Source organism: Sphingopyxis sp. 113P3 (genome assembly GCF_001278035.1).
Classification (GTDB): Bacteria; Pseudomonadota; Alphaproteobacteria; order Sphingomonadales; family Sphingomonadaceae; genus Sphingopyxis.
On sequence record NZ_CP009452.1, the window covers coordinates 1,842,675 to 2,066,643 of the forward strand.

215 protein-coding genes, 2 tRNA genes, 2 pseudogenes and 1 riboswitch (2 of these 220 only partly in view) are annotated in these 223,969 nt (G+C 65.1%); of the genes and pseudogenes, 111 read left to right on the top strand and 108 right to left on the bottom strand.

The features are described 5' to 3' along the window. On the bottom strand, positions 1-334 hold the start of the coding sequence (locus LH20_RS22885; protein WP_083455361.1) for an IS110 family transposase. The gene continues 794 nt to the left of window position 1, outside the view; 334 of the gene's 1,128 nt are visible here — the first part of the coding sequence; it begins with the start codon at positions 332-334; its stop codon lies beyond the left edge, outside the window. Between the two features lie 61 nt (positions 335-395). Here LH20_RS22885 and LH20_RS08930 point away from each other — a divergent pair. Further along, a pseudogene (locus tag LH20_RS08930) lies at positions 396-1,313 on the top strand (IS3 family transposase); the annotation flags it as partial. 203 nt (positions 1,314-1,516) lie between these two features. Here the strand turns inward: LH20_RS08930 and LH20_RS08935 are convergent. Beyond that, the gene (locus LH20_RS08935) at positions 1,517-2,863 is read right to left on the bottom strand and encodes an alkaline phosphatase family protein (protein ID WP_053553899.1); all 1,347 of its coding nucleotides are present in this window, start codon (positions 2,861-2,863) and stop codon (positions 1,517-1,519) included. A gap of 164 nt (positions 2,864-3,027) precedes the next feature. Between LH20_RS08935 and LH20_RS08940 the strand changes: the two genes are divergently transcribed. Further along, complete coding sequence (locus LH20_RS08940) at positions 3,028-4,230, top strand: glycosyltransferase family 4 protein (RefSeq protein WP_053553900.1); 1,203 nt, start codon at positions 3,028-3,030, stop codon at positions 4,228-4,230. Between the two features lie 151 nt (positions 4,231-4,381). After that, on the top strand, positions 4,382-5,143 hold the full coding sequence (locus LH20_RS08945; protein WP_144423552.1) for a hypothetical protein: 762 nt from the start codon (positions 4,382-4,384) through the stop codon (positions 5,141-5,143). On the opposite strand, the pseudogene LH20_RS22890 reads toward LH20_RS08945, so the two are convergent. Further along, positions 5,074-5,831, bottom strand: a pseudogene (locus tag LH20_RS22890) (IS5 family transposase). The gene LH20_RS08945 and the pseudogene LH20_RS22890 sit on opposite strands and share 70 nt — an antisense overlap. A gap of 126 nt (positions 5,832-5,957) precedes the next feature. Between LH20_RS22890 and LH20_RS08960 the strand changes: the two are divergent. Beyond that, the gene (locus tag LH20_RS08960) at positions 5,958-6,539 is read left to right on the top strand and encodes a sugar transferase (protein WP_268796116.1); all 582 of its coding nucleotides are present in this window, start codon (positions 5,958-5,960) and stop codon (positions 6,537-6,539) included. Positions 6,540-6,694: 155 nt separating this feature from the next. Here the strand turns inward: LH20_RS08960 and LH20_RS08965 are convergent, their stop codons facing one another. The 3 genes from LH20_RS08965 to LH20_RS08975 are packed head-to-tail and all read right to left on the bottom strand — an operon-like array spanning position 6,695 to position 9,232. After that, positions 6,695-7,453, bottom strand: a complete 759-nt coding sequence (locus LH20_RS08965; RefSeq protein ID WP_053553903.1) for an ABC transporter ATP-binding protein — start codon at positions 7,451-7,453, stop codon at positions 6,695-6,697. Continuing rightward, a complete protein-coding gene (locus LH20_RS08970; protein ID WP_053553904.1) occupies positions 7,446-8,429 on the bottom strand; it encodes a FecCD family ABC transporter permease in 984 nt (327 codons plus the stop codon). The genes LH20_RS08965 and LH20_RS08970 overlap by 8 nt, the downstream gene beginning before the upstream one ends. Next, a complete protein-coding gene (locus LH20_RS08975; protein WP_053553905.1) occupies positions 8,426-9,232 on the bottom strand; it encodes an ABC transporter substrate-binding protein in 807 nt (268 codons plus the stop codon). The genes LH20_RS08970 and LH20_RS08975 overlap by 4 nt, the downstream gene beginning before the upstream one ends. 299 nt (positions 9,233-9,531) lie before the next feature. Between LH20_RS08975 and LH20_RS08980 the strand changes: the two genes are divergently transcribed. Beyond that, positions 9,532-10,881, top strand: coding sequence for an IS1380 family transposase (locus LH20_RS08980; protein WP_053552723.1), 1,350 nt, complete (start codon positions 9,532-9,534; stop codon positions 10,879-10,881). A gap of 99 nt (positions 10,882-10,980) precedes the next feature. Here LH20_RS08980 and LH20_RS08985 read toward each other — a convergent pair whose 3' ends face one another. After that, positions 10,981-12,852, bottom strand: coding sequence for a TonB-dependent receptor plug domain-containing protein (locus LH20_RS08985; RefSeq protein ID WP_053553906.1), 1,872 nt, complete (start codon positions 12,850-12,852; stop codon positions 10,981-10,983). A 76-nt stretch (positions 12,853-12,928) separates the two neighbouring features. After that, a riboswitch (cobalamin riboswitch) is annotated at positions 12,929-13,119 on the bottom strand. Positions 13,120-13,204: 85 nt separating this feature from the next. On the opposite strand from LH20_RS08985, the gene LH20_RS08990 reads away from it, so the two are divergent. From LH20_RS08990 to LH20_RS09010, 5 genes are all read left to right on the top strand, one after another. Further along, a complete protein-coding gene (locus LH20_RS08990) occupies positions 13,205-14,668 on the top strand; it encodes a protein adenylyltransferase SelO (RefSeq protein ID WP_053553907.1) in 1,464 nt (487 codons plus the stop codon). A gap of 273 nt (positions 14,669-14,941) precedes the next feature. Continuing rightward, entirely contained in the window at positions 14,942-17,167 is a 2,226-nt protein-coding gene (locus LH20_RS08995; protein WP_235527166.1) for an autotransporter assembly complex protein TamA, read from the top strand. Continuing rightward, positions 17,167-21,396, top strand: a complete 4,230-nt coding sequence (locus tag LH20_RS09000) for a translocation/assembly module TamB domain-containing protein (protein WP_053553909.1) — start codon at positions 17,167-17,169, stop codon at positions 21,394-21,396. The genes LH20_RS08995 and LH20_RS09000 overlap by 1 nt, the downstream gene beginning before the upstream one ends. Further along, entirely contained in the window at positions 21,396-21,617 is a 222-nt protein-coding gene (locus LH20_RS09005) for a hypothetical protein (RefSeq protein ID WP_053553910.1), read from the top strand. The genes LH20_RS09000 and LH20_RS09005 overlap by 1 nt, the downstream gene beginning before the upstream one ends. Before the next feature lie 242 nt (positions 21,618-21,859). Continuing rightward, positions 21,860-22,429 carry a TMEM165/GDT1 family protein gene (locus LH20_RS09010; protein ID WP_053556189.1) on the top strand — a complete coding sequence of 190 codons (570 nt, stop codon included), beginning with the start codon at positions 21,860-21,862 and terminating at the stop codon, positions 22,427-22,429. Between the two features lie 48 nt (positions 22,430-22,477). Here LH20_RS09010 and LH20_RS09015 read toward each other — a convergent pair whose 3' ends face one another. The 8 genes from LH20_RS09015 to LH20_RS09050 form a co-directional block, all read right to left on the bottom strand. Beyond that, the gene (locus LH20_RS09015; protein ID WP_053553911.1) at positions 22,478-23,389 is read right to left on the bottom strand and encodes a HEPN domain-containing protein; all 912 of its coding nucleotides are present in this window, start codon (positions 23,387-23,389) and stop codon (positions 22,478-22,480) included. A gap of 57 nt (positions 23,390-23,446) precedes the next feature. After that, positions 23,447-23,701: a hypothetical protein gene (locus LH20_RS09020; protein ID WP_053553912.1), complete on the bottom strand. Its 255-nt coding sequence runs from the start codon at positions 23,699-23,701 to the stop codon at positions 23,447-23,449. Beyond that, positions 23,698-23,931, bottom strand: a complete 234-nt coding sequence (locus LH20_RS09025) for a zincin-like metallopeptidase domain-containing protein (protein ID WP_053553913.1) — start codon at positions 23,929-23,931, stop codon at positions 23,698-23,700. The genes LH20_RS09020 and LH20_RS09025 overlap by 4 nt, the downstream gene beginning before the upstream one ends. 327 nt (positions 23,932-24,258) lie before the next feature. Continuing rightward, positions 24,259-25,122, bottom strand: a complete 864-nt coding sequence (locus tag LH20_RS09030) for an ArdC family protein (RefSeq protein ID WP_030538909.1) — start codon at positions 25,120-25,122, stop codon at positions 24,259-24,261. Positions 25,123-25,291: 169 nt separating this feature from the next. Further along, positions 25,292-27,454: an integrase gene (locus LH20_RS09035; protein WP_053553351.1), complete on the bottom strand. Its 2,163-nt coding sequence runs from the start codon at positions 27,452-27,454 to the stop codon at positions 25,292-25,294. Further along, positions 27,451-29,238, bottom strand: coding sequence for a hypothetical protein (locus LH20_RS09040; protein WP_053553352.1), 1,788 nt, complete (start codon positions 29,236-29,238; stop codon positions 27,451-27,453). Before LH20_RS09040 ends, LH20_RS09035 begins: the two co-directional genes overlap by 4 nt. After that, positions 29,235-30,584, bottom strand: a complete 1,350-nt coding sequence (locus tag LH20_RS09045) for a tyrosine-type recombinase/integrase (RefSeq protein WP_053553353.1) — start codon at positions 30,582-30,584, stop codon at positions 29,235-29,237. Before LH20_RS09045 ends, LH20_RS09040 begins: the two co-directional genes overlap by 4 nt. A 157-nt stretch (positions 30,585-30,741) precedes the next feature. Next, complete coding sequence (locus LH20_RS09050) at positions 30,742-31,494, bottom strand: ArdC family protein (protein ID WP_053553914.1); 753 nt, start codon at positions 31,492-31,494, stop codon at positions 30,742-30,744. A 541-nt stretch (positions 31,495-32,035) separates the two neighbouring features. Between LH20_RS09050 and LH20_RS09055 the strand changes: the two genes are divergently transcribed. Continuing rightward, a complete protein-coding gene (locus LH20_RS09055; protein WP_053553915.1) occupies positions 32,036-32,263 on the top strand; it encodes a helix-turn-helix transcriptional regulator in 228 nt (75 codons plus the stop codon). A gap of 152 nt (positions 32,264-32,415) precedes the next feature. Beyond that, the gene (locus tag LH20_RS09060) at positions 32,416-32,973 is read left to right on the top strand and encodes a lipocalin family protein (protein ID WP_053553916.1); all 558 of its coding nucleotides are present in this window, start codon (positions 32,416-32,418) and stop codon (positions 32,971-32,973) included. 20 nt (positions 32,974-32,993) lie between these two features. Here the strand turns inward: LH20_RS09060 and LH20_RS09065 are convergent, their stop codons facing one another. Further along, positions 32,994-33,212, bottom strand: coding sequence for a conjugal transfer protein TraD (locus LH20_RS09065; protein WP_053553917.1), 219 nt, complete (start codon positions 33,210-33,212; stop codon positions 32,994-32,996). A gap of 16 nt (positions 33,213-33,228) precedes the next feature. Further along, the gene (locus LH20_RS09070; RefSeq protein ID WP_053553918.1) at positions 33,229-33,552 is read right to left on the bottom strand and encodes a conjugal transfer protein TraD; all 324 of its coding nucleotides are present in this window, start codon (positions 33,550-33,552) and stop codon (positions 33,229-33,231) included. A gap of 170 nt (positions 33,553-33,722) precedes the next feature. Here LH20_RS09070 and traA point away from each other — a divergent pair, with 170 nt between their 5' ends. Further along, positions 33,723-36,566, top strand: a complete 2,844-nt coding sequence (gene traA, locus LH20_RS09075) for a Ti-type conjugative transfer relaxase TraA (protein ID WP_053553919.1) — start codon at positions 33,723-33,725, stop codon at positions 36,564-36,566. Between the two features lie 49 nt (positions 36,567-36,615). On the opposite strand, the gene LH20_RS23740 is transcribed toward traA, so the two are convergent. The 3 genes from LH20_RS23740 to LH20_RS09095 form a co-directional block, all read right to left on the bottom strand. Then, entirely contained in the window at positions 36,616-37,080 is a 465-nt protein-coding gene (locus LH20_RS23740; RefSeq protein WP_200905455.1) for a helix-turn-helix domain-containing protein, read from the bottom strand. Positions 37,081-37,096: 16 nt separating this feature from the next. After that, positions 37,097-37,866, bottom strand: a protein-coding gene (locus tag LH20_RS22895) for an IS5 family transposase (RefSeq protein ID WP_144423544.1) whose coding sequence is annotated in 2 segments (ribosomal slippage) — positions 37,097-37,551 and positions 37,551-37,866 — 771 coding nt in all. Because the reading frame shifts where the segments join, the coding sequence is not laid out codon by codon here. 414 nt (positions 37,867-38,280) lie between these two features. Continuing rightward, positions 38,281-39,039 carry an AraC family transcriptional regulator gene (locus LH20_RS09095; protein ID WP_053553920.1) on the bottom strand — a complete coding sequence of 253 codons (759 nt, stop codon included), beginning with the start codon at positions 39,037-39,039 and terminating at the stop codon, positions 38,281-38,283. 173 nt (positions 39,040-39,212) lie between these two features. On the opposite strand from LH20_RS09095, the gene LH20_RS09100 reads away from it, so the two are divergent. From LH20_RS09100 to LH20_RS09110, 3 genes are read left to right on the top strand one after another with little or no spacing between them, the layout of a single operon-like run. After that, positions 39,213-40,175: an alpha/beta hydrolase gene (locus LH20_RS09100; protein ID WP_083455363.1), complete on the top strand. Its 963-nt coding sequence runs from the start codon at positions 39,213-39,215 to the stop codon at positions 40,173-40,175. Next, on the top strand, positions 40,159-40,737 hold the full coding sequence (locus LH20_RS09105; protein ID WP_053553921.1) for an FMN-binding negative transcriptional regulator: 579 nt from the start codon (positions 40,159-40,161) through the stop codon (positions 40,735-40,737). Before LH20_RS09100 ends, LH20_RS09105 begins: the two co-directional genes overlap by 17 nt. Further along, positions 40,734-41,741, top strand: a complete 1,008-nt coding sequence (locus LH20_RS09110; RefSeq protein ID WP_053553922.1) for a histone deacetylase family protein — start codon at positions 40,734-40,736, stop codon at positions 41,739-41,741. The genes LH20_RS09105 and LH20_RS09110 overlap by 4 nt, the downstream gene beginning before the upstream one ends. A gap of 42 nt (positions 41,742-41,783) precedes the next feature. Here LH20_RS09110 and LH20_RS09115 read toward each other — a convergent pair whose 3' ends face one another. Further along, entirely contained in the window at positions 41,784-43,988 is a 2,205-nt protein-coding gene (locus LH20_RS09115) for a TonB-dependent receptor (protein WP_053553923.1), read from the bottom strand. A gap of 249 nt (positions 43,989-44,237) precedes the next feature. Between LH20_RS09115 and LH20_RS09120 the strand changes: the two genes are divergently transcribed. Beyond that, positions 44,238-46,391 carry a S9 family peptidase gene (locus LH20_RS09120; RefSeq protein ID WP_200905456.1) on the top strand — a complete coding sequence of 718 codons (2,154 nt, stop codon included), beginning with the start codon at positions 44,238-44,240 and terminating at the stop codon, positions 46,389-46,391. Between the two features lie 119 nt (positions 46,392-46,510). Further along, positions 46,511-47,083 carry a thermonuclease family protein gene (locus LH20_RS09125; RefSeq protein ID WP_083455364.1) on the top strand — a complete coding sequence of 191 codons (573 nt, stop codon included), beginning with the start codon at positions 46,511-46,513 and terminating at the stop codon, positions 47,081-47,083. A 42-nt stretch (positions 47,084-47,125) separates the two neighbouring features. On the opposite strand, the gene LH20_RS09130 is transcribed toward LH20_RS09125, so the two are convergent. Beyond that, positions 47,126-47,407 carry an oxidoreductase C-terminal domain-containing protein gene (locus tag LH20_RS09130; RefSeq protein WP_053553924.1) on the bottom strand — a complete coding sequence of 94 codons (282 nt, stop codon included), beginning with the start codon at positions 47,405-47,407 and terminating at the stop codon, positions 47,126-47,128. Between the two features lie 159 nt (positions 47,408-47,566). On the opposite strand from LH20_RS09130, the gene LH20_RS24200 reads away from it, so the two are divergent. Further along, a complete protein-coding gene (locus tag LH20_RS24200; RefSeq protein ID WP_268796106.1) occupies positions 47,567-47,677 on the top strand; it encodes a hypothetical protein in 111 nt (36 codons plus the stop codon). A gap of 375 nt (positions 47,678-48,052) precedes the next feature. On the opposite strand, the gene LH20_RS09135 is transcribed toward LH20_RS24200, so the two are convergent. Further along, positions 48,053-48,128: transfer RNA gene (locus tag LH20_RS09135), tRNA-Thr, on the bottom strand. A gap of 18 nt (positions 48,129-48,146) precedes the next feature. Beyond that, positions 48,147-49,019 (bottom strand): hypothetical protein, encoded by an 873-nt coding sequence (locus tag LH20_RS09140; RefSeq protein ID WP_200905457.1) that lies wholly within the window; start codon positions 49,017-49,019, stop codon positions 48,147-48,149. 63 nt (positions 49,020-49,082) lie between these two features. On the opposite strand from LH20_RS09140, the gene LH20_RS09145 reads away from it, so the two are divergent. From LH20_RS09145 to LH20_RS09185, 9 genes are all read left to right on the top strand, one after another. Then, positions 49,083-49,661, top strand: a complete 579-nt coding sequence (locus LH20_RS09145; protein ID WP_053553926.1) for a NifU family protein — start codon at positions 49,083-49,085, stop codon at positions 49,659-49,661. Between the two features lie 24 nt (positions 49,662-49,685). Further along, the gene (locus tag LH20_RS09150; RefSeq protein WP_053553927.1) at positions 49,686-50,279 is read left to right on the top strand and encodes a malonic semialdehyde reductase; all 594 of its coding nucleotides are present in this window, start codon (positions 49,686-49,688) and stop codon (positions 50,277-50,279) included. A 19-nt stretch (positions 50,280-50,298) separates the two neighbouring features. Beyond that, positions 50,299-50,916 (top strand): tRNA (adenosine(37)-N6)-threonylcarbamoyltransferase complex dimerization subunit type 1 TsaB, encoded by a 618-nt coding sequence (gene tsaB, locus LH20_RS09155; RefSeq protein ID WP_053553928.1) that lies wholly within the window; start codon positions 50,299-50,301, stop codon positions 50,914-50,916. After that, positions 50,913-51,374, top strand: coding sequence for a GNAT family N-acetyltransferase (locus LH20_RS09160; RefSeq protein ID WP_053553929.1), 462 nt, complete (start codon positions 50,913-50,915; stop codon positions 51,372-51,374). Before tsaB ends, LH20_RS09160 begins: the two co-directional genes overlap by 4 nt. A 128-nt stretch (positions 51,375-51,502) precedes the next feature. Beyond that, the gene (locus tag LH20_RS09165; RefSeq protein ID WP_053553930.1) at positions 51,503-51,934 is read left to right on the top strand and encodes a MucR family transcriptional regulator; all 432 of its coding nucleotides are present in this window, start codon (positions 51,503-51,505) and stop codon (positions 51,932-51,934) included. Positions 51,935-52,070: 136 nt separating this feature from the next. After that, positions 52,071-52,496, top strand: a complete 426-nt coding sequence (locus tag LH20_RS09170; RefSeq protein ID WP_053553931.1) for a Fur family transcriptional regulator — start codon at positions 52,071-52,073, stop codon at positions 52,494-52,496. Then, positions 52,465-53,262 carry a lysophospholipid acyltransferase family protein gene (locus LH20_RS09175; protein WP_235527167.1) on the top strand — a complete coding sequence of 266 codons (798 nt, stop codon included), beginning with the start codon at positions 52,465-52,467 and terminating at the stop codon, positions 53,260-53,262. Before LH20_RS09170 ends, LH20_RS09175 begins: the two co-directional genes overlap by 32 nt. A 7-nt stretch (positions 53,263-53,269) precedes the next feature. Further along, positions 53,270-54,607, top strand: coding sequence for a tRNA (N6-isopentenyl adenosine(37)-C2)-methylthiotransferase MiaB (gene miaB / locus LH20_RS09180; protein ID WP_053553932.1), 1,338 nt, complete (start codon positions 53,270-53,272; stop codon positions 54,605-54,607). Beyond that, positions 54,607-55,611 (top strand): PhoH family protein, encoded by a 1,005-nt coding sequence (locus LH20_RS09185; RefSeq protein ID WP_053553933.1) that lies wholly within the window; start codon positions 54,607-54,609, stop codon positions 55,609-55,611. The genes miaB and LH20_RS09185 overlap by 1 nt, the downstream gene beginning before the upstream one ends. A 10-nt stretch (positions 55,612-55,621) precedes the next feature. On the opposite strand, the gene LH20_RS09190 is transcribed toward LH20_RS09185, so the two are convergent. After that, entirely contained in the window at positions 55,622-56,170 is a 549-nt protein-coding gene (locus LH20_RS09190; protein WP_053553934.1) for a hypothetical protein, read from the bottom strand. 82 nt (positions 56,171-56,252) lie between these two features. Between LH20_RS09190 and LH20_RS22900 the strand changes: the two genes are divergently transcribed. Then, positions 56,253-57,210 (top strand): IS630 family transposase gene (locus LH20_RS22900; protein ID WP_425441547.1). Its coding sequence is split into 2 segments (ribosomal slippage): positions 56,253-56,581 and positions 56,580-57,210, totalling 960 coding nucleotides; the frame shifts between segments, so codons are not numbered across the junction. A gap of 12 nt (positions 57,211-57,222) precedes the next feature. On the opposite strand, the gene LH20_RS09205 is transcribed toward LH20_RS22900, so the two are convergent. Continuing rightward, positions 57,223-57,603, bottom strand: a complete 381-nt coding sequence (locus LH20_RS09205; protein WP_053553937.1) for a DoxX family protein — start codon at positions 57,601-57,603, stop codon at positions 57,223-57,225. 212 nt (positions 57,604-57,815) lie between these two features. On the opposite strand from LH20_RS09205, the gene LH20_RS09210 reads away from it, so the two are divergent. Both LH20_RS09210 and LH20_RS09215 read left to right on the top strand, forming a co-directional pair. Next, entirely contained in the window at positions 57,816-58,277 is a 462-nt protein-coding gene (locus tag LH20_RS09210; protein WP_053553938.1) for a carboxymuconolactone decarboxylase family protein, read from the top strand. After that, entirely contained in the window at positions 58,277-59,143 is an 867-nt protein-coding gene (locus tag LH20_RS09215) for a sigma-70 family RNA polymerase sigma factor (protein WP_053553939.1), read from the top strand. Before LH20_RS09210 ends, LH20_RS09215 begins: the two co-directional genes overlap by 1 nt. Before the next feature lie 28 nt (positions 59,144-59,171). On the opposite strand, the gene LH20_RS09220 is transcribed toward LH20_RS09215, so the two are convergent. The 8 genes from LH20_RS09220 to hslV all read right to left on the bottom strand — a co-directional run bounded on the left by LH20_RS09220 (position 59,172) and on the right by hslV (position 67,093). After that, entirely contained in the window at positions 59,172-59,777 is a 606-nt protein-coding gene (locus LH20_RS09220) for a DUF3800 domain-containing protein (RefSeq protein ID WP_053553940.1), read from the bottom strand. Positions 59,778-59,795: 18 nt separating this feature from the next. Next, positions 59,796-60,182: a hypothetical protein gene (locus LH20_RS09225; RefSeq protein ID WP_053553941.1), complete on the bottom strand. Its 387-nt coding sequence runs from the start codon at positions 60,180-60,182 to the stop codon at positions 59,796-59,798. A 16-nt stretch (positions 60,183-60,198) separates the two neighbouring features. Next, on the bottom strand, positions 60,199-62,142 hold the full coding sequence (gene ftsH / locus LH20_RS09230) for an ATP-dependent zinc metalloprotease FtsH (protein WP_053553942.1): 1,944 nt from the start codon (positions 62,140-62,142) through the stop codon (positions 60,199-60,201). Positions 62,143-62,229: 87 nt separating this feature from the next. After that, positions 62,230-63,216 carry a tRNA lysidine(34) synthetase TilS gene (tilS, locus tag LH20_RS09235; RefSeq protein ID WP_083455367.1) on the bottom strand — a complete coding sequence of 329 codons (987 nt, stop codon included), beginning with the start codon at positions 63,214-63,216 and terminating at the stop codon, positions 62,230-62,232. Next, positions 63,182-64,108, bottom strand: a complete 927-nt coding sequence (locus LH20_RS09240) for a tetratricopeptide repeat protein (RefSeq protein WP_053553943.1) — start codon at positions 64,106-64,108, stop codon at positions 63,182-63,184. The genes tilS and LH20_RS09240 overlap by 35 nt, the downstream gene beginning before the upstream one ends. A 116-nt stretch (positions 64,109-64,224) precedes the next feature. Beyond that, positions 64,225-65,073, bottom strand: coding sequence for a helix-turn-helix domain-containing protein (locus tag LH20_RS09245; protein ID WP_053553944.1), 849 nt, complete (start codon positions 65,071-65,073; stop codon positions 64,225-64,227). A gap of 145 nt (positions 65,074-65,218) precedes the next feature. Continuing rightward, positions 65,219-66,520, bottom strand: a complete 1,302-nt coding sequence (hslU, locus tag LH20_RS09250) for an ATP-dependent protease ATPase subunit HslU (RefSeq protein WP_053553945.1) — start codon at positions 66,518-66,520, stop codon at positions 65,219-65,221. Positions 66,521-66,526: 6 nt separating this feature from the next. Next, complete coding sequence (gene hslV, locus LH20_RS09255; RefSeq protein WP_053556196.1) at positions 66,527-67,093, bottom strand: ATP-dependent protease subunit HslV; 567 nt, start codon at positions 67,091-67,093, stop codon at positions 66,527-66,529. A 91-nt stretch (positions 67,094-67,184) separates the two neighbouring features. Here hslV and LH20_RS09260 point away from each other — a divergent pair, with 91 nt between their 5' ends. Continuing rightward, positions 67,185-67,847, top strand: coding sequence for an MBL fold metallo-hydrolase (locus LH20_RS09260; RefSeq protein ID WP_053553946.1), 663 nt, complete (start codon positions 67,185-67,187; stop codon positions 67,845-67,847). A 1-nt stretch (position 67,848) separates the two neighbouring features. Here LH20_RS09260 and LH20_RS09265 read toward each other — a convergent pair whose 3' ends face one another. Then, positions 67,849-68,289 carry an MAPEG family protein gene (locus LH20_RS09265; RefSeq protein WP_053556197.1) on the bottom strand — a complete coding sequence of 147 codons (441 nt, stop codon included), beginning with the start codon at positions 68,287-68,289 and terminating at the stop codon, positions 67,849-67,851. A gap of 285 nt (positions 68,290-68,574) precedes the next feature. On the opposite strand from LH20_RS09265, the gene rpmF reads away from it, so the two are divergent. From rpmF to LH20_RS09290, 5 genes are all read left to right on the top strand, one after another. Further along, positions 68,575-68,751, top strand: coding sequence for a 50S ribosomal protein L32 (rpmF, locus tag LH20_RS09270; protein ID WP_053553947.1), 177 nt, complete (start codon positions 68,575-68,577; stop codon positions 68,749-68,751). Positions 68,752-68,772: 21 nt separating this feature from the next. Beyond that, on the top strand, positions 68,773-69,807 hold the full coding sequence (plsX, locus tag LH20_RS09275; protein ID WP_053553948.1) for a phosphate acyltransferase PlsX: 1,035 nt from the start codon (positions 68,773-68,775) through the stop codon (positions 69,805-69,807). Continuing rightward, the gene (locus LH20_RS09280) at positions 69,804-70,769 is read left to right on the top strand and encodes a beta-ketoacyl-ACP synthase III (RefSeq protein ID WP_053553949.1); all 966 of its coding nucleotides are present in this window, start codon (positions 69,804-69,806) and stop codon (positions 70,767-70,769) included. Before plsX ends, LH20_RS09280 begins: the two co-directional genes overlap by 4 nt. A gap of 173 nt (positions 70,770-70,942) precedes the next feature. Then, positions 70,943-71,236 carry an integration host factor subunit alpha gene (locus tag LH20_RS09285; protein ID WP_053553950.1) on the top strand — a complete coding sequence of 98 codons (294 nt, stop codon included), beginning with the start codon at positions 70,943-70,945 and terminating at the stop codon, positions 71,234-71,236. 14 nt (positions 71,237-71,250) lie between these two features. Further along, positions 71,251-71,649 (top strand): MerR family transcriptional regulator, encoded by a 399-nt coding sequence (locus LH20_RS09290; protein WP_053553951.1) that lies wholly within the window; start codon positions 71,251-71,253, stop codon positions 71,647-71,649. 3 nt (positions 71,650-71,652) lie between these two features. On the opposite strand, the gene LH20_RS09295 is transcribed toward LH20_RS09290, so the two are convergent. From LH20_RS09295 to LH20_RS09305, 3 genes are all read right to left on the bottom strand, one after another. Then, complete coding sequence (locus LH20_RS09295) at positions 71,653-72,198, bottom strand: SixA phosphatase family protein (RefSeq protein WP_053556198.1); 546 nt, start codon at positions 72,196-72,198, stop codon at positions 71,653-71,655. A 54-nt stretch (positions 72,199-72,252) separates the two neighbouring features. Next, positions 72,253-74,985 (bottom strand): ATP-dependent DNA helicase, encoded by a 2,733-nt coding sequence (locus LH20_RS09300; RefSeq protein ID WP_053553952.1) that lies wholly within the window; start codon positions 74,983-74,985, stop codon positions 72,253-72,255. Positions 74,986-75,092: 107 nt separating this feature from the next. Continuing rightward, positions 75,093-75,461 (bottom strand): PilZ domain-containing protein, encoded by a 369-nt coding sequence (locus LH20_RS09305; RefSeq protein WP_053553953.1) that lies wholly within the window; start codon positions 75,459-75,461, stop codon positions 75,093-75,095. A 313-nt stretch (positions 75,462-75,774) separates the two neighbouring features. Between LH20_RS09305 and LH20_RS09310 the strand changes: the two genes are divergently transcribed. Further along, positions 75,775-77,391 (top strand): lysine--tRNA ligase, encoded by a 1,617-nt coding sequence (locus tag LH20_RS09310; protein WP_053556199.1) that lies wholly within the window; start codon positions 75,775-75,777, stop codon positions 77,389-77,391. Between the two features lie 106 nt (positions 77,392-77,497). Then, positions 77,498-77,977, top strand: a complete 480-nt coding sequence (locus LH20_RS09315) for an asparaginase domain-containing protein (protein WP_053553954.1) — start codon at positions 77,498-77,500, stop codon at positions 77,975-77,977. Between the two features lie 3 nt (positions 77,978-77,980). On the opposite strand, the gene LH20_RS09320 is transcribed toward LH20_RS09315, so the two are convergent. Next, a complete protein-coding gene (locus LH20_RS09320) occupies positions 77,981-79,012 on the bottom strand; it encodes a fatty acid desaturase family protein (protein ID WP_053553955.1) in 1,032 nt (343 codons plus the stop codon). A 169-nt stretch (positions 79,013-79,181) separates the two neighbouring features. Here LH20_RS09320 and LH20_RS09325 point away from each other — a divergent pair, with 169 nt between their 5' ends. Continuing rightward, the gene (locus tag LH20_RS09325; protein ID WP_235527168.1) at positions 79,182-81,809 is read left to right on the top strand and encodes an EAL domain-containing protein; all 2,628 of its coding nucleotides are present in this window, start codon (positions 79,182-79,184) and stop codon (positions 81,807-81,809) included. 65 nt (positions 81,810-81,874) lie between these two features. Here the strand turns inward: LH20_RS09325 and LH20_RS09330 are convergent, their stop codons facing one another. The 3 genes from LH20_RS09330 to LH20_RS09340 form a co-directional block, all read right to left on the bottom strand. Continuing rightward, positions 81,875-82,747 carry an RcnB family protein gene (locus LH20_RS09330; protein WP_053553957.1) on the bottom strand — a complete coding sequence of 291 codons (873 nt, stop codon included), beginning with the start codon at positions 82,745-82,747 and terminating at the stop codon, positions 81,875-81,877. Positions 82,748-82,856: 109 nt separating this feature from the next. Continuing rightward, positions 82,857-83,402 carry a (2Fe-2S)-binding protein gene (locus LH20_RS09335; protein WP_053553958.1) on the bottom strand — a complete coding sequence of 182 codons (546 nt, stop codon included), beginning with the start codon at positions 83,400-83,402 and terminating at the stop codon, positions 82,857-82,859. 27 nt (positions 83,403-83,429) lie between these two features. After that, complete coding sequence (locus LH20_RS09340; RefSeq protein WP_053553959.1) at positions 83,430-84,194, bottom strand: class II aldolase/adducin family protein; 765 nt, start codon at positions 84,192-84,194, stop codon at positions 83,430-83,432. 588 nt (positions 84,195-84,782) lie between these two features. Here LH20_RS09340 and rpsU point away from each other — a divergent pair. Continuing rightward, positions 84,783-84,989, top strand: a complete 207-nt coding sequence (gene rpsU, locus LH20_RS09350) for a 30S ribosomal protein S21 (protein WP_003047635.1) — start codon at positions 84,783-84,785, stop codon at positions 84,987-84,989. A gap of 168 nt (positions 84,990-85,157) precedes the next feature. On the opposite strand, the gene LH20_RS09355 is transcribed toward rpsU, so the two are convergent. After that, positions 85,158-86,009 carry a LysR substrate-binding domain-containing protein gene (locus LH20_RS09355; protein WP_053553961.1) on the bottom strand — a complete coding sequence of 284 codons (852 nt, stop codon included), beginning with the start codon at positions 86,007-86,009 and terminating at the stop codon, positions 85,158-85,160. A gap of 139 nt (positions 86,010-86,148) precedes the next feature. Here LH20_RS09355 and LH20_RS09360 point away from each other — a divergent pair, with 139 nt between their 5' ends. Both LH20_RS09360 and LH20_RS09365 read left to right on the top strand, forming a co-directional pair. Continuing rightward, positions 86,149-86,592 carry a putative quinol monooxygenase gene (locus LH20_RS09360; RefSeq protein WP_200905458.1) on the top strand — a complete coding sequence of 148 codons (444 nt, stop codon included), beginning with the start codon at positions 86,149-86,151 and terminating at the stop codon, positions 86,590-86,592. 121 nt (positions 86,593-86,713) lie between these two features. Further along, positions 86,714-87,235 carry an FKBP-type peptidyl-prolyl cis-trans isomerase gene (locus tag LH20_RS09365; protein ID WP_053553962.1) on the top strand — a complete coding sequence of 174 codons (522 nt, stop codon included), beginning with the start codon at positions 86,714-86,716 and terminating at the stop codon, positions 87,233-87,235. A gap of 83 nt (positions 87,236-87,318) precedes the next feature. Here the strand turns inward: LH20_RS09365 and LH20_RS09370 are convergent, their stop codons facing one another. The 5 genes from LH20_RS09370 to pyrE form a co-directional block, all read right to left on the bottom strand. Next, positions 87,319-88,410: an AI-2E family transporter gene (locus LH20_RS09370; protein WP_053553963.1), complete on the bottom strand. Its 1,092-nt coding sequence runs from the start codon at positions 88,408-88,410 to the stop codon at positions 87,319-87,321. A gap of 4 nt (positions 88,411-88,414) precedes the next feature. Beyond that, positions 88,415-89,263, bottom strand: coding sequence for a signal peptidase I (gene lepB, locus LH20_RS09375; RefSeq protein WP_053553964.1), 849 nt, complete (start codon positions 89,261-89,263; stop codon positions 88,415-88,417). Further along, entirely contained in the window at positions 89,263-89,667 is a 405-nt protein-coding gene (acpS, locus tag LH20_RS09380) for a holo-ACP synthase (RefSeq protein ID WP_053553965.1), read from the bottom strand. Before acpS ends, lepB begins: the two co-directional genes overlap by 1 nt. 136 nt (positions 89,668-89,803) lie before the next feature. Then, the gene (locus LH20_RS09385; protein ID WP_053553966.1) at positions 89,804-90,553 is read right to left on the bottom strand and encodes a pyridoxine 5'-phosphate synthase; all 750 of its coding nucleotides are present in this window, start codon (positions 90,551-90,553) and stop codon (positions 89,804-89,806) included. Continuing rightward, positions 90,550-91,134, bottom strand: coding sequence for an orotate phosphoribosyltransferase (gene pyrE / locus LH20_RS09390; protein WP_053553967.1), 585 nt, complete (start codon positions 91,132-91,134; stop codon positions 90,550-90,552). The genes LH20_RS09385 and pyrE overlap by 4 nt, the downstream gene beginning before the upstream one ends. Before the next feature lie 229 nt (positions 91,135-91,363). Between pyrE and coxB the strand changes: the two genes are divergently transcribed. The 10 genes from coxB to LH20_RS09435 all read left to right on the top strand — a co-directional run bounded on the left by coxB (position 91,364) and on the right by LH20_RS09435 (position 100,091). Further along, positions 91,364-92,437, top strand: coding sequence for a cytochrome c oxidase subunit II (gene coxB / locus LH20_RS09395; protein WP_053553968.1), 1,074 nt, complete (start codon positions 91,364-91,366; stop codon positions 92,435-92,437). Positions 92,438-92,457: 20 nt separating this feature from the next. Next, on the top strand, positions 92,458-94,125 hold the full coding sequence (gene ctaD / locus LH20_RS09400) for a cytochrome c oxidase subunit I (protein ID WP_053553969.1): 1,668 nt from the start codon (positions 92,458-92,460) through the stop codon (positions 94,123-94,125). An 85-nt stretch (positions 94,126-94,210) separates the two neighbouring features. Further along, positions 94,211-95,095, top strand: coding sequence for a heme o synthase (locus LH20_RS09405; protein WP_053553970.1), 885 nt, complete (start codon positions 94,211-94,213; stop codon positions 95,093-95,095). Beyond that, positions 95,092-95,235, top strand: a complete 144-nt coding sequence (locus tag LH20_RS23745; RefSeq protein ID WP_200905459.1) for a hypothetical protein — start codon at positions 95,092-95,094, stop codon at positions 95,233-95,235. Before LH20_RS09405 ends, LH20_RS23745 begins: the two co-directional genes overlap by 4 nt. Beyond that, the gene (locus LH20_RS09410) at positions 95,235-95,801 is read left to right on the top strand and encodes a cytochrome c oxidase assembly protein (RefSeq protein WP_053553971.1); all 567 of its coding nucleotides are present in this window, start codon (positions 95,235-95,237) and stop codon (positions 95,799-95,801) included. The genes LH20_RS23745 and LH20_RS09410 overlap by 1 nt, the downstream gene beginning before the upstream one ends. A gap of 78 nt (positions 95,802-95,879) precedes the next feature. After that, positions 95,880-96,755 carry a cytochrome c oxidase subunit 3 gene (locus LH20_RS09415; RefSeq protein ID WP_053553972.1) on the top strand — a complete coding sequence of 292 codons (876 nt, stop codon included), beginning with the start codon at positions 95,880-95,882 and terminating at the stop codon, positions 96,753-96,755. Position 96,756: 1 nt separating this feature from the next. Continuing rightward, positions 96,757-97,155 (top strand): DUF983 domain-containing protein, encoded by a 399-nt coding sequence (locus tag LH20_RS09420; protein ID WP_053553973.1) that lies wholly within the window; start codon positions 96,757-96,759, stop codon positions 97,153-97,155. Further along, positions 97,148-97,783 (top strand): SURF1 family protein, encoded by a 636-nt coding sequence (locus tag LH20_RS09425; protein WP_053553974.1) that lies wholly within the window; start codon positions 97,148-97,150, stop codon positions 97,781-97,783. The genes LH20_RS09420 and LH20_RS09425 overlap by 8 nt, the downstream gene beginning before the upstream one ends. A gap of 27 nt (positions 97,784-97,810) precedes the next feature. Beyond that, positions 97,811-99,208 carry a threonine synthase gene (gene thrC, locus LH20_RS09430; RefSeq protein ID WP_053553975.1) on the top strand — a complete coding sequence of 466 codons (1,398 nt, stop codon included), beginning with the start codon at positions 97,811-97,813 and terminating at the stop codon, positions 99,206-99,208. Further along, on the top strand, positions 99,201-100,091 hold the full coding sequence (locus tag LH20_RS09435; RefSeq protein ID WP_200905460.1) for a class I SAM-dependent methyltransferase: 891 nt from the start codon (positions 99,201-99,203) through the stop codon (positions 100,089-100,091). The genes thrC and LH20_RS09435 overlap by 8 nt, the downstream gene beginning before the upstream one ends. A 13-nt stretch (positions 100,092-100,104) precedes the next feature. Here the strand turns inward: LH20_RS09435 and phoB are convergent, their stop codons facing one another. The 7 genes from phoB to uvrA form a co-directional block, all read right to left on the bottom strand. After that, positions 100,105-100,803: a phosphate regulon transcriptional regulator PhoB gene (gene phoB / locus LH20_RS09440; RefSeq protein ID WP_053553976.1), complete on the bottom strand. Its 699-nt coding sequence runs from the start codon at positions 100,801-100,803 to the stop codon at positions 100,105-100,107. Further along, positions 100,803-101,522 carry a phosphate signaling complex protein PhoU gene (gene phoU / locus LH20_RS09445; protein WP_442800454.1) on the bottom strand — a complete coding sequence of 240 codons (720 nt, stop codon included), beginning with the start codon at positions 101,520-101,522 and terminating at the stop codon, positions 100,803-100,805. Before phoU ends, phoB begins: the two co-directional genes overlap by 1 nt. 27 nt (positions 101,523-101,549) lie before the next feature. Next, positions 101,550-102,332: a phosphate ABC transporter ATP-binding protein PstB gene (gene pstB / locus LH20_RS09450; protein WP_053553977.1), complete on the bottom strand. Its 783-nt coding sequence runs from the start codon at positions 102,330-102,332 to the stop codon at positions 101,550-101,552. A 2-nt stretch (positions 102,333-102,334) separates the two neighbouring features. Then, on the bottom strand, positions 102,335-103,591 hold the full coding sequence (gene pstA / locus LH20_RS09455) for a phosphate ABC transporter permease PstA (protein ID WP_053553978.1): 1,257 nt from the start codon (positions 103,589-103,591) through the stop codon (positions 102,335-102,337). After that, entirely contained in the window at positions 103,584-104,960 is a 1,377-nt protein-coding gene (gene pstC / locus LH20_RS09460; protein WP_053553979.1) for a phosphate ABC transporter permease subunit PstC, read from the bottom strand. The genes pstA and pstC overlap by 8 nt, the downstream gene beginning before the upstream one ends. A gap of 68 nt (positions 104,961-105,028) precedes the next feature. After that, positions 105,029-106,078 (bottom strand): substrate-binding domain-containing protein, encoded by a 1,050-nt coding sequence (locus tag LH20_RS09465; protein WP_053553980.1) that lies wholly within the window; start codon positions 106,076-106,078, stop codon positions 105,029-105,031. Between the two features lie 152 nt (positions 106,079-106,230). Beyond that, entirely contained in the window at positions 106,231-109,122 is a 2,892-nt protein-coding gene (gene uvrA / locus LH20_RS09470) for an excinuclease ABC subunit UvrA (RefSeq protein WP_053553981.1), read from the bottom strand. 218 nt (positions 109,123-109,340) lie between these two features. Between uvrA and LH20_RS09475 the strand changes: the two genes are divergently transcribed. Next, positions 109,341-111,389: a M13 family metallopeptidase gene (locus LH20_RS09475; RefSeq protein ID WP_053553982.1), complete on the top strand. Its 2,049-nt coding sequence runs from the start codon at positions 109,341-109,343 to the stop codon at positions 111,387-111,389. A 5-nt stretch (positions 111,390-111,394) separates the two neighbouring features. Here LH20_RS09475 and LH20_RS09480 read toward each other — a convergent pair whose 3' ends face one another. Beyond that, complete coding sequence (locus tag LH20_RS09480) at positions 111,395-112,930, bottom strand: BCCT family transporter (RefSeq protein WP_053553983.1); 1,536 nt, start codon at positions 112,928-112,930, stop codon at positions 111,395-111,397. Positions 112,931-113,048: 118 nt separating this feature from the next. On the opposite strand from LH20_RS09480, the gene LH20_RS09485 reads away from it, so the two are divergent. Next, a complete protein-coding gene (locus LH20_RS09485; protein ID WP_053553984.1) occupies positions 113,049-113,507 on the top strand; it encodes a hypothetical protein in 459 nt (152 codons plus the stop codon). Between the two features lie 9 nt (positions 113,508-113,516). On the opposite strand, the gene LH20_RS09490 is transcribed toward LH20_RS09485, so the two are convergent. Next, on the bottom strand, positions 113,517-114,020 hold the full coding sequence (locus LH20_RS09490) for a hypothetical protein (protein WP_053553985.1): 504 nt from the start codon (positions 114,018-114,020) through the stop codon (positions 113,517-113,519). A 227-nt stretch (positions 114,021-114,247) separates the two neighbouring features. Here LH20_RS09490 and LH20_RS09495 point away from each other — a divergent pair, with 227 nt between their 5' ends. Further along, positions 114,248-114,586, top strand: coding sequence for a UrcA family protein (locus tag LH20_RS09495; RefSeq protein ID WP_053553986.1), 339 nt, complete (start codon positions 114,248-114,250; stop codon positions 114,584-114,586). 53 nt (positions 114,587-114,639) lie between these two features. On the opposite strand, the gene LH20_RS09500 is transcribed toward LH20_RS09495, so the two are convergent. The 6 genes from LH20_RS09500 to LH20_RS09525 all read right to left on the bottom strand — a co-directional run bounded on the left by LH20_RS09500 (position 114,640) and on the right by LH20_RS09525 (position 123,910). Continuing rightward, on the bottom strand, positions 114,640-115,371 hold the full coding sequence (locus tag LH20_RS09500; RefSeq protein ID WP_053553987.1) for a LytR/AlgR family response regulator transcription factor: 732 nt from the start codon (positions 115,369-115,371) through the stop codon (positions 114,640-114,642). Position 115,372: 1 nt separating this feature from the next. After that, complete coding sequence (locus LH20_RS09505) at positions 115,373-116,545, bottom strand: sensor histidine kinase (RefSeq protein WP_053553988.1); 1,173 nt, start codon at positions 116,543-116,545, stop codon at positions 115,373-115,375. An 88-nt stretch (positions 116,546-116,633) separates the two neighbouring features. Next, a complete protein-coding gene (locus tag LH20_RS09510) occupies positions 116,634-118,094 on the bottom strand; it encodes an MATE family efflux transporter (protein WP_235527169.1) in 1,461 nt (486 codons plus the stop codon). Further along, entirely contained in the window at positions 118,091-120,772 is a 2,682-nt protein-coding gene (locus LH20_RS09515) for a valine--tRNA ligase (RefSeq protein WP_053553989.1), read from the bottom strand. Before LH20_RS09515 ends, LH20_RS09510 begins: the two co-directional genes overlap by 4 nt. A 154-nt stretch (positions 120,773-120,926) precedes the next feature. After that, the gene (locus LH20_RS09520; RefSeq protein ID WP_053553990.1) at positions 120,927-123,002 is read right to left on the bottom strand and encodes a S9 family peptidase; all 2,076 of its coding nucleotides are present in this window, start codon (positions 123,000-123,002) and stop codon (positions 120,927-120,929) included. A 41-nt stretch (positions 123,003-123,043) separates the two neighbouring features. After that, a complete protein-coding gene (locus tag LH20_RS09525) occupies positions 123,044-123,910 on the bottom strand; it encodes a LysR family transcriptional regulator (protein WP_053553991.1) in 867 nt (288 codons plus the stop codon). Positions 123,911-124,001: 91 nt separating this feature from the next. Here LH20_RS09525 and LH20_RS09530 point away from each other — a divergent pair, with 91 nt between their 5' ends. Beyond that, positions 124,002-124,370, top strand: a complete 369-nt coding sequence (locus LH20_RS09530) for a hypothetical protein (RefSeq protein ID WP_053553992.1) — start codon at positions 124,002-124,004, stop codon at positions 124,368-124,370. A gap of 108 nt (positions 124,371-124,478) precedes the next feature. After that, complete coding sequence (locus LH20_RS09535) at positions 124,479-124,763, top strand: hypothetical protein (RefSeq protein WP_053553993.1); 285 nt, start codon at positions 124,479-124,481, stop codon at positions 124,761-124,763. Positions 124,764-124,766: 3 nt separating this feature from the next. Here the strand turns inward: LH20_RS09535 and LH20_RS09540 are convergent, their stop codons facing one another. After that, the gene (locus LH20_RS09540) at positions 124,767-126,053 is read right to left on the bottom strand and encodes a Xaa-Pro dipeptidase (RefSeq protein WP_083455369.1); all 1,287 of its coding nucleotides are present in this window, start codon (positions 126,051-126,053) and stop codon (positions 124,767-124,769) included. Further along, positions 126,026-126,928 (bottom strand): KPN_02809 family neutral zinc metallopeptidase, encoded by a 903-nt coding sequence (gene ypfJ, locus LH20_RS09545; protein ID WP_053553994.1) that lies wholly within the window; start codon positions 126,926-126,928, stop codon positions 126,026-126,028. Before ypfJ ends, LH20_RS09540 begins: the two co-directional genes overlap by 28 nt. Positions 126,929-127,094: 166 nt before the next feature. Here ypfJ and LH20_RS09550 point away from each other — a divergent pair, with 166 nt between their 5' ends. From LH20_RS09550 to LH20_RS09560, 3 genes are all read left to right on the top strand, one after another. Next, positions 127,095-127,880: a 3-hydroxybutyrate dehydrogenase gene (locus tag LH20_RS09550; protein WP_053553995.1), complete on the top strand. Its 786-nt coding sequence runs from the start codon at positions 127,095-127,097 to the stop codon at positions 127,878-127,880. Positions 127,881-127,957: 77 nt separating this feature from the next. Further along, on the top strand, positions 127,958-128,596 hold the full coding sequence (locus LH20_RS09555; RefSeq protein ID WP_053553996.1) for a DUF4893 domain-containing protein: 639 nt from the start codon (positions 127,958-127,960) through the stop codon (positions 128,594-128,596). 17 nt (positions 128,597-128,613) lie between these two features. After that, on the top strand, positions 128,614-129,933 hold the full coding sequence (locus LH20_RS09560; protein WP_053556205.1) for an amidohydrolase: 1,320 nt from the start codon (positions 128,614-128,616) through the stop codon (positions 129,931-129,933). On the opposite strand, the gene LH20_RS09565 is transcribed toward LH20_RS09560, so the two are convergent. Continuing rightward, positions 129,930-130,697: a crotonase/enoyl-CoA hydratase family protein gene (locus LH20_RS09565; protein WP_053553997.1), complete on the bottom strand. Its 768-nt coding sequence runs from the start codon at positions 130,695-130,697 to the stop codon at positions 129,930-129,932. The two genes, LH20_RS09560 and LH20_RS09565, sit on opposite strands and share 4 nt — an antisense overlap. Positions 130,698-130,962: 265 nt before the next feature. Between LH20_RS09565 and LH20_RS09570 the strand changes: the two genes are divergently transcribed. After that, positions 130,963-131,151 carry a hypothetical protein gene (locus LH20_RS09570; protein WP_053553998.1) on the top strand — a complete coding sequence of 63 codons (189 nt, stop codon included), beginning with the start codon at positions 130,963-130,965 and terminating at the stop codon, positions 131,149-131,151. A 61-nt stretch (positions 131,152-131,212) separates the two neighbouring features. On the opposite strand, the gene LH20_RS09575 is transcribed toward LH20_RS09570, so the two are convergent. Beyond that, a complete protein-coding gene (locus LH20_RS09575; protein WP_053553999.1) occupies positions 131,213-131,512 on the bottom strand; it encodes a hypothetical protein in 300 nt (99 codons plus the stop codon). Positions 131,513-131,726: 214 nt separating this feature from the next. After that, complete coding sequence (locus tag LH20_RS09580) at positions 131,727-133,319, bottom strand: isocitrate lyase (RefSeq protein ID WP_053554000.1); 1,593 nt, start codon at positions 133,317-133,319, stop codon at positions 131,727-131,729. 138 nt (positions 133,320-133,457) lie between these two features. Between LH20_RS09580 and LH20_RS09585 the strand changes: the two genes are divergently transcribed. Beyond that, entirely contained in the window at positions 133,458-134,846 is a 1,389-nt protein-coding gene (locus tag LH20_RS09585) for a helix-turn-helix domain-containing protein (protein WP_053554001.1), read from the top strand. A gap of 9 nt (positions 134,847-134,855) precedes the next feature. Here LH20_RS09585 and LH20_RS09590 read toward each other — a convergent pair whose 3' ends face one another. The 3 genes from LH20_RS09590 to LH20_RS09600 form a co-directional block, all read right to left on the bottom strand. Beyond that, a complete protein-coding gene (locus tag LH20_RS09590; protein WP_053556206.1) occupies positions 134,856-136,622 on the bottom strand; it encodes a hypothetical protein in 1,767 nt (588 codons plus the stop codon). A 141-nt stretch (positions 136,623-136,763) separates the two neighbouring features. Next, positions 136,764-137,846 (bottom strand): mannose-1-phosphate guanylyltransferase, encoded by a 1,083-nt coding sequence (locus LH20_RS09595; protein WP_083455370.1) that lies wholly within the window; start codon positions 137,844-137,846, stop codon positions 136,764-136,766. 138 nt (positions 137,847-137,984) lie between these two features. After that, positions 137,985-139,256: an MFS transporter gene (locus LH20_RS09600; protein WP_053554002.1), complete on the bottom strand. Its 1,272-nt coding sequence runs from the start codon at positions 139,254-139,256 to the stop codon at positions 137,985-137,987. 146 nt (positions 139,257-139,402) lie between these two features. On the opposite strand from LH20_RS09600, the gene pgsA reads away from it, so the two are divergent. Genes pgsA through LH20_RS09615 form a run of 3 tightly spaced genes read left to right on the top strand, consistent with a single transcriptional unit; the run spans position 139,403 to position 140,669 of the window. Further along, complete coding sequence (gene pgsA / locus LH20_RS09605) at positions 139,403-139,975, top strand: CDP-diacylglycerol--glycerol-3-phosphate 3-phosphatidyltransferase (RefSeq protein ID WP_053554003.1); 573 nt, start codon at positions 139,403-139,405, stop codon at positions 139,973-139,975. Between the two features lie 5 nt (positions 139,976-139,980). After that, positions 139,981-140,232 (top strand): molybdopterin converting factor subunit 1, encoded by a 252-nt coding sequence (gene moaD / locus LH20_RS09610; RefSeq protein WP_053554004.1) that lies wholly within the window; start codon positions 139,981-139,983, stop codon positions 140,230-140,232. Next, the gene (locus LH20_RS09615; RefSeq protein WP_053554005.1) at positions 140,229-140,669 is read left to right on the top strand and encodes a molybdenum cofactor biosynthesis protein MoaE; all 441 of its coding nucleotides are present in this window, start codon (positions 140,229-140,231) and stop codon (positions 140,667-140,669) included. Before moaD ends, LH20_RS09615 begins: the two co-directional genes overlap by 4 nt. A 25-nt stretch (positions 140,670-140,694) precedes the next feature. Here the strand turns inward: LH20_RS09615 and LH20_RS09620 are convergent, their stop codons facing one another. Continuing rightward, positions 140,695-141,600, bottom strand: a complete 906-nt coding sequence (locus LH20_RS09620) for a hydrogen peroxide-inducible genes activator (protein WP_053554006.1) — start codon at positions 141,598-141,600, stop codon at positions 140,695-140,697. 167 nt (positions 141,601-141,767) lie between these two features. Then, the gene (gene trmFO, locus LH20_RS09625) at positions 141,768-143,114 is read right to left on the bottom strand and encodes a methylenetetrahydrofolate--tRNA-(uracil(54)-C(5))-methyltransferase (FADH(2)-oxidizing) TrmFO (RefSeq protein WP_053554007.1); all 1,347 of its coding nucleotides are present in this window, start codon (positions 143,112-143,114) and stop codon (positions 141,768-141,770) included. Positions 143,115-143,190: 76 nt separating this feature from the next. Here trmFO and LH20_RS09630 point away from each other — a divergent pair, with 76 nt between their 5' ends. Then, positions 143,191-143,853: a lysoplasmalogenase family protein gene (locus tag LH20_RS09630; RefSeq protein WP_053554008.1), complete on the top strand. Its 663-nt coding sequence runs from the start codon at positions 143,191-143,193 to the stop codon at positions 143,851-143,853. A 15-nt stretch (positions 143,854-143,868) separates the two neighbouring features. Here LH20_RS09630 and LH20_RS09635 read toward each other — a convergent pair whose 3' ends face one another. The 4 genes from LH20_RS09635 to gyrA are packed head-to-tail and all read right to left on the bottom strand — an operon-like array spanning position 143,869 to position 148,300. Beyond that, on the bottom strand, positions 143,869-144,330 hold the full coding sequence (locus LH20_RS09635) for a host attachment family protein (protein WP_053554009.1): 462 nt from the start codon (positions 144,328-144,330) through the stop codon (positions 143,869-143,871). Between the two features lie 52 nt (positions 144,331-144,382). Next, entirely contained in the window at positions 144,383-145,237 is an 855-nt protein-coding gene (locus LH20_RS09640) for a TauD/TfdA dioxygenase family protein (RefSeq protein ID WP_053554010.1), read from the bottom strand. Positions 145,238-145,268: 31 nt separating this feature from the next. After that, positions 145,269-145,577: a DUF952 domain-containing protein gene (locus tag LH20_RS09645; RefSeq protein WP_053554011.1), complete on the bottom strand. Its 309-nt coding sequence runs from the start codon at positions 145,575-145,577 to the stop codon at positions 145,269-145,271. Further along, positions 145,574-148,300: a DNA gyrase subunit A gene (gene gyrA, locus LH20_RS09650; RefSeq protein WP_144423683.1), complete on the bottom strand. Its 2,727-nt coding sequence runs from the start codon at positions 148,298-148,300 to the stop codon at positions 145,574-145,576. The genes LH20_RS09645 and gyrA overlap by 4 nt, the downstream gene beginning before the upstream one ends. Before the next feature lie 188 nt (positions 148,301-148,488). Between gyrA and LH20_RS09655 the strand changes: the two genes are divergently transcribed. From LH20_RS09655 to LH20_RS09665, 3 genes are read left to right on the top strand one after another with little or no spacing between them, the layout of a single operon-like run. Continuing rightward, complete coding sequence (locus LH20_RS09655; RefSeq protein WP_235527170.1) at positions 148,489-149,769, top strand: hypothetical protein; 1,281 nt, start codon at positions 148,489-148,491, stop codon at positions 149,767-149,769. Positions 149,770-149,827: 58 nt separating this feature from the next. Next, positions 149,828-150,811 carry a hypothetical protein gene (locus LH20_RS09660; RefSeq protein WP_200905461.1) on the top strand — a complete coding sequence of 328 codons (984 nt, stop codon included), beginning with the start codon at positions 149,828-149,830 and terminating at the stop codon, positions 150,809-150,811. Next, positions 150,808-152,184: a sensor histidine kinase gene (locus LH20_RS09665; RefSeq protein WP_053554013.1), complete on the top strand. Its 1,377-nt coding sequence runs from the start codon at positions 150,808-150,810 to the stop codon at positions 152,182-152,184. The genes LH20_RS09660 and LH20_RS09665 overlap by 4 nt, the downstream gene beginning before the upstream one ends. Before the next feature lie 110 nt (positions 152,185-152,294). Here the strand turns inward: LH20_RS09665 and LH20_RS09670 are convergent, their stop codons facing one another. The 10 genes from LH20_RS09670 to LH20_RS09715 form a co-directional block, all read right to left on the bottom strand. After that, on the bottom strand, positions 152,295-153,581 hold the full coding sequence (locus LH20_RS09670; protein ID WP_053554014.1) for a citrate synthase: 1,287 nt from the start codon (positions 153,579-153,581) through the stop codon (positions 152,295-152,297). Positions 153,582-153,618: 37 nt separating this feature from the next. Then, entirely contained in the window at positions 153,619-155,049 is a 1,431-nt protein-coding gene (gene gltX, locus LH20_RS09675; protein ID WP_053556209.1) for a glutamate--tRNA ligase, read from the bottom strand. Between the two features lie 213 nt (positions 155,050-155,262). Then, positions 155,263-155,940 carry a transcriptional repressor LexA gene (gene lexA, locus LH20_RS09680; RefSeq protein WP_053554015.1) on the bottom strand — a complete coding sequence of 226 codons (678 nt, stop codon included), beginning with the start codon at positions 155,938-155,940 and terminating at the stop codon, positions 155,263-155,265. Between the two features lie 65 nt (positions 155,941-156,005). Next, positions 156,006-157,196 (bottom strand): molybdopterin molybdotransferase MoeA, encoded by a 1,191-nt coding sequence (locus LH20_RS09685; protein WP_053554016.1) that lies wholly within the window; start codon positions 157,194-157,196, stop codon positions 156,006-156,008. After that, the gene (moaC, locus tag LH20_RS09690) at positions 157,193-157,666 is read right to left on the bottom strand and encodes a cyclic pyranopterin monophosphate synthase MoaC (protein WP_053554017.1); all 474 of its coding nucleotides are present in this window, start codon (positions 157,664-157,666) and stop codon (positions 157,193-157,195) included. The genes LH20_RS09685 and moaC overlap by 4 nt, the downstream gene beginning before the upstream one ends. 75 nt (positions 157,667-157,741) lie before the next feature. Beyond that, a complete protein-coding gene (trpC, locus tag LH20_RS09695; protein ID WP_053554018.1) occupies positions 157,742-158,527 on the bottom strand; it encodes an indole-3-glycerol phosphate synthase TrpC in 786 nt (261 codons plus the stop codon). After that, complete coding sequence (trpD, locus tag LH20_RS09700) at positions 158,524-159,522, bottom strand: anthranilate phosphoribosyltransferase (RefSeq protein ID WP_053554019.1); 999 nt, start codon at positions 159,520-159,522, stop codon at positions 158,524-158,526. Before trpD ends, trpC begins: the two co-directional genes overlap by 4 nt. Then, positions 159,519-160,109 carry an anthranilate synthase component II gene (locus LH20_RS09705; protein ID WP_053554020.1) on the bottom strand — a complete coding sequence of 197 codons (591 nt, stop codon included), beginning with the start codon at positions 160,107-160,109 and terminating at the stop codon, positions 159,519-159,521. Before LH20_RS09705 ends, trpD begins: the two co-directional genes overlap by 4 nt. A 6-nt stretch (positions 160,110-160,115) precedes the next feature. Beyond that, positions 160,116-161,639 carry an anthranilate synthase component I gene (gene trpE, locus LH20_RS09710; protein ID WP_053554021.1) on the bottom strand — a complete coding sequence of 508 codons (1,524 nt, stop codon included), beginning with the start codon at positions 161,637-161,639 and terminating at the stop codon, positions 160,116-160,118. Between the two features lie 8 nt (positions 161,640-161,647). Then, positions 161,648-163,591 carry a peptidylprolyl isomerase gene (locus LH20_RS09715; protein WP_053554022.1) on the bottom strand — a complete coding sequence of 648 codons (1,944 nt, stop codon included), beginning with the start codon at positions 163,589-163,591 and terminating at the stop codon, positions 161,648-161,650. A gap of 161 nt (positions 163,592-163,752) precedes the next feature. Between LH20_RS09715 and tpiA the strand changes: the two genes are divergently transcribed. The 5 genes from tpiA (at position 163,753) to LH20_RS22905 (ending at position 168,559) form a co-directional block, all read left to right on the top strand. After that, a complete protein-coding gene (gene tpiA / locus LH20_RS09720) occupies positions 163,753-164,496 on the top strand; it encodes a triose-phosphate isomerase (protein ID WP_053554023.1) in 744 nt (247 codons plus the stop codon). Between the two features lie 154 nt (positions 164,497-164,650). After that, positions 164,651-165,073 carry a preprotein translocase subunit SecG gene (gene secG / locus LH20_RS09725; protein ID WP_053554024.1) on the top strand — a complete coding sequence of 141 codons (423 nt, stop codon included), beginning with the start codon at positions 164,651-164,653 and terminating at the stop codon, positions 165,071-165,073. Between the two features lie 109 nt (positions 165,074-165,182). Continuing rightward, entirely contained in the window at positions 165,183-166,814 is a 1,632-nt protein-coding gene (locus LH20_RS09730) for a CTP synthase (protein ID WP_053554025.1), read from the top strand. 24 nt (positions 166,815-166,838) lie between these two features. Then, positions 166,839-167,525: a Crp/Fnr family transcriptional regulator gene (locus tag LH20_RS09735; protein WP_053554026.1), complete on the top strand. Its 687-nt coding sequence runs from the start codon at positions 166,839-166,841 to the stop codon at positions 167,523-167,525. Positions 167,526-167,601: 76 nt separating this feature from the next. Then, a protein-coding gene (locus tag LH20_RS22905; protein WP_144423556.1) for an IS630 family transposase occupies positions 167,602-168,559 on the top strand; the annotation gives its coding sequence in 2 pieces (ribosomal slippage) (positions 167,602-167,924 and positions 167,923-168,559; 960 coding nt in all). Between the two features lie 156 nt (positions 168,560-168,715). Here the strand turns inward: LH20_RS22905 and LH20_RS09750 are convergent. Beyond that, positions 168,716-171,082: a hypothetical protein gene (locus LH20_RS09750; protein ID WP_053554029.1), complete on the bottom strand. Its 2,367-nt coding sequence runs from the start codon at positions 171,080-171,082 to the stop codon at positions 168,716-168,718. Between the two features lie 69 nt (positions 171,083-171,151). Here LH20_RS09750 and LH20_RS09755 point away from each other — a divergent pair, with 69 nt between their 5' ends. Together LH20_RS09755 and LH20_RS09760 are read left to right on the top strand one after the other, a co-directional pair. After that, positions 171,152-171,448: a hypothetical protein gene (locus LH20_RS09755; protein WP_053554030.1), complete on the top strand. Its 297-nt coding sequence runs from the start codon at positions 171,152-171,154 to the stop codon at positions 171,446-171,448. A 169-nt stretch (positions 171,449-171,617) separates the two neighbouring features. Then, positions 171,618-172,922 (top strand): hypothetical protein, encoded by a 1,305-nt coding sequence (locus LH20_RS09760; RefSeq protein WP_053554031.1) that lies wholly within the window; start codon positions 171,618-171,620, stop codon positions 172,920-172,922. A gap of 79 nt (positions 172,923-173,001) precedes the next feature. Here LH20_RS09760 and LH20_RS09765 read toward each other — a convergent pair whose 3' ends face one another. Next, positions 173,002-173,475, bottom strand: coding sequence for an Lrp/AsnC family transcriptional regulator (locus tag LH20_RS09765; RefSeq protein WP_053554032.1), 474 nt, complete (start codon positions 173,473-173,475; stop codon positions 173,002-173,004). Between the two features lie 198 nt (positions 173,476-173,673). Between LH20_RS09765 and LH20_RS09770 the strand changes: the two genes are divergently transcribed. The 3 genes from LH20_RS09770 (at position 173,674) to LH20_RS09780 (ending at position 176,457) form a co-directional block, all read left to right on the top strand. Further along, positions 173,674-175,278, top strand: a complete 1,605-nt coding sequence (locus LH20_RS09770; RefSeq protein ID WP_235527171.1) for a histidine kinase dimerization/phospho-acceptor domain-containing protein — start codon at positions 173,674-173,676, stop codon at positions 175,276-175,278. 29 nt (positions 175,279-175,307) lie between these two features. Next, positions 175,308-176,330: a polysaccharide deacetylase family protein gene (locus LH20_RS09775; RefSeq protein WP_053554034.1), complete on the top strand. Its 1,023-nt coding sequence runs from the start codon at positions 175,308-175,310 to the stop codon at positions 176,328-176,330. A gap of 51 nt (positions 176,331-176,381) precedes the next feature. Further along, positions 176,382-176,457: transfer RNA gene (locus tag LH20_RS09780), tRNA-Ile, on the top strand. A 31-nt stretch (positions 176,458-176,488) separates the two neighbouring features. On the opposite strand, the gene LH20_RS09785 is transcribed toward LH20_RS09780, so the two are convergent. Then, complete coding sequence (locus LH20_RS09785) at positions 176,489-176,764, bottom strand: hypothetical protein (RefSeq protein ID WP_235527172.1); 276 nt, start codon at positions 176,762-176,764, stop codon at positions 176,489-176,491. 172 nt (positions 176,765-176,936) lie between these two features. On the opposite strand from LH20_RS09785, the gene LH20_RS09790 reads away from it, so the two are divergent. Next, on the top strand, positions 176,937-177,200 hold the full coding sequence (locus tag LH20_RS09790; RefSeq protein WP_053554035.1) for a hypothetical protein: 264 nt from the start codon (positions 176,937-176,939) through the stop codon (positions 177,198-177,200). Between the two features lie 70 nt (positions 177,201-177,270). Here LH20_RS09790 and LH20_RS09795 read toward each other — a convergent pair whose 3' ends face one another. Then, positions 177,271-178,494 (bottom strand): sensor histidine kinase, encoded by a 1,224-nt coding sequence (locus LH20_RS09795; protein WP_053556211.1) that lies wholly within the window; start codon positions 178,492-178,494, stop codon positions 177,271-177,273. 150 nt (positions 178,495-178,644) lie between these two features. On the opposite strand from LH20_RS09795, the gene LH20_RS09800 reads away from it, so the two are divergent. Then, entirely contained in the window at positions 178,645-179,058 is a 414-nt protein-coding gene (locus tag LH20_RS09800; RefSeq protein ID WP_053554036.1) for a hypothetical protein, read from the top strand. 60 nt (positions 179,059-179,118) lie between these two features. Continuing rightward, on the top strand, positions 179,119-180,120 hold the full coding sequence (locus tag LH20_RS09805) for a fumarylacetoacetate hydrolase family protein (protein WP_053556212.1): 1,002 nt from the start codon (positions 179,119-179,121) through the stop codon (positions 180,118-180,120). Positions 180,121-180,182: 62 nt separating this feature from the next. Here LH20_RS09805 and LH20_RS09810 read toward each other — a convergent pair whose 3' ends face one another. From LH20_RS09810 to LH20_RS09840, 7 genes are all read right to left on the bottom strand, one after another. After that, a complete protein-coding gene (locus LH20_RS09810) occupies positions 180,183-181,127 on the bottom strand; it encodes a type II secretion system F family protein (RefSeq protein ID WP_053556213.1) in 945 nt (314 codons plus the stop codon). 97 nt (positions 181,128-181,224) lie between these two features. Further along, on the bottom strand, positions 181,225-182,190 hold the full coding sequence (locus LH20_RS09815) for a type II secretion system F family protein (protein ID WP_053554037.1): 966 nt from the start codon (positions 182,188-182,190) through the stop codon (positions 181,225-181,227). A gap of 58 nt (positions 182,191-182,248) precedes the next feature. After that, positions 182,249-183,526 (bottom strand): pilus assembly protein CpaE, encoded by a 1,278-nt coding sequence (locus tag LH20_RS09820; RefSeq protein ID WP_053554038.1) that lies wholly within the window; start codon positions 183,524-183,526, stop codon positions 182,249-182,251. Continuing rightward, positions 183,523-184,164 carry a CpaD family pilus assembly protein gene (locus LH20_RS09825; protein WP_053554039.1) on the bottom strand — a complete coding sequence of 214 codons (642 nt, stop codon included), beginning with the start codon at positions 184,162-184,164 and terminating at the stop codon, positions 183,523-183,525. Before LH20_RS09825 ends, LH20_RS09820 begins: the two co-directional genes overlap by 4 nt. Before the next feature lie 26 nt (positions 184,165-184,190). Then, entirely contained in the window at positions 184,191-185,690 is a 1,500-nt protein-coding gene (locus tag LH20_RS09830) for a type II and III secretion system protein family protein (protein WP_053554040.1), read from the bottom strand. 1 nt (position 185,691) lies between these two features. Continuing rightward, positions 185,692-186,729: a Flp pilus assembly protein CpaB gene (cpaB, locus tag LH20_RS09835; RefSeq protein ID WP_053554041.1), complete on the bottom strand. Its 1,038-nt coding sequence runs from the start codon at positions 186,727-186,729 to the stop codon at positions 185,692-185,694. A 48-nt stretch (positions 186,730-186,777) separates the two neighbouring features. Continuing rightward, entirely contained in the window at positions 186,778-187,287 is a 510-nt protein-coding gene (locus LH20_RS09840; protein WP_053554042.1) for an A24 family peptidase, read from the bottom strand. A gap of 75 nt (positions 187,288-187,362) precedes the next feature. Here LH20_RS09840 and LH20_RS09845 point away from each other — a divergent pair, with 75 nt between their 5' ends. Together LH20_RS09845 and LH20_RS22910 are read left to right on the top strand one after the other, a co-directional pair. Then, the gene (locus tag LH20_RS09845; RefSeq protein ID WP_053556214.1) at positions 187,363-188,493 is read left to right on the top strand and encodes an NAD(P)/FAD-dependent oxidoreductase; all 1,131 of its coding nucleotides are present in this window, start codon (positions 187,363-187,365) and stop codon (positions 188,491-188,493) included. 85 nt (positions 188,494-188,578) lie between these two features. After that, a complete protein-coding gene (locus tag LH20_RS22910) occupies positions 188,579-188,755 on the top strand; it encodes a YegP family protein (RefSeq protein WP_079637949.1) in 177 nt (58 codons plus the stop codon). Between the two features lie 26 nt (positions 188,756-188,781). Here the strand turns inward: LH20_RS22910 and rnhA are convergent, their stop codons facing one another. From rnhA to ispH, 3 genes are read right to left on the bottom strand one after another with little or no spacing between them, the layout of a single operon-like run. After that, positions 188,782-189,240: a ribonuclease HI gene (gene rnhA, locus LH20_RS09850; protein ID WP_053554043.1), complete on the bottom strand. Its 459-nt coding sequence runs from the start codon at positions 189,238-189,240 to the stop codon at positions 188,782-188,784. Continuing rightward, complete coding sequence (gene thrB, locus LH20_RS09855; RefSeq protein WP_053554044.1) at positions 189,237-190,196, bottom strand: homoserine kinase; 960 nt, start codon at positions 190,194-190,196, stop codon at positions 189,237-189,239. Before thrB ends, rnhA begins: the two co-directional genes overlap by 4 nt. Continuing rightward, complete coding sequence (gene ispH, locus LH20_RS09860; RefSeq protein ID WP_200905462.1) at positions 190,196-191,173, bottom strand: 4-hydroxy-3-methylbut-2-enyl diphosphate reductase; 978 nt, start codon at positions 191,171-191,173, stop codon at positions 190,196-190,198. Before ispH ends, thrB begins: the two co-directional genes overlap by 1 nt. Positions 191,174-191,328: 155 nt before the next feature. On the opposite strand from ispH, the gene LH20_RS09865 reads away from it, so the two are divergent. The 9 genes from LH20_RS09865 to tatC all read left to right on the top strand — a co-directional run bounded on the left by LH20_RS09865 (position 191,329) and on the right by tatC (position 198,645). Further along, positions 191,329-192,000: a hypothetical protein gene (locus LH20_RS09865; RefSeq protein ID WP_053556216.1), complete on the top strand. Its 672-nt coding sequence runs from the start codon at positions 191,329-191,331 to the stop codon at positions 191,998-192,000. A 135-nt stretch (positions 192,001-192,135) separates the two neighbouring features. Then, complete coding sequence (argS, locus tag LH20_RS09870) at positions 192,136-193,863, top strand: arginine--tRNA ligase (protein ID WP_053554045.1); 1,728 nt, start codon at positions 192,136-192,138, stop codon at positions 193,861-193,863. After that, entirely contained in the window at positions 193,863-194,636 is a 774-nt protein-coding gene (locus LH20_RS09875; RefSeq protein ID WP_053554046.1) for an SPOR domain-containing protein, read from the top strand. The genes argS and LH20_RS09875 overlap by 1 nt, the downstream gene beginning before the upstream one ends. 105 nt (positions 194,637-194,741) lie before the next feature. Next, positions 194,742-195,749, top strand: a complete 1,008-nt coding sequence (gene nagZ, locus LH20_RS09880; protein WP_053554047.1) for a beta-N-acetylhexosaminidase — start codon at positions 194,742-194,744, stop codon at positions 195,747-195,749. Beyond that, positions 195,727-196,530, top strand: a complete 804-nt coding sequence (locus LH20_RS09885; protein ID WP_442800455.1) for a segregation and condensation protein A — start codon at positions 195,727-195,729, stop codon at positions 196,528-196,530. Before nagZ ends, LH20_RS09885 begins: the two co-directional genes overlap by 23 nt. Then, positions 196,527-197,126 (top strand): SMC-Scp complex subunit ScpB, encoded by a 600-nt coding sequence (scpB, locus tag LH20_RS09890; protein WP_053554048.1) that lies wholly within the window; start codon positions 196,527-196,529, stop codon positions 197,124-197,126. The genes LH20_RS09885 and scpB overlap by 4 nt, the downstream gene beginning before the upstream one ends. Before the next feature lie 70 nt (positions 197,127-197,196). Continuing rightward, a complete protein-coding gene (locus tag LH20_RS09895) occupies positions 197,197-197,430 on the top strand; it encodes a twin-arginine translocase TatA/TatE family subunit (RefSeq protein WP_053554049.1) in 234 nt (77 codons plus the stop codon). Positions 197,431-197,461: 31 nt separating this feature from the next. Then, positions 197,462-197,839, top strand: coding sequence for a Sec-independent protein translocase protein TatB (tatB, locus tag LH20_RS09900; RefSeq protein WP_053554050.1), 378 nt, complete (start codon positions 197,462-197,464; stop codon positions 197,837-197,839). Then, positions 197,836-198,645 carry a twin-arginine translocase subunit TatC gene (tatC, locus tag LH20_RS09905; RefSeq protein WP_053554051.1) on the top strand — a complete coding sequence of 270 codons (810 nt, stop codon included), beginning with the start codon at positions 197,836-197,838 and terminating at the stop codon, positions 198,643-198,645. The genes tatB and tatC overlap by 4 nt, the downstream gene beginning before the upstream one ends. A gap of 21 nt (positions 198,646-198,666) precedes the next feature. Here the strand turns inward: tatC and LH20_RS09910 are convergent, their stop codons facing one another. Next, positions 198,667-198,795, bottom strand: a complete 129-nt coding sequence (locus LH20_RS09910; RefSeq protein ID WP_053554052.1) for an entericidin A/B family lipoprotein — start codon at positions 198,793-198,795, stop codon at positions 198,667-198,669. Positions 198,796-199,021: 226 nt separating this feature from the next. Beyond that, complete coding sequence (gene mgtE, locus LH20_RS09915; RefSeq protein WP_053554053.1) at positions 199,022-200,479, bottom strand: magnesium transporter; 1,458 nt, start codon at positions 200,477-200,479, stop codon at positions 199,022-199,024. A 172-nt stretch (positions 200,480-200,651) separates the two neighbouring features. Here mgtE and LH20_RS09920 point away from each other — a divergent pair, with 172 nt between their 5' ends. Continuing rightward, positions 200,652-201,101 carry a peptidylprolyl isomerase gene (locus tag LH20_RS09920; RefSeq protein ID WP_053554054.1) on the top strand — a complete coding sequence of 150 codons (450 nt, stop codon included), beginning with the start codon at positions 200,652-200,654 and terminating at the stop codon, positions 201,099-201,101. Between the two features lie 146 nt (positions 201,102-201,247). Here LH20_RS09920 and LH20_RS09925 read toward each other — a convergent pair whose 3' ends face one another. Further along, the gene (locus LH20_RS09925; protein WP_053554055.1) at positions 201,248-202,384 is read right to left on the bottom strand and encodes an NAD(P)H-dependent flavin oxidoreductase; all 1,137 of its coding nucleotides are present in this window, start codon (positions 202,382-202,384) and stop codon (positions 201,248-201,250) included. Between the two features lie 104 nt (positions 202,385-202,488). Between LH20_RS09925 and nadC the strand changes: the two genes are divergently transcribed. The 8 genes from nadC to LH20_RS09965 all read left to right on the top strand — a co-directional run bounded on the left by nadC (position 202,489) and on the right by LH20_RS09965 (position 211,764). Continuing rightward, a complete protein-coding gene (gene nadC / locus LH20_RS09930) occupies positions 202,489-203,337 on the top strand; it encodes a carboxylating nicotinate-nucleotide diphosphorylase (RefSeq protein WP_053554056.1) in 849 nt (282 codons plus the stop codon). A 34-nt stretch (positions 203,338-203,371) separates the two neighbouring features. Beyond that, positions 203,372-204,154: a ribonuclease T2 family protein gene (locus tag LH20_RS09935; protein WP_235527173.1), complete on the top strand. Its 783-nt coding sequence runs from the start codon at positions 203,372-203,374 to the stop codon at positions 204,152-204,154. Positions 204,155-204,248: 94 nt separating this feature from the next. Beyond that, entirely contained in the window at positions 204,249-204,485 is a 237-nt protein-coding gene (locus tag LH20_RS09940) for a hypothetical protein (protein WP_053554057.1), read from the top strand. 76 nt (positions 204,486-204,561) lie between these two features. Continuing rightward, positions 204,562-204,957: a type II toxin-antitoxin system HicB family antitoxin gene (locus LH20_RS09945; RefSeq protein WP_053554058.1), complete on the top strand. Its 396-nt coding sequence runs from the start codon at positions 204,562-204,564 to the stop codon at positions 204,955-204,957. An 89-nt stretch (positions 204,958-205,046) separates the two neighbouring features. Continuing rightward, positions 205,047-206,435, top strand: a complete 1,389-nt coding sequence (locus LH20_RS09950; RefSeq protein WP_053554059.1) for a TIGR03013 family XrtA/PEP-CTERM system glycosyltransferase — start codon at positions 205,047-205,049, stop codon at positions 206,433-206,435. A 2-nt stretch (positions 206,436-206,437) separates the two neighbouring features. Further along, the gene (gene prsK / locus LH20_RS09955) at positions 206,438-208,546 is read left to right on the top strand and encodes an XrtA/PEP-CTERM system histidine kinase PrsK (RefSeq protein WP_235527174.1); all 2,109 of its coding nucleotides are present in this window, start codon (positions 206,438-206,440) and stop codon (positions 208,544-208,546) included. After that, positions 208,546-209,922 (top strand): PEP-CTERM-box response regulator transcription factor, encoded by a 1,377-nt coding sequence (gene prsR, locus LH20_RS09960; protein WP_053556219.1) that lies wholly within the window; start codon positions 208,546-208,548, stop codon positions 209,920-209,922. Before prsK ends, prsR begins: the two co-directional genes overlap by 1 nt. Next, on the top strand, positions 209,923-211,764 hold the full coding sequence (locus LH20_RS09965; RefSeq protein WP_053554061.1) for a tetratricopeptide repeat protein: 1,842 nt from the start codon (positions 209,923-209,925) through the stop codon (positions 211,762-211,764). A gap of 29 nt (positions 211,765-211,793) precedes the next feature. Here LH20_RS09965 and LH20_RS09970 read toward each other — a convergent pair whose 3' ends face one another. Next, complete coding sequence (locus LH20_RS09970; protein ID WP_053554062.1) at positions 211,794-212,141, bottom strand: GntR family transcriptional regulator; 348 nt, start codon at positions 212,139-212,141, stop codon at positions 211,794-211,796. A gap of 71 nt (positions 212,142-212,212) precedes the next feature. Beyond that, entirely contained in the window at positions 212,213-212,794 is a 582-nt protein-coding gene (locus LH20_RS09975; RefSeq protein WP_053554063.1) for a nitroreductase family protein, read from the bottom strand. A gap of 169 nt (positions 212,795-212,963) precedes the next feature. Here LH20_RS09975 and LH20_RS09980 point away from each other — a divergent pair, with 169 nt between their 5' ends. From LH20_RS09980 to LH20_RS09995, 4 genes are all read left to right on the top strand, one after another. Continuing rightward, positions 212,964-214,808: a peptide MFS transporter gene (locus LH20_RS09980; protein WP_053554064.1), complete on the top strand. Its 1,845-nt coding sequence runs from the start codon at positions 212,964-212,966 to the stop codon at positions 214,806-214,808. 14 nt (positions 214,809-214,822) lie between these two features. Then, positions 214,823-216,223 (top strand): amidohydrolase, encoded by a 1,401-nt coding sequence (locus LH20_RS09985; RefSeq protein ID WP_053554065.1) that lies wholly within the window; start codon positions 214,823-214,825, stop codon positions 216,221-216,223. Further along, positions 216,220-217,521, top strand: a complete 1,302-nt coding sequence (locus LH20_RS09990) for an amidohydrolase family protein (RefSeq protein ID WP_053554066.1) — start codon at positions 216,220-216,222, stop codon at positions 217,519-217,521. The genes LH20_RS09985 and LH20_RS09990 overlap by 4 nt, the downstream gene beginning before the upstream one ends. 62 nt (positions 217,522-217,583) lie before the next feature. Continuing rightward, positions 217,584-218,276 (top strand): NnrU family protein, encoded by a 693-nt coding sequence (locus tag LH20_RS09995; RefSeq protein WP_053554067.1) that lies wholly within the window; start codon positions 217,584-217,586, stop codon positions 218,274-218,276. Positions 218,277-218,379: 103 nt separating this feature from the next. Here the strand turns inward: LH20_RS09995 and LH20_RS10000 are convergent, their stop codons facing one another. Further along, positions 218,380-219,375 (bottom strand): aldo/keto reductase, encoded by a 996-nt coding sequence (locus tag LH20_RS10000; protein WP_053554068.1) that lies wholly within the window; start codon positions 219,373-219,375, stop codon positions 218,380-218,382. Continuing rightward, positions 219,372-220,619, bottom strand: a complete 1,248-nt coding sequence (locus LH20_RS10005) for a dicarboxylate/amino acid:cation symporter (protein WP_083455373.1) — start codon at positions 220,617-220,619, stop codon at positions 219,372-219,374. The genes LH20_RS10000 and LH20_RS10005 overlap by 4 nt, the downstream gene beginning before the upstream one ends. A 120-nt stretch (positions 220,620-220,739) precedes the next feature. Here LH20_RS10005 and glmM point away from each other — a divergent pair, with 120 nt between their 5' ends. The 4 genes in view from glmM to LH20_RS10025 are tightly spaced (at most 19 nt apart) and all read left to right on the top strand, a layout consistent with a single transcriptional unit that may run on beyond the window. Next, positions 220,740-222,080 carry a phosphoglucosamine mutase gene (glmM, locus tag LH20_RS10010; RefSeq protein WP_053554069.1) on the top strand — a complete coding sequence of 447 codons (1,341 nt, stop codon included), beginning with the start codon at positions 220,740-220,742 and terminating at the stop codon, positions 222,078-222,080. A 2-nt stretch (positions 222,081-222,082) separates the two neighbouring features. Beyond that, on the top strand, positions 222,083-222,313 hold the full coding sequence (locus tag LH20_RS10015; RefSeq protein ID WP_053554070.1) for a DUF1272 domain-containing protein: 231 nt from the start codon (positions 222,083-222,085) through the stop codon (positions 222,311-222,313). 19 nt (positions 222,314-222,332) lie between these two features. Then, positions 222,333-223,475 (top strand): bifunctional hydroxymethylpyrimidine kinase/phosphomethylpyrimidine kinase, encoded by a 1,143-nt coding sequence (gene thiD / locus LH20_RS10020; RefSeq protein ID WP_053554071.1) that lies wholly within the window; start codon positions 222,333-222,335, stop codon positions 223,473-223,475. Then, positions 223,472-223,969: the 5' portion of a ribonuclease HII gene (locus LH20_RS10025; RefSeq protein WP_144423685.1), read on the top strand. 57 nt of this gene lie beyond the right edge of the window; only the first 498 of its 555 coding nucleotides appear in the window; its start codon is at positions 223,472-223,474; its stop codon lies beyond the right edge, outside the window. Before thiD ends, LH20_RS10025 begins: the two co-directional genes overlap by 4 nt.

Consider the following 223,969-nt stretch of genomic DNA (forward strand, 5'->3'; position numbering starts at 1 on the left):
CGTCGATCCGATCCGTCTTCACGCGCCGGGCTCGGCGGTTCACCTGAAGGCTCGCTGGATCCAGCACTCGACATTCAATACCCGCGCCGCCCAACCGCCGCGCGAGCCAAAAGCCATCGTACCCTGCCTCATAGCAGACCACGATCCTGACTACAGCGCCGGCCGCTGCGCGCAATCGCGCGACCAAGGCTTCAAAGTCGCCGCCCGCCAAGCGATAAATGCTCGGCTTCGTGCGATCTGGGTGCGCGACAGATAGGACCCAGCTCTTCTTGCTGAGCTCAATCGCCGCGTAGAGTGTTTGCTGCCGTTCGCTTTGTTCCTTCCCAATTGTCATAGCCAATCTCCTCGATGACGACAGCGACAGGATACCGGCTGGTCCAACGCTGCCCTCATAGGATCTTTTTAGCGAAAGCCTCCGGTCGATGAGCGTGGCATGGAGGCGATCGATGATCGAGCCTGCTCACCATCGCCTGTCGATTGCGGCGCAATGCCGGCTGCTGTCGATCAGCCGGTCGAGCTACTATTACGCGCCAGTGCCGGAGACCGAGGAGACGTTGGCGCTGATGCGGGTGATCGACGCGGCGTTCCTCGACATGCCGTGGTACGGCAGCCGGCAGATGGTCCGGCATCTGCGCCGCAATGGTCATGACGTTGGGCGACGACGGGTGCGGCGGCTGATGGCGAAGATGGGTCTGTCGCCGATCTACCAGCGGCCGCGTACGAGCGATCGGCATCCGCAGCATCGGGTCTATCCTTATCTGCTGCGCAAGCTGGCGATCGAGCGGCCGAACCACGTCTGGTGCGCCGACGTGACATACATCCCGATGCGGCGAGGCTTCCTCTACCTGGTGGCGATCATGGACTGGGCAACCAGGAAGGTGCTGGCCTGGCGCCTGTCGAACACCATGGACGCAAGCTTCTGCGTCGCGGCATTGGAGGAAGCGCTGACGCGCTTCGGCAAACCCGAGATCTTCAATACTGATCAGGGCAGCCAGTTTACCAGCTTCGCCTTCACCAGCGTGTTGCGCGAGGCCGAGGTCCGCATCAGCATGGATGGTCGGGGCCGGTGGATGGACAATGTCTTCATCGAGCGCCTCTGGCGATCGCTGAAATACGAATGCGTGTATCTGCACGCCTTCGAGACCGGCTCCGAGTTGCGGGCTGGTCTTGGCCGGTGGATCACCTATTACAACACCCAGCGTCCACACTCGGGCCTTGCCGGGAGAACCCCGGCAGAGGCCTATCGGCGGATAGGGCAATCAGATCATGGGGGGCATGCCCCCCATGATCTGATGATCAAACAGGCGGCATGAACGACAACCGGGATTAGCTTAACTTAGCCGCAAACCTGTCCAAATAGGCGGGACCACCTCAAAGGGGCTCACCATTTTTTTCTGGGCAGCTGGAAATGGAATTGCTGTAACGATCCGCATTCAAATGCAGCTGGTATCGCGTTCAATTGCATTTTCGTCGCCTGCTATCCGCTTTTGAGAACGAGATGTAGCGTGGCGCCATCCTAGGCAATGGCGCTTATGGTAGCTTTTGTTCGCGGCCACTGAAGGCGGAAATGGTCAGCGACCAGGTCCGGTAAAGTGCTCAGTAGGACACGCCTTCCATTAGCACTGTCCGCCGTTTCGGCAGTGTCTATCAGATATCCGATGCCGTCGTGCTCGCCGTTCTTGATCGCGACGAAATTCACCATGCGGCGAAGGTCTGGGAAATGTTCGTTCCCGACCGCAAAACCAAAGCCGATTGGTATGTCCTTGGGATAGGTGAGCATCACGAACAGGCTGTCGCCCCGATTATCGACATCGAACAGTCGGAGGCCGTCATCACCCACCGCCATCTCAAGTCGCCTCTGGATCACTACGGCATTATCAGCCGACCCCGCTTCGACCAGAAAATCGCGCGACATGCGGGGTTGAACGGTGAAATTTTCACATCCGATGCGGGAAAGAAACTTCCCGTGGTCCGCAAGGCGCCAGTAATAACATTCTTCGGGATAAGGATTCTGATGTAGTCCCGTCGCAATGACCAACCGATAATCGGGGAGAGCTTTCAGTATCTGCGCTACAAATCGGTCGTACTGGCTATAGACCGCAAGAAGGGGATCGTCTTGGGGTGACAGCAACCAATCGGGGTTGCGGTGCGGTCCTTCATAAACCTCCGCATTGAACATGTAGTGGTGCTGAATATGAGCACCACCGTTCAAGAATAGCGTCACATAGTCAGGCCGCGTGGCCTTCGTTTCGGAAAGCGTGATCGCGGTCAGCAATTCATCCAGAACGAGCGCCAGCGCCCACTTTCTCCCCCGCAAGGCATTAAGAGCATAGCTTGCGAGACGCGCTTGAACGCGCGGGCCGCAATAACGTGCGACAGCGAGAATTAGCGAAAATACGGTGCCGGCACCGAGCTTTGCACCGGCATTTTCATTGACTGCTTCACCTGCGGCAGACGCCACGCGCTCGAGTAACCAGCTCCCGGTCACCTCTGTTTCGGTCCATGGGTCGGGGATAAAGAAGGCCGCCTCGCGTGTCTTGTTGCTTGCATTCATGGGGCTGACAGCTGCAACGCGCAAACCCTCGCCTTCGAGCCACTCCCAAACCTGATTTAAATCGCGATTTACGATGTCACCCAGCCGGAAAACCCCATGCTCCTCAAATGGCAGGCCCGTGTGCGCGGTAACCCACTGGATCCATGGTTCCAGGTGTTCATATCGGGATTCCGATACGGTCTCGGTAATGCCATGGCTGCTTATCAGCTTGTTCAGGGTCGGCAGCTTTCCACGCTCGCAATAGCGTCGAATAAAGTCGAAGTTGATCTCGTTGAGTTCTAATTGGAAAAATTTGGGTTGCGTGGCCATGGCTTAACGATGCGATATTTGTTTTGCGAAAGCAATCTGCAATGAGGTGACGTGGCAGTCTCGTGCGACTGTTCGATAGCTGCCTGGCATGGCCTGCCGTTGAAATCGGCCCTTGACCCCGGTACGGCGCATCGCTTCCCCTGCAATCACTTCGGATATTAGGCGTGTCACAGCATATCGATGATCCCGGCAACACTCCGATTGCTGTGCTATCCAGCTACGCAGAATCGCTCTACAATTTTCGGGGCGACCTGATCCGGTCATTGGTTGAGCGCGGTCATCCTGTATACGCGCTGGCCCCTGATTTTGATTCGGTCAAGAAGGGCCGGGTAGAGGCGCTAGGCGCCACGCCCGTTGATATCCCTCTTGAGCGCAACGGGCTGAACATACTGCGCGATTTGAGAACGATTTGGTCCCTCTACCGTTTCTTTCGCACGCACCGGCCGCGTATCTTCTTTGGCTATTTCATGAAGCCGGTGATCTACGGGACGATCGCGGCTTGGCTGGCGCGAGTGCCCCGTCGCGTCGCGATGGTGGCAGGTTTGGGATTTGTCTTTATCAATGCCGAGCAGCACCCCTCCCTCAAAGCGCGATTGCTCCGCTGCGCGGTGAAAGCTTTATATGCGGTGGCGTTTCGCTGCGCCGACAAAGTGATCTTTCAAAATCGCGATGATCTTTCGCTCATGCTCGATGGCGGGGTGGTGCCGCCTGAGCGGGTGGCGCTCGTGCACGGCAGCGGAGTAAATCTAAATCACTTTCGCCCCGCTCTTCCTCGACGAGGCGGGCGGCCTGTCACGTTTGTTTGGACGGGGCGATTGCTGCGTGAGAAAGGGGTGCTCGAATTGGTCGAAGCCACACGTGCCCTTCGCGACGACGGGTTGGACCTGAATGTGATCCTGGTCGGCGGCATCGATGGTAATCCCGGATCACTTCAGGAATTCGAAGTGCGACAGTGGCATGACGAAGGGATCGTGCACTGGGTCGACAAGGTGGACGATGTCCGCCCCTATTTGCAGGGTGCGGACGTTTTCGTTCTGCCATCTTACCGCGAAGGCCTGCCGCGCAGTACGCAAGAAGCGATGGCGACAGGTCTCGCGGTTATCACCACGGATGTTCCCGGCTGCCGCGAAACGGTAATTGATGGCTTGAATGGCATGCTGGTCCCTGTCCGGTCGGCTGTCGCGCTCGCGGCGGCGATGCGCCGATATCTGAACGAGCCTTCCCTCGCTGCTCAGCATGGAGAGGCTAGTCTTGACCGGGTTCGGTCAAAATTTGATGTGGAAGTTATCAACCAGGCGATGCGGAACATATTAGTTGGTTCAGAAGTTGTAGCGCCGCGGAATGACGAGCGCTCCCTGGATGTCTAAGTTGGAGTGTCTGGATAGGACATTCATAGTATATCTGGCGCCGCGGACGGGCTGCGGTAGGACGAGCTGAGAAAGGGGCGGATTGCGCCCAGAGTACAACAACTTGGGATTGCCTTTGGAGCACGAAAAACCTAGGCGAAAAGGCGTGTATGTGAACAAGATAGATCGCTCGCGGTCGACAATCCGCTCGCTGTCGGCCGTGGCTCGATCGGCTCGCTTCCAGCTTGCTGTGTGTCTGCTGGCAGGGTTGATGCTTCCGCTTGGGTTTCGGGCGCTCTTTGCGGAGCCCCTCCCAATCTCTGGTAATGCGGCGGCGCTGAATTCCCTGTCTGCGGCCGCGTTGGCGATCATCATCGGCGTGTTGGCCATTCGGAAATTCAGCGAATTTCCGGGTGTCATTGGCGCCAGTTACATTTTTCCTACCTTTGCTGCGACATTTGGCATTGCTGTAGCCATCATCCTCGTCACTCGCGCGCCTTACAGCGGTGTCCTGCTATCGCTTTCCTTTGCTATCGTCCTCGCGGCACGCTTCGCTATTGGGGCGCTTGAACACCGCGAAGGCGGAAGCAGTTACTATCTGGTTCCGGGGGGAGAGGTCGACCGGCTTCTCCGGGACCTTGATGGCGCACCTGTCATACTCGAAGACCCGGTCTTGCCGGCGGACAGGCATGCTGCGATCATTGCGGATCTCCACCACGACCATTCGCCCGAATGGGAGCGCACATTTGCACGGGCGGCCCTAAATGGCATCGGCGTCTACCATTACAAACAAGTCTGGGAGGCCCAAACGGGGAAAGTTCGTATCGAACACCTGTCAGAAAACAGCCTAGGGTCGAGACTCAATCACAGCCAGAAGGCGACGGCAGCGGCGAGGCTTACGGCGGATAGGAAGTTGCGGGCGAGCTTGTCGTAACGAGTAGCGATGCGGCGGAAGTCCTTGAGGCGGCAGAACATGGCCTCGACCCGCCAGCGGTCCTTGTAGCGGCGTTCGTCATACTGGATCGGGCGCTTGCGGTTGCGCCGTCCGGGGATCACCGGGATCGTGCCCTGCTCTCGTAAGGCGGCCCTGATGCGGTTCGCGTCGTAGCCACGGTCGGCGATCACCCGCTTCATGCCGATAGTTTCACCGATCAGTAGGTCTGCGCCTTTCACATCAGATGTGTTGCCGGGCGTCAGGACGAGGCGCAGTGGTCTTCCGAGAACATCGACAAGCGCGTGGATCTTCGTTGTCCTGCCTCCACGCGAGATGCCAATGGCATTGGCCCGCGCCCCCCTTTTGCGCCACCGGCAGAGCGGTGAGCCTTGATGTAGCTGCTGTCGATCTGGCCGGTCTCCGCGATCCAGCCTTGCTCGGTCAGCGCCGCCAGGATGCGCGTCCAGATGCCGCGGCGGCTCCACCGGTTCCAGCGATTGTAGACCGTCGTCGAAGGGCCGTATTCGGACGGGCAGTCCGCCCAGCGGCCACCACACTTGAGCATGTGGATGATGCCCGAGATCACCCTGCGATCATCGACCCGCCGCGCTCCGGGCTGGTTCTTCGGCAGGTGGGGCTCGATCGCCCGCCATGCTTCATCCGACAGCCAGAACAACGAACGCGACATCTCCAACAGCCTCCTGCTTCAGTGGAGACTCCCTGAATCAATGTACACGCCGATTTTCAAGAGGCTGATTGAGTTTGGACCCTAGGCTCACTTATTCCGAGTAATTCTTACGCCAAGCTCAAGTGGCTGACCGACATGGTTCTCAGCATAGCGATTTTACCTTTTTTGATAGTCCCGCTCGCGATCACGGCTTTGGCGATCCGGATCGATTCTCCGGGTTCTATTTTCTTCCGCCAAGAACGTATCGGCTATCGTGGCCGTCCTTTTCACGTCCTTAAATTTCGCACGATGGCTGAGAAGAAATCGAGATCGGGCGATGTTGATCTCGTCAACGATGCGATCACGAAAGATGATGACGTTCGAATAACGCGCCTAGGTCGCTTTCTCCGTCAGACGCGGATCGATGAATTGCCGCAGATCTATAATATTCTTCGTGGAGACATGAGTTGGATCGGTCCCCGCCCGGAGGCGCGTCCGCTCTCCGAATGGTATGAAAAGGAAATCCCCTTTTATTCCTACCGTCACATCGTACGGCCGGGCATCACCGGGTGGGCGCAAGTTAATCAAGGGCATGTGGCCGGCATAAGCGAGGTCCACGACAAATTGCGCTTTGATTTTTATTACATCAAGAATTTCTCGATGTGGCTCGACCTGGTTATCTTGTTCAAGACTGTCCTCGTCGTAATCAGGGGAAGCGGGGCGAAGTAAGGCCAGGCCAAAGCTTTCGGAGCTGCTGGACCCCTTCGATCTTCAAGGGTGCATCGCGTTTCCAATCGGCCTTCGCGGCATGTTCTTGACTGAAGATTTATGAGGGGTGTGCACGCAGGCGCCCCCAACCGGACCGTTCGCGCGCTACCCTGTGATCACGCCCGGTTGCGACGAACCGAAAGTCCCGCAACGCCGCCGCCCAGATCGGGCTCAACGTGGACCGAGACGTCAAAAATCTCGAAGGCTCGCTCGGCGATTTCTTCACCCTCGCTGGTTTCGGCGGCGATGCGTCCATTCCTCATCCAGACGATCCTGTCGGCAAACTGCGCTGCCAGATTGAGGTCGTGAAGGACGGCCGCAACGCCCTGGCCCGCGCGGCTCCGCGCCACCAGCCGTGTCATGACGTCGATCTGGCGGCGCGGATCGAGCGCGGCGGCCGGTTCGTCGAGGAGTAGGAGCGGCGCTTCAGCCGCAAAGACCCGCGCGAGCGCGACGAGCGCGAGTTCGCCGCCAGAAAGGGTGGCGGTTGAACGGCTGGCGAGGTGCGCGCAGCCGACTTCATCGAGCCAGCGCGCGGCTTCGCCGGCGCCGCGTGCGACTTCGGCCCCGCCAAAGGCGAAGCGTCCGAGCGCCACCATGTCGGCGACCGAGATCGGCCACGCAACCTCGGCGCGCTGCGGGAGGTAGGCAAGGCGGCGCGCTCGCTCGATGGGGCTGAGGCGTGCGATTTCGTGCGCGCCGAGTAGGACCGATCCCTTATCCGGCCTGGTCTGGCCTGCGAGGAGGCGCATCAGGCTGCTCTTTCCCGAACCATTAGGCCCCACGATGACGACGAGTTCGCCCGGCGACAGGCGAAAATCCGCATCCGCGAGCCGGTCGGCGAGCGTCAGTTCCCGCGCTGTAAGCTCAGTCATGGCGGACCGTCCCGCGGCGCAGCGCGATCAAGAGAAAGATCGGCGCTCCAGCCAGCGCCGCGACCACGCCGAGGCGCAGCTCGGTATCGGTCGGAAGCAGCCGGACGAGCATGTCGGCGACAATGAGCATCGCGGCGCCAGCAAGTGCAGCCGGGATGAGCGCGCGCCCCGGATCATGGCCAACCCAGGGCCTGACGACATGCGGCGCGACGATGCCGACGAAACCCACCGCGCCTGCAAGCGCCACCGAGGCGCCGGATGCAAGTCCGGTGCCGACCACGACAGCGATCTGGGTGCGCCGGAAATCGAGCCCGTGCGCGCTCGCCGCCTCCTCCCCGATTGCGAGCAAGGACAGGCTCCTGCGCTGGGTCAGAAGCATCGCAGCGCCCGCAACCATGAAGGGAAGGGCGAGACCGAGATCGGTGAGCGAGCGGTTGGCGACCGACCCCAATGTCCAATTGACGAGATCGGAAAGCGAGAAGGGATTGGGCGCGAAGTTGAGGATGAGGGCCATCGCCGCGCCGGCAAGGCTTGAGAGGCCAACCCCGATGAGGATCAGCGTCGCCATTCCGCGCGTGCGCACGGCGGCCGAGGCGAGGAGCGCGGTGACCAGGCCCGCGCCGCCGATCGCGCCGAGCGGCAAGGCCCAGGACCAGGCCGCGGCGAGCCCGAAATAAAGCGCCAGCGTGGCGCCGAGCGTCGCCGCGGCCGAGACGCCCAGGATGCCAGGCTCGGCGAGCGGATTGCGCGTCAGCGCCTGCAGGCCCGCGCCGCATAGACCAAGCGCCGCGCCAACCGAGGCGGCAGCCAATATCCGGGGCATGCGGATGTCGAACAAAATGATCGCTGCTGCTGGGTCGCGCCCGCTCAGCCAGTCGGCAAGCAGCGCGGGCGAAAAGCCGCGCGCGCCGGCCATCACGGCAAGCGTAGCGGTGAGCAGCAGCAGCGCTGCGAGCAGGAGGTTGACCCGGGTCATTTTGCCTTTGCCAATTCGGTCACGGCGTGTCCCATCAGCCAGTTCCCGCACGCGAGCCATGCGCCCGGCACCTCGGCCTCGCGCACACCCTGCGTCGCCTGCGCGACAACCGGATGGCGCGAGGATGTCCAATGATCCTGCTGATAGCGCGGACTGTCGAAAAAGGCGCGAAAGACCGCATCGGGCGGCCGCCGTACCATATCCTCGACCGGCAGGCTTCCCCAGCCGGGGGCCGTGCGATAGGGTGTGTATCCGGCAGCCTCGATGACTTCGGCGACGAGCGATCCGGGCCCCGTGGTCACATCGCCGGGTGTGACATAGAGCGCAGTACCCTTGGCCGGGGTACGGCGCGCGGCCGCGAGCTCGCGCTCGAAGCCCGTAGCGCGGGCGCGCGCTTCTCTTTCGGCTCCCAGTTCCCGCCCGACACGGAGCATGTCGGCGCGGCTTTCGGCAAGCGAGGCCGGAAAGCCGAGCTGCACGACCTTGATTCCCATCGCGGCGAGCTGCCGGTCGAGCCGCGCGTCGCCGCCATAGCTGCGCACGACGACCGCGGGCCGAAGGCGCGCGATATCCTCCAGCTGTGGCCTCAGGCGCACGAGGCCCGCCGCGCGCGGCGCTGCAAAGCTCGTGTCGCTGTCGACCTCGAACGATACGGCGCGGATCTGGTGCCGGGGCAGCAGCCCGAGCACCATCTGGTCGGCGCAGAAATCGATGCTCGCGGCGCCATGGGGCGCAGGCAGCGGCGCGCGGCTCTGGCAGCCCGCAAGGACTGCCAGCACCGCCAGGGCCGCCACGCGCTGCATCAGAAACCCCAACGCACCCCGGCATAGGCCGAGCGGCCCGGGGTGTTGTACGTAGCGACATTCTGATATGTCTCGTCGAAGAGATTTTCGACGCGGCCGAAGAGTTCGATTCCCGCGGCAATCGGATAGGAGGCCCTGAGGTCGACCAGGATATAATCGCTGAGCCTTAGCCGCTCTTATGCACCAAGGGGTGTCTGAGCGGTAGGCGGGAGTAGCGTAAAGCTCTGTTCTGAAGTAAGAAATTGGGTGTCTAAGCCGTCCCTGCTCCGGGACAGAAATTGCCATAGGCTACACCCGCCATGACCGACGTTACCTCAAGCTCATTTCGATTCCCAGCGGTCCAACGCAAGAAAGTCACGGCTGCCTTCGACGGCGGTCGCATCACGTCGGACGGCGGGGTTCTGCTATTGGCGCAGGCCGAGCGCGAGATGGACATCTGCAGGCAGCTGGCCACCTGCATCGCCGATCGGCGCGATCCTTCGCGGGTGGTCCACAAGCTGGATGACATTCTGCGGGCTCGGGTTCTGGCGATTGCCTGCGGCTACGAGGACGCCGACGACCTCGACGCCCTGCGTGACGATCCCGGCTTCCGCCTGGCGCTGGGCAAGCTACCGGGTTCGGGCGCGGGCCTTGCCAGCCAACCGACGATGAGCCGCTGGGAAAACGCACCCACCACGCGCGAGCTGGCCCGCATGATGGCCGCGATGGTCGACATCTACTGCGCCAGTTATCCATCCCCGCCCGAGGCGGTGACGCTGGACATCGATGACACCTGCGATGTCGTGCACGGCTACCAGCAGTTATCGTTCTGGAACGGGCATCACGGTGAGCGCTGTTTCCTGCCGATCCACGTCTACGACACGGCAACGGGGCGGCCGGTCGCCATGCTGCTGCGCACCGGCAAGACGCCGAGCGGCGCGGAGGCCGCGGGCCATATCCGTCGCCTGGTGCGGCAGATCCAGAGGCACTGGCCCACGACCCACATCACGATCCGGGGCGACGGCCACTACGGCAGACCCGAGGTCATGAACTTCTGCGAGGCACAGGGCATCGATTATGTCTTCGGCCTGCCCACCAACGCTGTGCTGCGCGCCGATCCACAGATCGTGAAGATTGCCGATGCCTGCGCGGTCAAGCGGGCCGAGGAACAGCACGTGGTCCTGCGAAATTATGCCCAGACCCGCTACGGGGCGAAAAGCTGGAAATGCCAGCGCCGTGTCGTCGCCCGGATCGAGGCCAGCACGCTCGGCATGGATATCCGCTACGTCGTCACCTCGCTCGAGCAGGGCTCGGCCGAGCACATCTACGACACACTCTACTGCGCCCGCGGCCAGGCCGAAAACCTCATCAAGTTGCACAAGGCCCAGCTCGCCAGCGATCGCACGTCATGCCGATCAGCCAACGCCAATCAGATGCGGCTGATCCTGCACACCGCCGCATTCTGGCTGATGTGGCGCATCCAGCAGGCCATCCCCAAGGCAGCCGCGCTTGCCAACGCTGAGTTCGCGACCCTGCGCCTGCGGCTCCTCAAAGTCGCCGCACGCGTCATCGAGACCGCCTCCCGCATCCGGGTCGCCTTCGCTTCCGCCTGTCCCGACGCCGCCCTGTTCCGGATCATCGCCGCCGCCCTCAGGCCCGCCCCGACATAGCCAGTGCGGCCGTGCCGCTGAACGTCCGAGCCCCTCCATCAAACCCGCAAGCCTCTCGATCCCACGCGATGAAAGACGCAGCGGAGGCACTCGGCCTGCTCAAACGCCCGCTGCCGCCAACGATTGATCTTCCCCAAGAACAACATCGTCACGAATAAGAGCGGTTAGGTTGTTCGCCCGGTCATCGAAGCTCTTGCCGGCATAGCGCACCGCGACCGAGAGATCGGCGCCCGATGCGGCGCCGCCGGGTGTCCAGGCGAGCTCGGCGTTGGCAAGATGCCGGGGGCGCCGCGCAAGCCGATTGCCTTCAAGCGGCGATCCCGGGGTGCGGTCGGTTGCCACGGTCAGGCTGTAGTTCGCGCGCACCGCGAAGCTGCTGCCAAGCTTTGCGCCCGCCTCGACCTCGACGCCCTCTGCCCGGGCACGATTGATATTGTCATAAGTGCCGAACGGCCGGTTCCCACTCGCGCAGATCGCGGGCACGGGATCAGGGACGGGCGGGCAGGAGACGAAATCGATGAGGTTGCGGCTGTCGCGGCGATACCAGGCGACATCGACAAAGTGCCGCGCATCGCCCAGCCGCGCGCCGACCTCGTAGGATTTAGCGCGCTCCGGCAGGAGCTCAGGGTTCCCGTAGGCCCCCGCCGAGTCCGAAAGCTGGAACAAGGTCGGCGCCCTGAAACCCTCGCGGTAGCTTGCGCGCACCAGGACATGATCCCCGAGTTTTTGCCCGATGTCGGCGGCAAAGCTCGTCGCGCCGCCAAAATCGCGGTGATCATCGCGGCGAACGCCAAAGGTCAACGAAAATGCACCGGTCGGGCGCGCAGCGAGCATCGCCCAGCCGCCAGTGGTCGCGGTCTGCCCCCGGTCGGGCGCGAAACCGTCGTCGGTGAGCGCGCGCGTCCATTCGCGCTCGGCCCCGGCAATCAGGCGAAGGCTGTCGCCTGCCGTGCTCCCAAAGACATCGCCGAGGCCCCAGTCGATGCTGTAGCTCAGCCGCTCGCTGCGCCCGCGGGCGCGAAAGGTGGGAGCCTCGCCGAGATCAGGATTGAAGTTGTCGCGATTGACGTCTGCGAAGGCGAATTGCAGCCGGTGCGCAAAGCCGCCCGCGCTGCTGCTACCGCCGGGGCGATGCTCGAGGCTCGCCGCGGCATAATGTTCCCTTGTCTTCTGATATTCGTCCGTGTCACCGAAGGTAAAGGCCGGCGGGGCAAAGCCGTCGAGCTCGACGCGGCTCGCGGCATAAAGTCCGAACGCCCTGAAGAGGAGGGTGCTGCCGATCTCGGTGCGATTGCTGAGATTGGCCGAATATTGGCGGTAGCCGTCACGCTCGGTTCCGGCGGCGGCGCTGCTGAAGCCGCGGGTGCGGACAAAGCCGCCGCCGATCCCGAACTGCGAGGCGCCGAGCGCGGCCGTGCGCAGCTGCCCATTCACGCGCACCGTATCGCGCGCACCATATTCGGCGCCGATCCGGCCCGAAGTGCCGCTTGCAAGGTCGGGGTCGGTCGAGGTGATGGACACCACCCCGCCGATCGCCTGGCTGCCCCAGGGCAGGCTGTTCGCGCCGCGCAGCACCTCGATACGGTCTATGCTCCCGAGCATCAGATTGGCAAAATCGAACGCGCCGTTCGGCGATGAGGGATCGCCGACACGCACTCCGTCGATGACGACGAGCGTCTGCGCGTCTTCTGCGCCGCGGATGCGCAGGCTTGCCACCCCGCCGAGCGCGCCATTCTGCGTGACATGGACGCCGGGCAAGCGCGCGATGAGGTCGGCCGCGGCGCCGTTTTGGGCGCGGTCAATCTCTTCCTTGTCGATGATCGACACCGACGCATTGGTCTCGGAAAGCGCCAGCGGCGCACCGATGACGGTAATCGACTGGTCATCGAAGGGCGCTTCGTGCGCCAGCGCGGGCGACGCTGCGGCGAGCGCGAGAAGCGACAGACTGGTTTTATGGGCAAGGGTCTTCATTCAGGTCCTCCAGCGTTACGGTCTTGCCGTCACGCGAGGATCCTCGCCTGCTCCCGGTGCACCCCGCCCGCGCGCAGATAACGGCGACGCTCTGGCAGGTCTCCTGGCTTCCGGGTCGCCGGTGGATTGCGGCCTTCCCGGGGATATGGTCCCCAGTGGCATAGTCGCATCCGCCTCGCCGGTTACAGTTGCGGGGGCAGCGCCGGATTTCACACCGGACTTCCCTTTTCATGCCCGGTAAAGGGCAACCCGAGGTCACGAGGCGGGCCGCTAGCAAAAGCACGCTCGCGCTGCAACGCCAACTTGCAATCAATGATGGGAGGCTCGACATAGGCTCCAACCAGGAGCCGGCATGCAAATCGCCTTCGACAATAGTTTTCACGCGACGATGGAAGGCTTTTATGCGCCAGCCGAGGCGGCGCGTCCTTCAACCCCGCGCCTTTTGGCGTTCAACCATGCGCTTGCCGCGCGGCTCGGGATCGACGCGACCGGCACCGGCGATGACGAACTGGCGCGTCTCTTTTCAGGTGCGGAGCTGCCTCCCGGCGCCGATCCGCTCGCGCTTGCCTATGCGGGACACCAGTTCGGCCATTTCTCGCCGCAGCTCGGCGACGGGCGCGCGCTGCTCCTTGGCGAGGTCGTGGCGCCTGACGGTGTCCGCTTCGACATTCAGCTCAAGGGTTCAGGACCCACGATGTTCTCGCGCAACGGCGACGGCAAGGCCGCAATCGGTCCCGTTCTGCGCGAATATCTCGTCTCGGAAGCCATGGCGGCGATGGGCGTGCCGACGACGCGCGCGCTCGCAGCGGTTGCAACGGGCGAGCGCGTCCAGCGCGAGCGCGCACACCCCGGCGCAGTGCTGACGCGCGTCGCGCGCAGCCATATCCGCGTTGGCACCTTCCAGTTCTTTGCCGCGCATTTCGGAGCAGAGCATGTCATCCGCCTCTCCGACTATGCGATCGCCCGCCACTTTCCCGAGCTCGCGGAGGCGGCGAACGCGCACCTTGCGCTGCTTGAGAGGGTCATTGACCTTCAATGTTCGCTCGTCGCTCATTGGATGAGCGTTGGCTTCATCCACGGCGTAATGAACACCGACAATGTCGCGATCTCGGGCGAGACGATCGATTATGGGCCATGCGCTTTCATGGACCGCTTCTCGGTGAGCACCGTGTTCAGTTCGATCGACGCCCATGGCCGCTATGCCTATGGGCGCCAGCCGCAGATCATGCATTGGAACATGGCGCGCTTCGCCGAAGCGCTGCTACCTGCGATCCACGCGGTCGATCCCGCTGACGTCGAGCGCGCAAAGGAGCTGGTCGCGGCAGTACCGGACCGGTTTCGGAGCGTCTGGCTCGACACCATGCGCGCGAAACTCGGGCTAGGTGAGGCAGCCGGTGGCGATCCTGAGCTTATCGATGAGCTGTTCGCCGAGCTTGAGCGCCATGGCGCCGATTTCACCGGCTTTTTCCGCGCGCTTTCGAGGCTTCTGCGCGGGGACCGCGCGGCGCTCGATGCACTGCTCCCCGGTGAAGGCGCGATGGGGTCATGGATCGCCGCATGGCGCGCGCGGATCGAGGAGGAAGGGGGAGATTTTGCAGAGCGTGCCGAAGCGATGGACGCGGTGAACCCGCTCTACATCCCGCGCAACCACCTTGTTGAGGCCGCGCTCGCCGCCGCCGAGGCGGGCGATATGACGCCGTGGCTCCGCCTCCTTGAAACGGTGCAGCATCCCTTTGCCGCGCGCGCCGACCGGGCCGAGTTTGCCGGGCCTGCGCCCGAGGACTTCGGTCCCTATACGACCTTCTGCGGAACCTGACGGGCGCCGGCTCGTTGACCCCTTGGGTGATCGCACGGTCCTGTCAGGGGGATTTCATCGCAAATGCTGCTTTTGTGCGATCTTCCTCGAGCAAAATCGCCTTGCGCCCCGCCGCGCCGCAAGCCACAAGTGCGCATCGGCTGTGCACAGATGCAAAATTCTGAAAATCCTCGCTTATTGACACCCGTCCGCCCGCCGCGGCTCCATCACGGACTGATTTTGTCCGCGTCGCTTTTCGCGTTTGGCTGGACGGGCTCTGCTTTTGCGCAGCAGGTGCCGCCTGCGGCCGCCGAAAGCCAGGAGGAAAGCCCCGCGCCGGACGCACCAGGCGAGATCGCGGCGCCGACCCCGCCGCCCGCCGACGTGATCCTGCCCGAGGTCGAGCCGATCATCGGCGACGACGAGTTTGACGATGCGATCCCGCCGATCAGCGCCGATGATGATCCCGAGCTCGACCGTCCGCTGGAATCGATTGCCGAATTTGAGCGGCGACAGGCGGCCGAGCGTGCGGCCGATGCCAGCAGCGATGGCGACGGGCCGCCGAGTGTCGATGGCACGCCGGTCCCGGCGCTCGCCGACGGGGATGCGGTCGAGGCGATCGGTGACGCACCGATCACCGATAGTGAACTTGCCGCACCGCTTCCTGCGCTCGAAAATTTCAACGTCGAGCCGGTCGAATTCGCCGAGCCCGAGGAGGCCGACGCGCATCGTACGATCGAATATACGGTGCAGGTCAACGGCCTTGCGGGCGCCGATGCGACGACGGGGGTCGATCTTGCCGACCTCTTCGGCGATCTTTCCGCGCTCTATGATGGCGATGGCAAAGCTGAAAATGGCGCGATGGTCCGCGCCCGCCTGTCGGCCGACGCCGAGCTCCTTCAGCGCATCCTCGCGTCCGAAGGCTATTATGACGCCAAGGTCGAAACGCGGATCGACCGGACGCCGCGAACCGAGGATGCCGGCGGGGATGGAGAGAGCCGGGCGCGGCGCCGGCGAGGGCCGCTCATCGCGGTCATCGACGTGACACCGGGACAGCGATACATCTTCTCCAGCATCGCTATCGATGCGAAGCCCACCGTTCCCCCGACGCTGATCAGCGACAACTTCCCGCTCAGCGTCGGTGAGCCGATCGTTTCCGAGCGGGTCCAGGGCGCCGAAGCCGCGCTCGCACTCAAGCTCCCCGAAGAGGGCTATCCTTTTGCGAAGATCGGCCAGCGCGACATTCTCCTCGACGGGGCGACGGGCGGGGGCGACTATACGCTGCCCGTCGACATCGGTCCGCGCGCGCGTTTTGGCGGGTTCGAGACGACAGGCGATCTCGCCTTCGATGCCGACCATGTCGAGGTCCTCTCGCGCTTCAGGCGCGGCGAGCTCTACGATAGCCGCATGGTCGATGACCTGCGGCAGGCGCTCGTCGCGACAGGGCTCTTCTCGACCGTTGCGGTCGAACCGCAGAAGACAGGCGAGAGCGCAGGGGATGACACCGAATATGTGACGATGCTCGTCACGCAGGATGCCGGCCCCCCGCGCACGATCGCGGCGAGCGCGGGCTACGGCACGGGCGAGGGGATTCGGCTTGAAGGGAGCTGGACGCACCGCAACCTCTTCCCGCCAGAAGGCGCACTCATCGTCCGGGGCGTCGCGGGAACGCAGCAGCAAGGGATCGGCGCGACCTTCCGCCGCTCGAACGCAGGCCGGCGCGACCGGACCTTCGAGCTGGTCGCCGAAGCATCGCGCAACAATTACAACGCCTTCGAAGCGCTGACCGGGCGCCTCGCCGCGCGGGTCAGCGTTGAGTCGACGCCGATCTGGCAAAAGAAATTCACCTATGCCTATGGCGCTGAGGTGATTGCGACGAGCGAGGATGACTATGATTTCGCGCGCGGCGTGCGTGATCGCGACCTTTATTACATTCTCGGGCTGACCGGGCAGGTCGGCATGGACCGCACCGACAGCCTGCTCGACCCGACCAAGGGCTTCCGCGTCACCGCACTCGTGCAGCCTGAAGGCTCCTTGAGCGGAAAGTTCACCCCTTATGCGCGCACCCGTCTCGACGTCAGCGGCTATTATCCTGTCACCGACAGCATCGTCGTGGCGGGACGCGTGCGGGTCGGCTCGATCCTCGGCGCCTCGCGCGAGCGCCTCGCTCCGTCGCGGCGATTCTATGCTGGCGGCGGCGGTTCGGTGCGCGGCTTTGGCTATCAGGAGCTCGGGCCGAAGGATCCCAATCTCGACCCGATCGGCGGGCGCAGCATCAACGAGGCGGCCCTTGAGGCACGCTACCGCTTCGGCAATTTCGGCGTCGTCGGCTTCGTCGACGCGGGCCAGGTCTATCGGGGTTCGACCCCGACCTTCTCCGACCTGCGCTTCGGGGCGGGGATCGGCGCGCGCTACTACACCAATTTCGGTCCGATGCGCCTCGACGTTGCGACGCCGATCGACCGCAGGCCAGGCGAGGCGCGGGTGAGCGTCTATGTCTCGATCGGTCAGGCGTTCTGATGGCAACGGACGCGCCCTTCGATGCCGAGGATGGCGCGCCCGCCGCCGCCAGTCCCTGGCCGCGCCGCATCGCGCGCTGGGCCGCCGCCGGGCTCCTCGGTCTTCTCGCGCTAGTCGCGCTCTTCCTCGTTGGCCTCAACAGCGACGCGGGGCGACGCTTTGTCGTCACCCAGATCGAGAAATATGAATTTGAAAACGGGATGAAGATCGGCATCGGTCGGCTCGACGGGTCGCTCTACGGCGCGATGATCGTCCGCGACTTTTCGCTGTCGGACACCAAGGGGCGCTTCCTCACCTCGCCTGAATTGCGCATCGACTGGCGGCCCTTTGCCTTCCTGTCGAACCATGTCGATGTGCGCTCGGCGACCGCGAGGCTGATCAATGTCGAGCGATTGCCCGAATTCAAGCCGGTGCCCGACACAGACGAGCCGCTGCTTCCCGACATCGACATCGACGTTTCAAGGCTTGAAGTCGACCGGATCGTCTTCGCACCGGCTGTTGCTGGCGAACGCCAGGAGGCGCGCCTCAGCGGCAAGATCGCTATCGCTGACCGCCGCGCGCAGGTGAATGCTGATGCCGAGACGATCGGCGCGAACGCCAAAGGGGACACGCTGAAACTGCTGCTCGATGCGGTGCCCGAGCAGAACCGGCTCGCGATGACGCTCGATATGCGCGCGCCCGCAGGCGGGGTACTCGCGGCGATGGGCGGTTTTAGCGAACCGCTCACCGCGAAGCTCGATGGGCGCGGCGACTGGAAGGCTTGGAAAGGAACGCTCAACGCCAACCTTGGCGCCAGCCCGCTGGCGCGCATCGCCCTTACCGCGCGGGACGGCGAATTTGCCGCCAAGGGCGAGGCTCAGCCCGCCAGGCTCCTCGCCGGAGCAAGCGCCGCGCTTTTCTCGCCCAGGACCGACATCGACCTCAAGGCGCGGCTCGCCGAGCGCAAGGCCGATCTCGACGGTCGACTTTCGTCGGAGGCGTTCCGCCTCGGGATCAGCGGCGGTGTCGATCTCGGCACCAATCGCTACGAGGACCTCGCTCTTGCCTTTGTGCTGCTGCGCCCCGGGGCCCTCGCGCCGGCGGTCCGCGGGAGCGGGGTGCGTGCAAGCGCGAAACTCAACGGCGCCTTCGCGCTTCCGACGGTCGAATATCAGGCAAATGCGGCGGCGCTCGCGGTGAACGACATCGTGGTCGAGGCGCTTAGCCTCTCGGGCAAGGCGCGCGTCGATGCCGACCAGATCCTGATCCCCGTCGCGGGGCGCGCGGCGCGCATTCGCGGGCTCGATACCGTCGCTGGCGGGACGCTCACCGCCGTGCGCCTCGACGGCGACCTTGCCTATGCCGAGGGCCGCATCCTCAGCGACAATCTGCGCCTGCGCTCGCCGCGCATCGACGCCAAGGCCATCATCGTCGCTGACCTCAACAAGGGCTTCTACACCGGCGCGATCGACGGGCGCGTCAACAACTACCGGATCGAAAGCGTCGGCCTGTTCAATATCGATACGCGGATGGACCTCAAGACCGAGCCGCGCGGCGGCTGGGCGATCGCAGGCCGCGTCCGCGCACGCTCGACACAGCTCTTCAATTCAGGCGTGCGCGACCTTCTCGGCGGCAATGCCGTGACGAGCGCCGACGTCCGCTATGGCACCGACGGCATTGTCCACTTTTCGGACCTGCGGCTGAGCGCGCCGCGGCTTCGCGTCACCGGCGGACAGGGGAGCTACGCGCCTGACGGCCGCATCCGGCTCGCGGCCCGTGCGCAGTCGGCCGACTATGGCCCGCTCGGCGTCGAGGTCGCGGGCACGATCAGCGACCCGCGCGCGGTACTGCGGGCCGAGCGTCCGGGTCTGGGGATTGGGCTTGCCAATCTCGAAGCGCGGATAAACGGCGCGCCGAACGGCTACCGGCTCGCTGCAACCGGCGATACTGACTATGGTCCCTTGTCAGCTGATGTCGTGCTGCTCACCGCAAGCGGACCGCTGACAATCGACGTCGAACGCGCGGACCTTTCGGGCATCGTGATGCAGGGTCGGCTGGTCCAGAGCGGGGCGGGACCCTTTGTCGGGCGGCTCGACGCGGCGGGGCAGGGGCTTGGCGGGCTCGTCCGCCTCAGCGCGGACGGTCCGTATCAGGCCGCCGCAATCAATGTGCGGGCCAATAATGTCACCTTGCCGGGCCCGGCGCAGCTCCGGGTCGGATCGGCAGTCGTCGATGCCGACGTCACGCTTTACGACCAGCCGCGGGTCATCGCGGACATCCAGCTTGCTTCAACGCGCATCCGCGAAGTCGACATTGCGGTGGGGCGCGTGAAGATCGATTATCAGGATGGACGCGGCAAGGCGCAGGCCCTCGTCGAGGGGGTGAGCGGCGTTCCGTTCCGCGTTGCGGTAAACGGCGACCTTCAGCCCGACCTCTGGCGCGCCTCGGTGCAGGGGCGCGCGGCGGGCATCGCCTTCAAGACGGCGTCACCCGCGCGGATCGTCCCCGGCGCCGATGGTTATGAACTATTGCCGACCACCATCGATCTCGGGCGCGGCAGCAGCGCCCGTCTTGCCGGGCGGTTCGGGGAGGGGGTCATGCTCCAGAGCCGGCTCGACCGCGTCAACATGACGCTCCTCAACGCCGTCTATCCCGACATGGGGCTTGGAGGCCGCGCGAGCGGCAGCCTCGATTTCGAGCAGGCGAGCGCGGACGCCTTTCCCCGCGCCGACGCCAGGCTGACGGTCAACAATTTTACCCGGACGACCGCCGCGACGGTGAGCGAGCCGGTGGACATTAATTTTGCAGGCAAGCTGCTCGCCGACGGCGGCGAGGCGCGCGCCGTGATCCGCAAGCGCGGCAGCGTGATCGGGCGGCTGCAGGCCTCGCTCCGCCCGCTTGGGCCAGGCGCGGGACCCTGGACAACGCGCCTCAGCGCCGCCCCGCTGTCGGGCGGCGTCCGCTACAACGGACCCGCCGAAACTCTCTTCTCCTTCGTCGGAACGGGCGAGCAGCGCCTCTCCGGCCCGATCGCGCTGGCAGCCGATTTCAGCTGCCGCGTCGCCGACCCCTGTCTAAACGGCGTCGTACGCGGGAACGGCATGGTCTATGAGAATCTCACCTACGGGACGCGGCTCACCGATATCGTGACGAACGGCCGCTTCACGGGCAACCGGCTCGAGATCGAGCAATTTACCGCAACCGCGGGCGACGGGTCGATCAAGGCGAATGGCTTTGTGAGCCTCGCGGCGGCCGATGGTTATCCGATGAAGATCGAGGCGACGCTCGACAATGCGCGGCTCGCGCGCAGCGACAATATCGGCGCGCGCGCCACCGGCAATCTGACCCTTGAAAAGGCTAAGGGGCAGGCGGCACTCCTCTCAGGGAGCCTCAGGCTTCCCGAAACGCGCTACCGGATCGTTCGCGAGGGCGCAGCGCAAGTCCCGGTGCTCACCGGCGTCCGCCGCAAGCCCCCGGCAGGACGCCAACGTATCAGCGGCGAGGGGCTCGCGGCGGTCGGCGGCAGTCTCTTTGATCTCATCCGTCTCGACATCCGCCTGCGCGCGCCAGACCAGATCTATGTGAGCGGCATGGGGCTCGAAACCGAATGGCAGGCCGACGTGACGCTGCAGGGGACGACCGAGGCGCCGCGCGTGACCGGCGAAATCGACCTCGTGCGCGGCACGCTCGGCTTTGCCGGCCGCTCGTTCGATCTTGAGGAGGGCAAGGTGACCTTCCCGACGGGCGATGCCTATGATCCCTCGATCCGCCTTCTTGCGAGCGACACGATCGAGGAGGTGACGGTCAACGTCGCGGTCTCGGGCCGTGCGATGAACCCGCAGATCAATTTCTCAAGCGTGCCGGGGCTGCCGCAGGACGAAATCGTCTCGCGCATTCTCTTCGGCGACTCGATCACGACGCTGTCGCCGCTCCAGGCGGTGCAGCTCGCCTCGTCATTGAATGCGCTGCGCAGCGGCGGCGGGGGGCTCAGTCCTTTGGGCGCGCTCCAGTCGGCAACGGGCATCGACCGGCTGCGCATTCTGGGGCCCGATGATACGCAGGGCCGAGGCACAGCGCTCGCCGCCGGGCAATATATTTCGAACGATATCTATCTTGAGGTGATCACCGACGCGCGCGGCTATACCGCGACCCAGCTCGAGATCAGCCTGTCGCGCGCGCTGTCGCTTCTCAGCCAAGCGGGCGGCTCGGGCCAGTCGAACCTCTCGATCCGCTATCGCAAGGATTATTGATGCGCGTGGCATTCCTCTTGCTTGCGCTTCTCTCCCTCGGTGCCTGCAAGGATGAGCCCGATTTCGAGACGCGCTACGAAAGGGCCGTGAAGGAGGTCGATGCGAGGGCGAAGGCGATGGACGCCGACATCGCCGAGGCCGAGCGAGCGGCAAAGGCCGCAGGGGTAGATCCATCGGTCCCGGCCGAGCTCGGCGAACGAGGCGAACCACTTCCACAATAGCCGGAGCTCGCGGGGCTTGCCTTGCGCCGATCCGCCGTCTAACGCCTCCCCGTCATCTGGGGAGTAGCCAGCCGCCCGTTCGGGGCGGGCCGCCGCGTCAACATGCTCGGCCGAGAGGTCGTGGTGCGGTGGAAGCGGGTCACCGCTTGGGCGAGACCAATGGCGTCGACCTTTCGTCCGGGCCGGGCGGCGGGTTCGATAGCCGTTGGAATCGCGCTGCCGCCCGGCCCCGAGGTTTGTTCATGGAAGCCATTTTGACGTCGACCGCCGTCGTCGCCCTCGCCGAGATCGGCGACAAGACGCAGCTGCTCGCCATTCTTCTTGCGACGCGCTTCAATCGTCCCCTTCCGATCATCTTCGGCATTCTGGTTGCGACCCTCGCGAACCATGCACTCGCCGCGCTGCTCGGCGCGCAGGCCGCCGCCTTCCTTGACAGCCATGTCTTTCGCTATGCGGTTGGCGCCTCGTTCCTTGCGATGGCGATGTGGACGCTCATTCCTGACAAGCTCGACGACGAGGAAGCACCCAAGCCGCGCTTCGGCGCCTTCCTGACGACGCTTGTTGCCTTCTTCCTCGTCGAGATGGGCGACAAGACGCAGGTGGCGACGATCGCGCTTGGCGCGCAATATCAAAGCGTCCTCTGGGTCACGGCCGGGACCACGCTCGGCATGATGATCGCCAACGTCCCGGCGATTTTCCTTGGCAATGAGCTGCTGAAGCGCGTGAACCTTGCCACCGTGCGACGGATCACGGCGGCGCTTTTCCTGGTGATCGGTCTCTGGGTGATTGCGCAGACAGCGGGCTGGCTCTGATCCATGGTGTGAAGCGCTTGCTCATCGCCAGGACCGATCACTTATCGTTTACGGTGAGTCCGTCCGGAGCGCGTCAATATGCTCGCGACAAATCGTCTCGACGAGACCTTCGAGCATGGCGACGCGCTCGCCGATCCAGCTCAGCTCCTCGACGCTGATCTTGAATTGAGGCGAGTACCTGGCCTGGACATACGCGAGACGCAGCAGCTCGAAGCAGCGGCGGCTGAATTTGTCTTTGCGCGGCCAGGCCTCGGCGAGCGCGGGCGCGATCTGCTCGCACTGCGAGCGCAGGAAATTGAGACGGTGCGATTTTGGCGAGTACAGACACAGCACGAGCAAGGTGCAATGATAAAGGCGCTCGGTCGCCTGATGAAACGCGAACGCGGCTTCTTTTGGTGCGTCGGTTGAAGAAAAGAATTCCGCGCCACGCCGGAAATTCTGCGCACTCTTGAACCACTCATCAAAGTATTTCTCCGCCTCAACCCGCGCTTCCTCGGACGGCAGGTTGCGCGGCTGCGCAAACTCGAACCCTTCGGCCTCGTAGAGCGCGATGCCTTGCTCGATGATATCGACGAAGAAAGGGCGCCCGCGCTCAAGCTGCGCGTTCACGTCCTTCAGCGAATGCACGATGAAGCTCACCGGTGCGCTCAGCGTCTTCGCGATCGTCACCTCGCGCATCAGCCGATCCTCGGCTGCCGACCAATGCTCGAACTCGGTGAGCCGGTCGTAGTTGACCACGACGAGGATGTCATAGTCAGAGTGATATCCACCGACCGGGTCATCGACCCAGTCACCGCGGGCGTAGCTCCCGTAGAGGATGACCTTGAGGATGCGGCCCTTGCGGTTCCAGTCGGCATTGCCGCGCGCGTGCGCGGTCTCGAATTCCTCGAACAGGATGCGCACGACCTCGGCAATTTCGCGCTGCTTGGCTGGCGGGAGATGATCAAGGCCGGTTCGCATATTCTCTACCCTGAAAGGCGGCGGGCGGGAAGGCAAGCCCATCCGGCCCGCCGTGTCTCAAAGCCATGGCCAGACGAGCCAGGGCAAGCGCGCATGGAGGCAGCGCGACCAGATGCCGAGCGCGCGCGCGAATTCCTCGGTGACCTCCTCGACGGTAATGCCGTGCCGCGTGGCGAGCTCGTGATAGGAGGTCTTGTCGAAGCGGATCGCGAGCAGGATATCGCCTTGCCTCGCACTCATCTTGGCAAGCGCGATGCGCATGCGGCGCTCGGTATCCTCGATGCTGACCTTGGAAAGATCGCGCCGCCTCATGGTGCGTCTCCAGCAAGGGCGAGGAGATAATCGCTCGCCTTGCTCGCAAGGCTCGCTGCGCGAAAGATTGCCCTCTCGTCGTCACGAAGCACCGAGAGCCACGAGGCAATATAATCTGAATGCCGCACGGTCGGTGTGATACCGAGCGACGCGCAGGTGAAGGCCGCTGCAATCTCGGCGATATATCCTGACAGTCCAGCGAAAAATGGCGGTTGGAAGGTGAAAACCATCGGTGCCTCCAGCACTGCCCAAAAACCCCATGGCTCCCCCGAGGCGGGGGTGGGCGGCGAGAACGACCGGAGAGGCCCGCGCAAGCGGGGGGCCGCACCCGGAGGGGCGAAATGAAATGGAGCAGCTCGGCGAAGCCGGGCTTGCGGCGCGCCGTGGCGGGCCTAGCAGGGAGCGCCGACCAGACCCGCATCGAGGGAGGCACGAAAAATAAGCGCCGCCGCGCCAGCGGCGTCCGCTGGTGAGCGGGCGAAGCCCGCGCATCGCCGTGCGCGACGAAGCGGCCGAGCCCGCGAGGGATCGACCGCTCGGCTTTGGTCGCTGCTGGATCATGGCTGACGGGCGTGCATCCAGTCGGCCGCTGCCTGCGCCTTGCTCGCCGCGGTGAAGATCGCCCGCGGCTCGTCCTTGAGCAGTTGCAGCCAAGAGGCGATATAGGCCGCGTGATCGGGTCGCGGTTCGTGCGCGATCCCAAGATCGGCGAGCAGGAACGATGCGGTCAGTTCGGCGGTCGCTTCCTCCATGGCGAGCGCGTGCCTGGTCCACTTGGCGCTGAAATCCCGGTCAAGCCGATGGGCTGCGCCACTGGCATGAGCTGCCTCGTGAATATGGGTGGCGTAGAAGCCGTGGGCATCGTGGAAGGCGCTGAAATCCGGCATGTGAATGCGGTCTTCGGCGATATGATAATAGGCGCTGGCCGAGCCGTAGACAGTATCGATGCCGAGCGCGGCGATGAAGGCTTCGGCGGCGGCGAGGCGTTCGCTCTCAGGCAGGTCCGGCGCCGGTTCGGGCGCGTAGCCATCGACCTGATCGGCGTTGAACAGGCTGAACGCCTTGGCGAAAAGCCGTCGATGGTCGTCATCGCCGCCGGCGTCGTCACCCTTCGCGCGAAACTCCTTCCAGAGGACGCCGAGGCTGGCGTGCTCGCCCTTGCGGACCTGCGCGCCGAGCGCCTGCCACTGGCGATAGGTGCCCCAGACCCCGCTCGCGTAGCCGCTGCCATAGGCGGCCGCCCAGAGCGAGATCGTATTTATGCCGCGATAGGGCTTGCCGCTGGCGACGTTGGTCGGGCGGGTGACGTCGGCGCCAAAATGATGCCACGGCATGCGCCAGGTGCCGGTGCCGGCTTCGATGGCGTCGACGATCGCTTGCGTGACGCGAGCGTAGACGTCTGAGCGTGGTGAGGCTGACATGATATGTTCTCCGTTCTCGCGCCGGGGACCATCCCCGGCGGCGGAGGCCCGTTCGCGCCGGGCACAGGGGGGCTCGCGCACCCGTCAGGGCCGCAGCGAAGCGAAGGACGGCGAAGCCGTTGCGCGGGCGCGCCGACCGGCGCAGGACTCCGCCAACAGCCGGGGTGGTCTACGGCGCGGGAGGGTCGATCCCGGCAATCACCGCGGTCAGGCGATCAAGCTCGCGCTGGAGCGCCTGACGCTGGAGGTCGGAGATGCGCCGTTCGCGTAAGTGCGCCCGGGCATCGGCCGCCGCACGTTCCCAGGCCGGTCTGTGGCGGGCGGTGATGCAGGCGTTGGGACAGCGGGTCGGTTCGCACAGGGCGGTAAGCGGCTGCGCGGGATCGGGGGTCGTCACGCGCTTGAGGCAGAGCGCGGTCGCGGGATCGAAGAAGCAATCCGCGAGCGGGCCGACATGGAAGGTGCGCGCGACGCTGGCGAGCATGACGCGCAGGCGGGCGCGATCGGCGATCATGGCGGGCAATGGCCCGAGCGTGACGGCGGCATCGTCGAGCGTCCGCGCGATGCGCGGACCCGCCGGACCGCCGAGCGATGCGCCGCCCTGCCGCCGGTCGAAATAGTCCAGCAGATCGTCAATCTGACCGAGCCGACGCTGCGCCTCGACCTCGGCGCGAAACCCCGATGCGCTGGTCCCGGCATAGCCTTCGAACGCGGCGACCGAGGCGTGCTTGTACTGGATCATGCCGGCGATGGTGCCGAACGGACGGTTGGCGATGTGCCACGCGATGGTGCGCCGGAACTGCCTCGTCGTGATGCGCCATGGGTTGCCATCGGGACCGGGCGGGATGACCGGCTCATCGGAGCTGCCGAAGGCGGTGTTGAGGTGATCGCGGAAGGTGTTGAGCTGGCGCACCACCTCACTCGACAGATGCGTCTTGCTGACAGCGCGGGGACGAAGCACCGGCCAGAGCGTATCGCTGCCGCTGGCGCGCGCCGCTCCTGCCGACAGACGTTCGAGCACCGCGATCGCGTCTGCGACCGGTTCGATCGTCACCCAGCTCGCCGCCTCGCCCGCGGCGGCGCGGCGCTTGTAGATGGTCGATCGGATGCGATGCCGTTCGATCAGGCCGTCCTCGCTGCGCGCGATCGAGAGACATCCGCGCCGCATCGCCTGCACCTCGCAGTCGCGCATGCCGGTCAGATAGGCGCACACGATATAGGCGGCGGCCTGGAGCATCCGTTCCTCGTGTGCGAGAGTCTTCGCGTCGAAGCGCTCGCGCCATGGCCGACCGCTATCGGGATCGATCGAGATCGGCGTGTCCATGCCGCCGACCTCCACCCCCAGCTCGGCCGCCACTGCATCGATCAACCTCGCTTCGCCGCCGGTCAGCATGAGATGCGCTCCGGGCTCGGCCTGCGCGTCGATCCCGGCATGGAGATGCAGGAGATGGGCGTTGATCGGTGGGGTCACGGTGCCGGTGCCCGGATCGACGCGCAGCTTGCCGTTATGAGCGGTGGCCCAGATCGGTGCGCCGCGCCCCTCGCGGCGTCGGCGATCGAAATAGGCCTTCAGGCGGGTGCGGCGACGTTGCCGGCGATCAGCGTCCGAAAGGCCGGCGTCGGCGGTGACAAGGCGGTCCCGGCGCGCTTCGAGCCGATCAAGCTCGCGGCGGGCGGCGAGAATATCGTCAGCGAACATGGTGACGTAGCGCAACGACCAGGCGAGCAGCGCGGCGATGACCTCTTCCGGGAAGCGCGGCGTGCGGTTCTCCCGGACATGGCGGTAGCCCGCAACGCGGGCGGGCGCCTGTCCGGCCCAGGGCTCGAATGCAAGGCCTGCGCCAGCGAGGTGGTCACGATAGTAATAGAGATCGGAGACCACTTCGAGGAGGTGACCGACGATGACGGGTCGTCGGGCAGGATCGTCACGAAGATGACGGGCATAGGCATCGACCAATGGCTGATCGATACAGGAAACGTCGAGCCGTCCGAGCCGCTCACGGGCGAAGGCGAAGAACCGGCGAGCACGGTTGAATACCTGGCGGATACAGGCGGGTGGTAACTTCGTTCGATAGCCGGGAAGATCGACGTTGAGGCGCGCGTAGAGATAGGCACGCATCGCTGCCTGGACATCGGCATGTTCAAGCACGTCGAAATGCACGGTGACGTGGCAGCGCCGGGCGTTCTCGCGGAAGACGGCGGGACCAAGATCCCAGCTTGGGTCGCCAACGCGCGATAGCTCCTCACGGATATGGCCTTCCTTGAGCGGCGCGCTCGCCAGCACGGGGCGATCGTCGAAGGCGGGCGCCTGGGCATGGGCGGGCATGGTCATGCGCGGACCTCCGGCGGCAGATAAAGCCGCTCGCTCTCCATCTGCCGGCGCGCATCGGCGATGACGGCATCGGTGAAGGCCGGCACGATCTGGGCTGTGATGCGAGCATGGACGCGGCCGAACTTGGCTGCCCAATCGGTCGCGGGCAGGCTCAGCCGCTGCTCTTCGACGAATGCGAGGAAGGCGAGGATCGCGGGGAGCTTGCGCACGGTTATGACGGCGTTGGGACAATCAAGGCAGCCCCAGAAGGGCTGCGCGCAGGGTGATCCGGCCTCGGCGAAGGGACTGTTGTGGAAGCCAGCGCAGGCGGCGAGCCAGACATCCTGTTCGCCGTCGAGCAACGGACTCACGGTATCGGGCGGCATCAGCGGCGCGGCCTGTTCGGGTGCTTCGCGCAGCGCCTGCTCGGCGGTGGGCGGAAGCACGGTCGGCATCGCGGCGGCGACCGCCGCGCGAAACGCATCGGCGACGGCCGTCTCGTGCAGGGGCCGGAGCGACGGCAGATCGGCATAGTGGCGCGCCGCCACCTCGCGCGAGTGGCCGACCGCGAAGCGCGTCATATGCCCCTCGGTCTTGGTGTACCACAGCGCCTTGTGGGTCTTGCGGAGCCGCGAAAGCAGCAGGTGGAGGGGCTTGCCGTCGTCATCGACAACATCGTGCCGAGCTACCCAGGCATCGATCCGTTCCGTCGGGTGGCGGATACCTGCCCGCAGGCCGCCAGCGTTGTGATAAACCCAAAGACGATCATCGTTCAGATGCTTGCGGGTAGTCGCCGTGACCTCGATCAGGCGGCGGATAAGACCGCCGGGCGTGCCGCTACCGCCATCGCGGACCCGCATGCCCTTGTGCTCGGCGCCGCGGGCGCGGCGCTTCAGATAGCGCAGCTCCACCGTGCCGGCATGCGGGTTGGCGAGACAATCTATGGTCAGGGCCTTCAAGCACTCGGGCTCGAGGCCGGTATCGAGCGTGAGCAGCACGAGCAGTGCCGGCAGGTCGCTCGCGAGCAGATGGTGCCGGCCATGCAGGTCATCGACCAGTGTGCTGATCGGCAGGCCGCGCCGCAAGCGCATGAAATAGAGGCTCTTCAGCGCCGGATGGTCTGCAACGATGAAGCCCTGCCGCGCGATGATCGCTTCGACATCGGCGCGCGCCCTGGCGATGACCGGGTCGCCTTCATCGGTGCGGTCGTCGGCGCCGAGACGGCGGAACATCGCTTCGACATCGGTCCTCGCGGCGTCGCGCAACGCGCGGGCGACGAAGGGGCTATAAGCATCGCGCGGGGTCGAGCGGCCCGCCGATGTGGCCAGCGTGTAGCGCAGCCGCTCATGCAGGTCGGGCGCGATCCGATCGGGCCGGTCTGCATCGATCGCGCGCAATGTGTTGACGATCTTGCCGACCGATATGTGCCGATGGATCGCGCCCATCCCGCGCTGTTCGAGCGCGGAGGCGAACCCATCGATATGGACTGCGCGCAGGTCGCTGACGCCGGTTACCTCCGGTGCACCATCGCCAAGCCAGGCGAAGAAGTGACGATAGACCTGCACATACTGCTTGATGACGCTGGCCACACCGATGGGGCCGCCGAGCGCTGCTGATCGACGCAGTGCGCCGGCGAAGGCGATAGCGAGCGGGCGAGGATCAAGCCCGGTCATATCGATCAGGACCGTTCCGCCATGCCGCGCCTCGATGGTGAACTTGAGGCCGAGCACGGGATCGGGCTGCACGGGCTCCGGCGTGATAGGCGAGAAGGCAACGGGCCTGCCCTTGCGGGGACGCCCGCTCATATGCCCTGCGGTCCCGGCAACAGCGCGAGCAGCTCCTCGACCGCCGCATCCACCGTATCGGCGCGGGTCGCGATATGATCGAGATAGATATAGGTGGTGGTGAGGCTCGCATGGCCGAGCAGGCGTTGCACCTGTTGCAGCGGGTCGCCAAGGATCAGCCGGTAGCTCTCCACCGGCCCCGCCGGCAATGCGGCTTCGCGCAGCCGCTGCTGGATCAGCAAGGCGAGCATATGGACCGCGAATGTGTGGCGAAGCTGGTGCGGGCTGATCGACAGCGGGAAGCCGTTCTCCTCGCACCGCTTGCAGGCGCGGGTGAAGATCACCTCCCACGAGTTGGGGCGGACAGGCTGCCCGACCTCGGTCAGCCACAGCGCCGCCGGCTCGCGGGGCGGTCCATCCTCGTCGTACAGGATAAGGCGGCATCGTTCCTCCGGAGTGCAGACATCGCGCATGCGGTCGAGACCGGCGCGGGTGACAGGGATCGGTCGCTCGAAACTGGCCGCGCCATCGCGCGCGGCGAACTTGGCCACGCCCGCTGCGCGCTCGACGGCGACATAGGCGGCGATCTGACGAAGCAGCCGGCGTGGGACCAGAACGCTGCGTCCCCGGTCGCCCTTGGTGAGCGGCGGCGGGAGAGGCAGCCAAAGTTGTTGGGCATCACCGTCCGCGCGGTCGATCGCCGCGAGCTCGACGGTGAGCAAGCCCGACGCCTCTTCGAGGCGCAGGCCGGTGGTGACGAGAAGATCCGCGAACAGCGCGTTGCGCAGCCCATTACGGTCGCGAGCGCCGGGGCGCTCCGTGCCGTCAGGGGTGAGCCCGCGCAGGCCGACCTCGCGGAAAATGCGGTAGTCGTCCATCGTGACGAACCGGACATCCGATCGCCTGGCGACACGTTCATAGGCATCGTTGCGCGCCGCGATCATGCCGCGACGGCCACCTTGCGCCGGTCGCCACACGGCGCGGCGGCTGAACGGCGCGTCGGCGATCAACCCTTGCTGCTCGCCCCAACGGTAAAGGCGATCGAGGCTGGCGACGGCGCGGTTCCAGCTTGCCGCCGTTATCCGGTGATCGGCATCGTCGCGGCGTCGCTCACGATGATAGGCGTCGACATCGTCGCGGGTCGCAGCCCACACGGTCTTGCCGCAGGCATCGAGAAAACGAAGCCAGACTACGACATCATAGGCGTAGGCGCGAAGCGAGTGCCGCGAGCGGACGCCCGACAGCGGCAGGTCGAGAAAGAAGCGATCCAGATCGGGATCGTAGAGCGCGTCGTCGCGCTGGATCAGCGGCACATGCGCATCGAGGCCCCTGGCCTCGCGACGCTCGCAAACAGTAATGATCGACACCGGCGCGAAGCCCTCCCCCCGGACCCCCCACCCGGAAGCTGACCTTCACACCGATGCGCGCTATGGCCCGGCAGCAATCAGGCTGGCCTCCGCCAGCTCTTGGGTCAGCGCTACGGCCAGCCTGATTACTGCCTACCGTGGGCGTCCATCGCCGACCTTACTGCAATGTTGCGGACGGCGCAGACTGTCCAGATAAGGCGACGAGCTCCTCCTTTGCGTAAGATTCCGAGCCAAAGCCGCCTGACTGATTGCGGTCCAAGCGCGAGGGATGTCCCGTCCAATGCCCGAGTTCGTGGAGCGCGGTGCGGTACCAGTCGATCGGCTGGTGGAAGGCCGCCTGCGGCGGCACCTGCACAAAGTCATGTGGAGGGCTGTAGAAGGCTTCATCGCCGCCGATCTGGACGCGGGCGCCGCATGCAGCGATCAGACTGTCGGCCCCAGCGACGGCCACCACGGGCTCGGGGCTCGCCATGGATGCAGTATAGTCTGCAGGCAATCCTTCGCACTGGTCGACATTGAAGACGACGAAGCGCTTGAGGAACGCAACCCGCCTCGCTGCGCGATCGTCTGCCTTGGCCGCCTCGACCTCGGCTTTGGGGGTGAAGCGGTCGGCATAGCAAATGACGGTGCCCCTCTCGCCGCGCCGGACATTACCGCCTGCAGCTTCCGCCTGCCTATAGGTGAGCCAGCGCTGCGAGGCATAGCCCTCGGTTACCACCTCGGCCCAGAGGATCAGCACATTGATCCCGCTATAGGAGCGAAGCGTTCCGGCATTATGCGGCATGGTGCAGCCGCACGCGGCGCGATCCCAGGGCTGCACCCAGGGAAGCCGGCCGTCCTCGAGCTCGGCGATGATCCGCTTCGTGACCTCCGAATAGAGGCCTGCTCTCTCTTTTCGTACTCTACGCATATCCTCATCTCCTTCCAGCCAGCGCACCCGGCCCGGAAAAGGGGGCGAAGGTGGGCGGCAGGAAGGAGCCGGCAGCCCCGCTCACATCGGACGCGCCGCATCCGAAGGACCGCAACGAAGTGCAGGACCCGCGCACGCGGGTTGCGGCCCGGCCGGGAGGGGCTAAGGCGCGTGACGCCAACCTTCGTCCCCGCCGCGTCGGGACGAGACAGTGCCGCCGCGAGCGGCGTCCGCACGCGAGGACTGCGGCGCCTCGTCGCGAGCGAATCAGTGAGCGCAGTGCGCCATTTAGGAAAAGGTGGTCCTCGAAGACGGCGGCCTCAAGTCCCGCCGCGCGCTCCTGAGACGGCGTGAGAATAATTATTTTGCGTGCTCAAACCCCGCCGATTCTACGCTAGAGTTTCCTATTCTACGCTAAAGTACGATGGAGCCACTCTGTGCCCCAAACCGCGCCCTTGGGCGGTGTTGACGGGGGAAGCGCGCATCATCTTCAATGCGGTCATGTCGGCATATCGCCCGCCAGCCCTAGGAGGATGACCGCATGGCACTTCAGTCTCGCTCGCGCATGATGCGTATCAACGAAGTCATGGATATCACCGGCCTCAGCCGCGCGACGCTCTACCGAAAGATCGCCGCAGGGACCTTCCCGGCGCAGCACAAGATCGCGGCGCGTTGCTGCGGCTGGCGTGCGAGCGAGGTCGATCTATGGCTGCGCAATCCTATGAGTTTCACCGTCGCGGACCTCGACCGCGACCGCGACGCCGCCTGAGTACGGGCCCGGTCAGGGCGTCTGCGCGCAGCGAGGTGGCGCTCTTTTCCATATTGCCCGTGAAAGCGGAGCCTCAGCGCGCTCCCGTCAAGCGGCAACGAAGCGCGGACTTCATGCGTAGAAACCAGGACCAGCATTCCTGAGGAGTCTCCATGAAAAAGCCCGTCCTTGCCGCCGGCGCGGCGACCGCGATCGCTGCACCGCTCGCCTACCTTCTCTGGAAATATTATCCGCGTCCCGGGCCAGTCGGAAACCACGCCGTTCCCGAGCCGGCCAAGGTCGTCGATCTTCAGCGCTACATGGGGCGCTGGTACGAACAATTCCGCTATGATGCTTCATTCGAGGAAGGGCTCGAGGCGGTGACAGCGGATTATTCGCTCCGCGCTGACGGGAGCGTGCGCGTCGTTAACCAGGGTCGCTCGGGCGGCCCTCACGGCAAGCAGCGCACGTCGACCGGCAAAGCGAAGCTTGTCGACCCCGCGACCAATGCCAAGCTTAAAGTCTCCTTCTTTGGCCCCTTCTATGGTGATTATTGGGTCCTCGACCATGGCGACGACTATGAATGGTCGATCGTGGGCGAGCCATCGGGCCGCTACCTTTGGGTACTGACCCGCGAGGCCAAGCCCGCGGCCCGAACTCTCGAGAAGCTCGAGGCGCGTGTCAGGGCGCTCGGCTACGACTGGTCGCTTGTCCACGTCACGCAGCACTGACCTCCAAGCGCCGCGCCCGATCACCGGCCATGACCATTCTCATCGGCCAGGGCGCGGCGTCCATGCGCGCGCCACAGCGATAGTTTCTCATCGCGTTCGTCGCTCTTGAGCGTCTCAGCCGCCACGAGGAAGAGCCCCAAAAGGACCGCGGGATCATCGCCGGTAAGCTCGGCCAGCTCGGCTTTCACGACAAGCTTGCCGAGTTCGATCAATCGGCGCGCGCGCTGATAGCGCTTCATGAGCCGCACCCGCCTGTCATGCCAGGCGCGCGTCGCCTGAAGGCGATTGCGGGCCTGTGTGGCGCGGCGCTGCGCGGCGTGGGTCGCGGCGAGCCTCTTTGCGAGCGCGGGCGCGGCCCGCGCGAAAAAAGTCGGCGCCGCTCTCGCGCCACGCCTCCTTTCGCGAAACATCAGCGCCGCCAGCATCGAGGAGTGCGCCGGCAAGCTGTTCGATCGAGAGTGCGGCAGCGCCGGTGGCTTCTACCAGTTCGCCAAGCTGGCTTTGCCTCTTCATCTTCAGCGCCTTTGATCGGTCGCTGAGCACTCGCAGTTCGGCGTCAAAATCACGCGGTTTTCGCATCGTCCGTCCTTCCATCAGTGGGTCGGACGAACCAACTATGCCGAGTCGCTCTGTCTAACAAGGCGCTGAAATATAACGAGATAATCTGACACGGTCCGCGACGGAATCGTCAAGGGAAAGGGCTTTGCATCGTGCGGACGCGCGCATCTTGCTGTAAGTGGATCGCCCTTATGGCGATCTATCATTTCCAGGTGAACGTCATTTCCCGCTCTTCGGGCAGCAGCGCGGTCACCGCTGCGGCCTATCGTTCGGCAAGCAGGCTCTACGATGAGCGATACGGGCGCACCCGCAATTTCACGAACAAGGCTGGCGTCGTCCACAGCGAGGTCCTGCTGCCCCTAGGCGCGAACGAGCGCTGGCTCAATCGAGAATGGCTCTGGAATGATGTCGAGGCCCGCGAGATCCGTTGGGACGCGCGACTGGCGCGCGAGGTGGTGTTTGCCATTCCCAGCGAGATGACCCAGAGGCAGGGGATCGAATTGGCCCGCGATTTCGTCGGACGCGAGTTTGTCGAACGCGGCATGGTCGCCGACCTCAATGTGCATTGGGACATCGGTGCCCGAGGGGGGCCCAATCGGCACGCGCACGTCATGCTGACAATGCGCGAGATAAGGGCCAGCCAGGATGGTCCCGCAGCGTTCGGGCTCAAGGTAACCGAATGGGACCGCAGAGAGCTATTGATGGATTGGCGCGTCGCATGGGCGGATCACGTCAATGAGCGCCTGGCGACCCTCGATATCGATGCCCGTATCGATCACCGCAGCTTGAAGGCGCAAGGGAGCGACCTTGAACCCCAAAACAAGATCGGTGCTGCCGCCTTGCGTATGGCGGCGCGCGGCCTCCGCTCCGATCGTCTTGCCGAACATGCCGGGATCGCGCGGTCAAACGGCGAAGGGCTTATCGCCAACCCCGTAATCGGACTCGACGCGATCACCCATGGGCAAGCAACCTTCACAACGAGAGACCTCGCGATGTTCGCGCACAGCCATAGCGACGGCAAGGAGCAGTTCGACGCGGTGATGGCAGCTCTCAAATCCTCGCCCGACCTGATTGCGCTCGGCAAGGACGCGCGGGGCGACGAGCGCTTTACGTCGCGCTCGATGATCGAGATCGAGGAGCAGCTCGAGCGCGCGACCGCCGCACTCGACGCGAGGCGCCGTCACGGGGTCAGCGATCGTCACCGCCAGCATGCTCTTGCTCAGGCGGCGGCTCGCGGCTTTGAGCTTTCCGCCGAGCAACGCGGCGCACTCGAGCACATCACCAGCGCGCGCGGGATCAGCAATGTCATTGGCTATGCGGGGACGGGCAAGAGCGCGCTGCTTGGCGCCGCGCGCGAGGCATGGGAGGCCGCGGGCTACCAGGTGCAGGGAGCGGCGCTCGCGGGCGTCGCCGCCGAGGGCCTCGAGCGGGGCTCGGGCATCGCCTCGCGAACGCTTGCAAGCCTTGAGCATCAATGGGCAAATGATCGCGAGCGGCTGACCGGCAAGCATGTCCTCGTCATCGACGAGGCGGGTCTCGTGGGGACGCGTCAACTCGAACGCATTGTGTCTGAGGCCGAGCGTCAGGGCGCCAAGATCGTTCTCGTGGGGGACCCGCAGCAGCTCCAGGCGATCGAGGCGGGCGCTGCCTTTCGCGCCGCCGCCGAGCGGCACGGCGCGATCGAGATCATGGACATCCGCCGGCAGCGGGCGGACTGGCAACGCGAAGCAACGCGCGAGCTTGCCACAGGGCGAACAGGCGAGGCGATCGCGCGCTATGCCGCGGCCGGCTTTGTCCATGCGGCCGCCACACGCGAGGCAGCGCGCAGCGCGCTGGTCGATGCCTGGGAACGCGACCGCGAAGCCCATCCCGATGCAAGCTGCATCATCCTCACCCACACCAATGACGAGCGCAAGCAGCTCAACAAGGCGGTACGCGAACGGCTGAAGGCGCGCGGCGAGCTCGGCGGTGAGGTGGCGCTCAAGGTCGAGCGTGGAGCGCGCGCTTTTGCGGCGGGCGACCGGATCATGTTCCTCAGGAATGAGCGCGCACTCGGCGTCAAGAACGGCTCGCTCGGGACGGTCCAGTCCGTGGACGCGGTGCGGATGGCCGTGATGCTCGATGACGGGCGCAGCGCCGCGTTCGACCTTGTGGATTACGGCCATGTCGACCATGGTTATGCAGCGACGATTCACAAGGCGCAGGGGATGACGGTCGATCGCGCTCAAGTGCTCGCGACCCAGGGGGTAGACAGTCACTCGATCTATGTCGCGCTGTCCCGGCATCGCGAACAGGTCGAACTCTACTATGGCCGCGACGATTTTGCGACCCAATCGAAGCTCATAAGCGCGGCATCGCGTGAGCGCGGAAAGGATATGGCGAGCGATTATCGAGTGCAGCGCGGTCCCGGGATTTCGGGCTTGCGATCGAGCGTTCGATCGCTCGCTGCTGCTTCAGCGTGCAGCGAGCTCGAGGAGGCGATCGAACGCTTTGCGCGCCTTACCAAGGAGATTGTCGAGATCCGGCGCGAGGGCGGCAAAGAGTCGCCGGATGAGCTCGCGAATTACCGCAGCGCTGGGGAGGCGCTCGATGCGCTGTGCCCCGGGGGCGCGAGCGAACTGCGAGAAGCGTTCGGGCAGAGCGAGGCGCTCACCCGCGAGGCGGCCGAAGGGCGGACCGCGCGCGCGATCGCCGAGATGGAGCAGCGCCAAGCGGCGCGGGCGGCCGAGCGCAGTGCCTCAGCGTGGGAGCAGACCCGCCTTACGGCCGAAGCCGAGAAACGCGCGGAGCGGTTTGTCAGCGCCTGGACGAAGGAAAGCGCGCTGGCGAAAGATGGAGCAAGCCATGCCGCGCGCAGCGAAGCGCGCGCCAATCTGGCGAACATGGCGAAGGGCCTGCAGCGCGACCCGGAGCTCGAGGCGCTGCTCATGAGCCGGCGAACGCAGCTTGGCCTCGACGCCGCCAGCACGAAAAAGCTGTCCCGGGATATCCAGCAATATCTTGGGCGTGGACGGGGGACCGGTATTTCGATGTAGGCTCACCCATCCTTCGCGAACCCGCCCATACGTCCCCAAATGCGTCCCATCAGCCGTGCCGCAGATGGGCGAAAATATCGATCCCCGCTGCACGTGCGCATGTCAGAACCTTGTCGAACTCGACGCTCGGTTTCCCGCCTTCAAGTTCCGAAAGGAAGCGCCGCCCCACCCCCGCACAAGTCGCAAATTCCTCTTGGCTGAGCTTCATTTGCCTACGTGCTTTGCGGATGATGGGGCCAAGATCGCTAGCGCTCTCGATGGGTTGCGGCGCGCGCATCTCGGGCGCTGACGTCGCCGAGACCGATAATTCAGGCTTTGTTCGCGTCCGACCTTGTCTCGTACCGGTCTGACCGAGCGTCCCTTCGTCGCCCGCAAGCTGGAGGGGAGGGAACGGGGGCACCGAGCCTGCGGTCGCGGAGCGATATTTCTCGATCGATGCATCATAGGCGCGTAAGATCTTGTCGCTGCTCGCGTTCTTCAACTTGGCGCGTTGGAGATTGATAGCGTCAAGCATGCGCTTGCTGGTGGAGTTAGGCCGTAGACTCATAAGCGTTGATCCAGAGGCGTGCTGAGAAGAGCTTGATGGCAGCGAGGAAGTTGTCGGCACGCTTGTCGTATCGTGTGGCCAAGCCTCTGGCGTGTTTGAGTTTTCCGAAGAAGCGTTCGATCAGGTTGCGATAGCGGTAGAGGAATGGGCTGAAGGCGAAGCCCTGTCTGCGGTTTCGCTTGGCGGGGATGTTGGCGAAGCCTCCTTGTGCCGTGATTTGCGCGCGAATGGCGTCGCTGTCATAGGCCTTGTCGGCGAGGAAGGTGCTGCCTTCCGGCACGGCGCCGAGCAGCGGATCGGCCTCTCTGCAATCGCTCGCCTGCCCTTCGGACAAGTGCAGCTGGATCGGCAGACCCCGTCCATCGACCAGAGCGTGGATCTTGCTCGTCAAGCCGCCGCGGGAACGTCCCATGCAGCGATTTGGGTCCCCCTTTTTAGGGTCGCACCATGCTGATGGACCCGGATGGAGGAACTGTCGATCATCACCAGTTCGCCGTCGAAAGCCTGCGAGACCGCCGCCAAAAGCCGATCCCACACACCCGCTTTGCGCCAGCGGACGAAGCGGTTGTAGCAGGTGGTGTGCGGACCATAGCGCTCGGGAATGTCAGCCCAGGGGCTGCCGGTGCGAAACCGCCACAATATCCCGTTGATCACCCGGCGATCATCCACCCGCGGTACGCCGCGTGGCTTGTTGGGAAGCAGCGGCTCGATCACCGACCACTCGAAATCGGTCAGCTCAAAACGACGACGCATCTGCAAGGCTCCTTTCCCGAGCCTTGAATCAATCAACCTCGCTTTACGCAACACCGTTTATGAGTTTACCGCCTAGTGATCATTCTTGATCCCTTTCGGGAGCAAGAATTATGATAGAAGGCGCCCAAGTCAACATTGCACCCGATCAGGTGCAATTTAGCAGGAGCTCGTCCCATCCGACGAGGTCGTCTCTGGAATCAGGATAATATGGGATCCCGCTTATCAGCCCGAAGCAGCCGACGCAGCCAGATATTCACCCATGTGGTGATCCAGAACGCCCCGGGAAGAGGAACCCTGTCCTTGGATTCTCCAATTTTCTACACGGAGCGAAGCCGATCGTCCCCGGCAACAACGACGGAACCTAAAAGGCGCCCGTCTGTTGCCGAAAATCTCATCATTAAACCGGCTTAAGCTTCAATTCCTCAGATACTTGCTGGGCGGTACGCCGAAGGCCCGCCGGAACATCGCGGCAAATCCGCTCGGGCTGTCATAGCCCACATCATAGGTGACCTGCGTGATCGACGCACCCGCAGCGAGGAGCGAGAGCGCCTCCATCAAGCGCACCTGCTGGCGCCAGACGGCAAGGCCCATTCCGGTTTCCTCCTTGAAGGACCGCGTGAAGGTTCGCCGCCCCATGGCTGCGAGCGCGGCCCAGTCGTCGATATCGCGCGGATCCGCGGGGTCGGCGAGGATGGCGTTGCAGACGCGCAGCAGCCGCGGATCGGTGGGCATGGAAACCTGATAGGGCGCATTGGGCATCCGCTCGATCTCCTCGATCAGCAAGTCGATGATACGGCCCTCACGCCCGGTCACATCGTAGAGCGGAGGAAAGTCGACAATTTCGAGAATCAGCGCCTTCAAGAGATTCGAGACCTCGAACACCCGGCATTCGGTGCCTTGCCCGTCATGGCCGCTCGGCAAATAGAGCGTTCGCAGCGAAACCGGGCCCCGGCACGCGACCTCATGTTTCATCCCAGCCGGCATCCACACTGCACGCTGAGGGGGTATGACGAAGCTGGTTTCGGGCGTCCGGACCGACATGACGCCCGATGACGCGTAAAGGATCTGGACATGGTCATGGCTGTGCATCGGATCGACAAATCCCGCAGGATATTCGTCCTGCAGCGCCATGACGGGCCGCGCGGTGCGCAATATATCGATGCTGTGCTTCATGGCCCAATCCCCACAAATGTCAGCCGATCCCATCCTACAGGCCAAAGGCCTTCGCGGCTAGCCGGTACGCAGCCGATGGCCTTTCCCGCACAGTGATTGGCCCGCACGGGCGATACGGACGGGGCCGCAGAGGCTATCAATGCCAATAAAGCAGAATCGGAGAGGAGACCCATATGCCCAAGGGCATCGATGCGATGCAGGACGATTTGGTCGATCCGGATATCCGCCGCTTTGTCGATGCGATTGCCGCCGCCTACGCTGGGCAGGGCGCGCCCGCCGGGATCGCGGCGAGGCGGCGGATCGCCGAAGAGGTTCGCAAGCCCTGGAGCGAAGGTGGCCCGGTCATGGCCGAAAGCATCGATCTCGACATGGGGGGTGTCCGTTTGCGCCTCCACCGGCCGGTGCCCGATGTCACACTGCCCGTCATGCTCTACATCCACGGGGGCGGCTGGGTGCTGTTCAGCGTCGAAACGCACGACCGGCTGATGCGCGAATATGCCGCGCGCGCCGGGATCGCAGTGATCGGGATCGACTATAGCCTCGCGCCGGAGAATAAATTTCCGGTCGCGCTCGAGGAATGCGCCGCCGCCCTCGACTGGATCGGAGCGCACGCGGCGGCGCTGAACCTCGATGCACGCCGCATCCTCATCGGGGGCGATTCAGCCGGAGCCAACCTCTCGGTCGCAACTTGCCTTCTGCAACGCCAGCGGGGACGCCCACTACCCCAGGCGATGGTGCTGAACTATGGTGCCTTCGCGCCCGAAGCTTTGCCGAGCTATGCGCGCTTTGGCGGCGAGGGCTTTTCGCTTGAAGTGGATGAGATGGACGCATTCTGGGCCGATTATGTTGATGAAGCCGGCCAGCTCGCCGATCCGCTCGTCGCGCCTATGCGCGCCGATTTGACGGGCCTGCCGCCCGCGTTTCTGGCGATAGCGGAATGCGACATATTGGCCGACTGCAACCACGCCTTTGCCAAGGCGCTCGCAGCGGCGCACGTGCCAGTCGAAGCGGTGACCTATTGCGGCGCGACGCACAGCTTTCTCGAGGCCGTCTCGATCGCGCCGCTCGCCGAGCGCGCCTTTGACGAGCAGGCGGCCTGGATCGCGAGGACTATCGGCCATGACCACGCCCTTTGAGCCGCGCGCCGCCGCCGACGCGGCCCGGTTGATTGCCGGCTACCCGCTCGCCTGGGTCGTTTCGCGCGCCTTTCATTCAAGCCCGCTGCCGCTGCTCGCCGAGACTGACGCAAACGGCGCGATCGTTTCGCTCTTTGGCCATTGCGGCCGCCGCAACCCGCTCGTCGCCGATTTTCGCGCCGACGCGCGGGGGCTCATCCTGTTTAACGGGCCGCAGGGCTATGTGACGCCCCAATTGCTGTCCAGGTCCGACTGGGCGCCGACATGGAATTATGCCGTGCTGCGTTTCACCGTCGACGTCGAATTTGTCGAGGAGGAGACGCGCGAGGCGATCGAGCGGCTGGTGGCTGCGATGGAGGGCGATCGCTGGTCGACCGATCGCCTGGGCGCGCGCTATGAAGCGATGCTGGGTGAGATTATCGCCTTTCGCGCGCATGTTGTTGCGGCCGAACATAGCTTCAAGCTCGGACAGGACGAGAGCGCTGAGGACTTTGCAGAGATTGTCGCCGGGCATCCCGACAGGATATTGGCGGCGTGGATGGAGGAACAAGCGAAGCCGTGAAGCTCTTTTTCGACGACCGTCAGACCGCGCACGCGCCGCTACGCGAGCTCCACAATGGGGAATGGGTGCCTTTCGCCGAAAATGTTGCGCGCCCGCGCGCGATCGTTGCAGCCTTTCCCGACTGGCAGACGGTGCGCGACTTCGGGATGGCGCCGTTGCTCGCGGTCCATGACGCTGCCTATCTTGGCTTTCTCGAGCGGGCGCACCGCGAATGGAGCGCGGCAGGCCGGAGCGGCGATGCGATCGGCTATACCTTTCCCGTAGTGCGCCGCCGACCGCTCGCCTTTGGACGCATCGACGCTGATCTCGGTGCGTACAGCTATGATGCAGGAACGCCCATCGCCGAGGGAACCTGGCTGTCGGCCTACTGGTCGGCGCAGGGCGCGTTGACCGCGCTCGATCATCTGGCAACAAGCGGCGACGCGCATGGCTTCGCGCTCTGCCGCCCGCCAGGACACCATGCCGGGCGCGATTATATGGGCGGCTACTGCTATCTCAACAATGCCGCGATCGCGGCGCGCGCGGCGGTGGCGCGCGGGCTCGGGCCGGTTGCGATCCTCGACATCGACTATCATCACGGCAACGGCACGCAGGATATATTCTACGCCGACGCGGATGTCTTCTTCGCATCGATCCACGCTGATCCCAGCACCGATTATCCCTTTTACTGGGGTCATGCCGACGAGCGCGGCGAGGGGGAGGGCGAGGGCGCGACGCTCAACCTGCCGCTGCCGCGCGGCACCGACGGCGCGGCGTATCGCCCGGCGCTGGATCGGGCGCTGCGGGCGATTGCGGATTGGGGCGCGAGGCTGCTCATAGTCTCGTTCGGGGCGGATACCCACAAGAGCGATCCGATTTCGAGCTTCGCACTGGAACGCAAGGACTATGGCGATCTCGCAAGCGACATTGCAGCGCTCGCGGTCCCGACGCTCATCGTCATGGAAGGCGGCTACGCCGTCGACGATCTCGGCCATAACGTCGCGGCATTTCTCGAAGGTTTTTGAATAAGGAGGCGCCGCTTCTCCTCGAAGCGACGCCGCCCGTCCTCAGTTCAGACTGAAGCGCAGCGAAGCGCCGAGCGTGCGTGGCCGCGTGACCGACCCCGCGAAGGAGAAAGGCGCGTTGAGGATGCCATATTGGTTGAACAGGTTCTTGGCGAAGAGCCCGAGTTCAAGCCCGTCGGCGACCGTCACCGACGCGTTGAGGTCGATGAGGTGATAGTCGCCCTTTTCCAGCGTCGCGCCGAACGCCACCGGCGCCGCCGACATATAGCGGTGCGAGAGGTTGAAACGCGGCGCCATCGGCGAATCCGGGAAGCTCAAATCGAGCGAATTGGAGAGGATCCAGTCCGACGCTCCGGGAAGCCTTGTTCCCTTTGCATAGCCGCCGCCGGGCGCGAAGCTGTCGGGCAGCAGCGATGAAAGACGCGCGTCGTTGTAAGTGATATTCGACGCGAGGCTGAGGTGGCGCGTGGGGCGCAGCGTCAAGCTGATTTCGGCGCCATCGACGTCCGCGCCGCCGCCATTCACCGTATAGGCGTTGAAGTCGACAGGGGTGAACAGGCGGGCCTGAATATTGCCCCAGTCGATATGAAAGGCGGAGACGTCGACGCTGAGGGTCTGGCCGATCAGGTCGACGCGCGCGCCGATTTCGTAATTCCTGGTCGTGTCGCTTCCAAAGGTCAGAGGCAGGCCGGGTACCGCTGCCGAATAGACGTTGATGCCGCCGATCCGGAACCCTTCCGAATAGAGCGCATAGACCATGGCATCGCCCGTGGGTTTCCAGGTCAGCGAGATTTTCGGAATGAAGTCTGAATCCTTGCTGGTGCCGGGCGCGAAATCGAACGGCGGGATGAGGTTGGCATTGGGAAGATATTGAAGGCGCGGGCTCGACCGATATTCGAAGAGGCGCCCGCCCAAAGTCAGCGTGAGCCTATCGACAATGTCGAAAGAGGCTTCGCCGAAGATCGCCTTTTCGGAGACGCGGTTGCTGCTGACGGTGCGCGTTGCAAGATCGCCAGGTGCGAGCGTGTCGCCCGACTGGCCGCCGAACATGGCGGGGTTGGCGTCGATATAATCCCCGATACCCTCGATATAGGTTCCATCGGTGTTCGCCGAGCGCAGGCGTGTGTAGTTGGCGCCGACAAGCCAGCGAAAGCGGCCGCTATCGGGCGATGCGAGGCGGAGCTCGTAATAGTTGGTTTTGGACTTGCCGTCGCTGCTCGCGAGTTCGGGCGTCCCGGTGCGCGGATCATTGCCACCGAAGATCGAATTGTCGAACGCAAGATCGGCTTTTTTCTCGGTATAGCTGCCGATCGCCGTCAGCGTTGCAAAGCCCAGATCCTGTTCGAGCTTCAGGCTGTGCAGCATGAAGCTCGTGTCCTGGAACTCGGCGACGTTGGTCGCGCGCTCATAGGTCTTGGGCGGGCCGAAGAGGACGTAGGTCTGATCGTCGAGATCATATTCCTGATACATGCTGAGGGCCGAAATCGTCGTTCCCTCGGCCGGGGTGAAGACGAGCGATCCGCGCAGGCCGCGAACGCGCAGGTCATTGCTGCCCTTCTCGCCGAGCAGACTGTTGTCGAGATAGCCCGCATCGAAGCGCTGCAAGGCGACGAGGCGCACCGCGAGCTTGTCGGCCGCGATGGGGACATTGACCATCGCCTTGGCGGCATAATTTGCCTCGCCCGCACGCTTGGTCGACGACAGATTGCCCTCGAAACCCGCGTCGAAGCCGCTCGCGTCGGCTTCGTTCACGACATAGTTGACGGCGCCGCCCAGCGACGAGGAGCCGAAGAGCGTTCCCTGCGGACCGCGGAGCACCTCGACGCGGCTGACGTCGAAGCTGTCGACATCGGGGATGACGAGCGGGAAGCCTGGTTCGATCAGCGGAATCTGGTTGAGATAATAGCCCGTCGTCGCCTGATTGGCCTCATGATAGGTGGTCGACGCGATGCCGCGGATCACGACCTCGGAGACCCCGGGCTGATAGTCGTTGAAGACGACGCCGGGGACGCGGGTGATATAGTCGGACAGGCTTTGTGCGTTGAGCTTTTGCAGCGTCGCCTCGCTGACCGCGGCGACCGAACCCGCAACCTCGCGCACCGATTCCTGGCGCTTTGTCGCGGTCACCACGATGTCGCTGTCGTCGGTGGTTGCCGATGCAGACTGGGCAAATGCCGCCGGGGTTTGCCCGAGCGCGAGCAACGAAATGCCACAAATTACGACGCGCTTTACCGATGCAAAGGACATTCTCGCCTCCCTTTTGGTAGAAAGTTCCAATTGTCACGCTAACAGGTTCAATGATCATGTCGGCGATGGTTGGGCCATTCTCTCTCTTTATCGGGCCAGCAAAAGTGCGAATCTGGTCCATCGGGCCATGGCGATTTGCCCGATCGATGGACTGGGCGGCCTGATCGGCGCTGAAAGGCAAAGCTTCTTCCATAAGCTGTGGGCGCGGATGATGGTCCCGACGAATGAGGTTCGGCGATGGAGAGGCAGATGAATGAGGCTCGGCGGCGGTTTCTGGGCGGTGCCGCCGCGATGGCGCTGCTGTGGGCCGGGCCGCGCGCATGGGCGCACGCCGCCAAGGCGCCCTGGCCGAAGGTCACCCCGCCGCAATCGCCCCGCATTTCAGATATCATCGAGCAGCTGGGGCGCACGCGCGATGACGTCTACAGCTGGATGAAGTTCATTCCCGAAAATGGCGAACGGACGCGCGCCAATCTGCCAGGACGGGTCGCCGCGATGCTGGAGGACGAGAACGCCTATGCCGAGGCGGTCCTGGAGCCGCTCGCCGCCGAGCGTGCGGCCCTGCTCGAGGCAATGCTCGCACGGACCGCGGGGGAAATGGCGGCGCCCGCAATCGTGCAGGATGGCTGGGCCTATACCAGTGAAATTCCTGCCGGCGCACATCACGCCGTCTACCGTCGGCGCCGAGCGGACGGGGAGGCCGAAGTGCTGGTCGACGAGGCGGTCCGCGCCGAGGGGCAGCCTTATTTCCGCAGCACCGGGCATCAGCCGAGCCCCGACCACCGCTGGTTCGTGTGGGCCGAGGACGTCATCGGCAACGACCGCCACCGCATCGTCGTTCGCGACAATCAAAGCGGTGCGATCCGAACGCTCGTCGAGAAAGATGCCTATGGCTATGGCGGGCTTGTCTTCGCACCCTCGTCACAATGGCTCTTCTGGATCTGGCGCGACGCGCGCAACCGGCCGACGCGGCTCTATCGCACCTCGCTCGACGGCAAGACGACACAGCTTGTCTATGAGGAAAAGGACCCTGCGATCTTCATGGGGGTGCGGCGCACCGCGGCGGGGGGTTTCGTCGCGCTCACGCTCTCGGGTCCCGAGACCGCCGAGGTGCGGCTGATCCGCGCTGGCGCAGAAACCGAGCCGCCCCAGGTCGTCTGGCCGCGGCGGGCGGGCGTGCTCTACGAGATTGACGAATGGAACGGCGATCTCGTCGCGGTGACCGATGCGGGCGGCGCGTTCGACAAAAAGCTCATCCGGCTCGATGCGACAGACTTTGCGGTCAAGGAGACGCTGGTCGAACACCGCGCCGGGACGCCAATCCTGTCGGTCCATCCTTTTGCCGCCGCGCTGGTTCGTCTCGAGCGCATCGATGGCCAGCACAGCGTTGCGATCCTGCGGCCCGACGGGACCGAGCAGCGCGTCGCGTTCGACGATCCCGCCTACGCGATCGAGGTTCCGGCCGATCAGCCCTATTCGGCGCGGCATGTGCTCATCGTCCACCAGTCGCCCAAATCCCCTCGCCGCTGGATAAAGGTCGATCTGAAGGACGGCAGACAGCGCATCGTCCAGCAGCAGGCCGTTACCAATTTCGACCCCGACGATTATGAGGTCGAGCGCCTGTTTGCGCCCGCACCCGATGGCGAGCTCGTTCCCATTACCCTGCTGTCGCGGCGCGGGGCGCCCAAGGACGGCAAGGCGCCGCTGCTCCAATATGGATATGGCGCCTATGGTATTTCGAGCGACCCCGAATTTTCGATCCCCGCGCTCACTCTCGTCGATCGCGGCTGGCGCTATGCGATCGCGCACGTGCGCGGCGGCTCCGAAAAGGGCCGGCAATGGTTCCTGAGCGGGCGCCGGTTCACGAAACGCAACAGCTTCACCGACTTCATCGCCTGCGCCGATTATCTGGCCCGCGAGGGCTATACGGCGAAGGGCCGAGTTGTGGCATATGGTCTGTCTGCAGGCGGCCTTCTGGTCGGGGCGAGCATGAACATCGCGCCGAATCTCTGGGCCGGGGTGATCGCGAAAGTGCCTTTCGTCGACATGCTCAACACGATGAGCGATGCTGCGCATCCGCTGGTGCCGCTCTTCCGTCCCGACTGGGGCGACCCGCTCGCCGATCCCGAGGCCTATGACTATATCGCGTCGATATCGCCCTATGAGAATGTGAGGGCAAGCGCGTATCCGCCCTTGCTTTGCACCGCGGGGCTCAAGGATGACCGCGTTTCCTATTGGGAGCCGGCGAAGTTCGTGGCCGAGGTGCGGCACAAGTCGACGAGCGGCAACCCCGCGTTACTCCTCACCGATATGGAGAGCGGCCATCAAGGCAGCGCCGACCTTGCGAGCGAATATCGGGAGAAGGCGCTTTTCTGGGCGTTTGCGATCCATTGCGTGACCTGACGCTCAGAGAGACCATCTCTTGTCCGGTCTCCTTCGCGGTTGGAACTGCTATGGATTGGCGCCGCCGGCGGTGACAGTCGCTCAGGCGCGAGCTATGGTGCGAGCCTCGGGGAGGCACCATGCGCAAGTATCGCGGACGGCAGCGAAAGCAGTGGAGACGACCACCGCGGCGGCGGCGGTCCCGACAGACGTTTCCCGTCTTCCTTCTGTTTCTGCTTGCCTTCGCCGCGACCCTTGCGTTCACCAAAGGCTATCGGCCGACCTGGATTGAAGAGGTGGCAGGCGGGTCGATGTCGCTGGTTGGCGCAGCAACCGCTGAAACGTCCGGGCTGAGCGAGCCTTCGAAGCGCATAAGCTTTTCCTTCTGCCATAGGGGCGGGGGCTACAACTGCGTCGTCGATGGCGACACGATCTGGCTTGAGGGCGTGAAGATCCGGATTGCGGACATCGATACGGCAGAGACCCACGATTATCGGTGCCCGGCGGAAAGGGAACTTGGAGACAGGGCGACGGTGCGGCTGCGGGAAATTCTCGAGGCTGGGACCATTACGCTCCAACCCATCGACAGGGATACGGACCGTTATGGCCGCAAGCTGCGCATCGTGCTGGTCGACGGCAAAAGCGTCGGAAAGACCCTCGTCGATGAAGGGCTCGCGCGCTGGTACGAAGGCGGGCGAAGGCCATGGTGCTGAAAACGCCTGGCGGCTGTGTAACGGGCCTGCGCTGCCCTGGCCTCAAGCGCCGATACATTCTTGCCTAACGGCGGTGATCGCACGAAGATCCGCATCTTCGTCGCGCGCCTGGTCGGGCGTGAGCCCTTGCGTCAAAATCAGCTTGCGGGCAGCGCGCTGGTCTTGGGGACGATTGACCGACTCCACGGCCAGAAGTCGCCGATCTCTGAAACAGAACACCGAAAATGCGCCGGTGGCCGGGTCGCCGCGGAGGCTCAGCTCATTTGCTCCACTGCTGATGCCGGCCATCGCGGTGCGGGCGTTGGCGTTCGCTCCATTGAGCATCGGGTACCGCCATCGGATCTGTCCACTGGGCATCTCGCTGGCTCGCCGAAGCGAGCCCCGCGACAATCTCAGTGCCCCGGATATTGGGGGCGAAAGGAGCAGTTATGGACAAGGTAGGCGAGGGGGCCGGGATGGAAGCTCGAGGGCCGTGTCGCCCTTGTGACCGGCGGCTCAAGCGGCATCGGGGCGAGCACGGCACGCGCCCTGGCAGCAGCGGGAGCGTGCGTGAGTTTTCGGCCATGCCTCGGGACGATTTTTAGGTTATTATGATGTGCAAGATTTAGGTTATTACGCGAGATGATTTTTTAGGTTGTCGCACCCGACCGGAGCAGCCCACCGGCTTGGCTCGGCCACTTGGCGCCCCACCCCTCAATTCCTGAACACTGATTCCTATCGCCATCGCGCGATAGGACGACTTATAGACGGGGTATTCGGGCGTTCCAAACTGCAGCTTCGAGCCAGTTCCTGTCGTTCTCCCGGCGCCCCAGGAACAACCGCTGTGGGCCCTCAATTCAGCTGAGGCCTGCGTCTTTCTAAGCTTCCGATGCGGACATTTTGAGAGACGATATCGGGTAATCCGCCCTCGATTTTGCCAGCTCTTCCACGGGCTTGCGAGTCTTTTCGGCGACCCGAATCGGGATGCAGTGGTGCCGGCTGTCAGACTCGAACTGACGACCTACCGCTTACAAGGCGGTTGCTCTACCAACTGAGCTAAGCCGGCTTCCGATGGCCCTTTGCTTCAAATGATGCCGAAGGTCCAGCCTTCCGTTGCAGCGAGTGCATCGGTGAGGGGCGAGGGCGACCAGGGCGCCTCGGCGCTGGCGATCGTGCGAAGCCAGGCAGCGGTGAGGAGCGCATCGCTTGCATGGTCGCTGATTGGCCCGCAAAGACCCAGAGGCGGCGATCCTATCGCGGTGAGCGCTTTATCGAGCACCTGGCCCTCGCGAATCTTGCTGCGTCCCGGCGGAAGCCCGGCTGCACGCGCTGCGAGACTGGTGTAAATTTCGACCAGGACCGGGCCCCTCGCCGGAACCGGGTCGAGCGGCCAGAGCGGAATCCGGCCGCCGAGGCGGTGGAGGAGGCGCATTCCCGAGAGGCTCGCCTTGCCGACTTGCGCTGCACCGACGAGATTGAAATTGCTGACGCTCGCCGCCTGCTTCGTTGCGCGCTGATGCCTTTCGACGACGCGCAGCCTTCCGCCCCCTTGGCCGAAGAGATCCCCGACGACGCCCCCGCCATGGCGAAAATGACGCTGGGCTTCAGGGTGCGCCAGAAAGGCGGCGGCTTCAAAATGCGGATCGTCCGCCGCGATCCGGTCGACGAGCGCCCAAAGCGCGCGAATGTTCGCCGGACTCTCGCGCCATTCGGGAAAATAGGCGGCGCGGTCGGCAAAGGCGAAGGCCGCAGAAAAGTCAAAGCCGATCAGCATGTCGGTGCCCGACGCCGCGACATCCTTAAGCCAATCCCCTATCTCGGCGCGCGACCAGACATGTCCAGGCTTTACAAGCGCGGGCGCGGCTGCGCCGCTTGCCACGGCCAGCGCAATGCCGCGCTGGCGCTCGCCGCGCGCGCCCGACCAGTCGAGAGCGGCAAAATGGGTGAAACGGCGCATCGCCAAGCCCTAGCGCATGTGTGTCACCTTGCACAAAGCGCGATTGCGTCCCACATGCACCCCATGCTGATCGAAACCGAATCGACGCCCAATCCCGCGACGCTCAAATTCCTGCCCGGCGAGGCGGTGATGGAAGCGGGAACCCGCGATTTTGCCACGCCCGAAGAGGCCGAGGCCTCGCCGCTGGCGACTGCGCTCTTTTCGCTCGGTGACGTGACCGGCGTCTTCTTCGGCCGCGATTTCATTTCGGTGACGATTGCGCCGGGGGCCGAATGGGCTGATGTGAAGCCCGACGTTCTTGGCATCATCATGGATCATTTTCTCGCGCGGATGCCGCTGTTTCATCCTGCAAGTGCCGCAGGGATCGGCGTTGCGGCAGAAGAGGAGGGCGGTTTCGCGGACGATCCCGCCGACGCCGACATCATCGAGCAGATCAAGGAGCTCATTGAAACGCGTGTCCGTCCCGCGGTCGCCAATGATGGCGGCGACATCATCTACCGCGGTTTCGACAAGGGCAATGTTTACCTCAAGATGCAAGGGGCCTGTGCGGGCTGCCCCTCGTCGACGGCGACGCTGAAGAACGGCATTGAGTCCCTGCTCAAACATTATGTTCCCGAAGTGACGGCCGTCCACGCCGTCTGATCCCATCCCGACAGGAGAAAGCCCATGAGCGAGCCGCTTGCCGATAGCGCCCTCGACCAGCTGTTTCGTACCGCGCGCACCTATAACGGCTACATCGACCGGCCCGTTTCGGATGAGCAGCTCCGCGCGATCTGGGATCTCATGAAATATGGCCCGACGAGCGCCAACAGCCTGCCGGCGAGGATCGTGTGGTGCGTGTCTGACGAGGCGAAGGCAAAGCTCGCCGCGCTGGCGTTGCCCTCGAACGGCGAGAAAATCCTGAAGGCGCCGGTTACCGCCATCATCGCGATGGATACGGAATTCTACGAGCTTCTGCCCGAACTCTTTCCGCATACCGACGCGCGAAGCTGGTTTGCGGGCAATGCGCAGCATGCCGAGACGACCGCCCTTCGCAACTCGAGCCTGCAGGGCGCTTATTTCATCCTCGCCGCGCGCGCGCTGGGTCTCGATACGGGGCCGATGTCGGGCTTCGACAATGCCGCGGTCGACGCAGCCTTTTTTGCGGACGAGCCCAATGTGAAGAGCAATTTCATCTCGACGCTCGGATATGGCGACCCTGCGACAATCTTCGAGCGCAGCCCGCGGCCCGATTTCCCCCGCTTCAACCGCATCGCCTGATCGGCGGGAGGCGCGGGGGGTGCTGCGACTGGTCATCGACACGGCGAGCGAGGCCTGTTCGGCTGCGCTGTTCGATGATGCGACGCTCCTCGATTTCCGGCACGAACTGATAGGGCGCGGGCACGCGGAGCGGCTGGTGCCGCTGATAGCCGAACTGAACGACGGCGGACGCGCTGCGGCGATCGCCGTCGGCTGCGGCCCCGGCAGCTTCGCGGGCGTTCGGATCGGCGTTGCTGCCGCGCGGGCGCTCGCGCTCGGATGGGGCGTGCCCGTCGAGGGTTTTTCGAGCCTTGCGCTTGTTGCGGCAGTTGCAGCTAAGGAGCTCGCCGAGGCCGATGGCGGCCTTGTCGTGATGGAAGGGGGGCACGGGCAATGGTTCGTCCAGCCGTTCGCGGCTGACCTCGAGCCCGCCGCCGAGGTGCGCTCGCTTCTCCCCGATGAGGCGGTCGCGCTCCCGCACGCCCTCGTTGTCGGCAACCGCGCCGAGGCCTTTATTGCGCGCCGCGGACATGGCCGCGCGGTGCCCGCGCTCCCCGACGCGCGAGCCTTTGCTCTGCTCCCGCGTGTCGCGCTCTTTGCCGACCCGAGCCCGATCTACGGCCGCGCGCCCGACGCGAAGCCGATGGCAGCGCAATGAGCGGCGCGATCGTCCTCGCTACCGCGCGCGTCGGCGATGTCGGCGCGCTGATGGAGGTCATGGAGGCCGCCTTTGACCCAGCCTATGGCGAGGCATGGAGCGCCGCGCAGCTACTCACCCTCTTCGCGCTGCCCTCGGCGCGCATTTGCCTCGCGCGCGAGGACGAGCAGCCCTGCGGCTTTTCGGCCGCGCGCGTCGCTGGCCCTGAAAGCGAGTTGCTTCTCCTTGCCGTCAATCCGCTGTGGCGCGGTCGCGGGATCGGGCGGCGGCTGATCGAGGACTGGCAGGCATGGGCGGCAGGGGAAGGCGCGGAGGAATATTTTCTTGAAATGCGCGCCGACAATTCAGCGGTTCACTTGTACCGGGAAGCAGGATTTACCGAATGCGGGCGCCGCACGGCTTACTATCGCGGCGGTGACGGGGTCGTTCGCGACGCGATTACCATGCGGCGTCGATAAATTCCTTCGTAACCGAATTATCTTAGATTGCTAAATTGTCGCCAAAATGGCATAAATAGCTGTGGACGAAGAAAACTCGACCTATTCGCCGTCCATTCTTCTGGGATGAATAGATAGGAACTGCCCCCATGTCGGAACAAGCCGATACCAGTGAAATGCTCGTCACCCTTACGGCCGATATCGTCGCTGCGCATGTCAGCAACAATAGTGTTGCGATCTCTGATCTTGCGATGCTGATCAATAATGTACACGCCGCGCTGTCGGGATTGGGCAGTGAAGCTGCGCCCGAGGAAAAGCCGGTTCCCGCGGTTTCCATTCGCGCGTCGGTGAAGCCCGACTACATCGTGTGCCTCGAGGACGGCAAGAAGCTGAAGATGCTGCGTCGCCATTTGATGACGCATTATGAGATGACCCCGGAGGATTATCGCGCGAAATGGGGCCTCCCCGCCGATTACCCGATGGTCGCCCCGAACTACGCCGCCAAGCGCCGGGCGCTCGCGAAGGAAATCGGTCTTGGTACCAAGGGGCGGGGTGGCGGGCGCAAGCGCCGAAAGGCTTAAAGCCTTCGCCCATAACCCTCTTGCGGGGGAACGAACGGGGCGGCGCCGCAGGGGGCCGCCCTTGTTCTATTCCCGGCACCACCCTATACAATGGGTGAAGGAAGAAAGACGACTGCGTCTTGCAGGAAAGGCCCGCATGTCCGGTACCATCGATCTTGAAGCGCTGTGCCACGAAAAGGGCCTGCGCATCACCGAGCAGCGCCGGATCATCGCGCGCGTCATTTCGGATTCGGAGGATCATCCCGACGTCGAGACGCTCTATGAACGCGCGTCCAAGATCGACAGCGGCATTTCGATCGCCACCGTCTATCGCACCGTTCGCCTGTTCGAAGAGGCGGGCATACTCGACCGTCATGATTTCGGCGATGGCCGCTCGCGTTACGAGGCGGCGCCCGAGGCGCATCACGATCATCTGATCGACGTCGAGACGGGAAAAGTGATCGAGTTCGTCGATCCGGAACTCGAAGCTCTGCAGAAGGTGATCGCCGAAAGGCTGGGTTTCCGCCTCGTTGACCACCGCATGGAACTTTATGGTGTCTCCCTCGATCGCAAGCGCGACTGATCGCGCTCCGATCACCTGGCGCCTGGTGCTGCGCCTCACCTTGATGGTGCTGGCGCTCATCTTCCTCATCGTCCCGCATCTTTGCTACCGCGCCGTCGGCAGACCCTCGCCGATGGTGATGGCCTTCCTCAACGCTGCCGGCTGGATTGCAGGGCTTCGCATCCGAACGAGAGGGACGCGGCTGAGGCGCGACGTATTGTTCGTCTCCAACCATGTGAGCTGGCTTGATATTCTCGCGCTCGGCGGCGCAGCGCGCTCGGCCTTCGTCTCGAAGGCCGAGGTCGAAACAACCCCGCTTGTCGGCTGGCTCGCCGACCAGAATCACACCATCTACGTCCAGCGCGAGGCCAAACGCGAAATCCACAATCAGACAAGCGAGCTTCGCAGCGCGCTCGCGCGCGGCCGCCCCGTGACCTTGTTTCCCGAGGGAACGACTGGGCCCGGTGACGGACTTCTGCCCTTTCGCGCCTCGCTCCTTCAGGCGGTCATTCCGACGCCCCCGCGGCTCCAGGTCCAGCCGGTATTCCTCGATTATGGCGAAGAAGCCCCCGAAATTGCGTGGCTCGATCCCGAATCCGGGCTCGACAATTTCAAGCGGCTCCTCGCGCGCAAACGCCCGATTTCGCTCACCATCCACTACCTCGATCCGCTGCCTGATGAAGTCGAGGCGGACCGCAAGGCGCTTGCTGAAGCGGCCCGCGCTGCGATCAACGCGCGTATGGAAGAGACGGCGCGCTCTTCCGCGACCGCGCGCTATCGCCTATAGCGCGCCGATGAAATCCGACTCTCCAAAGACTTTTCACGTCAAATCCTTCGGCTGTCAGATGAACGTCTATGACGGCGAGCGCATGGCCGAGATGCTCGGCGCTGAGGGTTATGCGCCCGCAGCCGAAGGCGCCGACGCCGATCTGGTTATCCTCAATACCTGTCATATTCGCGAGAAAGCCGCAGAAAAGGTCTATTCGGACATCGGCCGCCTGAAGCGCGAGGACGGCACGGCGCCGACGATCGCGGTTGCAGGCTGCGTCGCCCAGGCCGAGGGCGCCGAGATTGCGCGCCGCGCGCCGAGTGTCGGTGTCGTCGTCGGACCGCAGGCCTATCACCGCCTCCCCGAGCTCATCGCGCGCGCCGAGCGCGGCGAGAAGGCGATCGATCTCGACATGCCGCTTGACAGCAAGTTTGGGGCGCTTCCGGCGCGCAGTGGCCTTCAGCGCCCCACTGCCTTCCTCACCGTGCAGGAAGGCTGCGACAAATTCTGCACTTATTGCGTCGTTCCCTATACGCGCGGCGCCGAGACGAGCCGGCCCTTTGGCGATCTGATCGCCGAGGCGCGCGCTCTTGTTGCAGGCGGGGTACGCGAGATCACGCTGCTCGGTCAGAATGTGAACGCGTGGGACGGCGAGGATGAGCGGGGAAGGGCGATCGGTCTCGACGGGCTCATCCGTGCACTCGCCGCCGAGGACGGGCTTGAGCGCATCCGCTACACGACGAGCCATCCCAACGACATGAGCGACGGGTTGATCGCGGCGCATGGTGAGGTCGACAAGCTGATGCCATTTCTCCATCTGCCGGTCCAGGCGGGCAGCGACCGCATTCTGGCCGCGATGAACCGCAGCCACAGCGTCGAAAGTTATTTGCGCGTCATCGAGCATGTTCGCAAAGCACGCCCCGACATCGCAATCTCGGGCGATTTCATCGTCGGCTTCCCCGGCGAAACCGAAGCGGATTTCGAGGCGACGCTCGATATCGTTCGCGCGACGGGCTATGCGATGGCGTACAGCTTCAAATATTCGCGTCGGCCTGGCACACCCGCAGCCTCGATGGTGGATCAGGTCGAGGAGGCGGTGATGAACGATCGGCTCCAGCGGTTGCAGGCGCTCCTCAACGCACAGCAGCACGCGTTCAACGAAGCAACCGTCGGACGCACGACGCGTCTTCTCCTTGAGCGCAAGGGCAAGCACGAAGGCCAGCTCATTGGCAAATCGCCCTGGCTTCAGTCGGTCCATGTCACCGCGCCAGGGCTGGCGATCGGCGATATGGTCGACGTCGAAATCACCTCGGCAGGTCCGAACAGTCTGGGCGCGGCCGTGCGCCAATTGCAGGAGGCTTGATGCCCAAACGTCCGCTCGCAGCTTCTCCTGCCGAACCCGGCGACCGCGTTCGGCTGACCGCGGAATTCGAGCGAACGCAATTGTTGGGCATTCTCTTTGGCGAGTTCGACCGCAATCTCGTCGCGATCGAAAACCGCCTTGGCGTCTATATCTCGGCGCGGGGCAATCGCGTGCAGATCGAGGGCGAGGCCGAGGCCGCGGCGCGCGCACGCGACGTGCTTACCGAACTCTACAACCGCATCGAACAGGGGCAGGAGGTCGACGCGGGGCTCGTCGACGGAGTGATCGCGATGTCGGCGCAGCCGACGCTCGCCGGTATCATCCGCCACGATGCGAGCGAAGCGCCGACAGTGATGATCCGTACGCGCAAGAAGACGATCGTTCCCCGGGCGCCCTCGCAGGTCCCCTACATGCAGGCGCTCGCGCGCGACGATGTGATCTTTGCGCTCGGCCCCGCGGGGACCGGCAAGACCTATCTCGCGGTCGCGCAGGCGGTCGCGCAGCTCATCACCGGCAGCGTGCAGCGTCTCATTCTCTCGCGACCCGCAGTCGAGGCGGGTGAAAAACTGGGCTTCCTCCCCGGCGACATGAAGGAAAAGGTCGATCCCTATCTACGCCCACTCTACGACGCCCTGCACGACTGCCTGCCCGCCGAGCAGGTCGAGCGCCGGATCGCATCGGGCGAGATCGAGATCGCGCCGCTCGCCTTCATGCGCGGGCGCACGCTTGCCGATGCCTTCATCATTCTCGACGAAGCGCAGAACACGACGATCCCGCAAATGAAGATGTTTCTGACCCGCTTTGGCATGAACAGCCGGATGGTCATTTGCGGCGACCCCAAGCAGGTCGACTTGCCGGCACCTGCGACCTCGGGGCTTGCCGACGCGGTGGCACGGCTCGAGGGGATCGAGGGCATAAACGTCAGCCGCTTTACCGCTGCCGATGTCGTCCGTCACCCGATCGTCGGGCGGATTGTCGACGCCTATGAGGGGCCGGGAGCCTAGAAACCCTCGATCAGCCGCAGCCCTCACCGGGACAAGCCTCTCTCACGCGGTCCGCCGACTGGTCTTTACGGCCTGGATGCGCCTGCGGCGGGACGTTGGGTGCGAGGGAATATCTCATTCGGTCGGCCGTGGGACAAAACTGATAATCCGCCGCGTCGAGCTTGCGAAACCGGGACGGCCAGCCCGGCAGGCACTCGAAAGCCGCGGTATCGAGGCCCCTGACGACGGCGAGAGATAATCCGTGGATGCGGGCTTCACCGATGAGGCAATTAAGCCTTGGTCGCGGCGTTGAATCGATCTCGACGAATGCGGATCCCTCATGATCCGGGATTGCCAAATCGAGCGAGAATTTATCAATGCCGCAAGCCCGGATCAAACTCGCGCTCGTCGGACTGTCCTCCGCTTTGCGATCCGTCTGCGCGAGATCGTCATGATCGTCATCAGCGATCCGAAGGTACAATGGCTCCTCCCTGCTCGCGGACCAGGCTTGCGCGCCCAGGGCGCTCGCCAGGGTCAGGGCCGAACCCAGCAGCATTCCGGTGAGGAGCGAACGGCGCATGGCTAGAGCATCGTGCCAGAAATAGGAATCGGGGGATTCCCAAAAGGTCTGAGTTGTGATTCACCGGGTTCGGAGGTGGATCATGGGGAAATCTTATTCGAGGGATCTGCGCGATCGCGTGGAGGGGTATATAAGATCGGGTCACTCGCGGCGTGATGCTGCCCGGCGCTTTGGGGTGAGCCCGAGCTTTGCCGTGAAGCTGTCGAAGCGTGTCGCGTTGACGGGTTCGACAGCACCGGCGCGACAAGGCCGGCCGGCCGGAGGCGGTAAATTGGCGGCCCATATGGAGGTGCTGATTGGCTGGGTGGAGGCGCGGCCAGACATCACGATGCCCGAACTGGCGACGCGGCTGAAGGCGGCGACAGGGGTTGTTGCCCATCCCGCATCCTTGTCGCGTGCGCTCTTGTCTGCTGGATTTACCTATAAAAAAAACACTTCTGGCGTGGGAGTGCGCACGCGCTGACATTGCACTGCGTCGTCGCAGCTGGCGCCGACATCGCCAGCCGCGGATGCGCCAGGAGCCGCATCGGTTGATCTTCGTCGACGAGACGGCAACCACGACCAAGATGACGCGCCTGCGCGGGCGAGCGCGCTACGGCTCGCGCCTCAAGGCGAAAGCGCCGTTCGGGCACTGGAAAACCCAGACCTTCATCGCCGGGCTCCGCCACGATCGCCTGGTCGCTCCCTGGGTCATCGACAGGCCGATGAACCGCGACATCTTCGAGACATGGGTCGAAACGCAGCTCGCGCCCACGCTCGACCCTGGTGACGTCGTGATCCTCGACAATCTCTCGAGCCACAAAAGCGAGAAGGCCGCGACAATCCTCAAAGAACGCGGCGCATGGTTCCTGTTCCTGCCGCCCTACAGCCCCGATCTCAATCCGATCGAAATGGCCTTTTCCAAGCTCAAGGCTCACCTGCGCCGCAGCGAAGCGCGCAGCTTCGACGCCCTCTGGCGCGCCCTCGGCAATATCTGCGACCTCTATTCATCCGAAGAATGTTGGAATTACCTCAAAGCCGCCGGCTATGCGTCCGATTAAACGCACGATGCTCTAGCTCGAGCGCGCGCTGTCGACGCTCCAGATCCCGGCGCCGCGCGCCGCGATGAACAGGAAGAGAAAGGCGTAAAGCGCGATCGTCTCGCCGCCGTTGGCGATCGGGTAAAGGCCTTGGCTCCCGTGCACCATCCAGTAACCGACCGCCGCCATTCCGCTCGCGAGGAAGGCTGCGGGACGGGTGAAAAGGCCGAGGAGGATCAGGCCGCCCGCCACGAGTTCGATCGCGCCCGCCGCTTGCAACACCGGGCTGAGCGGCATCGGGAAATTGGTGGGAAAGTTGAAGAATTTCTGCACGCCGTGCGCGAGGAACAGAAGGCCCCCGACAATCCGCAGCAACGCATAGACCTGTTCGGCAAAGCCATCGAGAAATTTCATGGGTTCCCCCCTACCGCCCTCGAAGAAAGGCGAAGCTTATGCTGCTTTGAAAGGCTCGCAAAGTGCATTCTTGCAAAATCGTCATGTTTCAAAGGCTTGGGATTTCAGGCCGAAAAAAAGGGGGCGCAAATGCCATATTTTTTGCGCGCGATGTCACACCCGCCTTCGCTGCCTCGTCATGCCTGTAGAACCAAGCCTGAAGGAGACACGACATGACCAAGGTTACCGATCCTTTCGCCGCATCGCCCCAGCTGATGAAGCAGTGGATGGCGGTGAGCCTCGCCGCGGAAAAGAGCCTCGAGAAGAGCCTCGTCGAGCTCGTGAAGATCCGCTCGTCGATTCTCAATGGCTGCGCCAACTGCATCAACATGCACACCGCTGACGCCCGGGCAGCAGGCGAAACCGAGCAGCGCATCTATCTGCTTGCCGCGTGGCGCGACGCGCCCGTTTTCACCCCGCGCGAACGCGCCGCGCTCGCCTGGACCGATGCCTTGACCTGCTTGTCACAAGGACACACACAGGAAGAGGCACGCGCGGCGCTCGATGCGCATTTTACCGCGGAGGAGCAGATGAACCTCACCGTGATGATCAACGTGATCAATGGCTGGAACCGTATCGCAGTCGGCTTCGGCCTCTGGTACGAAGGTGGCGCGCCGGCGGCGAAAGCGGCCTGATGACGGTGAAAGGCGCCTCGCACCTGGCAGACGCAGCGGCAAGTTTTAATCCGCTGCGTCCGCTCCTGACCCGCGTTGCGTATCGCATGCTCGGCTCGGTTGCGGATGCGGAAGATGTTGTGCAGGACGCCTTTCTCCGCTGGCTGGCTGCCGAGCGCGCAGAGGTGCGCGAACCTGCTGCCTTCTTGAGGCGCACGGTGACGCGGCTCTGTCTTGATCACCTGAAATCGGCGCGGCGCACCCGCGAAACCTATATCGGTCCCTGGCTCCCCGACCCGCTCGTCGAGGAGGAAGAAGAGGATGATGTCACGCTACCTCTGATGCTTGCGCTCGAACGGCTCTCCCCCCTCGAGCGCGCAGCCTTTCTGCTGCACGACGTGTTCGGCGTCCCTTTCGACGAAGTGGCGGCGACGATCGGCCGCGATGCTTCCGCCGCGCGTCAGCTGGCCGCGCGTGCGCGCACGCACGTCCGCGAGGCGCGGCCGCGCTACAAGCTTGAAAAGGAGCGGGGCCTGGAAATCGCCAACGCATTCTTTCAAGCCTCGCGCAGCGGCGACATGCGAGCGCTCGGCAACCTCCTCGCAGCCGACGTCGGCCTGTGGTCCGATGGAGGCGGCAAGCGCCCCGCGGCGACCGAGCCGGTGCTCGGCTTCGACATCGTGATGAAGCTTCATCGAAGCCTCGCCGTGCTGTTCGGCAAATATGGTTCGACTCTCGTCCATACCGGGATGATCAATGGGCTGCCGGGCTTCGTCACCCGCGAAGCGGACGGCGAGCTTCAGACCACGGCGCTCGAGATCGAGGATGGCAAGATCACCGGCATCTATGTGATGCGCAACCCCGACAAGCTGCGTCACATGCACTGACCCTCCGGTTCACCCGGCTCGCCTGCGCTCAAGGCAAGGCGGTGAGTTCAGCAACGCGGATCGCCTTCGAGGCGAGCATGGGCTCAAGTATGATGCCTATTCGGCGCGCGCGCGCCGAGTGCGCGGTGATGTTGTAGAGGCTGTTGGCGATAACGTCGGCGATCTGGACCCCGTCGCTCCGTCGGCTGTCGGCGAGCGAGGCGCGGCCCCAGCCTGCAAGACCTGCCTGGATCGTGTCGCGGACGCGCGCGAGGATCGCAGGGTCATAGCGGCCATCGTCGATCACGACGTCGGTGCATACGCCGCCCGTTTCGGGCAGCCAGCGCGCGACCGCGGTGTCGAGGAGCGCGGCATAAAGTTCAAGGTCGGTCGGGGCCTGGCCGTTTGCCTTCGGGGCGAGCTTCGCGCTCTGGGCGACCGCGACCCAGGCGCGCCCGCCTGCGCGATCGAAAAGCTCGAGAAGATAGGCGCGCTCGGTCAGGCTTATGCGGCTTCCCTTGAGTTCGCCGCGAAGGCCGGTCACGGCGCGAAAGCGCGCGTGGATCGACGCTGCCGCCTCGGGGGTGAGCATCACCGCGGATAAGGTCATCGCTCCTGCGCTGAGCCCGCCCGATTCATCGCAATAGATCGTCATGCGCCCAGCGTTGGCCGATTATGCAGGGCAGGGGTAGCGCTTTTTCATCAGCGCGTCGAAGGCAGCGTAAATCGAGATCGATGGACGCCGGGGCGCGGGATAGCTGCGCAGATGCGCAAGCCATTGTTCAGGGGTGAGCGTGCCGGTTTCAGGCGGGCAGCTCGTCGTCTTGCGGCCCGCGCGGCGTTCCGCGTCGATCCGCGCCTTGTAGCGCTTTGCAGCGCCGATGACCTCACCCTTCAGCCGGCTCCCCTCAGGCGTCGCCATCGCGAGGGGCCCCAGGCGGAGGATGGCATCCGATCGTGCGAGAAATGCCGCAACGCTCATCTCGCCGGGCGCCATTGCGCAAAGCAGCATCCCGGCAAGGAGGGCAGGGCCGATGCGGGCGATGTCCCCCCGGATCATGCGGACGCGCTGTCGCTCAGGCGCCTTGCGGGTTGGCGTCGCCGAACGGCCGCGGCTTGCGCTTGATCTGCGGCAGGCCCCCCGCATGCCCCTGGACAGCGCTCGTCTGTTTGCCCTGATCATCCTCGCGGCCGATATCCTCGCCGCGGATCGCTCGCTTGGCTTCCTCACCCGACAGCGTCTCATATTCGAGCAGGGCAGCGGCGAGCAGATGCAGCTCGTCGATATGATCGGTGAGAACCTTGCGCGCGGTCTTCTCGCCTTCCTCGACAAGACGGCGGACCTCGGCGTCGATCAGCCGGGCGGTCTCTTCGGACATGTTTTGCGCGCGCGACACGCTGTGGCCAAGGAAGACCTCGTCCTGATTGTCGCGATAGCGCAGCCAGCCGAGCTTTTCGGACATGCCATACTCCATGACCATCGCGCGCGCCATGTCGGTTGCCTGCTGAATGTCGTTCGACGCGCCCGTGTTGAGCTCGTCATTGCCATAGATCAGCTGCTCGGCGATGCGGCCGCCGAAGCAGAGCGCGAGGCGCGCCTTCATCTGCTTCATATTCTGCGAGTAGCGGTCGCGCTCGGGCAGGTTCCACGTCACGCCCAGTGCGCGCCCGCGCGGAATGATCGTCACCTTGTGCAGCGGGTCATTGCCCTCGACGTGCAGCGAGACGAGCGCATGCCCGGCCTCATGATAGGCGGTCGCCTTCTTCTCGTCCTCGGTCATGACCATCGAGCGGCGCTCCGCGCCCATCATGACCTTGTCCTTGGCTTCCTCGAACTCGTTCGAGGCAATCAGGCGCTTGCCCTTGCGTGCGGCAAGGAGCGCCGCCTCATTTGCAAGGTTTGCAAGATCAGCGCCCGAAAAGCCGGGGGTGCCGCGCGCGATGCGGCGAAGGTCGACATCGGGCGCGAGCGGCTTCTTGCGCGTGTGGACCTCGAGGATCTTCTGACGGCCCTCGATGTCGGGGCGCGGCACGACGACCTGGCGGTCGAAGCGGCCCGGACGCAGCAGGGCCGGGTCGAGAACGTCGGGGCGGTTGGTCGCTGCGACGATGATGATGCCTTCGTTGGCCTCGAAGCCGTCCATTTCGACGAGCAGCTGATTGAGCGTCTGCTCGCGCTCATCATTGCCATTGCCGAGCCCGGCGCCGCGATGGCGGCCCACCGCGTCGATTTCGTCGATGAAGACGATGCAGGGCGCGTTGCGTTTCGCCTGCTCGAACATGTCGCGCACGCGCGAGGCGCCCACGCCGACGAACATCTCGACGAAATCGGAGCCCGATATGGTGAAGAATGGCACGCCCGCTTCGCCCGCAATCGCGCGGGCGAGGAGGGTCTTGCCGGTGCCCGGCGAGCCGACGAGCAGCGCGCCTTTCGGAATCTGGCCGCCGAGCTTTGAGAATTTCGTGGGGTCTTTCAGGAACTCGACGATTTCTTCGAGCTCCTCGCGCGCCTCGTCAATCCCTGCAACATCGTCGAAGGTCACGCGGCCCTGCTTTTCGGTCAGCATCTTCGCGCGCGACTTGCCGAAGCCCATCGCGCCCGAGCCATTGTTCTTCTGGACCTGGCGGAAAACGAAGAAGGCGATGCCGATGATCAGGAGGAAAGGCAGCGACTGGACGAGGAGATACATCCAGAAGTTGGGAACCTCAGTCGGCTTGCCCTCATATTTGACATTCTTCTCGTTGAGCAGCTTCAAAAGCTCCGGATCGCGCACGAGATTGGTCGAGAAGCGCTCGCCACTCGAAAGTTCGCCAGTGACGCGGTCTTCGGAAAGGACGACCGACTTGACGCTTCCCTCTTCGACCTTCTGCCGGAAATCGGAATAGGCAAGGGCATTGCCCGCGGGCTGGCTCGCACCCCCGAACATCGAGGCGACGAGGAGCATGGCAAGCAAGATGCCGCTCCAGATCATCACACTCTTCATCCAGGGGTTGCCCTGCGGTTCCTTGTCGTCCTGCATGCGGAATCTTTCCAGATGGTCGCGAACGCCGCGACTCTTGGGCTCAAGATAGGAAGTTCAGGTTAAATGACAATGAGCCAATATGTCTCAGACGCGGCCTTTTCGGCGGGGCGCGGCGGAAATGCGCCAGAAACCGGCGCCGGAACCCTTGCCCACATCGATCAGCAATTCGCCCACCATCGCGCGCCGCCCCGCGCGCATCGCCGCGATAAGGCCGCCAAGCGTCTCGCCGCGCAGGCGGATCTGCGGGTCGTTTGCGCGTAGGCGCCGCTCGACGATGCGGCGAAAAATTTCATCGGGATAGGCCTCGTCGCGGATCACCGACGGATCGTCGGCGTCGGGCCAGGCTGCCATCGCGGCCTCGACCGCCCAATCGAGCGCGGTGTCCGCGTCGCCCAGCCATTGCGCCGACCGCGATGCGGCCTGGGGGTCGAGAAATTCCTGCGATCGGAGCGCATGGCGGAGCCGTGCACGGTCGAAGCGCCGATCGGCGTTCGAGGGATCCTCGACGATCGGAAGATCGGCATCGAGCGCGAGCGCTGCCAGTTCGCTCCGCCGCCAATGGAGGAGCGGCCTCAGCACAGCGCCATTGGAGGCGCGTACGCCCGCCAGCCCGCCGACGCCGCTCGAGCGGTTGAGGCGCATGATCATCGTTTCGAGCTGATCATCGGCATGATGCGCGGTCAATATATGGTCGAGCGCCAGCGCCTCGCGCCATTGTTCGAGCAAGCGGTAGCGTTCACTTCGCGCCGCTGCCTGCAAGGAGCCGGCAATGGGGGTGGCGGGATGCAGGATCGCGTGCGGAATATGCTCGCGCGCGCAATAGCCCGCGACCATGCGCGCCTCGTCGGCGGACGCGTCGCGGAGCCTGTGATCCACCGTGGCTGCCGCGATCTGGCCTGGAAGCAGCGAGGCCATGAGCCACAAGAGCGCCATGCTGTCGGGTCCGCCCGACACGGCGACGCCGTATCTCTTGCCGTGCCAGTCCGGCCCCGCGAGTGCGGAAAGGTCCGCGGCGAAGCGCTCGACGCTGCCCGCGTCAGCAGCCCGCTTTTGCTTTTGCGGCAGCGGCATCGTCGCGGACGTCCTTCGGCGCCTTGTCCCCATAGACTTCATCAAGCTCGCGAAATGCCTTGCAGGCGTCGCTCTTGCGGCCGAGCTTGGTGAGCGCAACTCCCATGTACATGAGACTATGCGGCGCGCGCGGGCCGCTCGGCTGGGCCTTGTAATTATTGTAGAAGGCGACCGCAGCAAGGCTCGGTTTGCCCTCGTCGAGATAGGCGCGCCCGAGGAGGTTCTGCGCATAGCTTGCATAGCTGTTCTTCGGCCATTTCTCGGCCACCTGCTTCAGTTGCGCCTGCGCCTCGGGGTAGAGCTTCGCCTCCCATAGGCGGTAGCCATAGGTGTAGGCGTCAGCCACCTCATTGCCCGTTGCGGGAATCTCGACCTTCTTCACGAGCGCAAGCCGCGCCGGGTCGCCGCCGCTGGCCGCGGGCTTTTCCTCAGGCTTTTTGGAAGGAGCGGGCGCAGCCGCCGCACTCGCCGTTGGCCGTACTGCCGGCGCGAGGCTCGCCGTTGCGGTTTCCGCGGGCGATGCGAAGCGCTTTTCCATTTCGGCCTTGTAGGCGGCGAACTGCTTTTCCAGTTCGCGCAGCTGATAGGCATTCTGCTCGGTCTGGCCGGTCAGCGTCTGGAGCTGCGCTTCCAGCGCATCGACGCGCGCGGTGAGGTCGATCACCGGCGCGGTGCTCTTCACCCGTTCCCCGGGCGTCTTGTCGGGCGCGATCTCGCCTTCGAAGAAGGCCGGGCTGCCGCCGGGAAAGACAGTGCGCTGGACCGCGCGCATTTCTTTCTCCAGCCGCTCGACGCGCTTGTCGATGGCTCCGTCCTGCGCTGAGGCAGCCGGCGCCATCATGGTCAGAGCGGCGCTCGCCGCGCCGAAATACAGGATGTTTCGCATCTTCATCTTTCGATCAGCCCCCACAGGTTAACCATTTTTGCCATCCATAACGCGGCAAGGGACGGCCGCGCAAACCTATTTCGGTGCACGGCGGTGCTCGCCGGGGCGGGTAGCGCTGCGTGTCAGCGCGTGGCAGCGGGGGCGGCGGGGGCGCCGCCGCTGCTTCCTTCGGCGCGCGCAATGAGGTCCGCGGGCTTCAACGAGACGCCCTTGACCAGCGTATCGGCAGGACCGATGGCCCCGACATCGCGGCCGCCCACGGTCACCTTGAGCGCCTGCGGTATGCTGGTGCGCAGCGTGAACTGCTCGATATAGGCGGGCGGAACCTGATAAACCTCGCCCGGGTCGAGCGTGCGCCAATTTTCAGTCTTGCCGGTCGCATCGTCGAAACCGATCCAGACTTCCGACAGGCCAGTGAGCACGACGGGGGCATCCTGCGCAACCTGCGCCGTGCCCGCAGCGCCTGCTGTCGTCGCTGCGGGCGCATCGGCTGCGGGGGCTTCCGAGGCATCGGCGTCAGCATTTTGCGCCGCAATGAGCGCCTCGTCGGGTTCGACCGAGAGGAAACGCCAGACGCCATAGGCCGATGCGAGGAGCGCAGTGATGATCACCAGCGTCCAGGTCAGCCGCGCCGTGGGAAGGCGCGCAGGATCCGTCGGCTCATAGGCCTCATAGGCAGGGCGGGCTGCATATTCGTCTTCCTCGAGTTCGCGGCGCACGGCGGCGCCGATCTCGGCTTCGGGAAGATCAACCGCGCGGGCATAGGCGCGGGCAAAACCGGTGACGTAGGTGCGGCCCGGAAGACCGGAAAAATCGGATTTCTCAATCGCCTCCAGATGGCGCTGGGTAATCCGCGTCCGGGTCGCGATGTCGGCGAGCGAAAGTCCCGCCGCCTCACGCGCCAGCCGGAGCCGGTCGCCGGTGCGCGTAATCGCCAGTTCGCCCTGCTCGGCGACCTCTTCGTCTGCCATTACTGTCTCCGTGCCAGCCGTTTGCGACCCCATGTCGGCCGTGTCGGGGCACGTTCTCGCATCGACAATGCCGCAAAGTCAAATGAAGTTCGGCAAATAGCTCGCCGAAATGACATGCGCTTGGCGCGATCGGCCGCGAAGGCCGTCAGAGCACATATTTGCTAAGGTCGGTATCGCCCACGACATCGGCAAGCTGGCGGTCGACATAGGCGGCATCGACCGTCAGCGTCGCGCCCGCCATATCCTCGGCATTGAAGCTTACTTCCTCGACAAGCCGTTCCATGATCGTCTGGAGGCGGCGGGCGCCGATATTCTCGACCTTCTCATTGACCTCGGCGGCGAGTTTCGCAACGCGGGCGATCGCGTCGTCGGTAAAGGAGAGCGTCACGCCTTCGGTGCCGATGAGCGCGGCATATTGCTCGGGCAGCCCCGCCTTTGTCTCGGAGAGAATGCGCACGAAATCAGCTTCGCTGAGCGCGCCGAGTTCGACGCGGATCGGCAGACGGCCCTGGAGTTCGGGCAAGAGGTCGGAGGGCTTCGCGACGTGGAAGGCGCCCGAGGCGATAAAGAGGACATGGTCGGTCTTCATCGGGCCATATTTGGTCGCGACCGTCGTGCCCTCGATGAGCGGCAAGAGGTCGCGCTGCACGCCCTCGCGGCTGATCGAGCCGCCGCGCACGTCGCTGACGGCGATCTTGTCGATCTCATCGAGGAAAACGATCCCGTTCGCCTCGGCGTCGGCGAGGGCGACGCGCGCGACATCATCCTGGTCGAGGCGCTTGTCCTGCTCCTCCTCGATCAGCCGCGTGGCGGCATCGATGACCTTCAATTTGCGGCGCTTCTTCGGCGGCCCGCCCATGGCCTTGCCGAGCATGTCGGACAGGTTGATCATGCTCATCTGCCCGGGCTGACCGGGAAGTTCGAACGTCATGCCGGGTGTGTCGGCCACCTCGATCTCGACTTCGCTCTCGTCGAGATGCCCTTCGCGAATGCGCTGGCGGAAACTCTGGCGTGTCGCCTCGCTCGCACCCTTGCCGGTCAACGCATCGAGCAATCGTTCCATCGCGGCTTCTTCGGCGGCGGCGCGCACCGCTTCGCGGCGCCGCTCCTTTTCGAGCCGCACGGCTTCCTCGACGAGATCGCGCGCGATCTGCTCGACATCGCGGCCGACATAGCCAACCTCGGTGAACTTCGTCGCCTCGACCTTGATGAAGGGGGCGTCGGCGAGCTTGGCGAGGCGGCGCGAAATCTCGGTCTTGCCGCAGCCGGTGGGCCCGATCATCAGGATATTCTTGGGGCTGACCTCGTCGCGCAGGTCAGGCGCGAGCTGCTGACGGCGCCAGCGATTGCGCAGCGCGACCGCGACCGCGCGCTTGGCGGCATCCTGGCCGATGATATGCGTGTCCAATGCGGCGACGATCGCCTTCGGCGTCAATTCCTTGTTCATGTTCGCTTATGCCTGGATTTCGATGATTTCCTGGGTGAACTGGTCGTTGGTATAGACGCAGATATCGGCTGCGACTTCCATCGCCTTTCGGGCCAGGATTTCGGGATCTTTTTCATAGTCGGCAAGCGCGCGGGCGGCCGAGAGCGCAAAATTGCCGCCCGATCCGATTGCCGCGATGCCGCCCTTGGGTTCGAGCACGTCGCCATTGCCGGTGATCACCAGCGTCACTTCCTTGTCGGCGACGATCATCATCGCCTCGAGGTTGCGCAGATATTTGTCGGTGCGCCAGTCCTTCGCAAGTTCGACCGCGGCGCGAAGCAATTGCCCATTATGGCGCTCAAGCTTGGCCTCCAATCGTTCGAACAGCGTGAAGGCGTCGGCGGTGGCCCCGGCAAAGCCGCCGATGACGCTGCCGTCGTGAAGGCGGCGCACCTTTCTCGCATTGGGCTTCATCACCGTCTGGCCCATCGACACCTGGCCATCGCCGATGATGACGACCTTGTTCGCCGTGCGGGCGGAAAGAATGGTGGTTCCGTGCCAGGGCGCGGCACGGTGCGCGGTCGGTTCGCTCATGGCCCGCGATATGGGAGATGCGCAGCGGGGCTGCAAGGGGAGGGGAATGCCGGCCTTGCCATCGCGCCGACTTTTCCCCACATCACGCGCCATGAACGCTCCCAATCCGCCGCTCCGCGCCGCCGTCGTACCCGTCACGGCCTTTCAGCAGAATTGCACCCTGCTTTGGTGCACCGAGACAAACAAGGCGGCCTTCGTCGACCCGGGCGGCGACCTCGACAAGCTCAAGGATGCGGTGCGCCAGACAGGCGTCGAGATCGAGAAGATCCTCATCACCCATGGCCACATGGACCATTGCGGGCAGGCGGGCGTGCTCGCAAGGGAACTCGGCGTACCGGTCGAGGGGCCGCACGAGGACGACCGCTTCTGGATCGAGCGGCTGGGCGAAGACGGCGCGCGCTTCGGCATGTCGGGCGAGCCGTTCGAGCCTGACCGCTGGCTCGTCGATGGCGATAGCGTGACCGTCGGCAATCTGACGATCGACGTGATTCACACCCCGGGGCACACGCCGGGGCACGTCGTCTTCTATCATCGCCCCTCAAAGCTCGCGATCGTCGGAGACGTCCTCTTTCAGGGCTCGATCGGCCGCACCGATTTCCCGCGCGGCGACCACCGGCAGTTGATCGATTCGATCACGCAAAAGCTCTGGCCGCTCGGCGACGACACGGTTTTTCTGCCCGGACACGGTCCGCACAGCAATTTTGCGCAGGAACGGCGAACGAATCCCTTCGTGGGCGATGCGGCGCTCAGCTAGCTTAGTCGGGCGCGACCGTTTCGGTTTCTGCAACCTCGGTCGCCATGATCGTGGTCGGGGTCATAGAGACCGCGACGAGCGCCGTGATCGCGAGCCCGAGCTGGGTGAGCATGGTGATGATCGCCCCCGCCATGCGGCCCCACATCATGCCGTCCATCCCGAGGGCGTGAAGAATGCGTCCAACGAGGTAGAGCGCGCCCGTGGCCCAGAGCCAGATCGACGAGCCGAGCCCGAGCTCAACGAGAATCAGGAGGATCAGCACGAAGGCGGTATTTTCGATATAATTGCTGTGCGCGCGCATCCGGCGGATCACCGCCTCGTTGCCGCCGTCGCCCACGAAGATATTCTCCTTCGCGCGCATCCGTCCGACACGCATCGCGAGCCAGATGTTGAGCAGCGCCGCCCCCGCGGCGATCGTCAGGCTGATCGGCAACATCGTCATCGGCATTCCCCTCCTCTGAATCTTGCGTATGATGTGGCATTGTCGCGCTTCGCGGGCAAGCATTCCTGAGGGCTTGCCTTTGCGGGCAAAAACGCTATAGCCGCGCCCGATCCGGCACCCGACACCATCAGGCGTTGAGGCACCTTCCGGCGGAAGATTTTCCTGTCCTTTCTGGAGCGGGAACAGCCTTCGGCACGGCGGGCGGGCCAGTCGTTTCCGGCAACGGGACCGACAAATCCGGGTTTGCCGATTCGTACCGAACAGTTTGAGATTACAGGATATATCATGGCCGTCCCCAAGCGAAAAACATCGCCCTCGAAGCGCGGCATGCGTCGCAGCCACGACAGCCTGAAGGTCGAAGCCTTCCAGGAATGCCCGAACTGCGGCGAGCTGAAGCGTCCGCACAACCTCTGCAACGCCTGTGGCCATTATAACGGCCGCGAAGTGGTGGCCGGCGCTTAAGCCAAGCCGGAGACTGTCCCGATGAGCCTGACACCGCGAATCGCGATTGATGCGATGGGCGGTGACGTCGGCGTCCGCGTCATGTGCGCGGGCGCGGCGATGGCGCGTCATCAGCACGACGGTCTCCGCTTCCTGCTGGTGGGCGACGAGACGCGGATCAAGGCTGCGCTTGAAAACCATCCCAATCTGCGGGCTGCCTCGGAGATCATCCACACCGACAAGGTCGTCTCGGGCGAGGACAAGCCGAGCCAGGCGCTGCGCAACGGTCGCGGCAGCTCGATGGGGCTCGCGATCGACGCGGTGAAGCGCGGCGACGCCGGGGGCGCGGTATCGGCAGGGAACACCGGTGCGCTGATGGCGATGGCGAAGCTTGCGCTGCGTACCATGCCGGGAATTGATCGGCCCGCCCTGGCCGCTTTGCTCCCATCGCTTGGCGACAATGACGTCGTGATGCTCGATCTTGGCGCCAATACCGAATGCGATGCGACGAACCTCGTCCAGTTCGCCGTCATGGGCGCCGCCTATGCGCGCACCGCCATGGGGCTCGAACGCCCGCGCGTCGCGCTCCTCAACATCGGGACCGAGGAGCTGAAGGGAACCGACGAGATTCGCGATGCGGCGGCCATGCTGCGCGGCGCTGAGCATCTGCCGATGGAATTCACCGGCTTCATCGAGGGCGACAAATTGTCGCGCGGCCATGTCGATGTCGTCGTTCATGACGGCTTTTCAGGCAATATCGCGCTGAAGACGATCGAGGGGACCGCGCGTTTCGTCACCGACCTCCTGCGCCGCGCCTTTACTTCCTCGGTGCGCTCGAAGATCGGCTTTCTCATCTCGCGCCCGGCGACCGAACTGCTGCGCCATCATCTCGATCCCAATAATCATAATGGCGCTGTGTTCCTCGGCCTCAACGGCGTCGTGCTCAAGAGCCACGGCAGCGCGGATGCGAAGGGCGTTGCCAATGCGGTGCATCTGTGCGCCGAACTCATCGAGAAGGACATCACGCGTCAAGTGACCGACGATCTGGCCAATTTCCGCGGGAGCGCTGCGGCATGACCCTTCGCGCTGTCCTCGCCGGCACCGGTTCGGCGCTGCCGCGCACGCGCGTCTCGAACGCCGAGCTTGCCGAGCGCGTCGACACCAGCGACGAATGGATCGTCGAACGCACCGGCATCCGCTTTCGCCATGTCGCCGAACCCGACGAGACAACCGCGACACTCGGCGCCGCCGCCGCAAGGGAAGCGCTCGCCGCTGCGGGGCTCGAGCCTTCGGACATAGGGCTGATCATCCTCGCAACTGCGACCCCCGACAATACTTTCCCGGCGAGCGCGACCAAGGTCCAGGCGCTGCTCGGCGCGCCCGACTGCATCGCCTTCGACGTCGCCGCTGTCTGCTCGGGCTTTCTCTACGCGCTCTCGGTCGCCGATTCGATGCTGCGCACGGGCGCGGCCAAGCACGCGCTCGTCATCGGCTCGGAAACCTTCAGCCGCATCCTCGACTGGGAGGATCGCACGACCTGCGTCCTGTTCGGCGACGGGGCGGGCGCCGTCGTGCTTTCGGCCGAGGATGTCGCCGACGATCGCGGCATTCTTGCAACGCGGCTCCACGCCGAAGGCCAATATTGCGACATGCTCTATGTCGACGGCGGGCCGTCGACGACGGGCACCGTCGGCCATGTGCGCATGCAGGGGCGCGAGGTGTTCCGCCACGCCGTCACCAATCTTGCGGCCGTGCTCGGCGAGGTTCTCGCCGACGTCGGCCTTGCCGCGTCCGATGTCGACTGGGTGGTGCCGCACCAGGCCAACAAGCGGATCATCGACGCAACGGCAAAGAAGCTCGGCCTTCCCGCCGAGCGCGTCGTTCTTACCGTCGACCAGCACGCCAACACATCGGCGGCCTCGGTCCCCCTGGCGCTCGACCTTGCGGTACGCGACGGGCGGATCCGGCGCGGCGACCTTGTCGTTCTCGAGGCGATGGGCGGGGGGTTCACCTGGGGCGCCGCGGTCCTGCGGATCTGAACAGGCACCGTCCCACGCGCGCAAAAGCGTTCGTCGCTTCAACTTCTCCATCCATCCGTTTCAGTTTTGCGGATTTATTCGCTTTTGATACACTCGCGCCCGGGACTCGTGATGGGAGGGGGCCTTTCCGAGAACCGTCTTCGGCTATCGCCTCAGGAGGGGAAGGGATTAACATGGCTGCAGGAACGCTTACCCGCGCCGATATCGCGGCGCGGATCAATCAGATGGTCGGACTTTCGCGCAATGAATCTGCGGCGATCGTCGAAAGTATCTTGTCGCACATGTCCGACGCGCTGTCCGATGGCCAGAATGTGAAGATTTCCGGGTTCGGCACCTTCGTGCTGCGCGACAAGGCGCAGCGCATTGGCCGCAATCCCAAGACGGGCATCGAGGTGCCCATTCTTCCCCGCCGCGTGATGACCTTTCGCGCCAGCCAGGCGATGCGGGCCCGCGTCGCGGGCAGCTAGGCTGGGGATCGGCGATGCCCGATTTCGACGAGCGCGGCGCGAGCAGCAAGGCGGCGGGCGCAATGCTGTCGATCGGCGAACTCGCCGAGCGGATCGGTGTCCCGACCCATGTGCTGCGCTATTGGGAGACGCGCTTTCCCGAGCTTCGGCCGCTGCAACGTTCGGGCCGCCGCCGCTACTACCGCCCGGCGGACGTCGCACTCGCTGAACGCATCCATCATTTGCTCCACGTAAAGGGGTTCACCGTCGAGGGCGCGCGCAAGGCCTTGTCGGGCAAGGAGGGCCCCCAAAGTGCGGTGCCCGCGCCGCCGCTCGATACGGCCTCGCCGCCCGTCCCGAGCGCAGGAGGCGTGCCGCTCGCAGCGCTCATCGCGCTTCGCCAGCGCCTCGCCGCGGCGCTCGACGCCGCCTGAGCGTCAGTCGATCGCGGGCGAAAGCGCCGGGTCGAGGTCGCGCGGACGGATGAAGAGCGTGAAGCGGGCCGCGCCCGCGTCGAGGGCGTGCCAGTCGTCGATATCGAGTTCGAGCCGCGCCATCGCGCAGGTCGGCAGCTTTTCCTCGACTTCGGCGCGCAGCGCATCGCCTGCCGATTCCGGAACGAGCATCAGGATCAGATCCTCAAGCCCCGGATTATGCCCGACGATCAGGACATGGTCGGCATCGCCGCCGGTGTCGCGGACCACGTCCATCAGCGTTGCCGCCGAGGCGAGATAGATGCGCCGGTCCCAGTGGGGTTCAAGGTCAGCGATCCCCGCGGCGGGCTGAAAAATGTCGAGCGTTTCGGTCACGCGCACCGCGGGCGAGGCGACGATGCGCTCGACGGGCAGGTTCTGCCGCTTCAGATACTGGCCGATCAGTTCGGCGCCGCGGCGGCCCCGCGCATTGATCGGACGGTCGAAATCGCGCTCGACGGGGGCGTCCCAGCCCGATTTGGCGTGGCGCAGGATCGTCAACGTCTTCAAAATCACTCCCCACCTGTCGGCACTGTCCCCGAATCGCTGCCTTGTGCCGCAAACTCAGGACGGTGGGAAGGCATATGCGCGGTCCCGCTGCGCGACATTGGCCGCGGCAACGCGGTTCACCGCCTCGTCGAGGGGCAGGCGGCGGATTGGTGTCCCCTCGGGAAAGGCCCGGAGGAGCCGCGAGGGGAAGGAGGGCGAGAGCATCACGAACTGCCCGAAATCGTCGGCGCGGCGGATGAGGCGGCCAAAGGCCTGCGCGATCCGGCCGCGGATCACCATATCGTCATAGGCGCTGCCCCCCTGCGCGGCGCGGCGCGCGGCATGGAGGATCGTCGGGCGCGGCCAGGGCACACCCTCCATGACGACGAGGCGCAGCGAATCGCCTGGAACGTCGACGCCGTCGCGCAATGCATCGGTGCCAAGGAGCGAGGCATGCGGGTCGGCGCGAAAAATGTCGACGAGCGTTCCGGTGTCCAGCGGGTCGACATGCTGGGCATAGAGCGGCAGCCCCGCGCGGGCGAGGCGGTCCGCGATGCGCGCATGGACGATGCGCAGTCGCCGGATCGCGCTGAACAGCCCGAGCGCCCCGCCGCCCGAGGCCTCGATGAGCCGGCTGTAGGCGCCCGCGAGCGCGGGAAGGTCGCCGCGCGCGATATCGGTGACGATCAGCACCTCGGACTGGCGCGCATAGTCAAAAGGGCTTGCGACGGCAAAATGGGCAACATTGCTCTCCATGTGCCGCGCACCTGTGCGAATGTCGGCGTCACTCCAGCCTGCACCCCCATCATGTCCGCCGCGCAGCGTCGCCGATGTAACGAGCACGCCTTGCGCTGGGCGATAGACGATCTCGGCAACCGGGCGTGCCGGGTCGAGCCAATGGCGGTGCAGCCCGCAATCATATTCGCGCCCATCGAAGCGATCGACCGCAAGCCAGTCGACAAAATCGGGGTGCGCGGGCCCGCCGACGCGGCCGAGCAGCGACAGCCACGCGCCGAGCGTGTCGATCCGCGTGCCAAGGCTCGCGCGCGCGCCGTCGACGCGCGCCCGCGCCTGGCCGTCGAGCCAGTCGGGCGGATCCTCGATGAGCGCGTCGAGCCGCTTGCCGAGCGCGAGGAGAGGCCGCAGCAGCGCTTCGATCGCGTCGCTCGCGCCCGCAGCGGCGCTCACCAGCGCGGCGTCAGGGTCGGCAAGTTCGGTCTCGAGGCCATAGCCGCTATCGGCGCCCTTCGCCTCGATGCTGCGCGCATAGACCTGCGCGCGAACCGCGGCGAGCAGCCGCTCGATCGCGCCCCAGGGATCATTCTCGGCAAGCCGCGAAAGCCAGCCGTCGCCGGGCAGTTCGGCGGCGGCCGTTATCGCCATCTGGATCGCCTCTTCGCCCGCCTCGTCATAGCTTGCGACGTCGGCGAGCCGCGCGGCAAGCCCGCGCCGCCGCCCGCGCGACTTGCCCTCGGGGCCGAGGATCCAGCGGCGGATCTCGATCGCTTCCTGGCCGGTGAGCGCTGCGGCAAACATCGAATCGGCCGCGTCCCAGAGATGATGACCCTCGTCGAAGATCAGCCGGCTCGCAGGAGCACCGCCGTCACGCGGTCGCGCCGCCTGCACCATCGTGAGCGCATGGTTGGCGATGATGATATCGGCCTGCGTCGCTGCGCGCGCCGAGCGTTCGATGAAGCATTTCCTGAAATGCGGGCACCCTGCATAAATGCACTCGCCGCGCCGGTCGGTGAGCGCGGCGGTGCCGTTGCGGCGAAACAGCGCGGGGAGCCAGCCGGGAAGGTCGCCGCCGATCATGTCGCCATCGCGCGTATAGGCGGCCCAGCGCGCGACAAGCTGCGCAAGGATCGCAGCGCGGCCTGAAAAACCGCCCTGGAGCGCATCCTCGAGGTTCAAAAGGCAAAGATAATTTTCGCGTCCCTTGCGCACCACGACCTTTTCGCGGTGGGTCGCGGGATCGCGATAGAGTTTTTCGGTCTCGCGCGCCAATTGGCGCTGGAGCGCCTTGGTGAAGGTCGAGATGCAGATCGCGCCCGCCGAGGCGTCGATCCATTGTTTTGCTGGCGCGAGATAGCCGAGCGTCTTGCCGATTCCCGTGCCCGCCTCGGCCACCAGCATGTGCGGCGCGTCCTTGCGTTCGCGCGGCGCAAAGATCGCGGCGACCGCGCGGGCATAATCCTGCTGGCCCGAACGGCGCTCGGCGCCATCTCCGGTCAGCCGGTCGAGCCCCGCCGCGACGTCGGCGGGGTCGAGGCGAACCTGACGCGGAGCGGCGCGCGGCGGCGCTTCTTCCCATTCTGGGAGGCGCGCGAACAGCCAGCGATCGCTCTGTTCGGGCGCGCTGAGCCGCGGCTGGAGCAGCGGCGCGAACGGCCAGCGCTGCCGTGCAAGAGCGGCAAGGCTATGCCACGCGCCTTCGCGCTCGGGCCAGTCCGGGTCATCGATGCTCTCCAGCATCTCAGCGGCGGCCCACGGCAGGAAGCCTGCTATGTCGGCTTCGGCTTTGGGCGGCGATAGCCCAAGCGCCGCGGCAAGGCCTGCCGGCGTCGGGACCGCGAAGCGCGCGGGATAGAGAAAGGCGAAGAGTTCAAGCAGATCGAGGCCCGAAAGCTCGGGATAGCCCAACCGGTCGCCGGTGAGCGGCGCACCGAGAAGGAGGTGCGGGGTCGCTGCGACCGCCGCAATCGCTTCGCCGCGCCCGACCCGCTGTACGCGTCCGGCAGCGTCGGCGATCCAGATGCCGACATGGCTTGCGTGGATCGCGGGGAGGGGAAGGGGAGGCGGCGCCATCGCCCCACGCTAGGGACAAAAGGCGAACGCGGCAAGTCGCCCGGCCGCCGGCCTCGACCAGGCCCCGTATCAGATTTTGCCCGCGGCCGGGTGGAGCGGTCGACGTGTCAGCTCAGACCGCGGCGCCCGAAGCCCGCTGGCCGCTGGCTGTGGAATATCCGCGCGGGCTCGATCATCGCGGCGCTACGCGCCTGCTGGAGCGCGCGGTAGAGCGGACCGTGCGCGAGCTCATAGGGAAAGCGTACCCCCATGCGGTCGATTTCGCTCCACATGACAACGGCATAGACGGTTTGTCCGCCATAATGGATTTCGCAGCGCGAGCGCGCCGGCAGGCTCGCCCCGTTGATCCGCGCTCCCCCTTCGGAAAGGTCGCTGATCCGCGCCTCCACGCGGTTGAGCACCCCGTCGATGATGACGTCGAGGTCGAGCGATGTGCGCTTGTGATGGCGCGGTGCGCGGAGAAAGGAGCTGGTCATGGGAGCGTCTTACCCCGACATGGTAAATTTCGGGTAACCATGAAGCGCGGGCGCCGGACCGCCCGCGCCGCTGGGGCCAGGCCCCCCCCACCGCGCGCCCAAAGCTCGCGCTCCCTTCGCGCGAGCGAAAGCTCTGCCGCTGTGCCGCACGCGTCTCCCGCCGCTTGCGGCTCCGCGTTGGATTGCCTTTGCTACCGCGCCCGTTGCCGCTCGTCCGCCATGGCAGGCACTCCCTCAGATCCCGTTCGGGCGCGCTCTTGCTTCCTCTCCCGGCTTCTTTCCATTGCGCAATCTTGCCGCTATGGGCGCTGCCATGACTGACCTGCACCTTCATCCTTCGCTGCGCGAAGCTGCGCTAACGTCCAAGGCCTGGCCGTTCGAGGAAGCGCGAAAGCTGGTCAAACGCTATCCCGAAGGAAAGCCAGGCGGCCAAGCCGTGCTCTTCGAAACGGGCTATGGCCCGTCGGGACTGCCGCATATCGGGACCTTCAACGAAGTGCTGCGCACGACGATGGTACGCCGTGCCTATGAGACGCTGACCGCCAACGAAGCCGGCGTGCCGGCGCCGACGCGGCTCGTCGCCTTCAGCGACGATATGGACGGGCTGCGCAAGGTGCCCGACAATGTGCCGAACGGCGACATGCTGCGCGAACATCTCGGCAAGCCGCTCACCGCGATCCCCGACCCCTTCGGCAAATATGAAAGCTTCGCGCATCACAACAACGCGATGCTGCGCGAATTTCTCGACCGGTTCGGCTTCGACTATGAGTTTGTGAGCTCGACCGAACGCTACAAGTCAGGCGCCTTCGACGAGGCGCTCAAAAATGTCCTGCGGCACAATCAGGACATTCTCGACATCATGTTGCCGACGCTGCGCGCCGAACGCGCCGCGACCTATTCGCCGATCCTCCCGGTGAGCCCCAGGTCGGGCATCGTGCTCCAGGTGCCGGTCACGGTCGTCGACGCCGATGCGGGGCTCGTCTCATTCGAGGACGAAGGCGAGACGATCACGCACAATATCCTCTCGGGCGGCGCGAAGCTCCAGTGGAAGGTTGATTGGGCGATGCGCTGGGTGGCACTGGGCGTCGACTATGAAATGTACGGCAAGGACCTCACCGACAGCGGCGTCCAGTCTGGCAAGATTGCGCGCGCGCTCGGGGGCCGCAAGCCCGAGGGGCTGATCTACGAGATGTTCCTCGATGACAAGGGTGAGAAGATCTCGAAGTCGAAGGGCAATGGTCTCAGCCTCGAGCAATGGCTTGCCTACGGCAGCGAGGAAAGCCTTGCCTTCTTTGCCTATCGCGAACCCAAGGCGGCCAAGCAGCTCCATATCGGGGTGATCCCGAAGGCGGTCGACGAATATCTGCAAATGCGCGGTAACTATCCCTCGCAAGAACCTGATAAGCGGCTTGGAAATCCAGCCCATCACGTTCATGCCGCGCGCGGCGAGGATGTGCCTGCAACCCAATTGCCGGTGACCTTCGGCCTGCTTCTCAATCTCGTCGGCGTCATGGGCGCCGATGCGTCCAAGGAGCAGATCTGGCGCTATCTTGGCCAATATGTCGAAGGCGCAGATGCATCGCGCTATCCCGAGCTCGACGGGCTGATCGACAATGCGATGGCATACAACCGCGACTTTGTTGCCCCGACCCTCCAGCGCCGCAAGCCTGAGGGCGGCGAAAGCGCGGCGCTGCGTGCGCTCGACGAGAGGCTCGCCGAGCTTCCTGCCGACGCATCGGCGGACGACATCCAGAACATCGTCTATGAGATTGGCAAGAACGAAGCCTATGGCTTTGAAAATCTGCGTGATTGGTTCAAGGCGCTCTACGAGACGCTGCTCGGATCGAGCGCTGGGCCGCGCATGGGCAGTTTCATCGCGCTCTTCGGTATCGCCAACACACGGCGCCTGATCGCCGAGGCGCTGGCATGAGGCTTGCGGCCGCTTGCGCCCAGGCAAAGCCGCGGTTCGAACCCGCCCGGCGCCTTGCCGGCGGCGTTCCTGCGGCGCCCGGTCCGGACGGGATGATAAGGCGGTGATGATCGACATTTTCACGACCGGCGGGACGATCGACAAAGTCTATTTCGACGCGCTCAGCGAGTTCCAGATCGGCCCCGCGGCAATCCCCGACATGCTGCGCGAGAGTAATGTCCATGTTCCGCACCGCGTCACCCAGCTGATGCGCAAGGACAGCCTCGACCTCACCGATGCCGATCGCGAGACGATCCGCGCTGCGGTGGCGGGCAGCGATGCCTCGCGTATCCTCGTCACCCACGGCACCGACACGATGGTCGTCACCGGCCGCGTGCTCGCAGGGGTGCGGGACAAGACGATCGTGATGACCGGTGCGATGCAGCCGGCGTCGGTACGCGCGAGCGATGCCGAGTTCAACGTCGGCTTCGCGCTTGCCGCCGTGCAGACCCTGCCGCCGGGCGTCTATATCGCGATGAACGGGATGATCTTCGATCCTGCGACGACGGTGAAGGACCGGGCAGGTGCGCGCTTCGTCGCCGAATAGCCCTCAACCAAGCGCCGTCACCTCGCGCAGGACCGCGCGATAATCGGGCGCGATCGTCATCGCTTCATGTTTTCCCGCGCGGCCGAGCGCGGCATGGACCTCGGGCAGGCGGTAGCAGGGAACGCCCATGAACAGGTGATGCTCGGCGTGATAATTGACCCAATAGGGCGCGACCGTCGCCCGCGCGATCCAGCCCGCTTGCGTGGTGCGCGCATGGGTGAAGGGGTCATCGCTCCCCGTCGTTGTGCAGGCGTGCTCGGCGATGTTGCGAATCCGAAGATAAAGCTGGAAGGTCGTCGCCAGCGCCGCGAGCCACAGCAGATAGGGCGTCCAGCCATAAAGGAGGAGCGAGGCGCTCAGGAGAACGGCCTGTACAAGGAGGAAGCGGCCGACCGCGCGGGTCACCGCGATCGCACCTGCGACATCCGCGGTCGGTGACGTCATGCCGTCGTCCGACTGCTTGTTGAACGGCGTGCCCGCGCGCGTGCCGGCCTGGCGCCTCGCCGGCTGCTCGCCGCGCAGCATCGCCTTGAGGCCGATTATCGCATAGCCAAATTGCGCCGCGCGCTGCTTGAAAAATGTCTGCCCGGTGAGATCGCGCAGGATCTTGCGCGCAAGGCTCGCGCGGGTGGTAGGGAAGGGCTTTGAGAGCGAAAGGTCGGGGTCTTCTGCCTGCTGCGTATATTTGTGATGCTGCAGATGATAGGTGCGATAGGCGATGAGGTCCGACCCGACCGCGGCGCCGGTGAGCCACTGGCCGAGGAAATTATTGACCTTGCGGCTGGGATGAAGCGCGCCGTGCGCGGCGTCGTGCATCAGGATCGCAAGGCCGAGCTGGCGGCCTCCGACGAGGAAGATCGCGAGCAGCCACGCGGCGGGATGGCCAGACCAGGCTGCAAGACCCACCGCCGCGATGCTGACGATCCAGGCGTGCGCGACGAGCCAGACGCCGCGCCAGCGCGAGGCGCGGGTCACCGCGGCCCATTCTTCGCGGTCGAAGAAGCGGTCGGGCGGCAAGAGGCGGACGGCAGCCATGAGCTTTGCTATACCAAGCCGGAGAAGCGAAACCAAACCTCTCCCAATTTGGATCAACAAGGCAGGCATTTTCCCTTTCGGAATAAGGATTTGGAAACCCCTTTCTGACACTGCTGCGACGGGTTCGAACCAGCAGGATAAAGAGGATTTGGCGTCAAAGCGCTCCATAGTGCGACCGCTTGCCCTTACGGCATCGCCGGACGAATCGCTGCTCGACTCGCCTGGCTTCGTCGCCCGGCTGAGCCGCGTCGGACAGCTTTGGCACTATGTGTTCATCGCGCGGGCGCTCGCGCTTTTCGCCTTCGCATTCTTTCCTGGCGTCGAGGGCTTCCTCCATTCCTCCGCGCAATGGCTCGCGATGGCGGTGGGCCTCGCCTGTGATCTCGTCCTCACCATCATTGGCCAGATGTCGCGCCAGCGGCGCAGCCTTTCGCCGCGCCGGCTGCGCGCCGCGACGGCGTTCGCGATGACGCTCATCGCGCTCGGGACCCTCCTGACATCGGCGGCGATGTTCGCCGCGACCGCCATTCCGGACGGGAGCTTCTATTTCGACGCCTTTACCGCGATCCTCTTCGGCGCGATCCTCGTTGCCGCCTCAGCGTCCGCCATCGCCCGGCCGGCCTTTTTCACCTTCGCCGGCGCCGCCGCCTTCGGGGGTGCGATCGGCGTTGCATCCTGGCCGTTCGCGGTCGCGGGCATGGTATTTCTGGGGCTTTTGATCGTGATGGTGCGCGAGGACATGCGCCATCAGCGCCGCGCGAAGCGCGCCGAGCGTCTCGCGGTCAGCGAGCAGCAGCGCGCGTTGAACCTCGTGCGCGATTTCGAGCGGGCGGGGCGCGGCTGGTTCTGGGAGACCGACCGCTATGGCCAGCTTGTCTATATTTCGCCGACGATCGCGGCAAAGCTCGGCCGGCCGCTCGGCGAGCTTCTCGGCCGGCCGTTTACCGACATCATCCGCAAGCGGATTGGCAATGACGAGAGCGAGGAGCGCGCGCTCGGCTTCAGCCTCTCATCGCGCACCCCCTTTAACGATCTCACCGTCCAGGCGGCGGTGCCGGGCGAGGAGCGTTGGTGGTCCATCTCGGGGCATCCCATCTCGAACGAATTTGGTCATTTCTTCGGCTTTCGCGGGAGCGGTACCGATCTCACCGAGAAGAAGCGTTCGGAGCGCGAGATAAACCAGCTCGCGCGCTACGACACGCTGACGGGCCTTGCGAACAGGCTCCACATCACCGAACTGCTCGAGCGCGCGCTCAAGAACCATATGGGCCAGGCGCAACCCTGCGCGCTGCTGCTGCTCGACCTCGACCGCTTCAAGGCGGTCAACGATACGCTCGGCCATCCGGTGGGCGACCAGCTTCTGCAGCAGGCGGCGGGACGGCTCACCCAGATCATCGGCGACAAGGGACAGGTGGGCCGGCTCGGCGGCGACGAGTTCCAGATCGTGCTGCCGCAGATCAACCAGCCGGAGAAGCTTGCCAGCATTGCCAACGCAATCATCCTCAGCCTTGCAAAGCCCTTTGCCATTGAGGGCGAACAGGTGCGGATCGGCTCTTCGGTGGGCATTGCGGTCGCAGACGGCGAGGCGGTGAGCGCGGCGGCGCTCGTGCGCAACGCAGACCTTGCCCTTTATGCCGCAAAGGATGCGGGGCGCGGCGTGTATCGCTTCTATGCCGACGCGATGCACAACCAGGCGAGCGAGCGCAAGGCGATCGAGGATGCGCTGCGTGACGCGCTCGCCAAGGAAGAACTTAAACTTCTTTATCAGCCGATCGTCGATATCGCGCACGAACGGATCACCGGTTTTGAAGCGCTCATTCGCTGGCAGCGCGGCGACGGCGAAGCCGTCAGTCCTTCCAAATTCATTCCCATTGCCGAAGAATCGAACCTGATCGTGCCGATCGGTGAATGGATTATTCGCACCGCCTGCGACACGATCGCGCAGATCGGTCCAGGCTACCGCGTCGCGGTCAATGTCTCGCCGCGCCAGTTTGCCAACGACCGTCTGCCCGCCACGATCATGAGCGCTCTGTCCGCATCAGGCATCGCTCCGGCCCAGCTGGAGCTTGAGATCACCGAAGGGGTGTTTCTCGATGAGAGCCCTGAAAATCTGGAGATGTTCCAACGCCTGAAGCGCACCGGAGTCCGGCTTGCCCTCGATGATTTCGGGACCGGCTATTCGGCGCTTGGCTATCTGAAGAAGGCGCCCTTCGACAAGATCAAGATCGACCAGAGTTTCGTTCTCGGCGCCGCCGACAAGAACAGCATGAATGCCGCGATCATCTCCTCGATCGTCGGGCTCGCGTCGGCGCTGCGCATGGAAACGACGGCCGAAGGGGTCGAAACGCACGATGATCTTGCGCTCGTTCGCCGGCTGGGTTGCAGCCATGTCCAGGGCTATATCTACGGCAAGCCGATGGACCGGGACGAGATGCTGGCGCTGCTACGCGAGAGCGACGGGCAGGTCGTCGCGCAGGGCTATCAGAGCGCGCGTGCGCCGCGCCGCCACATCCTGCGCGCGATCAACGTGCTGAGCGGCGGATATCGTTACGAGGCAATCGTTCGCAACATCTCCTCGGGCGGGGCCTTGATCGAAGGATTGTGGAATGTGCCGCCGGGCACGGCGCTGACGCTCGAATATGCGCCCGGTATGCGGCTTGACGCCGAAGCGCGGTGGTCGGACGACAATCGCGTCGGCGTACGCTTTGCCGACACGGTCGAGATCGAGGCCTTGATCGGACTTGCAGGGCAGGCCAAATCCTCCGCCCCGCGACCGCGCGCCTACCGCGCCGCCTGACATCATGAAAAGAAGGGCCGGCAGAACCGGCCCTTCAGTTGTCATTCCGGTAACCGAAAGGAAAATTACCAGAAGAAATCGTAAATCACGTCGACCACGCGGCCTGAATAGATGTCGACGAGCAGCGCATCGTCATAATAGCGGACCCAGCGGTAATTGCCGTAGGCCGGCGGCAGACGATAATACCAGGGATCGTTGATCCAGTAGCGCTGGCTGTAGAAGAGTGAGCCCAGCGTGAAGCCGACGCTGAAGCGCGTGTAGCGGTGATCGCGATAGGGCGAATAATAGCGCGGAAGCCGGTAATAATGGCGGTTCGCATCGCGGTAGCTGCGCCAGTCGTAGCGGCGATCATGGCGCCAGTCGCGGCTCCAGCTGCGCCGGTTGTCGTTGTAGCGGCGGTCGTTGCGAACGTTGCGGCGCGTGTCGCGATCATAGCGGCGGTTGTCGTTGCGGCTCGCGCGCCGGTCTACCTGTGTGTTGCGATTGCGGTCCCACTGCCGATCGGGATGGCCGTCCCGGTTGCGGTCATAATTGCCAGCGCGGCGCTGGGTCTGCTGGGCGCGCTGCTGCTCGCGCCAGCGATTGTCGCGCTGCGCGCGCTGCGCCTGTTGACGCTGCGCCCGCTGACGCTGCACTTGCGCTCGCTGCCGTTCGGCCTGTCGCGGCGCGCGTTCGCGCTGCGCCTGCGGACGCTGTCGTTCGGCTTGCCGCGGCGCGCGTTCGCGCTGCGCCTGCGGGCGTTGCCGCTCTGCCTGTCGCGGCGCACGTTCGCGCTGGACCCGCGCTTCGCCGCCGCGGCGGCCCTGCGAGCCGCGATGGCCGCGCTCGCCGCCGCGCTGGGCGATCTGGACGCCAGCATTGTCGGGCCGTGCAAAAGCGGGACCCAGCGGGGTCAGGATCGTTGCTGCCATCAGCAACCCTCCGAACATCTTCTTCATGTCGTGTCTCCAATCCGTGTCCCGCATACTGAAGGCGCCAGCCGGGATGATGGAGCGATTCCTACGCGCTGCAAGATGAGTCGGTTCTGACCGGGGCGTTGTCTGGGGTTCAGCTTCCGCGCGGGGGGCGCATCGCCGGGACGGCGCGCGCTGCGTCCTCAGGGCGAATGCCGGGGGGCGGAGCGGCGGCGAGGCGCTCTTCGCCGCGCATCACCCGCCCAGCGAGACGGATCGCGGAGCGGATACGCGGATAGGTCCCGCAGCGGCAGATATTGGTCATCGCGGCGTCGATTTCAGCATCGCTCGGGTTGCTGTTGCCGCGCAGCAGCGCGGCCGCGGCCATGATCATCCCCGACTGGCAGAAGCCGCACTGCGGCACCTGTTCGGCGACCCATGCCTGCTGCACAGGGTGCGAGCGATCGCGCGAGAGGCCTTCGATCGTCGTCACGAATCGCCCCTCGCATTCGGCGATGGTGACGAGGCAGCTGCGGATGGCCTCGCCGTCGATGTCGACTGTGCACGCGCCGCAATCGCCCGTACCGCAGCCATATTTGGTTCCGGTGAGGTTCGATGCGTCGCGCAGCGCCCAGAGCAGCGGCGTTTCAGGGTCCATCCGATATTCGACCGGCCGGTCGTTCACCGAGAATTTCGTCATGCGGGACTGATGGACCGCTTTTGCAGATTAGTCACGCCAGCTCGTGTCGATCTTGTCGACCTTGCGCACCATGGCGTCGAACTCGGCCTTGCCCGCGCCGCCCGGGATCTGCGCCATGTACAGGTCGCGCTGGTGGACCTTGATCACATCGTCGCTGACGAGGATCGGCTTGCCCATGCTCATCGTCGCCAGCTGGATCTCGCACGCCCGCTGGAGCGCCCAATATTTGATGAAGGCCTCGGGAAGCGTCCGGCCCATGACGACAGGACCATGATTGCGGAGCATCAGGATGCGCTTGTCGCCGAGATTGCGGATCAGCCGCTCGCCTTCCTCCTCGCGCACGGTGATGCCTTCAAAATCATGATAGGCGAGCTGGCCCATATAGTTGCAGGCGTAAAAGTTGGTGGGCTGGAGCCCGCCTTCGAGCCCGCAGACCGCCATTGTCGCCGTTGTATGGGTGTGGATGATTGCGTGCGCGTCGGGCAGTTCGCGGTGGAACAGGCTGTGCTGCACGAATCCTGCCTTGTTGACGTGCCAGGGATTGTCGGCGTCGACCTTGTTGCCGTCAATGTCGATCTTGATCAGGCTCGAGGCAGTGACCTCGCTGAAATGCATGCCATAGGGATTGATGAGATAGCTGCCCTCCTCGTCGGGCACCTTCACCGTAATATGGTTGAAGATCATCTCGTCCCAGCCCATCATCGCGAAAATGCGGTAGCAGGCGGCGAGTTCCTGCCGTGCGGTCCATTCGGCTTCGCTATATTTGCTGTTGCGCTTGAGCTGGGTCGCCATCGGCTGATCCTCTTCCTATCGGTTTCGTCCTGCTACCTATGCCACAGAGGGCAGGGGTGAAACAATCCCGCGCGCGGTGTTGCGCGGGAAGCCTGTCGGGAAACGGGGTGGCATGTGACACTGGAAAGCCGATGTTTGGCCCTGCGAAGCTGGAAGCTGGGAAGGGCAGGGATATGCCTGAGCGTCATGGCTGTCCCGACCCCACGCTCGCTCGCTCGGGGGATCTGGCTCTGATCCTCGCCGTGCCTCGCCAAAGGAAGCAGGATATCGATGACCTGCCAAAGGCTCGCCGGCTGAGCGCGGGAAAGGGGGGGAACTCGCGTGAGGCTGCTAATCGGTTCGCGTCACCCAAGCTACTCGAACCTATAATCGCCCCCTCGGGTAAGATGGCGAAGGTAAAACGCGATCGGCCCTGCGCCCTGTCGCGCGGGGGCTTGCATTTCGGCGCGAATCTCTTTAGTTGGCGCTCTATCGGAACGTCGCGCTTTCGCGGCGCTCTTTTTATTGCCCGAATATCGGCGACCTATGGCGAACCGGAAAAGTGACCGGGGACAAAGGCCGTTTGACGAACAGGAGACGACACGGCGTATGCAGATCATCGTTCGCGACAATAATGTCGACCAGGCCCTTCGCGCGCTCAAGAAGAAGCTGCAGCGTGAGGGCGTGTATCGCGAAATGAAGCTGCGCCGTCACTACGAAAAGCCCAGCGAAAAGCGTGCCCGCGAGCGCGCCGCTGCTGTCCGCCGCGCCCGCAAGATGGAGCGCAAGCGGATGGAGCGCGACGGTATCAAGTAACCGTCCTTCCCGTTCGGGATCCTGATCGTGAAAAGGGCGCTGCGGCAACGCGGCGCCCTTTTTCACGCGCGCAGACGAATAGCGGCGAGATGGAATTGGGAGGAGCCTCTCCTGTACGTCCCCGAACGGCGCACTCGGGATTGCGCCCCGCCAGACACCAGGAAGATGTCAGCGCTGCGCCTCCTCTTGCAGCCATCGCCGAAAGAGGCGCGCAGCGGGGGTGCGCGTCTCGGCCGCCTCGACAAGGAAGAAGCTGCGCGCCGAGCGTAACCGGTGGCCGGCCAGCGCCTCCAGCCGGCCCTCGTCCAGCAGCCCCGATATCAGCGGCTCGATCCCGATCGCGACGCCGGCGCCGCTCAAGGTCCGCTCGTACAAGAGCAGCGAGTCGACATCGCGCGGCGCAGCCTTCGCTTCGTCGAGACCGCTCGCGCGCAGCCACTCCTGCCAGAACTCGGGTCGATGATCGGGCCCGAGGAGCGGGTGAGCGAGCAAATCAGCGGGACATGTGATGCGGCGCGAATGGGCCGCGCTCCAGACCGGCACCAGGTGGATCGGAAGCAATGGCTCGATCGCCATCTCGGAGTCGAGCGCCAGGCTGATCGCAAAATCAAACTGGCCTGCATCGAGCCGCTCGAAGGCAATCGAGGTTCTGACGTCCACCTCGATGGCGGGGTGGCGCGCGCTGAAGGCCGAAAGACGCGGTATGAGCCAGCGCGCCGCGAAGGCCGCGATCGTCGTCACGCGCACGATCCGCGCGTCCTGCTGCAATTCGGCTGCCGCCGCGTGGAGCCGATCCAGGACGGCGAGCGCATGCCCAAGATAGGCCTCGCCGGCGCTCGTCAGCACCACGCCCCGGGGCACGCGCTCGAAGAGGCGGACCCCCAGCTGCTTTTCGAGCTGAGCGAGCCGGCGGGACAGGGCGGGGACTGACATGCCGGCGCTTGCGCTTGCGCCCGCAAGGCTGCCGAGGCGGGCGGTGGTGACAAAAGCCTGAAGGCTACGGGTGGAGGGAAGGCTCATGGGCCGCGAGGCTAACACCGCTACCGGCTTGCCGTAAATGAAAGGCAGCGGCGGGCTTTGCAATGGTGGCGGCTGCAAGTCAGTCTATCATGCGGCCTCGGCGAGCCGAGAAGGGCCGCCGATCACGAGGAAAAGCCCGATGACAAACGCCGCTCCGCCTTCAGCGCTCCCCGAGGATCTCTCCTTGGTGCCTGGCCCCGACCGGCACCCCCAGCCCGCGCTGGACACCCCCCACAGGGGCGTGATTGTGTCGGGCGAGAATGGGGAGGAGGGACATAAGGCCTTCTACATCCACATCGAGGCGAGGGCGGGGAAGGAAGAGGAGGTCGTGCGCATGCTCGAGGATATTTACGGCTGCGTGCTCGGGGAGCCTGCAACCGGACCCTGGTTCGCCGTCCGCTATGCGCCCGCCATATTCGGTATCTTCGAGGCGTTTCCGAGCATCGCCGGGCGCGACGCGCATGTGGCGGGCGGCGGCGGCGACATCTTCCGCGACAATCCCCGCATGAATGCGATTCTCGCGTCCCCCGCCCGCGTCTACCGCCTCGACATTCTCCTCAATAAGGCCGAGATGGGCGTCTAGCCATCGCGCCCGGGCCCGAGGCGCTGCCCCTTGCCGATTCTCGCTGGACCGCCTGCCGTGCGTCCGCCTATAGGCGTGCGCGACATTTGCGCCCGCGGGCGCCAGCGAAGGATCAGCGACGATGAGTGTAACGACGGTTCCATTGCGCCCGGTGAGCAAGGGCGGGCTGTGGCTGCTGTGGATCGGCCTGGCGGCGCTGGCCGCGGTGGCGATTGCCTTCGCGGTCCGCGGAACCCCGCGCATCGGCTTTGAGGTCGTGAAGGAAGGAACGGGCGCGAGCCCGACCCAGTCCGACATCGTGCTCGTCAAATATCAGGGCAAGCTCGACGACGGAACGGTGTTCGACGCCAACGAACAGGCGCCGATGCAGGTCGCTCAGGTCGTTCCCGGTTTCTCCGAGGCGCTGACCCGGATGAAAAAGGGCGGCGAGTACAAGATCACCATCCCGCCTCAGCTCGGTTATGGCGACCGCGCCGTGGGACCGATCCCGGCAGGCAGCACGCTGCATTTCGATGTGACGCTCATCGACTTCCGTTCCGAGGCCGAGGTGCGCGCGATGCAGCAGATGATGCAGCAGCAGCAAATGATGCAGGGCGCACCGGGTGGACCCGGCGGCCCGCCCTCTGCCGCTCCGCAGCCCTGACCACGAGCGCCTCCCGGCGAAAGCCGGGACTGCCCCTGGTGCATCGCGAAAGTTCAAGCGCCGTCCCAGCCGCTGGGGCGGCGTTACGCTTTCTTGGCAATCCCCGTTCCGGCGTTGCGTTCAGCCTCGCGCTCGAGCGCGACCTTGATCATCGCGACAATCGGATCGGCGAGGAACAGCCCCATGATGCCGAGCAGCGCGCCGAACAGGATTTGCGCGGCGAGGACGAGCGCGGGGGCGAGGTCGACGGTCTGCTTGGCCACCATGGGGACGATCAGATAGCCGTCGACCGTCTGGACGACGAAATAGATGATAATGGCATAAAGGCCGGTGTCGGTCCCGGCCGAGAAGCCGACAAGGACAAGCAGAACGCCCGAGACGATCGCACCGATATTGGGAATGAAGGCGAGGAGCCCGGTGAGAAGCCCCATCAGCGCCGCCATCGGAATGCCGACCGCGAGGCAGGCAAGCCAGGTGCCAATGCCCTCGACGACCATGCCGAGGAGGCGCCCTGCCATCAGCCGCCGCAGCGTGAAGCCCATGCGCGCGGTGGTGATGTAGAAATTCTCGCGCGATTTCATCGGCAGCATCCACGCCACGCCGCGCTCGTAAAGGCGCGGCTCGATCGCGAGGAAAATGCCAAGAACAACGATCATGACGAGGCTGGTGAGGGCGCCGAGCACTGTGCCGACAGCCGCGGTCACCCGCCCGACCGTTCCGGCCAGATTGTCGGTGATCGTCTTGGTATCGAGCTGAAAATTGCCCATGCCGTGATCAGCTGCCCATGCCGCGATGCGCTCGATCTGCGCCATCACGACTTTCTGCAAGGTCGCCGCCTGGTCGGCGATCTGCGAGCCTGCGAACAAGACCGTCCAGGCGAGGAAGGCGACCAGCAGAAGGCAGATGATCAGGAGCCGCCAACCGCGCGCGATGGGCAGCACCCGCCCGAGAAGTCTTGTTCCCCCATCGAGCATCGATGCAACGACAATGGCGGCGAAGATCAGCAGGATGGGCTGTATGAGGATGATCGACACGCCGATCAGGAGCGCGAGGCCCAGCCAGACGCTCGCTTTCAAGAGTTCGGTGCGAACGAGCTGGCTATGGATTTCGGTGGGGCCGGGGGCTTCATTGCCCGCCTTGGCCTGTGCTGCGGCGCGCTCTTTTTTCTCCGCCATCGCGTCACTCCCTGCTGGCGCTGCTGTCACGCGCAGGCCTGAGATCGGTTCCGGCGCGCCCGGACCTTAGACCGCGCAGCCAGCTTAGCGGATTATACCATTCGGTCGTGCCGTCGGTCGAAAAGCTGATGATCTCGGCGCGCCCCGCGATGGCGTCGAAGGGGACGGGCCCTCCGAGCCCCTTGCGCTCGGCCGAGACGCGGCTGTCGGCGCTGCCGTCGCGATTGTCGCCCATCAGGAAGAGATGGCCCGCTGGCACCTTCACCGGGCCATAATCGTCGGTCGCATAGCCTGGGCCCATGTCGATCGTGTCGAAGGTTGCGCCGCCGGGCAGCGTTTCGCGCACGATCGGCAGCTCGAGCACTTCGCGCCCGCTCGCGTCGCGGGTGACGAAGCGGAACAGGCTGCTGTCCGGCCCTGGCAGATTGGGGTCGGCGGGAATGGTGAGCGCCGGCTCAACCCTGCGCTTGACGGGCTTGCCGTTGATGAAGAGCGCGCCGCTTCTGAGGGCGATCGTGTCGCCGGGCAGGCCGATCACGCGCTTGATATAATCGATGCGCGTGTCGGGATGCTCGAGCACGACAATGTCGCCGCGCTCGGGCAACTTGCCAAAGAGCCGGCCTTCGGTCTTGGGCGCAAGGTGGAAGCTCACCGAGGCATAGGACCAGCCATAGGGATATTTGCTCACGATCAGCCGGTCGCCGTTGCGCAGCGTTGGCATCATCGAATCCGAAGGAATATAAAAAGGTTTGGCGACGCAGCTGTGGATGCCGAGGACGAGCAGCAGGATGACCACGATATCGCGGATCAGCTTGCCCCAGCTTTCCTCCCCCTTGCTCTTCTTTTTCGCCATTATTCGTCCTTGATCGCTTCGATGATGACGAAGGCCTGCGCCCAGGGGTGATCGTCGGTCAATGTGAGATGGATATGCGCCTTGTGCCCCGCGGGCACCATCTGCGCGAGCCGTTCGGCGGCTCCCCCGGTGAGCGCGAGCGTCGGCGCCCCCGATGGCGCATTGACGACGCCGATGTCCTTCATGAACACCCCGCGCCTGAAGCCCGTACCGACGGCTTTTGAAAAGGCCTCCTTCGCCGCAAAGCGCTTGGCATAGGTACCGGCTCGCGTGAAGGGCCGCCGCGCTGCCTTGGCGCGCTCGACCTCGGTGAACACCCGCATTTCAAACCGCTCGCCGAAGCGGTCGAGCGAATTTTGAATCCGCTCGATATTGCAAAGGTCGGAGCCGAGACCGATGATCAAGGCCTGCCCTCCGGATCGCGGCGCGAGGCGGGGGAAGGGGCGGCAAGGATCGAGAGGACAGCCCGTGCCTTGCCGCGCTGCGCGGCAGGCCCAAGGCTTCGCCCGAGGTGCGCGGCGGAACCCGGCCCCCCCACGCTCACCCGCGCGCCTCGTCCATCAGCGCGCGCATCCGGCGCACCGCGTCTTCCAGTCCGGTGAAAATCGCCTCGCCGATCAGATAATGGCCGATGTTGAGCTCGGCGAGCTGCGGGATCGCAGCGACGGGCACGACATTCTCATAGGTAAGGCCATGCCCCGCGTGCGGTTCGATGCCATTCTTCCAGGCAAGCGCCGCAGCGTCAGCGAGCCGCCGGAGCTCGGCCGCGCGCGCCTCGCCGTCGCAATGCGCATAGCGGCCGGTGTGAAACTCGACGACGGGCGCCTTCAGACGCATCGCCGCCTCGATCTGGCGCGCATCGGGCTCGATGAAGAGGCTGACGCGGATGCCCGCGTCCGAAAGGCGCGCGACGATGGGTGCGAGATGATTGTGCTGCCCTGCGGCATCGAGCCCGCCCTCGGTCGTACGCTCCTCGCGCTTTTCCGGGACAATGCAGGCAGCGTGCGGCGCGTGGCGCAGCGCAATGGCGAGCATTTCCTCGGTCGCGGCCATTTCAAGATTGAGCGGCAGGTCGGTTGCCGCCTGTATGCGCGCCAGGTCGTCGTCGCGAATGTGGCGCCGGTCCTCGCGCAGATGCGCAGTGATCCCGTCGCCGCCGACCGCCGCGACTATCTCGGCGGCGCGCACGGGGTCAGGATGGTCGCCTCCGCGCGCGTTGCGGATTGTTGCAACATGGTCGATGTTGACGCCGAGGCGCAGCCGCTGGCCCGAGGGGAGGGGGGCGCTCATGCCGCTGCCCGGCTTCCCGGCTTCACCGCGGGCGATGCTGCGAGATGTTCGGGAAGCTCGCCCGGCGCATAGGTCGGGAAATTGATCGCGACGAGCGGATAGAAAGGTACGCCGAGGTCGACGCTGCCTGCGGAGCGGTCGACAAGAGCCGCCTCGGCGACGACCTCGCCGCCTGCGGCGCGCACCGCCTCCATCGCCTCGCGCGATGAAAGGCCCGTGGTCACGACATCTTCGACCATCAGCACCTTTGCGCCTGTCTCGATCGCAAAGCCGCGGCGCAGTTCAAAGGTGCCGGTCGGGCGCTCGACGAAGATCGCGGGCCTGCCGAGCGCGCGGCCCATTTCGTGCCCGATGATGACGCCGCCCATCGCCGGCGAGACCACAAGGTCGATCGCGTGCCTCAATTCGCGCGGCAGCTTTGCGGCGAGCGCGGAGGCGAGCCGGCCGGCGCGGTCGGTATCCATGAGGACGCGCGCGCACTGCAGATAATATTCGCTGTGGCGGCCCGAGGAGAGAAGGAAATGTCCGTGGAGGAGGGCGTCGGCAGCACGGAACTCGGCCAGGATTTCATCATCGGTCATTGGGAGGCTTGTCTTTTTCCTAGTCATCGCCCGCGCGGGCGACCGGGTTTTGGCGGCGCGGATTTGCCAGCCGCAAAATAGTGTTAGAGATGCTTGAGGCAAGCGGCAAGCGGGTCTATAGCGCCCGCGAGATTCAGCCTGCCCTGAGCCGTCGCGACCCGTGTCCGGCGGCTTGTTCGGATAGGCTGGGGCATCGAGAACACAACAGGCAACGGGCGGCACTATCCTTATGAAGAGCTTGAAAACCCTTGTAATTGCAGCGGCCTTGTCGCTCGGAGCGATGGGCGCTGGGCATGCGCAGGCACCGGCGGCGGCGCCCGCCGCAGCCCCGGCTGCGACGACGACGGCGACTCCGCCCGCGGCGGCAGATGCGGCGGCCACGAGTGACGCGGCGGCGGCAGCAGGCGACGCAGCCTATGTGCCGATGAAGCCGGTGGCAGGGGTCGGCCAGCCCATCGACGCCGGCATCGATTTCCAGCCGCAGGTGAGCCCGGTCGGCGAGCAGGCCTATTGGTTCAACCATACGCTCCTGCTGCCGGTGATCACCGCCATCTCGCTTCTCGTTCTCGGCCTCCTGCTCTGGGTGATCTTCCGCTACCGTGCCGCCGCGAACCCGGTTCCCTCGAAGACAACGCACAACACCTTCATCGAGGTCATCTGGACCGCGATCCCGGTTCTGATCCTCGCAGTGATCGCGGTGCCGTCGATCCGCCTTCTTGCACAGCAATATGAGCCGCCCAGCAAGGACGCGCTCACGATCAAGGTCACCGGCTATCAATGGTATTGGGGCTATGCCTATCCCGACCAGGGCATCGGCGAATATGTCTCGAAGATGCTCACCGAAGAGCAGGCGAAGGCCGCGGGCGAGCCTTATCATCTCGCCGTCGACAACCGCATGGTCGTCCCCGTGGGCCAGCAGGTGAAGCTGATCATCACCGGCGCCGACGTCATCCACAGCTTTGCGGTTCCCGCGCTCTGGACCAAGATGGACGCGGTTCCTGGCCGCGCCAACGAAACCACTTTCACCGTCAACAAGCCGGGCGTCTATTACGGCCAGTGTTCGGAGCTTTGCGGCGTCGATCACGCCTATATGCCGATCGCGGTCGAGGCTGTGCCGATGGAGCAGTGGAAGGCGTGGGTCCGCTCAAAGGGCGGCAATCCCGATCCGCAGGCGGCTGAGCCGGCTGCTGCAGCCGCGGCGCCCGCCGGTCCCGTTCCGGCTGTCTCCACCACCGCGCCCGCGCAGACGCCCGCCACGGCGCCAGGCGCTACCCCCGCCGCCTCGCCGGCGACGACGAACTGATTGATCGAGGGCCCAAGAAAATGACTGATATTGCAGCGACTGCACCCGTCCATGGCCACGATCATGCGCATGACGACCATGATCACAAGCCCGGCTTTTTCGTCCGATGGTTCATGTCGACCAACCACAAGGACATCGGCACGCTCTACCTGATCTTCGCGATCATCGCCGGCATCGTCGGCGGCGTGCTGTCGGGCATGATGCGCCTTGAACTCGCTGAGCCCGGCATCCAGTATCTGCATGGCTGGGCGCAATTCTTCGATGCGGCTGCCGGCGATACGCAGGCGAAGCATTTCTGGAACGTGATGATCACCGCGCACGGCCTGATCATGATTTTCTTCATGGTCATGCCGGCGATGATCGGCGGCTTCGGCAACTGGTTCGTGCCGCTGATGATCGGTGCGCCCGACATGGCGTTCCCGCGCATGAACAACATCAGCTACTGGCTGACGACGGTCGCGTTCGTCATGCTCGTCGCCTCGATGTTCTACCCCGGCGGCAGCGGCCTTGGCGCAGGCACGGGCTGGACACTCTATGCGCCGCTCTCGACGACCGGTTCGGTGGGGCCGGCGGTCGACATGGCGATCTTCTCGGTCCACCTTGCGGGTGCGGCGTCGATCCTTGGCGCGATCAACTTCATCACCACCATCTTCAACATGCGCGCGCCGGGCATGACCCTGCACAAGATGCCGCTGTTCGTCTGGTCGGTGCTGGTTACCGCCTTCCTGCTTCTCCTGTCGCTGCCGGTTCTGGCCGCTGCGATCACCATGCTTCTCACCGACCGAAATTTCGGCACCACCTTCTATGATGCAACGGGCGGCGGCGATCCGGTGCTCTACCAGCATCTCTTCTGGTTCTTCGGTCACCCCGAAGTCTACATCATGATCCTGCCGGGCTTCGGCATCGTCAGCCAGGTCATCTCGACCTTCAGCCGCAAGCCGGTGTTCGGCTATCTCGGCATGGCCTATGCGATGGTCGCGATCGGCGTTGTCGGGTTCATCGTCTGGGCGCACCACATGTTTACCGTCGGCATGAGCGTGAACCTCAAGATGTACTTCACCGCGGCGACGATGGTGATTGCGGTTCCGACCGGCATCAAGATCTTCAGCTGGATCGCTACCATGTGGGGCGGCTCGCTCAGCTTCAAGACCCCGATGGTCTGGTCGCTCGGCTTCATCTTCATGTTCACCGTGGGCGGCGTCACCGGCGTCGTGCTCGCCAACGGCGGCGTCGACACCAACCTGCACGACACCTATTATGTTGTCGCGCACTTCCACTATGTGCTCTCGCTCGGCGCGGTCTTCTCACTGTTCGCGGGCTTCTATTACTGGTTCCCGAAGATGTCGGGCCGGATGTACAGCGAACTCCTCGGCCAGCTGCACTTCTGGGTCTTCTTTGTCGGCGTGAACGTCATGTTCTTTCCCCAGCATTTCCTGGGACAGCAGGGCATGCCGCGTCGTTACCCCGATTATCCGGAAGCCTTCGCTTACTGGCACCATATCTCGTCGATCGGCTATGTGATCATGGCCGTCGGGATGCTCTTCTTCTTCGTGAACCTTGTCTACTCGCTGTTCGCGGGCAAGAAGGCCGTCGACAATCCCTGGGGCGAGGGTGCGACGACGCTCGAATGGACGCTGTCGAGCCCGCCGCCGTTCCACCAGTTCAACGAACTGCCGCGTATCGCCTGATGCATTCGCTCCCTGCCGACAAGGGCAGGGGGCGTTTCCCATCCGGCCGGAGGATGAATTGGCGCAGAGCCTGACCCACGGTGAAATGACCTTGCCCGCGGATTGGCGCGATCTCTTCGCGCTGACCAAGCCGCGGGTCATGTCGCTCGTCGTCTTCACGGCGCTCTGCGGGCTGCTGGCGGCGCCGGGGCATGTGCACCCGGTCCTCGGCTTCTCCTCGATCCTCGCGATCACGCTCGGTGCCGGCGCGTCGGGAGCGCTCAACCAATGGTATGAGGCCGCGCTCGATGCAAAGATGAAGCGGACCGCGAGCCGGCCGCTTCCCGCGGGCCGGCTCGACCCGCAGACCGCGCTCCATTTCGGGGTCGGGCTTGCCGCCTTTTCGGTCTTCCTGATGCTGTTCGCTGCCAATTGGCAAGCGGCTGCGCTGCTGACCCTTTCGATCCTCTTCTACGTCTTCGTCTACACCATGTGGCTCAAGCCCAGGACGCCGCAGAATATCGTGATCGGCGGCGCGGCAGGGGCTTTTCCGCCGCTGATCGGCTGGGTCGCTGCGACGGGGTCGATCGCCCCGCTGCCGGTGATGCTCTTCCTCCTCATCTTCCTGTGGACCCCGCCGCACTTCTGGGCGCTCGCGCTGTTCGTGCGCTCCGATTATGCCGCGGCGGGCATCCCGATGATGCCGGTGGTCGCGGGCGAGCAGTCGACCCGGCGCCAGATTCTTTTCTATGCGCTGATCATGGCGGCGGCGGCGATTGCGCCCTGGCCGCTAGGATATGCAGGCGCGCTCTATGGCTGGGCGGCGACGCTGCTGTCGTCCTTCTTCGTCCTGCTCTCGGTCCGGGTCGGGCTGCGGCAGACCGAGGCGGGCGACAAGATGCAGCCCGAAAAGCGCTTGTTCGGCTATTCGGTCGCCTATCTTTTCCTCATCTTCACCGCGGTCGTCATCGACCATATGCTTGCGCTATGACCGACGATCCGGCCCCTGAACCCTTCGACGAGGCGGAATACCGCCGCCGCCAGCGCAGCCGCGCCAATCTGATGGCGTGGATTCTGGGCGGGCTGGCGCTGCTTTTCTTCCTCATCACCATGGCGCGCATGGTGGTCTGATGAGCAGTGACGCGATCCGCTCCAAGAATCTGCGCACGGCCGGTCTTGCAGCCCTCCTTGCTGCGGCGATGGTCGGGCTCGGCTTTGCCGCGGTGCCGCTTTATAATCTCTTCTGCCGCGTCACCGGCTTTGGCGGGACGACGCAGCGCTACGATCCCGTCGCTGCCGCGGAGCAACCGAAGGTGCTGAGCGACACGATTTCGGTCCGCTTCGATGCCAATGTCTCGCCGAAGCTGCCGTGGAAATTCTACCCCGAGCACCCGACCGACACGGTGAGCATCGGCGCACGCGACATGGCGATCTTCATCGCCGAGAATAATTCGCCGCACCCCGTCACGGGGACCGCGACCTTCAACGTCACGCCCGACCAGGCGGGCAAATATTTCACCAAGATCCAGTGCTTCTGCTTCACCCAGCAAACGCTGCAGCCGGGCGAACAGATTCGCATGCCCGTGCTCTTCTTCGTCGACCCCAAGATCAAGGACGACGTCGATGCGCGCGACATTCAGGAAATCACGCTGAGCTACACCTTCTACCCTGTGGACGAGGGCAAAAAGGCGAGCTAAGGCCGCGATCGAGAGTCTTCAAGGACCGGCGGGCGATGGGGAATCGCGATGCTGGGGCAGCTAAACGGGAATAATGACATGGCCGGTGCCAAACATCATGACTATCACCTCGTAAACCCCAGCGTGTGGCCGATGGTCGGCTCGATCGCGGCGCTCGTGATGTTCTTTGGCGGTGTGATGTGGATGCACACCGACTATTTCGGCGATGCCGGCAAATGGGTGTTCGGTCTGGGCGTCGCGGGCGTCATCCTGACCTTCTTCCAATGGTGGGCCGACGTGATCAACGAAGCCCATGCCGGCGATCATACGCCGGTGGTGCAGCTTCACCTGCGCTACGGCATGATCCTGTTCATCGCCTCGGAGGTCATGTTCTTCGTCGGCTGGTTCTGGGCATGGTTCGATTTCGCGCTGTTCCCGGTGCCGGTCGAGATTGTCGACGGCGCGGTTTCGTCGCTTTTCGGCCAGGACGGGGCGGCGGCGATCACCCAGTGGCCGCCGAAGGGCATCCACGTCATCGACGCCTTTTCGCTTCCGCTCCTCAACACGCTGATCCTGCTCTGCTCGGGCACGACGATCACCTGGGCGCACCACTCGCTGATTCACGGCGATCGGGAAGGGCTCAAGAAGGGCCTCTGGCTGACGATCATCCTCGGCATCACCTTCAGCGCGATCCAGGCCTATGAATATGCCGAAGCGCCGTTCCCCTTCGGAACGATCAACTATACGTCGGCCTTCTTCATGGCGACCGGCTTCCACGGCTTCCACGTGCTCGTCGGCACCATCTTCCTGATCGTCTGCCTCGTTCGTACCTACAAGGGGCATTTCACCCCGCAGCAGCACTTCGGTTTCGAAGCTGCCGCCTGGTATTGGCACTTCGTCGACGTGGTGTGGCTGTTCCTCTTCATCATGGTCTATGTCTGGGGCGGCTGGGGCGCGCCGGTCGCTGCGCACTAAATTGCCGGACAGCAATACCAATCCAGAAGGGCAGCCGCCGATCGGGCGCGCTGCCCTTCTTGGCCTCTGTCCGCGCTGCGGCGCACAGACGCTGTTCGAGGGCCCCGTCCGCTTCGCGCCGCGCTGCCGCGCCTGCGGACTCGACTTTGGCGCCTATAATGTCGGCGACGGCCCCGCGGCCTTCCTGACGCTGATTGTGGGCGCGCTTCTGATCGTGGCGGCCCTCCTCGTCGATTTCGCCTTCGAGCCGCCGCTTTGGGTGCATGTCATCCTGTGGGTCCCCCTGACCATTGCCGCGGTTGTTCTGGGGCTGAGGCTCGCCAAGGCGGCGCTGCTTGCAAGCGAGCATCAGCGAAAGGCGGCCGAGGGCCGCCTCGCCGAGGAGGAAGAGCATGACTGAGTCCGCGCTTCGCCGCTGGCCCCTCGTCCCGACACTGCTCGTGATCGCGGCCGCCGCGGTCATGGTCGCGCTCGGCGTGTGGCAGCTTGAGCGAAAGAGCGAAAAGGAAGCGCTACTTGCCCTTTATGAGCGCAACCGCGCGATGTCGGCAACGGTCGCTTATCCCGAACTCCCTCCGGTCGCCGACGCAATGCTCTTCCGCAAGAGCAGCATTGTCTGTCTCGAGCCCGTGCGCTGGGACCCGCGAAGCGGCACCGACCGCGCAGGAAGGACCGGAATACGCATGATTGCCGATTGCCGCACCGGTGCCGAAGGACCCGGTGTGCTGGTCGATATGGGCATCGCCGACGATTTCACGCCGCCCAAGTGGAGCGGGGGCCCGGTTGCCGGAACGATCGTGCCAGGCCCTCAGCAGCCGGGGTGGATAGCGCGGCTCACTGGCAAAGCGGCGCCCGCGCGCGCGATGCTCGTCGCCGACGCGCCGCTTGAAGGCCTGCGCGCGAGCGCGGTTCCGAACGGCGCGGACGTGCCCAACAACCATCTCGCCTATGCGGTGCAATGGTTCCTTTTCGCCGCCGCAGCTCTCGTCATCTATATATTGGCGGTTCGCCGCCGCTTGCAGCGCTGACGTTCGCCCGCTAGGCGCTGGGCCGCCATGGACTATATCAGCACCCGCGGCTCTGCGCCGACCCTCGATTTTCGCGCCGCCACGCTTGCCGGCCTTGCCAGCGACGGCGGTCTTTATGTGCCCGCCGCATGGCCGCGGCTCAGCGCCGATGAGATTCGCGCGCTTGCCGGACTTGATTATGTCGAGACGGCGGTGCGGATCATGTTGCCGTTCGTGACGGGAGCGCTTGGCGAGGATGACCTGCGCCGGCTGTGCACCGCCGCCTACGGGCGCTTTGGCCATGATGCGGTCACCCCGCTCGTCCAGCTCGACCATCATCACTGGCTGCTCGAACTCTTCCACGGCCCGACGCTCGCCTTCAAGGACGTCGCGCTGCAACTTCTCGGCCAGCTTTTCGAAACCTTTCTTGCCGGCGGCGACACCGACATCACCATCGTCGGCGCGACCTCGGGTGATACCGGCTCGGCGGCGATCGAGGCGGTGGCGGGCCGCGACCATATCCGCATCTTCATGCTCCACCCCGAAGGCCGGGTCAGCGACGTCCAGCGCCGCCAGATGACGACCGTCCTCGCGCCCAACGTCCACAATATCGCGATCGACGGCAGCTTCGACGACGCGCAGGCGATGGTGAAGCGATTGTTCGGCGATGAGGAGGCGCGCGGCGCGCTGACATTGTCGGCCGTGAACAGCATCAACTGGGCGCGGCTGATGGCGCAGATCGTCTATTATTTCTACGCCGCCGTCCGCCTCGGCGGGCCCGACCGCGAAATTGCCTTCAGTGTTCCCACCGGCAACTTCGGCGATGTATTCGCCGGCTATGTCGCAGCCCAAATGGGGCTCCCCATTGCCAGGCTCGTCGTTGCGACCAACGTCAACGACATTCTTCACCGCGCGCTCATGAGCGGCGATTATAGCGCCGGCAAGGTGACGCCGACCGCAACGCCCAGCATGGACATTCAGGTCAGCAGCAATTTCGAGCGGCTGCTTTTCGACCTTTCCGCTCGCGACGGAGCGGCGATCGCAGGCATGATGGACGCGTTCGACACGAGCCGCGCGATGACGATCCCCCCCGACATGCTGCGCGGGGCGAGCGGTCTCTTTTCGAGCGCGCGGATCGACGGCGATGCGATGGCGCTTGCGCTGCGCTGGGCGCAGGAGCGCGGCGGCCAGATCATCGATCCGCACAGCGCGGTCGGGCTCGCGGCCGCGCGCGGTCTCGACATCGATCCTGCAGTGCCCGTGGTGACGCTCGCGACCGCACATCCGGCAAAATTCCCCGATGCGGTCGAACGCGCGACCGGGGTGCGCCCGTCGCTCCCGGCGCGGCTCGGCAATCTTTTCGACCGCGAAGAGCGCTACGAAAAGCTTGCCGGCGATTATGACGTGGTGAAGGCCTTCATCCTCGCCGAAGCCGTCCGTGGCTGACCTGCTTCCCCTGCGCACGCTCGTTGGCGAGGCGTGGGACGATTATGGCCTCGTTGACAGCGGCGGCGGGCGCAAGCTTGAACGCTATGGCCGCTATCGCTTCATCCGCCCCGAACCGCAGGCGATGTGGGCGCCCGCGCTCCCTCGAAGCGCTTGGGAGGAGGCCGACGGCGAGTTCGTGCCCGCATCCGATGAGGACGGCGGCGGGCGCTGGTATTTTCACCGGCCTGTACCCGCCGAGGGCTGGCCGCTTTCCTGGCGCGAGACGCGCTTTACGGCCTCGTGCACACCGTTTCGGCACCTCGGCTTCTTTCCCGATATGGCGCCGGTCTGGGACTGGCTGCGCGAGCGCAGCGCGGACAAGACCGATCCTGCTTTCCTCAACCTCTTCGGCTACACCGGTGTCGGCAGCCAGGCGCTGGCCGCGGCAGGGGCCACGGTGACCCATGTCGACGCCTCGAAGAAATCGGTCGCGCAGGCGCGCGAGAATGCGGCGCTTGCAGGAATGGGCGACCGGCCGATCCGCTGGATCGTCGACGATGCGGGCAAGTTTGCCGCGCGCGAGGTCAGGCGCCGCCGCCGCTACGACGCGATCCTGCTCGATCCCCCCAAATTCGGCCGAGGCCCGAACAATGAACGCTGGCAGCTCGAGGAAGGGCTCGCGCCGCTCCTCGCCGATTGCCGCCAGCTTCTGGATGCGGACAGCCGCGCGCTCTTCCTGACGGTCTATGCCGTGCGCCTCTCCGCGCTCGCCATTGGCGAGCTTGTGGCGCAGATTTTTGCCGATCTGCCTGGCGCGGTCGAATGCGGCGAACTTGCCGTGCGCGAAGAGACGCGGGGGCTGCTTTTGCCCACCGCCATTTTCGCGCGCTGGAGCCGCTAGGACGCGGCGAGGCTCACAGGCTGCCCCCGGCGTCGAGCGCGTAGCCCGCCGAGCGCACGGTGCGAATGACGTCGGCGGTGCCGGGCAGGTTGATGGCCTTGCGCAGGCGCCGGATATGGACGTCGACCGTTCGCAGTTCGATGTCGCTATCCTGTCCCCACACGCTGTCGAGCAATTGCCCGCGCGAGAAGACGCGTCCTGGATGCTCCATGAAATGGCGCAGCAGGCGAAACTCGGTTGGCCCGAGGTTCACGATTTGCTTGCCGCGCTCCACCTTGTGCGCGACCGGATCGAGCTGGAGGTCGGCGTAGCTCAATATTTCCCCTGCGAGCGCGGGGCGGAGCCGGCGCAGAACAGCCTGGACGCGCGCGACGAGTTCGCGGGGGCTGAAAGGCTTGGTCACATAATCGTCGGCGCCGGTTTCAAGGCCGCGGATACGGTCCTCCTCCTCGCCGCGTGCGGTGAGCATGATGATCGGAACATTGGCGGTTGCAGCATTGCGCCTCAGGCGACGGCACACCTCGATGCCGGGCAGGCTCTCGATCATCCAGTCGAGCAGGACGATATCGGGGACGCGTTCCTCCGCCAGGATGAGCCCCTGTTCGCCATCGGGGGTCTGGCGAACCGAATAGCCTTCGCGCGCAAAATGCCAGACGACAAGCTCGGCGATCGCCTCATCATCTTCGATCAGCAACAAATCGGGCTGCGGCATCAGCCTTGCTCCCGTTCCGCCACGCCATCTTCGGGCTGCTCGCCGCGCTCGCGCTCCTCCATCCGCTCGCCGGTGACGGCATAATAGACCATCTCGGCGATATTGGTCGCATGGTCGCCCATGCGTTCCAAATTCTTGGCGACAAACAGCAGATGCGCGCTTTCGGTAATGTGCCGCGGATTTTCCATCATGAAGGTCACAAGCGTGCGAAAGATGCTGTTGTAGAAATCATCGACCGTCTTGTCGCGCACGGTCACCCGCAGCGCGAGCTCGGTGTCGCGCGCGGCAAAGCTGTCGAGCGCGTCGTGGATGAGCTCGGCGACGAGCGAGGACATCGAGGTCAGCACCGGGATCGCCTCGATCGAACGCGCCGGATCCATCAGCGCGACGCGCTTTGCGATGTTCTTGGCATAGTCCCCGATGCGCTCGACGACCGAGACGATCTTCAGCGCCGCGATCATTTCGCGCAGGTCGTCCGCCATCGGTGCCCTCAGCGCGATGGTCTGGACCGCGAGCCGTTCGACCTCGCTTTCGAGCGCGTCGATCGTCTTGTCGCATTCGACCACTTCGGCCGCGAGAGCGCGATCGCCGTTTGCGAGCGCGGACATCGCCTGGATGAGCGCCTGCTCGGCGCGCCCGCCCATCTCGCTGATCAGTCCGCGCAGCCGGTTGAGATCCGCGTCGAAGGCCTTGACGGTATGTTCGTTGATGATTGCCATGCTGTGCGTCCTTTCGCCCGCGACCGATCAGCCGTAGCGGCCCGTGATATAATCCTTGGTGCGATCCTGCTTCGGGTTGGTGAAGATGTCGGCGGTCCTCCCATATTCGACCAGCGTCCCGAGGTGGAAAAAGGCCGTGCGCTGCGACACGCGCGCCGCCTGCTGCATATTGTGAGTGACGATCACGATCGCATATTTGCCGCGCAGTTCGTGGATCAGTTCCTCGATCTTCGCGGTCGCGATCGGGTCGAGCGCCGAGCATGGTTCGTCCATCAGGATCACCTCGGGGTCGACCGCAATCGCACGCGCGATGCAGAGGCGCTGCTGCTGGCCGCCCGAAAGCGCGGTGCCGCTTTCGCCGAGCCGGTCCTTCACCTCGTCCCAGAGCCCCGCGCGCACCAGCGCGCGCTCGACGATGAGGTCGAGGTCGCCCTTGCCCGCGGCGAGACCGTGGATGCGGGGGCCATAGGCGACATTGTCATAGATCGACTTTGGAAAAGGGTTTGGCTTCTGGAAAACCATTCCGACGCGCGCGCGCAGCTGCACCACATCCATCGTGGGCGCGTAAATATCTTCGCCGTCGAGCGTGATCTTTCCCGTGACGCGGGCGCTTGCGACGGTGTCGTTCATGCGGTTGAGCGAGCGCAGAAAGGTGGATTTCCCGCAGCCCGACGGACCGATGAAGGCGGTGACGAGATCGGTGCCGACGTCGATCGAGACATTGTTGATCGCCTGCTTCGCGCCGTAGAAGACATCGACGCCCTCGGCCTTCATCTTGGGATTGGCGATTGTGAGATCGTCGTGGGTCATGGTCACCAGCGTTTTTCAAACTTGTTGCGAAGATAGATAGCGAGGGCGTTCATCGAGAGCAGCACGATCAACAGCACGATGATCGCCGCCGAGGTTTTCTCGACAAAGCCGCGGTCGACCTCGTCCGACCAGAGGAAGATCTGCATCGGCAGCACCGTGGAGGGCGAACAGACCCCTCCCGGCACGTCCCCTATGAAGGCGCGCATCCCAATGAGAAGGAGCGGCGCCGTCTCGCCGAGCGCGCGGGCCATGCCAATGATCGTCCCGGTCAGAATGCCGGGGAGCGCGAGGGGGAGGACATGGTGGAAGACGACCTGTACCGGGCTGGCGCCGACGCCGAGCGCTGCGTCGCGGATCGACGGCGGGACCGCCTTGATCGCGTTGCGGCTTGCGATGACGATCACGGGCATCGTCATCAGCGCGAGCGTCAGCCCGCCGACCAGCGGACTGGCCTGGCAAAGGCCGAACCAGTTGATGAACACCGCGAGCGCGAGCAGGCCGAAGATGATCGATGGCACCGCGGCCAGATTGTTGATCGAGACCTCGATGAGGTCACTCCAGCGGTTCTTCGGCGCATATTCTTCAAGATAGAGTGCTGCGAGAACGCCGGTAGGGAAGGCGATGAGAAAGGCGATGACGATCGTCAGCACCGATCCCTTGAGCGCCCCCCAGATGCCGGCGAGCGCGGGATCGGTCGCATCGGCATTGCGGAAGAAGGACCAGTGGATGTGCTTGGCAAGCTTGCCTTCCCTGGTCAGCGCGTCGACCCGCGCGCCGAGCGCGCCTCGCGCGCCTTCCTTGGCGGCGATATCGACCAGGGAGGAGGCGGGAAGCTCGAAAACGCTCCTGGTGCGAAGTAGGGCCGGCTCGTCCTTGATCGCGCGGCGAACGTCTTTCCACGCATTTTCGCTGATCAGCGCGGATCCGTTTGCCCCGAGCGCCTCGTCGGCGGCGAGGGCGACGATGTCGGCAAGCCCGGCGTTCGCGATCAGCTGATCGGCGTCGGAATCGCCGAGCCGCGCGGGATCGAGGGGCAGCGGCGTTGCCGCGAAGTCGATCGGCACCGCAATATGGGTGTAGGTGAAGCCGCGCGCACCGTTGCCAACCATCACGGTGAGCAGGAAGGCGAGGAAGAGGCCAGAGAGGAGCACGGCGCCAAGCCCCATCGCCCTGAAACGGCGCTCTGCAGCGTAGCGCGCCGTGATCCGCCTTTGCATCGCGGGGGCCTTCCAGTCGGTGGGGGAGGTCTTCCTATTCATAGGCTTCGCGATATTTTTTTACGATGCGCAGCGCGGCAATGTTGAGCAGCAGCGTGACGAGAAAGAGCACGAGGCCGAGCGCGAACGCCGCCAGCGTCTTCGCGCTGTCGAACTCCTGGTCGCCGGTGAGGAGCTTCACGATCTGCGCGGTCACGGTGGTGACGCTTGCAAAAGGGTTGGCAGTGAGGTTGGCGGAGAGGCCTGCGGCCATGACGACGATCATCGTCTCGCCGATGGCGCGGCTGACTGCGAGCAAAATGCCGCCCATCACGCCGGGGAGCGCCGCGGGAATGAGCACCTCGCGGATCGTTTCGTTCGGCGTTGCGCCGAGCGCGAGCGACCCGTCGCGCATCGCCTGCGGCACTGCATTGATGCTGTCATCGGCCATCGAGGAGATGAAGGGAATGATCATCACCCCCATGACAATGCCGGCGGCGAGAGCGCTTTCGCTCGAGGCGTTCGGCACCCCCAGCATCGCGGCAAAGTCGCGCAGGGCCGGGGCGACGGTGAGCGCGGCAAAATAGCCATACACCACCGTCGGAACGCCCGCGAGGATCTCAAGGCACGGCTTCACCCATCGCCTGACCGCGGGCGCCGCATATTGGGTGAGGTAGACAGCGGTCATCATGCCGATCGGGATCGCGACGATCATGGCGATGATCGCGCCGATCAGCACCGTGCCCCAGAAAAGCGGAATGCCGCCGAACGTGCCGGGCTGCGCGGCCCCGCTTTGTGGGTTCCAGTGGGTACCGAAAAGCAATTCAGCCGGCGAAACGAGGCGGAAGAAGCGGATCGATTCAAACAGAAGCGACATCACGATGCCGAAGGTCGTCAGGATCGCGACGAGCGAGGCGACGAGAAGCAAGGCCATCACGATCCGCTCGACCCGCGAGCGGGCCCGGAAACCAGGCCCGACCCGCGAATAGCCATAAATTCCGCCCGCAAGCGCGAGCGCGAGCATGGCCCCTACTCCGATCGCGCCATAGCGCTGCGCCGCGTGCCTGTAGGGCTCGACGAGCGGCGCTGCGGCGGGGAGCCGTACCGCGGCTTGCCGCCCCTCAGCCACGCTGCGTGCATCCGAGAGGATCGCCCCGCGTTCGAAAGCGAAGGCAGGCAGGCCTTCCGCCGCGGGGGTCTCGAGCACCGCACCTGTGACCAGCGCGGGGGACACGCTCGACCAGAGACCAAGGAAGAGGGCGGCGGGCGCGAACAGCCACAAGGCGACGTACCAGCCATGATATTGCGGACGCGAATGGAGCTTCACTCCCGCGCGCGATGCGAGCAGCGCCGATCGCCCCCGTCCGGCAAGCCAGCCGATCAGCGCGAGGCCAAGAATGACGAACAGGAGGGCAGGGGCGTTGAAGCTCACTTGGCTTTCCTTGACCGGCCCGCCTCCCGCTCAGCCCGAGCGGGGTGGGGGCTCATGTCCTTTGACCTCTACTTCAGCGCCGCGCCATCGAGCGGCGTCATATCCCTCGCCGCGGCCTGCGCCGCCTCTGCGACGCTTTTCGGCGACACGATCAATCCCTTGGCGGCCAGATAGCCGCCCTCGCCCGCGCCTTTGACAAATTCGGCGATATAATCCCCGAGCCCCGGAACGACACCGACATGCGCCTTCTTGACGTAGAGGAACAGCGGCCGCGATCCGGGGTAGCTGCCGTCGGCGATCGTCGCATAGGTCGGCGCGACGCCCTGCACCGGCACCGCCTTGATCTTGTCCTTGTTCGCATCGAGGTAGGAAAAGCCGAAGATGCCGAGGCTTCCCGGATTCTTGTCGAGCTTCGAGATGATGAGATTATCGTTCTCGCCCTGCTCGACATAATAGGGCGAACCGCGCAGCCCGGTGCAAACCGCCGCGTGCTGCTCCTTGTCCTTGTCCTTGAGCGTCTTCATGTCGGGGTTCGCGTCGCAGCCGCGCGCAAGGATCAGTTCCTTGAACGCATCATAGGTACCGCTCGTCGATGGCGGGCCAAAAACCGAGATGCCAACCGCGGGGAGCGCGGGGTTCACATCCTTCCACGTCTTCGCCGTGTTGGGCTTGCCATAGGGGTTTGCAGCAAGCGCCTTGTAGACATCTTCCTCGGTGAGCCTGAAGCCCGGCCCGCGCGCCGCCTCGCCGAGCGCAATGCCATCGATACCGATCTGGATCTCGACGATTTCGGTCACGCCATTCGCGGCGCAGCGGTCGAACTCCGACTTCTTGATCCGGCGCGACGCGTTCGCAATGTCGGGCGTGTCGCCGCCGATCCCGGCGCAAAAGCGCTCGAAGCCGCCGCCGGTGCCCGTGCTGTCGATCTTCGGGGTCTTGTTGCCGGTGGCCTCCGCAAAGGCTTCGCCGACGGCGGTGGCGAAAGGGTAGACCGTCGAGGAGCCGACCGCGCTGATATAGTCGCGTGCGCCGCCGCCCACGGACGCCTGATCCTGACACGCGGACAGCGCCAGCGCGGCACATGCGACGCCCGCGACCAAAGCAGATTTCTCGAACATGACAATGTCCTGTCGGGGGTCGCTACCGAACCAAGCCGCCACCCCCGGGGGCGACTTGCCGAGCCGCCAATGGGACATTTGTGTGACGGGTTTGTGACAGCGTCTTCCGGAGGCTGCTCGTTGCCCAGGACGTCTGACCGCCGCCCCTGCCCCTATTTGGCGAGCAGCGGCGCCAGATATTGCCCGGTAAAGCTGCGCGGGCTTTTCGCAACCTCTTCCGGCGTGCCCGCGGCGACGATTTCACCGCCCTTGACGCCGCCTTCGGGGCCAAGGTCGACGATCCAGTCGGCGGTCTTGATGACGTCGAGGTTGTGCTCGATCACCACCACGCTGTTGCCCTGGTCGACCAGAGCCTGCAGCACCTCCAATAGCTTGCGGACATCCTCGAAATGAAGTCCGGTGGTCGGCTCGTCGAGAATATAGAGCGTCTGCCCAGTGGAGCGCCGTGACAGCTCTTTTGCAAGCTTCACGCGCTGCGCTTCGCCGCCGGAGAGCGTCGTCGCCTGCTGCCCGACCTTGATATAGCCAAGCCCGACACGGCAGAGCATCGCCATCTTGTCGCGGATCGCGGGGACCGCCTTGAAGAATTCGGCGGCGTCCTCCACCGTCATGTCGAGCACGTCGGCGATGCTCTTGCCCTTGAACTTCACCTCCAGCGTCTCGCGGTTGTAGCGTTTGCCGTGGCACGTCTCGCACGTCACATAGACGTCGGGCAGAAAGTGCATCTCGATCTTGATAAGGCCATCGCCGGTGCAGGTCTCGCAGCGCCCGCCCTTGACGTTGAAGCTGAAGCGCCCCGGCTTGTAGCCGCGCGCCTGCGCCTCGGGCAGTCCCGCGAACCAGTCGCGGATCACCGTGAAGGCGCCCGTATAGGTCGCTGGGTTCGACCGCGGGGTGCGGCCGATCGGTGACTGGTCGATGTCGATCACCTTGTCGCAATGCTCAAGGCCCGTGAGCGCCTCGTGCGGTCCTGCGACCAGCCGGGCGCCGTTGAGCGTCCGCGCCGCGCTCGCATAGAGGGTGTCGATGACGAGGCTCGATTTGCCCGAGCCCGAGAGGCCGGTGACGCAGGTGAAGGTGCCAAGCGGGATCTTCGCGGTGACATTGCGAAGATTGTTCGCCCGCGCGCCCTTCAGCGTGAGGTCGAACCCATTGCCGGGGCGGCGGTGTTTCGGGACTTCGATCTTCTTCGCGCCCGTCAAATAGGCGGCGGTAAGGCTCTTCTTGTTCGCGAGCACCTGTTTGAGCGGGCCTTCAGCAACGATCTCGCCGCCGTGGACGCCGGCCCCCGGGCCCATGTCGACGACATAGTCGGCGCTGCGGATCGCATCCTCGTCATGCTCGACGACAATGACCGTGTTGCCAAGGTCGCGGAGGCGCTTGAGTGTCGCAAGCAGCCGGTCATTGTCGCGCTGGTGAAGGCCGATCGAGGGTTCGTCGAGGACGTAGAGCACGCCCGAGAGCCCGCTGCCGATCTGGCTCGCAAGGCGAATGCGCTGGCTCTCGCCGCCCGAGAGCGTGCCGCTGGTGCGGTTCAGGTTGAGGTAGTCGAGCCCGACATTGTTGAGGAAGCCGAGGCGCTCGTTGATTTCCTTCAGGATCGCATGGGCGATCTGCCTTTGCTGGTCGCCGAGCTTCTCCTCGAGCGTGCCGAACCAGTGTAGCGCGTCGGCGACGCTGCGCCGCGCGGACTGGCTGATGTCCTCTCCTGCAATCTTGACCGCGAGCGGCTCGGGGCGCAAACGCGCGCCGTGGCACGTCTCGCACGGCTGCGCGGTCTGATATTTGCCGAGTTCCTCGCGCATCCACGCGCTCTCGGTCTGCAGCATGCGCCGGTTGAGATTGCCGATGACGCCTTCGAAGGCCTTGTGCGTCGTATAGGTGCGGCGCCCGTCCTTGAAGGTGAGCTCAACGGGCTTTCCGCCGCTGCCGTAAAGGATGACCCGCTGCACCTCGCCCGGCAAGTCCTGCCACGGCGTGTCGAGCGAAAAACCATAGGCTTTGCCCAGACTCTCGAGCACCTGCATATAATAGGGGGAAGGCGGGTTCGATTTCGCCCAGGGTACGACCGCGCCCTTCTTGAGGCTCAGCGCGTGATTGGGAACGACGAGTTCGGGGTCAAATTCGAGCCGTTCGCCCAGCCCGTCGCACGCGGGACACGCGCCCTGCGGCGCGTTGAAGCTGAAGAGGCGCGGTTCGATCTCCGCGATGGTGAAGCCTGAAACGGGGCAGGAGAATTTCTCGCTGAAGATCAGGCGATTGTCCGGTATCCCGGCGCCCTTCATCGCGCCGCCGATCTCGCCCTCGCGTCCGGGAACCTTCCCGTCAGCCATGTCGACATAGGCGACACCTTCGGCGAGTTTGAGCGCCGTTTCGAAACTGTCGGCAAGGCGCGTCTCAATGCCTTCGCGCACCACGATGCGGTCGACGACAACCTCGATGTCATGCTTGTATTTCTTGTCGAGCGCGGGCGCCTCTTCGATCTCGTAGAAGGTCCCGTCGATGCGGACGCGGGTGAAGCCCTCCTTCTGCCACTGCGCGAGTTCCTTTCGGTACTCGCCCTTGCGGCCGCGCACGACGGGGGCAAGCAGATAGGCGCGCGTGCCCTCGGGCAGTTCCATCACCCGGTCGACCATCTGGCTGACCGTCTGCGCCGAAATCGGCTCGCCGGTCGCGGGCGAATAGGGGATGCCGACCCGCGCCCAGAGCAGGCGCATATAGTCGTAGATCTCGGTCACCGTTGCGACGGTCGAGCGCGGGTTGCGGCTCGTCGTTTTCTGCTCGATGCTGATCGCGGGCGACAGGCCGTCGATATGTTCGACGTCGGGTTTCTGCATCATCTCGAGAAACTGGCGCGCATAGGCCGACAGGCTCTCGACATAGCGCCGCTGTCCCTCGGCGTAGATGGTGTCGAAGGCGAGGCTCGATTTGCCCGAACCCGAAAGCCCGGTGATCACGATGAGGCTGTCGCGCGGCAGGTCGACGTCGACGCCCTTCAGATTATGCTCGCGCGCGCCGCGCACGGAGATGTGAGTGAGACTCATGGGGGAGGCTTGTTCCAGATTTGTTCTTGGTGCGCAAGAGGTGAGCGCGAGCATGGGAACATGGGAGGTGCCGTGGCAAACCGCAAGGCCGCCGCGGGGGCTCCCTTCTGTTCGTCGAACCGATTCCGCCGCTTGCCACAAAGCCCGTGCGAGCTGGCTCCCTCTCCATCATGCGGGGGATATCGCCCTCATGGGCAAAGTCACAACGGGGATTTGGGATGAAGAGATTTCTGCTTTTGTCGGCAGCGTCGCTCGCGCTCGCTGGCTCGGCCGTGTGGGCACATTCGGATGAGGCGCCGCAGGCGCAATCAGCGCCCGCGGACGCTGCCTCGCTCAAACCGCTGCGCTTTGGCAGCTGGGGCGTCGACCTTGGCGCGCGCGACATTTCGGTGCGGCCAGGTGATGATTTCGATCGCTACGCCAACGGCAGCTGGTTTCGCCGCACCGAAATCCCCGCCGATCAGGCGTCGGCGGGGGTCGACTATGACGTCTATAACCTCACCCAGCGTCAGCTCAGCGCGCTAGTCATCAGTGCGCCGGCGTCGGGGCAGGTCGGGGGCCTCTATCAGAGCTTCATGGACGAGGCGCGCATCGAGGCGCTGGGCGCAAAACCGCTGATGGCCGACATCGCCCAAGTCGAGGCGATCAGGGACAAGGCCGAAATGGCCCGCTTCATGGGGCGCTCGCAGGGCGCTTTCGGCGCCAGCATCGTCGGCGGCGAGCCTTATGCCGACACCGCCGATCCGACGGTAAATGTGCTGTGGCTGGGCCAGGGCGGGATCGGGCTTCCCGACCGTGAATATTATCTGTCGGACGACTTCAAGACGCAGCGCGACGCCTACCGCGCCTATATCGTGCGCACGATGAAGCTGATCGGTAACGCCGCGCCTGAACGCGCGGCCGATGCGATCATGGCGTTCGAGACCGAAATCGCGAGGGCAAGCTGGGCAATCGCCGACCGGCGAGATCTTGGCAAGATCAACAATCCGATGTCGTCGGCGGAGCTTGCCGCCTATGCGCCCGGGCTCGACTGGGATGCCTGGTTCGCTGGCGCCGGCATTGCCGCCCAAAAGCGGATCATCGTCAACGAGAAGAGCGCTCTTCGGGACATTGCGGCCGTCTACGCGAGAACACCGCTCGGCACGATCAAGCTGTGGCAGATGTTCCACGTCGCCAATAATGCCGCGCCCTATCTGCCGAAAGCGTTCGTCGACAATCGGTTCGAATTCGCCAAGGCAATGAGCGGGGTCAGCGAGCAGCGCCCGCGCTGGAAGCGCGGGCTGACGCTGGTCGACGGCAGCCTCGGCGAGCTGGTCGGCGAAACCTATGCAAGGCAATATTTCCCGCCGAGCGCCAAGGCGAAGATGGAAGCGCTCGTTGCCAACCTCAAGCTTGCGATGGGCGACCGCATCCGCGGTAACAGCTGGATGGCACCCGCGACCAAGGAGGCCGCCCTTGCCAAGCTTGAAAAGATGGACGTCATGGTGGGCCATCCCGACAAGTGGCGCGACTATAGAGGTCTCAAGATCGATCCCGCCGATCTTTACGGCAACGTCCAGCGCAGCGCCGCGTTCGAATATGCCTATGCGCTGAGCGAGCTCAACCAGCCTGTCGACCGCAAGAAATGGTCGATGAACCCGCAGGAAGTGAATGCCTATAATGGCGGGCTTGAAAACAAGATCGTCTTTCCCGCTGCGATCCTGCAGGCCCCCTATTTCAGCGAGAGCGTCGACGATGCAGTGAACTATGGCGCGATCGGCGCGGTCATCGGCCACGAGATCACGCACGGCTTCGACGACCAGGGGCGCAAGATCGACGCGAACGGCGCGGTGCGCGACTGGTGGACCAAGGAAGATGCAGCGCGCTTCGAAACGCAGGCAAGGCGTTTCGGCGCGCAATATGCGACCTATGAGGCGGCGCCGGGGGCCTTCATCAACCCTGATCTCACGATGGGCGAGAATATTGCCGATCTTGCCGGACTCGAGGTCGCCTACGATGCCTATCACCGCTCGCTTGGGGGCAAGGAAGCCCCCGTTATCGACGGGCTGACGGGCGACCAGCGCTTCTTCCTCGCCTTCGCCCAGGCGTGGCGCGACAAGGCGCGCGACGATGCAATCCGGCAGCAGGTCGCGAGTGACGAGCATAGTCCGGCGCGCTGGCGCATCATCGGTCCGCTTCGCAATGTCGATGGCTGGTACAAGGCGTTTGGCGTGACGGCCGACGCCAAATATTATCTGAAGCCAGAGGATCGCACCCGGATCTGGTAAGGCGCCTATCCTGGCTGTGCGGGGGCCATACCCTTGCGCCCCCGCACGGCCATCACGCCCAGCGACAAGGCGGCCCCCGCAATCACGAAGAGCGCCGGAAAACCGCCGAGCACCGACATCATGCGAATGCCGTCGATACCCGATGCGGCGACGAGGACGATCGCAACGAGTCCGACAGTCGTGCCCCAGACGACCTGGACGGCGAGCGGCGCCTCGGGCGCTTCGGGTGAGATACCGTGCGTCGAGAGCGCGCTCATCGCCGAGACATTGGCATCGGCGCCCGCGACATAGGAGAGGAAGATCGCGAAGAGTACGGCCGCAGTGACGAAGGAGCCGCCGCCCAGCGCGTCGAACAGGCGGAACAGCACGGGATCGGGCCCTTCGCTGGCGAGGATGGCATAGAGGCTTGCGCCGCTATGCTGATCGATGGCGATCGCCGCGCCGGCGATCGCCGTCATCCAGAGCGCGCCGAACAGTGCCGGGAGGATGAGGTTCATCAAGATGAAGGCGCGCACGGAATAGCCGACCGCGAGCCGCCCGAGAAACAGCGCGGTCACCGGCGCCCACGCGAACCAGTTCGCCCAGTTGAAGATCGTCCACTGCCGATGCCAGTCGGCATCGACGTCGAGCCCGAGGTTGCGGGGAATGAAGGTGCGCACATAGTCCGCGCCGCCTCTCAGCGACAGGCCGAGCATCTCGGTCAGTGGTCCTGCGGCGAGAACAAAGGCGATGATGGCGAAGAAGAGCCAGGTGTTGAGGACCGACAGGCCCGCGATCCCCTTTTGGAGCCCGGTTGCGGCCGAAATGAGGAAACTCGCGACGATCAGCCCCGCTATGGCCCAGCGAAGCGGCACCCCGCCCACAAAGCCGCCCAGCCCCTCAACGCCGCCGGCAAGCGACAGGATGCCGGCGCCGAGCGAGGCTGCCATTCCGGCGACGAGCGCGTAGAGACAGAGGATGTCGACCGCAGAGCCGACCGGCCCGTGCGCGCGCTGGCCGAGCAGCGGCACGAAAAGGGAGGAGAGACGAAAGGGCTCGCGCCGGTTGTAGTAGATGATGGCGAAGGCGAGCGCGGCAACCGTGTAGATCGCATAGGGCGTGAGCGTCCAGTGAAGGAACATCGTCGACATGGCGAAGGTCGCCGCACCATCGCTGCCCGGCACAAGCCCCAGCATCTTCGGAGGCGCGTTGAGGTGGAAGAGCGGCTCGGCGACGCCCCAGAAAAGGATGCCCGTCGCGATCGTGGTGCACAAGGTGACCGCGAACCAGCGCCAACGGCCGAGCAGCGGCCTTGCGTGGGGTCCACCGATGATCGACCCGCCGAAGGGCGAGAGCGCGATCGCTGCGAGCAGCGCGAGAAAAAGGACGCTCGCGACCGTGAAGACGGGTCCGAAGCGCAGCAATATCCAGTCGTTGAACGCGGTCTCAAGAGCAAGGAAGGCCGTCCCTCGCCAAAGGCTTGCGCCAAGGGCGGTCGCGAGCACGGCGAGGGGGATGAGGAACACCGGGCGGTTGATCGAGCGGGGTAGGGGCGCTGTCATGAAGCCGCCAGCATGACGAGGCGATCCGTAGGCGTCAAATAGGGCGGGCGAGGGGAACGCAATTTAAGGCGAGGCGTTTTCGGGCAGACGATTTTCCAGGTGAAGAAGGAGCGCTTCGATGACGAAGGCGATTTTGACAGCGATTGGCACTCTGGCGCTGCTCGGCGCGGGATCCGCCGCTGCCTTTCAGAGCGAGACGCAAGCGCCGCCGGCTGAGCAGCCCGAAAGCGTGCCCGCCGACCTCGATGCCGTGGCCGCTGACCTTGCCAGGGACAAGGAAGCCGCCGACGGCACCACGCCTGAAGAGCGTGCGAACACCGCGCGGCTCAACGCGGAGCAGGCCGCCCGCGCGAGGGCGGAGAATGTCGCATACGAACAGCAGGTCGCCGCGATCGCACAGGAACAGGCGGCGGCTGAGGCTGCCTATGCCGAAGAGACCGCCGCGTACGAAGCGGAGAAAGCCAGGGTCGCCGCCGAGGCCGCCGCGCAGCGCCAGCAATGGGAAGCCGACGTCGCCGCCTGCAGGGCCGGCGATACGACACGCTGCGCCCAGCCCGCTTCGCCGCCGAAGCCCTAGCTTAGCGCCCTATTCGTTGGCGGCCGGAATCGGTACGGCGACGGGGCGAGGCGCCCCGGGCACCATTTCGTCGGAAAGGACGAGCAGCCGCGAGCCGGCCACCGCGCGCTCGTCGGGCTCGGGCGGGAGCGCGGGCGCAGCCTCCTCAAAGCCTCCTCCATAGCGATAGTCATCCTCGATCGCCGGAGACGGCGCATAGTCGATGAAAACAGCGTCGGGCGGATCAAAGGCATCGGCCTCATAGGCTGCAAAGGCGCGCGTCGGCGGCACATATCCCCCGGCGCAGCCATCGCAGAGCGAGGCCGGCAAGACGTCGGCGCCGACAGCATCGGGGTTGCTGCTGAGCTCAGCGTAACTCGCGTGCGCCGGGCTCGATGCGGAGAAGCGTTCGCCGACAACGAACTGGCCAAGCATCATTCCGCTGATCGCGCCCGCACCGGCAAGGAGCAGGCCGAAAAGTGCCGCCTTGGCGAGCGCATCTGCGCTGCGTCGTGATCCCCCATTCCGGGCCATGCGGGATCAACGCCAAAAGCTGCGCAGAGGTTGCACAGCCGACGGCCGGCCATTCGTCGATGCTTGAACGCCTTTCGTCTCCCTATCGAGGAGGCGCCGTGACCCGTCGAACATCGCATGCGCCTGCCGCACGATCGGGGCATCACGAGCATGCGGGATAGGAGGCAGCGGTCTCCCCGGTCCGGGCCCTCTATTCCGCATCCCCTTGGTTCGAAAGGACTATTTCGATGGCGAAACTTCCCCTCATATTCCTCGCGGTTCCCCTTGTCGCGACCGGCGCACCCGCCGCGGCGACCGAGGGCGGCGCGGGGCGGCAAGTCCTGGTGTCCTATAGCGACCTTGATCTTGCGAGCGCCGACGGACGCAGAAAACTGACTGCGCGCGTCAAACGCGCATCACACGAGGTTTGCGGAGGCCGCTCGACGGTCCGCCCGAACCTCAGCGAGATTCTGGCGTACCGCGAATGCCGCGCTGCGGCGATGCGGAGCGCTGAGCCCCAACTCGCCAGCCTTTTTTCCGGCCAGAAGCTGGCGGACGGAGGTCCCTTGCACGTGGCGGCCAATTGACCGAACCGTGCCGGAAAGCGGTCATGCCTCGTGCATGACCGCTTTCGCGCAGCCTAAGGCTGCATGATGGTCTTGACGTCGTGGAGATAGGTGCGGCCGATGCGGTGAAGGCCGCCTTCGCCAAGATCGACGCTCCAAGCGCCGTCGCCATGGTGCTTTAATCCGACGATGCCGTCCCGGCGGACCATTTTCGAGCGGTGGATCCGCATGAACTGATCGGGGTCCATCCGCGCCTCGAGCGACTTGATCGTCTGGTGTATGAGCCAGCTGCGTCCGCCCACATGAAGTCGCATATAGTCGCGCTCGGCCTCAATGAGGTCGACCTGGTTCGCGTCGATGCGCAGCATCTCGCCGCGATTCTGGACCCAGAATTCGCTGATCCACCGGCTTTTGCGTGCACGGCCATGGTCGCTCGCGCGCCATTCGCGCACCCGCGCCAGCGCGCGCGCGAGCCGGTCGGGCGACACGGGCTTGAGAAGATAGTCGACCGCGGCCACGTCGAAGGCAGCGACAGCATAGCGGTCGAAAGCCGTCACGAAGACCACCGCGGGGGGATTGTCGAGCTTGTCGAGCGCGGAGGCGACCTCGAGCCCGTTGAGGTCGGGCATCGCAATGTCGCAGAGCAGGAGGTCGGGCGCGAGCGCCTCGACCATTCGCAGCGCCGAGGCGCCGTCGCTCGCTGTGCCCACCAGCGACACATTGTCCTGCTGCCCGGCAAGGATCTGCAGCCGCTCGATCGCGAGCGGTTCGTCGTCGACGATCAGGGTTCTCAGCGTCTGGGTCATGTCAGCAGCCTTCGCGGGAGAGCGGCAGCCACAGCGAGACGAAGAAACCGCCGTTGTCCGAGCGGCCCCATTCGCAGCCCGCCGCGGGGCCATAGCGGGTCAGGAGGCGCTCGCGGACGTTGCCGAGACCCACGCCGGTGCCGGGCTCGGGCATCGGAACCGAAGGGTCGACGTCATTCTCGACGCGCAGCAGGAGGAGGCCATATTCGTGGCTCGCGGTGAGGCGAACGCCGATCTTTCCCTTGCTCGGCGCAACGCCATATTTGAGCGCATTCTCGATGATCGGCTGGAGGATCAGCACCGGGACGCAGGCGCCTTCCAAATCGGAAGGCACCTCGACCTCGACCTGCAAGCGGTCGGGAAAGCGGGCCTGTTCGATGTCAAGATAGAGCCGCTGCAGGGCGATTTCCTCGTCGAGGCTGACAAATTGCTCGGGATCGATTGCAAGGCTCGTGCGCAGGAATGCCGACAAATTCATGATCATCGCCTCGGCCTCGGCCTTCGACCCGCGCATCACGAGGGTCGAGAGCGAATTGAGCGTGTTGAACAGGAAGTGCGGATTGACCTGGTAGTGGAGCGCACGGAGCTGTGCGTTTTTTGCCTCGAGGCGATAATTGTTGGCGCGCCGCTCGACTGCGCGCATTTCATTCGCATAGCCAAAGGCAACGTAGAGCGCTGCCCAGACGGCGAAGAAGAAATACCAGCGGATTGAGCTGTCGAGGATCAGCACCATTTCCCAAGCCACGGGGAATTTGGCCTGCACCTCCGCGATGATCTTGTGCGTGTCCTCGGACGGGAACCAATAAAAGAAGACGAGCAGATTCACCGTCGCATAGACGATAACGAGGGGGATGGCGGCACCCATCGCGGCCGCGAGCCGCGCGCCGAAACTGCGGGGCTGGACGCGCTGGAGCAGCTGATAGAGAACGAAGGTACAAAAGATGCCCGCAACAACGACGATCGCGCGGCGGCCGATATAGGCCCATTGATCAGGCGCCCCCGACAGCAGGGCAAGGCCGGTGGTGATGAGAAAATAGAGCAGCCACATCGCGACGATCGAGCCAATCGCGACGCGCGGGTTGACGCGCGCATCGGAGGCGCGCCAGTCTGGGGCTGCAGCGAGGAACCGCGCGCGCTTGTCGCGCTGCAGGAGGCGGGGATCAGACGCGTTCATGATCCTTCCCTAACGCACGCTGTCGGCCAAAGACCAGCGCCCTCTTCGCCGCCAGTCGAAGCGATGGGGAGGTTTGTCGAATGCGCAATCAGTCCGAAGCTCCCGGCCCATGAAGCGCGCGGCGCCAATGGCCGCGCCGGTAGACGGCCCACGCCATGGCGAGCGCTGCGAGCGAAGAGAGCGGAAAGCTCCACCAGATCGCATCGCCGCCGAGCGCCGGGTAGCCGAATGCATAGATGCCGAGGCGGATCGGGAACATCGACAGGGCGAGAATGATCAGGGGAGGGATCACCGACCCGTTGGCACGCAGCGTGCCGATGATGACGATGGTGGTGCCGAAGGGGAGGAAGGTCCAGGTCGCGACAAGCTGGATATGGCGCGCGACCTCGACCGCTTCGCTGCCACGGCCAAGAAAGAGGCCGAGCGCCGCCCGGTCGAAGGCGAGGAGGAGGAGGATCAGCACGCCCGTCATCACGAGATTGATCGCGATCCCGCTATTGGTAATCGAGCCGACGCGGTCCCAGCGATGCGCGCCGATATTCTGCGCGGCCATCGCGCTCACCGCGGCGCCGACGGCGAGCGCCGGCATCTGGACATAGTTCCAAAGTTGGAGCGTCGCGCCATAGGCAGCCGCGGTCACGAGCCCTTCGCGGTTGACGAGGCCGACCATGACGAGACCCGCCCCGGAGATGACGAGCATCTGCGCGCCCATCGGCAACCCGCGCCCGATGATGAAGCGCAGCTCCTCCGCATCGGGGAGAAGATACCAAAGCTCGCGTCCGCGCAGGCGAAGCACATGGTCCTTGGCATAGAACCACCCAAGCATCGCGGCGAGGCTGATCGTCCCCGCAACTGCCGTCGCGAGCGCGCTTCCGGTGATGCCGAGCCGCGGGAAGGGGCCGAGGCCGAGGATGAGGACGGGATTGAGAATGATGTCGAGCACCACCGAGAGGATCATGAAGCGCAGCGGCGTCACCGCGTCCCCGGCACCGCGCGAGGCCATCATAAGCGTCACCATGAGCATGCTGGCAGGGATCGCGACAAAGGTGACGCGCAAATAGTCATGTGCGAGCGCGAAGGCCTCCGGCGGGGTCTCGAGAAGGCGCAGGATCGCGTCGGAGGCAAACCAGCCAACGACCGCGATGACCAGGGCAAAGACGAGCGCGAGCCCGATCGCTCCGCCGCTCGCGCGCCGCGCGGCGTCGATGTCGCCGCGGCCGATCGCCTGGCCGATGAGGACCGTTGCTGCCATGCCGAAACCGAAAAAGGTCGCAAACATGAGGAACATGATGATGTTCGCGTTGGCCGTCGCGGCGAGCGCGCTTTCGCCGAGGAATTGCCCGACCCAGACCGAGTTCACCGAACTTGAGAGCGTCTGGAGGATATTGGAAGCGAGCGTCGGCAGCGCGAAGAGGATCAGCGTGCGGGTAATCGGTCCGCCGGTCAGGTCCATGCTGCCGCCGCCGCGCGCCGTCTGGCGCGGTGGCACCGGCCCCGCCGGGGGGTCGGCCGCGGCTGCAACGGGTGGGGCAGGCTGGCCCGCGATCACCCCAGCCGCGCCAGCGCGGCGGTCAGACGGTCGGCTTCGGCCGTCTTGGCTGAATGATCAGCGCGCGCCTTTTCTACCGCTTCGGGCTTGGCCCGTTCGATGAAGCTTGCATTGCCGAGGCGTCCGGCGAGGCTGTCGCGCTCCTTCACCGCCGCGGCGAGCGCCTTGGTCAGCCGTTCGCGTTCGGCGGCAATGTCGATCACGCCTTCGAGCGGGATGGTGATCGTCTCGCCCTCGACGACGAGCTGCGCCGAGGCTCCGGCCGGCGCGGGATCGAAGCGGATCGCCTCGAGGCGCGCGAGGCGGTCGAGCTGCGCTGCGAGCCTCTCGGTGCGGGCCTTGAGCGAGGCTGGGAAATGCCCGGTCAGCCGCGCCCCCGGCGGAAGGCCAAGTTCGGCCTTTGCACCGCGCAGCTCGCGCACCAGCTTGATGAGCCAGTCGATATCGGCGCTGGCTTCGGCGTCGCGCGCGGCGCTTGGCGCGGGCCATTTCGCGGTAATCAGGGGATAATTTTCCCGGTCGCCAAGACCGGTCCACAGCTCTTCGGTGATGAAGGGCATGAAGGGATGGAGCATGACGAGGATCTGGTCGAGGACCCAGCCTGCAGTGGCCCTCGTCTCGTCATCGATCGCGCCCTTGATCAGCTCCAGATACCAGTCGCAGAACCGGTCCCAGGCAAAGCTGTAGACAGCATTGGCTGCATCATCGAAGCGATACGCGGCAAAGGCGCGTTCCATCTCGGCCACCGTGTCTGCAACCTCGCTGATGATCCAGCGGTTGACCGGCAGGCTCGCCGCCGGCGCCTCGAGGCTCGTCGATGCCGAAATGCCATTGGCTTCGCAAAAGCGCGCGGCATTCCAGAGCTTGGTTGCAAAATTGCGATAGCCTGCCAGACGCGCGTCATCCATCTTGATGTCACGGCCCTGGCTTTCCATCGCCGCCATGAAGAAGCGCAGCGCATCGGCGCCATATTGGTCGATGAGCCCGAGCGGGTCGACGACATTGCCCTTCGACTTCGACATTTTCTGGCCATCGGGCGCGCGCACGAGGCCGTGGAGGTAGAGCGTCTTCCACGGCACCTCGCCCATGAAGTGCATGCCCTGCATCGCCATGCGCGCATCCCAGAAGAAGAGGATGTCGAAACCCGAGACGAGTACGTCGTTCGGGTAATGGCGGCGGAGCATCTCGGTATCCTCGGGCCAGCCAAGGGTCGCAAAGGGCCAGAGCGCCGAAGAGAACCAGGTATCGAGAACGTCGGGGTCGCGCTCGAGCTTCACCCCCGCACCGGCCTCGGCCTGCGCTTCCTCTTCGCTCTCGGCGACGAAGATATGGCCCTCGCCATCGAACCACGCCGGAATCCGGTGTCCCCACCAGAGCTGGCGCGAGACGCACCAGGGCTGGATATTCTCCATCCAGTTGAAGAAGGTCTTTTCCCAGCTCTTGGGCACGATGGTGATGCGCCCGTCGCGCACGGCCTCGATCGGCGCCTGCGCGAGTTTTTCGGCATCGACATACCATTGATCGGTGAGCCAGGGCTCGATCACCACGCCGCCGCGGTCGCCAAAGGGGGTCTGGATCGTGCGCGGTTCAGCGTCATGTTCATTGCCCTCCTTGTCGACGTGCGGGATGAGGAAGCCCAATTCCTTCATCTGCCTGACGACAAGTTCGCGCGCGCCATCGGTGCCGTCGCGGCGGAAACGGTGGAGGCCGAGATATTCCTCGGGAATGAGCCCGTCGCTCGTCTGGATCACATTCGCGTCACCGTCGAACATGTTGAGCATCTCGCCGGGCTTCATTCCCGCACGCTTGCCGACCTCGAAGTCGTTGAAATCATGCCCCGGCGTAATCTTCACCGCGCCGCTCCCGAGTTCGGGGTCGGCATGCTCGTCGGCGACCACCTTGAAGCGCCGGCCGGTGATCGGCTGGAGGATCTCCTTGCCGATCACGCTCTTGTAGCGTTTATCGTCGGGGTGCACCGCGACCGCCATGTCCGCGAGCATCGTCTCGGGGCGCGTTGTCGCAACCTCGATATAGTCGCGCCCGTCGTCGAGCGTGACGCCGTCGGCCAGCGGATATTTGAAGTGCCAGAATCGGCCCTCGACCTCGTGGTTTTCAACCTCGAGGTCCGAGATCGCGGTCTTGAGCTTGGGGTCCCAGTTCACGAGCCGCTTGTCGCGGTAGATCAGCCCCTGGCGGTACAGGTCCACGAAGACCTTGGCGACCGCGCGGTTCAGCCCTTCGTCCATCGTGAAGCGCTCGTTCGCCCAGTCCATCGAGCAGCCGAGGCGGCGAAGCTGGCCGGTAATCTGGCCGCCGCTTTCCGCTTTCCACTGCCAGACCTTCTCGACAAATTCCTCGCGCGTATAGTTGGTGCGCTTGTCTTGCCGCTCCTCCATCTGGCGCTCGACGACCATCTGGGTCGCGATGCCGGCATGGTCCATGCCGACCACCCAGAGCGCATCCTTGCCGCGCAGCCGCTCGTAGCGGATGAGCACGTCCTGCAGCGTATTGTCGAGCGCGTGGCCAATGTGCAGCGCGCCAGTCACATTCGGCGGCGGATTGACGATCGTGAAGGGTTCGGCATCGGGGCGCGCCGGGCGATAAAGCCCGCGGTTTTCCCATTCATGGGCCCATTTCGCCTCGATTGCGGCGGGATCGAAGGTTTTTTCCATCGGCATAGCCGAGCGCCTTTGCCAGCCATGGTGCGGCGCGGCAAGGGGGTAGCCGCATCGCTCGACGTTCCATCGAAGAAAGCGGGGAGCTCCCCGCGAGCAGAGGCTCGCGGGGGGCTTCCCGACGCCGCTCGGTGCAAAGAGTTCAGGCGAGAGTGCGCTACTTCTTCAAATAGCTTCCCAGCCAGTTAAACACAGTCTGGTGCCACTGAACGCTGTTCGCGCCCTTCAGCACCCAGTGATTTTCGTCGGGGAAGACGAGCAGCTGCGAGGGAATGCCGCGGCGCTGGAGCGCGGTGAAGGCGGCGATGCCTTGCGTATAGGGAATGCGGAAATCCTTCTCGCTGGTGATGACCAGCATCGGCGTTTTCCACTTGGCGACGTGGTTTACCGGGTTCCATTTTTCGAACTCTTCGGGAACCTCGAAATAGGCGCCGCCATGCTCCCATTCGTCGAACCACAGCTCTTCGGTCTCATAGGCCATGGCGCGCGCATCGAAGACGCCGTCGTGCTGGACGAGACATTTGAAGCCATCGGTCCACTGGCCTGCGATCCAGTTCATCATATAGCCGCCGTAGGAGGCCCCGAGCGCGCAGGCGTTGGCGATGTCGAGCTGCGCATCCTGCTTGCCGGCCGCAGCGAGGCCGAGCTTCAAATCCTCGAGCGGCTTGCCGCCCCAATCCTTGTTGATGCTGTCGGTGAAGGCCTGGCCGTATCCTGTCGATCCGTGAAAATCGACGGTGACGACGCCGTAGCCTTGCTGGGCGAAGAGGCGCGGATTCCAGCGCGTCGACCAGCTGTTGCCGAAACTCGACTGCGGGCCGCCGTGGACGATGAAGGCAACGGGCAGCTTCGCGGCGGCGTCTTGGGGCTTGAGGATCATGCCCCAGACCTTGTCGCCATTCGCGCCTGAGAACTCCATGCGCTCGATCTTGACCGGGTCGAAGGCTGCGAGGCTCTCGGCATTGACGGCAGTGATCTGCGCGACCTTGCCCCTGGCGTCGCGGACATAGACGTCGGTCGGCAGCAGCGCGGTGTTGCGCGTGTAAAGAAGGTCGCCCCCCGCGAGCGGGGTCACATCGCTGATATTGCCATCATGGGTCTCGTTTGAAGCCTTCAGCCGCTCGACCTTGCCGCTCGCAACGTCGACGCGGAAGACGGGGTGATCGAGCACGTCTTGCGCGGTGACGTAAAGCGCCTTGCCGTCCGGCGCCCAGGCAATCGAGGCGACCGAGCGATCCCATGCATCGGTGAGCTTGCGCGTCTCGCCATTTGCAAGATCGCGCAGCATCAACACCTGCCGGTCGGCTTCATAGCCAGGGCGCTCCATCGCCGCATAGGCGAGCCACTTGCCGTCGGGCGAGGGTGCTGGAAGCGTGTCGGTCGCCTGATTGGCTTCGGTAAGATTGATCGGGGCGATACGCGCGTCGACCTTCGCCTGATAAATGTCGAGATTGGTCGAGCGCGGTTCGTCGCGGTCGGCCTTGCGCAGGGTGAAATAGACAGTCCGGCTGTCGGTTCCCCAGGCAAGTTCCTCGCCGCCGCCAAAGGGCTTGGAGGGGGTATCGCCGACCAGGCCGCCGTCGATTGCGCGAGCGGCGGTCGCCTTGCCGTCGACGAGATCGAAGACAAAGGGGCGGCTGTAGGTGCCCGGCGTTTCCCACTGGTCCCAATGGCGCACGAAACCCGCGCCGTCCTTGTAGAGGCGGCCGCTGCCGGGGCCGACGAGCGCGCCCTTGTCCTTGGCATCGCAGCCAAAGCTCGTGCATTCCTTGGCGATATCGCCCCAGGCGAGGAGGCGGGTTCCGTCCGGCGACAGCTTGAAACCCGCGACATCGGCCTTCTCGTTCGTGACCTGCGTTGCCTCGGCTGTCGGGGCGGCAGGATCGATGCGCCACACCTGACTGCTGCCCGACGCGTCGGAGATGAAGAAGAGCGTGCCATCCGGGTGGAAGGCGGGCGAGGTTTCATTTTTCCCCGGCACGTCGGCGAGGCGGACGGGCTTTGCGGCCTTTGCCTTACGGTCGACAAGCCAGAGGCCCGTCGAGCGCTTGTAGCTGCCCTCTTCGGTTTCGGTCATCTGGAAGGCAACCCAGCGGCCATCGGGGGAGGCGGTGGGTGCTGCGACGCGCTTCAGCGTCGCAAGATCGACCTCGGTCATCGGCCGGGCGAGGGAGGGCGTGGCGCACAGGGCGGCGGCGAGCGCGATCGCGCTAGGGAGGAGATGGTTTCGCATGAAAACGGTTTAGCCGAGAAGACGAAGCGTTCAAGGGGCGATCACAGGCGAGTGATAATGGCGCGGTCTGCCGCCAAGCTTTGCCGAACCAGCTCCGCCTCTTCCGTCGCAAGTGCGCGGACCGTGCCGACAAGATAGATCGCGTTGGAACAGGGCGGGCCGCAGGGTGCAAGACCGAAGGCCGCGCAGGCGTCGGCAGGTGCAATCGTTGCGCCCCGTCCCGCTGCCACGCTGGCAAGCGCCTCCTCCAGTTCGTCGAAATGATCGTGGCGGGGAAGGTTCGGCGGTTGTCCGCCGAGCGCCTCGGCGAACCATCGGGCGAAGACATATTCATATTCGTCGTAGGTGACAAAGCGAAAGGACCCGTCTTGCACCGCGGCCACAGGGTCGGCGCCGTCAGCGCCCACGAGGACAAGTTCTTCGCTGGCGACAATCCTTGCCTCGAAGGTTGCGGCGACGACGGGGCGATAGGTGACAGCCAGATCGATCTCGCCTTGGGTGAGCGCGCCGATCAGCGCATCGTGACGATCGGTGCGCAGGAGCAGCGACTGCGTTGATGCGAGCCGCGGCAGCAGGGCGGGCACGAGCCGATACCGTCCAAATCCCGTTACCGCGCCGAGCCGGAGCGGCGGCGGCGCCTCGGCCGGGTCGCTCGCGCTGGCGCACGCGCGATCGATATCGCCGAGCGCGCGGCCGATCGCATCGAACATGGTCCGGCCCTTGTGCGTAAGCCGGATAGAGCGGCCGACGCGCTCCGTGAGCGCGGCCCCGACCTCGCGCTCGAACCGGCGCAGGTCTGCGTGGACGGCGGGCGGCGATTTGCCGAGCCGCTCGCCTGCCGCCGAGATGCCGCCGGCAACTCCCACCGCGTGGAAGACCATCGCCCGGCGAAGCATGTTTCCGTTCATTCTTCACCTCAGATGAATTAAATATAGGAAATTTCCAAATTATCGAATGATATTTTCCTTCCTACACCTGCTCGCGAAAGGAGAGACGGGCATGAGAGGATTGAAAGCGGCCACGGCGCTTGCAGCAGCGGTGCTCACCGCCCCCGCCTCAGCAAGGGCGCCGGTCACGCAGAACGAGGGTATCGCGCAATTCTACAGCTACCGCCTTGCAGACCGCGCTGCGTTCGAGGCGGGCTACCGCGAACATCTTGGCTGGCATGCCCGTAATGGCGATCCCCTCGTGTGGTACGCCTGGACGGTCCAGACGGGTCCGCGCCGCGGCCTGTTCATCGACGCGACGGCTGGTACCAGCTTTACCGCTCTCGACCGGCGCGTGAAGCCCGCCGAGGATGGCGCGGACTTTCGCCGGACGGCCGCGCCCCATGCGGTGGCTCTCGACGTGGAAACATGGGAGCTGTGAGCGGGCGTATCGACGGCGACGCCGCTGGAGGACAAGCGTCCCAGCGCCATCGTCGATGTCTTCCGGGTCGACGTATCGCCCGGCGATACAGCGGCATTCGAAAGGGCCATGACGGCCCTTGCCACGCCGAGCAGGCAAGCGGGCGTGCGACTGAGCTGGTACCGGCGACTGCGCGGCGGGGACGGACCAGCCTATGTCGCCATGCTGGCGCGCGAGGATTGGGCCGGGCTCGGGGCGGCGGGCGGAACATTTGCGGCCATGCTGACGCGCGTCTACGGCGCGACCGACGGCGAGGTGGAGGAGGTGCTCGGCGCGGTTTCGGGGCTTGGCGTCGAGAGCTGGACCTACGAACCGAGGCTTTCGCTGATCCCCGGGACGCCGCTTGCTCCTTGAAGGTCAGCGAACGATCGCGCCGCCCTTCATCACATGGTCGATCTTTTCAAGGACGGTGATGTCGGCGAGCGGATCGGCCTCGACCGCCACCAAATCCGCATAGCGCCCGGGCAGAATCGCTCCCACGTCGCTGCGGCCCATTTCCTCGGCGGCTCGGGCGGTTGCCGCCTCGATCGCCTCCATCGGGCTCATCCCATATTTGACCATGTTGGCGAACTGCCGGGCGTTGAGCCCGTGCGGATAGACGCCGGCGTCGGTGCCGTAGCCAATCTTGACCCCGATCTCGACCGCGCGGCGAAAGGCGGCGCGCTGGGTCTCGGTGGTCTCACGGTTCTTGCGCAGATATTCCTCGGGCCAGCCCTCGCGCGTGCCCTCCTCATCGATATAGGTGCCGTTGTATATGTCCATGACGAGCCAGGTGCCGTGCGCCTTTGCCATCAGGAGCGCTTCTTCATCGGCGAGACTGGCATGTTCAATGCTGTCGACCCCGGCGCGGATCGCATTCTTGATCCCCTCGGCGCCATGCGCATGCGCGGTGACGCGCTTGCCGCGTGCGTGCGCGACCTTCACCACTGCGCGAAGCTCTTCCTCGGTGAGTTCGGGCGCGCCGGGCTCGGTCCCGATCGCGAGCACCGCGCCGGTCGCGATCGTCTTGATGAAGTCGGCGCCGTGGTCGAGGAGAAAGGCGGTTTTGGACGCCGCTTCTGCAGGGGTGTCCGCAACGCCGAGGCGCATGTCGGGGGGCAGCTCCTCGTTCGGGACGACGCCGTTCAATTCGCCGCCGCCTTTGGGCGTGGTGATATAGGCCCCTGCGACCCACATGCGCGGACCCGGCACGTCGCCGCGATCGATCGCATTGCGCAGCGCGACATCGGTGAGCCCGCGATAGGTTCCGACGTCGCGAACGCTCGTGAACCCCGCCTCGAGCGTCACGCGGGCGTTGCGCGCGCCGACCAATGCGGTCTCGGCGGGCGAGGCGTTCATCGGCGCGGCAAGGTCGGCGCTCTGGCCAAGATCGGCGAGGTGCGTGTGAAGGTCAATGAGGCCGGGCAGCACGGTATAATCCGACCAGTCGATCCGCGTCGCTCCTCGAGGCGCCGCTCCGCAGGGTCCCACCGCAGCAATGCGTTCGTCTGCGATGGTGATGCACTGGCCGCTCTGCACCTCGCCCGACACGCCGTCGATGAGTCGTCCTGTCTCGACATAAAGCGTTGCTGCCCAAGCGGGGGCGGCCGCGGCGAGGGCGACCGCGAGCGCGGCGGTCAGATGGACGCGCTGAAGGTGTCGCACTGGCGCGGATCCCCCGTTTGCAGGCCGCGGCGCAGCCAGGTCATGCGCTGCGCGCTCGTCCCGTGGGTGAAGCTTTCGGGCACCGGCCTCTGGCCCGCCGAGCGCATCAGCGTGTCGTCGCCGATCGCATTGGCGGCCGTCATGGCCTCCTCCATGTCGCCCGCTTCCATGACGCTCTGGCCATCGCGCGTGCGCGCGCGCGCGGCCCACACGCCGGCGTAGCAGTCGGCCTGAAGCTCCATACGGACCTGGAGCGCGTTGCCCTCGGCCTGCGAGGCGCGCTGCTGGCGCTGGCGGACCTGGTCTGAAATGCCGGTGATCGTCTGGATATGATGGCCGACCTCATGCGCGACGACGTAAGCCTGCGCGGCATCGCCGGCGGCACCGAAGCGCTGTGCGAGCTCATTGAAGAAGGCGGTGTCGAGATAGACGCCCTGATCGGCGGGGCAATAGAATGGGCCCATTGCAGCCTGCGCGGCTCCGCAGCCCGACTGGTTCTGATCGGTGAAGAAATTGAGCGTCGGCTTTCTGTAGCCGTTGATGACGCTGCCCCAAACCTGATGCGTCGAACCGAAGACATTGCACGCGAATCTTTCCGCCTCGGTGTCGCAGGCGACATTGGCGCCGCTGCGGCTGTCGGCCATCGGATCGGCCGTGCCGCCGCCGGTGCTGAGCATGTTCGCGCCGGGTCCCAAGAAGACAAAGGCGAGGACGCCGAGGAGGATGATGGTCCCGCAGCCCATCTTGCGCCCAAGCAGCATCGGGAGCAGCCCGAAGAGAAGGCCGCCCATGCCGCCGCCGCCGCCACCGAACCCGCCGCCGCCGCGGCCGAGGTCGCGGATGTCGTCGCCGGGATCATAATCGTCGAGGCGCATGGGAATTCTCCAGCCGGTTGCCGTGTCTTGCGCCCGTTGTGGCAGCAGCGCGGGCCCTTGGGAAGAGGCTTAAGGGCGGGCTTGCAAAGCCAGTCCCCGCGGTTCACCTAGCGGGAGTTCCGCGCGCGCCCCTCACGATCTCCCCTTGGCAAAGAAAGGACAAGCTGTGCATCTTAAAGGCAAGACCGCTCTCGTGACCGGATCGACCTCGGGCATCGGGCTCGGCATCGCGAAGGCGCTCGCCGCGCACGGCGCCAACATCATCATCAACGGTTTTGGCGATGCCGATGCCATCGAGGCCGAGCGCAAGGCGCTCGAGGGGCTGAACGGCGCCAAGGCCGCCTATGACGGCGCTGATCTCACAAAGCCCGCGGCGATCGAGGCGATGTTTGCGCGCGCCGAGGCGGACATGGGCGGGGTCGATATTCTGGTGAATAATGCCGGCACGCAGTTCGTGTCGCCGATCGAGGATTTCCCGGCCGAGAAATGGGACCTCATTCTTGCGCTCAACCTCTCGTCGGCGTTCCACGCGATCCGCCTTGCCGTGCCGGGGATGCGAAAGAAGAAATGGGGGCGGATCATCGGGACCGCCTCGGCGCATTCGCTGGTCGCCTCACCTTTCAAATCGGCCTATGTCGCCGCAAAGCATGGACTTGCCGGGCTCACCAAGACGGTGGCGCTCGAGGTCGCAGACGCGGGGATCACGGTCAATTGCATCAGCCCCGGCTATGTCTGGACCCCGCTCGTTGAAAATCAGATCCCCGATACGATGAGGGCGCGCGGGCTGACGCGCGAGCAGGTGATCAACGACGTGCTGCTCGCGGGCCAGCCCACCAAGCAGTTCGTGACCGTCGAGCAGGTCGCAGCGCTCGCGGCCTTCCTCACCCGCGACGAGGCCGCCAATATTACCGGCGCCAACCTCAGCGTCGATGGCGGCTGGACCGCCGCCTGATGGGATAAGAGCCCGCCCCTTGAGGATTTTTTCCCCTTTCCCTAAGCATGGGCGGGGACCAGACCAGGAGAGGGATTATGTGGGGGCGCAGCAAGCTGATTTCTCTCGCCGCGGGGAGCCTTGCCCTTTGCGCATGCCAGGCGGTGCCGCCGGTGCCGCCCTCGGCTGCCGACACGCCCGCGGCGGGCACATGGCGCGCGACCGCGACCGAGCAGGACCGTGCGCGCATCCGCAACTGGTACAAAAGCTGGGAGATGGCGCTCGCGGACGCGCGGGCGCGGGGATATGGCGCCGACATCGAGCGCGAGGGGGTGCTGCTCGATCCGATGGCGGCGCTGCCGAACCCGCACCTGCCCGCGGGCGAGTATCGCTGCCGCACGATCAAGGTCGGGGCGCAGACGGGGACGCTCGGCTACATCGCCTATGACTGGTTCCGCTGCCGCGTCGCGGCCGAGCAGGGGCTCGAGAGCCTCACAAAGCTGACCGGATCGCAGCGCCCGGTCGGACTGATCTTTCCCGATAATCTGAAACGGCAGGTCTTCTTGGGCACGCTCGAGCTCGGTGACGAGACGGTTCCGGTTGATTACGGCAGCGACCGGATGCGCGACATGGCGGGGCTGATCGAGAGGATCGGCGACAATCGCTGGCGGCTGGTGCTTCCTGCCCCCGCCTATGAATCGCTGCTCGACATCATCGAACTGGTGCCGGCCGCTTGAGGGGGAAGGGGCGAATGATGCGGATTTTATGGGCAGGAGCGGCCGCCCTCGCAATAGCGGTGCCTGCCGCGGCCGAGACGCTCGGCGATCAGGTGCAGCGCGAGATGCCCTCGCTGATGGCGATCTACGCCGACCTTCACGCGCATCCTGAACTCAGCTTTCACGAGGTCCGCTCGGCGGGGATCCTCGCGGCCGAGGCGCGAAAGCTCGGATTTGACGTGACAGAGAGGGTGGGCGGAACGGGCGTCGTTGCGGTCATGAAGAATGGCGCGGGGCCGGTGGTGCTTGTCCGCGCCGACATGGACGGACTACCGGTGAGCGAGCAGACGGGCTGGCCCGGCGCCTCGAAGGTGCGCGTGACGACCGACGAGGGCGTCGAGACAGGCGTAATGCACGCCTGCGGCCATGATACGCACATGACCAGCTGGATCGGCGTCGCGCGGCTCATGGCCGCAAACAAGACGCAGTGGTCGGGGACGCTGGTGATGGTGGGCCAGCCTGCCGAAGAACGCGGCGCGGGCGCACGGATGATGCTCGAGGACGGGCTCTACACCCGCTTTCCAAAGCCCCAATATGCGCTCGCTTTTCACGATGCGGCGCAGGTTCCCGCCGGCATGATCGGCTATACGCCAGGCTATGCCCTCGCGAACGTGGACAGCGTCGACATCACGGTGAGAGGCGCGGGCGGCCACGGCGCCTATCCCCACACGACAAAGGACCCGATCGTTCTTGCAAGCCGGATCGTCGGCGCGCTCCAGACGCTGGTTTCGCGTGAGGTGAGCCCGCTCGATTCGGCGGTGGTCACCGTCGGCAGCTTTCACGCCGGGGCGAAGCACAATATCATCCCCGACGAGGCGAAACTGCAGCTCACGGTGCGCAGCTACAGTGACGCGGTGCGGGACCAGCTTCTGGCCGGCATAGCCCGCATCGCGAAGGGCGAGGCGCTTGCGGCGGGAATTCCGGATGACCGGATGCCGATCGTCAAGGTCGACCGCACCGAATATACCCCCGCAACCTACAATACGCCCGACTTCACCGAGGAGATGGCGGCGCTCCTGAAGGCGCGCTTTGGTGAAGCGCGCGTCGTCCAGATGCCACCGGTCATGGGCGGCGAGGATTTCGGCCGCTATGGCCGCGAGGACAAGGGCATCAAGAGCATGATCTTCTGGGTGGGCGGCGTGCCGCCGGCGGAGATCGAGGCGGCGAAGAGGGACGGGCGCGCGCTGCCGAGCCTCCATTCTCCCTTCTGGGCTCCGGATGCATCGACCGTTATTTCTACTGCGACCGAGGCGCTGGGAGCGATGACCCTGAAGCTGATGTCGAAACAGGGCGATTAGTCGCCCTTGAAGTCCTCGAACGATCCTCCGCGTCCAGCGCCTTTCGTGAAGCGCGCCGCGCCCTCGGCTGCGCCTTTGCCGAGCGGGGCAAGCCCTGCATGGGCCTCGTGCGCGAGCGCATCGGCGAGCCCCACATCCCACTGACGATAGACGCTCATCCGGTCGCTCCGCATGCAAAGCTGCGGGAAGGCTGCGATCTGCCTTGCGAGCGTGATCGCTGCGGGCAAGGCTTCGCCGTCCGGGACGAGGCGGTCGGCGAGGCCGATGCGCTGCGCCTCCTCTGCCGCGACGGCGCGCCCGGTCAGGATCATGTCGAGCGCGCGGCCCTGGCCAATAAGGCGCGGCAGGCGCACGGTTCCGCCGTCGATCAAGGGCACCCCCCAGCGCCGACAGTAGACGCCGAAGACCGCGCTTGCGGCGACGACGCGCAAATCGCACCAGAGCGCAAGTTCGAGCCCGCCCGCGACGGCATGGCCTTCGACCGCGGCAATCACGGGCTTGTCGAGGAGCATCCGCGTCGGCCCCATGGGGCCGGGGCCATCGGGGTCGTAGCGGGTCGCCCCGACCGCCTGAAGATCAAAGCCCGCGCAGAAATGCCCCGCGCTGCCGGTGAGGATCGCGACGCACGCATCCTCGTCCGCTGCAAAGGCGGCGAAGGCCTCGCGCATCGCCGCGGCGGTCGCTGGATCCACCGCATTGCGCTTTTCAGGCCGGTCGATGGTGACGATCGTGACGGGGCCATCGCGAGCGACGAGAAGGGACATGGGCTTTCCTTCGGGCGAGCAGGGGGAGAGAGGGGGTTTCGTCCGCGAGCATGGCGGATCGATCAAAGGGTTGAAAGCCCCAGGGCGCGATCCTAGATAGCTCTTATGCGGGCCGGGCCCCTCTGGCGCCTTCGCGACTTTTTGTTGCGGGCGTGATGTCGGACCGCATCGGGTGACACCGATGCTTTGCGGCCCAGCTCTCCCCCCTCATACGGGCCCCGGCATCGGCGTCACCTGTCTTGAGCATGCTCAATCAGGAGGCCTTATGTCCGTGAATTCCCGCATTATTCGCTTTACCCAGTGGCACCTGCAGCTCGACGAAGCTGTGCAGCGCGAGGCGCGCCAGCGCGGTGCCACCTTTCGGCTGCTGCGCCTCCAGGCGCTTCGGCTCACCATCAAGCAGAGGCTCGCAGCCTTGATGCGGCGGCCCCTTTCACGCCCTTTGACCGGGTGAACGATAAGCGCAACGCGCTGCCCTTCCGGGCGGCGCGTTTCGCCCGCCGAGGCGCGGCGCGTCAGATCGCCAGAATCAGCGTGTCGTCGTCGCGCGGCGCTGCCGCTTCGAAGCTTGGCAGCGGTTCAAAGCCATCGTCGAGAACCTCGGGCGCCCCCAGCCCGTCGAGCTTGAAGAGACCAAGGCGCCGCTCGTCGTCCGAACGCCAGTTCTTGCCGAGGTTGAGGGCGCTGACGAACAGGTCGCCGCGCCGCTCGAACATCAGATGCGGTGCAAGCATCATGCGGTTGCCGTTGTAATTGGCTGCCACCATGCGCCGGCGCGCAATGGCTTCCATCATCTTCAGTCGGGTGTCGTTCATGGGGGGAGAGTCGCAAATCAGTTTCGTTGTGCAATGCACCATAAACGATGAGCGACACCGGTGGCAAGCCAAGATCCATAGAAAGCTATACAGTCTGGACAGAAAATGCCCGCCGGAAGCGCCATGGCTTCCGACGGGCAGGCTTTCCTCCCCAGGAAAGCTCGGGAGGCGCGGGGGGCAACGAATTCCCCCGCGCCAAGCTCGGGACCAGTCCTCAGGCCGCAAACTGGTTCATGGTGTTGTCCTTGCCCGCGGCCTTGAGCGCGGCTTCGCCGGCGAAATATTCCTTGTGATCATCGCCGATGTCGCTTCCGCTCATGTTCTGGTGCTTCACGCAGGCGATGCCCTGACGAATTTCGGCGCGCTGGACGTTCTTGACGTAGCCGAGCATCGCCTCGTCGCCGAAATATTCCCGTGCGAGATTGTCGGTGCTGAGCGCCGCGGTGTGATAGGTCGGTAGCGTGATGAGGTGATGGAAGATCCCCGCCCGCTTCGATGCATCGCGCTGGAAGGTGCGGATGCGGTTGTCGGCCTCTGCTGAAAGCTCGGTATCGTCATATTCGGCGCTCATAAGCTTGGCGCGGTCATAGGCGCTGACGTCGCGGCCCTCGGCCTGCCAGCTGTCGAACACCTGCTGGCGGAAATTGAGCGTCCAGTTGAAGCTCGGCGAATTATTATAGGCGAGCTTTGCGTTCGGGAAGACTTCGCGGATGCGGTCAACCATGCCGGCGATCTGTTCGATGTGCGGCTTTTCGGTTTCGATCCACAGCAGGTCAGCGCCGTTCTCGAGGCTTGCGATGCAGTCCATGACGCAGCGGTCCTCGCCGGTTCCGGGGCGGAACTGATAGAGGTTCGAGGGCAGGCGCTTCGGACGCACCAACTTGCCGTTCCGGTTGATCAGCACGTCGCCGGGGTTGCCTGCGCCCTCGACTTCTTCGCAATCGAGGAAGCTGTTGTAGCGGTCGCCGAGGTCACCGGGCTCGCGGCTGTAGGCGATCTGCTTGGTGAGGCCTGCACCAAGGCTGTCGGTGCGCGTCACGATGATGCCGTCCTCGACGCCCAGTTCCATGAAGGCGTATCGACAGGCGCGGATCTTCGCGATGAAATCCTCGTGCGGCACGGTAACCTTGCCGTCCTGGTGCCCGCACTGCTTTTCGTCCGAGACCTGATTTTCGATCTGGAGCGCACAGGCGCCCGCCTCGATCATCTTCTTGGCAAGCAAATAGGTCGCCTCGGCATTGCCAAAGCCCGCATCGATGTCTGCGATGATCGGCACGACATGGGTTTCATGATTGTCGATCGCGGCCTGGATCTGCTTCGCCTTGAGTTCGTCGCCTTCGGCGCGCGCGGCATCGAGCTCGCGGAAGAGAAGGCCGAGTTCGCGGGCGTCGGCCTGGCGGAGGAAGGTGTAGATTTCCTCGATCAGCGCGGGAACGCTCGTCTTCTCATGCATTGACTGGTCGGGCAGCGGTCCGAACTCGCTGCGAAGCGCGGCGATCATCCAACCCGAAAGATAGATGTAGCGGCCTTTGGTTGTCCCGAAATGCTTCTTGATCGAGATCATCTTCTGCTGCGCGATGAAACCATGCCAGCATCCAAGCGACTGGGTGTAGTTCGCCGGATCGGCGTCATAGGCGGCCATGTCGGCGCGCATGATGCGGGCGGTGTAGCGCGCGATGTCGAGGCCGGTCTTGAACTTGTTCTGAGCACGCATGCGGGCGACGCTCTCGCCGCTGATACCGTCCCAGGTGCCGTCGTAATCGCGGATCAGGCGGCCCGCCTGCGCCATGTCTTCCTGATAGCCCATCGTCTTGTCCTCGTTTCGAAGCTGATGAGCAGAGAATGGCGACAAAGCCGGGAGATGTGAAAAGCTTTGTCAATATTATTTGTGAATCCAGTTCGAATGGTTTAAACCTTCTTGTAAATATGTAAAGAAAGTTACAAGATGTCAGAGCGGCGCGTGTTTGCTGGGCCTGCGGTGCGCAAGGTGCGGCGCGAGGCGGGGATGACGCAGGCGGCGATGGCCGCGGCGCTCGATATTTCGCCAAGCTATCTCAATCTGATCGAGCATGGCCAGCGGTCGCTCTCGGCCACGGTGATCGTCCGATTGGCCGAGCGTTTTGGTTTCGACGCGGCGAAACTGGGCGCCGAGGAGGTGCCGGGGGGGCTCGCGGGCCTGAGGCGGCGGCTCGCCGACCCTCGCTTTTCCGATCTTGGTATCGGCGCTGCAGAGGTCGAGGAATGGCTGCAGACGGCTCCTGCAACCGCCGCGGCTTTTGCGCGGCTGTTCGATGCCGCTCCCGAAGGACGCGGCGGCGCTGATGGCGATGCTCCCGAAGTGGCCGCGGTGCGACGCGCGATCGAAAAATGGAGAAACCATTTCCCCGATCTTGAACGCCAGGCCGAAGAACTCGCCGATGAGCTGCGGCTCGCCGGGGGCGATCTTTACGGCACCATTTCGGAGCGTTTGCGCACACGCCACCAGCTTGGCATCCGGATTCTCCCCGCCGATGTCATGCCCGACCGGCTGCGCTGGCTCGATTGGCACGCCCGGCAACTCATGCTCAACGAGCTTCTGCGGCCCGCCTCGCGCACCTTCCAGGCCGCGGCGACGCTCGCGCAGATCGAGGCGAAGGGTGAGATCGACGCGCTGGTCGCGGGCGCCGAATTTGCCGAGGCTTCTGCCGCGAGGTTGTTCGAGCGTCATCTCATTCACTATTTCGCCGCCGCGCTGATGATGCCCTATGGGCGCTTCCTGCGCGCATGCGACGCGACGGGATATGATCTGCTGCTCCTTCAGCGGCGTTTCGGTGCGGGTTATGAGCAGGTCGCGCATCGGCTGACGACGCTGCAGCGCGTCGGCGCGCGCGGGCTTCCCTTTTTCATGCTGCGCATCGACCGGGCGGGGCAGGGGAGCAAACGCTACGCGGGCGCAAGCCAGTCGCCGCTGGTCGACGGCGACGCACGCTGCCCGCTCTGGGGGATACACGAGGCCTTTGCCCGCCCGGGCGAGGTGGTCGCCGATCTGGTCGAACTCGAGGACGGATCACGCTGGTTCACCCAGTCGCGCTCCGTCGCCGCGCCCGGGGCGACGGGGAGCGGCACGCCCGCGCGCTTCGCGATCTGCGTCGGAGTCGATGCCAAGGTCGCAGCCCCGCTGGTGGCCGCGCGCGGACTCGACCTGATGCGCTCGCCAGCGACCCCGATCGGTCTCGGCTGCCGCCGCTGCACGCGCACCGGCTGCGTCCAGCGTTCGATGCCCCCGCTCGGCCGGCCGCTGCGCTTCCGCGAGGGCGAGCGCGGGGTAAGCGCGTTCGACTTCGCCGGGGATTGAACCTGTGTCCTAGAGCCGGTCCATGCGCAGCCAGCGCCGGTCGCCGAGCCACGCCTTCCCAAGCGCCTTTTCTGCAGCCGCGGCCTCGAGCCTGCGGCCCTGCGCAGCTTCGCTGCGGCTAAGCCCGTAGAGTGCCCAACCATTATTGGGGGCCTGGGTCAGCGCGGCGCGGAAGGCGTCGCTTGCCTCGCTGTAGCGCTGCGCCTGGAAGAGCGCCGCGCCGAGCGATTGCCGTACAGGATAATACCAGTAGGTCGGCTCCTGGTAGGGAAGGCGGCCTTCGATTGCGGTCGCCTCGCGGTAGAAGGCGATCGCATCCTCCGTCCGTCCGCTGAGCAAGGCGAAGCGGCCGCCCGCGACTCGGGTTGCGAGCCCTATCAGGTCGTCCGCCGGCACGCCCTGCGCGATCATGTCATCGAGCGCGCCGGACGAGCCTATCCGGGCCATCGCCGCTATTTCCAGGTCGAAACCGACGCGGTCGCGAAGCTCGGCATAGGCGACCGCGCGTGCATAGTGGCGCATCGCGGCGGGATAGGCGAGGCGGGCGTCAGGGGCGGGAATCGCCAGGATCGCCTCGGGCTCGGCGAATTGGGCCATTGCGAAGTAGGGCGCGGCATCAATCGCCTGAATCCATGCGATCCGAGCCGAGGTTTCAGGGTCGAGCACGGTGCGCAAGCGCCGCGCTTCGCGAATTGCGGTACCCATGTCGCCCGCCATCTGCGCCGAGGTGACGATGAAGTGGATATTGTGCGGATAATAGCCATAGCGCACGAGCCCCTGATCGCCGGCGCTGCGGATGAACGCCTCGTCAGCGCGCGCGGCGGCGACGTTGACGCGGATCGCGTCCGCGTGGCGCCCGCGCAGCTGATAGATATGGCCCGGCATGTGGACGAGGTGCGCCGCGCTCGGCGCCGCCGGGCTCGACAAGCGATCGGCCGCCGCCTCGGCGCGTTGGGGATCGCTGGATTCCATCAGATGAATATAGAGATGGTTTGCCTGGACGTGGGCGGGATTGCGGCCAAGCACAGTTTCTATCAGCCGCACAGCCTCGCCGGCGCGGCCCACGGGCGACCGCTTGTCGCCCTCCCAATAATTCCACGGCGTCGTGTCCATCGCGGCCTCGGCAGCAAGAACCGCCACATCGTCGTCGCCGGGAAAGCGGCGCGCGGCGTCGAGCATCGCGTCGGCATAGCGCGCGTCGAGGGCGGCGCGATCGGCAGCGGGGTCGGCCGAATATCGGAGTGCGACCGCCTCGATCAGTGCACGCTCCATCGGCGAGGCCTTGTCGCGTAGTGCCATCGCGCGCTCGGCCGCGGCGAGCGCCGCGGCGTGATCGCGGTTGTCCATGGGCGCGTTGATATTCGGCCCGAGTGCGACCGCTTCGCCCCACCAGCAGATCGCGCAGGCGGGATCGCGGCGTTGCGCCTCACGGAACGAACGCACCGCGCCTGCATGATTGAAGCCATAGGTAAAAAGAAGGCCTTGGCTGAAATAGCGCCGTGCCTGGTCGTCGCGCGTCGAGACGGGGAAAGGCGAGGCGGTGAGATCGGGAAAGAGTGCGATTGGCGCCGACTGGCTTGCTGGGGCCGCCACCGACGCTGCGGCGAGAAGATCGTGCGCAAGCGTGGCGGCGCGGCGCGCGCCGCAGAAGATCGTGGCCAAACGGCTTGGGTCGAGCGCATCGAGCGCAGCGGCGGGGAAGTTTGCGGGCGGCGTGAAGCTCGCAAGAGAAAAGCCGATGCCGGCAAGCGCTACGGCCCTCAACGGATAGTGCATGCCCATTCCCCTTCCCGCGAGACGAACCCGCAAAGGCGCAGGGAGGCTATCACGGAAGGGCGGGGCGGCCAAAGGACAATTGCGAGAGGTTTTGGGATAGCGCGTGCGCCTCTCGATCGCGAACGGGCCTCGGACCTTCCCTCAGTCCTGGCCGCCCTTCAACTCCTCGTTAGGCCGCCGTAAAACATCCTGATCGCGCGCCTTGGCGGCGGCACGAACGTCCTGCGCGCGGGCGAGCGGGATAACGAGGACGTCGTCTCCGTCGACGATCACCGCGACATCCTCCATTCCAACGAGCGTGACGCGCTTGCCGCCGGCGCGAACGAGGTTGCCGCGGCAGTCGTGGACGACGACGTCGCCGGTCAGCGCGTTCCCATCGGCGTCCTTGTCGGCGATCGCATGGACGGCGTGCCAGCTGCCAAGATCGGACCAACCCATCGCGACGGGGACGACGGCGACGCGCTCGTCCTTTTCCATCACCGCATAGTCGATCGAATCGCTGGGCGCCTGCCCGAACAGGAGGGCATCGGCATAGAGCGCGTCGCCATCGCGTTGCCCTGCGGCCGTCGCACGGTCGGCGGCCTCGAAAATTGCGCGGCAATGATTGAGCATGGCATCGCGCATTCGCCCGGCGCGAAAGAGGAAGATGCCGGCGTTCCAGCTGTAGCCACCGTCAAGGAGCATCGCCTCTGCCTCGGCAAGCGGCGGCTTTTCAACGAAGCGCGCGACCGCAAAGCCGCCTCCACCCAGCTCTTCGCCGCTCGCAATATAGCCAAAGCCGGTTTCGGGGCGGTCGGGTGTGATACCGAATGTCACGAGCCAGTCCTGCTGTGCGAGGCGCGCGCCCGTGGCGATCGCGGCGTGGAAGGCCGGGATGTCGGCGATGACATGATCGCTCGGCATCACGAGGAGCAGCGTGTCGGCGTCGGCCTGCGCGACCGCGAGCGCGATCGCGGCGGCGGTGCCGCGCGGCATCGGTTCGACGAGCAGCGTTGCCTCACGCGCCTCCATCTGTTCACGCACTGCGACGACATGCGCGTCGCCGCAGAGGATAACAGGGGGCAGGAAATCCGCGCCCGCAGGCGTGCGGCGCAGGGTTTGGCGGAAAAGGCTGTCACCGCCGGCAAGCGTCAGAAACTGTTTCGCATGGTCGCCGCGCGATTCTGGCCAGAGCCGTGTTCCGGCGCCGCCGCAAAGGATAACGGGTTGAATCATCAACGTCATGCGGAAGGTCTATCGGCTTCGAAGGCGCCGGTCACGCGCTATCGGCGCACACGGGCGGGAGGGAAGATCGCATGTCCTGACGACGCGGCAAGGGGAGCGGGAGTTCCCTCGATGCCAGCAAAACATCGATGGTCTTCCTCAATCGCAGGCCTTGTGCAGCTTCCACGCGAGCCAGGCGGAGACGAGGCACATGACCGCGACCATCAGCAGCGTGTCGTCGATCGTCAGCCCCATGCCGATCAAGACGCTCAGGATCAGCGTCGCGGCGACCATGAAGCCCGAATTTACGATATTGTTGGCCGCAATCGTGCGCGCAGTCTGCGACTTGGCGACCGTGGTGGTGAGGAAAGCATAGAGCGGCACCACGAACATGCCGCCCGCGATCGCGATGCCGAAAAGATCGAGGATGATGCGGTCACCGGCGCGCAGCGCCAGAAATTCGCGCCACGCCATCAGTGTCCCGTCGGCATGCTTCCAGCCGCGCACCGACAGCCAGAGATCAACGACGAAAACCCCCATCACGATCACCGACCCCGGCGAATAGCGCGCCGACACATGCCCCTTGAGCAGCCGGTTGACGACGATCGAGCCGATCGCGACGCCGACCGAGAAAATGGCGGTGAACAATGTCGCGACGGTGTTGTCGGCGCCCAGCGCATTCTTGACGAGCGGCGGGAACTGCGCCGCAAGGATCGCGCCGATCGCCCAGAAGAAGCTGATCGAGACGATCGCAAGGAAGAGGCGCGGAATGTGCATCGTCGAACTCACGATCTGCCACGACGAGCGAAAGACATTATGGTCGATGACGAGGCCTTGCGCCTCTTTCTCCGGGGGAGCCGCGGGTACGAAACTCGCGGTGAGCCGGCCAATCACCGCGACGGCAATGATGCCGAGAATGGCAAAGTGCGGCGGCGTCAGACCGCCGACGATCGTGCCGCCGAGTATCGCGATATAGGTGCCCGCCTCCACCCAGCCGGTGCCTGCAAGCACCTCGTCTTCCTCCAGATGCTGGGGCAGGATTGCATATTTGATCGGACCGAAGAAGGTCGAGTGCATCCCCATCGAAAAGAGCGCAAGCAGCATCAAGGGCACATTGTGGAGCCAGATGCCCGCGCCGCCGACGACCATGATCAGGATCTCCGCGCTCTTGATGATGCGGATCATCCTTGTCTTGTCGGTGCTGTCGGCAAGCTGCCCGGCGAGCGCTGAAAAGAGGAAGAAGGGCAGGATGAAGAGGCCGCCCGCAAGCGCGTTGAACCACGCCTCGGTCTCCGGGTCCTTGTAGATGGTGAAGGTGACAAGGATCACCATCGCCATCTTGTAGAAATTGTCGTTGAAGGCGTTGAGGAACTGGGTCGCAAACAGAGGCAGGAACCGGCGTTGCTTCATCAGCGCAAAGGAACCGGTCATGCGTAACCCACTTTTTTCACCCAGATTGACCCCACGGCCCCTGAAGAGGGCAATATGGTTGTCGCTCGGGGGGCTTATCGGTTAGGGGAAGCGGGGTCAAAGCCCATTTTGGAACAGTCGCGCCGCCACGGTGGAAATCGGGGACCATGCTCAGCCTTCCCAACCTTCTTACTTTGTCGCGGATCCTTGCGGTTCCCATCCTGCTATTTCTGCTGTGGCCCGGCGTGGTCGAGGGCGGGCAACAGCCAAAGCCGATCGATTATGCCTTCGCCTTCGGCCTTTATTGCCTGATGGGGATCACCGATTATTTCGACGGCTATCTTGCGCGCGCGCGCGGCACCGTCTCGCGCCTCGGCATCTTTCTCGACCCCATTGCCGACAAGATCATGATCGCGGCGGTGATCCTCCTCCTTGTCTTCACGCGCGATGTCGCGGGCTATCATGTCATTGCGGCGCTGATTATCCTCCTGCGCGAGATCATCGTTTCAGGCCTGCGCGAATTTCTGGCGACCCTCCAGGTGTCGATGCCGGTGACGCAGCTTGCCAAATGGAAGACGACCTTCCAGCTCGTCGCCTTCGGCGCGCTGATTCTCGCCGGGGCCTTGCCTGCGATGGCATGGATCAAGACGGTGGGGCTCGCCTCGCTGTGGGGCGCAGCCGTGCTGACGCTGATTACCGGCTGGGATTATCTTGGCGTCGGCCTCAGGCATATGGACTGAGCGGGATGCGGATCGCCTATTTTGCCTGGGTGCGCGAACGCATGGGGGTGCCTGAGGAAATCGTCGCGCTTCCCGCAGACGTCGCGACGGTCGGCGATCTGGTAGGGTGGCTTGCAGCGCGCGACGCGCGGGGCGCGGGCGCCTTTGCAGAGCCGCACAGGATCCGCGCGGCGCTCGGCGGGACGATGGTCGGTTCCGAGGCGCTCATCGGCGATGCCGATGAGGTGGCGCTCTTTCCTCCGGTGACGGGAGGATGATCCGCGTCGCGGTCGAAAGCGCGGCGATCGACGTCGCGGCCGCGCTTGCGGCGCACGATGCCGGTGGACATGGCGCGAGCGCGAGTTTCATCGGCCGGGTTCGGGGCGAGGGGGGGCTCGTTGAGCTTTTCCTCGACCATCATCCGGTGCTGACCGAAAAAGGGCTTGAAGATCTGGCCGCGCAGGCCGGGGCGCGCTGGCGGCTGGGAGCGCTGACGCTCATCCATCGGGTCGGTGCGATGGCGCCGGGCGACACGATTGTCCTCGTCCTTGCAAGCAGTGCGCACCGCGCCGAAGCGCTCGCGGCGTGCGAATTTCTGATCGACCGTCTCAAGACCGACGTGATGCTTTGGAAGCGCGAGACCTTCGCCGACGGGCGTTCAGCATGGGTCGAGCAGCGCGAGAGCGACCAGGACCGCGCGGGTCGGTGGGGCTGAAGAGCCGGCCGGAAAAACGGGCGGATCAGTTCGCCTTATGCTTGCGAAAAATATCGGCCAGCATTCGGAATTCGTCGGCGCGCGGGCTGCCCTTGCGCCAGACAAGTGCGATCGTGCGCCAGTCATGATCCGAAGCAAGCGGCCGCGTGTCGATGTCGGTGTGGTCGAGGATGCCGGCCTCGATCGCCATCTGCGGCAGCATGGTGATGCCAAGGCCGTTGTCGACCATCTGGACAAGCGTGTGGAGCGAGGTGCCCATCATGCGCGCGCCGGCGCGCAGTTCGGGGCGATTGCATGCAGCGAGCGCGTGATCCTTGAGGCAGTGGCCGTCCTCAAGCATCAGCATTTGTGCCGGATCAAGCTGGTCGGCGCTGACCATCGCCGGCAGTTCATCGGCCCGGTCGCCTGGAAAGGCGACGAAGAGGGCGTCGTCGAACAGCTTTTCCGTTTCCACGTCGCCGCACGCATAGGGAAGGGCAAGCAGCACGCAGTCGACTGCACCGTGATGGAGCGATTCGCAGGCCTGCGCGCTCGGCTCCTCGCGAAGGAAGAGCTTGAGCGACGGACGTTCCTTGCGCAGTCGCGGAAGCAGACCAGGGAGGAGAAAGGGCGCGATCGTGGGGATCACGCTCATCCGAAGTTCGCCAACGAGCGGTGCCGCTGCCGCGGCCGCCATGTCGGCAAGCTCTTCGGCCTCGCGCAGCACCCGGTGCGCCTTTTCGACGATCGCGTTGCCAAGGGTGGTAAAGCGCACGACCCGCCGCGTGCGTTCGACAAGCGTCTGACCGAGCAGGGTTTCAAGCTCGCGGATTCCCGCCGAAAGCGTCGACTGGGTGACGTTGCAGGCGTCGGCGGCGCGCCCGAAATGACCGTGCTCATGAAGCGCGACCAGATATTGCATCTGCTTCAGCGAGGGCAGGTAATTGTGCATTGATCGACTATAATCATTGCACCCCGACTTTTGAACAAGTTTCTCGATGGAAGTGGGGGCAAGCGACGCGCAATCCCGGCCCGCAGCGAGGCGGACGGCCGCGGCTGTGCCGTGCCGCCTTTGGGGTCATGCGGTACCGGGACGCGGGAACGCCCGGCTCGCCCGGACTAGGCGGCGACGCCTTCGGCGACTTTCATCCACTCGGCCAGCTTTGCCGCCGCGCGCTGGGTATAGCCAAGCTTGCGGTCCTTCTTGCGCACATCCTCGGCGAGCGGCGGGAACAAGCCAAAATTGACGTTCATCGGCTGATAGGATGCGGCGTCGGCCCCGCCGGTGATGTGGCCAAGGAGCGCGCCGATCGCCGTTTCCGCAGGCGGCGGGGGTAGGGAACGGCCGGCAAGCTCGGCGATTGCAAACCGCGCGGCGACCAGGCCGATGGCGGCACTCTCGACATAGCCTTCGCAGCCGGTGATCTGCCCTGCGAAGCGGATGTGTCGTGCCGACTTCAGGCGAAGCTGCTCGTCGAGCAGTTCGGGCGAGCGAATGAAGCTGTTGCGGTGGAGACCGCCCAAGCGTGCAAACTCTGCCTTTTCGAGGCCCGGGATGGTGCGGAAGAGCTCGACCTGCGCGCCATGCTTCAGCTTGGTCTGGAAACCGACCATGTTCCACAATGTACCAAGCGCATTGTCCTGCCGCAGCTGCACGACCGCATAGGGCCAACGCCCGGTCCGCGGGTTGTCGAGGCCGACGGCCTTCATCGGCCCGAAGCGGAGCGTTTCAATGCCGCGCTCGGCCATAACTTCGATCGGCATGCAGCCTTCGAAGTAAGGCGTGTCCTTCTCCCAGTCCTTGAAGTCGGTCTTTTCGCCGTCGAGCAGTCCCTGGACAAAGGCGTGATACTGCTCCTTGTCCATCGGGCAGTTGATGTAATCTTTCCCGTCGCCGATCGGCCCGACCTTGTCCCAGCGGCTCGCCATCCACGCAATGTCCATGTCGATGCTGTCGCGGTAGACGATGGGTGCGATCGCATCGAAGAAGGCGAGGGCGTCCTTGCCGGTCGCCGCGCCAATGCTCGCGGCGAGCGAGGCGGCGGTGAGCGGGCCCGTCGCGACGATGGTGAGGCCCTCGCTTGGCAGCGTGTCAATGCGTTCGCGCACGATCATTATGTTGGGATGACTCGCGAGCGCCCGCGTTACGCCACCGGAGAAAAGTTCGCGGTCGACGGCGAGCGCCGACCCGGCGGGAACCTTCGTGGCGTCGGCCTCGCGCATGATGATCGAGCCCAGCGCGCGCATCTCGCGGTGGAGCAGTCCGACCGCGTTGCTGTCGCCGTCGTCGCTGCGGAAGCTGTTCGAACAGACCATCTCGGCGAGCGCGTCGCCCTGATGCGCTGGCGTCGTGTCGCCGCCGCCGCGCATTTCGGAAAGCCGCACGCGAAACCCCGCCTCGGCGAGCTGCCATGCGGCCTCGGAGCCCGCGAGGCCGCCGCCGATGATGTGAATGTCGTGGCTCATTGACGCTATCCGTTGACTTCCTTTTGTGGAGCCGCGCACTAGTCCGATTGAGATCAAGATGCAAAGGGAGCGGGGGATGAGCGGTAAGCTGCGGTGGGACCGGGCCGGGTGGCTATGGTGGTTGGCGCTCGCCGGCGGGGTCAGCTTCTTCATCGCGGTTTATCATGGGCTCGACGGCCCCTGGGTCTGGGCATGGAAGACGAGCGGGGTTGGCCTCCTCGCCCTCTGGGCAGCGGTGAATGCGCGCGACCAAAACGGCTGGCTGATCGCGGCCGCGCTCGCTTTCGGGGCGCTCGGCGACTGGCTTCTCGATGCGAACGGGCTTGAGACAGGCGCGGTAGCATTCGCAATCGGGCATATCCTCGCGATCATTCTCTATCTTGGGAACCGGCGCGCGGTGCTCACCTTTTCGCAGCGTCTGCTCGCCTGGCTCGTGATGCCCGCGGCGCTCGTGATCGTCTGGGCTGTGCTGAGCCCGGCGCCGGGCTGGGGGCAGGCCGCGATCTATTCGCTCTTCGTCGCCGCAATGGCTGCTGTGGCCTGGACGAGCCGCTTTCCGCGCTATCGCACGGGGATCGGCGCGATGCTGTTTCTTGCAAGCGATCTGTTCATCTTCGCGGGCGAGGGCGGCGCCTTGCCGAAAAGCGTGACGATGTGGCTCGTCTGGCCGCTCTATTTCGCCGGTCAGGCGCTCATCGCCCGCGGCGTGGTCGGAACGCTCAGCCAGGAGACGAGCTAAACGGGACAGAACCCGTCAGGCCGGCGGCGCCGCTTCGCCTGCGAGCAGCGCCTCGATATCGGGGATCGGCCGCCCGGTCATGTCCTTGACGAGCTCGCCCGTGAGACGGGCGGTCACCTCCTTGTGCCAGAGTGGCCGTAGCACGCCCATCGTGCGCGCGGGCGCGATCACCATGAGCGCCTCGAACTCTTTGGCGAGCGCCATGGCGTTGACCTTTTCGGCGAGATCCTTCGCAAAGCGGTCCTCTTCCTGCTGGTGAAAATCAGCTTCGCTCATCGTGCCCCCGCCAAGGCCAGTCCCCGCAGGTGCCGGCGACTGGCCGGCGGGCGCAGTCTTGATGTCGCTGTCTTTCCTGTCCTCGCGCTCCTGGTGCGCCACGGTGCGCAAGTCGATCCGCTGGGCATCGCCGTGATTGCGCAGAAACAATGCCTTGCGCCCGTCGGCAACGAGGACGAGCGTGTCGTGGTCGAGGGTCATGATCAAAGCTCCTTCTTTGAGGAGCAACGCATGGCACGCGCGCAGGGTTTCGCTACCGCGCCGAGGCGGCGATCGTCGTGCGATGAAGCAGGCGGTCATGGCCGTCATAACCGCCCGTCGCCCGGTGGAGCACCGAGCGATTGTCCCACATGACGAGCATGTTCGGTTCCCACCGGTGACTGTAGCGGAAGGCTTCACTTCCCTGCCATTCCAGAAGCTTCGTGAGGAGGGGCAGCGCCTCCGCCGCCTCCATGCCCTCGATGCCGATGATATAGCCCGCGCAGCCGAACAATCCTTCGCGCCCCGTTTCGGGATGGCTGCGGATGAAGGGATGAAGCTGCGTTGCCATCGCCTCGTCGCTTGAGCGGATATCCATGCTGCGGCCCCCGGCCCCCTTGGGGTCGCGCGCGCCATACATGCCCGAGGGCGCATAGCCGCCCCGTGCGCTGTGGATCGCCATTTTCCCCTCGATCCGGGCGCGGAGGTCCCCGGGCATTGCCGCGAGCGCGGCGTGCTGGTTCGCAAATTCGGTGTTGCCGCCGATGGGCGGGATGGTAATCCCGAAGAGGCAGGTGCCGGCAGGAGGGTGCGACTGGAAACTCCAGTCACTATGCCAGTTTTCCGCAAAGAGCGGCGCGGTCTCGTCCGCGCGGCGTTTCACTGCGATGATATTCGCGCGCCCGCGGATCGGGCGGATGAAGGGATCCTCGCCGAAACCGCCGAAATATCCGGTGAAGCGTTCAAGATCGTCGTCGCTCATCGCCTGATCGGGGAAGGCCAGGACATGGTGCTCGAGCCATGCGGCGCGGATCGCGGCGACGGTTTCGGGAGAAAGCGGCTCGGTCAGGTCGACGCCGGTAACATGGGCGCCGCAGGCCTGGCCGCTGGGGGTGATGTCGAGCGCCATCGCTTGATGCTGCGCTGTTTGCCGGGGCGGGTCAATCCCGCTTGCTGATGCCCACGACCGCGTGCATCGGCAATTCGCCGTAAAGGTGCGGGAAGAGGGCGCCCCCGCGCGCCTCTTCCCAGCGGACCATCGTCTCGACCTGGCCAAGATCGATCTCGGCAATCCTGAGATCGCGCTCGCCCGCGAAATGCTTCTCCAGCGTGCCTTGAAGCTGCTCCGCGGTCGAGAGATGGATAAAACCGTCCGCAAGATCGACCGGAGCGCCGCGAAAAACACGCTCGCGCTCGAAATCGGCCCACTGCTGGGCGGTCAATATCTTGAAGGCGGTGGGGGCGGTCATTCGCCGCCTGTCTCGCCCGCGGCGGCTGCAACCTCGCTTGCCGCGCCCTCGTCCGGCGCGCCGTCCTCGCTCTCTTCGATCAGCGCGGCCGAGACGACATGCTCGCCCTCGGCGACGTCGAAGAGCCGCACGCCGGCCGAACCGCGCCCGATGACGCGCAGCGTGTCGAGCCCCATGCGGATCAGTTTTGCCTGATCTGTCACGAGCATCAGCTGGTGCGCCTGGGTGGCGGGGAAACTCGCGACCACCGGGCCGTTGCGGCGAATATTGTCGATATTGGTGATCCCCTGACCGCCGCGGCCGGTGCGGCGATATTCATAGGCCGATGACAATTTGCCATAGCCGTTGGCGCAGACCGTGAGGATGAACTGCTCGCGTCCGGCCAGTTCGGCGAAGCGCTCGTCGCTCATCTTCGGCGCGCCTTCCTTTTCGGCCTTCCACGGCGCAAAGCGAAGATAATCCTCGCGCTCCTCCTGATCGCGCATTCCGCCGCGATGCAGGATCGACAGCGAGATGACCTCATCGTCATTCTTGGCAAGTTTCATCCCGCGCACGCCTGTCGAATTGCGGCTCTGGAACTCGCGCACTTCATCGCCGGCAAAACGGATTGCCTTGCCCTGCCGCGTCGCAAGCAGCACGTCGTCATTTTCGCCGAGCAGCGCGACGCCGATCAGCCGGTCGTCCTCGTCCTCGCCCTCGAACTTCATCGCGATCTTGCCGTTCGAGGGGACGTTGGTGAAGGCGTCCATGCTGTTGCGGCGTACATTGCCCTTAGCGGTCGCGAACATGACGTGGAGCTTGCCCCACTCGGCCTCGTCCTCGGGGAGGGGCAGCACGGTCGAGATCGTCTCGCCCTGCGCCAGCGGCAACAGGTTGACCATGGGTCTTCCCCGCGTCGCGGGGCCGCCCTCGGGCAGGCGCCATACCTTCAGCCGGTAGACCTTGCCCGCGGTCGAGAAGAAGAGCACCGGTGTGTGGGTCGAGGTGACGAACAGGTTGGTGACGACATCCTCGTCCTTCGTCGCCATGCCCGCGCGGCCCTTCCCGCCGCGGCGCTGGGCGCGGAAGGTCTCCAGCGGGGTCCGCTTGATGTAACCGTCGAGCGTGACGGTAACGACCATCTCTTCGCGCTCGATGAGATCCTCGTCGTCGATGCCGTCGGCGGCGGGGGCGACGATCGTCTTGCGGGGGGTGGCAAACTCATCGCGCACCGCGACGAGCTCCTCGCGCATCACGCCATAGAGCTTGACCCTGTCGGCGAGGATCGAAAGCAGTTCCTCAATCTCGGCCGCCAGCTCCTCGAGTTCCTTGCCGATTTCGTCCCGGCCGAGCGCGGTCAGGCGGTGAAGGCGCAAGTCGAGGATCGCCTTTACCTGCGTCTCGGACAGCCGATAGACAGCGCTTTCCTCCATCTCGCCCTCGATCGCCTCGACGAGGCGGATATAGGGCGCGATCTCGCCGATCGGCCATTCGCGCGCGAGCAGAGCCTCGCGCGCCGCGGCAGGGTTGGATGCGCCGCGGATGATCCGCACCACCTCATCGAGATTGCTGACCGCAACGACAAGGCCGAGCAAGATGTGCGCGCGGTCGCGCGCCTTTGCGAGTTCGAACTTGCAGCGGCGCGTGATGACGTCTTCGCGAAAGGCGATGAACGACGAGAGAATGTCTTTCAGCCCGAGCATTTCGGGCCGGCCGCCGCGAATTGCGAGCATGTTCGCAGGGAAGCTCGACTGCGCCGGGGTGTGACGCCAGAGCTGGTTCAAAACGACCTCGGCGGTCGCATCGCGCTTCAGCTCGATCACGACCCGCACCCCCTCGCGGTTCGACTCATCGCGGATATCGGCGACGCCTTCGATACGCTTGTCGCGCGCGGCCTCGGCGATTTTCTCGACGAGACCCGACTTGCCCACCTGAAAAGGAATGGACGTTAAAACAATCGATTGCCGGTCGTTCCTGCCTTCTTCTATCACATGCGTCGCGCGCATCATGATCGAGCCGCGTCCGGTGGCATAGGCGTTTCGCGCGCCGCCCTGGCCGAGCATCATCGCACCGGTTGGAAAGTCGGGCCCCGGGACGATCGCCATCAGCTCTTCGAGCGTGATGTCGGCGCCGCCTTCAAGCTGGCGGTCGATCATCGCGAGCGTCGCGTCGACGACCTCGCCAAGATTGTGCGGCGGGATGTTCGTCGCCATCCCGACGGCAATGCCGCCCGCGCCATTGACGAGCAGGTTGGGGAAGCGCGCGGGAAGCACGGTCGGCTCTTCGCGGCTTGCATCATAGTTGGGCTGGAAGTCGACCGTATCCTTGTCGAGGTCGTTGAGCAGCACCATCGCGGTCTTTGCAAGGCGCGCTTCGGTGTATCGCATCGACGCCGGCGGATCGGGGTCCATCGAGCCGAAATTGCCCTGGCCGTCGATCAGCGGCACGCGCAGCGACCAGTCCTGCGTCATGCGCGCAAGCGCGTCGTAGATCGCGCTGTCGCCGTGCGGATGGTAGTTACCCATGACGTCGCCGACGATCTTCGCCGACTTCTTGTACGGACGGCCCGGAACGAAGCCACCCTCCTGCGCTGCATAGAGGATGCGCCGGTGCACCGGCTTCAACCCGTCGCGCACATCGGGGAGCGCACGGCTGACGATTACGCTCATCGCGTAATCGAGGTATGACGTCTTCATTTCATCGACGATATTGATCGGCGAAACGCCGTCCTCGGACGGCTGCATAGGCGTATTTTCTTCGGTCAAGACCCGGCCTTTTTGGTTCTTTCGGGAGATCCCAACGGACTAGCCGATGGCGGGAGAAAAGGCCAGCGATTCGCCCCGGTTTGGGGAGATTTTTTCATGCGTCCCTGCGCTGCTCAATCGGTCCTTTTGCGCATCATTTTCTGGGCTCATGACGTCCGACAAGCAGCTTGCCAATCGCGCCCGCCGCCGTAAAGCTCTCGCGCGATGACCGCTTTCCCGCCTGGTGTCGCCCCGTGGCCCTGATTGCGCTGGTAGGGGCCAGCGAGACGCTGCCCGATGGCGGGCTGCGCGCGCTCGTGTCGCTCGCAGGCGAGACGCTGATCGAGCGGCAGGCTGCAAGGCTCGCCGACGTCGGCGTCACCCATCTTGCCGTTGCAGTGGGTTCGGTACCCGCCGAGCTTCTCGCGACCTGCGACCGCATTCGCCGCCGGGGGATGCGGGTTACCTCGGTGCGGACCGCCGCTGACCTGATGGCCCTTGTCGAAGAGGACGACCGGATCATTCTGGTGGCCGATGGTTTGCGCGCGGGCGGGACGCATTATGCGGCGATCGCAAAGCCCGGGACGCCCGCAATACTGGTCACCGGCGACACGGTGCTCACCCAGGGGTTCGAACGGATCGACGCGACCCGCCGCTGGGGCGGACTGGCGTGCCTCTCGCCTCCGATGGTTGCCGAGCTCGCGGCGATGCCGGGCGAATGGGACATGATGCTGACGCTGCTGCGTCTTGCAGTGCAGGCGGGCGCGCGGCGGCTCTATTGCGAGCCCGCCTTGTTCGAACAGGGCGAAATCGCGATCGTTGCCGATCGCCGGATCGCGGCGCTGATCGAGCAATCGAGCCTGCAGCAGGTCGAATATGGCGGAATGGGGCTCGGGCGCTCGGCGATCATGATGCCGCTCGTCCGGCTCGCCGGACCGCTGCTCGTCAAATCGCCCGCAACGGCGCGCTATCTGCCTTATGTCACCGGGCTTCTTTGGGTCATCGTCGCGCTGCTCGCGGCGAGCGGCCTTGCCGCTGCAGGGGCGCTTGTCGCCCTGTTCGGCGGTCTTGGGCTTGCCGCAATGCGCTTTCTTTCGGCCTTTCGCGCGGAAAGCGCCGGCCAGGACCGGTGGCGCGAAATCATCCGCACCTTCGCCTGGGTGCTGCTCGCCATCTTCCCCTGGCTCATGTCGCTGGCAGGCGCCGCGCACGAAGCGCCCCCCTTTGCCGAGGCGGCGCTCGCACCCTGCCTCGCCGCTGCGATTCTGCTCGCGCGGTGGCTTTATGAAGATTCAGGAGAAAAGCGCCGCTTTCACTGGCTTCTGCCCGATGCGGACCAGGCGTGGATCATGCTCGCGCCGTCGCTGCTTTTCGGCTTCGCGGCCCCGATGTTCGCCATCCTGCCGCTCCTCGCGCTTCTCCAGATCCTGCTCTGGATCCGTCTCGCACGGCGCCCCGAAGCGCGATAAAACAAGGTCCTTGAAGGTTTAGAGCGCGTTAACGCCATTCTGCTATTGGCGATTATCCATGCGTGATTCCTTCGCCTCGCCCGGTATCGAGCTGCCGTCGCCGACCCTGTCGGCGCGCCTTCGGGAGATGGCGGATTTTCTTGCTGCACCCAGTGCTGAGCGGTTGACCGAGGAGCAACGCGCGCTGGCGCTCGGTATCGCACGCCGCCTCATGGTCGACGTGGCCGCCCGGCTCGACGCCGACATCGACCCAGCGGCATTGTGGGAGGATTGGATCAGAGGCGGGATACCGGGAGCAGGTCGCCTTGCGGCCCCCTGTTTTGCGCGCGGTGAGGAACATCGCTGGCGGGAGCAATCGGCGCAGCGTGCGGCGCCGCCGCTGGTTCCCGCGCCCGAGGAGGTTGTTGGCGGAGACGGGAAAGGCGATTTTCCCGGTGCCGACGCGGCGATGCCCGACGCCGCGCGCTTCTATCTCGCGTTGCAGATCGCCGACCGGCGCCGCGCCGATGCCCTTGGCAATCCCTGCATCGCGGTTGCTGATCTCGACACCGATCTTTTTCGCGCGCTGCTGCTCGATATCGCCGCGTGGCGGCTGGTAGAGGTTGGAGCCGCGCAAGCCGACGCAGCGCGCCTCGGCGATGCGGTGCGGAGCGCGCTTGCAAGGCGAGCGAGCGAGACCGGCATCGATGCCGCCGCTGCCAGCTGGCACCGCGCGCTCGAAGCCGAAGGCGCTCTCGCCGAAGCGGCGGCGCGCGCGATAGCACGGCATGACTGGCCTGCGCTCATCGGGCTCGCTGCGGCCGCACACCGCCAGCCCTACGCCGCGATGGCGCTGACGCTGCTCACCGCCGAAACCGCAGCATTGCCCTCGCTGCTTGCCCCGCTTCGCATCGAACGCACGGCGATTGCACCGCTCGAGGCGTCGCTTTCCCTGCTGCCCTGCCGCACGATTTCGGGCAGCGCCGCGCCCGACGAAGATTATGCAGCTCTCCTCTCGGCGCGTGCCGGGAGCCTCGTTCCGCCCGCGGAGGGCGGGACATGATCGCGCCCATCGTTCGCGGCCGGATCGACCGGGCGGGTGCGCTCATCAGCGCCGACGCACCGCTGCTGCGTCTTCAGCAGCGGGCGGGAGCCGGGCTTGAGAAGCCGCTTGCGCTTCCCCATCTGGCGCGGCTCGCCGCGCTCGCCCAGCGGCTGCAGCGCGAGATCAGCCGTCCGCTCCATGCCGCCGATGATCACAGCGACGTCTTCGCGCTCGTTCGCATCATTCCTGATGCCGAGGGCGCAAGCCTCGAGATCAGCGATTGGCGCACGCGCCCGGTCACCCAGCCGCAGGCGCCGGTCGAGAGCGAGCTGCCGGTCGCAGCCGATGGCTGGAGCTGGGAATGCGATGCGCGCCTCCGGCTCATTGCGCTGCGTCCCGGTCCTGAGGCCGCGCCGGTTCCGGAGGATTGGGAAGGCCGGTCCTTGTCGGAACTCTTCGAGCTGCAACCCGATGGTGACGGGCATTTCGCCGTCCTCCGCGCGCTCGCGCGGCAGACGTCGTTCAAGGGCCAGTCGGCGCAGGTGGAGGCGGCGGGAGAGCGGACCCCTACCATTCTCTCGGGCGATCCGACCTTCGATGCAGCAGGGGGATTCACCGGCTTTCGCGGGGCCGCCGTTCCAGGCGCCGTGCCGGGCGAAGCGGCTCCGGTGCGCTCGCCCGCAGACCCGGTATTCGGGTCGCTCCCACTTTCGGACCCGCAGTTCGGGCGGCGGATCGATGGCGCGCTGCGCGGGCCGCTCAGCCGGATCATCGCGACCGCCGAGACGATTTCGGGACAATTCGACGGCCCGATCCGCGCCGATTATGCGCGTTACGCCGGCGATATCGCGCATGCAGGGCGCCATCTTCTCGGCCTCGTCGACGACCTTGCCGACCTCCAGAATATCGAGCGCCCGGGTTTCAAGGCGGCGCGTGACGAGATCGACCTTGGCGATCTGGCCCGCCGGGCCGTCGGGCTGCTCGGGATGAAGGCGGAGGAAAAGGGTATCCGTATCGACGCGCCGCGCACCGACGATCAGGCGCCCGCATATGGTGAATTCCGCCGCGTCCTCCAGGTGCTGCTCAACCTCCTTGGCAATGCGATCCGCTATTCGCCCGAGAATTCGCTGATCTGGATCCGCGTCGACCGCGAGGGCGACCGGGCGACGGTGACGGTTGCCGACCAGGGGCAGGGAATTTCGGCCGAGCAGCAAGCGGTGGTGTTCGAGAAGTTCGAACGCCTCGGCCGCACCGACAGCGGCGGGTCGGGGCTCGGCCTCTACATCGCCCGGCGGCTCGCCCGCGCGATGGACGGCGATCTCACCGTCGACAGTGCCCCGGGGCAGGGCGCGCGCTTCACGCTCAGTCTCCCCGCGCGCGAAGGGGCATAAGGCTCATCCTCCAGGCGCGAATGGGCTGCTCCTGAACGGCTCATCCCGAAAAGAAAGGGCCGCGCCTCGGCGCAGCCCTACTCTCTTTCGCATTTGCGGGGGCTTCGCGCTCAGCGCTTCTCCACCGGTACATAGCTGCGCTGCGCCGGGCCCGTGTAAAGCTGGCGCGGGCGGCCGATCTTCTGCGCCGGGTCGGAAATCATCTCGTTCCACTGCGCGACCCAGCCGACGGTGCGGGCGAGCGCGAAGAGGACGGTGAACATCGTCGTCGGGAAGCCGATCGCCGACAAGATGACGCCCGAATAGAAGTCGACGTTCGGGAACAGCTTCTTCTCGATGAAATAATCATCATTGAGGGCCATTTCCTCAAGCTGCAGGGCCACGTCGAACATGGGATCATTGACCTTGAGCGCGGCGAACACCTCGCGCACCGTCTTCTGCATCACGGTCGCGCGCGGGTCGTAATTCTTGTAGACGCGGTGGCCGAAGCCCATCAGGCGGAAGGGATCGTCCTTGTCCTTCGCCCGCGCGATATATTCGGGGATGCGCTCGGGCCGCCCGATCTCGCGCAGCATGTTGAGCGCGGCTTCATTGGCGCCGCCGTGCGCCGGACCCCACAGGCAGGCGATGCCCGCCGCGATGCAGGCAAAGGGATTGGCGCCCGAGGAACCGGCAAGGCGGACCGTCGACGTCGACGCATTCTGCTCATGGTCGGCGTGGAGGATGAAGATGCGGTCGAGGGCGCGCACGACGGCGGGGTCGACCTGATATTCCTCGGCGGGGACGCCGAAGGTCATGCGCAGGAAATTATGCGTATAGCCAAGGTCGTTGCGCGGATAGACGAACGGCTGGCCGACCGAATATTTATACGCCATCGCCGCAATCGTGGGCATTTTCGCGATGAGTCGGTGGCTGGCGATCATGCGCTGGTGCGGATCGTTGATATCGGTCGAGTCGTGATAGAAGGCGCTCAGCGCACCGACAACGCCGCAGAGGATCGCCATCGGGTGCGCGTCGCGGCGGAAGCCGCGGTAGAAGGTCGCGAGCTGCTCGTGGACCATCGTGTGGCGGGTGATGGTGTTGTCGAACCGGGTCAGCTCGTCCGCGCTCGGCAGTTCGCCGTTGAGCAGCAGATAGGCGACTTCCATGAAGCTTGAATGCTCGGCGAGTTCGCCAATCGGGTAGCCGCGGTGGAGCAGCACGCCCTCGTCGCCGTCGATGTAGGTCAGCTTCGACTCGCAACTCGCGGTCGAGGTGAAGCCGGGATCATAGGTGAAGGCGCCGGTCTGACCATAGAATTTGCGGATGTCGACAACATCGGGGCCTACGGTTCCCGACAAAATCGGGCTCTCGATGCTCGTGTCACCCAGGGTGATTTTGGCGGTCGGTTCGGTCATGTTTCTTCCCCTGTGTGGAGGGCCAAAGGCAATGTGGCTACGCCCCTGCCGGAAAATTGTGCGCTGCGTCAAGTCGCGCCAGACTGGCGTCGCGGCCGAGCAGCAGCAACACGTCGAAAATTCCCGGCGACACGGCGCGGCCGGTCAGCGCGGCGCGCAGCGGCTGGGCAAGCTTGCCGAGCCCCAGCTCTGCAGTTTCGGCGGTCTCGCGAACCGCCGCTTCGATGCTCTCGCTGGTCCAGTCGGTGAGACCCCTGAGCCGCTCGGTCACATCCAAAAGGAGGCCCTCGGGCGCATCGCGCAGCAGCTGGGCGGCCTTCTCGTCCATCTCCAGTTGATCAGGCAGAAAGAGGAAGACGGCGCCCTCGGCGATTTCGCCGAGCGTCTTCGCGCGCGGCTTGAGCGCGCCCATCGCGCGGGTGAGGAGCGCGCGGTCCGCATCGTCAAGCGGCCGTCCGACCAGCGCTTCGACGCGCGGCGCAACGAGGCCGGCGAGCCGCGAATCGTCCGCTTCGCGAATATAATGCCCGTTCAGATTCTCGAGCTTCTTGAAGTCGAAGCGCGAGGGCGAACGGCCGACATTGGCGAGGTCGAACCATTCGATCGCCTGCTCGCGGCTGATGATCTCGTGATCACCATGCCCCCATCCGAGCCGCAACAGGTAATTGTTCACGGCCTCGGGAAGATAGCCCATCTCGTCCCGGTAGGCATCGACGCCGAGCGCGCCGTGGCGCTTCGACAGCTTCGCACCATCGGCGCCGTGGATCAGCGGGACATGCGCGTAGACGGGCTCGCGCCAGTTCATCGCGCGGATGAGCGCCGATTGGCGGAACGCATTATTGAGATGATCATCGCCCCGAATGATGTGCGTCACCCCCATGTCATTGTCGTCGACGACGACGCTCAGCATATAGGTCGGCGTTCCGTCCGAACGGAGCAGGATGAAGTCGTCGAGCTCGGCATTCTGCACCGTCACCTCGCCCTGGACGCGGTCGTGGATGGTCGCCGAGCCCTCCTGGGGAGCGCGCAGGCGGATGACGTGCGGCGCTTGAGGGTCGCCGTCATCCCGATCCCGCCACGGACTGCGCACCCGGAAGGGTACGCGCCTTTCCTGCGCCTCGGCGCGCATGGCGGCAAGCTCGTCCTGCGTCAGGTAGCAGCGATAGGCCTCACCCCGCGCCAGCAGGTCGTGCGCGACCTCGGCGTGCCGGCCCGCGCGCGCAAATTGATAGACCGCCTCGCCATCCCAATCGAGATCGAGCCACTTCATGCCGTCGAGAATCGCGTCGATCGCGGCCTCGGTCGAACGCACCCGGTCGGTGTCTTCGATCCGCAACAGGAATTTGCCGCCGTGGTGGCGCGCAAACAGCCAGTTGAAAAGCGCGGTACGCGCGCCGCCGATGTGCAGGAAGCCGGTGGGCGAGGGGGCGAAGCGGGTCACCACGGCACTGCCGGTCGCTTCGGTCAAATCAGTCTGGTCTGGGGTTGCCACCACGAAGTCTTTCACTCGTTTTTGCCGTCGCCGGCGGGGGCCGGGACGGATCGGGGGTGCCCCTAGCATGGCGACATGGCCGCTTCAAACGCCCATTCGCGTCAGCGCCGCCCCGTCGGTGCGGCGGGCCAAATTCCCATGGGACGCCCGCGCTACGCCGCGCACATTGGCGGCGGCGGAGGCTCGAGGTCAGTGGTAGCGGCGAAGCAACCCGGAAAGTCGCCCTTGAACCATGACGCGCTCGGCCTCGTAGCGCTGCGGCTCGTAAGCGCTGTTCGCCGGGTCGAGGCGGATCATGCGGCCCTCGCGGCGGAAATATTTGAGCGTCGCGTCCTGCCCGTCGACCAGCGCGACGACAATGTCGCCTTCGCGGGCGGTGCTGGCTTTCTGGATCAGCGCATAATCGCCGTCGAGAATACCCGCCTCGATCATGGAGTCGCCCGAAACTTCAAGCGCATAATGCTCGCCCGAACCCAGGAGCGCGGCCGGAACCGAAAGCTGGTTGTGATCTTCGAAGGCCTCGATCGGCACGCCCGCGGCGATACGGCCGTGAAGCGGAACCTCGATGATGTCGTTCGCAGCGATCGGCCGCGCCGCTGCAGGCTTGCGCAGCGGCAGCACATTATGGTCGCTCGGCGCCTTCGCCCTTGCAGCTTCGGGAAGCTTCAAGACCTCCAGCGCGCGCGCACGGTTCGGGAGGCGACGCAGGAATCCTCTTTCTTCAAGAGCGCTTATCAAGCGATGTATGCCCGATTTCGACTTGAGGCCCAGTGCCTCCTTCATCTCTTCGAACGAGGGCGAAATGCCGCTGGCGTCGAGCCTTTGCTGGATGAAGTGGAGCAGTTCGTGCTGCTTAGCGGTCAACATCACTCGATCTCCATAAGTGGCTCGCCGGACATAAGGAGAACGATAGTGGAACAGAGCGGAACTTGTCAAGCAATCGCGATATAGTCAGCGCTTTCGAGCGGCGCGCGCGCGGGCGCGCGCGGCTCGCGGATCACGAGCGCATTGGCGGCGGCGAGCGGAACGGTCTGGCCGCTGTCCTGCGAGGCAAAGGGGGTGAGGCCGTCTGCATCGAGACGGGCGCGCAAATAGTCTCGCCGCTCGCCACCCGCCGCGAGCGGCGCTGCGAGCGGCGCCTGGCGGACGAGCGGGAGCGGCGCGCGCGCGCCCGCGAGATGGCGGACGAGAGGGAGGAGGAACAGCGTTGCGGTGACGAACGCGGAAGCGGGATTGCCCGGCAGGCCGAGCAGAGCGGCCGTGCCGATCGTCCCGGCGACGAGCGGCTTGCCAGGTCGCATCGCGACCTTCCAGAAATCGACCGACCCTCCCGCGCCGGCGAGCGCGCCTTGGATATGGTCATGATCGCCCACCGAGGCCCCCCCGATCGTGACGATGACGTCATGATGTCGCGCAAGATCGCGCAGGACATTCGCGATCAGCGTGCGATCGTCGGGTGCATGAAGGGGCAGGCCCACCTCGGCCGCCTCTTCCTTAAGCATCGCGGCGAGCATCGCACCATTGCTGTCGGGTATCTGGCCCACGCCAAGCGGATGACCCGGCGGGACGAGTTCGTCGCCGGTGGTCAGAATTGCAACGCGGGGGCGGCGGCCTACCGCTGCCGCAGGCGCGCCTGCCATGATCGCGGCCGCGATCGCGCCGGGCGTAAGCCGCGCCCCAGCGGCAAGCAGGCACGTCCCCGCGGCAAAGTCGCCAGCGCGCGCGCGCACATGTTTTCCGCGCGCCGCCGGGCCTTCGCCGGTCAGCACCAGGGCCGCGCCTGCTTCCGCGACATCCTCTTGTACCACCACCGTATCGGCGCCGGGGGGAAGCATTGCACCGGTAAAGATACGCATTGCCTCGCGCGCACCGATCGCGCGCGACGGCATCGCGCCCGCAGCCACCTCGCCCGTGATCGACCATGGCCCTGGAAGATCCTCGAAGCGTATTGCATAGCCGTCCATCGCCGATAGCGCGGCGGCGGGTTGATCGCGCAGCGCTGTGACATCTTTTGAAAGAAAACGGCCAACCGCATCGGTAAAGGGGATATTCTCGGGTGCAAGCGGTGCGGCGAGCGCCAAGATGCGTGCCTGCGCTTCCTCGACGCTCAAGAGCAGCTTCATTCGGCGCGCCAGTCGCCTGAGCGGCCGCCGCTCTTCTCCAAGAGACGGATGCCCTCCAGCACCATGGCCCGGTCGAGGGCCTTTGCCATATCGTAAAGCGTGAGAAGCGCGACCGAGGCGGCGGTCAGGGCCTCCATCTCCACCCCCGTGGGACCGGTTGTCGCGGCACTCGCGCGAACCAGGATGCCGCCGTCTTCCCAGGCAAAGTCCACCGTCACCTTGGTAAGCGCGAGCGGGTGACACAGGGGAATAAGATCCGCGGTGCGCTTTGCCGCCATGATCCCGGCGATCCGTGCGGCGGAAAGCACGTCCCCTTTGGGCATGTTCCCGGCGCGAATCGCCGCAAGCGCCGCCGCCGCCATGCGGATCCGCCCTTCCGCAATCGCAAGCCGCTCAGTCGCCGGCTTGGCGCCAACGTCCACCATATGCGCTGCGCCCGTTTCGTCGAGGTGAGTCGGTTTGTCTTTCATCGCGGTAAGCGAAGCAACGCAGGGCAGAAAAGGCAAGGGGGGGAGCGGTGAGGGGCAGGGGGCAAGGCCCGAGCCTCATCCCTCAAGCAATGCCTTGGTCGCGGCGGTGACGTCGCTCTGGCGCATCAGACTTTCTCCCACGAGGAAGGCATGGACGCCGTTTGCCGCGAGCCGCGCGCAATCGGCGTGCGTTGCAATGCCGCTCTCGCCGACGAGGAGAGTCCCTGCCGGTACCAGCTTTGCGAGGCGCTCGGTGACGGCAAGGTCGGTCTCGAAGGTGCGTAGGTCACGGTTGTTGACCCCGATCAGGCGCGATTCGAGCCGGGTAAGTGCGCGCTCGAGTTCGGCCTCGTCGTGAACCTCGACGAGAACGTCCATGCCGCGTTCGCGGGCGGCCGCCTCGATCTCGCGCATCGCGCCGTCGTCGAGCGCGGCGACGATGATCAAGATCGCGTCGGCGCCGATCGAGCGCGCTTCGGCGACCTGCCAGGGGTCGATCATGAAATCCTTGCGCAGCACCGGGAGGCTGCACGCCGTGCGCGCGGCGATCAGATACTCCTCATGCCCTTGAAAATAGGGCGCATCGGTCAGAACCGAAAGACACGCCGCGCCGCCTGCTTCATAGGAGCGTGCATGCTCGGCAGGGTTGAAATCTTCGCGGATCAACCCTTTGGACGGCGAAGCCTTCTTGATCTCTGCAATGAGACCGAGGCCGCCCGCGGCGATTCTTGCCTCGAGCGCTGCGGCAAAACCGCGCACAGCGCCGCCGTCGACGGCGTCGAGCGCGGCGATGGACCGCGACTTGCGCCGCTCGGCGACTTCGACCGCTTTGGTCGCGAGAATTTCGGTCAGTCTGTTCATTTATAGGCGATCCAGCAGTTGAGCAGCGCGTTGGCGAGCCCTTTGTCGATCGCCTCGGCGGCTTCCTCGACCCCGTCCACAAGGGTTTCCGCGTGGCCTGCGACGACGAGGGCTTCGGCTGCATTGTAAAGGACCGCGTCGCGGTAGGCGCTGTGCTCGCCCATCAAAAGCGCGCGGAGCGCCTTCGCATTATAAGCTGCATCGCCGCCGCGAATGGCCGAAATGGGGTGCGTTGGCAGGCCCGCATCGGCGGACGTGCTGCGCTGCATCCGCACCCCTTCTGCGGTGATGACCGCGACTTCATTGCCGCCCGCCAGCGACAGTTCGTCGAGCCCTTCGTCGCCCGAGATCACGCGCGAATGATCGGTGCCAAGCTGGTGGATCGCCTCGGCATAGACGGGCACATAGGCAGGGCGCGCAATGCCGATGAGCTGACGCCGGACGCGGGCCGGATTGGCGAGCGGCCCCATGAGGTTGAAAATGGTGCGGCGGCCGAGCGCCTTGCGGATCGGCATGATGCGCTTCATCGCCGGGTGATGGTGCGCAGCGAAGAGGAAGCAGATGCCCAGATCGGCAAGCTGCGCCGCCGCTGTCTCGCTCGCGCGCGTGAGGTCGAGGCCGAGCGCTTCCAACGTATCGGCGGCGCCCGCCTTCGAAGACGCGGCCCGGTTGCCGTGCTTGGCGACGGGGACCTCGCACGCCGCCACCACGATCGACACGGCTGTCGAGACGTTGAGCGTATGATGACCGTCGCCGCCGGTGCCGCAAACGTCGATCGCGCCTTCGGGGGCATCGACCGGGATCATCCGCTCGCGCATCGCCTGCGCGGCCGCGGCGATCTCGACCATCGTTTCGCCGCGGTCCGAGAGGGCCGCAAGGAAGGCGGCCACCTCTTCATCCTCGCCGCCTCCGTCGAGCATCGTCTCGAAAGCATGCGCTGCCTCGTCGGGACCGAGAAGCGCGCCGGGGTCGGGGAAGGGGCCGAAGCGGCTCATGCCGCCCGCCGCTCGGCGACCGGCAATCCGGCGATCCGGAGGAAATTGGCGAGCATTGCGTGGCCGTGTTCGGTTGCGATGCTTTCCGGGTGGAACTGGACGCCGTGGATCGGCAGCTCGACATGGCGAAAGCCCATGACCGCGCCGTCGTCGCTGGTTGCGTTGATGGCGAGAACGGGCGGAATCTCGACGACTTCAAGACTGTGATAGCGCGTCGCGGTGAGCGGCGAGGGAAGATTGGCGAAAAGCCCGGTCCCGTCGTGGCAGACGGGCGAGGTCTTGCCGTGCATCAAATGGCCGCGCTGGACGATGCCTCCGAAATGCTGGCCGATCGCCTGATGTCCGAGGCAAACGCCGAGCAGCGGCGTCTTTGCCTCGGCGCAGGCTGCGACAAGCTCGAGACTGATTCCGGCCTCGTTGGGCGTGCACGGGCCTGGCGAGATGAGAATCGCGTCCGCACCGCTCGCCATGGCTTCGGCAGCGCTCAGCGCGTCATTGCGCTCGACCCGAACTTCAGCGCCGAGCTCGACCAGATAGTGGACGAGGTTGAACGTGAAGCTGTCGTAATTGTCGATGACGAGGATCATGATGCCCTACTGCCCGTAACCTGGGGTGCCCGCAAGCCGCACCGCCTCGCGCGCAGCGGCGAAGAGCGCTCCCGCCTTGGCCTCGCACTCGCGCTGTTCATATGCAGGGTCGCTGTCGGCGACGATGCCCGCGCCCGCCTGGACGTGCATTTCGCCGTCCTTGACGATCGCCGTGCGCAGCACGATGCAGCTGTCCATATTGCCGTCGGGCGCGAAATAGCCGACGCCGCCCGCATAGGGCCCGCGCGCGTCGGCTTCGAGCTCGGCGATGATCTGGCACGCACGGACCTTGGGCGCGCCGCTGACCGTCCCCGCCGGGAACCCCGCAAACAGCGCGTCGATCGCGTCCTTGTCGGGTGCGAGGCGCCCGATGACGTTCGACACGATATGCATGACGTGGCTGTAAAATTCGACCGTATAGCTGTCGGTGACGGTGACGCTCCCCCCTTCGGCGGCGCGGCCGACATCGTTGCGGCCAAGATCGAGCAGCATCAGATGCTCGGCGCGTTCCTTGGGATCGGCGAGCAGGCTTTCGCGGTTCTCGGCATCCTCGGCGCTGGTCCGGCCCCGGGGGCGGGTGCCCGCGATGGGCCGGATAGTGATCTCGCCGTCGCGCACGCGAACGAGAATCTCGGGCGACGAGCCGATCAGTGCGAAACCGGGAAGGTCGAGGAAATAGAGAAAAGGGGAGGGATTGATGCGGCGCAGTGCGCGATAAAGATCGAACGGCGGAAGGTCGAACGGCGTCGAAAAACGCTGCGAGAGCACAACCTGAAAAATGTCGCCTGCCGCAATATAGTCCTTCGCGGTGCGGACCATTTCGGCAAAGCGCTCGGGCGTGGTCGCGGCGTTGCGGACGATCGCGTCCGGCTCAGCGTCCGTGGTCGCACGCTGGGTCTGCGCGCTCTGGCTTGCAAGCCGCGCGGCGATGCCGTCGAGCCGGTCCTGCGCTGCGTCGATCACCCGGTCGATTGGCGCGCCTGCATCGGGCCAGATCGGTGCGATGAGGAACAATTCGTCGGCGAGGCGGTCGAACACGAGGATCGTCGTCGGGCGTACGAAGATCATGTCGGGAAGTTCAAGCCCCGCGCCGGGGGCGCGCGGCACGCGTTCCTCGACGAGGCCGATGGTCTCATAGGCGAAGAAGCCGACGAGCGTCGCGAGCGCCTTGGGCAGTCCGGCGGGCACGTCGAAGCGGCATTCGGCGACGAGGTCCCGCAGCGCCTCGAGCGCGGGGCCCGCCACGGGCACGAACGCAGCCTTGTCATGGCGCCAGTCGCGATTGATCCGCGCGGCGTTGCCATCAACCTCGAAAATCAGGTCGGGATCGAGGCCGAGAAGGCTGTAGCGACCGCGCGTCTCACCGCTTTCGACCGATTCGAGCACCCAGTCTCCGCGCCCCGCCTCGATCAGCTTGAGCGCCGCCGACACCGGCGTCTCGACGTCGGCGATCAGGCGCTGCCAGACCACCGCGCCACGTCCCTGCGCCAGCGCCTCGAGCGCGGCGGCCCTGCCTTCGAGCGCCGTCATCCCGGGGGCTACTGCGCCGGCGCCGTGCCGGTCAGCTCCTTGCGCAGCTGCTCGAGCAGGTCCTTGTTGATCTTCACGCCGGCGCGGCGCTTCGCCTCGGCGACGAGCTGGCCGACCAGTTCGTTGCCGAACGCCGGGCCGAGCGGCTGCGCAATCGCAGCGACGCGCGCGGGGTCGATATCCTTGGGGTTCGGCCGGTCGACCTCTCCGAGGGCGATGACCATCCACCCCCGATTGCCGGGGAGTTCAAGCGTCTTCACACTGCCTTGTGCCATCGAGAAAAGAAGCGCGAGCTCGGGCGGCACCGGCTGGCCATTCTGGCCGAGTTCGGCGCGGCTGCCGCCGATCGTCTGGACCGAGCCGACGTTCGGACCCGCTTCGCGCGCCGCGGTCGCAAGGTCCTTGCCGCCTTCAACGGCTTTCACGATCGCGCGCGCCTTGTCGCGCGCCACTTTCTGACCCTCCGCAAGGCGCCAGTCGGCAAGAAGGCCAGCGCGAATTTCCGCGAAGGGGGGCGGGGCGGCCGCGACGATCGATTTCACCGCGAAGACCGCAAACTTTTCGTTCTCGGTAATCGTCGCGAGCTGGCCTTCGCCCTCCGCGCTCGCCTGAAAGGCCTGTGAGATCATCGGTGCCAACTCGGGAGGAAGCGCAAAATCAGGTTGCGTCGGCGCACGGCCGGTGGGGAGCAGCGCGGGCGTCTCGACGAGCTGGAGCTTGCGGTCGCTTGCAACCTCCTCGATCGCGGCGCCCCCGTTCACAGCGTCCTGGATGGCGTTATAATAGTCGACGATCGCCTCGTTCGCCTTGTTCTTGGCAAGTTCTTCGCGAATTTCGGCGCTCGCATCAGCAACAGTGCGTGCGGGCTTGACAGTAATATTCTCGACGCGTGCCACGGCCCAGCCGAGTTCGGTCTGCGTCGGGCCGAGAAGCTCGCCTTGCTTGGCGGCAAAGCCGGCCTTGGCTGCAGCTGCGCTCGTTGTGGCCGCATAAGCGGACTGCGTAAGGTCTCCCGTGGTCGCGGCGGACAGCCCTGCCGCCTGCGCCGCTGCGGCAAGGGAGGCACCGCTGCGCACCTTGGCTGCGATCGCATTTGCTGTGGCCTCGTCGGGCGCGATCACCTGCGCGAAACGGCGCGTCTCGCTCGCGGCGTAACGCGCGGCGTTGGCCTTGTAGACATCGGCGACCTCGGCGTCGGTCACCGCGGGCACCGGCACGGCGCTGCGGTCGAATAGTGCATATTGAATCACGCGGCGCTCGGGGACCGTATAGCGCGAGAGGTTCTGCGAGAGATATTTGCGCAGCACCGCATCGCCCGGATCGGTGGTGGGCGCAAAGGGGCTCGCGGGGACGAAAGTTGCCGACCCGCGCCGCTTTTCGAGCAGCAGCGCGGCATAGGGCTGTGCCATCGCCGCGGACACCCGGGGCATCCTGCCGATCGGTTCGGCGATCTGTTCAAGAAGCACCTGCTGAGCCACATCGCCGCGCAGCTGCGCCTCGCTGATCCCGTTCTGGCGCAAAAATGCCTGATAAGCCCCCTGATCGAAGCGGCCCGACACGCCAGCGAAGATCGGCAGATCGGCAATGCGCCCGTCGATGAGGCGCTTGCTGACACCAAAACCCATCTTCTTCGCAAGCTGCTCGAAGGCCGCGCCTTCGATGAGCTGGTCGAGCACCTGGTCGAGCCCGCCCGATTCGACGAACGCCGCCTTGGTGAGCCCCGGCTGCTGCTGGCGCGCCTGGTTATAGGCGAGATTCACGCGGTCGCGCAGCTCGCCGACTCCGATGTCGGTGTCGCCCACCTCGGCAACCGTAGCACCGCCAAGCCCGCCAAAGGTCGAGTTGCCGGTGACGTCGCTCAATGCAAAGGCGACGCCCACCAGGACAACGAAGGCGAGTGCGAGAAACTTGCCGATCGCGGAAGAGAAGAGGTTGCGGATCGCGGTGATCATCGGGCGGGCAATCTTTCGAGTGGGCGCCAAAGGCGCGGTTGGGCGCTGCTTTAGAGCCTGAGTAGCGCAGATGGAAGCCTTGTCATTGCCCGGCTTGCCTAGCGCCACCGCGCCCGGCTAGGGGCCTGAGCATCGGAAACAAACGGTGATGGAGCGGAGCGATGGCACGGCGCAAATATGTGGTCGGCAACTGGAAGATGAACGGTCTGCGCGCGGGGCTGGGCGAGGCCGAGGCCATTTTTGCTGCGGCCAGGGACCACGCGCCCGTTGATGTTGCGCTCTGTCCTCCTTTTACGCTGATCGGTGCGATGGCGGCGTTGGGCGGCACGGTCGGTGGGCAGGACTGCCATGCGCAAAGCGCGGGGGCCTTTACCGGCTCCGTCGCGGCGCCGATGCTTGCCGATGCCGGTGCGAGCCTCGTCATCGTCGGACACAGCGAGCGGCGCGACGGGTTTGGCGAAACCAACGCCGACGTGAAGGCGAAAGCCGAGGCAGCGCTCGCTGCGGGTCTCGCCGTCATCCTGTGCGTTGGCGAATCCCGCGCCGTGCGCGATTCGGGCGGCGCGATCGATCATGTGCTGAAGCAGATACGCGAATCCTTGCCCGACGATTTCGAGAGGGCAGCCCTTGCCATCGCCTATGAGCCCATCTGGGCGATCGGCACCGGGCTCGTTCCGACAATCGAGGATGTCGCTGCGATGCATGGCTCGATCCGCGCGGCGCTCTCCGAACGGATCGGCGCCGGGGCGGCCGAGGTGCGTCTCCTGTATGGTGGCTCGGTCACAGGCGATAATGCCGCCGACCTCCTTGGCGCGGGCGACGTCGACGGCGCGCTGGTCGGAGGGGCGAGCCTGAGCGCCGCGAAATTCGTGCCGATCATCGAAGCGGCGGCCGGCCTCTCCTGACGCCGCGCCTCCGCCCAGGCAGCGCGCGCCGGGATCGCAAGGCCGCGGGGCGGCGCGAACGGTCAGCTATGGCTTGAAGCTGCGCCGCTTCGTCTCTATGTGCGCGTGCAACCATGGCCTGCGTGCGGCTATTCACGTTTTTCGGGAAATTTCGATGTCCAGCCTCTTTACCTTCCTGCTCGTCGTTCAGGCCGTCGTCGCGGCCGCGATGATCGGCGTCATCCTGATGCAGAAGTCGGAAGGCGGCGGATTGGGGGTCGGGGGCAGCCCGGCGGGCCTGCTTTCGGCGCGCGGCGCTGCGGATTTCCTGACCCGCGCGACAACGGTTCTCGCCTGTCTTTTTGTGGGCCTGTCGATTCTTCTCGCCGCGATGGCGTCGGTCGGGCGCAGCGGCACGACGCTCGACACCTCGCTGTCGAAGAGCGCGCAGCAGTCAAGTGCGCCCCAGGTACCACTGAGCCAGGCGCCCGCGGCGCCTGCCGCACCGGCGGCGACCAACGACCCGCTGGCGGCCGCGGCCGCTGCGGCGAGCCAACCGACCGAGACGCCTGCTCAAAACGATCCTGCCAAGAAATAACCGCTCGCTTTCCCTGCGTCGCGGTCCCCTCGCGCGGCGGAATTTTTTCCGCCGCATGTGATTCGACGGCTTGCGCCGTCACCCCTCCTTTGAGTAAGTCTTTCCTCCCATGGCGCGGTTCATTTTCATCACCGGCGGCGTGGTTTCCTCCCTTGGCAAAGGTCTGATGGCGGCAAGCCTCGCGGCCCTGTTGCAGGCGCGGGGATTTCGCGTGCGCATTCGCAAGTTCGATCCTTATCTGAACGTCGACCCGGGCACGATGTCCCCCTATCAGCACGGCGAGGTCTATGTGACCGACGACGGAGCCGAGACCGACCTCGACCTTGGACATTATGAGCGCTTCACCGGCGTCGCCGCGCGGCAGAGCGACAATGTGACCTCGGGCCGTATCTATCAGCAGATTATCACCAAGGAGCGCCGTGGCGACTATCTCGGCGCGACGGTTCAGGTGGTCCCGCACGTCACCGACGCCATCAAGGCCTTTGCGCGCGCCGAGACCGACGACCTCGATTTCGTGCTGTGCGAGATCGGCGGGACGGTCGGCGACATCGAATCGCTCCCCTTCATCGAGGCGATCCGCCAGCTCCGCAACGAGGAAGGACGCGAAAATACGCTCTCGGTCCACGTCACGCTGGTGCCCTATATCGCGGCCGCCGGCGAGCTGAAGACCAAGCCGACCCAGCACAGCGTGCGCGAGCTCGCCTCGCTCGGCGTCCAGCCCGACATTCTGCTCTGCCGCTGCGAAAAGCCGCTGCCCGACGGGGAGCGCGCGAAGATCGCGCAGTTCTGCAATGTGCGCAAGGAAGCGGTGATCCCGGCGCTTGACGCCGATTCCATCTACTCGGTGCCTGTTCAATATCATGGCGAAGGGCTCGATTCGGAGGTGCTGCGCGCCTTCGGCATCCACGATGCGCCCAATCCCGATCTGACGGCCTGGTACGACATCATGGACCGCAAGCAGCACCCCGAGGGCGAGGTGACGATCGGGGTGGTGGGCAAATATGTGTCCTTGCCCGACGCCTACAAGTCGCTCAACGAGGCGCTGGTACACGGCGGGCTTGCCCACCGGGTCAAGGTGAACATCCGCTGGCTCGACGCCGAAATGTTCGAGCGTGACGAGGATCTGGCGGCCAATCTCGAACCGCTGCACGGCATTCTTGTGCCCGGAGGATTCGGCGAGCGTGGCTCTGAAGGCAAGATTGCGAGCGTCCGCTTTGCGCGCGAACGCGGCGTCCCCTTTCTTGGTATCTGCCTCGGCATGCAGATGGCGTGCATCGAAGCGGCGCGAAACACGAGCGGGATAGCAAAGGCATCAAGCACCGAATTTGGCCCGACCGATGAACCTGTCGTCGGCCTGATCACCGAGTGGATGAGCGCCGAGGGGCTGCAGAAGCGGGGCGCCGATACCGATCTTGGCGGGACGATGCGGCTCGGTGCCTATGCGGCCAAGCTTTCGCCGAACAGCCATGTTGCGAGCATTTATGGCGCGAGCGATATCAGCGAGCGCCACCGCCACCGTTATGAGGTGAACGGCGCCTATCGCGATGCTCTTGAAAAGGGTGGTCTGGTCTTTTCAGGCCTTTCCCCCGATGGCATGCTGCCCGAAATCGTCGAGCGGCCTGACCATCCGTGGTTTATCGGGGTACAATTCCATCCCGAGCTCAAGTCGAAGCCGTTCGACCCGCACCCGCTGTTCGCGGGCTTTATCGAGGCGGCTGTCAAGCAGAGCAGGCTGGTCTGACGCCATTGAGGGAGAAGAGGGACAATGGATCACGCGAAACTCGCCGAACTTCAGGGGCCCGACAGTATCTTCTCTGGCCTGACTGGTGAGGACTGGGCCGATATCGCAGGCCGCGCGGTGCAGGTCCAGTTCGCCAAGGGCAAGGAACTGCTCAGTCAGGGCGACAAAGGCGACAGCCTCCTGATCCTGACGGAGGGAAGCGCGCGCGTTTCGCTCCTCACCGCAAACGGGCGCGAGATCGTCCTTGCCTATGCCGAACCGGGCGCGGTCCTCGGCGAAATTGCCCTCCTCGACGGCGGCGAACGGACAGCTTCGGTCATTGCGACAAGTGCCGGCTCAGCGCTTCAGCTCGGCCGCAACGCGATGCGCGACTTCGTGACCAGTCACCCCGATTTCGCCTGGTCGCTGATGCAGCAGCTCGCGCGGCGGCTGCGCACCGCTGATCAAACGATCGAAAGCGACCGTGCCTACGCTTCTGGCCCGCGCCTTGCGCGCTACCTCAAGCGGCTGATGCGCAAGGACAGCTCCGACGCGGTCGCGCGCGTCGAGCTCAGCCAGACCGAACTCGGCAATTTCGCGGGCATGAGCCGTGAACATATCAACCGCCAGCTGCGAAGCTGGGAAGAATCGGGAATCATCGCACTCGATCAGGGCCGGGTGCGGGTGCTCGACCCCGAGATGCTCGAGGATATCAGCGAGGTCGAGGGCTAGAGCATCGCGCTGGAAATGGGAATCGGGGGATTCCCAAATGGTCTGAGTTGTGATTCACCGGGTTAGGAGGTGGATCATGGGGAAAGCTTATTCGAGAGATCTGCGCGATCGCGTGGAGGGGTATATAAGATCGGGTCATTCGCGGCGTGATGCTGCCCGCCGCTTTGGGGTGAGCCCGAGCTTTGCGGTGAAGCTGTCGCAGCGTGTTGCGTTGACGGGTTCGACAGCACCGGCGCGACAGGGCCGGCCGGCCGGGGGCGGTAAATTGGCGGCCCATATGGAGGTGCTGATCGGCTGGGTGGAGGCGCAGCCCGACATCACGATGCCCGAACTGGCGACGCGGCTGAAGGCGGCGACAGGGGTTGTTGCCCATCCCGCATCCTTGTCGCGTGCGCTGTTGGCTGCTGGATTTACCTTCAAAAAAAACGCTTCTGGCGTGGGAGTGCGCACGCGCTGACATTGCCCTGCGCCGTCGCAGCTGGCGCCAACATCGCCAGCCGCGGATGCGCCGAGAGCCGCATCGGTTGATCTTCGTCGACGAGACGGCAACCACGACCAAGATGACGCGCCTGCGCGGGCGAGCGCGCTACGGCTCGCGCCTCAAGGCAAAAGCGCCGTTCGGGCACTGGAAAACCCAGACCTTCATCGCCGGACTCCGCCACGATGGCCTGGTCGCTCCCTGGATCATCGACAGGCCGATGAACCGCGACATCTTCGAGACATGGGTCGAAACGCAGCTCGCGCCCACGCTCAACCCTGGTGACGTCGTGATCCTCGACAATCTCTCGAGCCACAAAAGCGAGAAGGCCGCGACAATCCTCAAAGAGCGCGGCGCATGGTTCCTGTTCCTGCCGCCCTACAGCCCCGATCTCAATCCGATCGAAATGGCCTTTTCCAAGCTCAAGGCTCACCTGCGCCGCAGCGAAGCGCGCAGCTTCGACGCCCTCTGGCGCGTCCTGGGCAATATCTGCGACCTCTATTCATCCGAAGAATGCTGGAACTACCTCAAAGCCGCCGGCTATGCGTCCGATTAAACGCACGATGCTCTAGGGACCGGAGCCGCCGGTCCGCTGGGCCGCGATAGGTTCGCTGGCGCGGCTCTTCTTTCCCGCGAAAAGCGGGGATCCTCGATCAAAGCTCGGAGATGAGGAAGCGATGTTTCGCGCCGCAGCGACGCGATGGACCTTGCCTTAGCCGCGCAGCCGGTCGATCGCCTGTGCGAGGGCGACATAGAGCTTCCCGATATCCGACGAGAGGAGCGTGACGCTGATCGCCGATCCGTCGCGCGCGCCCAGAAGCAGGCGGAGCATCGCCTCGAAATCGTGGATGAACTGATTGACCGCGGCATGGAAGCTGTCGTCGGCCTGATAAAGGCGCAGGATCTCCTTGGCCTCGCTGTTTTCGACCAGCTTGACAGCGCGCCGGGCAAAGACACCGCGGTCGCCTTTCAGATAGGCCTCCCAGGCCGCATCGCTGACCTCGCTCGACAAGATCTTGGTGAGGTCGATCGCGGTCGACTTCAACGCCTCGGTGAGCAGCCCGGCCTGTTTGGCGAGCGACTCGCGATCCGAGGCGGCGATCGCCTGATCGGCCTCGCGGGCGCGCTGCTCGACGCTCGCGCTGGTGTCGATGATCGTGATGAGCTGGCGCATCAACCGGTCGGCGGCGCCATTTGCTGCCTCGACTGCGCGCTGCGAGGCTTCCTCGATGGCGCTGAGCTGGGCCATGACCTCGGTCTTGAACGCCGCGTCGAGCGCCCCGGTCGCGGTCGCCTGCATCGCATCGCGCGCGCCGGCCACCAGCTTTTCGAGCGTCTGACGCGCCTCTTCGGCGGCGCTGTCGGCGGTTGTGCGCACCTCGCCCAGGGTCGCTATCATGCGCGCGCCGCCCTGCTCGGCAAATTCATCGGCGCCCGCGCGCAGCTTCGCGAGCGCCTCATCGGCTTCAGCGAGCGAGGCATTGAGCCGCTCGGCGAGCGCCTGCTGGCTTTCGGCATGACCGGCCATCTTTTCTTCATTGGCCTTGAGCGTCGATTGGACAGCATTGACGTGCGAGAGCGTCGATTGCGCAACAAGCTCCGAAGCTTCGAGAATCGGCTTGATCTGCGCCAGTGCGGTCTGCGTGGTCTGGCCGTGCGCGCCCATTCGGTCGAGCGCGCGCGGCAGTGTCTCGTCGAGCTCGCGCGTGACGGCATCGAGCGCGAGAAGGAGCGATTCGGCGTGGGTGATGAGCTCGCGCGCCGAACCATTGCCCTTGTGCACCTCGGTCATGAAGGCGGCGAGCTGGCCCTTCGTATCGTCGATCGCCCGGCCGATGACGCCGGTGCTTGCCGAAACGCTGACGTCGAGAGTTTCGAGCTGCTGGCTCACCTCGGCGACATGCGCGCTGATACGCTCGGCAAGCGCTTCGCTCGCTGCGCCGTGGCCCGCGATCTGATCGCCGATCTCGGTGCCAGCGCTGCGCGCCGCGGCAAGCCGCGTGTCCATCTCGTCGGCCGCGGCGGCCACGCCCTCGCGAAATTGGCGCCACGTCGATTCGATCTTCTCGCCCATCGCTGCGACGGTTTCGTTCATTTCCTCGCGTGCAGATGCTGCAGAATTGGTGATCTGGGCGAGCGCTGTTCCGTGCGCGCCGGTCACCTGCGCCGAGGCGGCGAGCAGGCTCGCCTCGGCCTCCTTCGTGCGCTCCTGAAGCCCCGCGATCGCATCGGAGATGCTCGCGGCCGAAGCTTCGCCGGTCTGCGCGGCCTTCGCTGCCTCTTCCGCGAGTGCGGCAAGCTTCGCCTCAAGGCTTGCACCTTGCTGGTGCGCGACGAGGCCCGCCTCGCGAAAATTGACGGCGAGACGCTGCGCGACATCATCGATTCGCGGCAGTCCGGCAAGGAGTCCGTCCATGCGCTGCATCGCGACATCGCCCGATCGCGCCAGCTGGTCATTCGCATTCGCGATGACCGACGCATTGCTCGCGAGCTTGTCGCTGCTTTCGTGCAACCGGGCAACCGCATCCAGCCCGAGCTGCTGGACAATCTTCGCCTGTTCGGCGAGCTGCTTCTGCGCGTCGGCGAGGTGGAGACTGAGCGAATGCATCGACTGGCCGAGCGCCTGATTTTCATCGCGCAGCGCGGCCGCAACGCGTGCAAAGCGCGCCTGCTCGGAGCGGCTCGAGCGCAATGCCACCATCCAGAGCAGGAGAAGAAGGCTAAGCGGCATCGCGACCGTGGCGACAAGCGCGGGCCATTCGCTAAGCGCCGGCGCGCGCCGGAACCACAAGGTCGCGGCGCCGAGCGCGAAGCCGGTCCAGATGAAGCCTGCTGCAACGAGCATTACCGGGAGACGCTCGCGCCAGGGCGAGGGGGAGGCGGACGCCTCCTCGCTTTCGTCCTCAACCAGCGCCGAACGGTCGAGCCAGCCGCGCTCGGCAGGCGCGTCTTCCATCGCGGACGGTTCCGCGGGCGGCAGGCTGTCAGGCGCAGCCGCTTCGGCGGACGCCGTCTCGTCCGCACCTTGGCTTGCCTCGGAATTCCGCCACAAACCGACGATCTTCTTTTCCCCCGTCATGCCACCATCTTACCTATCATTCGCGCCGGGCGAAACGGAAACTTAACCCTGTTGTGACAGGGCTGTGGAATGTCTTTCGACAGTGGCCCCCTCGACCGGTATCTGAGCGCCGCAGTCGGCGACGATCCGGCGATCGCGCTTGACCTTCGCGGCGCCTTCAAGGCCAGCGCGTGCGACCTCAGCGATCTCATGCGGCGCGCCCGCTGTGACGCGAACTGGCATATTGCGGCGCTCCGTCTCAAGGGACTTGCTGCCACTTTCGGTATCATTCCGCTGATCGAACTTGCCGAAGAGGCGATGGCCGGCGCGCCGGGTGACCCCGCCGTGCTGCGGCAGATCAATAAGGCGATCGACAGCCTCGCCTAGGCGCTGCGCGACAAACCGGGTTCAATCCCCGTTCAGCCGCGTCCTGACATTCCCAATATCGACCACGGCCGTCTTGCCTTGGCAACGCTTGCGGTTTAGCCGCGTTACCGAACCGCGGCCGGACCGGCGATTGCTGGGCAAGGCGGCCGATTCAAAGGAGAGTTTCACGATGATCAAGCGTTTTCGCCCGATGCCCGCGACGGCGATGGCCGCTGTGCTAGGCTTCGCGATGATGACGACCGCCGCCGCTCCCGCGGCTGCGCGCGAAAAGCCGAAAAAGGAAGAGGCGGCCAAGGGCCCCCAGCTTGACCCTAGCAAGGATTTCAGACCCTTTGCCCAGAAGATGGATGCCGCCTTCAAGAAGAAGGACGCGGCGGCTCTTCAGGCCGCGATCACCGAGGGGCAGGGCGCGGCCACGACGAACGACGACAAATATTATCTTGGCTTCTTCACCTTGCAGCTTGGCATCCTGAACAAGGATCAGGCGCTTCAGGAGCAGGGCCTAAACACAGCGCTTGAGTCGGGGCTTGTGCCTGCGGCAGACGCGGCGATCTATAATTTCTTCGCTGGCCAGTTCGCCTATCAGAAGAAGGATTATGCGAAGGCGGCGCAGCGGCTTGAGGCCGCACGTGCAGCCGGGTCGACCGAGCCTGCGCTCGCCGACGCACTCCTCGACAGCTATGCAAAATCGGGCCAGACCGACAAGGCAGTCGCCTTTGCAAAGGAAAATATCACGACAATGCTCGCCGCGGGCCAGCGGCCCTCCGAGCAGATGTTCGTGATCCCCGCGCGCGCCTTGCAGGAAGCGAACCGTACTGAAGAGATGCTCGATCTGCTTGCGCTGCGTGTCCAATCCTATCCGACGCCGCAGATCTGGCACCAGACGCTGATGATCGCCATTCGCGGTGCCGACAAGGAGCGCACGCTCGATACGCTAAGGCTGATGCGTGCGACGAACTCGCTGCTGGAGCGCAGCGAATATGCGGAATATGCGGCGCTTGCATCGCAAGCGGCGCTGCCGGGAGAGGTCGTTGCAGTCATCCGCGAGGGCAAGGCGAAGCGGGTCATCCCGGCTGCCGACGCCGATCTCGATGAGCTCGCCAAGACCCAGGCCGAGCGCGCGGGCGATGAAGAATCGACCCTCGCGGCCTATGCCAAGAAGCCCGCGACGCTTTCGAATCCGAAGGTCGCCGGCGTGACCGGCGATGCGCTCGTCGGCTATGGCCGCGCCGCTGAGGCCATCCCGCTCTATCAGGCAGCGCTGAGCGCAGGCGGCGACAAGGACCTGTGGACCTATCGCCTCGCTGTTGCGCAGGCGATGACCGGGGACGCGGCCGCCGCGAAGGCCAGCTTCGGGCAGGTCACCGGCCCGCGCAAGCCGCTTGCCAAATTCTGGCTCGCCAAGCTCAACGCCGATGCGGCGCCGGCCGCTGCACCCGCGCCCGCCGCCGCCCAGCCCGCCACCGGCGGCTGATCGGCAGACAAGCCAAGAAAAAAGGGCGCCGTTCTTGTGAGCGGCGCCCTTTTTTCGTCTGGTTCGCGTAGACTAACCGTCAGGCCTCAACCGGTATCCCGGCGAGCTGCTTTGCCGTGCGAATGGTCAGTGACGTCTTGACGCTCGTCACATTGGGCGCCGAGGTCAGATGCGCGGTGAGGAAGGACTGGAAGCTTTGCAGGTCGCGCGCGACGACTTTCAGCAGAAAGTCGATTTCGCCGTTGAGCATGTAGCATTCGCGAACCTCGGGCAGGCCGCCGACATAATCCTCGAACGCCTGAAGGTCGGCTTCGGCCTGGCTGCGCAGGCTGACCATGGCAAAAACGGTGATCCCGTACCCCAGCTTCGCTGCGTCGAGATCGGCATGATAGGAACGGATCACGCCCGACTCCTCGAGCGCGCGCACGCGGCGCAGGCAAGGCGGCGCGGTCAATCCGACCATTTGAGCGAGCTCGACGTTGGTCATTCGCCCATTTTTCTGCAGTTCGCTCAAGATCTGCAAATCGATCTGATCGAATTTTTGGCTCGCCATTTTGTAACTTCCGCTTCCCAATCTCGCGGGAGACCATAATTATATTTCAGGCGATTGCAATTGTCCCACAATGCGACGACAGGGTTAACGCGCTTTCATGACCAGCGGATTCACGCTAGCCGGTAATTCTACGCTAACCAATGAAACTGGGTGTGGGGCCTGCTTTGCGTGACTGCTGACTCAATGATCGCAACGATCTTGCGCCAGACTCCGGCCGACCGCCGGGCGCGTATTGCTGCCTGGCGTCAGCTCTCCGATATTCTGGCGCAGCGCGGCAATCAACTGGCTGATGAGGATGTGCGCCGCGCGCTCCACGCGCTCGCGGTGCTGCGGCCTGAAGTTCCCGAGAAGGTGCGCCGCGATTGCGCGCGCGCGCTGGCCCGCCATGGCCGCTTCGCCCCATTGGTGGCGCTTTATGCCAATGATGTACCCGCCGTGTCGGTCGCAATGATGCGCGAGGCGCGCCTTTCTGAGGATGACTGGCTCGCGGTGCTGCCGGCAACGAACCCGATGGCGCGCTCGGTTCTTGCCGGGAGGGGCGACCTGCCCGATCCGGTGCAGCGCGCGCTCGCGGCGCTTGGCAGCGCTTCGGTCGCGCTGCCGCAACCCCCGGCCGCTGCGGAAGAGGCAAAAGATGACGCCGCGCCCAGTCAGATCAGCGAGTTGGTGCGGCGGATCGACAAGTTCCAGTCGAGCCGAGGCCAGCCGCTCGGTCCGCGGCCTGCGGCGCCCCGGCTTCGTGCGAAGGAGCGCGAGGGCTTCTTGTTCGAGACCGGCCCGGACGGCGTCATTCACTGGGTCGAAGGCATTGCGCGCGGTGCGATCGTGGGGCTCTCGATCGCCGAGGCGGCCTTTGGGGGTGAGCCCGGCGTCGATGGCGTCGCAGCCGGGGCTTTTCGGCAGCGCGCCGAAATGATCAACGCGCGGCTCATTCTCGAGGGCGGCGCCGAGGAAGCCGGCGAATGGCGCTTCTCGGCCTTGCCTTGGTTTGAGCCCGCGACCGGACAATTCAGGGGTTATCGGGGGAGCGCGCGGCGACCGCGAAGCAACGAGACGCCTTATCGCGCGGCGAGCGGCGATGCTGCGGGCGACTCCATTCGTCAGTTGATCCACGAACTTCGCAGCCCCCTCAATGCGATTTCGGGGTTTGCCCAGATCCTATCAGGGCAGATGTTTGGCCCGGTCAGTCAATCCTATCGGCGAATGGCGCAGACGATCGTTGCCGATGCTGCGGCCGTGCAGGCGATCATCGACGATCTCGAAACGGCTGCGCGCTCAAGCGCCAACCCCTCTTCCGAAGCCGGGGCAGGCGAGGCGGAAGCCGATATTGCTGCCATCGTCACCCAGGTCGAGTCTGACCTTGGCGGATTGCTCGACGATCATCAGGTGAGCGTGAGCATCACGCGCATCGGCGGGCCTTTCCGCGCACGGACCAGCGACGCTGACGCGCGGCGCATGGTCGGCCGTCTCGTCACCGCGCTGGTCGATGTGTCCGAGCCCGGCGCAGCCGTCATTGGCCAGCTCGTGACCGATCCCGAGCATGACGACATGCTGCAACTGCGCATCGTGCGCCCCACCGCAATCCGCTCTGCAACGGCCGCCGAACTGCTTGACCCTGGATATAGTCCCGAGGGCGAGGCGCCGGGCGCGGCGATCCTGAGCCTCGGCTTTTCGCTTCGCCTCGTCGACAGCCTCGCGCGCGCCGCGGGCGGACGACTCGATATCGGGCACAATGCCTTGACCTTGCACCTTCGCTCCGCCAACCCGGCGAAGGCGGAAAAGGACGCGTCGCAGGGCGACTAGTCCGAAAGAATGCATGGGGGAAGAGAGCGGTGCAGCCGGCGGGCAATTTGTTCAATGTTCCGCAGGCGTCCGATCTGGTGAGGCTCGCGGACGGCGAGCGCCCGCGTTTCTGGGTGACTATCGACACCGAAGAGGATTTCGACTGGTCCCAACCCTTCAGCTGTACCGCCTATTCGCTTGGATCGGTCCCTGCGCTCGCCGAGTGCCAGGCCTATTTCGAGCGCGCCAGCGTGCAGCCCATCTATCTGGTCGACTGGCCCATCGTCACCGATGACCGCGCCCACGACATATTGGGCCGCGCGGCGCAGGAGGGGCGCTGCGAGATCGGGGCGCAGCTTCACCCCTGGGTCAATCCCCCCCACGAGGAGGAGGTGAACGAGAAAAACAGCTACACCGGAAATCTGCCGCGCGCCCTGCAACGCGCCAAGATGACACGGCTGCGCGACGCGATCCGCGACCGCTTCGGTGCTGCACCGCTCGCCTACCGGGCCGGTCGCTACGGCTTGGGCGCCGATACCGCGGCGCTCCTTGCTGAACTTGGTTTTCGGTGCGACACCTCAGTGCGCGCGGGTTTTGACTATCGCGCGGGTCACGGCCCCGACTATCGCGCGGCGCCGCTTCATCCCTGGTGGGTCGAGACAGATGCGGGCGCGGTCCTCGAAATCCCCGTGACGACGGTCTTTGGCGGCCTCCTCGGACGCCTGGGACCGTCGGTCTATCATCGCCTCGAGCAGAGCGGTGCGCGCGCTGCGCTCGCGCGCTTTGGGTTTGTCGAGCGGATCGCGCTCACCCCCGAGGGCATTCCCGCCGAGCGCGCGCTCGAGGCGATCGACATCGCGATTGCCCAGCAGCTGCCCGTGCTCAACTTCTCCTTCCATTCGCCATCGCTGCAACCGGGAAACACGCCCTATGTGCGCGATGCTGCCGATCTGGAACATTTCTATCGCTGGTGGGATATGGTCCTTGATCATCTCGCGCGCCGCGGCATTGAGGCGGCGACCGCCGCCGGGATCATCGCAATGGCCGAGCGCGCAAAGCCGCCGATTGCGTGAAGCGGCTTGCCAATGCGGCGCGGCCTCCGCTATCGCGCGTTGACCCCTCGGGGGCCTGTAGCTCAATGGTTAGAGCTGGCCGCTCATAACGGCTAGGTTGCGGGTTCGAGTCCTGCCGGGCCCACCATTCTCCCTGCCGGGGGAGGCCCGTGCCGCTTCTACCCCGCTCCCTTCAGCGCGATCACGTCGCCATGCGCATCCGCCTCGCCCGCGGCCGCGGCCGCGGCCAGCATATGATCATGCTCGGCAAAGACCCGTTCGATATCCTCGCGCTTTTCAAAGATAAGCTTCGCAACGCCCGCCGTCATGCCGCCCTCTTCGCCGACCCGGCCGAGGACGCTCGCCAGGTCGGCAAGCGTCGCGCGTTCAGGGGTGGGGTGAAGACCGCCCTTGTCGTCGCGATAGGCTGTGCATTCGATTGCCATGAGATCCATCCGCCTTGTTTCAAACGATAAAACGCTTTGCCGTGCAAATGGATGCATTCATCCCGGCGCCGGGGAACCCGAGCAAAAAGAGCTCGTTGGCACTCCCGAGGTCTGCGGGGAATGGCAGGCCTGCGGCGAGGGGCGTTCTTTTGGCTCCTTCGCCTCATGCAAAGGAGTAACCATGCGTAAGATTGTGATGATGTCCGCTGTGGCGGCGAGCTTTGTGATGGCGCCGATGGCGGCGATGGCTCAGGAAACGGCCACGCCCGCGCCGACCGAAGAACCGGCCCCGGCCCCGGCGCCTGACGAGGAGCCTGCCCCGACTACTGATCCTGCTCCGAGTGATGAGCCGGCGCCTGCTCCGGCGCCCGGTGAAGAACCCGCGCCTTCGGATCAGCCGGCTCCGGCTCCGAGCGACGAGCCGGCTCCGGACCCGCAGGGCTGATCCGCGCCTTTTCGCGCCTATCGCCAGGAGGGCGGCAAGGGAAACCTTGCCGCCCTTCGCTTGTGCGCCATCATTGCGCCGGCGGAAAGCTGACCGATACGCAGCTGCCCCGGCCGACCTCGCTCGCGATGTCGAGCTGGCCCTGGTGACGCTCGCTGATATGCTTGACGATCGCAAGCCCGAGCCCGGTTCCGCCCACCGCGCGGCTGCGCGCTTCGTCGGCGCGGTAGAAGCGCTCGGTGAGCCGCGGCAGGTGCGCGGGTGCGATACCGTCTCCCTCGTCGCTGATGCTGAGCCGCACGCGGCCGGCCGCGCGCTCGAGCTTGACGATGATCGGCGTCCCTGCGCGGCCATATTTCATCGCATTCGTGATGATATTGTGCGCAAGCTGAGCGAGCTGCGCTGTATCGCCCAATATCGGTAAAGGATCGCCGGGCCGCGTGAGGACAATATCCTGCGCGCGTGCGTCGTCGCTTTCGCGCAGCTGCGCAACCGTGTCTCCAACGACGGCCGCAAGATCGACCGGCGTGGTGGGACGGCGGAAGCGGTCGGCCTCGATGCGCGAGATCGACAATAGATCGAGGACGAGTTGCTGCATCCGCCGCGCCTCGCGCTCGATGATCGCGAGGAAGCGGCGGCGCAGCGCTGGATCGGCATCGCCGCTTGGGTCCTGCAGCGTCTCGACATAGCCCAGAATAGCAGCGAGCGGGGTGCGCAGCTCGTGGCTGGCGTTGGCGACGAAGTCCGACCGCATCCGCTCGGCGGCGTCGATTGCCGAGCGGTCGGAGAGGATGATGATGCGCTCGTCCTCCGGCAGCGCGGCGGTGCGCATCGTCCAGCGCTGGCCAGGGCGCGGGAAATCGACGAGGCTTACCTCCCGCGCAGTCCCGGACATTCCCCCGTCTGCCAGCCATTCTACCACGGCGGGATGGCGGATCGCGGTGCGGATGTCGGCCCCGGTGATATGGGGGCCGAGCAGTTCGACCGCGGCATCGTTTGCAAAGGTAACGACATTGTCTCTGGTACCGATGAACGGATCCGTTTCGTGGCCGGCCCAGCGCGCAAAGCCGGGGTGGCGGAGCAACGAGGGGGCGGAAGAGGGCAGGGTCGAGGTCGCAGCATGCGCATCGGTCACCGCCCCGGGCACGGCTGCATAGACGATTGCGGCCGCGGCGAAGCCGGCGAGGGAAAGGAGGGCGACCGCGAGTGGCTGGCCCCCCGCCAGCGCGGCGAGAACCGCCGCAATTGCGATCAGCGTCAGCGCGATGATCAGGCTGGACAGGCGATCGAACATCGCGTTCGCGCCTCGCACGCGCAGCCTTGACGCGCAAGCCATTCGCGCAGCTTAAATCCTTGCCGCGCGAGTGTGCCAAAGCGGGATGGGGACGGAGGTCCTGCGGCTTTTCCTTTTCGCGCGGGGCGCGGATAGGCTATGCGTTTGGGCATGGAAAAGAGCGACACTCCGGCCGGATGCACCGGCGAGGCGGATGAGGCCGTTCCCTCGCGCCGCAGGATGCTCGCGCTCGGCGCGGCGGGCGTCTCGACGGCGCTCACGATCCGTCCGGCCTTTGCCCAGACCGCCGTGTCGGTGATAAACTGCGAGATACCCGTGCCCGGCGCTACAGCGGCGGGCCAGTATGTCGACGGCCAGGGCCAGCTTGTTCCGGCTGGAACCAAGGGTGCCTTTCCCGGTTCGCCGCGCCCCTTTACCGGCGAAGAGGTCAAGCGCGCCTTCCGCGGCCAGACGCTGCCGGGCACTAGCTACGAACAGTCGCAGGCCTATCTCCAGTATATCCGGCGCTTGCAGGCGGGCCAGTCGGGCTTTACCTGTTTCGCATCGATCCAGATGCCCCGCTGACCATCGACTTCCTTTGAAGCGATGGCGGCTTTGCTGCGCATCGCAGACAAAGGATATTGCGTGAAACTAGCTTCGCTCAAGGCCGGCCGCGACGGACGGCTCGTTGTCGTCTCGGATGATCTTGCCTGGTGCGCGGATGCGGCGTCCATCGCGCCGACGATGCAGAATGCGCTCGACAATTGGGACGAGGTCGCCCCGCGGCTCGCCGCGCTGGCCGAGGACCTCAACCATGATGCGATCCCGAAGGAGCGCTTTCATGAGCGCGACGCGGCCTCGCCGCTGCCGCGCGCCTTTCAGTGGGCCGATGGCAGCGCCTATGTGAACCATGTCGCGCTGGTCCGGCAGGCCCGCGGGGCGGAGATGCCCGACAGCTTCTGGCACGATCCGCTCATGTATCAGGGCGGCAGCGACGGGTTTCTGGGCCCGCGCGACCCCATTCCGCTCGGTGATCCGGCGTGGGGCTGCGACATGGAAGCTGAAGTTGTCGTGGTGACAGGTGACGTGCCGGCGGGCATCGACGCGGGGTCGGCGCGCGACAGGATCCTGCTCGTCGGGCTCACCAACGACGTTTCGCTGCGCGGTCTGATTCCGGCCGAGCTCGCCAAAGGGTTCGGTTTCTTTCAGTCCAAGCCCGCAAGCGCGATGTCGCCGGTTTTTGTGACCCCTGCCTCGCTTGGCGACCGGTGGCGCGATGGCAAGCTTCACGGAACGCTTTGCGTTGACCTCAACGGAACGCCGCTCGGCCGCGCCGACGCCGGGGTCGACATGACCTTCGACTTTGGCGCTCTCATCGCGCACGCGGCAAAGACCCGCAACCTCGGGGCCGGGACGATCATCGGCTCGGGCACCGTGTCGAACCGCGACGCGGGCGGAGGGCCGGGCAAGCCGATCGCCGAGGGCGGGCTCGGCTATAGTTGCCTCGCCGAGGTGCGGACGGTCGAGACGATCCTTCAAGGCGAACCCAAGACCCCCTTTATGAAAAAGGGCGATACGGTGCGTATCTGGATGGATGACGAGCGCCACCACAGCATCTTCGGGGCGATCGAGCAGCAGGTCGCCTAAAACCAAAAAAGGGGCGGGAGATGCCTCCCGCCCCCCGGATGGTCGAGCTTGCCTCCGCTCGGTTAGGACATCGACCCCGCGAGCGCGTCCTTGAGCGAACAGGCTGCGGGTCCAAGGATCACGATGAAGAGGCACGGCAGGATGAAGAGGATCAGCGGCACCGTCATGATCGCCGGAAGCCGGGCTGCCTTTTCCTCCGCGCGCATCATGCGCTCGTTGCGGAATTCTGCTGAAAGAACGCGCAAGGCGCTCGCGAGCGGCGTGCCGTATTTTTCGGTCTGGATCATGGTCGTGACGACGCCCTTCACCGAATCAAGATCGACGCGATAGGCGAGATTCTCGAACGCCTGGCGGCGCTCGGTGAGGAAGCCGAGTTCGATCGAGGTCAGCGCAAACTCCTCACCGAGTTCGGGATAGGCCCGGCCCAGTTCCTTGGCGACGCGACTGAAGGCGGCATCGACGGTGAGGCCCGCCTCGGCGCAGATCACGAGGAGGTCGAGCGCGTCGGGAAGCCCCTTTCGGATGGCGTCGGTGCGCTTCTGCCGCTTGTTGTCCACGAAGAGGTCGGGCGCCTTGTAGCCGAGAAGCAGGGCCCCCATCGTCGCGGCGGAGCGCTTGAAGGGCGTAAGGTCGGGCCACAGATCGATGCCATAGATCAGCAAGGCGGCAAGACCGCCGAGGAGAATCGGCAGTACGAGCCGCCCGAAGATCACCGCAACCGCCAGATCCTTCGAGCGGATGCCGGCCTGCGCGAGCTTTTGCTGCACGTCCTTGATCTGCTCGTCCTGAAGCACCTGCAGCTTGCCGAGGAAACTGCGCATCTTGTCGGCCGTCTGGTTCTTGCGAACCAGCTTGACGCGGCGCTTTGCGGTCGACGCCGTGATGCCTGCCTTGAGCTGTTCGCGGCGATCGTTGAGCGCCTTGACCCGCTTGGCCATGGGGTCGCGAACGGTGAGCGCGCCATAGACGGCGAGCAGCACGGCGAAGACGCCCACTGCAGCAAGCATGGTCGCCGCCCAGACGACGTCGACGCCCAACAGCGTGGGTCCGGCCTGGCGTCCGGAGAAGGCGGCGAGGACGAGATTGCTGTTCACGGCCGTTCCCTCAGATCTCGAAGCTGATCATGCGCGACATGATGAACGCGCCGATGCTCATCCAGACGAGGCCGCCGAGCCCGGTCACGATGAGACGCTGTTCGTGGAAGAAGCCCGAGAGATATTCAGGGTTCATCGACCACACGATGCCGAACACGAAGAAGGGCAGGGCGCCGACGATATAGGCCGAGGCCTTGGCCTCCGACGACATGGCGCGGATCTTGAGCTTCATCTGCGCGCGCTTGCGCAGCACGTCCGAGAGATTTCCGAGCGTCTCGGCAAGATTGCCGCCGGTCTCTCGCTGGATCGCGATCGTGATGCAGAAAAACTGGAACTCGGGGGTTCCGAGCATCTCGGCCGATTCCTGCAGCGCTGCCTCCATCGTGTTCCCGATGCGGATGCGCTCGACCACTCCGCGAAATTCCTCGCCGACGGGTCCCGGAAGCTCCTGGCTGACCACCTGGAAGGTTTCGGTCACCGGAAGCCCCGATTTCAGACCGCGAACGAGCAGGTCGATCGCGTCGGGAAAGCGCGTGTTGAAGGCCGCGACGCGCCGCTTGATCAGCCGGCCCGTCACCAGATAGGGCACACCGACCGCCGCCATCACGCCGATCAGCGCGGCGAGCACGAAGGGCGTGCGAAGCACGAGGAGCGCGCCGGTCATCACCACGAACAGCCCCATCGATGCGAACATATACTGGCTGACCGTCCAGCCCTTGCCCGTCCGGCGCAGGCGCAATTCCATCTGCTCGCGCCGCGGCATGAGGCTGGAGAGGCTGCTCCCTCGCCCGCTCGCTGCCTGGATCGTCTTGCGCATCTGGGCCGCGACCACCGCTTCGGTCGACGCGGCGTGGCGGTCCTTCATCATCGCGAGGCGGCGGCTCTTCGACTTGCTGACCGACGGTCCGCCGAACAGCAGAACGACGAGGACGAAAGCCAGGAAGCAGGCCGCGATAATCAGCGTAGGCAGGGTCATGATCGTACGTCCGATTAGCGATGGGAACGACAGAGGTCCGCTTTGTTCTGCGATCTCGTCACGACTGTTTTGCGGTCTTTTTCGTCACCAGATTGCCAAGGCTGCCGAGCTTGCCGAGAAGCGAGGCGCCCGACTGTCCCCGGGCGGACACGGAGACCTCCTCGGCCTCCTCGGCGCCGTCGAGGACGAGGCGCATCAGCTGTGTCCAAACCTGACTTGCCTTGGTGCCCTTGCAAATCTCGGCATAGGATTTGCCAAGTTTTGCCGACTGGCTGACCAGCTTGGGATCGAAGGGGATCGTGACGTCGACATCGCGCTCGATCGAGGATTCAAACTCCTTGCGCGAAAGCTCGCCAATCGTGCTCTGGAACTTGTTGGCCACGAGAATGACGCGTGCGCTCGGCACATTCTGCTTGAACCACGACAGGAGGCGGATCGTGTCGCGCGCCGCGGCAAGCGTGACGTCGCTGACGAGCAGGATCGTTCCCGCTTCCGCCACGAGGTGCGGGAAGGGGATGAGGACCTGGCGCGGAATGTCGACAATCGTCATTTCGAACGCATTGCGCAGCTCTTCTTCCAGCTGGAAGAAGGCCGAGCCGTCGGTCATCACCGGCTGGTGGATCGGCGCTTCGGCCGACAGGAGACTGAGCTTGTCCGAGGCGCGGACCATCGCGCGTTCGATGAACAGACCATCGATGCGGCTCGGATTGTCGATCGCGTCGATCAGGCCGCGGCCCGGTTCGAGGTCGAGCGTCAGCGCGCCGGTTCCGAAATGGATGTCGAGATCGAGGAGCGCGGTCTGGCGGCCCGCCTGCTCGCTCATCACCCAGGCGAGCGAGGTCGAGACGAGCGAGGCGCCCACGCCGCCGCGCACGCCGACCACCGCGGTCATGTGATGCGGCTTGTCGTCGAGCATGTCCGCATGCTTGGGAGCCGCGAGCATTGCCTGTGCCATCGTGAGCGATTCACGGACCTGATCGAGCGACAGGGGCTTCAGGAGATAATCCTGAATGCCGCTCGAAAGGAGATCGCGATAAAGTCGCACGTCGTTGACCTGCCCGGCTGCGATCACGACGGTGCCCGGCTCGCACACTTCGGCAAGCGCGTTGATGTCGTTGATGGGATCGCCCGATTCGGACATGTCGACGAACAGGATGTTCGGGCTTGCCGAGACGGAGAGCGACTGGACCGCATTGCGAAGGCCGCCCTTGTTGCACTTCTCGATCGGCCAGCCCATGTCGGCCGCGGCGACGCGGATCAGCTCCAGCGTATCGTCGTCGCAAACGAAGGCGTTAAAGGGCTCACGCAGCCCGGCTGCTTTGAAAGGCGCGTTCACTTGCCACCTCCACTCGTCGATTCACCGCGCAGTTCGCCGGCTCCCGTCGGCGGCTTCTCCCGATAGGTCTTGATGGCGCGGCTTGCGGTATTGGGATCGTACCGCTCGCCGGCCGCTCCCTTGATGAGGTCATTGGGGTCCGAGACCATCGCGGCGAGATTGCTGTTCGTCGCGCAGCCATAGTTGGACGAGGTCGCGTTGTTGAAATTGATCGACGACTGGCTCGCCCAATCGGGGCATCCCGGCACATGGGCCGAGGCGCGCGTCACGACGATGCGCATGTAGCCGGGCGGTATTTCGCCCGTGGTGACGGGCGCATCGGTGCCAACGAGCAGGCCGCGACGCTCGACGATGGCCCGCACCGCGGCTTTCGCGGCGTCATTGCCATAGGCGGCAGGATCCTCGATCGAGATCCGGTCGCCGTAACGCACGCCCATCGCATCGAACCAGCCCTGAAGGCGGCCCTGCTCACTGGGCGGGAGTTCACCGCCCGTGGCAGCGACGTCGAATTGATAGATGTGGTTGCGCACGACCGGCTGGTGCACCGAATCGAGGCTCATGTTGCTGTTGGCACTGCCCGTGCAGCCCGCGAGCGTCGTGACCAGTGCCAGCGTGGTCCAAGTTGCGATTTTCTTCATCACTTTGCTCCCTGAAAGCCAGCGCGTCACTTGATGCTGAAGCCAGGCGACACGTCGTCGCCGCCGCGTAGCCGGTCGGCGTCGCCTGCCGAGGTGTCGAGGCGCGGTTTGGGCCTGTCGCCGCCGCTCACGCCGTTGCTTGTCTGGTTGAGAAACAATCGCGCGGCGTCGTTCGCCACCTGATAGGCATCGGTGGGAAGCTTGATGTCGTTCGCCGAAACCGGGTTCACCAGATAGGGGGTCACGACGATGACGAGTTCGGTTTCGCCGCGGCGGAAGCTGTCCGACTTGAACAAGGTCCCGAGGATCGGCACATCGCCAAGGCCCGGCATCTTGTCGATCGCGCCGATCGCGCGATTGTTCATCAGGCCGGCGATCATGAAGCTCTCGCCTGAGCCGAGTTCGACGGTCGTCTCGGCGCGGCGGATTGTCAGCGCGGGGATCTGGAATCCTTCCATCTCGATCGCGCCTTCGGTCGAAAGCTCCGAAACCTCGGGCCGCACGCGCAGGCTGATGCGGCCATTCGACAGCACCGTGGGCGTGTAGGCGAGGCTCACACCATATTTGCGATATTCGATCGTCGTGCCCGCAAAATTGCCGGGAATCGGGATCGGGAATTCGCCGCCTGCGAGGAAATCGGCGGTTTCACCCGAGATTGCCGTCAGGTTGGGCTGCGCGAGTGTCACCACCATTCCCGAACGCTCGCCCATGTCGAGCGAGGCGATAAGGTCGAGGCCAAAGAGGCGGCCCGCCCCTGCGATACTGCGCGTACCGCTCGGCGTCGTGATCTGGTAAGCGGTCGACCCGGGGGGGATCGGCGGATCGCCTTCGCCCGGATAGAGAATGTTCCCGGCAGTGCGGCCGCCGAAGACTCCGCCGAGGAAGCCGTTGCCAAGCGGGCCATCGCGGTCGCGGGTGAGGATATTGCCGCTGATCTCCTTGACCAGCGAGCGGTTCACCTCGGCGATGCGAACCTGCAGGTTGACCTGGAGCGGCGTCGCGGTGCGCAGGCGGGAGAGCACTTTGGTCCCTTCGCCGACGAAGGCCTGCACCAGGCGTTCAGCTTCGGCGGCATCATCGGGCGACTCCACCGTGCCGGTGAGCAGCACGAGGCCGTTCATCGTGTTCGCCGCGATTTTCGCCTCGGGCATGGCGAGCGCGAGCATCTGGTCGATCGTCTCGATATTGTTGCCAACGCGCGCGACGGTCGAATAGACCACGCGGCCGCTGGCATCGGTGGCATAGATGCTCGTCTCGCCCGGTGCCTTGCCGAAGATGTAGAGCTGGCGCGCCGAGCGGACCTGGACATCGGCTACGGCGTCGTTCGCGACGAAGACGTCGACCATCGGGGCGGGCAGGCTGATCAGGCGGCCGCGGCCCACCGACAGGTCGATGCTTGAGCTCGCATTCTGGGTCGCCTGCGCCGAGGCCTGCTGCGACGGGGCGGAAACCAGGGCCGCCGAGACCAGGCCGATGGCCAGGGTTCGGGCCAGCGCGGCCGCCTTCATTTTGGCTTTGCGGTTCATCTTACTTCCCCCCAACCGGAACTTCGGTAGTCCTGTCACCGCGGGTCACGCGAACGACCGGACCGCTGGACACCGGCGCCGGGCGTCCGCCCGCTGCCGGAGCGCCCGCATATGCAGCCTGCTGCGGCGCGGCTCCGCTGCCGCCGACGCGGCCCCTCACCGGGATCCAGAAGCGCGATACGTCGCCGCCCGTCGTGGCCGAGCTGCGGCCCGAAGTCGGGCGCGCCGCGACTTCGGCGAGCATCTTGCGTTCAGCGGCGGTGCCGCCCTTTGCGGGCACATCGATTTCACCCGAGGCAATCGCGGCCTCGAGTTCGCCGCTCGTTTCCGCCAGCGGACGCAGGGCGAGCGAAAGCTTGCCCATATTCTGGGCCACCGCGATCTTCTCTGCGATTTCGGGCGTCGCCTCGAGCGTCACCGAGCCGAAGGTGCGAACCGGCGTCTTGCCGGTTTCGTCCTTCGCGTCGTAGCGCTGGTCGGTCGCAAGGACGCGGACGTTGCGCACGATCGTCTCGGCCGTGAACAGCTGATCGTCGGGATAGGCGCTGCCCTCCTTGACCTCGATCGTCTGCGACAGCACGACGTCGACCCGGTCACCGGGGAAGACAAAGCCCGCAACGCCCTGTTCCTGCGAGACCTTGACGGTCACGGCGCGCATGCCGGGGCCCAGAGCCGCAGCGAGGAAGCCGCGATCGTCAGGATGGACGAGAGCGCCCTGGGTGAGCGGTTCGCCCGCGGTGATCGGATAACGCACGACCGTTCCGACCAGCGAGTTCACGTCGGTCTTCTCTTTCAGGAAATAGGCCTTCTCGACCAGGTCCTTCGGCCAGGGTTGAAACCGGAAGCTGTCAGGACCGATGATCGTGCCGGCGGGTAGCTGCCGCGTCGCAACGAGAATTGTCGGTCCGGAAATTTCCGGCGCCGCCGCTGCGCGCGCGGTCGGTGCCGAGGCCCCGCGCATCATCTGGTTGACCCCAAAGGCCGCGCCCACTGCAACGATCAGCGCGCCGACGATCAGCATTATCTTTCGCGTATCCATGACGATTTTTCGCCCTCCTGCACGCACCGGAAACGGCCGTGCTTTCCCTCAAGCCGATGCGATAGACTGAAACTGGTTAAGATAATGTTGGTGAAGCGCCCAAAGGCCTGCCGCCGCGATCGCGACCCCGTAGGGGACCTCGACGGGCTTTTGGGATGGACGCAATTTGATGTGAATGAGCATGGCGCCTGACAGCAGTCCGCCGGCAATCGCCATGACGGTCAGCGTCGGCATGAACAAAGGCAGCGGGATCCACAGCATCACCGCACCGATCATCTTGACGTCGCCGCCGCCCATGGCGCCGATCGCGAAGAGCCCGGCAAAAGCGAGGAAGACGCCGAAGGCGGCCGCGAACTGAAGCGGCATCTCGGGCCAGGCCAAAAGACCGCTCGCAAACCAGAAGGGGATGGCGAGCAGCGCGATCGCCGCGTTCAGCGCATTGGAAATCGTGCGCGACCGCAGGTCGCTGATCGCGGCAGCGATCATCAGCGCGGCGAGGAGAGCCATCAGGCCAAGAGCGGTCGGATTGTGTCCCACAGCATTTTCAGTAGCAAGCATGGCTTACCAAAGCGTAACCATGTTGAAATCCCCGCCCGGCTTGCATTCCCCGCGCGGGCCGATATGCGCCTTGGCATGAGCGACGCGCCGCCCCATGCCACCGACGTTCTCGTTGTCGGCGCCGGGATCGCGGGCGCGAGCCTCGCGGCCGCGCTCGCGCCGTACCGGAAGATCGTCATCATCGAGGCGGAGGATCGCCCCGGCGTTCACGCCACCGGACGTTCGGCCGCCTTCTGGCACGAAAGCTATGGCGGGGTCGGCATACAGCCGCTTTCGGCCGCCTCCTATGCCGCGCTCGCGCGCCCCGACGGCGATTTTTCCGACCATCCCTTTCTCGCGCCTCGCGCTGCGCTCACGATCGGGCGCGGCGAGGAAAAGGAAGCGGTCGACGCTTTCACGCGGGCCTTTGCGGCCAAGGGCGTGGACATCGTGCGTTTCGCGGCGGCCGAGGTGAGAGAAAGAGTGCCGGGCATCCGGTCCGACTGGACCGAAGCTGCCTATGAGGCGGCGTGCAGCGATATCGATGTCGCGGCGCTCCACGCTGCCTATCTGCGCGCAGCAAGGCGCGCAGGCGCAAAACTGGTTGCGCGCGCGCCGCTCATCGCGGCGCGCCGGCGCGGCGGGCGGTGGCATGTCGAGACGGGGCGGGGCGAGATGATCGCCGATGTCATCGTGAACGCGGCGGGCGCCTGGGCGGACGGGGTCGCAGCGGCCTGCGGCGTCAAACCGCTCGCCATCCAGCCCTATCGGCGCACTGTACTTCAGGTCCGACTCGGGGTGCCCGTGCCGGCCGCCCTGCCGCTGATCGTCCATGTTGGCGGCCAATTCTATTTCAAGGGCGAGAGCGAAGGCCGCATTTGGCTGAGCCCGCATGATGAAACGCCTTCCGAGCCCTGCGATGCGGCACCCGAGGAAATCGACGTCGCGCTGGCGATCGAGCGGCTGCAGGCGGTCGTCGACTGGCCCGTCGCGGCGGTCGAGCGCAAATGGGCGGGACTGCGCAGTTTCGCGCCCGACCGTCTGCCTGTGTTCGGCGCGGACCCTTGCGAGCCTGCCTTCACCTGGTGCGCGGGGCAGGGCGGTTTCGGTATCCAGACCTCGCCTGCCATTTCCGCGCTGCTTGCAGCCCAGCTCGGCGCGCCGGCGCCCGGGGGCGCGATCGGGGCCCTCGATCCCAGCCCTTATTCGCCGGGCCGTTTTGCCTGACCCATCGAGGCGCTTGCGCGCGGCGGCGAGGCGCTTAACATAGGTTAGCCGCGCATCCTGGCGGCTCCGCTTGGTGGAGGACCCGATGGCCCATTATTTCGAGATCAAGAAAAACAAGGCGGGCGAGTTCGTCGCCTATTTCAAATATAATAGCGAAACGATCTTCTGGACCGAAGGCTACAGCAGCAAGGCCTCGGCGAAAAACGCCATCGAGTCGATCAAGAAGAATGGCCCCGGCGCCGAAACGCGCGAAGCCGAATAGCTTTTGCAAAAGGCCGGTGCGGGCGCCTAGCGCGCCCGGGCCGCAGCAAGCGCAGCGTCACTGGCAAGCTGGTCGGCAAGCTCATTGTCGCCGTGCCCGGCGTGACCCTTGACCCAGAGCCATTCGATCTCGTGCCGCTTTGCCTCGGCTGCGAGGCGCTGCCACAGATCGGCATTGGCGACGGGCTTTTTCGCGGCGGTCTTCCAGCCGTTCCTTTGCCATCCGTGGATCCATTTCGTGATGCCGTCGCGAACATAGACGCTGTCGGTGGACAACTCGACGCGGCACCCCCGCTTCAAGGTGGCGAGCGCCTCGATCGCGGCCATCAGTTCCATCCGGTTGTTGGTTGTCTCTGCCTCGCCTCCCGATATCGTCTTAACGACATCGCCCCAGCGCAGCACCGCACCCCAGCCGCCCGGGCCCGGATTGCCCTTGCACGCGCCGTCGGTCGCGACGATCACCGTTCTGCCTGCGCTCCCCGTCATGCCCCGAAGAGATCCATCGCATCGGGGGCAGAGTAGCGGCGCAGGCGCGCGAGAAAGGGCGAAGGGTCCTTGCGCGTCACGAGCGCGTCCGCGGGCGTGTGGATCCAGTCGTGGGCGCGCGTCAGCAGGAAACGAAGCGAGGCGCCGCGCGCAAGGATGGGCAGCGCGGCGCGTTCCTCGCTGGTGAGCGCGATCTCGCGCGCATAGCCGCGCATCAACGCCGCTGCGCGCGCCCCATCGCACCGCGTCCCGTCGGAGGAGAAGGTCCATGATGCGTGGGTGACGGCAAGATCATAGGCGCGGTAGTCACTCGCGGCGAAATAGAAGTCGATGAGCCCCGTCACTTCGTCGCCCAGCATGAGCACATTGTCAGGGAAAAGGTCTGCGTGGATCACGTGCGCGGGTAGGTCCGCGGGCCAGCGCACACCCAGATAGCCGAGTTCGGCATCGACGATTGCGCCGAGGCCCGGCAGCACGGTGTCGAGATCGCCCGCGGCCTGTGCGATCTCGCGCCAATGCCGATGACCCATGTTGTTCTCGCGAACGCCCGCGAAATCTTCGAGCGCCCGGTGGGTTCGGCCGAGCGCGGCGCCGGCGGCTTCGCACTGAGCCGCGGTCGGCCGCGTCAGCGAGATTCCGGGGAGAAATTGGATAATGCACGCCGCGCGCCCTGAAATCTGCTGGATCGCAGCGCCGCTTCGATCGCGGATCATCGCTGGCACCGGGCAGCCCTTGGCAGCGAGATGGCCAAGCAGGTCGACGAAAAAAGGCAGTTCGTCGGCGCGAACCCGCTTTTCATAGAGCGTCAGGATGAAGCGTCCGTCCGTCGTCTCCAGGAGGAAATTGCTGTTTTCAACGCCTTCGGCAATGCCCTTGCACGAACGGACGGTCCCGATGTCGTAGCGGGCAACGAGCGCAGCCAGGTCGTCGGGATCGACCTCGGTATAGACCGCCATCAGCGTTCAAGCCCGCGCGGCAACTTGAAGATCATGTTTTCCTGCGCGGTCACGACGACGTCCTCGACGATTCTGCGGTGCTTCGCCACGGCATCGATCACTTCGCGCACCAGCGTCTCGGGCGCGCTCGCGCCCGCGGTGATGCCGAGCGTTGCGATATCCGCGAGCCAGTCGGGCGCGATGTCGTCGCCGCGTTGAACGAGATGGGCAGGGGTGCCGAGCCGCTCGGCAACCTCGACAAGGCGAAGGCTGTTCGAGCTGTTCGGGGCGCCGATCACGATCACCCGGTCGCACTGGCCCGCAATCGCCTTCACGGCCGCCTGCCGGTTTGACGTTGCGTAGCAAATATCCTCTCCGCGGGGTCCCTGGATCGAGGGAAAGCGATGCTCAAGTGCGGCAACGATGTCGCGCGTATCGTCGACGGAGAGCGTCGTCTGGGTGAGAAAGGCAAGCTTTTCAGGATCGGGCGGCGTCAGGCGGGCGACGTCGTCGACCGATTCGACCAGTGTCATTGCGCCGTCGGGAAGCTGCCCAAGCGTCCCGATGACCTCGGGATGCCCGGCGTGCCCGATGAAGACGATGTGGCGTCCGGCCTCGTGCGCGCGTTCGGCCTGCCGGTGCACTTTCGAGACCAGGGGGCAGGTCGCGTCGATATAATCGAGCCCGCGCGCTGCGGCCTTTGCGGGCACGGCCTTGGGAACGCCGTGCGCACTGAACACCACCGGAACGCCATCGGGAACCTGATCGAGCGATTCGACGAAGATCGCGCCCTTGGCCTTCAGCTTGTCGACGACATAGCGATTGTGGACGATTTCATGGCGCACATAGACGGGCGCGCCGAAACGTTCGATCGCGAGTTCGACGATGCGGATCGCCCGGTCGACGCCGGCGCAAAATCCGCGCGGCGCCGCGATCAATACCTTGAGTTCCGCCGGTTCGGCTCGAAGCGGGGACGCCATTTTGAGCGGTGCGTTCATGCCGCAGCGCTCTAGCGTAGGAGGCCGTCTGCGGTAAAGCGGCTTGTGGGGCGGGCGCCTGCCTGTTGCACCTCGTTCATCGCGCCGATAAGAAGCGGCGCGCATGGAGCGGGAAAGACCCCGTCCCGTCCCGCCGATTGGAAAGCCTGACCCTTATGAAGCCGACTTCCTCCTCGTCCCGCAAGATCATCGCCATCCTTTGCGGGGTGGCGGCCATGGCGACGGCGGCCGGCTGCGGACGCGACAATGAGCTCGACATCTCGGCGGGTGTCGGCATCACCGCGACGCGCGACAAATGCCCCGCGGTCGCGATTCCGCTGCATACCGGCGACATCACCCTGTTCGACCCCGCGACGCGCCGCGATGCGGGCGCGATCGACGTCGTGGCGACGATCACGAAGCTGACGCCCCAGTGCAACGACACGGGTGAGAAAATCTACCAGCTCGCCGATTTCGACGTCGTGGCAACGCGCCGCGATGCAGGACCGGCACGCAGCGTCACCTTGCCCTATTTTGCGACAGTCGTGCAGGGCGGGACCGCGGTGGTGGCGAAGCGTCTCGGCCAGGTGACCGTCAGTTTCGCCGAGGGCGAGACCCGCGGGTCCGGCCATGCGCAAGCGTCGGCCTATGTCGACGCGGCCGCGGCGACCTTGCCCGCCGACATTCAGGAGCGCATCACGCGCAAGCGCAAGCCCGGCGATGCCGACGCGGCTGTCGATCCGCTCAGCCTGCCCGAGGTGAGAGCGGCGGTGCAACGCGCCAGCTTTGAACTGCTCGTCGGCTTCCAGCTGACGCCCGAACAGCTCGAATATAACGTCCGACGATAGGGTGTCGCGGCGGCGCGGCGGCGCCCGTCGCATCTTCGATGACCTGCGGCGCCCGGCGGCGGCGCAGGGCTTTTCGTGTTGCCCAAGCTGCGATAGGGCGCGCTTCAATCCCTTGAACCAGGATAGGTCCCTTTCATGACCCTCTTCAGCCGCTTTTCCGATCATATCGGCGCCGCGCTCGATGCGCTGGCCGCCAGGAATGCCCTGCCGGCGGGGCTCGAGCGAAGCGCGATCAGCGTCGAGCCCCCGCGCGATCCCGCGCACGGCGATGTTGCAACGAACGCCGCGATGGTGCTTGCCAAACCCGCAGGCATGAACCCGCGCGCGCTCGCCGAGCTGCTCGTCGCCGAACTCGGCGCGCTCGGCGAGGTCACCGAGGCGAGCGTTGCGGGGCCGGGTTTCATCAACTTGCGCCTCGCCGATGACAGCTGGCGCGAGGAGCTTGCGCTCATTCACGAAAAGGGCGCCGATTACGGTCGCTCGGCGATGGGCGAAGGCCGCCGGGTCAATATCGAATATGTCTCTGCCAACCCCACAGGGCCGATGCACGTCGGCCATTGCCGCGGCGCGGTGGTCGGGGATGCGCTTGCCGCCTTGCTCGAATTTGCCGGGCACAAGGTGATCCGCGAATATTATGTCAATGATGCAGGCGCGCAGGTCGATGTTCTCGCCCGCTCGGTCCACATGCGTTACCGCGAAGCGCTCGGCGAAGATATCGGCGTGATCCCGGAAGGTCTTTATCCTGGCGACTATCTGAAGCCGGTCGCCAAAAGCCTCGCGGCCGAATATGGCGACCGCTTCGTTGGCGCGCCGGAGAGCGCCTGGCTTGGCCTGTTCCGCGCCGAGGCGGTGAGCGCGATGATGGACATGATCCGCGGCGATCTTGCGAAGCTTGGCATTCATCACGATCTTTTCTCGTCGGAAGCTGAACTGCAGGCGGAAGGCAAGCCAGCGGCGGCGGAGGCGTGGCTGCGCGAGCAGGGGCTCGTCTATGATGGTCTGCTCGAAGCGCCGAAGGGGGAGACGCCCGAGGATTGGGAACCGGTTGAGCTGCCGCTGTTCCGCTCGACCCAATTTGGCGACGATCAGGACCGGCCGATCAAGAAGTCGGACGGCAGCTGGACCTATTTCGGCGCCGACCTTGCCTACCATTATCAAAAGGCCCAGAGCGCCGACGAGCTGATCGACATCTGGGGCGCCGACCACGCCGGCACCGTCAAGCGGATCAAGGCGGCGGTTGCAGCGCTGACGGGCGGAAAGACGCGTTTCGACGTCAAGCTCGTCCAAATGGTGCGCCTTCTTAAGAATGGCGAACCGTTCAAGATGTCGAAGCGGGCCGGCAATTTCGTGACGCTCGCCGACATTGTCGACGAGGTCGGCAAGGATGCGGTGCGCTTCACCATGCTGACGCGCAAGGCCGATGCGCAGATGGATTTCGACTTTGCCAAGGTCGTCGAGGCGTCGCGCGACAATCCTGTCTTCTATGTCCAATACGCCCATGCCCGGATCGCTTCGCTGAAGCGAAAGCTGGCCGAGACAGGCGTCGCGGCCGCTTCACCCGAACTGGCGCGCCTCGATGCCTATGAACTGGGCCTCGTGAAGCTTCTCGCGCAATTCCCGCGCATCGTCGAGGCAGCCGCATCGGCGCGCGAGCCGCACCGCATCGCCTTCTACCTCGGCGACGTGGCAGCTGCCTTTCATGCCTGGTGGAACATGGGCAACGACCGCCCCGAGGCGCGCGTGATTTTGCCGGCTGACCCCGAACTGACGGCGACGCGGCTTTATTTGGCCGATGGAATCGGGCAGGTTATCCGCAATGGGCTGCACCTGATGGGGGTCGACGCGCTCGAGGAGATGGCTTGATGGGCGATAACGGGGATGCGGGGCTGGGATTGGACGCCGAGGATCGGCTGCCCTGGCTGGAGGCGGCGGACGACTATGAAGACGATCCGGAAGTTTCGCCGACCCGCCTGCTTGTCATGGTCTTGGGCGGCCTCCTCCTGATCGGTGCCGTGCTCGGGGGGCTCTGGTGGCTCCAGAATGGCGGAGCGCGCGGCAATGGCGAGCTGATCGCTGCCCAGCCGGGCCACTACAAGGTCGTGCCGAGCAACGATGCCTCGCGGACTTTCGAAGGCGAAGGGGATGCAAGCTTCGCCGCGAGCGAGGGCGTGGAGCCCGCGGGCCGGGTGGATCCGAGCCGGATGCCCGAGGAGCCGGCTGTCACGCCCGCCGAACGCGAGGCTGCGGCAAAGGCTGCCGCGGCGAAGCAGGCAGCTGAAAAGGACGCGGCGAAAGCCGGGGCGGGGCGGGCTGCCGCGGCCGGCAGTGCGGGGGCGGCTCCCGCTGCAACCTTGGTGAAAACCTCCGTGGGCAGCGCGGCGAGCGCACCGGCCGAGGCCGGCGGCGCCCTTGTTCAGCTCGGCGCTTTCCGCAGCGAAGCGGCCGCAAACAAGGCCTGGGCGAACCTTTCGAAGCGCTTTGCCTATCTTGCCGAACTCAACCGCTTCGTATCGGCGGCGGATGTGGGCGGCAACAAGGTCTACCGCCTTCGCGTCGCGGCAGGGACGGCCGCCAACGCCAAGACTTTATGCGGTAAACTACGGGTAGCAGGGGAGAATTGCGATATCGTCCGCTGATTCGGCCCGTTTCGCCGCAACCGGCGTTGGTTCGTATCGGCCGCTATGGCATGATGCGTCCCTTGGTTGCCGCGTGAGGGGGCGCCAGCCTATGGAGGTTGACGCATGATACCCGCAATTTTCGGCCTTTCGGGCCTGACGCTGACCGACGATGAGCGCGCTTTCTTTCGCGATAGCAGGCCTGCAGGTTATATCCTCTTTGGCCGCAACATCGAGAATCGCGAGCAGCTCAGGCGCCTTACCGACGATCTGCGTTCGCTCGATGGCCGCACCCATTTGCCGATCCTGATCGACCAGGAGGGCGGACGCGTGGCGCGGATGAAATCGCCCGAATGGCCCGATTTTCCAAGCGGCGCCGCTTTTGACGACCTCTATGAGCGGGCGCCGGCGAGCGCAATCGAGGCGGCGCGGCTCAACGCCATGGCGCTCGCCTCCATGCTCGCCGAGGTCGGAATTACCGTCGATTGCCTGCCGCTGCTCGATGTTCGCCAGCCAGGTGCGAGTGACGTCATCGGCGACCGCGCGCTCGGGAGCGAGCCGATGCGCGTCGCAGCGCTCGGGCGCGCGATCCTCTCCGGTCTCCAGGACGGCGGCGTCGTCGGCATCGTCAAGCATATACCGGGCCACGGCCGCGCGCTGCTCGACTCGCACGAGGAATTGCCTGTTGTGACGGCAAGCGATCACGACTTGCAGAGCGACCTTGCTCCCTTTGCGGCGCTGCGCGACGCGGCGATGGCGATGACCTGTCATGTCGTGTTCAGCGCGTGGGACCCTGACCGCCCGGCGACCTTGTCGCCGCTGATTATCGACAGCGTGATCCGCCAGCGCATCGGTTTTCACGGCCTTTTGATGACCGATGATCTCGACATGAAGGCGCTGTCGGGCGATGTGCCCTCGCGCGCTGCGGCCGCGATTGCGGCGGGCTGCGACATCGCGCTCAACTGCTGGGGGAAGATGGACGACATGATCGGGATCGCGAACGCGCTCGATCCGATCAGCGAGAAGGCGCTCTCGCGCCTCGAGGGCGCGATGGACCGGATCGCGGGCGTGCGCGATCCGCGTCAGTTTGCGATGCTCGTCGATCAGCGCGATGCGCTGCTGGCGATCGCCTGAGCTGCCGATGGAGGAACTGCCACTCGATTTCGAGCTGGCTCCACGAGCGGCGGAGCGCGAAGATGCGCTGCAACTCAGCCTCGAAAGCTGGGAAGGACCGCTCGACCTCTTGCTGACCCTTGCGCGAAGCCAGAAGGTCGATCTGCGGCAGATATCCATCCTTGCGCTGGTCGAACAATATCTGACCTTCATCGCGGAAATGCGGGCGCTAAAGCTCGAGGTCGCGGCCGATTATCTCGTCATGGCCGCCTGGCTCGCCTATCTCAAATCGGCCCTGCTGCTGCCCAAGGATCCGGCCGAGGATCCCTCGCCCGACGAGCTTGCGCTCAGGTTGCAACTCAGGCTCCAGCGGCTTGCGGCGATGCGCGAGGCCGCAGCGCGGCTGCTCGCGCGCGACCGGGTCGGCCGCGATGTGTTCCTGCGGCCGAAGCCCGAAGGGCTGCGCGAGGTTCGGGTTCGGCGGTGGGACGCTACCCTCTACGACCTGCTCGCAGCCTATGGACAGGTCAAGCTGCGCACCGAACCCGTCGTCCATATGGTCGCACGGCGCCCGGTGGTCACGCTCGACGCGGCGCTTCATCACCTTGAGCGCATGATCGGAATCAAGCTCGACTGGGCCGAACTCTCCGACTTTCTCCCCCCCGATTATGTGGGGCCGCTGCGCCGCTCGGCGATTGCATCGAGTTTTCTTGCAGCACTCGAACTTGCGCGGCAGGGCCGCGTCGACCTCAAGCAGGACGGCGCGTTCGAGCCGCTTTATCTGAAGGCGGCATCGGCATGACCCCTATCGACGATCGCGAACGCGCCATCGAGGCCATGATCTTCGCCAGCGACGAGCCGCTCGACCCGCGGCAGCTCGCGGCCCGCCTCGGTGACGATGTGACGGCAGGTGAGGTGCGCGCGATCGTCCAGAAAATCGCCGCGCGCCACGCAGGAAGCGGCATCGAACTGGTTGAACGCGGCGGACATTGGCACTTCCAGACGCCTGCCGACCTTGCGCATCTCCTCCGCCGCGAGCGCGACGATCCGCGCAAGCTTTCGCGCGCGGCTTCGGAGGTTCTCGCGATCATCGCCTACCATGAGCCGGTCAGCCGCGCCGAGATCGAGGCGATTCGCGGTGTTCAAACATCGAAGGGCACGCTCGACGTGCTGATGGAGGCCGAATGGATCGCCCCGGCGGGTCGGCGCGAGGTGCCCGGGCGTCCGCTTGTCTATCGGACGACGGACGCGTTTTTGCAGCATTTCGGGCTTGGCAGCCGCAAGGATCTGCCGGGCATCGACGATTTGCGCGCCGCGGGCCTTCTTGATCCTGTCGACCTTGCGTTCGAAGAGGCAATGGGCGAGCTGGATCTGGTCAAGGACGGCGAAGAGGCTTAGGGTTTTTTGACGTCGCCGCGTGCATTACGCGTCGCTCCCCCCTATATGGACGGCGCAAGGAGATTTTGAGATGGGTGGTTTGAGCATCTGGCACTGGCTGGTCTTCGGCGTGATCGTCCTGCTATTGTTCGGCAAGGGACGCTTCTCGGACATGATGGGCGACGTTGCCAAGGGCATCAAAAGTTTCAAGAAGGGCATGGCCGACGACGACACGCCGCCGGCCGCGCCTCGCCATATCGAAGGGCAGCGCGCTAGCGATCCGTCGGTCACACCGGCTCCGACCGCGGAAACCGAAAACCGCTGATTTTCGTCCGTCTGCGGGGATTGGCTGGTAAATGTTCGACGTTGCGCCCACCGAGCTGCTGCTCGTCATTGTCGTGGCGCTGGTCGTCATCGGCCCCAAGGACCTTCCCAAGGCGATGCGGTTTGTCGGCAAATGGGTGGGCAAGGCGCGCGGCATGGCGCGCCATTTCCGTGCCGGGCTCGACACGATGATGCGCGAGGCCGAGCTTGAAGAACTGGAAAAGCAATGGCGCGAGCAGAATGAGGCGATCATGCGCGAGTTTCCGCGTGTCGATGCCGAGCCGAACGCGCCAGCGATTCCCGCTCCGGTCCGTGAGACCGCCGCAGACGATGATGCGGCTGCCGCCCCAGCATCTCCTGAGCATCCCGAGACCCATGCCGTGCCGCCGAGGGACGGGCCGCTGCCATGACGGCTCCAACCCCGCTTGCGGACGATGAGGATGACGGTGCCGGCGGCAAGATGCCGCTGCTCGATCATCTGATCGAGCTGCGTTCACGCCTTTTGAAGTCGCTGCTTGCGATTGCCGTCGCTTTCGGGGCGTGCCTTTATTTCGCGCGGCCGATTTTCGGCATTCTCGTCCAGCCGCTCGTCCAGGCCGGGCAGGGCAAGCTCATCTACACCCAGTTGTTCGAGGCCTTTTTTGTCGAGATCAAGGTCGCGCTGTTCGCAGCGATGATGATCGCCTTTCCGGTGATCGCCAACCAGCTCTGGAAATTCGTGGCGCCGGGTCTCTATCGCCAGGAAAAGAAGGCGCTCCTGCCTTTTCTCTTTGCAACCCCGGTGCTGTTCGCGATCGGCGCGAGCTTTGCCTATTTTGTCACCGTGCCCTTGGCGCTCAAATTCCTGCTGGGATATCAAGGGACCGTCGGCGGGGTGACGCAGGAGGCGCTGCCCTCAGTGGGCAATTACCTCAGCTTCATCATGCAATTCATCATGGCGTTCGGCATCGCCTTCCTTCTGCCGATCCTCCTGATGCTGATCGAGCGGTCGGGACTGGTCACGCGCGCCCAGCTCATATCGGCGCGGCGCTACATGATCGTCGCGGCCTTCGGGATCGCCGCAGTCGCAACGCCGCCCGACGTTCTCAGCCAGTTCCTGCTCGCGGTGCCGCTGATCCTGCTTTATGAACTGTCGCTCTTCGCCATCTGGTTCACGCAGCGGCGGCGCAACAAAACAGGCGCCGAAACGGCGCCCGAGCCTCTCGAAGAGGGTTAGGGTAAGTTACTTTTCGGGCTCTCAGTTGATGGCGTCTGAGCCGGCCTGTCCAACCGATTCGATATCGCGGCCGACGCCCTTCACCGTATTGCAGCCAGCGACCAGAAAGCTGGCGAGCAGGGTGAGAAGGATAACACGGACACTCGTCATTCGATCACCTCTTGCGGGTTCCAGGGTGCAAAATGGCCCGGCACGCGTTCGAGGGGGGGGGAGGGAATGCGGGCCGGGCCAATGTTGCTGAGCAGCGCTGCGGGGGGGCGATGACCGCTGCTCGAAAGGGAAACGAGCCTGATGGCGGTAAGTTCCCAAAAAAATGCGCCGGGTCGCACTTTTTTCCGCGTTTCTTTTGAATCGCTTGGATTCCAAAAGTTTGCGGTCAGAGCGCCGTGATCCCGCTCGCCACTGCGAGCCCCAGAAAGGCGAGAAAGCCCATGGAATCGGTCGTCATGGTGACGAAAATGGAACTGGCGACGGCCGGATCCTGATCGAGCCGGTCGAGGAGGAGGGGAATGGCGACGCCCGCCACCCCGGCGACGAAAATGTTCACGATCATGGCCGCCGCAATCACGCCGCCAAGGCCGGGGTTTGAGAACCAGACGGCGGTCGCGGTTCCCGCGATCAGCGCAATCGTTCCGCCGTTGAGGAGCGCGATCTTCATTTCGCGCCAGACTGCGCGCCAGCTGTTCGAATCGGTGAGCTGGTTCATCGCGAGCGCACGAACCGTCACCGCGAGCGTCTGCGTTCCCGCATTGCCGCCGACGCCTGCGACAATCGGCATGAGCGCAGCCAGCGCCACCATATGTTCGATCGCGCCGCCGAACAGGCCGACGATCGTAGAGGCCACGAGCGCGGTGCCGAGATTGGCAATCAGCCAGCGCACACGCGCGGCATAGGTTTCGCGAATCGGCTCGTTGATGTCCCCGTCGCCGGCGCCGGACAGGCGCAAAATGTCTTCGCCTGCTTCTTCCTGAATGATGTGGACGATGTCGTCGACCGTGATCATGCCGACGAGCCGTCCGGCCTTGTCGACGACGGCAGCCGAGATCAGGGCATATTTCTGGAAGCGAAGCGCGACCTCTTCCTGGTCCATGTCGACCGGGATCAGCGTCTGCTCACGCTTCATCACGTCGCTGATCGCAATGTCGCGCGGGGTGCGCAGGATCCAGCTGAGCTGGCACGTTCCCACCGGGCGGTGCATCGGGTCGACAACAAAGATTTCCCAAAAATCGCTCGTGAGCTCGGTGTCTTCGCGCAAACGGTCGATGACGTCGCCAACGCGGACATGCTCGGGCACCGCCACAAGGTCGCGCTGCATCAGGCGGCCGGCTGATTCCTCGGGGAAGGAGAGCGCATCCTCGATCGCGGCGCGGTCCTCGGGCTCCATCGCCTGAAGGACGGCCTGCTGCTCGTCCTCCTCCATGTCCTCGATGATTGCGACCGCGTCGTCGGTGTCGAGTTCGGAGGCGATTTCCGCCACCTGCTCGGGCGCGAGCAGGTCGATCAGCCGCTCGCGCACATGCTCGTTCATCTCGGCGAGCACGTCCGGGGAGAGCATGTCGCCGAGGACCGAGGCGAGTAGCGGCCGGTCCTCATCGGACACCAGCTCAAACAGGTCGGCGATATCGGCAGGGTGGAGGCGGCCGATACGTTCACGCGCCGCTTCATGTTCGCCGGCTTCGGCGAGCGCGAGCACGTCGCTTACGAATTCGGGCTTCAGCCGATCGTCCTCGTCGAGCTCGGTCTCGGCCTCCTGGCTTGCACCTTCGGCGCCGCGGCCGCGGTCATCGGTGAGGATATCGTCTTGGGGGTGCAGGGAATCTTCGCGTTCGTCCATCGCGCGGCCCTCCCTGTCATGATCGGCCGAAACAGCCTCGTGAACCGAATTTCCCCCTAGTCCCGCAGGAAAGGCTTGGCAACGCCGGCCAAGCCGGCGCGGGCAATTAATGCGTGGCTTTGCCGGCTGCGCCCGCTATGGCACCGCCCATCCAATCCATGAGGAGCCCTCCATGTCCGAACAGACCCTTACCCTGTCGCTGTCGACCGGCGATGTTGTCATCCGCCTGCGCCCCGATCTTGCGCCGAAGCATGTCGAGCGGATCAGCCAGCTCGCGAGCGAAGGCTTCTACGATGGCGTCGTCTTTCACCGCGTGATCCCCGGCTTCATGGCGCAGGGCGGCGATCCGACGGGAACGGGCATGGGCGGCAGCCAGCTTCCCGACCTTCCCGCAGAATTCAACAGCGAACCGCACGTTCGCGGCATCTGTTCGATGGCGCGTGCGCAGAATCCGAACAGCGCGAACAGCCAGTTCTTCATCTGCTTCGAGGATGCCCGCTTCCTCGACAACCAGTACACCGTCTGGGGCGAAGTGATCGAAGGCATGGAAAATGTCGACGCGCTGCCCAAGGGCGAGCCGCCGCGCGAGCCTGGCAAGATCGTCAAGGCGACGGTTTCCTGAAAAATCGCTCTCGGCCCCTCCCCATGCCCCAAGGCATGGGGCAGGGGCCCATGCGGGGCAGAGGCGAGGGATCCGAGACGGCAGCGCAGGCGCTTAGCGCCGCAGACGGCCCCCTCCCACGGCATCGGGACGGGAAGCCTTGCTCGTCACTCCCCGAGGAAGCCGTTCAGGCGTTCGCAGGCAGCGATCCAGTCTTCCTTGAACGCCTGGACGACCTGGCCGGCGCTCATCGCCTCGTTCATCAGGCCGACCCCCTGGCCGACCCAATAGGTCGCGAGCGCCTTTGCGCCTTCGTGGCCGCCTTCTGACAATTTATCGACCTTGCGCAGCGCAGGTTCGCTGACCAGCGACTGGAGCGGCATCGGAAGCGGCTTGGGTGCGCCTTCGGCCTCCCATGCATCGGTCCATGGCGATCGAAGCTGGCGCGAGGGCTTTCCGGTGCGGCTCTTCGAGCGCACAGTATCGCGCGCCGAAGCCGCGAGCATCTTTTCCTTCACGACGGGATTGGTTTCGGCCTCGGCGGTGGTCAGCCACACCGATCCGCACCAGGCGCCGTGGGCGCCCATCGCCATCGCCGCCGCCATCTGGCGCCCGGTGACGATGCCGCCCGCGGCGAGAATCGGAGTTGGGTTTCCGATCGCATCGAGCGCAGCGGCAACCTCGGGTACGAGCACCATCGTCGCGACTTCGCCGCAGTGGCCGCCGGCCTCGCCGCCTGCGACGACGAGAATATCGACCCCTGCGCGCACCTGCGCCAGCGCATGGTCGCGCGTACCGACAAGGGCCGCGACGGGAACATCATGCTGCTTTCCAAGATCGAGCATCAGCTGGGGCGGGACGCCGAGGGCATTGGCGATGAGCCTGATCGGATGGCGGAATGCGACCTCGAGGAGTCTTGCTGCACCTTCATCGTGCATGTTGTCCCCAAAACTCTGCCGCTCGCTCATCGCATCGTCGAGCCCCGCGGCGTCGACGTCGAACTGGCCGAGAATCCGGGCCGCAAACTGCCGGTGCGTCTCCGGGACCTGTGGCGCGGCGGCGGCCGGCGCTTCGCCCTTGCCGGAGAAGCTGTTGGGAACGATGAGGTCGACGCCGTAAGGACGTCCGCCGATATGCGCGTCGATCCAGGCAAGTTCCTCTTCGAGCCGGTCAGGCGACAGGGCGGCGGCGCCGAAAACGCCCATGCCGCCGGCTTTCGACACGGCCACGACGACGTCGCGGCAGTGCGAGAAAGCGAGAAGGGGAAATTCGATGCCGAGGAGGGCCGAGATGGGGGATTGCATGGTGTCGCTCCGAAGGTGGCATGGTTGCCGCGTCGACGCATGTCAGCGCCAGTTAACGTAAACGTCAAGTTGATTTGCAGACCCCAGCCATTATCGCGGGGGCCATGACCGATTTCTCGCTCCCCGGCTTCGACCTCGATGCCTTCGTCCGCGCCACGCTTTCCGAAGATCTCGGTATCGGCGGCGATATCACCTCCCTCGCGACAATTCCTGCGGAGGCGCGCTTCGAAGGGGTGATGGGCAGCCGCGACGCGATCACCGTCGCGGGATTGCCGATCGCGGTGCGCTTCTTCCGTGCGCTTGCGCCCGACATGGCCATCGAGGTGCTGGTCGAGGAGGGCGCGCAAGTTGACCCCGGTACCGACCTTGTTCGCCTGTCGGGCAATGCGCGCGCGATGCTGACTGCCGAGCGCTCGGCGCTCAACACGGTACAGCATCTGTCGGGCATCGCGACGCTGACGCGCACCTATGTCGACGCGATTGCCGGGACGGGTGCGACGCTGCTCGACACACGCAAGACGATTCCCGGCCTTCGGGTGCTCGAAAAATATGCCACCCGGATGGGCGGCGCGACCAATCACCGGATGGGTCTCTGGGACGCGGCGATGATCAAGGACAATCACGTCGCGGTGGCGGGATCGGTCGAGGAAGCGGTGCGGCGGGCGGTAGCGGCCGGAATCGAAACGATCATCGTCGAAGTCGACCGCGTCGACCAGGTGGCGCCCGCGCTTGGCGCCGGGGCGACACACTTGCTGCTCGACAACATGGACCTTGCAGCCTTGCGCGACTCGGTTGCGATCGTTGCCGGTCGCATTCCCACCGAAGCCTCGGGCGGGGTTCGGCTCGACACGATCCGCGCGATAGCCGAAACCGGCGTGACCTATGTGTCGGTGGGGCGGCTCACCCAATCGGCCCCCGCCGCTGACATCGGGCTCGATTTTGCGCTGGCTTAACGCCCTCCGCCATCCCTTTGCCGCGCGCCTCCCATTGAGCAGCTTCGATCTGGCGCGCGAGGGAGGCGTGCTCCTTCGGCAATCCAGGCTCGGACCGAAGATCGGGGCCTTCTGGGCGGCCATCGTCTTTATGCTGGCACCGACATATGCCCAGGCGCAGGCGCTCGCCTGCACGGCGCCCGATCATATCCCGGTTCCGCGCCCCGAAACGGCGCCGCGCGGCGAGCCGGCGCGAAGCCCCAGGATCGCAGGGTATCTTTTGGCGATGAGCTGGTCGCCGCAGCGCTGCGCGAGCGCTGCCAATCCGAAGCGGGCGGCCGATCGCTTTCAATGTTCAGGGGAGAATGGGCGCTTCGGCTTTGTCCTTCACGGTCTGTGGCCCGAGGCGGACGGTCCCGCCTATCCGCAATGGTGCCGCCCGGCGCAGACCGTGCCCGCGACCGTCCTCCGTCGCCACATGTGCATGACGCCCTCAGCGCAGCTGCTGCAGCACGAATGGGCAAAGCACGGCACCTGCATGAGCCCGAATCCCGCCGCCTATTTCCGCGCCGCTGCGATCATGTTCGGCGCTGTGCGCTTTCCCGACATGAAAGGCCTCGCGGCGCGCCCGCAGACCGCAGGCTCGGTCCGCGCTGCCTTTGCGCGCGTCAACCCGGGGATAAGTGCGCCGATGATCGCGGTCGCAACCGATCGCAAGGGCTGGCTCACCGAAGTGCGCATCTGCCTTGGCCCCCGGATGCGGCCGCAGCGCTGCAAGCCGTTCCAGGCGGGCGCCGGCGAGCGGGCCACCGTGCGCATCGCCCCTCCGCCACTTTAGCCGACCGGCTGCAACACGTCCCGGGACGGGACGCTTGGCCCGTTAACGACTTTTTAACCTTACCGGATCGTTAAGATCTGCCTAGCGTCGGGGCATGGACCGACTCGACCCCGATCTTCGCATCGACATTCGCGGCCGCTTGCGCGACCACGATGCACGGCAGTTGGCCATCGCGCGGCTTCGCGCTCCGGCGGACTGGGAAGGCTCGCTGCGCCGGGCGATCGCCGCCGAACGCCGCTCGCGGCCCGGGCTCGTGAGCAGCCGCGACGTGCGGCTTTTCCTCGAGAGTTTCGCGGTGTTTTTTACCGCGACTATCGTGTTTTTGCTGTAGGAAAGCCGGACATCCTAACCTCGTTGTGAGGAGGGTTTGCGCAAATAATTACGCAATCACCCGATGAAGATTCGCTATGAAATATTTCTACGCTCTCGTTCATAAGGATGCTGACGGCGCGTTCGGCGTGACCTTTCCCGATCTTCCTGGCTGCTTCTCGGCAGCCGATAATCTCGACGACGTTCTTCCTAATGCCGCAGAGGCGCTGGCGTTGTGGTTCGACGATCAAGAGGAGGTCGTTCCGATGCGGCTTGATCAGGCTCAGGCTGCCGTGGCTGACGAGTTGGCCGCAGGCGCGTTTCTCGTCGCTGTCCCTCGCATCGCCAACGATCATCATGTTGTTCGTGCCCACATCTCGCTGGATCGCGGCATATTGGAGGCGATAGATAAAGCCGCGTCTGAGCGGAGCCTGACCCGGAGCGCCTTCATAGCGCAGGCGGCTCGGAACGAGATCGAGCGACGCGCGCGATGAGTCCGCTGTGCATGAACCAGGTGTAAAGTTAACCGACACTTCACCCCTGGCCCGTAGGATCGGCCGCCGGAAAGGGCGCGCCATTCTTCATGTTCAGGCTGTTCAAACATTATGTGCCGTACGCGGTCGTCTGGCTTGCGCTGTTTGAGTTCGCAGTGCTGCTCGTCTCGGCGGAGGCCGCGTGGCATATCTATGCGCATCAGACGGGGTTCGATGCCGGACCGCCCATAGGGCGCTGGGTGCCGGTCGTCACCTTTGCGCTCGCCAACGCGCTCGCGATGATGGCGGTCGGCATGTACGGCACCGAGGCGCTACGGGCGATGGGCTTTGCCACCGCGCGGCTGCTCGCTGCGATCTCGCTTGGCGTCATCTTCCTGTCGGTCGTGCGCTTTCTGTTGCCCGATGCGACGCTGTGGCGCGCAAACAGCCTCTACGCGATGGTTCTTGCGATCGGGGCGCTCCTCATCGTCCGTCTCGCGCTGACACAGAGCGCGGGCGCTGACGCCTTTCGCCGGCGCATCCTTGTGCTCGGCGCCGGACCGCGCGCGGCGCGGCTCAAGGGGCTTGCCAATGCGCCGGGAAGCGGGCTCAGTATCGTCGGCTTCGTCGCGATGCGGCCAAGTGAAACCGCGGTCCCGGAGGCGCTGCCCCGCGCATCGGTGCCGAGCCTTGCCGACCATGCCGTTGCGCTCGGCGCCGGCGAAGTCGTGCTCGCGATGGAGGAACGGCGCGGCGCTCTGCCGCTTTCCGACCTTCTGCGCGTCAAGACGACCGGGGTGCACGTCAACGATATGGCGAGTTTTCTTGAGCGCGAGACGGGGCGCGTCGACCTTGCAACCACCAACCCGAGCTTTCTCATATTTTCCGATGGCTTTTCAGCGGGACAGCGCATCGCCAAGGTCAGCAAGCGATTGTTCGACATCGTCGCAAGTCTTGCGGTTCTGGTGATCGGCCTCCCGCTGATCCTTCTCGCGGGAATTGCGGTCAAGCTCGATAGCAAGGGACCGATATTCTATCGCCAGCCCCGCGTCGGGCTCTACGGCCAGATCTACAATATCGTGAAGATCCGTTCGATGCGGACCGATGCCGAGGCCGCAGGGCAGGCGGTGTGGGCGAGTGAGAATGACCCGCGTGTCACGCGTGTCGGGCATATCATCCGCAAGCTTCGCATCGACGAACTGCCGCAGACCTGGTGCGTCCTTAAAGGTGAAATGAGCTTTGTCGGGCCGCGCCCCGAACGCCCGAGCTTCGTTGAAGAACTGACGCGCGCTCTCCCCTATTATGCCGAGCGCCATATGGTGAAGCCCGGCCTCACGGGCTGGGCACAGATCAATTATCCCTATGGCGCGTCGGTCGAGGACGCCCGTGTCAAACTCGAATATGATCTTTATTATGCGAAAAATTATTCGCCCTTTCTCGACCTCCTGATCCTGCTTCAGACGGTGCGCGTCGTTCTATGGCCGGATGGGGCGCGCTAGGCGTGTCCCAGCTTCTCGCCCTGTCCGGTCTCCTTGCGACGCTCGCGCTGGCGGGGTTTGCCGGGGTGACCTTGTGGCTGCTCAGCCGGCCAAGGGCACGGATGGCGGCGCTGATGCCGGCACCCCATTGGCTGATTGCGGCGGCCGGGGGGACCACTATCTGGTGTATCGGCGTCGAGGCGTTCGGGCCAGGGTCCGCGCAGGCGATGCTTGGGCGGGCGGTGCGCAATATCACGTGGCTCGGATGGCTTGGCGCGACCTTCTGGAACGCACGCGCGCCCATGTCTCCGCCGCAGCGGCTGATCCTGCGACTTCTCATGACCATTTGCGCCGTCGCCGCGATTGGCGGAGTCGCGAGCTTTCTCAACCACCTTCCGGCAGCGGGGTGGATGGCGCCCGGCCTCGCGATCGCTGCGATGATCACCGCGTCGGGCGGGCTTCTCCTCGTCGACAGCGGTGTGCGCCATGGCAGCGCAGGGCTCAGGATGCCCGTGCTCGCGGTCGGCGGCGGCTTTGCGATGCTCTGGGCGTATGAACTCAATGTCCAGCTGATCGGGGCGCTGACGGGCGCGCCTGCAACGACGCTGATCCTGCTGCTCCCCGCCGTGGCACTGCTCATCCTGCCGACCTTCATCGTTGCTGCCATGGACGTCGGCCGCGAGCGGATGCGGCTGTCGCGCACCGCGGCTACGCGCACGATCCTGCTGCTCGGCGCCGCCGCCTACCTGGTGCTGATCGGACTGACGGGCGCGGTCGCGCGGCTTGTCGGGGGCGATTATGGCGAGCTTGCCCAGGGGATATTCCTGCTTTTCGCGCTCGGGGCCGGGGGGCTGCTGTTCCTGTCGAGCCGCGCCCGCGCATGGATCTCGGTGATGATATCGAAGCATTTTTTCGAGCATCGCTATGATTACCGCGCCGAATGGATGCGATTCACCGCGACCCTCGGGCAGGCGGAGGAAGGCGAGGGCAGCACGAACCTCCACCGCCGGGTTGCGAAGGCGCTCGCCGAGCTAACCGGCAGCCCCGGCGCGCTGCTGATGCTCCCCGACGCGCAGGGTACGTTCTGCGTCGCCGACGATTGGCGCTGGCCGGGCGGCGCGGACGAGGCGGCCGAGCTGCCGCTGCGCTGCGCCTTCGTGCTCCAGGAGACGCAGCATATCGCAGACCTCGATGCGATACGCCGCGCCGGCGCCAAGGCTGGCGATGAGCTCGCACTTCCACCGTGGCTGATCAACGACTTGCGCGCCTGGGTCGCAGTGCCGGTTCTTCATTTCGGGCGTATGCTCGCGCTGGCAGTGCTTCACCGGCCGGCCGTTTCGCGCGCGCTCGACTGGGAGGACCTGGACGTACTGCGCATCGCGGGGCGTCAGGCGGCGAGTTATCTTGCCGAATCGCAGAGCCAGGCGGCGCTTTCGGAAGCAAAGCGCTTCGACGAGTTCAACCGGCGCTTCGCCTTTATCATGCACGACATCAAGAATCTCGCGAGCCAATTGTCGCTGCTCGCGCGCAATGCTGAACGGCACGCCGACAAGCCAGAGTTCCGTGCCGACATGGTTGAGACACTCAAGCTCTCGGCGGGGCGGCTTGCAGGTCTGATCGCGCGCCTGTCGCCGCGCGAAAGAGGCAGGCCCGCCGAGGCCGCGCGGACCTTTGTCGAGCCCGTGCTTAGCGACATTGCCGCGCAGATGCGGCCGCGCGCGTCTCTAGTCCTCGGCTGCGAGCCGGGACTGGCGGCCTGGGCCGACGCTGCCGCGCTGCGCCAGATCGTCGAGCAGCTTGCGTCCAATGCCATCGACGCTTCGCCCGAAGGCTCGCCTGTGCAGCTGATCGCCGCACGCGAGGCAGGACGGGTTCGGATCGACATTCTCGACCTCGGCACCGGGATGACCCGCGCCTTCATTCAGGACGAGCTGTTCAAACCGTTCGTCTCGACGAAGGAGGGCGGGTTTGGGCTCGGCGCGTTCGAGGCGCTTCAACTCGCGCAGGCCATGGGCGGGGCAATCGACGTGATGAGCGAACCGGGGAAGGGAAGCCGCTTCACCGTGTGGCTGCCGGCAGCGGGCGAGAAGCGCGCGAACGACGCGGGACATGAATGGATGAAAGCGGGATGATGACAAGCGTGGGGACCGAGACGCGAAAGCTCCTGGTGGTTGAGGACGACCCGGGGCTGCAGACACAGCTCAAATGGGCCTATGAGGATTATGAAGTATTGATCGCGGGGGATCACGACCGCGCGATCGAACTTTTGCGCGCCGAGGAACCTGCGGTGGTGACACTTGACCTTGGCCTCCCGCCCGACGCCGACGGCACCCGCGAGGGTTTTCGCTTGCTGAGCGCGATTCTGGAGGCAAAGCCCGACACCAAGGTCATCGTTGTCTCAGGGCACGGCGAGCGCGCGAGTGCGCTCGGTGCGATCGCGAACGGGGCGTGGGATTTCTATCAGAAGCCGATCGATATCGACGAGCTTGGGCTCATCGTCCGGCGCGCCTTCCATGTCCGCGCACTCGAGGTCGAGAATGCCCGTCTCGCCAGCGAGGGTGCAGGGGACAACCGCGTTCTCGGCGGAATGATTACCGGGGCGCCCGAGATGCTGAAGCTTGCCCGTACGATCGAGCGGGTCGCCGACCTTGGCGTCAGTGTGATGCTGCTCGGCGCGAGCGGCACCGGCAAGGAATTGCTCGCCCGGGGACTGCACGAGGCAAGTGCGCGGCGCGACGGGGCGTTCGTTGCGATCAACTGCGCCGCGATTCCCGAAACCCTGCTCGAAAGCGAATTGTTCGGGCATGAGAAAGGCGCGTTCACCGGCGCGGTCAAGACGACCGAGGGCAAGATCGAACTCGCGCACGGCGGCACGCTCTTCCTTGACGAAGTCGGCGACATTCCCCTGCCGCTGCAGGTCAAGCTCTTGCGCTTCCTTCAGGAGCGGACAATCGAGCGGATCGGCGGCCGCAAGGCGATCGCGGTGGACACGCGCATCGTCTGCGCAACGCACCGCGATCTCGACGCAATGATCAGACAGGGGAGCTTCCGCGAGGATCTTTATTACCGCCTCGCCGAGATGGTGGTGAAGATCCCCGCGCTCGCAGAGCGCCCGGGCGATGCGGTGCTGCTCGCCCGCCATTTCCTTCATCATTATGCGCCCGAGATGAACCCTGGCGTCCGCGGCTTCGCCTCCGATGCGCTCCACGCGATCGACGCGGCGCCCTGGCCCGGCAATGTCCGCGAGCTTGAAAACTGCATCAAGCGCGCGGTGATCATGGCCGATGGCAAGTTGGTGACCAAGGATGACCTCGATCTTTCGAGGGAGCAAGCCGGCGAAGAGCCAGATTGGCTTAACCTTCGCAGCGCGCGCGAGGCGGCCGATCGTGTGGCGATCCGCCGCGCCATGACACAAAGTGAGGGCAATATCTCGGCGGCGGCGAAGTTGCTCGGGATCAGCCGTCCGACGCTCTATGATCTGCTCAAGCAGTATCGGATGCAGGCCTGAATGACACCGCCTCGCGTCTGGATGGGCGCGCTGCTGACGGCAGCGCTACTGGCCGGGTGCGATGGGCCGCGGCCGATGAGCGGGCGCGAAACGCTCGAGAAGCGGCGCGCGGAACTGCAGGCATCGCCCGCATCGGAGGAGTCGGTCGAAGCGCAGGTCGAGCTCGCGCGTATCGCACTACGCCTTCGTGACGGGGTGGCCGCTGAAGCGGCGGTCAAGGCCGCGCTTGCCGCCGGCGCGCGCGCCGAGCTGCTGCGCCCGCTCCTCGCGCGCGCCTACGCAGCGCAAGGGGATGGCGCGCGCGCGCTCAAGACGCTTGGCAGCGGGCCCGTCGCGCCTGAAATGGCGGGCGAGGCGGCATGGGTGGCAGGCCTTGTCTACCTCAGGGATGGCGACCTTGGTGCGGCGCGCGAGGCGCTTGACCGGGCCGTTCGCGAATTGCCGCGCGAGGCCGCGCTCTGGGTCGACGTCGCGCGCTTTCGCGATGCCAATGCCGATGCGATGGGGGCGCGCGATGCCGTGGATTATGCGATCGAACTCGACCCCGCGAACGCCGAGGCGCTCGCGCTCAAGGCCAATCTGGTGCGGACCCGCGCAGGGCTCACCGCATCCCTTGCCTGGTACGAAAAGGCACTTGCCGCCGATCCAGGCAATGCCGGGGCGCTGATCGACCAGGCCGCGACGTTAGGCGACCTTGGCCGCTATCGCGACATGCTTGTCTCGCTGCGCCGTGCTGCGCGGATCGTCCCGGGCGAGCCCCGCCTCTATTATCTGCAAGCGGTGCTCGCGGCGCGCGCGGGCAACTATCTCCTCGCGCGCAGCCTGCTCCAGCGCACGGGCGGGCAGATGGACGAAGAGCCGGCTTTCATGTTGCTGAGCGCCATCGTCGAACTCGAACTTGGCGGCGAGGCGCTGGCCGCGAGCTGGGCCGAGCGGCTGATCGCCGAGCAGCCGCACAACTGGACCGCCCGGCGCATCCTCGCGGCGGCGAGCTGGGCCGACGGCGATGCCGATGGCGCCGCTGAGGCGCTGGCGCCGATCGTAGCGCGAAGCGATGCCGACAGCTGGTCGCTATTGCTTGCAGCGCGGGTGGCCGCCGAAGACGGTGATGGCGAGGCGTCGGCTAGCTATCAGGCGCGCGCGGCGGCGCTGACGCGCGGCGATGCGGCGCCTTTCGCGATCGACGACAGCTATGGGCTGGTTTCGATGGCGGCCGACGCCGCGCCGCTCGATCCGGCAAAGGCGATTCCGGCCATCCGCGCCGACATCGCAAGCGGCCGCATGCAAAATGCCCTCGCGCGCGCGCTAAGGCTGCGCAGCGCTAATCCGGGGGTTGCCGACGCCCATCTCCTGTTTGGCGACACAGCGCTCGCCGCCGGCGCATCTGACCTCGCGGTGATTGCCTATCGCAGGGCGCGGGACCTTGACGCCGGTGAGCGCACTACGCTGCGGCTTGCCAATGCCCTCTACCAGGCCGGCGATGCTGCGGGATCGGGCGCGGCGATCCTGGCGCTGCGCGACAGTCAGCCCTCGAGCGTCGCTGCTGACCGGCTCGCGGGGCATCTCGCGATGGATCTTGAGCATTGGGACCAGGCGATCGCCCATTTCGAGCGGGTGCGCCGTCGGATCGGTAACCGAGACGCGGCAGTGCTGCGCGAACTTGCGCGCGCCTGGGCGGCGAAGGGCGATGCGAAGCGTGCGCTGACCCTGATCGCGCGCGCCTATCGGCTGCAGCCGCTGAACGGCGAGATCATGGGGATCTACGCCGATCTTCTTGAAGGCGAAGGCTATCGCCGGGCGGCCATGGATTTGCGCGAAAAGGCAGCGCAGATTGGAAAATAACGAGAGGAACGCGTCCCCTTGCCCTTCGCTCAGGCCTCGGTGAGGTCGAGGAGCGTGCGCGCGTCGAGACCGATGCGACGCATCTGCTGGGCGACAGGGGGCCAGATGTTCGTCAAAAAATCCTCGCGCATCAACTCGCGCAGCCTGTCCGTGGCGCCCGCCGCGACGAACATGCCCACGCCGCGCTTGACCGTCACCAGCCCCTCGTCCTGAAAAGTCTGGTACGCCTTGGCGACGGTGAGCGGGTTCGCACCTTCCTCGGCCGCGAGCGAACGCACCGAGGGCAACATGTCGCCGTCGCGGTAGGTTCCGTCGAGAATGGCGTTGGCAATCACGTCGCGAAGACGCTGGTACACGGGTTTGGTCTGGTCGAGCATGCCGACTTAATGCCATAAGACAGCAGCACAGTCAAATCGCGATCATTGCTCCGCCGGGCAGCAACGCGAAATTATATGTCCCAAGCGCTTACGACATCATCATATTCCGGTCGTGGCCGCTCTTTGAGGGGTTCACCCGGAGAGCCCAGAAAGAAATAGCCGACAATCCGCTCGCCTTCGCCAACACCGAAAGCGGCCGCGACGTCTGGGCTGTACGCCGCCCAGCCTGTAAGCCAGCTCCCGACAAAACCATGCGCATGCGCGGCGTGGAGCAGGTTCATGCCGACCGCGCCCGCGGACATCTGCTGCTCCCAGACCGGGATTTTCGCACCGAGGACCGGGGCCGAGATCAGCACGAGCAGGGTCGGAGCCTGGTGCGCGAACTGGTCGAGTGCCGTAAGATCCATGCCTGCCGCGCCTGGATTTTCTGCCACCCACGCGCGTTTGAGCAGGGCAGCGAAAGCCTCGCGCTGATCGCTCGCGACCGTGACGATCCGCCAGGGCGCAAGCTTGCCGTGATCGGGCGTGCGCAACGCAAGGCCGATAATCTCCCTGAGCTCGTCGGCACCAGGCCCGGGCGCGATCATGTCGCGCGCTTTTCCCGAGCGGCGCGTGGCGAGGTGGGAGCGGAGCGATGATCTGTCGTTGAACATGGGGGCGCATGTGGCCGTTTTGCGAGTCTTTCGCAAGCACGTGCGGTCGCCGCGAACCGGTTTCACGCGCAATTAGATTCTTCCATTGCTCGGTTTTCACGCTAGGTTGGCCGGATATATGCGGCATATGGCCGCAAAACGACATTGAACGACAAGGGGACGCATTCGCATGAAAGACATGAGCCTTTGGGACGGGGGGGATTGGACCTTCGTCATCGCGCTGGTGGTATTGGGCGCGTTCCTGACCATCGGCGCGCTGATTGCCGCAGGTCGCAAACCCGAGTTCGCGGGCCATCCCAAAGGCCTCTACATGCTCTTTTTCGCCGAGATGTGGGAGCGTTTCTCCTACTACGGCATGCGCGCGCTGCTGATCCTCTACCTGACGCAGCACTGGCTGTTTTCCGACGGCAAGTCGAACCTGATCTACGGGGCCTATACCAGCCTTGTCTACATCACGCCCGTGCTCGGCGGCTATCTCGCGGATCGCTATCTGGGACAGCGCAAGGCAGTACTGTTCGGGGGCGTCCTACTCGCTTTCGGCCATCTTTTCATGGCGTTCGAGGGAGTGGGTGGGCAGGATGACCCGACGATCAACGTCTTCTGGCTGGCGCTCGCGCTGATCATTGTCGGGTCGGGCTTCTTGAAGGCGAATATCTCGGTGATGGTCGGGCAGCTCTATCGCCTGACCGACATGCGCCGCGATGCGGCGTACACAATCTTCTATATGGGGATCAACTCGGGGGCGGCGATCGGCACCATCCTTGTCGGCTATCTCGGGCAGAAGATTGGCTGGGCCTATGGTTTCGGGCTCGCGGGTATCGGCATGATCGCCGGGCTGATCGTTTTCGTGCTGGGCAAGAAAGTGCTGCTGGGTGCGGGCGAAGCGCCGGCTCCGCTTAGCCGTCAGAAGGAATGGACCCTCTATGGCGCTGGCGTTGCTGCGGTCCTCGTGATGTGGGGACTCATCCAGTATCAGGACGTCATTCAGAACCTGCTGCTCGTCTCGGGCACGCTCCTTCTCGTCTATGTCGCTGCTGTTGCGGCGCTGCAGCTACCTTACGGCAAGATGGCGAGCGCCCCCGGCGACAGCCGCGCCATCCTAATCGCCGGCATGGCCGCGATGCTGTTCCTTCCGCTTTCGAACGTGCTCGGCCTGCCGCTGTCGGATGATCGCGCCAGGGTCGTGGGACTGACGCTCGCGCAGCTGATCTACGTCTGCGGCATGCTTGTCGTGCTGGTGGGGCTGGCGATCGAGAAATTCCGTATCGAGCATCATGCGCGCGACCGTATTTATGCCATCCTCTTCCTGATAGGGCTTAATCCACTGTTCTGGGGCCTGTTTGAACAGGCTGGCGGCAGCTTCAACCTCTATACCGATCGCTATGTCGACATCGGGTCGGTTCCGGCCTCGCTCTTCCAGTCGATCAACCCGATCTACATCATCCTCTTTGCACCGGTCTTCGCGGCGCTGTGGCAGTTTCTGGGCAAGCGCGGACTTGAACCCTCGGCGCCTGCCAAGTTCGCGCTGGCGCTCGCGCAGGTCGGTCTTGGCTTTCTCGTCTTCGTCTGGGGCGCGCGGAGCGTCGGACCCGAGGCGCTGACGCCGGTGATCTTTGTCTTCCTTCTTTACCTGCTCCACACGACGGGCGAACTCTGCCTATCACCCGTCGGTCTGAGTGCGATGAACCGGCTCGCTCCCTCGTTCATGGCCTCGCTGATTATGGGAGCCTGGTTCTACATGACCGCGGTCGGCAATTTCGTTGCGGGCAAGATCGGCGAAGCAACCGGGGGTGAGAGCGGCGAGATGACCAAAGACGCGACGCTCGCCATCTACAACGAGATCGGTTGGATCACGCTGGGTGTCAGCATCATCGTGCTCGCACTGTCGCCGATCGTGAAGAAGTGGATGCATCTCGACACGCTGCGCGACCGCGAAGACGATATCGCGGGTTCGGGCGAATTTGCAGAACCGCAGGCGGCCGGCGTCCATCCTGAACCCAAGCCCGCATCCTGATCGTGCGGCGGGGGATGAAAGGCGGCCTGCTTGCCGCCATGTCGCTGGCGTTCGCGGGCTGTGCTGCCGCCGGGCAGGACACGAAATCTGCGAATGATACGATCTCGTCTGCCGAGAAGAAGGCCGAGCGGTTCGACAAGGACCCCTATCCCTCCACATACAGGGGATATCCGACCCGGCTGACAGCGGTAACCAATGTCACCATCTTCGATGGCGAGGGCGGACGGATCGACAATGGCAGAGCCGTGCTCTCCAGTGGGAAGGTTGACCGGATCGGCGGGCCCGACATGGAACTGCCGACCGACGCCTATGTCATAGACGGGGCCGGCAAATATCTGACCCCGGGCGTGATCGACGTCCACAGCCACCTCGGCGACTATCCGACGCCCAGCGTCGATGCGCACGACGATGGGAATGAGGCGACCGCCCCGACGACGCCTGAAGTCTGGGCCGAGCATAGCGTCTGGCCGCAGGACCCGGGCTTCACGCGTGCGCTTGCCAATGGCGGGGTGACGACGCTGCAGATCCTGCCGGGCAGCGCGAACCTCATCGGTGGCCGCTCGGTGGTACTGAAGAATGTACCCGCGCGCACGGTTCAGGGGATGAAATTCCCTGGCGCTCCCTATGGGCTCAAGATGGCGTGCGGCGAGAATCCGAAGCGGGTCTATGGTGGCAAGGGACGGATGCCCTCGACCCGCATGGGCAATTTTGCGGTCGACCGAGCGACCTGGGCGAAGGCGGCAGCCTACAAGAAGAAGCTCGACGAGGGGAAGACCGTCGATCGGGACCTTGCCATGGAAACGCTCGCAGGCGTGCTGTCGGGCGACATCCTTGTCCACAATCACTGCTACCGCGCCGACGAAATGGCGTTCGTCATCGATATGGCGCGCGAGTTTGGGTACAAGGTGACGGCGTTCCATCACGCGGTCGAGGCCTACAAGATCGCCGACCTCCTCGAAAGGGAGGGCATTTGCGCCGCGATGTGGGCGGACTGGTGGGGCTTCAAGATGGAAGCCTATGATTCGGTGCCCGAGAATATCGCAATGGTCAGCCGGGCGGGTGCGTGCACCATCGTCCATTCGGATGATGAAAATCAGATCCAGCGGCTCAATCAGGAGGCCGCAAAGGCGCTGGCCGCCGGGCGCCGGATGGGAATCGAGATCAGCGACGCGCAGGCGTGGACCTGGCTCTCCTACAATCCCGCCAAGGCGCTCGGCATAGCCGACAGGACGGGCAGCCTGAAGCCCGGCAAGATGGCCGACGTGGTGCTGTGGAACGGCAACCCCTTCAGCGCCTATACGCGTCCTGAGAAAGTGTGGGTCGACGGAGCGCTGATGTTCGACGCGATGGACGCAAAGCGCCGCCCGGTGAGCGATTTCGAGCTGGGTCAGCCGGGCGAAGGGGATGTGAAATGATCCGCGCTCTCCTCGTTACTGCCGCCGCCCTCCTGGCTTTGCCTGCCGCGGCGCAGGATGTCGCGATCGTCAATGCGACGCTCGTCATCGGGGATGGGAGTCCGCCGATCGCGGGCGGGGCAGTGGTCGTGCGGGGCGGCAAGGTCGTTTCTGCTGGCGCGAATATTCAGGTCCCCGCCGGGATCGAGCGCATCGACGCCGAGGGGCATTATGTCACTCCGGGAATTGTCGCCGCGTTCAGCCGCGTCGGCTTGACCGAAGTCGATGCGGTTAGCGGTACGAACGACCGCTCGGCGCCGCGCACCCGTTTTTCCGCGGGGCTCGACATCGCCCCGGCGCTCAATCCGATGGGATCCCCGATCGCCGTCAACCGGGCCGCCGGTGTCACCCGCGCGATCGTTGCGCCGAGCGGGAGCAGCAACCTGTTTGCAGGACAGGGAGCGGTCGTCGATCTTGCAGACGACATGGACATGGTCACGCGCCCGCGCGCGCTGCAGTTCGTGGCTTTCGGCGAGGCGGGGTCGGCAAAGGCAGGCGGCAGCCGCGCCGCAACCTTCCTGCTCTTTCGCGAACAATTGCTCGCGGCGCGAAGCTATGCGCGCAACCCGGCGGCGCTTGCCGAATGGGGCAATGACGCGATGATTCAGCGCGCTGACGCTGATGCTCTCGTGCGGGTGATCGAGGGCAAGACTCCGCTGTTCGTGCGCGTCGACCGCGCCGCTGACATCATGAACGTGCTCAAGCTCAAAAGGGATTTTCCGGCGCTGAAGCTCGTCCTCGTCGGTGCGACCGAGGGCTGGATGGTGACGCGCGAGATTGCCGCGGCAAAAGTGCCGGTGCTGGTGTCGCCGCTCACCGACCTTCCTGGCAGCTTCGAGCGATTGGGGGCAACACAATCGAACGCCGGGCGGATGAAAGCGGCGGGTATCGACGTTTCGGTCGGGGTATTCGACGACGATGATGCGCATAAAATGGGCTATGCAACGCAATATGCAGGCAATCTGGTCGGGCTGACCCGAATGCCCGGGGCGAGCGGGCTGAGCTGGGATCAGGCCTTTGCCTCGATCAGCAGCGCGCCGGCGCGTGCGGTCGGCATGGACGGCGAGATCGGTTCGCTACGACCGGGGCGCGCAGGCGACGTGGTGATCTGGGACAGGGACCCGCTCGAGCTTGGCAGCCGCCCGCGAGCGATCTGGATCGATGGCAAGCGCCAGTCGCTGACAACGCGGCAGGACCGGCTGCGCGACCGCTACGCCAACCCGGTGGAAGATACGCTGCCAAACGCCTATGATTGGTGAGGCATAAAGACCGCGCCAGGCGGGCGCAGCGCCGAAGAGAGAGGTAAGGGGCCGTGGAACCGATGACCTTGCTGATCGTGACCTGCATCTTGTTCGTGGGTTCGCACCTCATACTGTCGCACCCGCTGCGCGCGCCGCTCGCAGGCCGCATGGGCGAGCGGCCCTTCCAGATTGTGTATTCCATCGTGGCACTCGCGACATTCATACTCGTCGTGCAGGCGTGGCGCGGCATGCCGCCCGAGCCGCCGCTCTGGGCTGCAGGCGATGCGCTGTGGACGATGGCCTCGCTCCTCGTGCTCCTCGCGAGCATTCTCTTCATGGGCTCGCTCGTCGGTAATCCGGCATTGCCCGCCCCCGGCGCGGCCTTTGCCGCACAAAGTGCTCCTCGCGGCGTTTATGCGATCACCCGCCACCCGATGATGTGGGGCTTTTCCCTCTGGGCGTTGGCCCACGCACTCGTCATGCCAACCCCGGGCCAGATGGTGCTCTCCGCAACGATCGCGTTTCTCGCACTCGTCGGAGCTGCAGGGCAGGACGCGAAGAAGGCTCAGTTGATGGGCGACACGTGGCGGCACTGGGCGGCCCGTACGAGCTTCGTACCTTTCGCGCGGCAGGCCAGCGGTACCACGCCATGGGGCGATACCATCCCCCGTCCGCACGCGCTGTTCGGCGGTATTCTCGTCTGGCTCGCCGCGACCTGGGCGCATGGCGCACTCGGCTATATGGCTGCGGGCATATGGCGCTGGGTCGGCTAGGCGCGCGAAACGGAGCCGCGGAGGCCGACAGCGAAGCGGGTCGCCGCCGCGGACGCCTGCTATAGCAAGCGCGGAGCAAGGCGCCGCGCCCCGCAAAGCCCCCTTAAAGCCGTACCATTCGCATGCCCTGCTCACCATATCGGGGGCCGCGGGTGCCCCCCCGAGGGGCGGCAGCTTCGATCATGGCGAGGTCTTCTGCCGTCAGCAAGACATCGGGAGCGGCGACGCTGTCCTCCATCGTGGCGCGGCGCTTGGTGCCGGGAATCGGGACGATGTCGTCACGCTGCGCCAGCAGCCAGGCGAGTGCGACTTGCGCGTTCGAAACACCATGCTTTGCCGCGATATCGGCGATGGTATCGACGATCGCGAGGTTGGCGGGCAGGTTTTCCTCCGAGTAGCGCGGGTCATTGCGTCGCCAGTCATGCTCTGGAAGCTCGTCGCGGCTGCGGATCGTGCCGGCAAGGAAACCGCGGCCGAGCGGGGAATAGGGAACGAAACCGATGCCGTTTTCGCGGCAGATGCCGAGAATTTCCTCTTCAACGTCCCGTTCCCAGATCGAATATTCGCTCTGCAGCGCAGTGATCGGTGCGGCCTTGGCCGCGCGGCGTAACGTGTCCGGACCGGCTTCGGAGAGCGCGATGTGCCGGACCTTGCCCTCCTTGACGAGCTCCATCATGCCCCCGACCGTTTCTTCGATCGGGACCGTGGGATCGACGCGGTGCTGATAGAAGAGATCGATCACATCGATACCAAGCCGCTGGAGCGAACCCTCGCAGGCGCGGCGGGCGTTGGCAGGTGAGCCGTCGACACCGACGATCTGCTTGCCATCGAACCTGAAGCCGAACTTGGTCGCGATCACGAGACCGTTGCGCTTGTCTCGGATCGCCTCGCCGAGCAGTTCCTCGTTCGCGAAGGGACCATAGATTTCGGCGGTATCGAAGAAGGTGACGCCAAGGTCGATCGCGCGGTGGATCGTGCGCGTTGCCTCGTCCATGTCGGCGGCCTCGCCATACAGGATATTGCCCCCCTTGATCATCGGCATGCAGCCGATGCCAATCGCAGATACCTGAAGCCCCTGGCCAAGCGTGCGATACTTCATGGCGTTTCTCCTGCCTGTTCGTCCGCGACTGCGTCAGCGGCATATTTGGTGGCGGCGACATCGGCGACGACATTGCCGAGCGTACGCCAGATATCGGGGAATGTCTCGACCGCGACAAGAAGGCCGAGCGGGGCGACGGGGACACCCATCGACACCGCGATCGGCGCAATCGAGGTGACAAAGCTGATCGAACCGGGAAGGCTGACGGCGCTCAGCGCCGCGGCGACCGCGACGGTAAGGCCGATCGCCATTGTCCATGGCGTCAGCCCGATCCCGAACAACCAGGCAATGTAGATGACCACCGCGAGATTCATCGCCGTGCTGGTGAAGCGGAAAAGCGCGACTGCGAGCGGCAGGACGATGTCGGCCTTTTTGGGGTCGACCCCCAGCGCTTCGGAGGCCTTGAGCATCGGCGGCAGGCTGGCGAGCGAGCTTTGCGTGCTGAGTGCGACCGCAAAGGCCGGGATCATTGCGCGGATGAAGCGGGGCGGCGCGACGCCGGCGACCAGCCAGGCGAGGATGAGGCCGAGGACCAGGCAGGCGGCGCCGATAGCCGAGATGATGAGCACATAGTGGAGGAGCCCGCCGAACGCCGCAAATCCGGCCTTGACGGCAAGCGCGTAGCCAAGCGCAAACACCCCGATCGGTGCGAGCGCAAGAACCCAGCCGATCACGACCAGCATGGCGTTGCCAAGGGCCTTGAACAGGTTCGAAAGGCTCGCGCGCTGTTCGGGTTCGATGCGGGTGATCGCAAAGGCGAAGATGGTGGTGAAGACGATGAGAGGCAGAACCGCGGTTTCCGCCGCGGCGGCGATCGGGTTGGTGGGCACGAGGCTGAGTAGATAGTCGGCAAAGGTCGGTGATGGCGGTGCCTCGAGCGCCCCTCCCAGTCCGCGGCGAAGCGCCTCGGCCGCGCTCGCCGACAGCGGAAAGACGTGTAGAAGCAGGGGGGTGAGCAAGAGCGCCATGATGCCGGTGATGACAATCGCGACGATGAAGGTTGCAACCGCCCGCGCCGCGAGGGTGCCGGCGCGCGCGGCGTCGGCGGTCGCGGTGATTCCGGTGACCAGCAGGGCAACAATCAGGGGGACGATTGTCATCTTGAGTGCGTTGAGCCAGAGGAGACCGACCGGCTCGACGATACGCAGCGAGGCGCTCGCCCCGCCAGGCGACAGGCCTTCCACCCCGACGCCCAGCAACATTCCGACGATGAGCGCCGAGAGGATGACCCATGCGGATTTCACGTTCAAATTCCTCGGGCAGTTGCTGGCCTTCTTGCCAAGCAAAAATGGGTGACCTAGGGCCATCCCGGGGGCTCCGGGCAAGCTCTTGTCCTGGTGTTCGGCTTAAGTAGCAGAGGTGGCATGCGCAAGTTTTTCGGAACCGACGGTATCCGCGGGATGACGAACGAGATTCCGATGACGGCCGAGGTTGCGATGCGCGTGGGCATGGCCGCCGGCGCCCACTTCCTGCGCGGAACGCACAAACATCGCGTCGTGATCGGCAAGGATACACGTCTGTCGGGGTACATGCTCGAAAACGCGCTTGTCGCTGGCTTTACAAGCGTCGGCATGGACGTCGTTCAGGTTGGCCCAATGCCGACTCCGGCGGTGGCGATGCTGACGCATTCGATGCGCGCCGATCTTGGCGTGGTGATCTCGGCGAGCCACAATCCCTTTCACGACAATGGGATCAAATTGTTCGGCCCCGACGGCTACAAGCTGTCGGACGAGGACGAGGCGCAGATCGAGCTGCTGCTCGCCGAGCAGCCGAAGCTTGCCGCGCCGGCGCAGATCGGACGCGCGAAGCGGATCGAGGACGCGCGCGGCCGTTATATCCACGCCGTCAAGCAGAGCCTGCCCGAATCGGCGCGCCTCGATGGATTGAAGATCGTCCTCGATTGCGCCAATGGCGCCGCCTACAACAGCGCGCCGACGGTGTTCTGGGAACTGGGCGCCGATGTGGTGGCGATCGGGGTTGAACCCAATGGCGTCAATATCAACGATCGCTGCGGCTCGACGGCACCTGGGCTTTTGCAGGAGACCGTCGTCGCGAGCGGCGCCCATATCGGGATCGCGCTCGACGGCGATGCCGACCGGCTGATCATCGTCGACGAAAAGGGCGCAATCGTTGATGGGGATCAGATCATGGGTCTCATCGGGGCAAGCTGGGCGCGGCAGGGGCGGCTGAAGGGCGGGGGGGTCGTGGCGACGGTCATGTCGAACCTGGGCCTTGAGCGCTTTTTGGAGAGTGAGGGGCTGCGGCTCGAGCGCACCAAGGTCGGCGACCGCTATGTGCTTGAACGCATGAAAAGCGGGGGCTTCAATGTGGGCGGTGAGCAATCGGGACATATGATCCTATCCGACCACGCAACCACCGGGGACGGAACGCTCGCCGGGCTCCAGGTTCTCGCCGAGCTCGTGACCTCGGGCAAACCCGCGAGCGAACTGCTCCACCAGTTCGACCCGGTACCCCAGCTTCTGAAGAATGTGCGCTTCAAGGGCGGCAAACCGCTCGACGACGCACAGGTCCAGGCGACGATTGCCGAGGGAGAGGGCGCGCTCGACGGCCGCGGCCGCCTCGTCATCCGCGCCTCGGGCACCGAACCCGTGATCCGCGTGATGGCCGAGGGCGACGACGCCGGCGAAGTCGAGCGCGTGGTCGATATGATTTGCGACGCAGTGCGCGTTGCTGCAGGAGAATAGACATGCTCGAAATGCGCCCCGATTGCGAACGTTGCGGCCGCGATCTGCCCGCCGACATCCACGGCGCCTTCATCTGCTCGTTCGAGTGCACTTTCTGCGCCGATTGCGCCGACAAGCTCGACGAGCGCTGCCCCAATTGTGGCGGTGACCTGCTCGACCGGCCGCTGCGCGAAGGCGCGGCGCTGGCCAAATTCCCGGCGTCGACCGAGCGGCGCCATCCGGGCGCGCGATGACGCGATCGGGGGCGGTGCGATGACGGCGCGGGTCCTGATCATCGCCGGATCCGACAGCGGGGGCGGCGCAGGGATCCAGGCCGACATCAAGACGGTGACGATGCTTGGCGGTCACGCGATGACTGCGATTGCCGCGATTACAGCGCAAAATACACTCGGGGTGCAGGGCGTGCACGCGGTCCCGACGGACATGGTGCTGATGCAGATCGACAGCGTCGAGAGCGACATCGGCGTCGATGCGATCAAGATCGGGATGATCGGCAGCGCCGAAACCGCGGCAGCCGTTGCCGAGCGGCTGGCGCGTCCCGACCTTTCGGGCGCGCCCGTCGTCTTCGATCCGGTGATGGTGTCGACGAGTGGATCGGTGCTCGCCGACGCAGCGACGATCCGGGCATTCGAGGCGCTGCTGGCGCGTGCGGCGCTGGTGACCCCCAACCTCGGCGAACTGTCAGCGCTCGGCGGCGAAGAGGCCATTCTCGCGTACGGCTGCGCGCTGCTCGTCAAGGGCGGGCACGGCGAAGGCGAGATGGTGACCGACCGGCTGCTCGAGGCCGGGGCGGGCGAAGTCGCGCGCTGGGAAGCGCCGAGGATCGACACGCCCTACACGCATGGCACCGGCTGCACGCTTGCGAGCGCTATCGCCACCGGGCTCGCGCAGGGCATGCCGGTCGAGCCAGCGACCGCGCGCGCGCGCGATTTCGTGCGTCTCTCGCTGCTCGATGCGCCGGGGCTTGGCGAGGGGCATGGTCCGATGGGGCAGCAGGCGGTGCGCAATGACGGGCTGTTTACCGGTCCGGCGCTCAATCAGGTCACGCTGCCGGCGGCCGACTATGGCGCCTCGGTCGCCTTCTACAAGCAGATGGGGCTGACGCAGATCGTCGACAGCCCGGAGAATGGCTATGCACGCTTTGAAGCCGCCAACGGTGTAACGCTCTCGGTCCACGTCGGGGGTGGCGGCGCGGGCGGCGCGACAATCTACCTCGAAAGCGGCGCGCTCGATGCCTGGGTCGCCTATCTCGCGCGGCGCGGGGTGCGCTTCGACACGATGCCCAAGGATGAGCCAAGGGGCTGGCGCGAGGCGCGACTGACCGATCCTGCCGGGAATCGCCTTTGCCTCTATCAGGCGGGCGAATATCGGAGATATCCGCCTTGGCGTATCTGACGGTCGGTGTCGACGAGGCCGGGCGCGGCCCGCTCGCGGGGCCGGTTGTCGCGGCCGCGGTGATCCTGTGCGAGGGCGGAATCGATGGCCTCGACGATTCCAAAAAGCTGACCGCGAAGCGGCGGGGCGAGCTCGACATCCTGATCAAGACCCGCTGCCGCTGGGGCATCGGCGAGGCAAGCGTCGCCGAGATCGATGCGGTCAACATCCTGCAGGCGACTTTCCTTGCAATGACGCGCGCGGTCGAGGCACTGGGCTGCGACCCGCATGAAATACTCGTCGACGGCAACCGGCTGCCGCGCTGGAAATATCGTGCGCGCGCGGTGATCGGCGGCGACGCCCTGCACCCCTGCATTTCCGCGGCGAGCATCATTGCCAAAGAGCATCGCGATCGCATCATGGTCGCAGCGGCACGCGACTACCCGGTCTTTGGCTGGGCGACGAACATGGGCTATGGTACCCCCGAGCATCTCAGGGCGCTGCGCGAGCACGGT

What these genes read in the sequence shown, in the direction of transcription:
- LH20_RS08975 (WP_053553905.1), bottom strand. Translation starts at nt 9,232, where the DNA reads ATGCAGCGCGTGGCGGCCCTGGCGGTGCTGGCAGTCCTTGCGGGCTGC.
- LH20_RS09565 (WP_053553997.1), bottom strand. Translation starts at nt 130,697, where the DNA reads ATGTCCCTTCTCGTCGCTCGCGATGGCCCCGTCACGATCGTCACCATC.
- LH20_RS09365 (WP_053553962.1), top strand. Translation starts at nt 86,714, where the DNA reads ATGAGTGTAACGACGGTTCCATTGCGCCCGGTGAGCAAGGGCGGGCTG.
- LH20_RS09040 (WP_053553352.1), bottom strand. Translation starts at nt 29,238, where the DNA reads ATGAGCGGGCGTCCCCGCAAGGGCAGGCCCGTTGCCTTCTCGCCTATC.
- LH20_RS09790 (WP_053554035.1), top strand. Translation starts at nt 176,937, where the DNA reads ATGCGTAAGATTGTGATGATGTCCGCTGTGGCGGCGAGCTTTGTGATG.
- LH20_RS08935 (WP_053553899.1), bottom strand. Translation starts at nt 2,863, where the DNA reads ATGGCCACGCAACCCAAATTTTTCCAATTAGAACTCAACGAGATCAAC.
- thrC (WP_053553975.1), top strand. Translation starts at nt 97,811, where the DNA reads ATGGACTATATCAGCACCCGCGGCTCTGCGCCGACCCTCGATTTTCGC.
- scpB (WP_053554048.1), top strand. Translation starts at nt 196,527, where the DNA reads ATGACCCCTATCGACGATCGCGAACGCGCCATCGAGGCCATGATCTTC.
- LH20_RS09670 (WP_053554014.1), bottom strand. Translation starts at nt 153,581, where the DNA reads ATGACCGAACCGACCGCCAAAATCACCCTGGGTGACACGAGCATCGAG.
- LH20_RS08990 (WP_053553907.1), top strand. Translation starts at nt 13,205, where the DNA reads ATGCAAATCGCCTTCGACAATAGTTTTCACGCGACGATGGAAGGCTTT.
- LH20_RS09305 (WP_053553953.1), bottom strand. Translation starts at nt 75,461, where the DNA reads ATGACCAGCTCCTTTCTCCGCGCACCGCGCCATCACAAGCGCACATCG.
- LH20_RS09060 (WP_053553916.1), top strand. Translation starts at nt 32,416, where the DNA reads ATGAAAAAGCCCGTCCTTGCCGCCGGCGCGGCGACCGCGATCGCTGCA.
- LH20_RS08985 (WP_053553906.1), bottom strand. Translation starts at nt 12,852, where the DNA reads ATGAAGACCCTTGCCCATAAAACCAGTCTGTCGCTTCTCGCGCTCGCC.
- LH20_RS09705 (WP_053554020.1), bottom strand. Translation starts at nt 160,109, where the DNA reads ATGATCCTCGTCATCGACAATTACGACAGCTTCACGTTCAACCTCGTC.
- rpmF (WP_053553947.1), top strand. Translation starts at nt 68,575, where the DNA reads ATGGCCGTCCCCAAGCGAAAAACATCGCCCTCGAAGCGCGGCATGCGT.
- tatC (WP_053554051.1), top strand. Translation starts at nt 197,836, where the DNA reads ATGACGGCTCCAACCCCGCTTGCGGACGATGAGGATGACGGTGCCGGC.
- LH20_RS09505 (WP_053553988.1), bottom strand. Translation starts at nt 116,545, where the DNA reads ATGAACGCGTCTGATCCCCGCCTCCTGCAGCGCGACAAGCGCGCGCGG.
- prsR (WP_053556219.1), top strand. Translation starts at nt 208,546, where the DNA reads ATGACAAGCGTGGGGACCGAGACGCGAAAGCTCCTGGTGGTTGAGGAC.
- LH20_RS10000 (WP_053554068.1), bottom strand. Translation starts at nt 219,375, where the DNA reads ATGAAGTATCGCACGCTTGGCCAGGGGCTTCAGGTATCTGCGATTGGC.
- trpE (WP_053554021.1), bottom strand. Translation starts at nt 161,639, where the DNA reads ATGACGGCGCTCGAAGGCAGGGCCGCCGCGCTCGAGGCGCTGGCGCAG.
- glmM (WP_053554069.1), top strand. Translation starts at nt 220,740, where the DNA reads ATGCGCAAGTTTTTCGGAACCGACGGTATCCGCGGGATGACGAACGAG.
- LH20_RS09685 (WP_053554016.1), bottom strand. Translation starts at nt 157,196, where the DNA reads ATGAAGCTGCTCTTGAGCGTCGAGGAAGCGCAGGCACGCATCTTGGCG.
- LH20_RS09555 (WP_053553996.1), top strand. Translation starts at nt 127,958, where the DNA reads ATGTGGGGGCGCAGCAAGCTGATTTCTCTCGCCGCGGGGAGCCTTGCC.
- LH20_RS09515 (WP_053553989.1), bottom strand. Translation starts at nt 120,772, where the DNA reads ATGCCGATGGAAAAAACCTTCGATCCCGCCGCAATCGAGGCGAAATGG.
- LH20_RS09995 (WP_053554067.1), top strand. Translation starts at nt 217,584, where the DNA reads ATGACCTTGCTGATCGTGACCTGCATCTTGTTCGTGGGTTCGCACCTC.
- trpC (WP_053554018.1), bottom strand. Translation starts at nt 158,527, where the DNA reads ATGAACAGACTGACCGAAATTCTCGCGACCAAAGCGGTCGAAGTCGCC.
- LH20_RS09825 (WP_053554039.1), bottom strand. Translation starts at nt 184,164, where the DNA reads ATGAAGAAAATCGCAACTTGGACCACGCTGGCACTGGTCACGACGCTC.
- LH20_RS09145 (WP_053553926.1), top strand. Translation starts at nt 49,083, where the DNA reads ATGCTGATCGAAACCGAATCGACGCCCAATCCCGCGACGCTCAAATTC.
- LH20_RS09485 (WP_053553984.1), top strand. Translation starts at nt 113,049, where the DNA reads ATGACGAAGGCGATTTTGACAGCGATTGGCACTCTGGCGCTGCTCGGC.
- LH20_RS23740 (WP_200905455.1), bottom strand. Translation starts at nt 37,080, where the DNA reads ATGCTTGACGCTATCAATCTCCAACGCGCCAAGTTGAAGAACGCGAGC.
- LH20_RS09125 (WP_083455364.1), top strand. Translation starts at nt 46,511, where the DNA reads ATGCGCAAGTATCGCGGACGGCAGCGAAAGCAGTGGAGACGACCACCG.
- LH20_RS09795 (WP_053556211.1), bottom strand. Translation starts at nt 178,494, where the DNA reads ATGTTCGATCGCCTGTCCAGCCTGATCATCGCGCTGACGCTGATCGCA.
- LH20_RS09575 (WP_053553999.1), bottom strand. Translation starts at nt 131,512, where the DNA reads ATGAACGACACCCGACTGAAGATGATGGAAGCCATTGCGCGCCGGCGC.
- ctaD (WP_053553969.1), top strand. Translation starts at nt 92,458, where the DNA reads ATGACTGATATTGCAGCGACTGCACCCGTCCATGGCCACGATCATGCG.
- LH20_RS09475 (WP_053553982.1), top strand. Translation starts at nt 109,341, where the DNA reads ATGAAGAGATTTCTGCTTTTGTCGGCAGCGTCGCTCGCGCTCGCTGGC.
- LH20_RS09560 (WP_053556205.1), top strand. Translation starts at nt 128,614, where the DNA reads ATGCGGATTTTATGGGCAGGAGCGGCCGCCCTCGCAATAGCGGTGCCT.
- LH20_RS09950 (WP_053554059.1), top strand. Translation starts at nt 205,047, where the DNA reads ATGTTCAGGCTGTTCAAACATTATGTGCCGTACGCGGTCGTCTGGCTT.
- LH20_RS09615 (WP_053554005.1), top strand. Translation starts at nt 140,229, where the DNA reads ATGATCCGCGTCGCGGTCGAAAGCGCGGCGATCGACGTCGCGGCCGCG.
- LH20_RS09300 (WP_053553952.1), bottom strand. Translation starts at nt 74,985, where the DNA reads ATGGCGCCGCCTCCCCTTCCCCTCCCCGCGATCCACGCAAGCCATGTC.
- phoU (WP_442800454.1), bottom strand. Translation starts at nt 101,522, where the DNA reads ATGGCAATCATCAACGAACATACCGTCAAGGCCTTCGACGCGGATCTC.
- plsX (WP_053553948.1), top strand. Translation starts at nt 68,773, where the DNA reads ATGAGCCTGACACCGCGAATCGCGATTGATGCGATGGGCGGTGACGTC.
- LH20_RS09030 (WP_030538909.1), bottom strand. Translation starts at nt 25,122, where the DNA reads ATGTCAGCCTCACCACGCTCAGACGTCTACGCTCGCGTCACGCAAGCG.
- LH20_RS09590 (WP_053556206.1), bottom strand. Translation starts at nt 136,622, where the DNA reads ATGCACTATCCGTTGAGGGCCGTAGCGCTTGCCGGCATCGGCTTTTCT.
- LH20_RS08970 (WP_053553904.1), bottom strand. Translation starts at nt 8,429, where the DNA reads ATGACCCGGGTCAACCTCCTGCTCGCAGCGCTGCTGCTGCTCACCGCT.
- LH20_RS09665 (WP_053554013.1), top strand. Translation starts at nt 150,808, where the DNA reads ATGATCGCGCCCATCGTTCGCGGCCGGATCGACCGGGCGGGTGCGCTC.
- LH20_RS09245 (WP_053553944.1), bottom strand. Translation starts at nt 65,073, where the DNA reads ATGGCAGACGAAGAGGTCGCCGAGCAGGGCGAACTGGCGATTACGCGC.
- ypfJ (WP_053553994.1), bottom strand. Translation starts at nt 126,928, where the DNA reads ATGCGCCTCGACGATTATGATCCCGGCGACGACATCCGCGACCTCGGC.
- LH20_RS09050 (WP_053553914.1), bottom strand. Translation starts at nt 31,494, where the DNA reads ATGCGTAGAGTACGAAAAGAGAGAGCAGGCCTCTATTCGGAGGTCACG.
- LH20_RS09120 (WP_200905456.1), top strand. Translation starts at nt 44,238, where the DNA reads ATGAATGAGGCTCGGCGGCGGTTTCTGGGCGGTGCCGCCGCGATGGCG.
- LH20_RS09140 (WP_200905457.1), bottom strand. Translation starts at nt 49,019, where the DNA reads ATGCGCCGTTTCACCCATTTTGCCGCTCTCGACTGGTCGGGCGCGCGC.
- LH20_RS09015 (WP_053553911.1), bottom strand. Translation starts at nt 23,389, where the DNA reads ATGCGAACCGGCCTTGATCATCTCCCGCCAGCCAAGCAGCGCGAAATT.
- thrB (WP_053554044.1), bottom strand. Translation starts at nt 190,196, where the DNA reads ATGGCGGTCTATACCGAGGTCGATCCCGACGACCTGGCTGCGCTCGTT.
- LH20_RS09785 (WP_235527172.1), bottom strand. Translation starts at nt 176,764, where the DNA reads ATGGATCTCATGGCAATCGAATGCACAGCCTATCGCGACGACAAGGGC.
- argS (WP_053554045.1), top strand. Translation starts at nt 192,136, where the DNA reads ATGACCCTCTTCAGCCGCTTTTCCGATCATATCGGCGCCGCGCTCGAT.
- LH20_RS09280 (WP_053553949.1), top strand. Translation starts at nt 69,804, where the DNA reads ATGACCCTTCGCGCTGTCCTCGCCGGCACCGGTTCGGCGCTGCCGCGC.
- LH20_RS09310 (WP_053556199.1), top strand. Translation starts at nt 75,775, where the DNA reads ATGACTGACCTGCACCTTCATCCTTCGCTGCGCGAAGCTGCGCTAACG.
- LH20_RS09095 (WP_053553920.1), bottom strand. Translation starts at nt 39,039, where the DNA reads ATGAAGCACAGCATCGATATATTGCGCACCGCGCGGCCCGTCATGGCG.
- mgtE (WP_053554053.1), bottom strand. Translation starts at nt 200,479, where the DNA reads ATGGACGAACGCGAAGATTCCCTGCACCCCCAAGACGATATCCTCACC.
- thiD (WP_053554071.1), top strand. Translation starts at nt 222,333, where the DNA reads ATGACGGCGCGGGTCCTGATCATCGCCGGATCCGACAGCGGGGGCGGC.
- pyrE (WP_053553967.1), bottom strand. Translation starts at nt 91,134, where the DNA reads ATGACCGATGATGAAATCCTGGCCGAGTTCCGTGCTGCCGACGCCCTC.
- LH20_RS09500 (WP_053553987.1), bottom strand. Translation starts at nt 115,371, where the DNA reads ATGACCCAGACGCTGAGAACCCTGATCGTCGACGACGAACCGCTCGCG.
- LH20_RS09990 (WP_053554066.1), top strand. Translation starts at nt 216,220, where the DNA reads ATGATCCGCGCTCTCCTCGTTACTGCCGCCGCCCTCCTGGCTTTGCCT.
- LH20_RS09210 (WP_053553938.1), top strand. Translation starts at nt 57,816, where the DNA reads ATGACCAAGGTTACCGATCCTTTCGCCGCATCGCCCCAGCTGATGAAG.
- LH20_RS09065 (WP_053553917.1), bottom strand. Translation starts at nt 33,212, where the DNA reads ATGAAGCGCTATCAGCGCGCGCGCCGATTGATCGAACTCGGCAAGCTT.
- LH20_RS09875 (WP_053554046.1), top strand. Translation starts at nt 193,863, where the DNA reads ATGGGCGATAACGGGGATGCGGGGCTGGGATTGGACGCCGAGGATCGG.
- LH20_RS09215 (WP_053553939.1), top strand. Translation starts at nt 58,277, where the DNA reads ATGACGGTGAAAGGCGCCTCGCACCTGGCAGACGCAGCGGCAAGTTTT.
- LH20_RS09290 (WP_053553951.1), top strand. Translation starts at nt 71,251, where the DNA reads ATGCCCGATTTCGACGAGCGCGGCGCGAGCAGCAAGGCGGCGGGCGCA.
- pstB (WP_053553977.1), bottom strand. Translation starts at nt 102,332, where the DNA reads ATGACCCACGACGATCTCACAATCGCCAATCCCAAGATGAAGGCCGAG.
- moaD (WP_053554004.1), top strand. Translation starts at nt 139,981, where the DNA reads ATGCGGATCGCCTATTTTGCCTGGGTGCGCGAACGCATGGGGGTGCCT.
- LH20_RS09185 (WP_053553933.1), top strand. Translation starts at nt 54,607, where the DNA reads ATGCCCAAACGTCCGCTCGCAGCTTCTCCTGCCGAACCCGGCGACCGC.
- LH20_RS09730 (WP_053554025.1), top strand. Translation starts at nt 165,183, where the DNA reads ATGGCGCGGTTCATTTTCATCACCGGCGGCGTGGTTTCCTCCCTTGGC.
- tilS (WP_083455367.1), bottom strand. Translation starts at nt 63,216, where the DNA reads ATGCCGCTGCCGCAAAAGCAAAAGCGGGCTGCTGACGCGGGCAGCGTC.
- LH20_RS09945 (WP_053554058.1), top strand. Translation starts at nt 204,562, where the DNA reads ATGAAATATTTCTACGCTCTCGTTCATAAGGATGCTGACGGCGCGTTC.
- LH20_RS08965 (WP_053553903.1), bottom strand. Translation starts at nt 7,453, where the DNA reads ATGACTGAGCTTACAGCGCGGGAACTGACGCTCGCCGACCGGCTCGCG.
- LH20_RS09000 (WP_053553909.1), top strand. Translation starts at nt 17,167, where the DNA reads ATGGCAACGGACGCGCCCTTCGATGCCGAGGATGGCGCGCCCGCCGCC.
- LH20_RS09755 (WP_053554030.1), top strand. Translation starts at nt 171,152, where the DNA reads ATGTCTTTCGACAGTGGCCCCCTCGACCGGTATCTGAGCGCCGCAGTC.
- LH20_RS09750 (WP_053554029.1), bottom strand. Translation starts at nt 171,082, where the DNA reads ATGACGGGGGAAAAGAAGATCGTCGGTTTGTGGCGGAATTCCGAGGCA.
- LH20_RS09425 (WP_053553974.1), top strand. Translation starts at nt 97,148, where the DNA reads ATGACTGAGTCCGCGCTTCGCCGCTGGCCCCTCGTCCCGACACTGCTC.
- LH20_RS09580 (WP_053554000.1), bottom strand. Translation starts at nt 133,319, where the DNA reads ATGGGCTATCAGGAAGACATGGCGCAGGCGGGCCGCCTGATCCGCGAT.
- moaC (WP_053554017.1), bottom strand. Translation starts at nt 157,666, where the DNA reads ATGAAAGACAAACCGACTCACCTCGACGAAACGGGCGCAGCGCATATG.
- LH20_RS09405 (WP_053553970.1), top strand. Translation starts at nt 94,211, where the DNA reads ATGACCTTGCCCGCGGATTGGCGCGATCTCTTCGCGCTGACCAAGCCG.
- LH20_RS09105 (WP_053553921.1), top strand. Translation starts at nt 40,159, where the DNA reads ATGACCACGCCCTTTGAGCCGCGCGCCGCCGCCGACGCGGCCCGGTTG.
- LH20_RS09815 (WP_053554037.1), bottom strand. Translation starts at nt 182,190, where the DNA reads ATGACCCTGCCTACGCTGATTATCGCGGCCTGCTTCCTGGCTTTCGTC.
- LH20_RS09415 (WP_053553972.1), top strand. Translation starts at nt 95,880, where the DNA reads ATGGCCGGTGCCAAACATCATGACTATCACCTCGTAAACCCCAGCGTG.
- nagZ (WP_053554047.1), top strand. Translation starts at nt 194,742, where the DNA reads ATGATACCCGCAATTTTCGGCCTTTCGGGCCTGACGCTGACCGACGAT.
- LH20_RS09895 (WP_053554049.1), top strand. Translation starts at nt 197,197, where the DNA reads ATGGGTGGTTTGAGCATCTGGCACTGGCTGGTCTTCGGCGTGATCGTC.
- LH20_RS09165 (WP_053553930.1), top strand. Translation starts at nt 51,503, where the DNA reads ATGTCGGAACAAGCCGATACCAGTGAAATGCTCGTCACCCTTACGGCC.
- LH20_RS09635 (WP_053554009.1), bottom strand. Translation starts at nt 144,330, where the DNA reads ATGACCCTCGACCACGACACGCTCGTCCTCGTTGCCGACGGGCGCAAG.
- LH20_RS09885 (WP_442800455.1), top strand. Translation starts at nt 195,727, where the DNA reads ATGCGCTGCTGGCGATCGCCTGAGCTGCCGATGGAGGAACTGCCACTC.
- cpaB (WP_053554041.1), bottom strand. Translation starts at nt 186,729, where the DNA reads ATGGATACGCGAAAGATAATGCTGATCGTCGGCGCGCTGATCGTTGCA.
- pgsA (WP_053554003.1), top strand. Translation starts at nt 139,403, where the DNA reads ATGCTCAGCCTTCCCAACCTTCTTACTTTGTCGCGGATCCTTGCGGTT.
- LH20_RS09100 (WP_083455363.1), top strand. Translation starts at nt 39,213, where the DNA reads ATGCCCAAGGGCATCGATGCGATGCAGGACGATTTGGTCGATCCGGAT.
- LH20_RS09765 (WP_053554032.1), bottom strand. Translation starts at nt 173,475, where the DNA reads ATGGCGAGCCAAAAATTCGATCAGATCGATTTGCAGATCTTGAGCGAA.
- trpD (WP_053554019.1), bottom strand. Translation starts at nt 159,522, where the DNA reads ATGAGCCGCTTCGGCCCCTTCCCCGACCCCGGCGCGCTTCTCGGTCCC.
- rnhA (WP_053554043.1), bottom strand. Translation starts at nt 189,240, where the DNA reads ATGACGGGGAGCGCAGGCAGAACGGTGATCGTCGCGACCGACGGCGCG.
- LH20_RS09630 (WP_053554008.1), top strand. Translation starts at nt 143,191, where the DNA reads ATGAGCGGTAAGCTGCGGTGGGACCGGGCCGGGTGGCTATGGTGGTTG.
- LH20_RS09595 (WP_083455370.1), bottom strand. Translation starts at nt 137,846, where the DNA reads ATGACGTTGATGATTCAACCCGTTATCCTTTGCGGCGGCGCCGGAACA.
- LH20_RS09175 (WP_235527167.1), top strand. Translation starts at nt 52,465, where the DNA reads ATGGTGTCTCCCTCGATCGCAAGCGCGACTGATCGCGCTCCGATCACC.
- LH20_RS09830 (WP_053554040.1), bottom strand. Translation starts at nt 185,690, where the DNA reads ATGAACCGCAAAGCCAAAATGAAGGCGGCCGCGCTGGCCCGAACCCTG.
- LH20_RS09035 (WP_053553351.1), bottom strand. Translation starts at nt 27,454, where the DNA reads ATGACCATGCCCGCCCATGCCCAGGCGCCCGCCTTCGACGATCGCCCC.
- LH20_RS09225 (WP_053553941.1), bottom strand. Translation starts at nt 60,182, where the DNA reads ATGATCCGGGGGGACATCGCCCGCATCGGCCCTGCCCTCCTTGCCGGG.
- LH20_RS09285 (WP_053553950.1), top strand. Translation starts at nt 70,943, where the DNA reads ATGGCTGCAGGAACGCTTACCCGCGCCGATATCGCGGCGCGGATCAAT.
- LH20_RS09925 (WP_053554055.1), bottom strand. Translation starts at nt 202,384, where the DNA reads ATGCAATCCCCCATCTCGGCCCTCCTCGGCATCGAATTTCCCCTTCTC.
- LH20_RS09355 (WP_053553961.1), bottom strand. Translation starts at nt 86,009, where the DNA reads ATGAGCCTTCCCTCCACCCGTAGCCTTCAGGCTTTTGTCACCACCGCC.
- coxB (WP_053553968.1), top strand. Translation starts at nt 91,364, where the DNA reads ATGAAGAGCTTGAAAACCCTTGTAATTGCAGCGGCCTTGTCGCTCGGA.
- LH20_RS09845 (WP_053556214.1), top strand. Translation starts at nt 187,363, where the DNA reads ATGAGCGACGCGCCGCCCCATGCCACCGACGTTCTCGTTGTCGGCGCC.
- tatB (WP_053554050.1), top strand. Translation starts at nt 197,462, where the DNA reads ATGTTCGACGTTGCGCCCACCGAGCTGCTGCTCGTCATTGTCGTGGCG.
- LH20_RS09260 (WP_053553946.1), top strand. Translation starts at nt 67,185, where the DNA reads ATGAACGCTCCCAATCCGCCGCTCCGCGCCGCCGTCGTACCCGTCACG.
- LH20_RS09660 (WP_200905461.1), top strand. Translation starts at nt 149,828, where the DNA reads ATGCGTGATTCCTTCGCCTCGCCCGGTATCGAGCTGCCGTCGCCGACC.
- lexA (WP_053554015.1), bottom strand. Translation starts at nt 155,940, where the DNA reads ATGTTGACCGCTAAGCAGCACGAACTGCTCCACTTCATCCAGCAAAGG.
- LH20_RS09760 (WP_053554031.1), top strand. Translation starts at nt 171,618, where the DNA reads ATGATCAAGCGTTTTCGCCCGATGCCCGCGACGGCGATGGCCGCTGTG.
- LH20_RS09980 (WP_053554064.1), top strand. Translation starts at nt 212,964, where the DNA reads ATGAAAGACATGAGCCTTTGGGACGGGGGGGATTGGACCTTCGTCATC.
- hslV (WP_053556196.1), bottom strand. Translation starts at nt 67,093, where the DNA reads ATGAGCGAACCGACCGCGCACCGTGCCGCGCCCTGGCACGGAACCACC.
- LH20_RS09910 (WP_053554052.1), bottom strand. Translation starts at nt 198,795, where the DNA reads ATGACGAGTGTCCGTGTTATCCTTCTCACCCTGCTCGCCAGCTTTCTG.
- LH20_RS09715 (WP_053554022.1), bottom strand. Translation starts at nt 163,591, where the DNA reads ATGATCACCGCGATCCGCAACCTCTTCTCTTCCGCGATCGGCAAGTTT.
- LH20_RS08980 (WP_053552723.1), top strand. Translation starts at nt 9,532, where the DNA reads ATGACCGACGTTACCTCAAGCTCATTTCGATTCCCAGCGGTCCAACGC.
- secG (WP_053554024.1), top strand. Translation starts at nt 164,651, where the DNA reads ATGTCCAGCCTCTTTACCTTCCTGCTCGTCGTTCAGGCCGTCGTCGCG.
- LH20_RS09265 (WP_053556197.1), bottom strand. Translation starts at nt 68,289, where the DNA reads ATGACGATGTTGCCGATCAGCCTGACGATCGCCGCGGGGGCGGCGCTG.
- trmFO (WP_053554007.1), bottom strand. Translation starts at nt 143,114, where the DNA reads ATGAGCCACGACATTCACATCATCGGCGGCGGCCTCGCGGGCTCCGAG.
- LH20_RS09985 (WP_053554065.1), top strand. Translation starts at nt 214,823, where the DNA reads ATGAAAGGCGGCCTGCTTGCCGCCATGTCGCTGGCGTTCGCGGGCTGT.
- LH20_RS09940 (WP_053554057.1), top strand. Translation starts at nt 204,249, where the DNA reads ATGGACCGACTCGACCCCGATCTTCGCATCGACATTCGCGGCCGCTTG.
- LH20_RS09645 (WP_053554011.1), bottom strand. Translation starts at nt 145,577, where the DNA reads ATGACCGCCCCCACCGCCTTCAAGATATTGACCGCCCAGCAGTGGGCC.
- LH20_RS09055 (WP_053553915.1), top strand. Translation starts at nt 32,036, where the DNA reads ATGGCACTTCAGTCTCGCTCGCGCATGATGCGTATCAACGAAGTCATG.
- LH20_RS09865 (WP_053556216.1), top strand. Translation starts at nt 191,329, where the DNA reads ATGAAGCCGACTTCCTCCTCGTCCCGCAAGATCATCGCCATCCTTTGC.
- LH20_RS09340 (WP_053553959.1), bottom strand. Translation starts at nt 84,194, where the DNA reads ATGGCGACCCAGCTCAAGCGCAACAGCAAATATAGCGAAGCCGAATGG.
- LH20_RS09170 (WP_053553931.1), top strand. Translation starts at nt 52,071, where the DNA reads ATGTCCGGTACCATCGATCTTGAAGCGCTGTGCCACGAAAAGGGCCTG.
- LH20_RS23745 (WP_200905459.1), top strand. Translation starts at nt 95,092, where the DNA reads ATGACCGACGATCCGGCCCCTGAACCCTTCGACGAGGCGGAATACCGC.
- LH20_RS09490 (WP_053553985.1), bottom strand. Translation starts at nt 114,020, where the DNA reads ATGGCCCGGAATGGGGGATCACGACGCAGCGCAGATGCGCTCGCCAAG.
- LH20_RS09620 (WP_053554006.1), bottom strand. Translation starts at nt 141,600, where the DNA reads ATGCACAATTACCTGCCCTCGCTGAAGCAGATGCAATATCTGGTCGCG.
- LH20_RS09160 (WP_053553929.1), top strand. Translation starts at nt 50,913, where the DNA reads ATGAGCGGCGCGATCGTCCTCGCTACCGCGCGCGTCGGCGATGTCGGC.
- ispH (WP_200905462.1), bottom strand. Translation starts at nt 191,173, where the DNA reads ATGAACGCACCGCTCAAAATGGCGTCCCCGCTTCGAGCCGAACCGGCG.
- LH20_RS09525 (WP_053553991.1), bottom strand. Translation starts at nt 123,910, where the DNA reads ATGAACGGAAACATGCTTCGCCGGGCGATGGTCTTCCACGCGGTGGGA.
- LH20_RS09530 (WP_053553992.1), top strand. Translation starts at nt 124,002, where the DNA reads ATGAGAGGATTGAAAGCGGCCACGGCGCTTGCAGCAGCGGTGCTCACC.
- LH20_RS22910 (WP_079637949.1), top strand. Translation starts at nt 188,579, where the DNA reads ATGGCCCATTATTTCGAGATCAAGAAAAACAAGGCGGGCGAGTTCGTC.
- LH20_RS09570 (WP_053553998.1), top strand. Translation starts at nt 130,963, where the DNA reads ATGTCCGTGAATTCCCGCATTATTCGCTTTACCCAGTGGCACCTGCAG.
- lepB (WP_053553964.1), bottom strand. Translation starts at nt 89,263, where the DNA reads ATGGCGAAAAAGAAGAGCAAGGGGGAGGAAAGCTGGGGCAAGCTGATC.
- LH20_RS09360 (WP_200905458.1), top strand. Translation starts at nt 86,149, where the DNA reads ATGACAAACGCCGCTCCGCCTTCAGCGCTCCCCGAGGATCTCTCCTTG.
- LH20_RS09025 (WP_053553913.1), bottom strand. Translation starts at nt 23,931, where the DNA reads ATGGTTTTCACCTTCCAACCGCCATTTTTCGCTGGACTGTCAGGATAT.
- LH20_RS10015 (WP_053554070.1), top strand. Translation starts at nt 222,083, where the DNA reads ATGCTCGAAATGCGCCCCGATTGCGAACGTTGCGGCCGCGATCTGCCC.
- LH20_RS09330 (WP_053553957.1), bottom strand. Translation starts at nt 82,747, where the DNA reads ATGAAGAAGATGTTCGGAGGGTTGCTGATGGCAGCAACGATCCTGACC.
- LH20_RS09315 (WP_053553954.1), top strand. Translation starts at nt 77,498, where the DNA reads ATGATCGACATTTTCACGACCGGCGGGACGATCGACAAAGTCTATTTC.
- LH20_RS09480 (WP_053553983.1), bottom strand. Translation starts at nt 112,930, where the DNA reads ATGACAGCGCCCCTACCCCGCTCGATCAACCGCCCGGTGTTCCTCATC.
- LH20_RS09010 (WP_053556189.1), top strand. Translation starts at nt 21,860, where the DNA reads ATGGAAGCCATTTTGACGTCGACCGCCGTCGTCGCCCTCGCCGAGATC.
- LH20_RS09495 (WP_053553986.1), top strand. Translation starts at nt 114,248, where the DNA reads ATGGCGAAACTTCCCCTCATATTCCTCGCGGTTCCCCTTGTCGCGACC.
- LH20_RS09410 (WP_053553971.1), top strand. Translation starts at nt 95,235, where the DNA reads ATGAGCAGTGACGCGATCCGCTCCAAGAATCTGCGCACGGCCGGTCTT.
- LH20_RS09320 (WP_053553955.1), bottom strand. Translation starts at nt 79,012, where the DNA reads ATGGCTGCCGTCCGCCTCTTGCCGCCCGACCGCTTCTTCGACCGCGAA.
- gyrA (WP_144423683.1), bottom strand. Translation starts at nt 148,300, where the DNA reads ATGCAGCCGTCCGAGGACGGCGTTTCGCCGATCAATATCGTCGATGAA.
- LH20_RS09810 (WP_053556213.1), bottom strand. Translation starts at nt 181,127, where the DNA reads ATGCTTGCTGCAGTGGGCGTCTTCGCCGTGCTGCTCGCCGTCTATGGC.
- LH20_RS09190 (WP_053553934.1), bottom strand. Translation starts at nt 56,170, where the DNA reads ATGCGCCGTTCGCTCCTCACCGGAATGCTGCTGGGTTCGGCCCTGACC.
- LH20_RS09370 (WP_053553963.1), bottom strand. Translation starts at nt 88,410, where the DNA reads ATGGCGGAGAAAAAAGAGCGCGCCGCAGCACAGGCCAAGGCGGGCAAT.
- LH20_RS09205 (WP_053553937.1), bottom strand. Translation starts at nt 57,603, where the DNA reads ATGAAATTTCTCGATGGCTTTGCCGAACAGGTCTATGCGTTGCTGCGG.
- LH20_RS09070 (WP_053553918.1), bottom strand. Translation starts at nt 33,552, where the DNA reads ATGCGAAAACCGCGTGATTTTGACGCCGAACTGCGAGTGCTCAGCGAC.
- uvrA (WP_053553981.1), bottom strand. Translation starts at nt 109,122, where the DNA reads ATGAGTCTCACTCACATCTCCGTGCGCGGCGCGCGCGAGCATAATCTG.
- LH20_RS09240 (WP_053553943.1), bottom strand. Translation starts at nt 64,108, where the DNA reads ATGAAGATGCGAAACATCCTGTATTTCGGCGCGGCGAGCGCCGCTCTG.
- tpiA (WP_053554023.1), top strand. Translation starts at nt 163,753, where the DNA reads ATGGCACGGCGCAAATATGTGGTCGGCAACTGGAAGATGAACGGTCTG.
- LH20_RS09640 (WP_053554010.1), bottom strand. Translation starts at nt 145,237, where the DNA reads ATGGCGCTCGACATCACCCCCAGCGGCCAGGCCTGCGGCGCCCATGTT.
- LH20_RS09840 (WP_053554042.1), bottom strand. Translation starts at nt 187,287, where the DNA reads ATGCTTGCTACTGAAAATGCTGTGGGACACAATCCGACCGCTCTTGGC.
- LH20_RS09465 (WP_053553980.1), bottom strand. Translation starts at nt 106,078, where the DNA reads ATGTTCGAGAAATCTGCTTTGGTCGCGGGCGTCGCATGTGCCGCGCTG.
- LH20_RS09335 (WP_053553958.1), bottom strand. Translation starts at nt 83,402, where the DNA reads ATGACGAAATTCTCGGTGAACGACCGGCCGGTCGAATATCGGATGGAC.
- miaB (WP_053553932.1), top strand. Translation starts at nt 53,270, where the DNA reads ATGAAATCCGACTCTCCAAAGACTTTTCACGTCAAATCCTTCGGCTGT.
- LH20_RS09965 (WP_053554061.1), top strand. Translation starts at nt 209,923, where the DNA reads ATGACACCGCCTCGCGTCTGGATGGGCGCGCTGCTGACGGCAGCGCTA.
- traA (WP_053553919.1), top strand. Translation starts at nt 33,723, where the DNA reads ATGGCGATCTATCATTTCCAGGTGAACGTCATTTCCCGCTCTTCGGGC.
- hslU (WP_053553945.1), bottom strand. Translation starts at nt 66,520, where the DNA reads ATGAACAAGGAATTGACGCCGAAGGCGATCGTCGCCGCATTGGACACG.
- LH20_RS09020 (WP_053553912.1), bottom strand. Translation starts at nt 23,701, where the DNA reads ATGAGGCGGCGCGATCTTTCCAAGGTCAGCATCGAGGATACCGAGCGC.
- nadC (WP_053554056.1), top strand. Translation starts at nt 202,489, where the DNA reads ATGACCGATTTCTCGCTCCCCGGCTTCGACCTCGATGCCTTCGTCCGC.
- LH20_RS09735 (WP_053554026.1), top strand. Translation starts at nt 166,839, where the DNA reads ATGGATCACGCGAAACTCGCCGAACTTCAGGGGCCCGACAGTATCTTC.
- LH20_RS09385 (WP_053553966.1), bottom strand. Translation starts at nt 90,553, where the DNA reads ATGAGCGCCCCCCTCCCCTCGGGCCAGCGGCTGCGCCTCGGCGTCAAC.
- LH20_RS09800 (WP_053554036.1), top strand. Translation starts at nt 178,645, where the DNA reads ATGGAAAAGAGCGACACTCCGGCCGGATGCACCGGCGAGGCGGATGAG.
- LH20_RS09975 (WP_053554063.1), bottom strand. Translation starts at nt 212,794, where the DNA reads ATGTTCAACGACAGATCATCGCTCCGCTCCCACCTCGCCACGCGCCGC.
- LH20_RS09600 (WP_053554002.1), bottom strand. Translation starts at nt 139,256, where the DNA reads ATGACCGGTTCCTTTGCGCTGATGAAGCAACGCCGGTTCCTGCCTCTG.
- LH20_RS09520 (WP_053553990.1), bottom strand. Translation starts at nt 123,002, where the DNA reads ATGCGAAACCATCTCCTCCCTAGCGCGATCGCGCTCGCCGCCGCCCTG.
- LH20_RS09220 (WP_053553940.1), bottom strand. Translation starts at nt 59,777, where the DNA reads ATGACGATCTATTGCGATGAATCGGGCGGGCTCAGCGCAGGAGCGATG.
- ftsH (WP_053553942.1), bottom strand. Translation starts at nt 62,142, where the DNA reads ATGCAGGACGACAAGGAACCGCAGGGCAACCCCTGGATGAAGAGTGTG.
- LH20_RS09970 (WP_053554062.1), bottom strand. Translation starts at nt 212,141, where the DNA reads ATGCTCGACCAGACCAAACCCGTGTACCAGCGTCTTCGCGACGTGATT.
- phoB (WP_053553976.1), bottom strand. Translation starts at nt 100,803, where the DNA reads ATGCCGCAGCCCGATTTGTTGCTGATCGAAGATGATGAGGCGATCGCC.
- LH20_RS09130 (WP_053553924.1), bottom strand. Translation starts at nt 47,407, where the DNA reads ATGCTCAATGGAGCGAACGCCAACGCCCGCACCGCGATGGCCGGCATC.
- LH20_RS09150 (WP_053553927.1), top strand. Translation starts at nt 49,686, where the DNA reads ATGAGCGAGCCGCTTGCCGATAGCGCCCTCGACCAGCTGTTTCGTACC.
- LH20_RS09585 (WP_053554001.1), top strand. Translation starts at nt 133,458, where the DNA reads ATGTCAGAGCGGCGCGTGTTTGCTGGGCCTGCGGTGCGCAAGGTGCGG.
- LH20_RS09115 (WP_053553923.1), bottom strand. Translation starts at nt 43,988, where the DNA reads ATGTCCTTTGCATCGGTAAAGCGCGTCGTAATTTGTGGCATTTCGTTG.
- LH20_RS09920 (WP_053554054.1), top strand. Translation starts at nt 200,652, where the DNA reads ATGTCCGAACAGACCCTTACCCTGTCGCTGTCGACCGGCGATGTTGTC.
- LH20_RS09005 (WP_053553910.1), top strand. Translation starts at nt 21,396, where the DNA reads ATGCGCGTGGCATTCCTCTTGCTTGCGCTTCTCTCCCTCGGTGCCTGC.
- rpsU (WP_003047635.1), top strand. Translation starts at nt 84,783, where the DNA reads ATGCAGATCATCGTTCGCGACAATAATGTCGACCAGGCCCTTCGCGCG.
- LH20_RS09535 (WP_053553993.1), top strand. Translation starts at nt 124,479, where the DNA reads ATGACGGCCCTTGCCACGCCGAGCAGGCAAGCGGGCGTGCGACTGAGC.
- pstA (WP_053553978.1), bottom strand. Translation starts at nt 103,591, where the DNA reads ATGAATAGGAAGACCTCCCCCACCGACTGGAAGGCCCCCGCGATGCAA.